The following is a 222,063-nucleotide window of genomic DNA, read 5'->3' as shown; positions in this document are numbered from 1 at the left end:
AAGTTGCCGTCGGAGAGCGAGATGATGCGGTGGGCATCGAGCTCTTCCAGCGTGCGGGGCGTGCCGAAGCGCTTGATGTATTCCGGCGAGCAATAGGCGTGGAAGCCCATCGCGAAGAGCTTGCGCTGGATGAGATCCGGTTGCGTCGGCTTGCGGGTGCGGATCGCAACGTCGGCCTCGCGCATCGAGAGGTCCAACTCCTCGTCGGTGACGATCAGCGAGATCCGGATCTCGGGATAGAGCGCAGTGAACTCGCCGAGCCGCGGGATCAGCCAGTTGATGCCGACGCCGGGCGTGGTGGTGATCTTGAGATCGCCGCTCGGCCGCTCGCGGCTGTCGGTCAGTTTCGCGCGCGCCGCCTGCAGCTGCATGAACACGTCATGCGCGGTGCGGAACAAGAGGTCGCCCTGCTCGGTGAGGATCAGGCCGCGGGCATGGCGGTGGAACAGTGAGACCGAAAGCTCCTGCTCCAGTGCCGAGACTTGGCGCGACACCGCCGATTGCGACAGGCCGAGCTGCTCGCCCGCATGCGTGAAGCTGCCCGCTTCCGCCGCCGCGTGAAACACCTTCAGCTTGTCCCAGTCCATATCCGTAAATCCGTCGCGTGTTCGGGGCATGATCGTTATTCCGCTGCTGCGCGCTCGCTGGCGCGCAGGGCCAAGAATCGTTCGGCTTCGAGCGCTGCCATGCAGCCGAGGCCTGCGGCCGTCACGGCCTGGCGGTAGGTTTCGTCAGCGACGTCACCGGCGGCGAACAGGCCGGGGACGGAGGTCGCGGTCGAGTTCGGGGCGACCTCGACATAGCCCGACGGTTTCAGCTTGATCTGGTCCTTCACGAGCTCCGTCGCCGGCGCGTGGCCGATGGCGATGAAGACGCCATCGGTCTTCAGGTCCGTCAGCGCGCCAGTCTTGACGTTCTTCAGGCGCAGATGGGTGACCTTGCTCGGGTTCTCGGTGCCGCAGATCTCGTCGACGGCCGAGTCCCAGACCACCTTGATCTTCGGGTGATTGAACAGACGTTCCTGCAGGATGCGCTCGGCGCGGAAGTGATCGCGACGATGCACGATGGTGACCTGCGAGGCGTGGTTGGTAAGGTACAGGGCTTCCTCGACCGCGGTATTGCCGCCCCCGACCACCACGACGTCCTTGTTGCGGTAGAAGAAGCCGTCGCAGGTGGCGCAGGCCGATACGCCGCCGCCCTGGAATTTCGCCTCTGAGGGCAGCCCGAGCCAGCGCGCCTGCGCGCCGGTGGCGAGGATCACGGTATCGGCGAAATAGACGTTGCCGGAGTCGCAGGTGAGGCGGAACGGGCGCTGCGCGGTCTCGAGCTTGGTCACGAGATCGGTGACGATCCTGGTGCCGACATGGACCGCCTGCTTCTCCATCTGTTCCATCAGCCAGGGACCCTGGATCACGTCGGCGAAGCCCGGATAGTTCTCGACGTCGGTGGTGATGGTGAGCTGGCCGCCCGCCTGCATGCCCTGGATCAGAATTGGCTCAAGCATCGCGCGCGCGGCGTAGATCGCCGCGGTGTAACCGGCGGGGCCGGAGCCAATGATGACGACTTTTGCATGAACAGGAGCGGACATTTCGATGGACGCCTTTCACGGGGGATTTGCAGCGCGGGCGCGGAACGTGCCGGGAGGCCTCGCGGAGGCGCTGAAATATCAGAGCTAATCTAAGCCTTCTGGTGAGCTATGCAAGAATTGCATTCCCTGTCGGCGGATTTTTCCAACAAGGAACAAAAGTCGATTGCGCTGCACGCGCAATAAAATTGCTGATTTGGCACAGACTGGGCTATGAGGATTGCGACAGACCCACCCAATACCGCCATTAAGGCCAGGAGTTCCAATCACGTGTCGCGGAACCTAGACGAGATCGACCTGAAAATTCTCGCTGAGATCCAGGCGGACGGTCGAATCACCAATGTCGAACTCGCCAAGAGGGTCGGTATTTCGCCGCCGCCATGCCTGCGTCGGGTCCGCGCGCTCGAGGAGGAGGGCTACATTCACGGCTATCGCGGGCTGCTGGATGCGCGAAAGCTCGGCTTCGATGTCACGGTGTTCGCGGCGGTGCACCTTTCCAGTCAGGCGGAGGCCGATTTGCGCGCCTTCGAAGAATTCGTCCGCGCCGAGCCGCTGGTGCGGGAATGCTGGATGCTGTCGGGCGAGGTCGATTTCATCCTGAAATGCGTCGCTCCTGACATGGCGACCTTCCAGGATTTCGTCACCCACCTGACTGCCGCGCCGCACGTGCGCAACGTCCGGACGTCGCTGGTGCTGCACAATTCGAAGTATGAGGCGGCGGTGCCGCTCGACGTGAAAGGACGGCGGTAGAAGCGAAGGGTCACCGCCGCATCGCGTCCACACTGATCGGACCGCTGCCCGCCGCGGCGAGGAAGAGACAGGCGAAGCACAGGACGATCGCCAGCGCGCCGTCGTTGACGACGGGAAAGAAGCTGTGCGGCAGGTGCTCGATGAAATAGGCGAAGGCCATCTCACCGGAAAGGATGAAAGCCGCCAATCGGGTGAAGAGGCCGATCATCAAGAGACCGCCGAGCACGAACTCGAACATGCCGGCAACGCCCCAGAGCGACAACGGCGTGACCTCGGAAAACATCTCCACCGGCGGAAACTTGAACAGCTTGGCGACGCCATAGTGAAAGAACATTAGCCCGGTGATGAAGCGGAAGAGGCTGAGCAGATAAGGCTGGCTTTGCGCGGCGATGCGATCGATGTCCATCGTGTCCTCCCTCGCTCTGACGGCGGCGCCGAGCATGACGGAGGACGCTGCAGTTCACAATCGCGCGCTGGAGACATCGCGAAACAAAAAAGCCGCGCAAGCTGCGCGGCTTTTCAGGGCAGCTCTTGCGGGGTGGATTACCGCCACTCCACCTTGGTGATCTCGTACGCCTTGGCGCCGCCGGGAGCGTTGACCTCGACGGTCGAGCCTTTCTTCTTGCCGATCAGCGCACGCGCCAGCGGCGAGGTGATGGAGATACGGCCCTTCTTGGCGTCGGCCTCGACCTCGCCGACGATCTGCCACACCGCCTTCTTCTCGGTGTCCTCGTCGACCAGCGTCACGGTGGCGCCGAACTTGATGGTGTCGCCGGAGAGCTTGGAAATGTCGATGATATCGGCGCGCGCGAGCTTGTCCTCGAGCTCGGCGATACGGCCCTCATTGTGGGACTGCTCTTCCTTCGCGGCGTGGTATTCCGCGTTCTCGGACAGGTCGCCGTGCGAGCGCGCCTCCGCGATATGCTCGATGATGCGCGGACGGTCCTCGGACTGGCGCTTCTTCAATTCTTCCCCGAGTGCGGCAAAGCCGCTCGCAGTCATCGGAACCTTTTCCATCTCTTCTCTCGTCCTTCGGCCGCGCGCCCGCCAAAAACAGAGGGCGCGGCAACCTTGATTCGTCAGTATGTCCGGGGCTGAAAACGCCGCCCCGGAGCGTTATGTGGGTCTGGCGCCGGAACAGAACAACCGCATGGCCGGACAGTTCCTCCGGCCATTGTGGCTTCATTGCCAATCACTTAGCGGCAGCGGAGCCGCCGCTCGTGATCAGGTTTCCGAAAAGTAGCTCTGCAGGGTCCGAACCTCAAGGTCCCCGCCCAGATAGGCGCGGATGCCCTGCGCGGCCGCCACGGCCCCGGAAAGAGTGGTGTAATACGGCACTTTATGCAAGAGGGCCGCGCGCCGCAGCGATCGGCTGTCGGCCAGCGCCTGCGGGCCTTCGGTCGTGTTGAGAACGAGCTGGACGTCGCCATTGGTGATGGCGTCGACGATATGCGGCCGTCCTTCCAGCACCTTGTTTACCTTCTCCGCCGGGATGCCCTGATCGGTCAGGAAGCGCGCCGTACCCGAGGTCGCCAGCACCTTGAAGCCAAGCGAATGCAGCTGGCGCACGGCCTCGGCAATACGAACCTTGTCGCTCTCACGGACCGAGACGAACACCGTGCCCTTGCGCGGTACCCGCGTGCCGCCGCCGAGCTGGCTCTTGGCGAATGCCACCGCGAAGGAGCGATCGATGCCCATGACCTCGCCGGTCGAGCGCATCTCCGGACCCAGCACGGTGTCGACGCCTGGGAAGCGGGCGAACGGAAAGACCGATTCCTTCACGCCGACATGCTTGAGGTCCGCCTTCTTCAGCTTGAAGTCGGCGAGCTTCTCGCCGGCCATGACGCGCGCGGCGATCTTGGCGACCGGCGTGCCGATCACCTTGGCGACGAACGGCACCGTGCGTGATGCGCGCGGATTGACCTCGAGCACGTAGATATCGCCGTCCTTGATGGCGTATTGCACGTTCATCAGGCCGACCACGTCGAGGCCGAGCGCGAGTTCGCGCGTCTGCCGCTCCAGCTCCTCGATCATCTTGGCGTCGAGCGAGTGCGGCGGCAGCGAGCAGGCGGAGTCGCCGGAATGGATGCCCGCTTCCTCGATGTGCTCCATGATGCCCACGATGAAGGTGTCCTTGCCGTCGCAGAGGCAGTCGACGTCGATCTCAGTGGCGTCGGACAGATAGCGGTCGAACAGCAGCGGGTTCTTGCCGAGCACAGTATTGATCTGGCCGGTCTTGTCGTTCGGGTAGCGCGCCTTGACGTCGGCCGGCACCAGTTCCGGCAGCGTGCCGAGCAGATAGTCGTTGAGCTGGTTCTCCTCGCGGATGATCTGCATCGCGCGGCCACCGAGCACGTAGGACGGGCGCACCACCAGCGGCAGGCCGAGATCGGCAGAGACCAGGCGGGCCTGCTCGACCGAATAGGCGATGCCGTTCTTCGGCTGCTTCAGCCGCAGCTTGTCGAGCACGCGCTTGAAGCGATCGCGGTCTTCCGCAAGGTCGATTGCGTCGGGCGAGGTACCGAGGATCGGAACTTCGGCGGCTTCGAGCGCGCGCGCGAGTTTCAGCGGAGTCTGGCCGCCGAATTGCACGATCACGCCATGCAGCGTGCCGTTGCTGCGCTCCTTGGCAATGATCTCCAGCACGTCCTCGGCGGTGAGCGGCTCGAAATAGAGCCGATCGGCGGTGTCGTAGTCGGTCGACACCGTCTCCGGGTTGCAGTTGACCATGATGGATTCATAGCCGGCATCATGCAGCGCGAAGCAGGCATGGCAGCAACAATAGTCGAACTCGATACCCTGGCCGATGCGGTTCGGGCCGCCGCCGAGGATGATGACCTTCTTCTTGTCCGACGGTGTGCTCTCGTCGGCCGTGCTGCCTGCAAACGGCGACTCATAGGTCGAGTACATGTAGGCGGTGGGCGAGGCGAATTCGGCCGCACACGTATCGATGCGCTTGTAGACCGGACGGACGCCGAGTGCGTGACGCTTCGCGGTGACCTCCGCCTCCGTCGTCTCGGCAAGCACCGCCAGGCGCGCGTCGGAGAAACCCATGGTCTTGAGCGTGCGCATGCCGAAGGCATTGCTGGGCAGGCCGTGTTTTCTGACCTTCTCTTCCATGTCGACGATGCCGCGCATCTCGCCGAGGAACCACGGATCGATCTTGCAGGAGTTGAAGATGTCCACGTTCGACCAGCCGAGCCGCATCGCCTGCGCGACCTGGAGAATGCGGTTCGGCGTCGGCGTGCCGAGCGCGGCGCGGATCGCGTTCTTGTCGTCGTCTCGACCCAGGCCCTCGATCTCGATCTCGTCGAGGCCGGTCAGCCCGGTCTCGAGCCCGCGCAGCGCCTTCTGCAGGCTCTCCTGGAAGGTGCGGCCGATCGCCATGACCTCGCCGACCGACTTCATCGACGTCGTCAGCGTGGAGGATGCGCCGGGGAATTTCTCGAAGGCGAAACGCGGGATCTTGGTCACCACGTAGTCGATCGTCGGCTCGAACGAGGCCGGCGTCGCACCGCCGGTGATGTCGTTGGCGATTTCATCGAGCGTGTAGCCGATCGCGAGCTTTGCCGCGACCTTGGCGATCGGGAAGCCCGTGGCCTTCGAGGCCAGCGCTGACGAACGCGACACGCGCGGATTCATCTCGATGACGACCATGCGGCCGTCTTCCGGATTGACGCCGAACTGCACGTTGGAGCCGCCGGTCTCGACACCGATCTCGCGCAGCACCGCCAGCGAGGCGTCGCGCATGATCTGGTATTCCTTGTCCGTCAGGGTCAGTGCCGGAGCGACGGTGATGGAGTCGCCGGTGTGCACGCCCATCGGATCGAAGTTCTCGATCGAGCAGACGATGATGCAATTGTCCTTCTTGTCGCGCACCACCTCCATCTCGAACTCTTTCCAGCCGAGGACGGATTCCTCGATCAGGACTTCATTGGTGGGCGAGGCGTCAAGGCCGCGCTCGATGATGTCGAGGAACTCTTCCTTGTTGTAGGCGATGCCGCCGCCGGTGCCGCCCATGGTGAAGGACGGGCGGATGATCGCGGGCAGGCCGATCTCGGACAGCGCCATCATGGCCTGGCCGAAGGCGTATTCCTGGTAGCGCTTGCGGCGGTCGCTCTCGCCGAGGGTCCATTGCCGGTCGAGCTCTTCGAGCGCTGCACCCGACAGCTTTTCGCGCTCGGCGTGGTATTTGTCGCGGAAGGACTTCTTCAGCTCGGAGGCGTTGGCGAGACGCGACTTCGGCGTCTCGAGCCCGATCTTGGTCATGGCCTCGCGGAACAGCTGCCGATCCTCGGCCTTGTCGATCGCATCAGCGGTCGCGCCGATCATCTCGACGTCGAACTTCTCCAGCGTGCCCTGCCGGCGCAGCGATAGCGCGCAGTTCAGCGCGGTCTGTCCGCCCATGGTCGGCAGCAGCGCGAAGCCGCCGGGAATGACGTGACGTTCCTTCTCGATGATCTTTGCGACGATCTCGGGCGTGATCGGCTCGATATAGGTCGCATCGGCCAATTCCGGATCGGTCATAATCGTGGCCGGATTGGAATTGACGAGGACGATGCGGTAGCCCTCTTCCTTCAGCGTCTTCACCGCCTGCGTGCCCGAATAGTCGAACTCGCAGGCCTGGCCGATCACGATGGGACCGGCGCCGATGATGAGGATGGTGGTGATGTCTGTACGTTTGGGCATCAACTCTCGCCGAAGTCGGATTTGGGCACAAAAAAAGGGCGCGCTGCTGCGCGTCCCTTTGGCCGAGAGCGCGGTGGTCTCCCTCGCGCGCGGGTGGGTCTTAGACCAGTTTTCGGGGCGGCGAAACCCCGAAAAATGCCCATCAACCGGCAATTTTGACGGGTTTTGGCCGCGCCTGCCAGCCCCGGGCGAGATGCACCAGAAGCGAGGCCGCAACGCTCGATCCGCCGATCCAGCCGAGGTCGTTCGGCGAGAGGGTGGCCAGCACGGCTCCGCCTAAGGCACCGCCAATGGCGAAGCCGAGATACATGGCGGAGGCGTTGAGCGAGAGCGCGATCATGGAGGCCTGAGGCTCGATCCGGATGATGCTGGCGATCTGGGCCGGATAGAACGCCCAGCCCGAGAGGCCCCAGAGGAAGATCGCGCCCAGCACCGCATAATGGGCCTCTCCGGGCATCAGTTTCAGGACCAGCGAATGCAGGATGAGGGCGCTCGCCATGCCGGCAAGCCCGAGAGTCGCGGTCGTGAGTGTTCCAAGCCGGTCCGCCAGAATGCCGCCCAGCATGTTCCCGATCGCGGCCGCGCCGCCAAACACCAGCAGTGCCAGGCTGATCTGAGAGGCATCGAAGCCCAGGCCGCGCAGCGGGACCGCGAAATAGGTGAACACGGTGAAGCCGCCGAGCGCCCATAGAATTGTGATGACAAGCGCGATCACGACATTGCCGTGGCGCGCCACTGCCAGCCGATCGCCGAGCGAGGCTGTGTTGCGCGGCAGGCCGCGGGGCAGGCCGAGCAGGAGGCCGGCGAGTGCAACGGTGCCGATCATGGCCACCATGGCGAAGGTCGCACGCCAGCCCAGCCAACTACCGACGAGGTTGCCGAGGGGGACGCCGATGACGGTGGCGACCGTGAGGCCTGAGGTCACGAGTGCCACGGCACGGCCGCGCCGTTCCGGCGAGGCGACCGCCACGGATACGGCGAGCGCTGTCGGCATGCACAGGCCGGAGCCCAGCGCCATCAACATGCGCGAGGCGAGCAGCAGGGCGTAGTTCGATGCCACCATCGCCGCGAGATTCCCGGTGATGAACGTCACCAGGGCGAGCGCGAGCACGGTGCGGCGGTCGATATTGTTCAGCGCCACCGCCAGGATCGGCGAGCCAACGGCATAGGTGAGGGCGTAGGCGGTGACCAACTGGCCAGCGGCAGAGACTGAAATCGAGAGGTCGTTGGCGATCGAGGGCAAAAGCCCAGCAATGACAAAGCCTTCGGTACCGATCGCGAAGGCCCCCAGGGCCAACCAGAATACGCTCATGCGACGAGGATCCTTATGTTCAATGTTTATTGAACTATCGAACGCGGTGATTTGGGAGTCAATTGGTTCAAGAACTATTGAACATTTCCACTGCGCCGTTATGATTCCCGCATCATGAGCCGCACGCCTCCCCACCCCACGCGAGAGCAGATCGAGCTGCCGCTGGTCCTGGATTGTCTGAGCGATCCGATCCGGTTGGCGATCGTGTATCAGCTCGCGCAGCAGGAACGTGTCAGCAACGAGCTTTGCTGCGGCGACTTCAGCGGCCTCGCCGGCAAGTCGAACCTCGCCTATCACTTCGCCAAGCTGCGCGAATGCGGCCTGATGCTGACGCGCGTCGCGGGCACCAACCGCTTCATGCGGCTCCGCCGCGAGGATCTCGAGGCGCGCTTTCCCGGCCTGCTTGATGCTGTGATCGGCTCTGCGGCGAAGGATGCCAGCCGGCTTCAGCTTATCGCGGAGTGTGATGTGGTGGAGGCGGGGTGAGCAGCGGATACAATCCGTCTTCGCTTGCGCGGCGCTTCGGCTACGCCGGGCACGCTGCGCCCCTGCGGGTCCTCGCGTGGCTGCGCCACGCGTAGCCCCGAAGGGGCGAAGCGTGGAGACCCGGCCTGGATTTGAACCAGGATGAAGAGCAATGCACTGCTCTCGCGTAGACGCTTCCGCCACCGGGCCACAGCGATCATGTCCGATCGCGCTGCGACAAGCCACCTCAGGTAGTCGTTATGCTTAACGCACCAGAGGCGGCCGCGCGATCAAAGTCATGCGCCAGCGGTTGTGGCCGATATTGGTGTTGGCACGCTGGGCCGCGAACCCTGCTGTCTTCAGCTTGGTTGTGATCTCGTCCTCGCTGTAGCGTTGAAGGCCGACGCGCGTGCGCAGATGACGGTAGTCTGACAGTGCGGTGCTGACGAGCCCAATCAGCGCGTCCTTCAGGAAGCCGTGACGCAGGCCGAATGCCAGCAGCGCCGCCACGTCGCGCCCCATGCCGACGTGAGGCTGAAGGATATCGCCGAGCACCAGCTTGCCGGACGGCTTCAGGATGCGCCTGACATTGATGAGCGCGGCATCGAGCTCCTCGGATGTCATGTACTGCGCGACCGAGTTCATCACGACCAGGTCGATGGACTGATCCTGCATCTTGCGGACGTCGTCGAGCGAGCGGACGCGGATCTTGGTGTTGGGTGCAAAGCGCGCGATCAGCCGGCCGCGCACGCCGGGCGCGGGCTCGGCCAGGATCAGCTGGCCGCAGGCAGCTGCCACCTGGCTCGCCGACAGCGCCTCGCCGCAGGCATAGTCGAGCACCGTCGCCTCGGGCGAGGCGATGTAGCCGATGATGTCCCGCGCAATGATCTGGAAGTGCAAATCGCGATGCAGCTTGCTGACATAGATCGTATGCGTCGAGTCGTAATAATCGATCCAATCGTCCATGATATTCCCGCCCGGCGGTTCCTCTCTAGGAACCGCACTGCCCGCCTTGCGTTAGGGGTGCGACGGCGCGCCGTCAATGTCCGCGTCCTAACAGGAAGGTTTCCCGTGAGCAAAGCCCCCAGCAAGGTCTCGCCCGATCTCGACACCCCCACCGATCTGCAGCCCCAGGCGGTCAACAAGGTTTCCGAGGCGCTCAACGTGCTTCTGGCCGACGCGTTCGCGCTGTACCTCAAGACCAAGAATTTCCACTGGCATATCAGCGGACGCCATTTCCGGGACTATCATCTCCTGCTCGACGAGCAGTCTGATCAGATCTTTGCCACGACCGATCAGCTCGCCGAGCGCGTCCGCAAGATCGGCGGCACCACGCTGAAGTCGATCGGGCAGGTCGCCAAGCTCCAGACCATCAAGGACAACAACGAGGATTACGTTCCGCCGCGCGAGATGCTCCGCGAGCTCATGCAGGACAACAAGCATGTCGCCGGCGCGATGCGCAAGGCGCACGAAGTCTGCGACGATGCCGGCGACGTCGCCAGCGCGAGCGTCCTCGAGGTCTTCATCGACGAGACCGAGCGCCGCACCTGGTTCCTGTTCGAAGCCACCCGCCAGGAAGGCGGCAACGAGGCGTAGGCACACTGTCGCAGGTGCGCAGAGCGAAGCGTGCCCACCAAGAGTATCGTGCCGATAGATTTGGTGGGCACGGCGCAAGCGCGCCTTTGCTTACCCTACCGCACCGGCGTTGTTGCTACCGCCACAGCCGCATCAACGCGCCGTGCTTACCCGTCACCGGATCGGCCGGCGGCAGTGCAACTTTCGGAATCGTCTTCAGCGCCTTGGCATGGTTCTCCGCCGTCGCGCGCGTGATCTCCATCTTCGCGCCCGGCGGATAAGCGCCGATCACGCAGAAATCATCGCTTGCCTCCAAGCACTGATGCCCGGTGCCGGCCGGCAGGATCGCGACATCACCGGCCTTGATCTCCAGCTCCTGACCGTGATTGCCGCCGAAGCGAACGCGGGCATGGCCGCGCGCGACGCCGAGCACTTCATGGACGGTCGCGTGGTAGTGCAGGTAGTCGTAGACGCCGTTGCGCCACGTGCCGCCCCAATTGTTGGTTTCGAACAGGTTTTCGATCGTCTCCTCCGGCTGCTTCGGATCGAGCGTCAACGCACCCTGGTAGATCAGGAAGGGCAGAATGTTGTTCGGCACGAGCCCGTCATCCTCGAAGGCGATGGCGAGCGGTTCGGCATAGTCGCGGACGACGGACATGGCAGGGCTCCAGCAGCAATCCAGGAAATCAAGATGGTGCGAGCGCCGTTGTTCCTGAGCTCACATGCCGGCTTGACGAAGATCAAGGCACAGGCGGCGATCCGAGGGCACGGATCTCAAAGGAAAGAGGGATGGAACGCCATGTACGCTTCGGATGTTGCGCAGCGCCATTTTTCAGCGGCCATCGACGAGGCCGAGGCGACCGGCCTTGGGCACGAAGCCGTCTGCCGCGCCTTGCTCAGCCTCGTGATCTCGAAATATCTGGAAACGAGGTCCGTCGCCGACATTCAGGCGGAGCTGCGCTTCATCGCCGAGAACTGCGATCCCGATACGGACTTCATGTTCATGCGTCCGTGACGGTGCATGGCCGGCGGGGTCGTCCGCCGGCGTCTTGAGCTTACGCGCTCTTCTTCTGCCGCATCAGATCGGCGAAACGCTGGAACAGATAGTGCGAGTCGCGCGGTCCCGGCGAAGCCTCGGGATGGTATTGCACCGAGAACACCGGCTTGCCGTCGAGCTGGATGCCGCAATTGGATCCGTCGAACAGCGAGATATGGGTCTGCGTTGCGCCCTTCGGCAACGTCGTCTCGTCCACGGCAAAGCCATGGTTCATCGAGGTGATCTCGACCTTGCCGGTGGTCTCGTCCTTCACGGGATGATTGGCGCCGTGATGGCCCTGGTGCATCTTCTTCGTCTTCGCGCCGACAGCGAGGCCGAGCATCTGGTGGCCGAGGCAAATTCCAAACGTCGGCGTGCCCGACTTGATGACGTCCTGGATCACAGGCACCGCGTATTTGCCGGTCGCGGCCGGATCTCCCGGGCCGTTCGACAGGAACACGCCGTCCGGCTTCATCGCCAGGATGTCTTCGGATGAGGTCGTCGCGGGCACCACCGTCACCTTGCAGCCGACGCCGGCGAGCAGGCGCAAGATGTTGCGCTTGATACCGTAGTCGATCGCGACGACGTTGAACTCCGGCTTCTCCTGCCGGCCAAATCCCTTGTCCCACAGCCAGGGCGTCTCGTCCCAGGCGAAGCGCTGGCCGGAGGTGACCATCGGCACGAGGTCCATGCCTTCGAGGCCCGGCCATTCGCGGGCCTCTTCCTTCAGGCCATGCAGGTCGAACTCGCCGTCCTTGGCGTGCGCGATCACTGCGTTGGGCATGCCCTTGGAGCGGATCAGCGCAGTCAGCGCGCGGGTGTCGATGCCGGAGAGGCCGATGATGCCGCGGGCTTTGAGCCAGGCGTCGAGGTGCTTGGTGGCGCGGTAGTTCGAGGGACTGGTGATCGCGGTGCGCAGGATCACGCCGCGCGCGCCGGGCGTCGCGGCCATGTTCACCGTCTCGATGTCTTCCTCGTTGGTACCGACGTTGCCGATATGCGGGAAGGTGAAGGTGATGAGCTGGCCGGCATAGGAGGGATCGGTGAGGATCTCTTCATAGCCGGTCATCGCGGTGTTGAAGCAGACTTCACCGACGGCTTGGCCTTCGGCGCCAAGACCAAAGCCTTCGAGCACCGTGCCATCGGCAAGCACGAGGAGCGCGGTCGGTTTATGGTCCGGCCAGGCGATATCGTTTTCATGTTGTGTCATGAGCCCGCTTCATAAGGCCCCCACGTGCGCCCGTCAAAGCAGGAAACGGCGGATTCACATGCGTTTTTGCATATTTGACAGGCCCCCTCAGGCACTTAAGCTTGGCTGAATAATTTCCGCCAATTCCAGGGGCTTGCGAGGCAATAATGGACCAGACGACCCCGATCGTGCTGGTTCCGGGGCTCGCCTCCTCGGCCCGGATCTATGCCCCGGTGATCCCGGCGCTCTGGCGCTTCGGCCCGGTGATGGTTGCCAACCATATTCGCGACGACAGCATGGCGGCGATCGCCGCTCGCGTGCTGAGCGAGGCGCCGCCGCGCTTCGCGCTCGCTGGCCATTCCATGGGCGGCTATATCGCGCTCGAGATCATGCGCCAGGCTCCCGAGCGGGTGGCGAAGCTTGCCTTGATCAACACCCAGGCGAGGCCCGACAGCCCTGAAGCGACCGCGCGGCGCCTGGGCCTGATGGAGCGGGCGAAGCGGGGCGAACTTCGCGCCGTTCGCGAGGAGAGCTTTCCGGAGCTCGTGCATCCGTCGCGGCGCGATGACGCCGACCTTCTGAAGCTCGTGCACGCGCAGGACGAGGATGTCGGCGTCGAAGGCTATCTGCGCCAGCAGACCGCGATCATCGCGCGGGTTGATTCACGGCCAACGCTGGCGACCATCAGATGCCCGACACTGGTGCTGACGGGCGATCAGGACAACACAATTCCCAACGCCTTCTCGAAGGAGATGGCGGAAGGTATCACCGGTGCGAAGCTGGTCGTGCTGTCCAATTGCGGGCACCTGCCGCAGCCGGAGCAGCCCGAGGCGACGACACGGGCGCTGGTCGAATGGCTGGGAACCAAGGTTGTCTCCGGGCCGCGAACGGCCTAGATCAGGCGTCGGATATTCGAAGGGATCACCATCATGCTGCGCGACGACATCAATAATGCGGTCAAGGAGGCCATGAAGGCCAAGGACGAGCGCAAGCTCTCCACGCTGCGCATGGTCAACTCGACGATCAAGAACGCCGACATCGAGGCGCGCGGCCAGGGCAAGCCGCCGCTTTCGGATGCCGACCTGCTCGGCGTCTTTCAGAAGATGATCAAGCAGCGCCAGGAATCGGTCGAGCTCTACGACAAGGGCGGCCGCGCCGAGCTTGCCGCGCAGGAGCGTGAGGAGATCGCGGTGATCTCGGCGTACCTGCCGAAGCAGATGTCGGACGACGAGGTCAAGAAGGCGATCGCGGACGCCATCACCGAGACCGGCGCCGGCGGCATGAAAGACATGGGCAAGGTGATTGCGGTGCTGCGCGCGAAGTACGCGGGACAGATGGACTTTGGTAAGGCCAGCGGGTTGGTGAAGGCGGCGTTGTCGGGCTAGCTGCCGAAGGTGCGCCTTTGTCACGGCTGCGATCCGGTCTACTCTCTTCGGCAAGAAGAAACTCGGGAGGCCGCCAATGACAGCCATCAAATCGTTCCGCATCGCTATCAGCGACGACATTCTCGCCGACCTCAAGTCCCGCCTCGCCCGCACGCGCTGGCCGGAGGCGGAGCTGGTCGATGACTGGAGCCAGGGCGCACCGCTGAAATGGATCAAGGAGATCTGCGCCTATTGGGCTGATGGCTACGACTGGCGCGCGCGTGAAGCAAGGCTCAACCGCTTCGCCCAGTTCATCACCGAGATCGATGGGCTCGATATCCACTTTCTGCATGCGCGTTCGAAAGAACCGTCAGCGCTGCCGCTCATCATCACCCATGGCTGGCCCGGCTCGATCGTCGAATTCCAGAAGGTGATCGCACCGCTAACCGATCCCGCTGCGCATGGTGGCAATCCCGCGGACGCGTTTCATGTGATCTGCCCCTCGCTGCCGGGCTTTGGCTTCTCGGCCAAGCCGACAAGCACCGGCTGGGGCGTCGACCGCATCGCGGCGACCTGGGCGAAGCTGATGGACCGGCTTGGCTACGTGCGTTATGGCGCGCAAGGCGGCGACTGGGGCTCGGCGGTAACGACCTCGCTCGGCGCGCAGGATGCCGAACACTGCGCCGGCATCCACATCACGCTCGCCTTCAATACGGCGCCGAAGGTGGAGGGTGAGCCGACCGCGGAAGAGCAGCGTGCGCTCGCCGGCCTCAAGCATTATGTCGATCTCGACTCCGGTTACTCAAAACAGCAATCGACCCGGCCGCAGACGCTCGGCTATGGGCTAACGGATTCCCCGAGCGGGCAGGCCGCATGGATCCTGGAAAAATTCTGGGCCTGGACCGATTGCAACGGCCACCCCGAAAACATTTTTGACAAGGACGAGCTGCTCGACAACGTCATGCTCTACTGGACCACGGCGACGGCGGCCTCGTCCGCACGGCTCTACTGGGAGAGCTTTGGCAAGCGCCGGACGACGCCGGCCGTGAAGGTGCCAACGGGTGTAGCGGTGTTTCCCAAGGAGATCATCGCGCCGGTGCGGCGCTGGATGGAGCCGAACTTTCCAGACATCACCCATTGGAGCGAGATGGAGAAGGGCGGCCATTTCGCCGCATTCGAGCAGCCGGAGCTGTTCGTCCGCGATGTCAGGACGTTCTTCGCGACGGTGCGTTGAGCCATGCTGACCGAAGCCAAGACCTACGACGAACTCACTCGCAACTTCCGCTGGGACATCCCGGCGCGCTTCAACATGGCGGAGGCGTGCTGTGATCGCCATGCCGACGGCACCGGCCGGCTCGCGCTGATCTATGTCGACGAGAACGGCGCCACCACGCGCACCGTTTTCGACGAGATCGCCGAAGCGTCGCGCCGTTTCGCCAATGTGCTGAAGGCGGACGGGCTCGTACGCGGCGACCGCATTGCGGTGTTCCTGTCGCAGTCGCTGGAGTTGCCGATCGCGCATATGGCGGCGTTTCGTTCTGGCATGATCTCGATCCCGCTGTTTGCGCTGTTCGGCGAGGATGCGCTGGAATTCCGCCTGTCGAATTCGCAGGCCAAGACTGTCGTCACCGACGAGGGCGGCTGGGAGAAGCTCGCGAAGATCCGCGATCGTTTGCCGAATTTGGAGAGCGTTTACGTCGTCGGCGAGCGTGCGCACGCTGGCACGACATCTTTCTGGGACGCGGTGAAGTCCGCTTCGCCCGATTTCATCCGCGTCGACACCTCCGCCGACGATCCCGCGCTGATCATCTACACCTCGGGCACCACGGGCAATCCGAAGGGCGCGCTGCATGCGCATCGTGTCGTGCTCGGGCATATGCCGAATGTCGAGATGTGCCACAACTTCTTACCCAAGCCCGGCGATCTCATGTGGACGCCGGCGGACTGGGCCTGGATCGGCGGCCTCGTCAACGGCCTGCTTGCGTTCTGGTATCACGGCATTCCGCTGGTCGGTCATCGCGCCCGAAAGTTCGAGCCGCAGGCGGCGATGCGGATGATGGCCGACCTCGGTGTCCGCAACGTCTTTCTGCCGCCGACGGCGCTGAAGTTGATGCGGCAGGCGGGGGTGCAGCATCCGGGCGTGAAGTTGCGCAGCATTTTTACCGGCGGTGAATCGCTCGGTGGCGAACTGCTCGGCTGGGTGCGCGAGACCTTTGGCATCGACGCCCATGAAGTGTTCGGCCAGACCGAGTGCAATCTCGTGATCGGCAGCAACTCCAATCTGTTTCCGATTCGGCCGGGTTCGATGGGCAAGGCGACGCCCGGCTTCGATGTCCGCATCGTCAACGACGAAGGCGAGGAACTGCCACGCGGCCAGCGCGGCATCATCGGCGTGCGGCAGCCGTGCCCCGTCACCATGATCGAATATTGGCGCAATCCCGAGGCGACGGCGAAGAAATATGCCGGTGAGTTCCTGCTGACCGGCGATCTCGGCGTACAGGATGAGGATGGCTATTTCTGGTATGTCAGCCGCGAGGACGACGTCATCACCACCGCCGGTTATCGCGTCGGCCCGTCCGAGATCGAGCACACGCTGATGAAGCATCCCTCGGTGGCGATGGCGGCCGTGGTTGGCATCCCCGACCCGATCCGCACGGAATCGATCAAGGCCTGGATCGTGCTACGTCCGGGTTTCGTCGCGGGCGATGCGCTCGCGCGCGAGATCCAGGAGTTCGTGAAGATACAACTCGCCGCGCACGAATATCCGCGCTTTGTGGAGTTCGCGGAGACTTTGCCGATGACGGCAACGGGAAAAGTGCTGCGGCGCGAACTGCGGGCGCGGGGGTAGCTTCTGACAATGTCAAAGACGTCTCAAGCGGCAGGACTCCACCGCGCCTCACTTGCGAAGCTGCATGATCTCGATGCAGCACTGGAGCTCATGTACTACGGCTGGCGGGGCATGACGCTGGAGGCCGACGAATATCTCGCCAAGCAGGGTCTTTCGCGCTCGCACCATCGCATCCTCTACGTGGTGGCGCGCCAGCCCGATATCGCGATCGGGTCGCTGATCGAGATCCTCGGCATTTCCAAGCAGGCCCTCAACCGCCCGCTCAATCTGTTGCTGGGGCGAAAGCTGCTGACGTCGCAGCGATCGCCGGAGCAACATCGCTCCAAGCTCCTGCGCCTGACCGAGGCAGGGAAGCGCATCGAGCAAAGGGCATCGGACCAGGAGCGTAAAGTCATGCGCGAGGCGTTCGATCGCGTCGGAGCGCGCGGTGCGGCGGCATGGATGGCCGTGATGGAGACGATCGCGGACAATAACTGACCAGCCCTCAAGTCAATATAGTTGACATGAGGCGCAGGCTTTGCCACTTTCCCGGCAACGAGCCGGGGAGAGCCGCGTCATGGGCGTGCAGACAATGGATCGCGTGGCCGCCGGGCGCTTTGTTGCGGCGTGGTGCGCGAGCTGGTGCAAGGTCGACATCGACGCGGTCGTCGCGCATTTTGCCGAGGATGCGCAGATGCGTAGTCCTCTGGCGCTGTCGCTGACGGGGTCTCCGATCGTGACCGGCGCGGAAAACATCCGCGCCTATTGGCGCGAGGCCTATGGTCACATCGAAAGCGCCGACCTGAAGATCGTGGGCTGGAGCTGGGACGAGGCAATCGCGCGCCTGACCGTGTGGTGGCAACTCGGCGACGTCAGGGCCAGCGAGTTCATGGATTTTGACGATGCGGGCCGTGTGGTGCGCAGCGAAGCCTTCTACGGAAAATGATCATGCACCTTTCGGATTTCGTCCTGCTCCTCAACGCGCTCTGGTTCGGCGGCGCTTTCATCCAGTTCAGCCTCGCGCAAGCCAACACGCTGAAGATCTTGCTGCCGCGGGAAGAGCGCAGCAATCCGATCGCGCCGACGCTCGCAGCCAGCGTAGCGTTCCTGGGCGGGATGAATCTGCCGATCGGGCTGTTGTCATTCTATCTCTTGGTCGCGCGTCCGTCGTTCTTCGCGCCGGTCGAGGCGCAGCTTGCACTGTTCCTGTTCTTCTCCGCCTGCCACTTCAGCCAATTCGCCTATAATCTTCCCGTGCTGATGCGCGGCGGACGTGTCGGCGTGGCGTACTGGCCGGTGCTGAAAGGCCCGATGCTCAGGATCTTCGTCATCGATGCAGTGCTGTTCGCGGCCAATCTCGGTGTGGCGCTTCTCCTGGTGTCTCGTTAGCGCGGCGGCGCCGACAGCGCGGACCGCAGCATCGCGGCGAGATCCTGTCGCTTGAACGGTTTTGTCAGAATGCGGGCGTCGACCCCGTCAGGCGTCTTGACGGGATTTTGGCTGTAACCGGAGGTGAAGAGCACCTTGAGACCGGGCCGTAAGGCAGTTGCTTGCCGCGCGAGCTCCGGCCCGAACATGCCGCCGGGCATGACGACGTCGGTGAACAGCAAATGGATGTCCCCGGGCTTGCGCAAGACTTCCAGCGCGGCAGGGCCGTTCGACGTCGCGACGACGCGGTAGCCGAGAGTCCTGAGCTCGCTCTCGACATAGGCTCGCACCATGTCGTCATCCTCGACGACGAGAATGGTCTCGCTTCCATCGGGAGCGACGATCTGTTCCGCGGCAGCAGGCTCCTCGTTCAGCGTCGCTGCAATACGGGGGAAGAACAGCCTGACGACGCTGCCTTGGCCCGGTTCGGACTGCAGCTGCACGAGTCCGCCGGACTGTTGCGCGAACCCATAGACCATGCTCAGGCCGAGTCCAGTCCCCTTGCCGACTTCCTTGGTGGTGAAGAATGGTTCGAACGCACGGCTTGCGACGTCCGTCGCCATGCCGCAGCCCGTATCCGTGACCGCCACCATGACGTAGTCGCCGGGCCGCGGCTCGCCGTTGACGTCGAGATCGGAGTCGCCAAGCGAGTTGTTGCGCACCTCGACCGTCAGTCGGCCGCCGTCCGGCATCGCGTCGCGCGCGTTGAGGACCAGGTTGAGCAGCGCGGTTGCGAGCTGGCCGGGATCGACGCTGGCGAGCCACAGATCCGGGCCGAACGCGAAGCTGCACTCGACGTGCTCGCCGAGCGACCGGCGCAATAGCTGCTCCATGCCGACGACCTTCTCGGCGATGTCGATCTCTCTTGGACGAAGCGGCTGCTTGCGTGCGAAGGCAAGCAGGCTCCGCGTCAGGTCGGAGCCGCGCTCGGCCGCGGTCGCAATGTCGCCGGCGATCCGGTGCAATTCCTTGTTGCCCGCCAGCCGGTCGGCAAGATGTTCGGAGTTGCCGAGAATGACGGTCAAGAGATTATTGAAATCGTGTGCCACGCCGCCGGTGAGCTGGCCCATGGCTTCCATCTTCTGGGACTGGCTGAGCTTGTGGCTGAGGTCCGCGATCGCGGCGCGCTGCTGCTCGAGCGACTCCGCGGTACCGTTGAGCAGGGCCATCAGCCCGCCCAGCTCGCCGCTCGGATGCGGCGGAGGAATGCGTGCGCTGAGATCGCCGAGCCCCAGACGCTTTGCCATTGCGGCGAGCCGTCCGACCTGGCGCCCGACGCTGACGGTTGCAAGGATCCAGATGCCGGCAAGCAGCAGCAGCGAAGCCACCGCGAGGATGGCCATGTCCTCGTAGAGCCGGCGGTTCGCCGCCGCGACCAGTCCGTCCTTGGATCGTCCGACCAGGATATAGAGGCCGGCCTTGCGGATCGAGGGAGAGCGGGCGACGGCCCAGACCTGCTTGCGGCCATCGTGATCGGCCACTTCGCGAGATGCCTCACCATCGGGCGCGACAGCGAAGCGGAACAGGTCGGAGCCCGCGATCGATGCGCCAACGGGGTCGCTCCAGCTTCCAGTCTTGGGGGCGACCAGCACCGTGCCCTTGCTGTCGACGAGCAGGATCTCCTTCTCGGCGAGCAGGCGCTTGTCGTGAAATTCCGCGAATTTGTTCAGGTTGAACGAGGCGAGCAGCACGAATTTCAGCGCGCCGGCATCCGACCGCACGGGATAGGCGATCTGCAGCACCGACATTCCGGTCAGGCGGCCGAACACCGGCTCGACGGCGACGATGCCCTGCGAGACTTTTGCCTGCTTGAAATAGGCGCGATCATTCAGGTCAAGCGCGCGATTGGTTCGAAGCGAGTCGCAGAACAGGCTGCCATCGGGATTGATGGTCAGGATTCCCGTGAATTGCGGGTATTCCTCGCGCACGTCGGACAGAAACGCCGAGCATGCCGCCTTGTCGCGCGTGTCGAGGTCGCGGGCACGGGCCAAGCCGTAGTGAAGCTGCGCGGTGCCCTGAATCTTCTCGTCGAGATCGCTCGCGATGTCGTCTGCCGATGCGGCCAGATTGGCCAGGGCGGCGTTGATCTCGCTGGTGCGGTTCTGCACGAAACGCAAGCCGACGAGGCTCGCCGGCACCAGCATGGCGGCGATGACGAGAATCAGTAACCGGGTACGCAGGCTCATCGGGAGGGTGGGTCCGCTCTTCGCACGAGTTTGTTCGGAGGTACTATTTGCCGCACGATCGTCCACTCAGTCCATAGCTATAGGCCGGAAAGCCGCAGCGAAAGCGCAAGATTTGCGACGCGTGCATTGCGGAGGCGTTACAATCTGCGCCGTCTTCCCTGTGAAGTTGCGCGTGCGCGCAGCGGCGCTAATATTGACCTGTGCGCGACGAAAGATCGCGCCGATGGGTGGAGGAAAGCGATGTCCATTTCGGGCAAGGTCGATCCTGTGGTGCGTCCCGTTGCGGCGACAGACATCGCCGAGGCGGTGGTCGAGGGCCTGCGCGATTTCCAGGCACTGCCGCTCTATGGCGTCGCCTTCGGTGGGCTCTATGCCGCTGGCGGTATCACCATCATGCTTTGTCTCACCGCTTTTGGCATGGTCTATCTCGTCTATCCGTTGGCCGCGGGCTTCGCGCTGATCGGGCCATTCGTTGCCATCGGCCTTTATGAGGTGAGCCGCCGCCGCGAGCGCGGCGAGCCGGTGTCCTTTGGCGCGATTTGGTCGGCGATACGTTCACGCGGCGAGATCGGCTGGATGGCCTTCGTCACGCTGTTCGTGTTCGTGATCTGGATGTACCAGGTGCGGCTTCTGATCGCGCTGCTGCTCGGCCTGCACGCCTCGTTCTCGAGCCTGCAGGAATTCATGACGGTGGTGCTGACGACCAATGAGGGCCTGATGTTCCTCGCCATCGGCAACGCGGTTGGCGCCGTGTTGTCGCTGATCCTGTTCTCGCTGACCGTGGTGTCGTTTCCGCTGCTGCTCGACCGCGAGGTCGATTTCGTCACCGCCATGGTGACGAGCGTGCGCGCGGTGGTGACGAGTCCGCTGCCGATGATCTGCTGGGCAGCGGTGATCGTGATGCTGTTGGTCGTGTCAGCGCTGCCGTACTTCCTCGGACTGGTGGTGACACTGCCGGTGCTGGGGCATGCAACGTGGCACCTTTATCGGCGGCTGGTGGTGCCGCTTCCGTAGTCGTCCTGGCGAAAGCCAGGACCCATTGCCCCAGGGAGGAGTTTGGGGCAGGTCGGTCATGACCAGCCTTCGCCAAGCCGGGTTCGGTGGTCATGGGTCCTGGATCAGCGCTCCGCTTCGCCACGCTTGTCCAGGACGACGGCGGAAGCCTACGGCGTCTCGATTCCCATCGCCTTCAGTGCATCCAGCATCCGCTGGGGCGGACCCATCTTGACCACCAGTGGCTTGCCGGTTTCGAGCAAGCTCTTGAGGCTCGACAGGATCGCAGGCCAGCCCGAGCGGCCGCCGGCCAGGATATCGTCGCTGAGCGCGCGGTCGTGGCCTTCGCTCATGGTGAGCCGGACCGCGTCACCGATCTGCTCGATGTCGTAGGTGACGAGGGTCGGCCCAAGTTTCTCGATCAGCTCGGGCCAGTTGACGTTGAACGTCACCGCGAGCTTGCGCGGCGGATCGTAGGCGAGCACCTCGCCGCTGATATGCACGGCGCCATCAGGCGTGCGCACGATGAAGGCGCCACCCAGTCGCGGCTCGACCTCGACGGCATTGCCGAAGAAATATTGCTTGCTGAACTCCGCCGAGGTCAGCGCCTCCCACACCTTCTCCGGCGTCGAGGCTATGTAGATGGTGTAGACGGTCAGCGGTTTGAACTGATCGAGCTTCATTTCGCGTCGAACCCCTTGTTGAGCGCCGTGCGCGGGATGGCGAGCACCTGACCTCGTTCCAAGAGGCTCTTCAGCCCGGACAGGATCGCCGGCCAGCCATTGGAGACGGCGCCGAGATACTTGCCGCCCTCGACGAAGCCGTCATGCAGCACTGTCAAACGCACGAGGGAGCCGAAGGGTTCGATGGTGAAGACCACGCGCGAGATCGGTTCGCCGCGCAGTTCCTCGTATTTCAGGTGCTTGAAACTGTAGGACAGGCGCCGCGGCGGATCAGCCTCCAGGATTTCGCCGGAATCGGTGACCTCGCCGTCGAGCGTGAGCGCAAAGGGCGAGCCGACCTTCCAGTCGGAGCGGACCTCGGCGCCGAACCAATATTGCCTGGTGAACGCGCTCGACGTCAGCGCTTCCCACAGCTTTTCCGGCGTGGTCTCGATATAGGTGACATAGACGAATTGCGGCTTACTCATCACGCTTCTCCAGCTGGCGTTTCAACTCGCTGAGCGCGGCGAGCTTGCCGCGCTCGAATTTCCTGATCCAGCGTTCGCCGATCTGATGGATCGGCACCGGGTTGAGATAGTGCAGCTTCTCGCGGCCATGCCTGATGGTCGTGACCAGATTGGCCTCTTCGAGAATGACAAGGTGCTTGGTGACCGCCTGGCGCGTCATCTCCAGGCCTTCGCAGAGCTCGTTCAGCGACTGGCCGTTCTTGGCGTGAAGCCTGTCCAGCAGCGACCGTCGTGACGCATCGGCGAGCGCTTTGAAGACCTCATCCATGGCGATGATAATAGGCAACCAAATGGTTGCATGTCAAGCAGCCGGGACGACGCATTTGCGTCGACCCGGAATCTCGAGATTCCGGACAACCGCTGCGCGGCTTCCGGAATGACGCGCAAGCGATCGTGTCTTTGGCCCGTGCGAGGGGCTGTGCTAGCGTTGAAGCTCAGCCAACGCAGATTGGTTCCGGGAGGACTTTGATGTTCCGTTGCGTCTTGACTGCTGCCGCCCTCGTCCTTTTCGCCGGCAGCACCTTCGTTCATGCCCAGAAGCAGACCATCGGTGCGCCGCCCGAGGCGTCCAACATGAAGCTGGTCGGCAGCAACGATCTCCAGGCGCGCAGCGCTTATCAGCCCACCATTCATCATCAGGGCGACCGCTGGATCGCCTATATCGGCCATCACGGCGGTACCGACGACGTGCCGGCGCCTGTCAATCCGATGACGGGCAACGCGGAGGCGAACGGGACCTCGATCGTCGACGTCACCGATCCCGCGCATCCCAAATATCTCAGGCATCTGCCCGGGCAGGAGGGCAAATATGAATCGGGCGGCGCGCAGATGGTGCGGGTCTGCGACGGCAAGTCCCTGCCCAAGGGCGATCCCAATGCGGTCTACATGCTGCGCACCTTCGGCAGCGAGGCGCATGAGATCTGGAACGTGGCTGATCCTGCCAATCCCGCGCTGATCACGCGCATCGGCGGGTTGAAGGACACGCACAAGAGCTGGTGGGAATGCGACACCGGTATCGCCTATCTCGTCTCGGGCGCGCCGGACTGGCGCACGCGGCGCATGACGCAAATCTATGATCTCTCCGATCCCGCGCATCCGCAAAAAATCCGCGACTTCGGCCTTCCCGGCCAGGAGCCGGGCTCGACCGGCGCGGTGCCGACCGAGCTTCATGGCCCGATCTCGACCGGGCCTAATGGCAACCGCGTCTATTTCGGCTACGGCACCAACAAGGGCGGCATTTTGCAGATCGTCGATCGCGAGAAGCTGCTGAATGGTCCGAAGGAGCCGACGCCGGACAATCTGCGCTTTCCCGAGATCTCGCGGATGCCGATGTCCGCGTTCAACGGCGCGCACACCACCTTCCCGATGCTCGACATGCCTGTCGCCGAATTCGCCGAGGACAAGGACGGCAAGACGCGCGACATCGTCATGATCGTCGACGAGGCGATCCTGAACGAATGCGGCGAGGCGCGGCAAATGGTCTGGTTCGCCGACGTCACCACCGAGACACGGCCGATGATGATATCGAGCTACACCGTGCCGGAGGCGAGCGGGCAGTTCTGCCAGCGCGGCGGCCGGTTCGGCTCGCATTCCTCGAACGAGAGCATGGCGCCGGTCTATTACAAGAAGATGGCCTTCATCGCCTTCTTCAATGCCGGCGTGCGCGCGCTCGATATCCGCGATCCCTATCATCCCAAGGAGGTCGGCTATTTCATTCCGGCGATCACGCAGGCGACTGACAAGCGCTGCATTCCGGTCGAGGGCGGCGAGCGCTGCAAGGTCGCGATCCAGACCAACAACGTCGAGACCGACGACCGCGGCTACATCTACATCGTCGATCGTGCCAACACCGGCCTGCACATTCTCGAACTGACCGGGCCCGCACGCGCCGTCGCCGGCCTGCCGAAGAACTGACGATGCGGCGCGCGGTGACGATAGCGGTGGCGGTGATCGCGCTCGGCGCGTCCGGCGTCGGGGCCTATCAGCTCGCGCCGCAGTCTGCGCCAACGTCAGCGCATTGGCGCGAGATCGCGTGGCCGTTCCCGCGTGACGGCTGGCCGGCGGGCCGTGCGTTTCGCTGCGAGGGCGATGCCTGTGATGGTGCCGAACTCTACGTCCGCGCCAAGCGCGGTTTTTGCAATTGCGACAGCGGCGTCGCCGATGACGACGAGGTCGATCGCGTCGCCGATCTCGATCTGATCACGCCGCGCTTTGTGGCGGCTGCGCCGGGTGAGGTGGTGCAAGTGGGCGAGCTGCAGGGGCGGGCGCGGCGCTACGATCTCGCGTTATATGACGGTGCGCGCCACGCCGCGGTCGGCGTTGCGCTCTCACGGCGCTGCGACCTCTTCGTTGCGGCGGCGCACGGACAGGGCGACCCCAACGCAATGCAGCGTGCGGCGCTTGTGTTCCTGGAGACGCGGGAGATGAAGACGTGGGTGATGGCGGCGCTGGACGGGACGTAAGTGCCATGCATTAATACCCGCAGACGCCCCGAGCCTGAGTCCTCATCATGATGTCCATGCAAGCTTACCTCGCCTTCGTCGCCGCCTGCATTGCGCTCGCGCTGCTGCCGGGGCCGATCGTCACGCTCGTGATCGCCAACGGCCTGCGCCACGGCACGCGCGCGGCGCTGACCAACATTCTCGGCGTGCAGATGGGGCTGTTGATCGTGATCGGCATCCTTGCGGTCGGCCTCACCACGCTGATGGCGACGATGGGCTATTGGTTCAACTGGGTGCGCTTTGCGGGCGCGGCCTATCTGGTCTGGCTCGGCATCAAACTGATCCGCTCTCCGGTTGAGGGCGTAGACGCGGACGCGCCACCGCCTCCCCCTCGTGGTGGCTTCCTTCTACAGGGCTTTGTCGTCGCGTTGTCGAACCCGAAGCTATTGGTGTTCTTCGGCGCGTTCATTCCCCAATTCATGGACATGAGCAAGGATCACCTGTCGCAGGTCCTGGTGCTCGGAATCACCTTCATGGTGCTCGCCGGCCTGACGGACGGAATCTACGCACTGCTCGCCGGTCAGGTCCGCGGCTTTTTCTCGGCGCGCCGCACGCGCATGGTGTCGCGCGTATCAGGCGGCTTCATGATCGGTGGCGGCATCTGGCTCGCGTTGATCCGGGCCAAATGAGCTGACAATCCAGTTGAACCTTCGTCACGGGCGGTGCGTCCAAGGAAGCATTGCCGCTGACGAAGGATTTTGCTGTGCCCCATTTGCCCCCGCTGGTTTATGCGATGCTGCTTGCGCCGCTCGCGCTGATCCTGATTGCCGCCATCGTGAAGACCTGGCAGGCGCGCGAGGCACGGAGCTGGCCGCAGGCGCCGGGCAAGGTCGTGGCATCCGTTGCGGAGCTGCGCGAGGTCAGGGTGTCCGACGACGAGCGCGAGGACGGCTATCGCATGGAGAGCCGCAACTTCGCCAACGTCACTTACGAATATTCCGTCGGCGGCAGGAAACTGAGCTGCAACCGCATTTCGATCGGCGAGGACCTCGGCAATTTCCAGGTCGCCGAGAAGCTGGCGAAATACCCTGCCGGCAGCATCGTCACGGTCTACTACAATCCGCGCCATCCTGATCAGGCGGTGCTGGAGCGTGAGCTGCCGAAGGGCCTGTGGGGCTGTCTCGGCATCGGCTCGGCCATTGTGGTCGCCATCATCTTCGGTTCGGCGTTCGGCCTCAACCAGAGCTATGCCTGGCTCGCGCACCACATCAGCCGGCCCGATCTCGCAGGTCTGGTCGTCGCCTTCGGCGCGTTCGGTCTCGTCATCGGACTGATGGGAGGGGCGGTGCGGCGGCAGGCTTCGATGGCGACGCGCTGGCCGGTCGTGCCGGGCACGATCAAGCTGTCGGAGATGGAGGAATATCATCAGGCGAGCGAGCCAGGCGAGGCACGCGGCGCCGAGATGTTCGGCAAGCGCGTGACCTATACCTATAGCTACCAGAATGTCCGCTACACCAATGAATGCGCGCGGGTTGCGGCCAACACACCGTCGGCCTCCAACAAGATGCTCGAGAAGCTGATGTCGCGCTATCAGGATGGCGCGGCCGTCGATGTCCGCGTCAATCCCGATAACCCCGCCGAGGCCACGCTCGATGCCCGCGGTGACGGCCGCATCGCCTATGTGCTGTGGGGTATCGCTGCGATCTTTGCCGCGCTCGCGCTGTTTGTGGCAACACGTGGCGGCTAGTCGACCACTCGCTCCGCGCTCAACTCGACCTCGATCTCCGCAAAGATCCGCGCCAGCCGCTCCGCCCATTGCTGCTGGCCGGATTGATCCGCAATCAGGTCCTGACGAATTTCGATGCCGGTGTTGACGAGTCCACGGGCCTCGCCGTGGACGGGGATGGTGTAGTCGCTGAGATCGCTCACGGCATAGGGCTCGTTGTCGCCGACGACGAGGTCGCCCTGGCTGCGCAGATGCTTCAGCAGCAGCTTCGGCAGCACGGTGTCGCGGTTGTAGAGCGCGCCGATGTGCCATGGCCGCGCGACGCCGGCATACACGGGCGTGAAGCTGTGCAGCGATACCAGCACCGTCGGCCGCTTGTCGTGCAGGCGGCGATCGATCACGGCGTCGATGCGATGATGATAGGGCTCGAAGATTTCGCGCCGTCTTGCCGCGCGCTCGCCTTCCGAGATGCCCTCGTTGCGCGGAACGGCGGTCGCCTCTGATATGACCGGGATCGAGCTCGCGACGCCCGGCGAGCGGTTGCAATCGATCACGAGGCGCGAATAACGTTGCGCAATCAGATGCGCATCCAGCATCTGCGCCAGCCGGTCGGCGACGCCGGCGATGCCGATGTCCCAGGCGATGTGCCGCGTCAGCTCGCCCTCGGCAACGCCGAGATCGCCGAGCGCACGCGGCAGGATGCGGCCGTAATGGTCCGATGTGAGTAGGAAGGGCGATGCCCCCTCTGCATTCACCTCATGCACTGGCGGAATATCGCCTTCGCCAAGGAGTTGATCCGTGGCCTCCGCTGTGTCTAAAGCCATGCTGATTGCCTATGGAAAAAGCAGTCGCCCCGGAAATTGGGCAAACAATCGTAAATAATGGGTCTGCCCAAAATCACCATGATCTCCTGACGATGCCGCTGCTGACGATTCATCACAAGACCGAATATCGCTACAATCGTCCTGTGGCCTTCGGTGAGCACAGATTCATGCTGCGTCCAAGCGACGGCCATGATCTGCGCGTGCTCGATTCCAGGCTCAAGATCTCACCCGAGCCGATGTCGCTGCGCTGGATTCACGACGTGTTCGGCAACTCGGTCGCGATCGTTGATTTCGACGCGCGCGCGGACCGCCTGACCTTCGACTGGCACGTCACCGTCGAGCACAATCCGGTCGAGGAGTTCGCGCTCACGCCGGATGATCCCGCCTATTTCTATCCCTTCGTCCATGATGACGAAGAGCTGCCCGATCTCGTCCAGTACATCACGCCGCAATACCCCGATCCCGAGGGCAAGATCGCGGAATGGGCGCGTGGCTTCCTCGATGGTGATGCGCCGTCGCGGACCTTTGAGATCTTGAGCCGGATCACGCACGCGATCCGTAAGCAGTTCAAGTACCGCAGGCGATACGAGCCCGGCACGCAAGCCCCGTGCGATACCCTGCGATGGGGCACCGGCACCTGCCGTGATTATGCGCTGTTCATGATCGAGGCGTTGCGTCGTCTCGGCATCGCCGCGCGCTTCGTCTCCGGCTACGTCTTCGTGCCCGAGGACATCGCGCGGCACCACGTCGGCGGCGGCTCGACCCATGCCTGGGTGCAGGTGTACCTGCCGAGCGCGGGCTGGATCGAGTTCGACCCGACCAATGGCATCGTCGGCACCCGCGATCTGATCCGCGTCGCGGTCGCGCGCGATCCGCGCCAAGCCATCCCGCTGCACGGGATCTATATCGGCACCCAGGATGCTTTCGAGGTCATGGACGTGAGCATCAAGGTGGTTTCGGACGAGGAGCGCCGCGGCGAGGAGCTGGAAGCGGAGGTTTTGTAGACAGCCACCGTCGTCCTGGCTTTCGCCAGGACGACACGAGAGTATGTGGCACTGTCGCTCCGCATCATTGCCAGCTATAGAGCCCCCATGACCTCCGATCGTCTCTTCGTCTACGGCACCCTGATGCGCGGCTTCGACCATCCGATGGCGCGGCTATTGGCGCAGCATGCGGATTTTCTGGGCGAAGCGAGCTGTCGTGGCCGGCTTGTCCTGGTGAAGCATTATCCGGGATTGCTGCTGTCGGACGCTGTGTCCGATCTTGTGCACGGCGAGCTCTTCCATCTGCGCGCAGGCGAGGAGCTGCTGCGCGAGCTCGACATGTATGAGGCCTGCGGCGAGGGCTTTCCGGAGCCGACCGAATATCTGCGTCGGCTGATCGACGTGACCGGCGGGGATGGCGCGCCCGTGCCGGCGTGGACTTATGTCTACAACTGGCCGGTGGCGGGTCTGCCGCACATCGAGTCCGGCCGCTTCCTCGAGCACTAAGCCGACAGCACTTCCTTCACCACGCGCACGTCGACCTCGCGCTCGACATAGGTCCATTCCTCGGTCTGCCTGAGCATACCGACCAGCTCCTCGAACAGCGCGGCGTGGGCCGGGGCAAACTCGAACCAGGTCAGGAAATCGAAGGGCTCGCCGAGGTCGCGGCAGTGATAGAGCTGACGCGCGATGGCGGGCAGGAAACGAAGACTGCTGGCGATGTGGTGCGATCTGTCTTCGAAAATCTTGCGCCGCTCTTCCTGCGTCAGCTCCCACCAGGCCTGCGATTTGCGGATCGGGATCAGCGCCGCGCTGGTTGCCTCTATCCGGCCGAGACCGGCCTGCACGCTCACCAGCTGCTGCTTCTCGGCCCGCTCGGTGTAGCGCAAGCTGCTCGGCACGCCGACCAGGCGCCAGGCATTGCGCGAGGGCACCAGCGGCAACGAGACGGCGTCGCCGTCGGTCACCGACAGCGCCGGCATGAAGGGCAGGGGCTCGCCCGTCACAGGCGATATCGAGGTCACGCGCCAGCCCCCGCTGTGGCCACCTCGAAAGGTCCTGAACATGGCCTATGGAAGCGTGGAACCGGGCGGGGTTCAAGTGGGCTTGTCATTCCGGGTTCGCGCTCCGCGGGCCCCGGAATGACGCAAGGGCTGTGAACAGCGCGCATAATCCTGACAAACCTGACTTTTTGGCCTGCCGCACCTATATGCCTGATCCCTTCGCCCGACTCAGACGGTTTCGCGCTACACACACGCCATGGCCATGCGCTTCACGCCCCAATTCCTCGACGAGCTGCGTGCCCGGCTTTCGGTTTCCGAAGTCGTGGGCAAGCGCGTCAAGCTGAAGAAGGCGGGGCGGGAGTGGAAGGGGCTGTCGCCGTTCCAGCAGGAGAAGACGCCGTCCTTCTACGTCAACGACCAGAAGGGTTTTTACCACGACTTTTCCTCCGGCAAGCACGGCGACATCATCAATTTCGTGATGGAGACCGACGGCGTGCCGTTTGGCGAGGCGGTGGAGCGGCTCGCCGGCATGGCCGGCCTGCCGCTGCCGGCGGTGACGCCGGATGCGGCGCGGCACGAGCAGCGCCGCCGCACGCTGCATGACGTCATGGAGCTTGCGGCGAAGTACTTCTCGGAAACGCTGGCCTCGCGCGTCGGCGCGAAAGCGCGCGGCTATCTCGCCGATCGCGCCATCTCGCCGGCGACGCAATTGCAGTTCCGCCTCGGCTATGCGCCGCCGCCGCCCGAGCGTTTCGCGCTGAAGGAGCATCTCGGCAAGCTCGGCGTCTCCGTCGAGGACATGATCGAGACAGGCCTGCTCGTTGCCGGCAACGACATCCCCGTGCCCTACGATCGCTTCCGCGATCGCGTGATGTTTCCGATCACCGATTTGCGCGGCCGCGTCATCGCCTTCGGTGGGCGCGCGCTGGAGAAGGACGTTCCGGCAAAATACCTGAACTCGCCGGAGACGCCGCTCTTCCACAAGGGCGACAATCTCTACAATCACCAGACGGCGCGCAAAGCCACCCATGACGGCAGCGCGCTGATCGTGGTCGAGGGCTATGTCGACGTCATCGCGATGGTCACGGCCGGTTTTCCCGGTGCCGTCGCGCCGCTCGGAACTGCCTTGACCGAAAACCAGCTCGCACTGCTCTGGAAGATGGCGGACGAGCCGATTCTCTGCTTCGACGGCGATCGCGCCGGACAGAAGGCGGCTTATCGTGCTGCGGACCTTGCTTTGCCATTTCTCGCGCCCGGCAAGAGCCTGCGCTTTGCGCTGCTGCCGGAAGGGCAGGACCCCGACGATCTCGCGCGCTCCGGCGGCCGCGGCGCGATCGAGGAGGTGATTGCAGCGGCGCGCCCGCTCGCCGACATGATCTGGTCGCGCGAGCTCGAAGGCGGCAATTTTGCCACGCCCGAACGACGCGCCGCGCTGGAAGCGCGCATCAAGGAATTGTCCAACGGTATCCGCGACGAGGTGGTGCGACGTTACTACCGCGATGATTTCGTCGAGCGGCTGCAGCGCACCTTTGCGCCCGACGGCGGCCGCGGCGGCTTTGCCGGCCGGGGCAATTTCCGGCAGGGCGGTGGCCGCCCATTTCAGCCCCGCGGCGGGCAGGCGAATCGATTCGGTGGCCAGGGATTTGGAGGAGGCCGTCGCGGCCCGCCCGGTCCGACCCCGCTACCGTCCGGTCCCTACCAGGCGGCGAGCCCCCAGCTCGCGACGAGCCCGATCATGCGTGGCCAGAGGAGCGCCATTTCCCGCCGCGAGGCCCTGATCCTGCAATGCCTGATCAATCACCCCTGGCTGCTGCACGATCACCTCGAGGAGGTGGCCGCCCTGGAGCTCGCTCATCCCGAGGCCCATAAGCTGCGGGCAGGCATCATTGCCGCCTTCGCCAACGATCATCACCATTCGCCGGACCCTGGCGAGCAGGCCGAGAAGATGCGCGGCGATATCGAGAAGGGTGGATTTTCTCAGATTCTTCAAAGAGTTGAAGGCGGTATCACCACCGCGGCGGTATGGGGCGCCCGCGAGGGCGCGGCGCGGGATGACGTTCTCTCGACCTGGCACCAGCTCGTCGCCTTGCATCGGCAGTACCATTCACTACTTAGAGAGCTGAAGGACGCCGAGCTGGCCTTGGGGGAGGACCCCAGCGAGGCCAATTTGGCGTGGCTGTGTGACGTCAAGGCCCGACTGGCCGAGGTCGACGGCACCGAGGCCCTGATCGAGGGTTTTGGCGAGCTGTCGGGCCGGTTCCAGAAGAGCGTGTGATGAAAGAATCATGCGGACGGCCGCGCTAGGTACCGCTAAAAGACTCGCCAAATCCATGGTTTGGCGGCAAAAACAGGGTTAATCGAGGCTTAACGGTCTTGTAGCACTTTGGCCCCCAGGCGGCCGCAGGCAGAACAGACGCGTCAGGAATAAATCCGCGCAATCGCTGTTGGCACTTCACCTGCATCCGCTGCGACAAAGAGGCTCACGAAGCGTTAGGCAAATCCGGCGAGAGAAAGGTCGGGGTGGCGAGAGATGTGCGCGCCGCCCTTTCCGTGTCGAGATCTGGCGAAGCGAGAGCGTCGAGCAACAGGTTCAAGTGATTTCACGCGGGCGCGCGCACGTCTGCATGAAACGCGTTTAGGAGCAATGGATGGCCACCAAGGCAAAGACGCTGCAGGCGAAGGACAAGGAAAAAGACGACAAGGCAGCGGACGCGCCGGAGAAGGACTCCCAGGACGCGCCGTCTCCCTTGCTCGATCTGTCCGATGCGGCAGTGAAGAAGATGATCAAGCAGGCCAAGAAGCGCGGCTTCGTGACCTTCGATCAGCTCAACGAAGTGTTGCCGTCCGATCAGACCTCTCCGGAGCAGATCGAGGACATCATGTCCATGCTCTCCGACATGGGCATCAACGTCACCGAAGCCGACGATAGCGAAGGCGAGGAGGACAAGGACGAGGGCGAGGACGAGACCGACAACGAGCTCGTCGAGGTCACCCAGAAGGCCGTCACCGAGGTTAAGAAGAGCGAGCCGGGCGAGCGCACCGATGACCCCGTGCGCATGTATCTGCGCGAAATGGGCACGGTCGAGCTGCTCTCCCGCGAAGGCGAAATCGCCATCGCCAAGCGCATCGAGGCCGGCCGCGAGGCGATGATCGCGGGCCTCTGCGAAAGCCCGCTGACCTTCCAGGCCATCATCATCTGGCGCGACGAGCTCAACGAAGGAAAGATCTTCCTTCGCGACATCATCGATCTCGAAGCGACCTATGCCGGACCGGACGCCAAGGGCGGCATGAACACCGCGATGATTGCGGGCCCGAATGGCGAGAACGGCGAAGCGCCCGCCGAAGGCGGCCAGGCCGCAGCTGTTGGTGCGCCCGCGCATGTCGCTCCGCCCGCAGCGCCGCCGTCGCCGACCCCGTTCCGCGCCGCGCAGCCCGCCCCCGGCGGCAGCCAGAGTGGCGAGGTCAAGGATCCGGGCGAGGCCGCCGCCGAAGCCGACATGGACGAGGACGACGAGTTCGAGAACCAGATGTCGCTCGCGGCCATCGAGGCCGAGCTCAAGCCCAAGGTCGTCGAGATCTTCGACAAGATCGCCGAGAGCTACAAGAAGCTGCGCAAGCTTCAGGAGCAGGACATCCAGAACCAGCTCGAGAGCACCTCGCACGGTCCCTCGCTCTCGCCGCACCAGGAGCGCAAGTACCGCAAGCTCAAGGACGAGATCATCGTCGAGGTGAAGTCGCTGCGCCTCAACCAGGCCCGTATCGATTCACTCGTCGAGCAGCTCTACGACATCAACAAGCGCCTCGTCTCGCATGAGGGCCGCCTGATGCGCCTCGCCGACAGCCACGGCGTCGCCCGCGAGGACTTTCTGCGCAACTACACCGGCTCGGAGCTCGATCCGCGCTGGCTCAACCGTGTCTCGAAGCTCTCGGCCAAGGGCTGGAAGAACTTCGTTCATCACGAGAAGGACCGCATCAAGGACCTCCGTCACGAGGTGCATCAGCTTGCTGCGCTGACCGGGCTCGAGATCGTCGAGTTCCGCAAGATCGTGCACTCCGTGCAGAAGGGCGAGCGCGAAGCCCGTCAGGCCAAGAAGGAGATGGTGGAAGCCAACCTCCGTCTCGTGATCTCGATCGCCAAGAAGTACACCAACCGCGGCCTGCAATTCCTCGACCTGATCCAGGAAGGCAATATCGGCTTGATGAAGGCGGTCGATAAGTTCGAGTATCGCCGCGGCTACAAGTTCTCGACCTATGCGACATGGTGGATCCGGCAGGCGATCACCCGCAGCATTGCGGACCAGGCCCGCACCATCCGCATCCCCGTGCACATGATCGAGACGATCAACAAGATCGTGCGCACCAGCCGCCAGATGCTGAACGAGATCGGCCGCGAGCCCACGCCTGAAGAGCTCGCCGAGAAGCTCGGCATGCCCCTGGAGAAAGTGCGAAAAGTCCTCAAGATCGCCAAGGAGCCGCTGTCGCTCGAAACGCCCGTCGGTGACGAAGAGGATTCACACCTCGGCGATTTCATCGAGGACAAGAACGCGATCCTCCCGATCGACGCCGCGATCCAGTCGAACCTGCGCGAGACCACCACGCGCGTGCTCGCCTCGCTCACCCCGCGCGAAGAGCGCGTCCTGCGCATGCGCTTCGGCATCGGCATGAACACCGACCACACGCTGGAAGAAGTGGGGCAGCAGTTCTCGGTGACCCGCGAACGTATCCGTCAGATCGAGGCGAAGGCGCTGCGGAAGCTGAAGCATCCGTCAAGGAGCCGGAAGCTGCGGAGCTTCTTGGATAACTAATTTCGGATCGTCATGCCCGGGCTCGACCCGGGCATCCATCCAAACGAAAACGGCGGGCTGAAAAGCCCGCCGTTTTTGTTTCCTACTTGTCGATTCGATCGGCATTGCGGACTTCACACACCATGGATTGCTTAAAGCCCACAAATCAGTCTGACTAGCTGATGCCGTCATCGGCACCTTTCTGTGATTCGGCCAGAGCGGCCGAAGGTCCAGTTGAGCGCGCCCCGTCTGGAGGGGCGGACCTGCAGGCAGATTGCCTGCGCAACAGAAAGGAAAAGGCCGTGAGACACCATGGCAGCAAATCGAAGTCAGTTTTTGTGAATGCGTATGATCGGTTTCGTTTCGGCCGGTGGGAGCACGTCCGCTCTCACTACCGTTCGCATCCGGATCAACTGTCCTTCGATTTTTGATGAGGGAAGCACCGGTTTCCCTAGCATCCGCCGATGACGGCAACTCTTTCTGGCCTGACCCTTTGGAGGGTTTAGCCAAGTTTTCAGCGTTGCGTCAAAGCGTTCCTCAGAATCGTTCGTCTCGGCCTCTTTGGCCGCTTAGCGAAACTTCTCAACTTGGGAGTTCTTACGAGTCATGGACCACGCCGAAGCAAATATTAGAGTTGGTAAGCTTGATGCAGCAGTCAAGCAACTAAGGACAGCAATAAGGCTGTGGTTCTCCGAGGAAGAGCCCGTTTCAGCCCATACGCTTGCCTACGCGGCATACACAGTCATTGACGACGTTACCAAGGCCACAATCCCTGACCGGGAGGGCCTATTGTTCGATTCAAAGCATTTCACGCAAGAAGACCGAAAGCTATTCATTAAGGTCTACCGGTACTCAGGCAACTTCTTGAAGCACGGCGACCGCGATCCTCACGCCATGCTTGACTTCTCTCCAAGCTTAACCCGGATATTTTTCGATTTTGCGCTTTGCGGTCTTCAACAGACAAAAGAAGATTTTGTTTGCGATGAAGTGCTAGTCCTCCAAGCGTGGGAGTTTTTCAATTATCCTCACCTTGTTCCGAAAGACGATCCCGGCGTCTTCACTGAGGCCGTTCTCGCAAAATACAGCGCCTATGTTTGTTCGCTGACGAAGCGCGAATTCTACGAGTTTTTTACGCAGGTCCTCAACACCGTTAGGGCCAAGAGCCCTCAATCGTTTTCCTTCGATAAAGCTTAGCTCCGAGGTCTCGACCTCGCCCTTGAACCGTGGATACCGGCAGGGTTCAGCTCATCATCTGTGTTTCCGTCGGGTTGTACTTTCGACGCGAAAGGCGCTTTGACAATGTCGGCTAATCTCACCGTCTACTACAACACCCGCTGCCCCGTCTGCGACGCCGGCATCGACTGGCAGCGCAACAAGCTGTTGGCGCTGGTGCGCAGCGGTGCCGTCGAATTCAAAGACATCAACGAGCAGCCCGACGCGCTGGCGCAGTTTGGCGCCTCGCTCGACGACATCAGGCGCCGCCTGCATGCCACTGACGAGGCCGGCCGGCTCATCGTCGGTGCGGATGTCGCGATTGCGCTGTGGAGGCTGACGCCGGGCGAGGAGTGGCTTGCAGCGGTGTTCGGCAATCGGGTGGCGCTGCCGTTCACGCGATTTGTCTACGACCGTTTTGCCGATCTGCTGTTTGCCTGGAACAAATGGTGCGGGCGCTGGTGAGCGCGTGCCTCGGGCTCGATGAGATCAAGTTCAGTGCGAGCGCCAAAGGAAGTACGCTCCCTCTCCCGCTTGCGGGGGAGGGCTGGGGAGGGGGTGTCTCCGCGGGCGAGATTCCCGATGTGGAGAGAGCCCCCACCCGCGCCTTCGGCGCGACCTCCCCCGCAAGCGGGAGAGGTTGAACCGAGCTCGCGGCCCAATCGATTCAACCTAACTAACGCCGTCCTGCTTTAGGCCGGCCTACTTCTTCTTCGCCCCCACCCGCTCGATCCGCTTGATCTCCAGCGCCGGGCGGCCGCTCTTCTCCGCGATCTCGCGGTCCTGCTCCATGATGAAGTTGCGCGCGGGCTCGTCGCCGTCGAGGCCTCCGAGCAATTCCGAGGGCACGCGGCGGTTGGAGCGTTGGGAATCGTCTTCATAGACGACGTTGAAAAAGGCGAATTCGCCTTTCGGATTGGTTCCGGGTTTTTTGGCCATGGCGGCTTGTCGTCGATCAGGGCGCCGCAGTCAAATGACTTCGCGGATGTCGACTTCCTTCGCGACCGGAATACCGGCGGAGCTGTCGGATTGTGCCTGCTTTCAGGACGCAACGGCCTGGTGCCTGCGGGCGGCCTCTCATCTCTGAGCGGCCCTGCACCTCAATGAAACGGCGGGCCGATAAGCCCGCCGTCTATTTTGGTCTTCAGCGCCACCCGGGGCTGGCGGGGTGACAACCTGAGATAGAAGGCTATCGCTTGCGCTCCGCGATGGCAAGGTGAATCGTGGTGTCGTTGATGTCGCAGCAAGCGCATCAGATATGCAGAGAGCGTAACTGCGGGTTCCCGCTTTTCCGCGAAGCAGATGCTTGGATAGCCGAAATACATTGTTCATCTTGCATGCTCTCGCAACGCAACGCGTGCGCTCATGCGTTGCAATGCTGCTTGCGCCTGCGTCTCTTCCCGCTGTGTGCACAGATCTCATCCAACGCGCGGTCTCACCCGTGCGTTGCACACATCACATAGGCCGTGCGCGTCGCGGGAGTTTTTGCGCAGCCAATCGCGACGGGCTGCCGCCATCGCCTCGGCCATCTTCTTGCTTGCGTCCCTGCGCCATGATCGCGCTGCCCATCGCGGCCGAGCCAAAGGTGATGACGAACGAAGCCAGCAGCAACGCGAGCCCGATGCCCGGCGCGCGATCGGCCAAGATCAGTTCACGCAGATGTCCGGGATTGAGCCAGAGCAATCCGCCGACGAGCAGCGCCGCGGCGCAGGCGCCGATCGCAAGATTGATGGCGAGCAAGCGGAGAAGCGGGATGCGCAGCAGGCGGAAGGAGCGCCGCCTGGCTCGTCTTGTGGTGTTCGGCACGAAGATCCTCGCAAGCCTTTCGTCCGCTTCTTGCCGGGTTGTGTGACCCAGCCTCGCTCGGCTCACGCCGCCGGCGCGATCCGATCATCCGCTTTGGTCTGCTGTGCCTGCTGACGCTCCGTCATGTCCTGCCAGAGCGCTGCGATGCTGGCCTGGGTCTGGGGCGCGATCAGGCAGTGGCCTTCGTTGTCGAAGCTGCAGAACCGCGCCGACGGATCTTTCCTGACCACGGTCAGGGCCTGATTGATCATCTCCAGGCAGGTCATGACCTGTCCGATCTCCTGCAGCCGCGTGTGATGCAGGATATCCATGAGGCGAAACGTCATCACCGCGGGCTGACCGTAGTTAATGCCGGGCCGACCGAATTCGAACAGGACGTTGACCGCCGGGAACGTGCCGCGGATGTGCTCGAGCACGCCGGCCATGTCGTCCTCGCTGCAGGCCACGAGATGGGCGGTTTGAGCCGGCGCGACCGCGGGTGCTCGCGGCGCAAGGCCGAGCGAATTGATCACCTCCTGCTCGATCCATTGCCGTACTGGGGCGGGTGCATTGCGAATCTGATCGGCGGTCAGGGTGATTCCGGTCATGGCTGGTCTCCTGGGCGGGCGCTCCTGTTGATCCCAGTCTATGAACGAGGCCGTCAGGCACGTTGATGCGGATCAAGCCTGCTGCTTTGACGCTGTTCCCTTTCAACAGACGCTTCGCGGGCAGGTGCGCACGTCCAGAGTTTGCGATGTTGGCACTATACCCCTGTTTTGCCCGACGGGTCAACCGATATTCGGAAAAATAGCAATTGCCGTCGCTGAGCTGCTACTGTGCATGGGGTTGTTTTGCGGTTTTTGTTTCGGCACGGTTGGCCGCTGGCGCCGATGTGATCGGTTCTGTGTCGCTTTGACGCGAATCCCGTTCCCGGGCATGATCGCGTGCTGCTTTCCACGCATGGCTCCTAAGGATTTTTTCGCATGCTGAGATACGTTCTCGCCGTCGCTTCCATCGTTTCCCTGGCCGGCGGGTCGGCTGAGGCCGCGCGTTGCGGCGGCGACTTCAACAGCTTCGTCGCCAGCATGACGGCGGAAGCGCAGGCAGCCGGCGTCTCTGCGGGCGTGACCAGTGCGGCGTTCGGCGGCATCACCCAGGACGGCGCCGTGCTCGCCTTCGACCGGCGCCAGCGCTACACCTTCAACAAGAGTTTTGAGCAGTACGTCTCGACCCGTGTCGGCGCCGGCCGCATCAATGGCGGCCGCGCGCTGCTGCAGCGTCATGCCGCGCTGCTCTCGCGCATCGAGCAGCAGTTCGGCGTGCCCCGCCAGATCCTGGTCGCGATCTGGGGCCTGGAGAGCGATTTCGGCAAGGGCGACATGGGCAAGCTGCCGGTGATCCGCACGCTGGCCACGCTTGCGCATGATTGCCGCCGCACCGAGCTGTTCCAGGGCGAGCTGCTCGCCGCGCTCAAGATCGTGCAGCGCGGCGACCTGCCGCTGCGCGACCTCATCGGCGCCTATGCCGGCGAGATCGGCCAGACCCAGTTCCTGCCGTCGTCCTACATCAAATACGGCGTCGATTTCGACGGCGATGGCCACGTCGACCTCCGCCACAGCGTCGCCGACGTGCTCGCCTCGACCGCGAACCTCTTGCACAGCAACGGCTTCAAGATGGGCCAGCCCTATGACGAAGGCTCGGCCAATTTCGAGGCGATGCGCGAGTGGAACAGGGCGGTGATCTACCGCAAGACGATCGGGTATTTTGCGGACCGGCTGGTGGGGCAGTGAGCGCATTCTCGGTGTCATCGCCCGCGAAAGCGGGTGATCCAGTATTCCAGAAGCGGCGTGACTAGACCCGAGGAGCCGCGGCCTACTGGATTTCCCGCTTTCGCGGCGAATGACAGCGGAGTTTGAGGCGCCGCCATTGCGCCCCATCTACTTCGCCTTCGCCATCCTCTCCAGTCGCTTTTGCAACGGCGCCCAATACGTCCCCGGGCGGAGGCGCTGCAGGATGTCCATGAAGCGGGCGTCGTTGCCGATCAGGATGCGCGGCTCGTTTCTCTCGATGCCCCTGATGATGCGGAGCGCGGCCTCCTTCGGTGTCGTCCGCGCTGCGGTCTCGAACCGGTCGATCATTTGCGCGCGGCGCGCGTTGTCGGTGACGCCGACCCCGGTGCGCGAGGAGCGCGCGATGCTGGTGGCGACGCCGCCGGGATGCACCACCGACAGTCTGACCGGGCTGCCCGCGACCGCAAGCTCGTGCCGCACGCTCTCGGAAAACCCGCGCACCGCGAACTTCGCCGCCGCATAGGCCGACTGTCCGGGCGGGGCGATGATGCCGAAGATCGAGGAGACGTTGACGATATGCGCCTCGGCCTGCGTTTTCAGATGCGGCAGGAAAGCGCGGGTGCCGTGCACCACGCCCCAGAAATTGATGTCGAACAGCCAGTCCATCTGCGCCTGGTCGATCTCCTCGAACTGCCCGAGCAGCGCCACGCCCGCATTGTTGACGAGGATGTTGAGCGCGGGATGCGCTACGATCGCCTCGCGCGCGAATTCCGCGATGTCGTGGGCCTCGCCGACGTCGACGCGATGCACGCTGATCTTGCGCGCTCTGTCGTTTGCTTGGTCGTGTCCTTGGCCGATCTCGGCGGCGAGGCTCTTCAGCCCGGCCTCGTCGCGATCGGCGAGGGCGAGATCACAGCCCCGTTGCGCGAGCTCGAGTGCCAGCGCGCGGCCGATGCCACTCGCCGCGCCCGTGATGGCGGCAGCGCCTCGAATCATCGTCATGATGCCTCCCGTCAAGCCCCGACAAGGGAACAATGATTTACATTTTTTCAGAATGGAACAGAACCGTCGTGCGGTTCCGGTTTTAACATGGGCTACTTGGGCAAAGCCAAGCATTGGGAGCCACCAATGGGACAATCAAAGCCATTTGCAGCGACGGCGCTCATCGTCGAAGACGACATCATGCAGCGGGAGATGCTGTGTCTCCTCCTGGAAGAAAGTGGCTATGAGGTCATCCAGTGCGAAAGTGCCGAGGCGGCCGAGCGTGTGCTGGAGAAGAATGCCGGTGCGCTCTGCCTGATGCTGACCGACGTGCAACTCGCCGGGCGCATGAACGGCGTTGAGCTCGCGCACGTCGCCAAGGACCGCAATCCGAAGCTCGACGTCGTCGTGACGTCGGGGCGCCCCTTGATGCAACCTTTGCCCGACGGCGCAAAATTCTGGGCCAAGCCGTGGGCGCCGCTCGACGTGCTGCGCGAGGCCGAGATCGCCCAGCTGAACTGAGGCGCGTTCGCAGCTTCGCTGACCGTGTCGTGACTTCTCCCGCGGCGCTGGGGATGGTAGGGACGAGGCATGTCCTGGTCCTTCCTGCTCACCTCGCTGATCGTCGTGGCCTCACCGGGTACCGGCGTTCTCTACACCCTGGCTGCCGCGCTGACGCGCGGCTCGCGGGCCAGCGTGGCGGCGGCGTTCGGCTGCACGCTCGGGATCGTGCCGCATATGATCGCGGCGATGCTCGGGCTTGCCGCCGTGCTCCACACCAGCGCACTCGCCTTCGCCGCGCTGAAATGGTGCGGCGTGGCCTATCTGCTCTACATGTCCTGGCAGGCGCTGCGCGAGAGCGGGGTGCTTGCGGTCGACGGCGAGATCAAGGAGCGCTCGAGCGGCCGGGTCATCGTCACCGGCTTCCTGATCAATATCCTCAACCCGAAGCTCTCGATCTTCTTCCTCGCCTTCCTGCCGCAGTTCATCGCGGTGGATGAGGCGCATGTGCTGGCGCGGATGCTGGAATTGAGCGGCGCCTTCATGGCGATGACCTTCGCGGTGTTCGTCGTCTACGGGCTCTGCGCGGCCTCCGTGCGCGAGCGCGTCATCTCACGCCCGGGCGTGATGGCGTGGCTGCGCCGCTCGTTTGCGGCAGGCTTTGCCGTGCTAGGGGCCAAGCTCGCGTTCGCCGAGCGGTAGCCTCTCTTCTTTACCTCGCCCCGCCTGCGGCGGAGCCAGCCAATAAAAAAGCGGGCCTCGCGCCCGCCGCCTTCAATCTCTCGACCTGATCCGAGGCCCGGGCGGAGCGTGCTCCACCCGGGCAAAGAACATGCGCGCTACTTCTTCTTCGCGGCCTTCTTGGCCTTTTTCTTCGTCGCCTTCTTCGCCTTCTTCGCTTTCTTAGCCATAGGATCCTCTTAAGGGTTAATGGTGAAACGCGACACGAGGAACGCTCGGCGGAGGGCCAGCCTCGCAAAATCCTCGATGACAAACTCAGCAGATTCGCGCGTCTCTGCCCCGCACTGTCACATCGATGTCATCCCGTTATCCACAGCTCAGATGCATTTTCAGGTGATTTCGGTCCGCGAATCCGCATCGCGGAGCGTCTCGGCGCGATCGTGATGCACGCCGGCGACGTGCCTAACGATCTGATAATCGAGACTTGGCGTTCACGAATCCAAAACCAAGGGCGCGCTTTCTACGATCGCAGTGAGGTTCCGTTAAGCGCGATCCGCGCATGATCCACCGCAAGAACACGGGGACGGGTCATGGTCGAACGGCTGCCAGAGACAGGGGGCGGGACGCTGCGCGTGCTGCGGGCGCCATGCTGAACGTACCAACGCTTTGGATGGTCTTCGTCGTCAACTTCTCGGCGCTCGGCCTGATCTGGGCCTATGTGACGCGTTCCTATCCGAAATTCGAGGCGGCGCGGTACTGGATGGCTTCGTCCTTCGTCGGTGCCGCTGGCGCGATGGCGGCGCTGGTCCGCCTGTTCGTCGATTCCTCCATGCCGCTTATCTTCGGGGCCGTCGGGGTCATCGCAGCGAGTTGCCTCGCCGCGGCGGGCATTCACCGCTTCTATGATCGGCCGGTGTCCTGGCGCGCGATGACGGCTGCGGCGATCGTGAGCCTCGCCGGCGTCGTCTTTTTCAAGGTCGTCTACGACCAGATGCAGCTGCGCATGATGAGCTACTCGCTGGGGCAGGCTGTTCCGCTGCTGCTGGCCTTGCGCCTCCTGCTGTCGCCGCAGGATGGGCGCGTCAGCCCCGGGGCCTGGCTGTCCAGCATCGTCATCATCACCATCATCGCCATCTTCATCGCCCGCACGGTGGGCAATCTGCTCGGCGGTGATTTTTCATCGGTCGCAGGTGGTCAGGCCCATGCCGTCATGGTGCTCGGGCTGCTCTTCCTCTCGATGACGCTCAATTTCGGCTTCCTGCTGATGGCGATGGACCGCCTGCGCAACGAGGTCGCCCACCTCGCGCTGCTCGACGATCTCACCGGCGTCGCCAATCGGCGCCATCTGTTGCAGCGTCTCGTCGAGGAATGCGCCCGTTCGGAGCGCAGTGGCGAGTCGTTCTCGCTGCTGGTGATCGATCTCGATGGCTTCAAGACCATCAACGATACCCATGGCCATGCCGCGGGCGATGCCTGTCTCCAGCACTTCACCTTGATGGCGCAGACACGCTTGCGGCCGGGCGACATGCTCGCGCGCACCGGCGGCGACGAGTTCTGCGTCGTGCTGCCGTCCTCCTCCTTGCGTGAGGGCGCGCTGATCGCCCGCCGCATACTCGAGGTCTGCCGACAGGATGCTGCCGGCTGCTCCGGCAATGACATTCCGATTGCGATCTCGATCGGTGTTGCGGAATGGGATCGCGGCGTCGGTCAATTCCCTGACAGGCTGATCGCCCACGCCGACCATGCCCTCTATGCCGCCAAGAAGAACGGCAAGAACGATTTTGCGGTCTATGATCCGGCCCCGCCGCTCTCGCCCGAGCTGGTCGAAGCCGCGCGCAAATTCGCCTGAACCCTGCTACGCTGGGTCCGTCGTTGGATCCCCGTGATGCTGTCCCGCCTTGTCGCGGCTGTTCTCGCCGCTGTGCTGATCGCTCCCGCCGCTGCCATGGACGCCGAGTTCGCAAAGCTCGCGCGCCGCACCGGCACGCCTGAGATTCCAGGGCTGAAGATCGTCTGGCTCGCGCCATGGGGCGATGTCGCCAACGCCCACCCCTGGCGCAACATCATCGTGCATCAGACCGAGGGGCCGACGGGCTCGGCGCGCGGCGGCGCGCAAGAGCAGTCGAAGAATCCGACGCGACGCGGCGTGATGGTCTGGGTCGAGACCGACGGCACGGTGTACTGGTCGGTCGCGGACAATCTGGTGCCGACCCATACCGACGGCGCCAACCGCAACGACAACAAATACGTCGACAACCGCGCAACCTATCATCAGGTCGTGCGCGACAATTCGATCGGCGTCGAGTTCGCCGGCAACTATCCCGATGTCACGATCGGCCCGACCGCGGCGCAGGTCGCGGCCTGGAAGGTCCTGGTCCAGGTCTTGCGGGCGCGCTACGGCATTCCGCTCGACCACGTCTATGCCCACAATTGGATCGACTTCAAGGACGCCCGCTATTGCGAAGGCTGCTGGCTCGCGACGCTGGCGCGGACGTGGGGCGAGTGACGGCAGAGCCTACACCGGCTGCGCCATCCAGCCGAACAAGCGCCGGATCAATCCCGGCTGCTCCGGTAATTCCGGCGGCCCGTCAGCGGCCAGCACGCGTTTGAGGAAGAAATCCAGAAACACCATGTCGTTCGGCTCGGTGACGGTGAATTCCTCCTCGCCGAAATACACGCTGTAATTAAAGAAGAACGGACCCATGATCGGGATCGTCGCGGTCGAGGCATAGTCCTTGGAGATCACGAACTCGGATGGATCGAGGCCGTGGTCCCGCATGGCCTGCTCGACCAGCGGCAGCTTGCGCATGAACTGGGCGGAGAAGCCGCCGACGGTGGATTGCAGGATGATCGACACGGCGTGTGTCCGTTCTCTGAATATGGCCCAATAGGATTGGGTCGGCTGACCCATCGCATGCGTTCAAGATGCGCCGCCGGCGCGCCCCTCGACCATGCTGCAGCTCACACAACAAAAAAGCCGGCGTTGCCGCCGGCTTTTCGTCGCTTGTCGATCCGCCAATTCGTGGGCGCGAGAGCCTTGCGCTTAGTGCGCGGCTTCCAGCGCGGCCTGTTCGGCCCTTGCAATCGTGCCCTTGACCGCGGACTGCACCTTCTCGAAGGCGCGGACCTCGATCTGGCGGACGCGCTCGCGCGACACGCCGAACTCGGCGGCAAGGTCTTCCAGCGTCATCGGCTCATCGGCGAGGCGGCGGGCCTCGAAGATGCGGCGTTCGCGCGGGTTGAGCACGCCCATGGCGCCGTTCAGCGCGTCACGGCGTTCGTCATATTCCTCGTGCTCGGCCAGCATGGCTTCCTGGTTGGGCGTATTGTCGACCAGCCAGTCCTGCCATTCGCCGGCTTCGCCGTCGTCGCGGATCGGCGCGTTGAGCGACGCGTCGCCACCGAGGCGGCGGTTCATGTCGATCACGTCCTGATCGGTGACGCCGAGGCGCTTGGCAATGATCTTCACCTGGTCGGGACGGAGATCGCCCTCGTCCAGCGCGTTGATCTTGCTCTTCGCCTTGCGCAGGTTGAAGAACAGCTTCTTCTGGTTCGCGGTGGTGCCCATCTTCACGAGCGACCAGGAACGCAGGATGTACTCTTGAATCGACGCCTTGATCCACCACATCGCATAGGTGGCGAGACGAAAGCCCTTCTCGGGCTCAAAACGCTTCACCGCCTGCATCAGGCCGACATTGCCTTCCGACACGACCTCGGAGATCGGCAAGCCGTAGCCGCGATAGCCCATGGCGATCTTGGCGACGAGCCGGAGATGGCTGGTGACGAGTTGATGTGCCGCGTCGCGATCGTCATGCTCGCGCCAACGCTTGGCGAGCATGTATTCCTGCTGGGGTTCCAGCATCGGGAACTTGCGGATCTCGGCGAGGTAGCGAGAAAGGCCGGATTCTCCGTTGAGGACCGGCAAAGCAGCGGTACGGGCCATATTGAAGCCCTCCAAGGTTCAGGCCCCCGATAGCGGCGGGCCAGGCAGACGACCGCTTGGTTAAAGCCGGCCGTAGCTGCGATGTTCCACGCTGGTCATTTCCAACGCAGGCGCAATATACCCCATGGGGACGCAAAAAGGGAAGGATTGCTGACGTCACGTCCCCGTGTGGCAGCTATAACTTTTTGTAAGGTAACGGTTTTCTCAAAGACCCTGCGTCATAGCGCCGCTTTCAGGGCGCCTTCCAGGAGAAGCAAATCCTCCGGCAGGCCGGCCTCCCAGTGAAGAAGTTCTCCGGTTCTGGGGTGCTCCAGTACCAGCAAATAAGCGTGCAGGGCCTGCCGCCCAAGCGCCGTTAAAGCGGCCTGCGATTCTGGCCCGAGCTGGTTCGCCTTGGTCTTGAAATGGGGGCCATAGACCGCGTCGCCCATCAGAGGGTGGCCAATATGGGCGAGGTGGACACGGATCTGGTGGGTGCGGCCGGTCTCGAGCTCGCAGGCGAGCAGCGCTGCGACCGGCTTGCCGTCGCGGCCGGTAAAACTCTCCAGCAGCTCCCAATGCGTCACCGCCTCGCGGCCGCCCTGGCGCACCGCCATCTTCTCCCGCGCATGCGGGTGGCGGTCGATCGGCGCATCGACGGTGCCGCGATGCCGGCCCGGCAGTCCCCAGGAGAATGCCATGTAGCCGCGCCGCATCGGCCCGGTGCGGCCGTGGTCGGCGAATTGGGCGGTGAGCGAGGCGTGCGCCAGGTCGTTCTTGGCAACCACCATCAGCCCGGTCGTGTCCTTGTCCAGCCGGTGCACGATGCCGGGTCGGCGCACCCCGCCGATGCCCGACAGCGAGGTGCCGCAATGGGCGATCAGGGCGTTCACCAGCGTGCCGGTCTCGTGCCCGGCCGCGGGGTGCACCACCAACCCCCTGGGCTTGTTGATGACGATGATGTCGTCGTCCTCGAACACGATATCGAGGGCGATATCCTCGCCCTTAGGCTCCGGCGGCGCAGCCTCCGGCACGTCGATTATGATCGTATCGCCGGATGCGACGTGATAAGCGGGGTCGCGGACCGGGGCTGCCTTGAGGCTGACCGCGCCCGCCAGAATCAGGGCTTTGAGCCTTGATCGCGACAGCTCGGGAAGGCGCGCCGCCAGCACGCGGTCGAGCCGGGCCGAGCCCTCGTCGCCTTCGACCACGACTTCCAATCTTTGCGCTGAACCTGAGCTTTCCATGACGACGTCTGATACCGCTGTTCCCGAACCGACCCCCGAGCAGGCCGCGCTGTTCGCGCGGGTGCGGCGGATGATGCTGATCGCGGGGTTGACCTCGGCGCTGGCCATCTGCGCCGTCCTGATCGCGGTGGGCTACCGCCTTTTCAAGTCGGAGGGAAGGGCGGCCGAGCCCGTGAGCGACGTCACCGCCACCCTGCCGAAGGGCGCCAGAATCGTCTCCACCGGCGCGGCCGGGGACCGTCTCGTGGTCACGCTCGATATCGGCGGGGTCATCGAGATCCGCACCTTCGATGCCCACACGCTCAAGCCAGCCGGAAAGCTGAAATTTGCCAATGAGCCGTAGGACGCAGGAGCACTGCACCGGCTGATTGTTGATCGCATCCCGGTCCGAGTTGTCGCGCCGCGCAACTTCTGATTTAGATTCCGGCTTGGGGAAGTTGGGCTGGGACTTGGAATGGGACGTATCATTTCGCGCGTCGTCGCAATCGTAATCGTCGTCGGATCAATCGGAGGTGCCGGGCCTGCGGCGTTTGCAGAAACGGCCAAGCAGCCCGCCGCTGCACCGGCCAAACAAGCCGGACCTTCAGCTCAGCCCAAACAACCGGCAGGGCAGGCCAGGCCAACCAGCTCGCGTCTCGCGCGGCTCTATTTCCTGCGCGAAAAGGGCATTTTCGGTGCGATGGGCGGAATGGCTGCCGCAACGGAGATCTTGATCGACGGCAAGTCCGTCGGAAAGGTCGACATGGGGACGTTCTTCTTCGTCGATCAACCGCCGGGCGTCCGCAAGATCGCCTCTCACATGAAGATGTCGATGACGGACTATGACGTCGAAGTCCCCGTCGAAGCCGGCAAGACCTATTATTTCGGCGTCGGCACCCAGCGGACCGGTCCCCCCGTCCAGGACCTGCTCAACCAGGCCATCGCAGGCAGCAGTGGCCAGCAGATCCGCTCGTCATCGCCCTTCAAGTCAGCCTTTGCGGGCGCGGGCCTGTTCCGCCTCGAGCCCGCCGCCGGCGCCGCCGCAATCGAAAAATTGAAGCATCCGTGACTGTTCCCCGCGGTTTCGCTGGGAGACGCGAAGCGCTTCGCGGAAGCCATCGCGCGGTTAAGCTTGAGCAGGCTTACCGTGCATATCCGGGAATTTCGTGCCCCATCGAGGCTTGCCGTCGGCGAAATTCGCGGCTATGTCCTGTCCCTCACGCTCCCTTCGTCTAGCGGTTAGGACGCGGCCCTCTCAAGGCTGAAACAGGGGTTCGATTCCCCTAGGGAGCGCCATTTCTCGAATCACCATCCCTCTTGATTTGATTGTTCCACCCGCGGGGTGAGCCTGTGGCATTGGCAATCAATATCCGCGCCGACAACGGTTCTGCAGACGAGATCGAGCGGCTGTGGGATCAGGTCGGTGCGTTCGAGGCCAAGCCATCGATGCGTGCGCTTGGCTACCGTCCCCATTTTACATTTGCGATCTACGACGGGCCTGCGATCGACGAAGAAACGGCGTGGGACGCCATGCTGGCCGCCGCAGCCGGCGAAACGCAGCTGCGCATCGAATTCACGCGAATTTGCTGGTTCGAAGGTTCTCCGCTCGTCCTCTGGGCTGAGCCGGCGGTCGACGAGGTCCTGGCACGCATCCATCGCGCCGTCAGTGCCGCAATCGATCCAGCGCATTGTCGTCCGCATTACCGGCCCGGCGCGTGGACGCCGCATTGCACGCTTGGCACGGCCATCGTCGACGAACGGCGCAATGATGCCATTGCGTTTGCACTGGCGTTCGATCGCAGCATCGAAGTGATGTTCGACGTGGTGGATTGCGTTGCTTTTCCGCCTGTGCGGATTATCGCCGAGCGGAGATTGTCATCGTAGTTAGTTGTCGCCTCACGACTGGAACGCCATTTCATCACCCGTCGTGACGGAGGTGATCGTCGTCACAGCCATCTTCGGAGCGTGCATGCATCCTGCCTGTGCTTGCGGGATGGCCCGCATCACCAACTGGAGATGAACATGAAACGTGCCAACGACAAAGGCTTTGAGAACCGTGAGCTGACCATCGACGAACTCGACGGCGTTGTCGCAGCCGGCGTCTGGGGCTGGATCAAGCACGAAGCGTCTGCGGCTGTGAAATGGATCGGCTCGGAATTCGCCAAGGCCGAGAACGCGGTGGCCTCGGTTTTCGGCACCAGCCACGTCAACATCACCATTCACAGGCAGAACTGAGCGAACTGTTTGTTCAACGTGCAACCTCCGGGCCTTCGGGTCCGGAGGTTTTGCGTGACGATCTGCGCACAATCGAGCGCTCCTCCCCTCGATCGCGTGGCAACCGCCGGGCGCATCCTGTAGTTTAGGACGGCTCCACGGGAATCAGAGGTGCCATGACGCCGATTGCGTTCAGCTTGCGCGGAACAGGGACGAGCCTGCCAGGGAAGAAAGTCAGCTCGGCCGCCCTCGACCGCGAGCTGGGAAAGCCGGATGGATGGCTCGAGGCGAATTGCGGCGTGAGGGAACGGTTCGTTTGCGAGGCCGAGACGCAGGACGAGCTTGCGGCCAGTGCTGCGCGGGACGCGCTGGCCGAGGCCGGCATCGCACCATCAGCGATCGACCTCCTGATCTTCGCGAGCGCCGTTCCCAAATATTCGATTCCGATTACGGCGCCGCTGATCGCGCGGCATCTCGGCATTCCCGCTGGGCACTGCTCGACGCTCGACGTGAACTCGACCTGCCTCAGCTTCCTGTCGGGCTTCGACATGGCGACATTGATGATCGCCGCCGGGCGCCATCGCTGTGCCCTGGTCGTCTCGTCCGAGATGGCCTCGCGAGCCCTGCCGTGGCAGACCGATCCGGCCACGGCCGGATTGTTCGGGGATGGCGCCGCGGCGGCGGTGCTGGTCCGGCCCGAACCTGATAGCGCGAGCCATGTCAGGGCTGTTCGTTTCGAGGTCCACCATGAGGGCTATGAGGCCTGCTCGCTGGCGTCAGGCGGGACGGGGATCGACTTCGCGCGCGAGCCCGAGCGCTTCGCGGCGGGCCGCTTCTTCCAGATGAATGGCCGCGACCTGTTCAAGCTGACCGCGAGCAAGTTTCCCGGCTTTGTCGATGAGTTGCTCAAAGGCGCAGGCTGGACGCGCGAGAGCGTCGATCTCGTCGTTCCGCACCAGGCCAGTCCCTTTGCGCTGACACACCTCGTCAAGCGCTGCGGTTTCCCGCGTGACAAGGTCATCGATATCGTTGCCACCCATGGCAACCAGGTCGCAGCGTCGATCCCGACCGCGCTGCACCTTGCGCGACGCCAGCAACGCATTAGCCGGGGATCGCGGGTCATCCTGCTCGGCACCTCTGCGGGCGTGTCGTTCGGCGGCATGGCGATCGAGATCTAGATGCCGCGGATATTGGTGACGGGAGCGGGTGGTTTCCTGGGGCGTCGCTTGGCGCGCCATCTGGCGGCGTGCGACCACGAGGTCGTGGCGCTCGGTCGGTCCGCTTTGCTCCGCGACGCCCTTCGCGACGGACGCATTACGGTAAAGACTTGCGATCTCGCCGATGCCGCTTCATTGTCCGCGCTCGAGATCGAAGGAGTCGATGCCATCGTCCATTGCGCCGGCCTGTCGTCGAATTGGGGGCCGCGACGCGATTTCGAACGCAACAACGTCACCGCAACGGCCAGTCTGCTGGCACAGGCACGACGTTGGGGGCGTCCGCATTTTATCTATGTGTCGTCGTCCAGTGTCTATTTCAGTTTCCGTGACAGGCTGAATGTCGGCGAGACCTCGGCGCTGCCCGCGCCGGTCAATCATTATGCCTGGAGCAAGGTCGCGGCCGAACAATTCGTCGGTTCTGCGGCTGATCTTCCCTGGACCATCGTGCGGCCGCGCGGCATCTACGGGGCGGGCGACAGGGCCCTGCTGCCGCGGTTGCTGCGGGCAGCCAGGCGAGGGCCGCTGCCCTCGTTCAACGGCGGGCGGGCGGTGATCGATCTCACCCATGTCGACGACGTCGTGGCCGCGATCGCGCGCGTACTGGACCATCGGGACCGGGCGACCGGTGCCGTCTACAACGTCTCGGGCGGAGAGGCGGTGTCGATCCGCGACATCATCACCCGCAGCGCCGCGCTCTCGGGCCTTGATGTGCGCTGGCGCGAGCTGCCCTGGCCGGTCGCGCTCACCGCCATCCGTGCCATCGAGGGATTTCACACACTGTTCCGGCCGCAGGTCGAGCCAGTGGTGACGGCCTATACTGCGGGCCTGCTTGCGTTCAGCCAGACGCTCGATCTCTCGGCCATCCGCAACGACATCGGCTGGACACCGGGGATCACCTTCGCCGAAGGTTTGCAGCGGACGTTCGCGGGAGATCAGGCGGCATGAAGCTGTTCAACAGCGCGCATATCGATGTCTTCGCCGGCCTCATCAAGCGCGGTGCCGGGCTGAAACGTGCGCGGCTCACGGTGCGCTACGGCCTGATCGACCTCGGCGCGCGCGGGCTCTGCCTTGTCGATACCGGCGTCGGACCGGAGGTGACGCAGGGGCAGCGCAGCGCGGCATTGCGTCTCTACAGCGCGGTGCTTCGCCCGCAACTGAACGCCGGCGAGGCCGTAGAGACGACGTTGCGCAATCTCGGCGTCGCTCCGGCCGATATCCGCCATGTCGTCGTCACCCATTTTCACGCCGATCACGTGTCGAGTCTTCGGTTGTTCGTGAACGCCGAGGTCATCGCCTGGGCAGCCGCGGCGCACGCGGTCATGGCGATGAGCCCGGCCGCGGCCCTGCACCAAGGGATTTTCAAGGAGCTGATCCCGCCGGATATCACCGAGCGGCTGCGGCCGGTCGAAGGGCTGACGCGACGGTCGACCGGCACCCTGCTCGGCGACGGCCATGATCTTTTCGGCGATGGCTCCTATCTCGCGGTGCCGCTGCCGGGACATGCGTTCGGCCATTTCGGCATCTTCTGGCGCGAGCCGGCAGGTCCGGTCATCTATGCTACTGATGTGGCATGGACGCGCGAGGCGCTGATGCAGGACAAGACGCCGTGGATCTCCAGAGCCGTCGTGTTCGACGATATCAGCGCCGGACGCGACAGTCAGCGCCTGCTCAGGGCGTTCGCCGAGCAGGGCGGCCGAATTCATCTCTGCCATGATGTTGAAGAGCCGATGTCGTGACGCCGCAATTGGCATTGGCATCGGCCTATCTGCGCACGCGCCTGCTGCGGCGCTGGCTGACCAGCCGCGCCCGGATCGCGCGATGGCAGCAGCCGCGTCTCGCGCGGCTGATGCGCGATGCGACACGGCAGGCTGCCTTCTATCGCACCTTTCGCGACGGGGTGTTGTCCGAGCTTCCCATCGTCGGTAAGCGCGAGGTCATGGCGCGCTTCGAGGATTTCAACCGGCTCGGTCTGACCGCCGCGCAGATCTGGACCATGATCGACCGGGGGGAGGCGCCCAGAGGTTATGATGTCGGCTGCAGCACCGGCACCAGCGGTAATCAGGGACTCTATCTCGTTTCGGACGAAGAGCGCTTCGTCTGGCTCGGCACCATCGTTGCAAAGGCGATTCCGCCGTCCTTGTGGCGACAGCATCGGGTCGCCATCGTGCTGCCGCGCTCGTCGCGGCTCTACGATTCCGCGAACGAAGCGAAGCTGCTGAAACTTTGCTTCGTCGATCTCAGGCTCGGCCTGCCTTCGGCTGCCGAAACGCTCGCCGCTTTCCAGCCGACCGTGGTCGTCGGTCCGCCAAAGGCGCTGCGCTGGTTCGCAGAGAACGGCGTCGCGATCGCCCCGCGAGCGATGTTCTCGACTGCGGAGGTGCTCGATCCGCCGGACCGGGAGGTGATCGAGCGTCGCTTCGGCCTGGGCTTGCGGCAAATCTACATGGCGACGGAGGGCCTGTTCGGCGTGTCCTGCGAGCACGGTACGCTGCATCTCGCAGAAGACGTCGTCCATTTCGAATTCGAGCCCGTCGCCGGCAGCTCCGATCTCGTGGCGCCGATCGTGACCGATTTCACGCGACGCACCCAGGTCATGGCGCGCTACCGCATGAACGATATCCTTCGTCTCGACCCGATGCGCTGTCCCTGCGGGTCGGCCATGCAAGCCGTCGCGGAGGTGATCGGTCGTCGCGACGATGTCTTTCTGCTGCCGAACCGCGATTCGGCGCGGTCCGATGTGCTGGTGACTCCCGACGTGCTCCGCAATGCCGTGCTGGCGGCCGACCGAAGCATCGATGATTTTCGCATCCGGCAGACCGGCGAGAATCGCATCGACATCGTCCTGCCGGCCCACGTCAGTATCTCCGCTGGTGAGGCCGTACGTGACGCGGTGCTGCGCGTGTGCGAGGGGCTTGGAGCGCGCCCCGGCGTTGACGTGCAGCACGAGACCCTGCAGCCGCGCAACGACGCAAAACTTCGGCGCGTCGAAAATTGCTGGAAGCCGGGCGTCCCATGAGGAGGATCGTTCTCGTCACCGGAGCCCGAGCGCCTGCGGCGCTGCATCTGGCGCGCATTTTTCACAGCGCCGGCCATCGCGTCATTCTGGCCGATACCTTCCGCTATCCGATGTCGCGGGCGACGCGGATGAAGCATGGCTATGCGCAATTGCCGTCGCCGCGGGCGAGTTTTTCCGACTACTGCGCGGCAGTGGCGGCGCTGGTTGCGCGCGAAGCGCCGGATCTCATCGTGCCGACCTGCGAGGAGGTGTTCTTCCTGGCCGCGGTCCGCGACATCAACCGCATCGACGTTCCCCTGTTTGCGCCGCGTTTCGATCTGCTCGCAAGAGTCCACAACAAGGCCGACTTCGCGGAGCTCGCCACCGGGCTCGGCGCCGATCCGCCGCCGACCACGCGGCTGCTCTCGCGGGAAGACCTTCCAAGGCTGTCGCAGCCGAGCGAAGCGCTGGTCCTGAAGCCCGCATGGTCGCGGTTCGGATCGCGCGTGCTGATCCGGCCATCGCGCGCCGTTGTCGACGCGCTTTTTCCGACTGCGGCGGATCCCTGGGTTGCACAGACCTACCTGCCGGGCGAAGAGATCAGCGCCTATGCGGTCGCCGTCGATGGTTGCCTCGCGGCATTTCAAAGTTACAGGCCGACCTATCGGGTCGGCCAGGGTGCCGGCGTCGCCTTCGCGCCGGCCGATGAACCGGTCGCGCGGCAGTTTGTGGAAGGGTTGGTCGGGCGATTGAACTGGACCGGACAGATTTCGTTCGATTTCCGCCGTGACGCACACGACGCGCTGCATGTCATCGAATGCAATCCGCGCACGACGAGCGGTGTGCATTATTTTGGACCCGCGGACGGTCTTGAGAAATCAATTCTCGAAGGACGCGCCGCGCGGGCATCATCCACAGCGCCGATGACGCTGCCATTGGCCATGCTGGCCTATGGCTTGCCTGACGCCATACGCCATCGCGGGCTTGCGCAATGGCGGCGCGACTTTGCCGGCATGCAGGACATCTCCGCCTGGCCCGGGGATCGCGGACTGTTGTTGGCGCAGTTGCGGGCGCTCGGAGAGATCGCCGTTCGCGCGCTGCGGAACGGTACCGGGCTGGTTGAAGCCTCAGTGCGCGATATCGAATGGGACGGCGAGCCGCTGTCGTGAGGATCACAATTCCATGGTGATCTCGAACGGCGCGTCAGCAACCGCCGGACGTTCGCCGCGCAGAATCGCGTCGATGCTGGGCCTGAGCACGTCGAGGCGGCTGACCACAGGCAGCGCGTCCGGTGGCTTGTTGTCCCGCGCGGCCGTGAGAATGCGCTGATCTTGGCGCAGCGCGATCATGAACAGCGGCTTGAACAGAAGGGCTTTGAGATATCCGAGGCCACCTTGACGTGGCCCCGCCAGCACGCCGAAGCCGCGCACGTGGTCATCGTCCTCCTGGCGCAGATGAAATGTCGTCGACAAGTTGATTTGGTCGCGTCCCCAGAATTCGAGCTCGGCGATGCCCGGCGCGATGAAGCGGCCGACGCTGATTGAACGCTCGCCTTCCAGCAACCGGCTGATCAAACCTTCCTGCCGTGGCTCGCCTTCGTACCGGGCCTCGACCCAGCCATTGCCGCCTGTCACGGATACCCTGACCTTCCAGCGCCGGCTGCTCAGCCCGCGCAGCAGGCCGCTATGGGTGAAGTGGGTGTGGGTGGCGTCCAAAATGTTTTCGGCGACGTCGAGCAAGGTCGAGCGAACGCGATTCTCGACAACGCTGCTCACGGTGCCCGGTCCCGACAGCACACCGGGATAAGGTTTGCCGCGTTGGCTGCCCGGCGAAATGTAGATCAGGCCGTTCTGTTCGCGCACCGCATGTGCCGGCACTGCGATGTTCGGCGGCTGCTCCAGCAGGCCCGGCATGCTGCGGCAGCGGCCGTCGCCGCCGAACTGCCAGCCGTGATAGGGGCATTCGATGGTGCCGTCGATCACCCGGCCCAGCGACAACGGCGCGAAGCGGTGCGGGCAGCGGTCGGTTAGGCATTTCAGGGTCTCGCCGGATCGGAACAAGACGAAAGGCTGGCCGCCGAGCAGTACGCGATGCGGCTTCGCGCCGATCTTGCGGCTCAGCGCAACCGCGTACCAGGTCGATGCTCGACCCGTCATAGCTCAAAGCTCCGCAGCATGGGGATGCCGACCCGTTCCAGAATTGCCCGAACCAGACATGCGGCCAGCCGGGTCGTCGGCGCAAGATGGGCGTTGTAGACGGCGGAATATTCCAGCGCGGCGATGCCGCCCCTGTTGCGCTTAAATGATGCGGCGCCGGCGCTCATGTTGTAGAGCATTTTCCGCTCCCGCGCGCGCTTCGCCGCCAGCGCCATCAGCATGCGATAGAGACCTATCGCCTGCGGCACGGTGCTGTCATAGCCGACGATCGGCGCCGTCATGGTGCGGCCGCGGTCGAAGAACGCGATCACGCCGGCGAGCTGTCCATTTGCGGCGCGTGTCCCCCAGAATTCGAGGATGCCGCCGGCATGTGCCGTTCTCATGAACGCAGCGGTGTATTGCGGGTTCAGCCAGGTGTACTTCTCGAGATAGAGATGCCGGCAGAGCAGCTGCGCGCGAACGAAATCGTCGTCGCGAAATTCCTCCGGCGTGACGAGAGTGAAGCCCGCCTCGTCCAGCAGCGTGCGGTCGCGTCTTTCGTCGCGACCAATCTTCGGCTCAGCGTCCCTGCAATCGAACATGTAGATCTGCCGCGCCGGATACATCTGGTAGCCGGCCTGGCAAAAAGTCCGCATCGTCTCGCGGTCGCTGAAATCGTTCAGAGAGCGCCAGACCACCACGTGTCCGGGATGCTCTTGCGTGATCGCCTGCGTCACCGCCTGAATCGCATCAAGCGTGACATCGGGAACAGGATTTGTTGCGATCAGCCAGTTGTTCACCTGCACCTGTCGGTCGAGCCCGGCTGCCCGGATCAGCGGATAACCCAGCTTGAGCAGGCCATCCAGCATGGCCGATAACAGCCGATGCTCCGAGAAGTGACGCAGCTCGTCGCGCGCATAATCAATATACGCGACGGAGGGGCAGCACAGATAGCAGGTCGGCCGGGTGCCGCTGTTGATCGTGACGGGAAGCACATGGCGATCGATCTGGCGAAAGCCGACATGGGTGCTGAGATTGCCGATCGCGTTTTCGCTCGGTGCCGACCCGAACAGCTCGCACAATGAATTTGCCTTCGCGGTGTTGTCGATCTCTGTCACCGAGAAGCGTGCCCCTGTCCCGTCTCGCCGGAGAATCCGGCGCGCCCAATCGTTTCAGTTGTTCCGATGGTGGTCAACGCTTTGCCAACGGCTTTGGTAGGTTCACAGCGCCTCCAGCGCTGCGCGCGACGGGGCCAACGGCAGCCAGTCGGGGATACGACGTTTGGCCAGCCAGTAGGGCCGCCATAGCGACACCCAGCTTTCGCGATTGAGCGGCGCAGTACCCCAGCTCCGCGGCTTGATCACGACCTGCGACAGATCGTGCCTGTGCAGCCATTGACGCGCTGCCCACCACAGCTCGCGCGAGACCTCGATATTGCCGGGCCCCTTGAGCTGAACGATGTTTGGCAGCGGGTCGCGATAACGGCGGGAGATCTGCAACGTCGCGACGCGTTCGCCGTCCTTCCGCACACTCCAAACTCGCGTTTGATTATGCGCGAGGTTGGTGCCGTAGGTTCGGAGGCAATTCCGCATAGCCCTTGCCTCTTCGGTGATCGCGGTCAACGAATCCAGCGGCAGGAACTCGTAACCTGCCATCCGGCCCGCCCGCAGCCACATATCAGGGATCGGCTGTCGACCGAGATTTGCATGCAGGGTTACTGCGGCTTGCCAATCATGCGCGGCGGAACGTGCGGCATCGATCCGCATGTCCGGTGTCCATGGCCGTTCGATCAGGTCGTGCCCTGCTGTAGCGGGCTCGGCGGAGAACCAGGCCCAAAGAGCGATGCGCCGCAACCGTGCGGGGGGCACCTGCCGCGGATCGCGGACGTATTCGCGCGCGATCCACGCCGCCAACGGCTCATGCGCGATCTCGGCAGCATCGGCCACGAGCTGAAGCCAGGTCGGCGCGAGCTTGGGAGAGCGCGGAAGGTGGTTCGCGATCTGCCGGCGAAGAAGTTCGCCATCGGGCAATCGCGGGATCGGACGCACGAACACTTCCGGGGGAAGCTTGCGCAGCCACAAGGGCAAGTCGGCAAGTGCGGCGATTTGCGCGAGGGCGGCGCCGTCGATCACGGATGCAATGGCGCGCGCGGGATCGCACCGTGGCCGCGGTACAGCCAGTGCGAAGAGAAGCGCAGGAAAGCTCGCGGCGAGGTCGGCCAAACGTGCGTGCCGAGCGCTCAACGCGCGCACCGCGTCCTGGACGCTCGGGTGATATCGCCGAAGCCGGCGTTCAAGCAGGTCGGAACGCCCGGCCGCCTGACAAGGAGCCGGTAAAACATGGGATGTCATGACACAGGATCGAGATCGCGGCGCCGATGGGCCGCGGCAGATGAGAGTTGATATGGGGCTTTATCGTTCACCCGGGCCTTTGGTCCCGGGGGAGCGCGTCAAATATCGCGCGGCGAACCCGGGAAGCGTGCTGTCGTCGACATGATCGCCTCCAAAATGAAATTGCGCGCACCCAATAGCTTGGTATTGGCCGGGATGCAACCCGGGACTGCATCCCATTCGCGCGACCGCGGCGATCGAAGTGGTGCAATCTGCATACTGTGTCGGCTCCGGTGGCGGTGGTGGTTCATCAAAAAATCTGCCTTCATGCGCGCCGGGACGGTGCGCTGATGCGGCCGGTCTGCGCCTCCGAAGCTGCTGCCGGGCCTTTGGAGGTTTGGGAAATAGCTTGGCGGAGTGATGATATGAGCGGTTTGGTGATCTCTGGCGGCCGGGTCGTGGATCCCGCGAGCGGAATGGACGCCGTCGGCGACGTGGCGGTGATGGACGGCAAGATTGCCGCCGTCGGCTCCTCGCTCGGCAGCGCCGAGCGGGTGATCGATGCGACCGGGCTCGTGGTCGCGCCCGGCTTCATCGACCTGCACGCCCACGGCCAGTCGGTCCCCGCCGACCGCATGCAGGCCTTCGACGGCGTGACGACGACGCTCGATCTCGAGGCCGGCGTGCTGCCTGTCGCCCCCTGGTACGAGCGCCAGGCGAGGCGAGGCCGCGTGCTGAACTACGGCGCCGCCACCAACTGGGCCTTTGCGCGCATCGGCGCGATGACGGGCTCGAACGCGGAGAGCTCGCTGGAAGCGTTCGGCAACGCCATGCGCGATCGCCGCTGGATGGATAATGTGGCGAGCGATGCGGAGGTGGTGGGAATCCTCGAGCGTCTCACGCGCGGTTTGAACGAGGGCGGCATCGGCATCGGCATCTTGAACGCCTATGCGCCGGGTGCCGGCGTGCAGGAGCTGACCGCGGTGTGCCAGCTCGCGGCCAAGCAAAATGTCCCGACCTTCACCCACGTCGCCTACATGTCGCGCATCGATCCCGAGAGCGCGGCGGAAGCCTATATCCGCCTGATCGGCTATGCCGGCGCGACAGGCGCGCATATGCACATCTGTCATTTCAATTCGTCGAGCAAGACCGATATCGAACGCTGCCGCGTGCTGATCGAGAAGGCGCAGGCACAGGGCCTGCCGATCACGGTCGAAGCCTATCCGTACGGCACCGGCTCGACCGTGCTGGCCGCGGCCTTCTTCAGCGATCCCGAATTCGTCGAGCGCAACGGCACCGGTTACGATTCCGTGCAGCGCGTGACCGACGGCTATCGCTTCCATGACCGCGAGGAACTGCTGAAAGCTCAAGCCGACGAGCCGTCCTCGCTGGTGCTCTGGCACATCCTCGACACCGAGAACAATGCGCATCACCGCGATCTGCTCGATATGTCGGTGCTCTATCCCGGCGGCGCGATCGCCTCCGACGCGATGCCGTGGACGCTGTCGGACGGCAGCACCTACAAGGGCGATGCCTGGCCGCTGCCGGATGACGCCACCTCGCATCCGCGCTCGGCCGGCTGCTTCACGAAGTTCATCCGCGAATGGGTGCGCGAACGCAAGACCGTGTCGCTGCTCGAAGGTGTGCGCAAATGCGCGCTGATCCCCGCACAGATCCTGTCGCAGAGCACGCCGGCGATGCGCGCCAAGGGACGGCTGGCAAAGGACGCCGATGCCGACATCGTGGTGTTCGACTACGAGAAGCTGTCGGACCGCGCGACGTTCACGGCGATGAACCGTGCGTCGGAAGGCGTGCGACATCTCGTGGTCAGCGGCCAGGTGCTGATCAGCGACGGCGTGCTCGACGTCGCCGCGCGGCCCGGAAAGCCCGTGCGCCGTCCCGTCGTCGGGAGCTGATCCATGCCGGTTCCCGTTCTCCTGGTCACGGGTTTTTTGGGGGCGGGCAAGACCACGGTCGTCAACCATCTGCTGGCGAACGCGGAAGGACGGCGCATTGCCGCCATCGTCAACGATTTCGGCGCGATCAATATCGATGCGGAATTGATCGCCGGCGCGAGCGACGGCGTGGTCAGTCTCGCCAATGGCTGCATCTGCTGCTCGCTCGAAGGCGATTTGTTGCGGACACTCTCGGTCTTGCTGCGGCGCGATCCGAAGCCGGACTACATCGTCATCGAGACCAGCGGCGTCGCCGATCCCGGCGACATCGTCCGCAATTTGATGGATCCGGTGATCCTGCGCGAGGCGCCGCTGGAAACGGTGCTCTGCGTCATGGACGCGGCAACGCCGCGGGCCGCTCTGGATGATGCGCTGATGCGGTCGCAGCTGCGCGTCGCCGACATCGTGGCGCTGAGCAAGCTGGATCTGGCTGACGAAGGCGCAAGCGTGCGGATGCGCGAGGCCATCCGCGCGCAACGCGTGCCCGCCGTGGTGGTCGACGCGAAGCACGGCGAGCTTCCAGCCGCGCTGCTGTTTCCCGCGACCACCGACCGCGCGCCCGCGCTGCGCGAGCCGGGACCGAAACGTCCGGCAGAAGAGCGCTTCGAGACGCTGAGCTGGGCCTCGGACCGGCCGCTCTCGCTGCCGCGATTGCAGCAAGCAATCGGCCGGCTGGCGCCGAAGCTGGCACGTGCAAAAGGCCTGTTCGAAACGGTCGAGCAGCCCGGACGTCTGATGGTGTTTCAGTTCGCCGGCGGCCGCGCGACACTGGCGCCGGGCGAGCCGCCGAGTGAAGGCGTGCCGCGGGCGCGGATGGTCTTCATCGCCGAGCTCGGGGTGCTGTCGAAAGCGGAGCTCGACGCGCTTATGGACGGGTGTGTTGCTTCAGGTTGAATTGAGGCGATAGGAGCCATTCGCTCCCGTCGACGCAGCCTTACGCCACAGCGTGCATGCTGCACGCTCAGCTTCAATCCTCCACCGTCAATCCATCCCCGTGCACATACCATTCTGCGCGTGACGCCCACTGGACATGCCAGTCGGGTGTCGCGCCGAGCGGCTCGTCGAACGCGCCGGCATGGATGATCGCCTCGCGCCCGCTGCGTGTGAGGTGTGGCATCGGGCTGCCGCAGGCTTTGCAGAATGCGGTGGCAAAGCTGCGTGCATTGGGCAGATCGAAGCGAGCGACAGATGCTTCGCCGCGCAGCCAGCGCAGTGCGCCGGCCTTGACGACCACCTCGCAGGAATGCGCGGTCCCGGTCGCCTTGCGGCAACGCGAGCAATGGCAGTTGAGAAAACGATCGAACGGACCTTCGACCTCGAAAGCGACCTTGCCGCACAGGCAGCTTCCCCGGAACGTAGTCATGTCACTCCCCGTCCGGCTCGGCCGGCTGCTCGGCTGTCTCCTCCGCATGAACCGGAGAGGCGCCGCGCGCGCTGCGCAACCGGATCATCGTGTCGATCACGTCGACGTCGACTTTCAATATGTCGAGATCGCGTCATCTCCCGTACTTCCTGGCCCTTCCGCGCCAGTTCTTCGGAAACGTCGACCGCCATCTTGCGCTCGGTCACATTGCCTTGCGTGTTGACGAACAGCTTGGCGCGCATCCATTCGAGCCGCGCCCGCTGAGTGTCGCGCTCGAACTTCTTCTCCGCATAGCGACGGCGCGCCTCAGCATAAGCGCCGACCAGCGCGGTCTCCGGCAGGCTCCACAATTGCTCGACCGGCATGGTCATGTGGTTCAGGTCCTGAGTTCGGCTCGGCGGAGGCTCGCTCCGCGGCCCATCAGACCCTTCCGGCCGGTAATTCTCAAGAGGGTCTTGGCAGGCCCTTCGAACTCACGCGAATTGCGCGATGCCGTGGCTGACGGACCAGTTCTCCGCGGGGGCATCGAGCACGTTGACGAATACGTCCTCGGGGCGGATGCCGGGATTGTCGCCGAGCAGGTCGGCGATCCGGCGATAGAGCGCCTTCTTCTGCTCCGGGGTGCGCGAGGCGAACACGGTGATCTGGATCAGCACGGCATCCTCGCTGCGCTTGACGCCATAGGCGTTGCCACAGCGGAAGTTCGCGGGCGACAGCTCGCTGATGGTCATGAACTCGTCGCCTTCAGGTACGTTCAGCGCCTCGCGCATGGCGCGATAGAGACCGTCGAGGATGGCCTGCCGATAGGAATCCGGCTTTCCGGCGCGCATGGAAATGTGAAGGAGAGGCATGAGCTGGTCCCTTTGCATGCGGCCCCGACCGGCCGCGGCGCATGCAAGCGCCGGCCGCTCGGCCTATTGACGAAATGGGCTATCAATCCCGGCTAGTATTTGACACGATGTCCAGAACCATATTCTTGACACCGTGTCAAATAATACCTGCGAGGCAGAGGAGCATGATTTGAGGCCCCGCGAGTTCGATCACGACGACGTCCTGCGCATCGCGTTCGACCAGTTCTGGCGCAAGGGCGTGCGCGGTACCTCGCTGTCCGACATTGCGCGCGATGCCGGGGTGCAGCGCGGCAGCCTCTACAATGCGTTCGGCAGCAAGGAGGCTCTGTTCCTCCAGGCCTATGAGCGCTATGCCGGCGACTATCTCGTTGCTCTGCAAAAAGCACTCGGCGCAGGTTCGTTGCGCAAGCGCCTCACCGCGTTCTTCGATCTGACCATCACCAATTTCCGTTCCGGCTCGCCGCCGCGCGGATGTCCGACGACGCGGGGGCTGATGGAGCTCGGCGCGGCTGAAGGCGAGGGGCTCGATGAAGACGCGCGGAAGGCCTTTGCGAACCTGGTGTCGCGCATCACGGCCCTGGTTCAGGACGCATTGTCCGCGGGGACCGAGCGCGGCGAATTCAGCGGCAACCCGGCGGTCGCGGCCCTGCACATCGTCACGGTCACGCGCGGCCTCGCCGTGCTCGAACGGGCTTTCGACGACGAGCCGCAACTGCGCAGGATCGCGGCCCACACCATTGACCTCGTGCTCGGCAAGGGCACTCGCTAGGGCGTTTTCGAGCGTGGATACCCGGTTCGCGTCAAAACAAGAATCTAGAGCGCCTGTTCCGATTCCTTGGGAACGGGAAGGCTCTAGGCCTCAGCAGAACGCGAGTGCGTTGACGGCCTGCGTGGCCGCACGCTCCTGCTCGATCCCGACGAACTGGCCGACGACGGTCTTGAGCTCTGCGGCCTCCCTGCGGCGAGCAACGGCCAGGACGCGCATCAATTCCGCCTCGTCCTTTGACAGCCGCCGGCACGATGGTGGCATGAAGCAGAGATCACAGGGGCGTCCGCTGCGCAGGATTCTGACCAGCGCGGCAACGCGGGCGACCAGCAGCGGGCTGTCGGTAATGCCGGGCGCCTCGTCGGCAAAGCGATAGGCCGCCTCCCAGCAATCGGAGGCGCCGGTCGCATAGGCAGCCCCAACGAAGCGGAAAAGCGAGAGCGCCGTTCGGCAAAACTCGTCGCAGCCTTCGATGCTTCGCTGCTCGTCCTGCTTCATGAACGATCTCGTCAGTGCAAGGTGGGGCTTCCGACGAGCCAGCTCTTCATCGCCATCGTCTGCCCAACATTGAGAGTCCTGACGTGCCGATCCGGCAGGATGAGGCCGGCCATGCGGAAGATCGTAGCAAGTCCTTTGACGGGCGCGAGCGCCCAATCGGCGCCAACCGGCGGCAGCCAGCTTTTGAACTGTTCGCGCGAGATATCGATGCGCTGCTCTTGCGCCGCCACGATCGCGCGCAAGATTCCTTGCTCGCTCTCCGACATCTTCGGGCAGGTGGGGCAATGAACCTGGATGGCCGTATGCGCCGTGCACGCAAAGATCTCGATGATGGTCTCCAGCGAGGGCACGGCATCGCCGACGCGAAAATGGTCGTAGACCTCCTGGATATCCGCTGCGGTCGGAACGGCAGTCCCGCTTCGAGCCTTCGCTCGAAATCCCCAGATGAAGAGCCGCTCGGCTGCGCACAACGCAGGAAGGTCGAGCGGTCTGGTGTCTGTCGATTGATGCATGAAGTCTCTGGCTGTTCGTTACGCTGGCTATTGGCGCCGCTCACGCCCGGTTGGCGCAAGAGATCTGTCGCGATCGTTCTGCCAGCGGCACGCGCAAGTCAACGCCGTGAAGGCCGATATCGAGGTCTTCTAGAAACGCGCCAGCATTGAAGGCTCCTTGTTTGGAGCCATTCCAATGCAGCCGCAAATCGTCGACGAATTTCAAAGTGCGCTCGCACCGAGGGCCAGGTCGATCCTGTTGTGCGACTCGGGCGCGATCGCGCAGACGCGAAGGTCCACGTCGGGAACCTGATTGCTTAAAGCTTTGCTAAGACCATCGGGTTAAAATGGCATATCAGCCCCGCCAAATCTTGCGAGCACCGATGATTTTCTCCCGCATCAGTTTCAAGCTGGTTCTCATTGTCGGCATCAGCCTTCTCGGCATGATCGCGCTGGCGCCGATCGCGCTGTCGACCCTGCGCAGCCAGATGATCGCCGACCGCCAGGCCAAGACGCAGCACATGGTCGATGTCGGTTACGGCATCCTGGCGCACTACCAGAAGCTCGAGAGCGAGGGAAAGCTTCCGCGCGAACAGGCGCAGGCCGCTGCGATGGCCGAGATCAAGAGCCTGCGCTACGACAAGGTCGAGTATTTCTGGATCAACGACATGACTCCCAAGATGATCATGCACCCGATCAAGCCCGAGCTTGACGGCAAGGATCTCGCCGGGATGAAGGATCCCTCCGGCAACGCGCTGTTCGTCGGCTTCGTTGACGTTGTCAAGAAACAGGGCGCGGGCTTCTACAGCTACCTCTGGCCGAAGCCCGGCTTCGAGCAGCCGGTCGGGAAAATCTCCTATGTGAAGGGCTTTGCACCCTGGGGCTGGATCATCGGCACCGGCATCTATCTCGACGATGTCGACGCCGTCTTCCGCCAGGATGCGATGACGTTCGGCCTGGTGTGCCTCGTCGTGTTCGTGCTGGTGCTCGGCGCATCCTTCGTGATCGGCCGCAGCGTGACCCGGCCGCTGGCGAAAATCACCGGATTGACCGAGCGTCTCGCCGCCGGCGACAGCGCGTTCGAGGTGCCCTACACCAACCGAGCCGACGAGGTCGGCGGGCTCGCCAAGGCGCTGGCCGTGTTCAAGGACAATGCGTCGGCCGTGGGTCGGATGCATGCCGAGCAGCAGGAGACCAAGCAGCGGGCCGACGACGAGAAGCGCAAGACGATGGCCGATCTCGCCGGCAGGTTCGAGGCGAGCGTCCAGGCCGTCGTTCGCGACGTCTTCAACGAGGCGCGCGCGATGCAGCAGGCCGCGCAAGGCATGTCCGAGACGGCGAACAAGGCGACCGACCGCGCGAGCTTTGTCGCCACTGCCTGCCAGCAGGCATCGAACAACGTGCAGACGGTGGCTTCCGCTGCCGGGCAATTGTCGGCCTCGATCACCGAGATCAGCCAGCGCGTCGCGCAGGCTGCTTCCGTGGCGGACAAGGCGGCCGCCGATGGTCAGCGCACCAATGATACCGTGCAGGGGCTGGCCGCGGCTGCCCACAAGATCGGCGAGGTCATCGACCTCATCAACCAGATCGCCTCGCAGACCAATCTGCTCGCGCTCAACGCCACCATCGAAGCCGCGCGTGCCGGTGAGGCCGGCAAGGGCTTTGCCGTCGTTGCGAGCGAGGTGAAGTCGCTGGCGAGCCAGACCGCGAAAGCGACCGACGAGATCGGCGCCCAGATCACCGCGATCCAGGCCGAGACCAACCAGGTCGTTGGCAACATCGAGAGCATCCGGGCCACCATCATGGAGGTCAACGAGATCTCCTCGTCGATCGCAGCCGCGGTCGAAGAACAGGGCGCTGCGACGCAGGCCATTGCGCACAGCGTGCAGGAGGCAGCCTCCGGCACCGATCAGGTCTCGCAAAACATCTCCGGCGTCACCGACGCGACGGCGGAGACCGGCCAGGCCGCGGGTCTCGTGCTGCAGTCGAGCGGACGCCTGACTGAGAAGCTGCAATCGCTGGAGAACGAGGTCAGCGCCTTCGTTGCGGGCGTGCGAGCGGCCTGACGCGCAACCTTTCTCCGCGTATTTCCGCGTCACGGTATCGCCCGTGATGCCGACGAACTGTTTGTCTTGACATGACGTTCGCCGTGCTCGACGTGTAATGACGTCGGACGAAGGCACATCTGTGCCCGAAAAGAAAAAGCGCGCGGGAAGACGTCATGAGTGCAGGCCTCAACGAGAAGGACTACCTCGCCACCTTGCACGGCCTTTGGGACAAGGCTTGGCCCAAGGACATGCCGCGCTCGCCGAACTACCTGCATGGCGAAGTTCCCTTGACGGAATATCTGCGCGCCTGGGCCAAGAAGAGCCCCGCACGTCCCGCGGTGATCTTCTACGGGCACGTCACGACCTATGCCGAGCTCGACCAGCAGAGCGACCGCTTTGCCGCGCTGTTGCAGGCCAAGGGCGTGCGCAAGGGCGATCGCGTCGCGGTCTTCCTGCCGAACTGTCCGCAATTCCACATCGTGTTCTTCGGCATCCTGAAGCTCGGCGCCGTCCATGTGCCCGTGAGCCCGCTGTCGCGTGCGTTCGAGCTGTCCTACGAGCTCAACGACACCAAGGCCGAAGTGATCGTGGCACTCGATCAGCTCATTCCCGTCGTCGAGCAGGCGAGGGGCGAGGTAAGCCTGCGCGAGATCATCGTCACCAGCTTTGCCGATGTCGTGCCGGCGACGCCCGCATTTCCGACGCCGGACTCGATCCGCGCGCCGAGCATCGCGGTTTCAGGCGCGACCGATCTGTTGCCCGCGCTCGCAGCACAGTCCGCACCCACCGCGCTTCCGCCGCCCGGCCTCGATGAGGTCGCTGCGCTCAACTACACCGGCGGCACCACCGGCATGCCCAAGGGCTGCGTCCATACCCATCGCGACATGGTCTATACGGCCGCCGCCAATTACGGCATCTCGGTGCTGTCGGACGAGAGCAGCGTGTTCCTGTCGTTCTTTCCGGAGTTCTGGATCGCGGGCGAGAATTTCGGCCTGATCTTCCCACTGTTCTCCGGCGGAACGCTGATCCTGCTGGCGCGCTGGGATGCCGTCGGCGCGATGGCCGCGATCGACAAGTACAAGGTCACGATCATCGCGATGCCGGTTGATGGCGCGGTCGAGCTGATGGACCTTCCGCGCTGGAACGAGTTCGACCTGTCGTCGCTGAAGCAGGTCCGCGTCGTGTCTTTCGTGAAGAAGCTCAACGCCGACTATCGCAAGCGCTGGAAGGATCTCACCGGCACGATCCTGATGGAGGCGGCCTGGGGCATGACGGAGACCCACACCTCCAACACCTTCACGGCCGGCTTCCAGGACGACGATTTCGATCTCAACAACCAGCCGATCTTCGTCGGCCTGCCGGTCCCCGGCGCCGAGTTCAAGATCACCGATTTCGAGACCGGCGCATTGCTGCCGCTCGGCGCGGAGGGCGAGATCCGCGTGCGGACGCCGTCGCTGCTTAAGAGCTACTGGAACAAGCCGGAGGCGACCGCGGAGGCGCTGATCGACGGCTGGCTGCGCACCGGCGACATCGGCACCATCGACAAGGACGGCTTCCTCCACTTCCTCGGCCGCCGCAAGGAGATGTTGAAGGTCAAGGGCATGAGCGTGTTTCCGCCGGAGATCGAGGCGCTGCTCGGCCAGCATCCGAAGGTGCTGGGCTCAGGCGTGATCGGGCGCGACGACCCCGACAAGGGGCAGGTGCCGGTAGCCTATATCCAGCTCAAGCCTGAGGCCGTCGGCACCATCTCCGCCGAGGATCTGCGAGCCTGGTGTGCCGAGCGCATGGCCGTCTACAAGGTCCCGGAGATACGCATCATTGACGCGCTGCCTCTGACGGCGACCGGCAAGGTGAAGAAGCAGGACCTCAATCCAGACCTTCCTGCTGCCGTTTAGTTGAGAGATACGATGTCGTTCAAAAAGCTCCTGATCGCCAAACGCGGCGAGATCGCCATCCGCATCGCGCGCGCCGCCGCCGACGCCGGCATCGCCACGGTGGCGATCCATCCCGCCGACGACGCAATGTCGCTGCATGTGCGTGTCGCCGACGAGGCCGTCGAAATCCCCGGCCGCGGCGCGCGGGCCTATCTCGACATCGAAGCGGTCGTGAAGGCGGCGAAGAGCGCCGGCTGCGATGCCGTGCATCCCGGCTACGGCTTCCTCAGCGAGAACGCGGCGTTCGCGAAAGCCTGCGCCGATGTGGGCATCACCTTCGTCGGGCCGAAGCCGGCGGCACTCGAGCTGTTCGGCGACAAGGTCGCGGCGCGGCAATTGGCAAAGCGCTGCGGCGTGCCGATCATTGCCGGCACCGGCGGGCCGTCGAGCCTGGAGGAGATTACGGCGTTCTTCACCTCGCTCGGCAGTACTGCGGCGATCGTGATCAAGGCGATGGCCGGCGGCGGTGGCCGCGGCATGCGTGTCGTTGAGAAGGCTAACGATCTCGCGGAAACCTATGCGCGCTGCCAGTCCGAAGCCAAGGCGGCGTTCGGCTATGACGGCGTCTATGCCGAGCGGCTGATCCGGCAGGCCCGTCATATCGAGGTGCAGATCATCGGCGACCATCACGGCGCAATCTCCCATCTCTGGGAGCGCGAATGCACCATCCAACGCCGGCACCAGAAGCTGATCGAAGTGGCGCCGAGCCCCTCGCTCAGCGATGGCTTGCGTGGCCGCATCATCGAGGCGGCCAAGCAGCTTGCGGCGGCCGCGTCGTATGACAATCTCGGCACGTTCGAGTTTCTGGTCGATGGCATGGCTGAAGACAGCTTTGCCTTCATCGAGGCCAATCCGCGGCTCCAGGTCGAGCACACCGTGACGGAAGAGGTGCTCGGCCTCGATCTCGTCCGCGCCCAGCTCGCGGTTGCCGCCGGAACTTCGCTGGCCTCGCTTGGGCTGGCGCAAGGATCGATCCCGAAGCCGCGCGGCTATGCCATGCAGCTCCGCGTCAACATGGAGACGCTGGACGAGACCGGCGCGACACATCCGACCGGCGGCGTGCTCGCCGTGTTCGAACCGCCGTCAGGTCCCGGCGTCCGCGTCGATAGCTTTGGCTATGCCGGTTACAAGACCAGCGCGGCCTTCGACTCGCTGCTGGCCAAGGTGATCGTGCATACGCCCGGTGAAGCCTGGCACGATGTCGTGGCAAAAGCCTCGCGCGTCTTGCGCGAGTTCCGGATCGATGGCGTCGTCACCAACATCGCCTTCCTCCAGGCGGTGCTGGCGCATCCCGATTTCAGAACCAATCGCATTGCGACTGACTTCATCGATCGCAACATCGCGAAGCTGGTCGAGGCGGCGGATGGCGCGGCCAAGCCGCTCTACTTTGCCGCCGCCGAGCGAAGCGGTGCGCACGGTGCCGAGGCCCAGGTCGCGCCAGTCGTGCCGGAAGGCGCGGTCATGGTCGCAGCGCCCTTGCAAGGGACCATCGTCACCATCCAGGTGAAGGAGGGCGAGGTCGTCCGCCCGGGCCAGCAGCTTGCCGTGATCGAGTCCATGAAGATGGAGCATCTGGTCATGGCCGAGCAGGGCGGGCGTGTGACCAAACTCGTCGCCGGCGACGGCGTCACGCTACTGCATGGCGAACCGATTCTCTATCTCGAACCGCTCGACGTCGCGGCCGATAGTACGGCCGCGGAAGCGGAGATCGATCTGGATCACATCCGTCCCGATCTTGCCGAGCTGATCGCGCGCCAGGCCAACACGCTCGATGCGAACCGTCCAGCCTCGGTCGAGCGCCGCCGCAACACCGACCAGCGCACCGCGCGCGAGAACGTCGCCCAGCTCGTCGACGAAGGCTCCTTCATGGAGTACGGCAGCCTCGCAATTGCGGCGCAGCGCCGGCGGCGCAAGCTCGACGACCTCATCAAGAACACGCCGGCCGACGGCCTCGTGATGGGGGTCGCCACCGTCAATGCCGAAAAATTCGGTGGCGATGCCGCGCGCTGCATCGTCGTGGCCTATGACTACACCGTGCTTGCGGGCACGCAGGGCCACATGAACCACAAGAAGATCGACCGCATGCTCACGCTTGCGGAAGACTGGCGCGTGCCGCTGGTGTTTTACGCCGAAGGCGGCGGCGGCCGGCCCGGCGATACCGACCGGCTCGGCATGACCGGTCTCGATGGGCCGTCGTTCGTGCAGTTCGCAAGGCTCTCCGGCCTCGTGCCTGTCATTGGCGTTGTCTCCGGCTATTGCTTTGCGGGCAACGCCGCGATGCTCGGCTGCTGCGATGTCATCATCGCCACCAAGAACGCCTCGATCGGCATGGGCGGCCCCGCGATGATCGAGGGCGGCGGGCTCGGCGTCTATCATCCGGCCGAGGTCGGCCCGGTTTCGTTCCAGTCGCCGAACGGCGTCATCGACATCCTCGCCGAGGACGAGGAGGAGGCGACCTCCGTCGCGCAAAAATACCTGTCCTATTTCCAGGGCGCGGTGACGGACTGGGAGGCTGCGGACCAGCGCCTGCTCCGTCGCGCGATCCCTGAAAACCGCCTGCGCGTCTACGACATCCGCAGCGTGATCGACCTCGTCGCCGACAAGGATGCCGTGCTGGAGTTGCGCCGCGACTACGGCGTCGGCATGATCACCGCGCTGATCCGCATCGAGGGCAAGCCGTTCGGTCTGATCGCCAACAATCCGCGCCATCTCGGCGGGGCCATCGATGCCGATGCCGGCGACAAGGCCGCGCGCTTTCTCCAGCTCTGCGACGCCTTCGATCTGCCGATCGTCTCGCTCTGCGACACGCCCGGCTTCATGGTCGGCCCGGAGGCCGAGAAGACCGCGATCGTGCGCCACGTTTCGCGCATGTTCGTCACGGGGGCGAGCCTTACCGTGCCGTTGTTCGGCATCGTGCTGCGCAAGGGCTATGGCCTTGGCGCGCAGTCGATGATCGGCGGGGGCTTCCATGCCTCGTTCTTCACGGCGGCCTGGCCGACCGGCGAATTCGGCGGCATGGGTCTGGAAGGCTACGTCCGCCTTGGCTTCCGCAAGGAGATGGAGGCGATCGCCGATCCCGAGGAGCGCGAGACCTATTACCGCAACAAGGTCGCCGAGCTCTACGCCAACGGCAAGGCCGTATCGATCGCTTCCGTGTTCGAGATCGACAACGTCATCGATCCCGCCGAAACGCGGCGCTGGATCATGGCGGGTCTGCGGTCAGTCCCGAAGCCGCCGGCGCGAACAGAGAAGAAGCGGCCGTGTATTGATACGTGGTGAGGGCAGTGCAGCAAATGCAATGCGGCGTCATTCCGGGGCGCGCGTCAGCGCGAACCCGGAATCCCGAGATTCTCAGGTGCGCAATTGCGCACCATAGCTCGGCTCTTCGAGCCGCCCCGGAATGACAGCGAAAACCGGTTCCCGATTGACATCCCCGCCCGTGCTGCCAGACTTTGCACAATAATACAGGGTGGAGACGTCCGCGATGGCCAGCCTTTCGGCCTCGAACCATGTCGCCCGTGTCTTGTCCGTGGCCAATCACGTGGCCGACGTCGACGCATCGTCGCGCATCGAAAACTCCTGGCGGCGCTGCCTGATCAGCCACAAGCTCGATCCTGCCCGTCAAGGCCCGCCGCAGACCCTCACCGAGGCCGAGGTCCGTCACGTCGCCGAGCCCATGGAAGAGACCATCCGGCTGCTCACGCCCGAACTCGACGATCTTGCCCGCGTGCTGCGGGACGCCGGCTATTGCGTCAATCTGGCTGACGTGAACGCGACCATGCTGTTCAGTCGCCTGCCGGGCGAATCCGATGCGCGAATGTTCATGGACTGGAAGATCTATACCGGTTCGAACTTTGCCGAGACCTTTGAGGGCACCAACGGGCTCGGGACAGCGCTTGCCGAGCAGAAGCCGATCCTGGTGCACCGCGACGAGCATTTTCGTGCGCAATGGCACATGTTCTCCTGCGCGGTGGCGCCGTTATTCGATCAGGCCGGGCGGCTTGCCGGCGCGGTCAACATCACCTCCTGCCGCGAGGATCTCGAACGCACTGCGCATCAGCTCGCGCTCGCGGTGACCATGGAGGCGACGCGGCGGATGGAGGGCGCGATCTTCCGCGATCATTTCCGCAACGCCTGGATCGCGACCGTGCCGGGCGACGGCGGTAGTGGTCTGCTCGCTTATGACGACGACCGCCGCATCGTTGGCGCCTGCCGGCAGGCGCGCGCATTGCTCGGCCTCACCGATGGCCTGATTGCATCGGGTATCGATCTGTCGCGCTACATCAAGCTCGATCCCTCGCGCCATGCGGACGAGCTCGTCGAGTTGCGCCGCGCCGACGGCCGTCCGCTGGGACGGAGCCATGTTACCCCGCCGCTGCGCGCAAAATCCTCCGCGCTGCGCCGTGATGCACCCGCCGATCGCTTCGACGCGCTCCACCGGCTCGCCGGACGCGATCCCGGCCTGGTCAAGAGCGTGAAGCGGCTCCGGAGCATCGGCGATCACAACCTGCCGGTGCTGCTGCACGGCGAGACCGGCGTCGGCAAGGATGTGTTCGCGCGTGCCATTCACGCCGCGAGCAATCGCGCCCGCAACAACTACGTCGCGCTGAATTGCGCGGCGATGCCGGAGAGCCTGATCGATGCCGAGCTGTTCGGCTACGAGGCCGGCGCCTTCACAGGCGCGCGCCGCGACGGCTCGAAGGGTCTGATCGTGCAGGCCGACGGCGGCACGCTATTTCTGGACGAGATCGGCGACATGCCGATCGCGTTGCAGACACGCCTGCTGCGCGTGCTGGAGAATCGCGAGGTCTGGCCGCTCGGCGCGCTCAAGCCGGTGCCGGTGGACATCCGCCTGATCAGCGCCACCCATCGCGATCTCGGCCGCATGGCGGAGGAGGGGGCCTTCCGCGCCGACCTCTATTTTCGCCTGCGCGGCATGGAGGTGCGGCTGCCGGCCCTGCGCGAGCGCGCGGATCGCGATGACATCATCCGCCAAATCGCATGCGAGGAGGCGCCGACCTGCCGCCTCTCGGGCGAAGCATGGGCGCTGCTGTCGACCTACTCCTATCCCGGCAACATGCGCCAGCTCCGTCACGTGCTGCGACTTGCCGGCTGTACGGCGGAGGGGGGCGTCATCGTGGATGCCGATCTCGATCTCCCGCCATTCGGAGGGAGGATAGCGGCGACCGATCTCGGAGCCGCCGAACGCGCGACGATCGTCGAGGCGCTTCGCAAGCACGGCGGCCGCGTCACCGAGGCGGCGCGAACGCTGAAGCTCAGCCGCGCGACACTGTATCGGAAGATCAAAGCGATGAAGATCGAGACCGCACAGTAGCGCACCCTTACGAAAAATCCGTCCAGCTCAAATGCCGCGAATCGAGATCGCCCACGGAAACTGTCTCGCGGATTTCCTGCGGCGTGTGGAAGCTGCTGCGCAGATACACCAGCGGTGCGGCCGCGGCCGAATGGGTCGCTCCGCGGACCTCGCCGACGAAGATCGAATGCGTCCTGGTCTCGAACTCCTGCGCCAGCGCGCAGTCGAACGCGGCGACCGCATCCGTCAGCACCGGCGCGCCGGTCACCTCGCGCGTCCATTGGCCGAACGCAAACCGCTCGTCGCCGTTGACGCCCTTCTGGCCGCTGAAGGTCAGCGCCAGCAGGGCGTGATCCTCGTGCAGAAAGTTGATCGCGAACGCGCCTTCCTCGCGGATGCGCGCGTGTGCGCTGGCGTTGCGGTTGACGCAGACGATCAGCGACGGCGGGTTGTCGGACAGCGAGGTGGCCGAGGTCACCGTCAGCCCGGTGCGCTTGCCGTGCTCGGCGCCGACCGTGACCAGTGCGACCGCGCCGGCGCATTGGCGCATCGCCTGCTTGAAATCCTTGGCGTCCACCGTCACGTCGACATCTCCCAAGAGAAATGGCGGGTGCGGCACGTTCGCGCCGCACCCGTATCCGGTCAAGCTGCCTTCTTCGCGGAGCCGAGATGCGTCAGGCGCGGCATCACTTCGTTCTTGAGCAGAGAGAGCGAGTGGTGCCAGGCTTCCGGCTTGTGCTTGTAGTCGAAGCCGAACACGCAGAGCACGCCGAAGCCGCCGACCTCGTCATAGATCGTCTCGATCTTTTCGGCGATGGTCGCAGGCGAGCCGACGATCCAGTTCCGCTTGGCGCAATATTCGACGGTGACGTCGCTGTCGGGCACGTCGGGCGCGTGCTTGAGATAGTCCTTGAAGCCGAAATGACCGAGCAGGGGCAGGAAGTACTCGCTCATCATCCGGCCCATCATGTCCCCGGTCGAAAGCTTCCAGGCCTCCTCATCGGTGTCGGCGACGAACACCTCGCGCACCAGACGCCAGTCCTGCCGGTTCGGCTTGCGGCCGGTCTTGGCGGCGCCGATCTCGACCGAGTCCCAATGGCTGGAGACATAGGCCGGGTTGAGGTTGAGGCTCATCGGAATGAAGCCGCGCTCGCCGGCGAGCTTCAGCGTGTCCGAATTCTTCGAGAGCCCGGCGACGCCGATCGGCGGATGTGGCGCTTGCAACGGCTTGATGTGCGGCTTGAGGAAGTCGAACATCGTGTCGGGCTTGGTCACCGTCCAGAACTTGCCCTTGTGCGTGAACGGCGCCGGCTCGGTCCACAGCTTCAGGATGATCTCGAGCGCCTCGCGGGTCATGTCGCGGTTCTGGCCGCTCATGCCGTCGACGTTGAACATCGCCCAGTCGCTCGGCAGGCCGGACGCAGCGACGCCGAAATTCAGACGGCCCTCGGAGAGATGGTCCAGCATCGCGACGCGGTTGGCGAGCTCTGCCGGGTGATGATAGGGCAGCAGGAAGCCGCCGGGGCCGATGCGCAGGCGCTTGGTCTGCATCAGGGCCTGCGCGATCAAGAGGTCCGGCGTGGGATTGGGTTCCCAGGGCGCGGTGTGGTGCTCGCCGATCCAGGCTTCCTGATAGCCGAGCTCGTCGAGCCAGCGCAGGACCTGCAGGTCCCAGTCATGTCCTTCCTTCAGGCCGCACTCCGGCGGATGCGAAGGCATCGTGAAATAGCCGATCTCCATGGGTTTCCTCATCTGATGTTGACGCGTCTTGCTGCGCGTTCGCTGACGTGAACGGGAATGGCTTCAGCAAGCGGTGTGCCAGCGCCGGGAGCGCCTCAAGCTTGCGAGAAAACGCTGGTTTAAGGCCGCAATAGCCGATATCCCGGGGCGGATTTGCAACGCGCCGTCTCATTGTCGCGAGACGGCGTCTCGGCCGTGAGACCTGAGGATACGATTCAAAATGACCGAACCTGCTTATGTCGCGGTGGACTGGGGCACGAGCAGCTTTCGGCTCTGGCTGGTCGATCGCACTGGCCATGTGCTGGCCGAGCGCCGCAGCGATGAGGGCATGATGGCCGCGGCCAAGGCCGGCTTCCCCGGCGTGCTGCAAGCGCACCTGGCCGCGGTTCAAGCGCCGGCTCATCTGCCAGTGCTGATCTGCGGCATGGCTGGGGCCAAGACCGGATGGGTCGAGGCCGGTTATGTCGATACGCCGGCGCCGCTGTCGGCGGTCCTCAAGCAAGCCGCCCGCGTACCGGGCGAGGGGCGCGACATCCGCATCCTGCCGGGCATCGCGCAGCGCGACACAAAAGCACCGGACGTGATGCGCGGCGAGGAGACGCAATTGCTCGGTGCGCTCGGCTTGGGAGCCGCAGGCGAGGCGCTGGTGTGCATGCCCGGCACGCATTCAAAATGGGTGCGCGTGAAAGATGGCACGGTCGAACATTTCGCGACGTTCATGACCGGCGAGCTCTTCAGCGTCGTGTCGCGCGAGACGATTCTCGCGCTCGCGGTGGCCGGCGCGGATGAGGCCGAGGATGTCGCGAGCTTCAAGGCGGCGGTGAATGCCGCGTACGAAGCGCCAGCCTTTGCAGCCAATCTTCTGTTCACCGCGCGGTCGCGTCAGCTGTTGTTCGGCGGCACGCCGGCCGCTGCGCGCGAGACGCTATCGGGCACGTTGATCGGCGCCGAACTGGCGGCAGGGCTTTCCGGCAGCGTGCCGAAGGCCGGCGTCACGCTGATTGCATCGGGCCGGCTGGCGGCACTGTACCGGCTTGCCTTCGGCGCGCTGAATGTCGAGGTGAACCCGATCGACGCTGATGAAGCGGTGCGCCGCGGCCTGTCGATGGCGGCTGCGGCGATCTGGACGAAGTGAGAGGATTTTTGAGATGAGCGTTCCCTTTCCGTCGATGAAGCGGCCCCTGGTCGCGATCCTCCGAGGCGTGAAACCGGAGGAGACCGAGGCCATCGTCGGCGTGCTGATCGAGGCCGGCATGACCGCGATCGAGATCCCGCTGAACTCGCCGGATCCGTTCCGCTCCATCGGCCTTGCGGCGAAGCTCGCGCCTTCAGGCGTGCTGATTGGTGCCGGCACGGTGCTGACTGCGGCCGATGTCGATCGTCTCAACGATGTCGGCGGCAAGCTCATGGTCTCGCCGAATGTCGACACCAAGGTGCTGGCGCGTGCACATCAGCACGGCATGGTGACGCTGCCCGGCGTGTTCTCGCCGACGGAAGCGCTGCTCGCCGCGCGCTCCGGCGCATCAGGCCTGAAATTCTTTCCGGCGAGCGTGCTCGGCGCGTCCGGCATCGCCGCGATCCGCGCCGTGCTGCCCGCAGGTGTGATGATCGCCGCCGTCGGCGGCGTCTCCGATCAGAATTTTGCCGAATACATCAAAGGCGGCGTCACGGCGTTCGGACTGGGGTCCAGCCTCTACAAGCCCGGGATGTCAGCCGCCGATATCGCCGCACGCGCGAAGGCGACGATCGACGCCTACGATCGAGCGATTGCGAAAGACTGAAGCCGCAATAACAAGCCGTGATGGTGCTGCGCGCGGTGATGAGTGGCCGTGGCGACGAGGTGATCGACCTCGCCAAAAGCAATCTGCTATGGCGTTAACCGCGCTTCGCCGACGGCACCGGCAACCGCTCATGGCGGCGCTGGAAGCGCTGCCAGTGCAGCACGATGCCGATCAGCGCGGCCGGCACGAAGCCGAGCACGATCAGGAAATGCGGCAGTTCCTTCGGCGAGATGAAGGCGATCGCGATGTCGGAGATCAGCCAGAGCGCTGCGAACAACACCGCGAAATCGGTGCGCGGGCAGCGCAGATAGTAGAACACGGCGGTGATGATCACGGCGGGCCCGATCGCGATCGCGATCATGACCGCGGTCAGCTCCTTCGGCGTCAGCGCGTCGAGCACCATCGACGCCAATAGCCAGATGGCGGCAAACATGGCGACGATGTCGATCGGATGCCGCAACCCACTACCTCTTGCTGGCTTGTGCCATCGTTGGGTTCCAAGCCCCGGCAGTCAAGCAGAATACGCCTATTCCTCGTCGTTTCCGGGTGTCGGGCGCAGCATGAAATGACCGAAGGCGGAGGCGATCGGCCTGTCGGGATCGTCTTGCCAGGCCCGCGCTTCGAAGGCGACGATACGCCGGCCCTGTTTCACGATCGAGACATTGGCGATGGTGTCGAGCGCCCGTCCGGAGCGCAAATAGTTGACGGTGAGCCCAATGGGCTTTGGCAGCGCCGCGATCCCGAGCTCACGCCGCACGCCGAGGATCGCGGTGGTCTCGAGGAAGGCGCCCGTCATGCCGCCATGGATGGCGGGGAGGATCGGGTTGCCGATGATCTTTGGCGAAAACGGCATGGTCAGCGTGCCGTCGTCGTTGACGCGAATGCCGAGGGCGCGCGCAAACGGGCTGTTGGCGAACGGACCGTCCGGATCCTCCGGCGCCTCCAGCGTCGGGATGTTGCGCGTATCCATCCGGCGGTCCGCAAGCATGTTGGTGCGGTTGGCGCCGATCATGAAGCAGGCGGTGGCGGTCGCCACCGGATCGTCCTCGGACTCCTGATACGCGGTGGAGCGCACGAAAGCGATCGAGCGCGTGGTGCGGTAGCACACCGAATGCGCCTTGATGTCGAGGCCTGGCGTGGCTGGCTTCTGGTAGTCGATGCGCAGGTCGAGCGTCGCGATGGCGCGGGTGCCATCGAGCGCGAGCTGCACCGCCATGCCGCAGCTTTCGTCCAGCATCGCGGTGACGACGCCGCCGTGAAGAACACCAGTCTCGGCGTCGCCGACGAAGACGGGCCGGTAGGGTAGGCTCGACCAGGCTTCGCCCGGCGCGAAGCGGTCGAGCTGGAGCCCGCTGATATGGCCGTAATCGGAGCGGCGGCCCTTGATGGCCTCGGCGAGTTCCTCGAACGGAAGCGTGGTCGGTGAGCTAGGCATGGCGATGTTCTAGACCAGTGTCGCGCACCGCGCAAAACCCCGTACGGCGGCGCCGCAGGGCCGGTTTGGCCTCGACAGAGCCGGCCGAAGCAACGATGGTGGGCGTTCGTTCCCTGCCCGCGAGGAGTATCCCATGACCGATCCCGAAACGCCCGCCACCAGTCAGGGGCCGGTCACCATTTCCAGCTCGAGCTCCGAGCGGGCCCCGATCATCTATTTTGACGGCGCGTCCTGCTTCGGCCATCACAACGGCGCGATCCAGATCGAGCTCGCCGCGAACCTGCTGATGCCGGTCGGTGCGGCGGTCAGGGTCGACGTGGTCCAGACGGCGCATCTGCGCTGCAGCGTGGCCGCGGCGCTGGCGCTGCGCGAAGCGCTCGACAAGGCGCTGGCGATGTACAAGCAGGGCCAGCAGCAACAGCAGCCAGAGGACATCCCGGCGGTGAAGAACTGAGATCGTGACAGGCGATCGCATCTTAGCGCGCTCGCCGCTCACCTAGCCGACATGCACCTTCGGTTTCTTGCCGCCGTTCCACTTGCCGTCGAGCGCGCGCTCGATCTGGGCTGCGAGTTGCAGCAGCAGGCCGTCATTGGCCTGTTTGGCGATCGCCTGGATGCCGAGCGGCAGGCCGTGGTCCTGGGCCGCCATCGGCATCGAGATCGCCGGCATGCCGCAGAGATTGGCGAGTGGCGTGAAGGCGAAGAAGCGCCAGAGATGACCGAACCAGTCGAGCACATCGGGGTTGTCGGAGATGGTGAGATATTCCTTCGTGCCGACCTTCGGCGTCGGCAGCGCGGTGATCGGCGTCAGGATCACGTCCCACTGCTCGAAGAAGCTGCCGAAGCCGCGTGAGGTCGTGTTGAACACGGCCTGCATCCTGGCCCGGTCGGCGAAGCTGGTGTGCAGTCCGGCTTCCCAGATCCGGATGTTCATCGGCTCGATCAGATCCTCCGGCGGGCGCTCCAGCCCGTGCGCGGCCAGCATGTTGGAGATCACGACCGAAAAGTTCGAGATGTAGCAAGTGGTCTGCGCTGCGAAGGCAGCGCGGAAGTCGAGCTCGGGTAGCGCGTAGTCGACGTGATGGCCGAGGCCTTCGAGGAAACGGCCGGTCTTCTCCAGCTCGGCCGCGATCTCCGGCGTCGCGGTGTAGTCGCCCCAGGTGTGGGACAGCGCGATGCGGAGTTTCGACGGATCGCGCTTGATCATCTCGGAATAGGGCTGCGCCGTGGTCCAGAACGGCATGAACTCGCCGGGCGCGGGCCCACGGGCATGGTCGACGAACGCGGCGGTGTCGCGCACCGTGCGCGACTGGCAGCCCTGGATCGAGACGAGGCCGGTGAGATCGGACATGTGCGGCGCGAGCGAGAACACGCCACGCGAGACCTTCAACCCGATATTGCCGTTGACGCCGGCGGGAATGCGGATCGAGCCGCCGCCGTCGGTCGCGTGCGCGATCGGCACCACGCCGGCCGCAACCATCGCGGCGCTGCCCGCCGACGAGCCGCAGGTGGTGTAGTCGGTATTCCAGGGATTGCGGGTGACATACACGGCCGGATTGTCGGCCGAGCTGCACACGCCGAATTCCGGCGTCGTCGTGCGTCCGATCAGGTTGAGGCCTGCCTGGCGGAATTTGCCGGTCAGGAACGTGTCGGCAGCGGCGCGGTTGCCCCGCATCAGCAGCGAGCCCATTTCCTGCAGCCGGCCTTTCATCGTCGGTCCCAGATCCTTCATCAGGATGGGCAGGCCGGCGAAGGGACCCGCGAGATTGGCGCCGTCCTTGGCGGGATCGGCGATCACGTCATCGAACAGCTCGACCACGCCGGACAGTGTCGGATTGACCTTTGCAACGGCGGCTGCAGCCTGATGTGCCAATTCCTTCGCCGTCAGCTCGCCCTTGCGGACGCGCGCCGCAAGTCCGACGCCATCATGCTGCGTCCATTCGTTCCAGCTCATCGGCAAAGTCATGAAGTCAAAATCCCCTCGAGGTGCGGCGCCAGCTTTTTCGCATGGGCCCGTATGAATCAACTGAGCCGGCGCGAGGGGCAGGGTTGCGTGGGGCGCGGAGAGGTCGCGGTTGCTAGGGCTTTAGCCGTGCGATCGCCGCAACCGGGCCGCCGCCGGCGGGGCCCTGATGCTCGGCGCCACCGGAGACGTAGACCGCGCTGGTGCCGGCAAGGCCGGCGATCAGGCCGCCGACCGCGGCACGGGCGTGGCGTGTCGAGCTGATGTCGGTGTCCTCAAGCATGGTGTGGCGGCAGCCGCGTACGGTGCCATCAGGCGAGGCCTCGGCCTTGGCGAAGATGTTGACGAGCTCGCGGTTCGCGACAACTTGTGGTGCGACCCCAAGACCAACACTCGTCAGCGCCGACACCACCGCCGGCGCATCGATCGCGTCGCTCATCACGGCATGCCCGATCTCGAACTCGCTCAGCGACCCTTCCGAATTGCCGAGCACGATGACGACATTGTGCATCAGCTCGATTCCGGACGAGGTCGAGGCGACCTTCGAGAACAGATCGTAGCGCCGCAGCACGTCGTCGTCGTGGATGTTGGCGGGGATCTCGCCGAGCGCGACCGCAACGCCGAGCGCTGAGGCACCACGCGAATAGGCCATCGAGCTATAGGCGCTGATCGTCGCCGTCTTGTTGCCGCGCGCGCTTGCCGCTTCGACACGCTCGCTGGTCAGCAGCGGGCACTTGATCTGCACGAAATGGACGTCAGTGGCATCAGTGATGCCCGCGTCCGCCATCGCCGCCTTCACCGCCTTGGCCGTCTCGGTGATCTGCGCGGAGCGGCCGAGCTCCTCGGGGAGGAAATCGCGGGTCTGCGCCATGCCGATGCTTAGGCGCTTGCCGGAGACGCCGGCCGGCGGTGTCGCAACCTGCTGGCGAGTGAACACCGTGATGTGCGGGCTGAGCACGCCTTCGGTGCCGCCTGACATCACGAAAGCGATGCGCTGCTCCACCTCGTGCGGCGTCAGGCCGAGTTTCGGCGCCAGCGCCGTGCACAGCGCGGCGACGGCATACTCCCGCGTAAAATCATTGACGCCGCCATTGCCCTCGGTCTTGCCGAGGATCGCCAGGATCGAGGCCGGATCGATCGCGCCTGTAACGATCAGGCTCATGAGGCCGGAGACGTCGCCAGGCCCCTTGGTGGCGATCTTGAAGACGCCGGCCGATGTTGTCCGCATGGATGGTCCTCGTGGGAAGTTCGGTGGTCCGGCGCGCCCAACAGCCGTGGAAGCGCGGTGGATGTCAAGCGGCGCGCCAATCTCCATTGTCGTCCTGGCGAAAGCCAGGACCCATATCGCGTGATTTATCGGTTGTGGCCGGCATCAGTACCGAACGACGAGTCTTCGCCAAACTCCTCCCTGGGGTAATGGGTCCTGGCTTTCGCCAGGACGACACCGGAGTTGTGTGACGAGCACTGGCGACGGCGATCACCCGCGCCCCTGTGTCCCGTGCGTGTCAATGCCATGGCTCAAAAATATTTCGCTTTACCGAAATTCGGATTTGTCGTACACGACACCCATCCTGATCCGGCGAAAAGGGGCGGTCGTACGTCGTCGCGAACCGCGGATCGGGCTGCGGTGGACGCTGGGCAGCGCCGTCGCGGATGCGAGTGGCAGGGCGGGGCAGTGGATTGAGCCGAGCCCCGTGAGCTGCTTGCAAGCCGCGTTGTACGAACGGCGCCTTGTGCTGCGAAGCCCCTTGGGGCGAAGCAGGATTTGCCTGCGTACGGCAAAACCGTGTGGTCCCGGCCGTCGTTGCTACGGTCAAGCGCTTTGCGAATGCGGCATTGGCGTCAACCGGCGCAATGTCGGTGACTTTCGCAGGCGCGAGGGAGGCCAGAAGGAATTCGGCTCCCGGGAGAGCACGGCATAAGCCGTCCGACCACTGCGCAGGGAAGGCCGTGTGTTCGGCTTCACCTGTATGCCGCTGTGCAGGTCTTTTTGCGCTACACGCGCACGGCGGACCGTGGGTGCCAGCCGGCACCCGGCCTTCCCTGCGCCCTTTGTTTGCAGAGGGCGTGAAGCGAACAGCAAAACTCGGGCGAAACGCGCCGCGAGAGCGAGAAGGCGTGTCTGCGAATCGAAATGTTCATTGGAGGAGCCGGTTGCCGCCCCTTGCTCCGTCATTGCGAGCGCCTTGTCCGCCGAAGCTCGAAGAGCGAAGGTGGAAGCAAAGCAATCCAGAGTCTTTCCGGGGAGGGATTCTGGATTGCTTCGTCGCAAAGGCTCCTCGCAACGACGATGGAGGGAGCGTGTGCCTCAACTTCCGCTATCTGCCCCCCGCGACATCCCCACGATTGTGGCGAGATCGCATCGGTTCAACAAAAAATCCTCTGTCGACGGTTGCGCGCCGCACCTTGATGAATCAACCTTGGTTGGTCCATAAGCGGCCTCCCGCGGCCGGATTTCGGTTTGCGTCGCGTGCTTGGATATAGAGGAAATCTCGCGTGGCAAATATCAACCAGAAAATTGCGCAGGAGCTTGGGGTACGGGCGGAGCAGGTCGAGGCGGCGGTGACGCTGCTCGACGGCGGCGCCACGGTTCCCTTCATCGCCCGCTACCGCAAGGAAGCGACCGGTGCGCTCGACGACGCGCAATTGCGGACCCTGGAGGAACGCCTGGTTTACCTGCGCGAGCTGGAAGACCGCCGCAAGGCGATCCTCGAATCGGTCCGCGAGCAGGGCAAGCTCGACGCAACGCTGGAAGCCTCGATCATGGCCGCGGACAGCAAAGCGCGCCTCGAAGACATCTACCTGCCGTTCAAGCCGAAGCGCCGCACCAAGGCCGAGATCGCCAAGGAGGCCGGCCTCGAGCCGCTCGCCAATCAGCTCATCGCCGAGCCCGGCAACGATCCGAAGGTCGTGGCCGAAGGCTTCATCAACGCAGAGAAGGGCGTTGCGGATGCCGTGGCCGCGCTCGACGGTGCCCGCGCCATCCTGGTCGAGCGCTTCGACGAGGACGCCGATTTGATCGGTGTGCTCCGTGAGGAGATGTGGACCAATGCGCGGATGGCCTCCAAGGTGCGCGAGGGCAAGAAGACCGAGGGCGAGAAATTCGCCGACTATTTTGATTTCTCCGAGCCGCTGACCAAGCTGCCCTCGCACCGCATCCTCGCGATGTTTCGCGGCGAGAAGGAAGAGATTCTCGATCTCCAGATCCAGGCCGAAGCCGAGGCGCCGCCCGCCGGCGTGCCCGGCGCCTATGAACTGAAGATCATGAAGCGCTTCGGCATCACCGACCTCAAGCGCGCCGGCGACCGCTGGCTGATCGACACCGTGCGCTGGGCTTGGCGCACCAAGATCCAGGTGCATCTCAACATCGACTTGCGCATGCGGCTGTGGAACGCAGCCGAGACCGAGGCCGTGCGCGTGTTCGCCTCGAACCTGCGCGACCTCCTGCTGGCCGCGCCCGCCGGCACCCGCGCCACCATGGGCCTTGATCCAGGCTATCGCACCGGCGTCAAGGTCGCCGTCACCGACGCGACCGGCAAGGTGGTCGATACCGCCGTGATCTATCCGCACGAGCCGCAGCGGCAGTGGAACGAGGCGCTCGCGATCCTCGGCAAGCTCGCGATCAAGCATCGCGTCGAGCTGATCGCGATCGGCAACGGCACTGCCTCGCGCGAGACCGACAAGCTCGCCGGCGATCTGGTCAAGGGTCTGGCCGAGCTGAAAATGAGCAAGATCGTGGTGTCGGAAGCGGGTGCGTCGGTCTATTCGGCCTCGGCTTTCGCCTCGGAGGAACTGCCCGGCCTCGACGTCACCCTGCGCGGCGCGGTCTCGATCGCCCGCCGGCTTCAGGATCCGCTCGCCGAGCTCGTCAAGATCGAGCCCAAGGCGATCGGCGTCGGCCAGTATCAGCACGATCTCGGCCAGGCCAAGCTCGCCAAGTCGCTCGATGCCGTGGTCGAAGACTGCGTGAACGCGGTCGGTGTCGACGTCAACACGGCCTCCGCGCCGCTGCTCGCCCGCGTGTCGGGCGTCGGCTCGGGCCTCGCGCAGAGCATCGTGGCGCATCGTGATGCCAACGGCCCGTTCAAGTCACGCAAGGCGCTCAAGGAGGTGCCGCGGCTCGGCCCGAAGGCGTTTGAGCAGTGCGCTGGCTTCCTGCGCATCCTCGGCGGCGAAGATCCGCTGGATGCCTCCGGCGTGCATCCGGAAGCCTATCCGGTGGTGCGACGGATTCTTGAGGCCACCAAGAGCGACATCAAGGCGCTGATCGGCAGCAGCGAGATCGTGCGCACCTTGAAGCCGAAGGATTTCGTCGACGAGACCTTTGGTCTGCCGACCGTCACCGACATTCTGCGCGAACTGGAAAAGCCCGGCCGTGACCCGCGTCCGGCGTTCAAGGCCGCAGTGTTCAAGGAGGGCGTCGAGGAGATCAAGCATCTCCAGAAAGGCATGATCCTCGAGGGCACCGTCACCAACGTCGCCGCCTTCGGCGCCTTCGTCGATATCGGCGTGCACCAGGACGGTCTCGTGCACATTTCGGCGATGTCCAAGAACTTCATCAAGGATCCGCGCGAGGTGGTGAAGCCCGGCGACATCGTCAAGGTAAAGGTGCTGGACTTCGAGGTCGCCCGCAAACGCATCTCACTGACGCTGCGCCTCGACGACGAGGTCGGTGCCAAGAAGGATGCGCCCGGCATGCAGCGCGACAACAACACACGCAACCCCGCCCGCATGACCTCGTCGGCCCCGCGCAAGCAGGAATCCTCCGGTGGCGGCGGTGCACTCGCCGAGGCGATGCGCAGGGCGGCGGAGAAGAACAACGGCAAGCGGGCGTAATCTCTGAACCTCTCCCCGCTCTTTGCGGGGAGAGGTCGGAATTCGCGCTGAAAGCGCGGATCCTGGGGTGAGGGGCAGGGTAACCTGCGAGCCGGACGAATTGTCCATCGGGCTCCGGCCTGCTGTCCCCTCAAGCTCAAATCGTATTCGTGGAAGCAGCCCCTCACCCCACCCTCTCCCCGTAAGAACGGCGCGAGGGAGCGATAGAGCCCAGCCTCCCTAACTTCCGCGTCAGAATCTGGCGCGCTTGTAAGTTGAACGTGCCTGTCCCTTCCTCTCTGATCCCCTTGGTGCGGCAGCAATATCGCCGCGCAGCACGGAGGATGCTTCGATGGACAACAGGCTTCTCAAAGGCCTCACTGCGGTAGCGATTGTTGCGGCACTGGCACTCGCATCGCCCGTTCTCGCCCGAGGGGGCGGCGGCGGTGGCGGTCACGGCGGTGGATTTGGTGGCGGCGGCCATTTCGGCGGCGGTGGCATGCGCGCCGGCGGCTTCGGTGGCGGCATACATGTCGGCGGCATGGGCGGCGCGCATTTCGCCCATGTGGGTGGACCAGGCCTTGGCGGGCCCTCCTTCGCCGGCGCACGCTTCGCGCATGCGGCGATCGGGCCGCATTTCGTCGGTGCGGGTCGGCCCTTCATCGGCCGGCATGCCTTCTTCCACCACCACCATTTCCGCCGTTTCGCCGTCTTCGGCGCGCCCTACTATTATGACAACTATTACGATGGCTGCTGGCGCAGGAGCTTGACGCCCTATGGGTGGCAATGGGTCAATGTGTGCGGGGATACCTGGTATTAGCATCGCGGGCCCGCACCATTGTCGCGATCGCCGCCGGGTGGTTCCGCTCAGCCCCGGAACGGGATAATCTGGTGGCGATCGTCGCGCGGAGTTTGTCATGACCGGAGGCCATCGCCGCATCCTCGTCGTCGAGGACGATCCGGAGACCGCAGGCCAGCTCGTCGAGGAGTTGACGACGTCAGGCTACGACGTCGATCTCGCCGCCACCGGCCGAGAAGCGCTCAGCCAGGGCGTTGCGCGCGACTATGCCGTGATCACCATTGACCGCATGCTGCCCGATCTCGACGGCATTACCGTGATGCGCCAGTTGCGCGACGACGGCATCGCCGCGCCCTTCCTCATCATCTCCGCGCTCGGCGAGGTCGACGACCGCGTGCGCGGCTTGCGCGCCGGCGGCGACGACTATCTCGTCAAGCCGTTCTCCTTCGTCGAATTGCTCGCGCGCCTCGAGGCGCTCGGGCGCCGCAGCGAGACCATCGCCAAGGAAACCATTTTGCGCGTCGGCGATCTCGCCGTCGACCTGATCGCGCGCAATGCCAGCCGCCGCGGCCGCAAGATTCCACTGCTGCCGCGCGAATTCCAACTGCTCGAATATCTCGTCCGCAACGAGGGCCGTGTCGTGTCCCGCGCAATGCTGCTCCAGCACGTCTGGGACCTGCATTTCGATCCCTCCACCAACATCATCGACGTCTATGTCGGTCGCGTCCGGCGCAAGGTCGACGATGCCCAGGCCTATCCACTGATCCACACCATCCGCGGCATTGGATATTGCCTCCGTGCTCCTGGCTGACACGCTTCGCTCCTCGACCTTCCGCCTGGCGCTGATCGCGATTGCGATCTTCGGCCTGATCGTCGCGGCGATCATGGGTTACGTCTATTTCGGCACGCTCGCTTATGTCAGGAGCCGCGTCGGCGATGCCGGCGACCACAGCGGCTTCGTTGCCATGCTCGAGCTCGCGATGATCGCCGTCGCCCTGCTGCTGGTCGTGCTGGCCGGTCTTGCCGCCGTGCTGGTGACGCGGCGCACGGTCGGGCGGATCGAGGAGATCAACGCCACCAGCCGCGCCATCATGCTGTCCGGACTTGACCGGCGCATTCCGCTGCGCGGCAGCCACGACGAATGGGACCGTGTCGCCGAGAACCTCAACCAGATGCTCGATCGGATCGAGACGCTGATGGGCGAGGTCAAGCAGGTCAGCGACAATGTCGCCCACGATCTGCGCACACCGCTGACGCGCATGCGCGGCCGGCTGGAAAAGGCCTATCATCACGAGCGCAACAGTGAGGCCGATGCAGCCCTGATCGGCGATACTATCGCCGATCTCGATGCGGTGCTCGGCATGTTCGCCTCGATCACGCGGATCTCGGAGATCGAGACCCGCGCCCGGCGCAGCGCGTTTCGTGGGCTCAACCTCGCCGAGATCGCCGGCGAGGTCGTCGAGCTCTACGACGCCGCCGCCGAGCAGGTTGCGACGCGCCTGAGCCTTGGCGGCGACCGCGACGTCGCAGTAACGGGCGATCGCGATCTGCTGTTCGATGCCATCGCCAATCTCGTCGACAACGCGATCAAGCACGGCCGCCCGGGCGGAAAGGTGATCGTAACCTGCCGCAACACCGGTAATGGCGCGATGATCGCCATCGCCGATGATGGTCCGGGCATTGCCGCCGATCAGCATGATCACGTGTTCAAGCGCTTCTACCGGCTCGAGCAGAGCCGCTATACGCCGGGCAACGGCCTGGGCTTGAGTCTTGTCGCGGCGGTGTCGCGCCTGCATGGCGCCGAGATCGCGCTGCACGACAACGCGCCGGGCCTGACGGTCGAGCTCAGCTTTCCGTCCGCGCTATAGCTCGATCACGCCGCGGCGCGCCGCGTGCGCGACCGCGTCGGTGCGGCCGGTGGCATCCAGCTTGTCGAGCAAGGAGCCGACGTGGAATTTCACGGTGTGCACTGAGATATTGAGCTGTCGCGCGATCATCTTGTTGGAGGCGCCTTCCGCCATCAATGCCAGCACATCGAGCTCGCGCTGCGTCAGCGCAATGTCCTCCGGCATGACGCGCGGATCGCGTGCGACAACGCTCGCCATGGCGGTCTCACCGGGCGCGGCGAGGCGAAGCCCCGCGACATTGCCGAGCAACGTCGCGAGGCGGTCGGCGAGGGCGGGATCGTCGATCTCGAGGGCGAGCACGATCTCCGGCGTGGTGTCCTCGCTCACGCCTCCGGCCTCTCGCCAATCGTGACCTTGAAGCTCGCCGGTTCGCCGCCGCGGCGGACCGCAACGTCGATGATCTGGCCGACGCTCGCAGGTCCCAACGTCCGCAACAGCGCACGCACGCCGGAAAGCTTCTGGTCATTGACTGCCACGATCACGTCGCCCTGGCAGATGCCCGCCGTGGCCGCCGGACCTGCTTTGTCGACATTCATCACCATCGCGCCGATGCCGTCATCGAGCCGCAGCGGCTGCAGCCCGAGCCCGAGATAGCCGCGGGCAATGCGGCCGCGGGTCTCGAGTTGGGCTGCGACGCGCTCGATTGTCGCCGTCGGGATCACCAGCACGCGCCGCGGTCCGAGCACGGCCATGCCGAAGGCCTCGCCCGAGGCATTGAGGGCGAGGCCGCCCTCCTGGCTCGGACGCAGGCGAACATCGAGCTCGATCCGCGCATCGATCTCGCCGCCGCGCAGGGAGCGCCAACTCTTGCCTGAAACCGATACCATCCCGAGCGCCGCACTTGGCGCATCGCGATTGGTGGCGACGACGACCGACAACGCGCCGAGGGCAGGGGCCGTGCTAGCGAGCTTGACCGGGGCGATGGCGGTATCGGCGCGCAGCAATGCGACGTCAGTGGTGTGGTCGCGGCCGACGATCGTGGCGGCAGCCGTGGTGCCGTCAGCAAGGACGATCTGGATGTCGCCCTCATCGGCCAGCGCCTCATCGGCGGTGACGATCAGGCCTCCCTTCCAGACGAAGCCGGTCGAGCGGGAGCGATGCGAATGCACGGAGACCACGGACGGCACGATGCGCGCCACGACGTCCGCGAGCGCGGACGACAGCGAGGTGAGAGGGGTGAGGTCGGTCATGGAAGGCTCCTGTAAGCTGCCTCCAATCTGGGATGTCGCGGCCAATTGCGAAACTGGCCGGGTGGCCAGTCCTCCCCTCAGCCACGGCCGACGAACATGTGATTGGGAGCCGCTCACGGGAACGTGTAGCAATCCCCAAATTGCACCGTACGGCCCTAAAATTTGCCAGCGAGCCCTGACCAATGACCATCGACCTCACCCGCCGTACCCTGCTTCAACTTGCCGGCGCGACCTCACTCGCAATGGCCGCGGCCGGCGCTGCACGCGCCGAGGGCAATCCGCAAGGCGGCGGGCCGACCTATGCCAGCCGCACGCCGATGCGGGTCGGCATGGTGACGTTGCGGGTGAAGAATCTCGACAAGCTCGCCGATTACTACCGCGACGTGATCGGGCTCACCGTGATGGAGCGCTCCAGCGCCGCCGCAAGGCTCGGCACGGCCGGTATCACGCTGCTGGTGCTGGAAGCCCGTCCCGATGCCGCGATCGAGCCACGCAACGCCGCCGGCCTCTACCACACCGCCTTCCTGATGCCGACGCGCAAGGATCTCGCACGCTGGCTGGTCCATGCCGCCTCGCACCGCGTGCCGCTGTCGGGCTTTGCCGATCATCTCGTCAGCGAGTCCGTCTATCTCGACGATCCCGAAGGCAACGGCATCGAGGTCTATGCCGACCGCGATCCCTCGCAATGGCAGTGGAGCGAGGGCAGCGTGAAGATGGCGACCGATGAGCTCAATATTCCCGACCTGCTGTCGCTGACCAACACGCGCGTCAGCGACTATGCCAAGGCGCCGGACGGGATGCGTGTCGGCCACATGCATTTGCGCGTCGGCGACCTCGCGCAGGCGGCGAGCTTTTACCACGGCGCGATCGGCCTCGACCCAACCCGCAGCCGCAACGGCGCCGCGTTCCTGTCGTCGGGCCGCTATCACCACCACCTCGGCATGAATGTCTGGCAGAGCCAGGGCGCCGGCCAGCGCGACGATTCCACGACGGGGCTCGCCTGGTTCTCGCTGGTGATGGCAAAGCCGGATCTGCTCGCCGCGCAAGAGGAGCGCCTGCGCAAGGGCGGGGCGCGGATCGTGCAGCTACCGGACGGCGTCGAGGCGGTCGATCCCTGGGGCACGCGCGTGCGGCTGCTCAAGGTGTGAGCCGGCGGCTCACATCTCGCGATAGGCCCGTTCGCCGGTTTCGGGCCGCATGAACACCGCGACGCGCTTGTTGGTTTCGGGATCGATGAAGCGCTCGCCGGTATCGACCCAGCCGGGCCCGATGGGCTGCTTCGAGGCCGGCTTGTAGCGTGTGTCGTAGATCAGGCTTGCGATCAGGCCGATGCCGACAAATGTCAGCGGCACGCCGAACGGAAAGAAGTGGCCGACGACCAGCAGCAGGATTGCGATCAGGAGCGCGGCGATACCGATCGGCAGCGACATGGTCCGATCCTAGCGCGCGGCCGGCTCGATGACGACGGCCGTTCCGTAGGCGACGATCTCGCTCATGGTCTGGCCGATCTCGGCGGAGTCGAACCGCATCATCACGATTGCATTGGCGCCCATCGCGGTGGCGTTCTCGACCAGGCGATCAACGGCGTGACGGCGTGCGTCCTCCAGCAGCCTCGTATATTCCGGAATCTCGCCGCCGACGATCGAGCGCAGGCCGGCGACGATATTGCCGCCAAGTCCGCGACTGCGGACGACGATGCCGAAACATTGGCCCAGCGTCCGGACCACGCGATGGTTCGCGACGTTCTCGGTGGTGACGATCAACATGTGGCTCCCCTGCCTGGTTGCACGCCATCATTAGTCCGAGCCGAGATGGAACGGTTCATTTGCCGTTTCGAAAGGGAGAGGCGGCGCGAGGGGACGAATGGCCCTCCGCGCCGTCATCAGCGCGCGATCAGCCGCGTGCGACGGGGTTGATCGAGACGTCGGGTCCCGCGTGCTTCTGCGCAGCCTGGAAGCCCGCCGTGATGCCTTGTTCGACCGATTTCCGCACGTGCTCGTCGGTGATCTGCTTTGCCACATCGGCCACGGCAGCCAGGATCATCGAATCCTGGAACAAGGCTGGGTAGTTGACCGGTCCGGGGCCGGGCTTGCCCCAGTGGATCGGGATCTGAAAGATCGGCAGGAAGAAGCAATGCCGTTTGCCACCGAAGTTGATGCAAATTTCCATGGCCTGACTCCTCGCTAAGGGATCGCTGCGCTCGCTGTCCGCAGCGCCTGCGACGCTAGACCCGTGTGGCCAGGTCCGGTGTGAAGCCGTTCACACCGGAAGGATGCATAAAATCGCGTAAACTATTATCGATTGTGAGTGCGAAGATGTCAGCTCGCTGATATCCGCGACTGTTTCCCATCAATGCCAAAGACGCGGTCTCGTCGCCGTACCGAGGACGTTGTCCCAGCGGTAGGAATAGCCGACGCCGATGATGTAATCCGGCGAGTTTCGGTTGAGACCGAAGGCAAGGTGGAAATCGATCTGCTCGGTCCGGTTCAAGAGATAGCCGCCGCCGACATTGAGCAGCGCGGTGCTTGCGCCGCGCGACGGAGTGTCGCTGACATATTCGGCGAACAGCGCCAGCTTCTCGCTGACCTTTCGCTCGATCACGAAGGTGGCCTCGCTGGTCTGGTGGCTGGTCGGATCTGACGGCCGGAAGAAGCTCGTGAACATGCCGCTGATGCCCCAGCCGCCGCCGAGCTCGTAGGACCAGGGGAGTTGCAGATAGGGCTGAAAACCTGGACCGGTGATCGCGGGCGTGCCAGTCGGCAGGCTTGCGCCGAACACCACGGAGAGGTTGGCGGGCTCAGGCAGTCCGCTGACCTGCCATTTCACGCCGGGGGAGACGTTGGTGAATCCGGTGTCGATCGCGCCCGTCAGCCGCCCGACATAGCTCGGCACGTCGACCAGCACCTCGAGGCAGGGTGCGACACCGAAGCGGAGCCGGCTGTTGCTGCTGTCAAAGCCCTTAGCCCTGCTCTGGCCGGAGGTGTGGACGCCGTTCTCGATCTGGATGCTGCCATCGGGCACGACCAGGCTCGAATTGGTCACATCGGGACGATCGGTCGCGATCTCCGATTGCGGCGAGGGGCATTCACCGGCCTGAACCATGCCGGAGCACAGCGCGACGGTGAGGAGGCTGACGCAACGCAACGAAACCTGCCAACGCGGCAGGATAATCCCTAGGACACCAAATGCGCTCTTCGAAGGCCGATCGCTTGCTGGCAATAGTACCTCATGGTAGCACGCGATGGATCGCGCACCTGCCAGACAAGACTGGCTTCCTCCGGATTTTATTCCCGCCATGACTGATTTTCGCGGCGTCTTCCCCTACCTCGTCTCGCCCGTCGATGCCGACGGCGCGGTGCGGACGAACGTGCTCGCAAAGCTCTGCGACGATTTGATCGGCGCCGGCGTGCACGGGCTGACGCCGCTAGGCTCGACCGGCGAGTTCGCCTATCTCAATGCCGCGCAGCGTACGGCGATTGTGCAGACGACCATCGAGGCTGCGAAGGGCCGCGTGCCTGTTGTGGCGGGCGTTGCGTCGACGTCGACGGCGGACGCCGTGGCGCAAGCGCAGGCCTGTCAGAAGCTGGGCGCCAACGGCATTCTGGCGATCCTCGAGGCCTATTTCCCGCTCGCCGATGCCCAGATCGAATCCTATTTCCGCAGCATCGCCGATGCCGTCGACATTCCTGTCGTGATCTACACCAATCCGCAATTCCAGCGCTCTGACCTCACCCTCGATGTCATCGCGCGCCTCGCCGAGCATCCGCGCATCGGCTATATCAAGGATGCCTCGACCAACACCGGCCGGCTGCTGTCGATCATGAACCGCTGCGGCGATTCCTTGCGCGTGTTCTCGGCCTCCGCCCATATCCCGGCCGCGGTGATGCTGATTGGTGGTCTCGGCTGGATGGCGGGACCGGCCTGCATCATCCCGCGTCAGAGCGTGGCGCTCTACGACCTCTGCCGGGCCGGCCGCTGGGATGAGGCCATGGCGCTCCAGCGCAAGCTGTGGCGCATCAACGAGGCCTTCGCCCGCTTCAACCTCGCCGCCTGCATCAAGGCCGGCCTTGCGATCCAGGGCTACAACGTCGGCGACCCCGTCCCGCCGCAGGCAGCGCTCAACGCCGATGCGCGCAAGGCGGTGGAAGCGGCGCTCAAGGAGCTGGCGTAGCTGTCATTCCGGGGCGAACCCGGAATCTCGAGATTCTCAGTTGCTCAATTGCGCACCGTAATTCGATGCTGTGCATCGACCCGGAATGACGATCTCCAAGACAAGCCTGGGCATGACGAATCCGTGGATATCTGGCCCAAAAGCGCGGCTGGTCTCCTCTACCTCGATCCGCTAAAAGGCGGCCGCACTTTGAGGCTTAGAGGACCAGCGGAATGAACATTCTTCCCGGCAATTTGCGTTTCGGAGCGGGCCAGCCCGTCAAGCGTTTGGAAGACCAGCGGCTGCTCACTGGGAAGGGGCAATTCATCGACGACAAGCCGGACGACGGTGCGCTGTGGTTGCACGTGCTGCGCTCGCCGCATGCGCACGCGAAGATCGTCTCGGTCGACACCGGCGCAGCCGCATCGATGCCCGGCATCACCGCAATCTACACCGGCGCGGACCTGATCAAGGACGACGTCGGTGCTATCCCGACGCTGAGCATCTTCAAACGCCCCGACGGCAAGCCGATGACTGTGCCGCCGCGGCGGCTGCTCGCCCATGAGGTGGTGCGTTACGCCGGCGAGGCGGTGGCGGCCGTGGTGGCTTCATCGCGTGCAGAGGCCCAGAGCGCGGCTGAGGCGATCGTGGTCGAGTATGATGTGCAGCCGGCGGTGGTCGATCCCGTCGAGGCCGTGAAACCCGGCGCGCCCGTGGTCTGGCCGGAGGCGCCCGACAACATCGTCGGCGCGATGGCCTACGGCGATGCCGCCAAGGTGGACGAGGCCTTCGCCAAGGCCGCGCACACGGTCGAGCTCGATCTCGTCAGTCAGCGCCTGGTGCCCTCGGCCATGGAGCCGCGCTCGACCATTGCCGAGATTGACAAGAAGACCGGCCGTCTCCTCCTGCATGTGCAGTCCCAGACGCCAGCCTCGACCCGCGACGTGCTGGCGGAAGCAGTGCTCAAGCGTCCCAAGGACAGCGTGCGCGTGCTGGTCGGCGACATCGGCGGCGGCTTTGGCCAGAAGACCAACCTCTATCCGGAAGACGGCATCGTCGCCTATGTCGCGACCAAGCTGAACAAGAAGATCCGCTGGCGTGGCGATCGCACCGACGAATTCGTCGGCGGCACCCATGGCCGCGATCTCACCTCGACCGCGTCTTTCGCGCTGGACGAGAAGGGCAAGGTGCTCGCCTATCGCGTCACCTCGATCGGCTGCACCGGCGCCTATTCCTCGGGTGCTGCCAACATCATCCCGCTGGTGCTTGGGCCGTTCGTGCAGACAGGCGTCTACGACCTGCCGCTGGTGCATTTCGAGATCAAGTCGGTGATGACGCACACCGCGCCGGTTGGTGCCTATCGTGGCGCCGGCCGGCCCGAAGCGGTGTTCATCGTCGAGCGCCTGTTCGACGCAGCTGCGCGAAAAATCGGCATGGATCCGCGCGCGATCCGGAAAGCGAACTACATCAAGCCGGCGCAGCTCCCTTACACCAACGCCGCCGGCCAGGTTTATGACTCCGGCGCCTTCGCGCACATGCTCGACCGCGCCGTGAAGCTTGCGGACTGGGACGGCTTTGCCGCGCGCAAGAAGGCCGCGAAAGAGAAGGGCCTGCTCTATGGCCGCGGGCTCACCTCCTACATCGAATGGACCGGTGGCCGCGCCCATACTGAAAAGGTCAGCCTGCATGCGACCTCGCAAGGCCGCGTCGTGCTGCATTCCGGCACCATGGCGATGGGGCAGGGCTTGCAGACGACCTACACCCAGATGATTTCCGATACGCTCGGCATCGCCATGGACAAGATCGACGTCGTGCAAGGCGACACCGATCTCGCCATGGGTTTTGGCAGCGTCGGCTCGCGCTCGCTGTTTGTCGGCGGCACCGCGGTCGCGGTTTCCTCCAACGATCTGATCCAGAAGGCGCGCGAGAAGGCGGCGAACGTGCTGGAGACCTCGGTCGAGGACATCGAGTACCAGGGTGGCATGCTCACCGTGGTCGGCACCGACCGCCGCATCAGCCTGTTCGACATCGCCGAGAAGGAGGATGGCGCCAAGCTCAGCGTCGATTCCGAAGGCGAGGTTGACGGGCCGAGCTGGCCCAACGGCACGCATATCTGCGAGGTCGAGATTGATCCCGATACCGGCGTCTCCAAGGTCGTGCGCTACACCACCGTCGATGATGTCGGTGTCGCCGTGAACCCGATGCTGGTCACCGGCCAGATCCATGGCGGCGTCGCGCAGGGCATCGGGCAGGCGCTGTATGAGGGCGTCTCGTACGATGCCGATGGTCAGCTTCTGACCGCGAGCTACCAGGACTACTGCATCCCGCGTGCCGATGACGTGCCGCCGATCGTGGTCACGCTGGACGATTCCGCGCCCTGCCGCACCAATCCGCTCGGCGCCAAGGGCTGCGGCGAATCCGGCGCCATCGGCGGCCCGCCCTGCGTCACCAACGGGGTCATGGACGCGCTCGGCGAGCTCGGCATCACCCAGCTCAACACGCCGCTGACGCCACAGAAGATCTGGAAGGCGATCAGGGACGCGAAGGCGGCGGGTTAAGCGCAACGCGTTGTTGCGCTGGCTGTCGCTACAAACTGATCTGTCGTCCCGGATCTGCGCTTCGCGTGTCCGGGACGACACCGAGTGTATGGCGCGCGCGTTCCCTCAAATCCCCAGCATCATCTTCGCAATGATGTCGCGCTGGATCTCCGAGGTGCCGCCGAAGATCGTGTAGGCTCGCCCGTTGAGATATTCCGGCACAACCGTCAGCATGTCCTCAGGCAGTGCCGGCTCGCGGTTGAGCTTGTAGAGCGGGCGCGTCGGCTCGACCGCGAGCGCGTCGTGGCCGATCACGTCGACCCCTAACCGCGTTACGGCCTGCCGGATCTCGCTGTTGCGCAGTTTCAGGATGGACGAGACCGCGCCGGGATTTTGTCCGGTCTGCAGCGCCGAGAGCACGCGCAGCTCGGTCATCTCCAGTGCATCGATATCGACCTCGACCTCTGAGATGCGGGATGCGATGTCAGGGCTGTCGATCGCTCGTCCCGTGAGGTCGGATTCGGCAAGCTCGGTGATGGCGCGCAGCCCCTCGCGTAGCTTGGCCGAGGCAATGCCGGAGCCTCGTTCGAACTCGAGCAGATATTTGCCGTAAGTCCAGCCCTTGCCTTCCTCGCCGACGCGGTTGGCGACGGGCACGCGCACGTCGTCGAAGAACACCTGGTTGACCTCGTGGTCGCCGCCGATGGTCAGAATGGGGCGCGTGGTGATGCCCGGCGTCTTCATGTCGATCAGGATGAAGCTGATGCCGTCCTGCTGCCGCGGGCCGTCGCTGGTGCGCACCAGTGCGAACATGCGATTGGCGTGATGGGCATGCGTGGTCCAGATCTTCGTGCCGTTGATGATGTAGTCGTCGCCGTCGCGCACCGCGCGGGTCTTCAGTGACGAGAGATCGGAGCCGGAGCCCGGCTCGGAATAACCCTGGCACCAATAATCCTCGCCGGACAGAATGCGCGGCAAGTAAAAGTTCTTCTGCTCCGGCGAGCCGAAGCCGATGATGACGGGCCCGACCATCTTCACGCCCATCACGTTGACATTCGGCACGCCGGCCCGTGCGCATTCGCTCTCGAAGATCCAGCGCTGCGCCGGCGTCCAGTCCGGGCCGCCATGGTCGACCGGCCAGCCCGGCGCACCCCAACCCCGTCTATGCAGCGCGCGCTGCCAGGCCATGCCGATATCGGGATCGGAGAACACCGATGGCGTCAGCGCCGTCGCGCGCTTCATCTCTTCGGTGAGATTCTTCGCGATGAAGCCGCGCACCTCGTTTTGGAAGGCGCGCTCCTCGGCATTGAACGACAGGTCCATGATGCGCTCCTTGTGTCAGGCGGACTGAGTGATGCGGCCAAGCTGGGCGTGGCGGGCATAGTGATGCGCGCTGCCGCCGAATAGCGTGTCGAAGGCGACCAAGCGCTTGAAATAGGCGCCGACCTCGAGCTCCTCGGTGACGCCCATGCCGCCGTGGAGCTGGATCGATTGCTCGCCGACGAAGCGGGCGCATTTGCCGATCTTCGCCTTTGCAGCCGATGCGGCGCGGGCACGCTCGACCGGCGGGCTGTCTGCCTTCAGCGCGGCACGCAGCGCCATCGAGCGGGCCTCGTCGACCTGGATGGCCATATCGGCGAGGCGATGGCGGATCACCTGGTTGGCGGACAGCGGCCGGCCGAACTGTTTTCTGATCTTGGTGTACTCCAGCGTGGTGTCGAGCAGCGTCTGCATGATGCCGACGGCTTCCGCGCCTAACGCGGCCATGGCGCGATCGACGGCCCATTCGATCGCCGGCAGCGCGTCCCTGCCGTCGCCGAGCAGGGCGTCCTCCGGCAGTTGCACGCCGGAGAGTTCGATGTTGCAGGCCCGCCCGCCGCCGAGGCGCGGATAGTCGGAAATCGCAAGGTCAGACGCGGTTGCCGGCACCAGAAACAGGCCGATCCGTCCCGACGGTCCCCGATGATCATGCAGATGCGCGGAGACGATGAGGTCGTCGGCGGCATGGCCGTCGAGCACGGCAATCTTGCTGCCGGAGAGATGCCAACCGTGCGCCGACTTGGTGGCTGAGGTCGCGACCTTGGCGAGATCGAACCGCGCAGCCCGCTCGGAATGGGCAAACGCAAGCTTCAACGATCCGTCCGCGATCTTGGGCAGGCTCGCCTGCTTCTGCGCCGTGCTGGCGCACTTGTCGATCAGTGCAGCGCCAAGCACGACGGTCGCAATATACGGCTCCGACACCAGTCCGCGGCCAAAGGCTTCCATCAGGATGCCGATTTCGACCGGCCCGCCACCAAGACCGTCGAGCTCTTCCGGGATCGGCAGTGCCAGCCAGCCGAGCTCGGCAAACTGCTTCCACACCGCCGGGCTGAAGCCGAGCGGATCGTTCGCCATCTTGCGGCGGTGATCGGCATCGTAGCTCTCGGCCACGAAGCGCTCCGCGCTCTCGCGCAGCAGCCGTTGTTCGTCACTGAGATTGAGATCCATTGCGTCTACTCCGGGGCCGCCGGCTTGCGCACGGAGGGATGTAGTCCGGATGGATCGACCACCATGCCGAACTCCTGAAGGTTGTGGGCGTGACAAAGCTGATGCAGCGCAAAGGCCTGGTCGATCGCGGCGGGTTGCCCCATGATATCGACGGAGCGGTTCACGGCCTCCTTGGTCAGCTTCAGCGCAAAGGACGGCTTTGCTGCGATCCGGCGCGCCAGCTCCAGCACGCGCGATGACAGTTCGGCGCGCGGCACGACCTGGTTGACCATGCCGAGCTGATGCGCCTCCTGCGCACTCCAGCTATCGGCGGTGAACAAAAACTCCTTGGCTTTGCGTGGGCCGAGCTCCCAGGGATGCACGAACCATTCGACGCCGCAGACGCCCATGGTCACGACGGGATCACAGAACTGCGCATCGTCGCTGGCAACGATGAGGTCGCAGGCCCAGGCCAGCATCAAGCCACCGGCGATGCACTTGCCGTGCACTTCTGCAATCATAGGCTTGGCGAGATTGCGCCAGCGCCGCGTGATCTGGAGATATATTTCCTGCTCGCGCGCAAAGCGGCCGTGCGCGTTCGCTTCCGCAAAGCCGCCCCAATTTCCTATCGGCGGAAAATCGATGCCGGCGGCATTCTTAGCCCCGGGGCGCAGATCGTGGCCGGAGGAGAAGTGCGGCCCGGTGCCGGCGAGGATGATCACCTTGACCGCATCGTCCTGCACCGCCGCGTCGAAGGCCGCGTTGAGGTCGTAGGTCATTTGCAGGTTTTGCGCGTTGCGCGCGTCGGGACGGTTCATCACGACCCTGGCGACCGCCGGCTCCGGCCGCTCCACGAGGATGGTCTCGAACGAGGACATGGCGCGCTCCCCTGCATTTTTCGTCTTGTTTGCTTTGAGTTGACTATGCCGTGTGGCGATAGGCAAGAGGCTTGCGTCAGCCGGCTGGCGGTTGGGCGCGCGCGTGATTGTTGCAGTCATTCCGGAGCGCGAAGCGAGCCCGGAATGTCGAGATTCTCAGGTGCGCAATTGCGCACCGTAGCTCGATGCTTTGCATCGTTCCCGGAATGACATCGGGAAGCTGGCGTCTTGCGCGCGCAATCTGGTAGTTTGCCCCCGATTCCACCGGGAGAAATTTGATGCGCAAGATCCTGACCGTGCTGGCGGCGCTGGCCTCGCTCAGCCTCACCAATTGCGGCTACAACGCGATCCAGAGCGAGGACGAGCAGATCAAGGCCAACTGGTCCGAGGTGGTGAACCAGTATCAGCGCCGCGCCGATCTCGTGCCCAATCTCGTCAACTCGGTGAAGGGGTTTGCGCAGCAGGAGAAGGACGTGCTGCTCGGCGTCACCAATGCCCGTGCCAAGGTCGGCAGCATCCAGGCGACGCCCGAGGTGCTGAACGATCCCGCCGTGTTCCAGAAGTTTCAGGCCGCGCAGGGCGAGCTGTCCAGTGCGCTGTCGCGGCTCCTCGTGGTCACCGAAAACTATCCGCAGCTGAAGTCGGATGCCCTGTTCAAGGATTTGATGTCGCAGCTCGAGGGTACCGAGAACCGTATCACGGTCGCGCGCAACCGCTACATCAAGGCGGTGCAGGAGTATAACGTCACCATCCGCTCGTTCCCGAGCAATCTCACGGCGATGATGTTCGGCTACAAGGAGAAGCCGAACTTCTCGGTCGAGAACGAGAAGGAAATCTCGACCGCGCCGAAGGTCGACTTCAACGCGCCCGCGCCGTCGAAGTAAGCGCGAGCCATTTTGCGAATGGGCATCACCCCACCCACCGCTGTCATTCCCCGCGAAAGCGGGGAATCCAGTACGCCGCGGCTTTTCCGCATCTCGCTGGCGTCTATGGAATACTGGATCGCCCAGTCGGGCCGGGCGATGACAGCGAATTTGTGGTGGCATGCTGCTCTCATTGTCGCGCTTGTGTTCGCCATCGCGTTCCCCGCCGCTGCGGACGTTGCCGTGCCGCAGCTCACCGGGCGCGTGGTCGACCGGACCGGCACGCTGTCGAGCAGCGATATCGCTGCGCTGTCGCAGAAGCTCAGCGATTTCGAGACGCGCAAGGGCAGCCAGATCGCGGTGCTGATCGTGCCGACGACGGATCCGGAGACGATCGAGCAATTCTCGATCCGCGTTGCAGAAGCCTGGAAGATCGGTCGCAAGAAGATCGACGATGGCGCGATCCTGGTGGTCGCCAAGAACGACCGGCATCTGCGCATCGAGGTCGGCTATGGCCTCGAAGGCGCACTGACCGACGTCACCTCGCGGCGGATCATCGACGAGGTCATCACGCCAAAATTCAGGGAGGGCGATTTCGCCGGTGGCATCTCGGCCGGCGCGGAGCGGATGATGCGCGTCATTGACGGCGAGCCGCTGCCGGTTCCCTCGCGCAGCGTGAATTTTGCCAATCTCGACGACATCGGGCCGGCCGTCCCGGTCGTCCTGTTTGCCTCGCTCGTCGTCGGCGGCTTCCTGCGCGCGCTGCTGGGGCGACTGCTGGGGTCGGTCGCGACCGGCAGCGTGATTGGTCTCCTGGCCTTGCTCATCCTCGGATCCGGCGCCTTAGCCTTGCTCGCCGGCATCATCGGCTTCGTGCTGTCCTTCATCGCCGACCTATTTCCGACGTCAACGGGGACGTCGCGCGGCGGATCGTGGTCGGGCGGCTCCTCGTCTGGCGGCTGGAGCAGTGGATCGTCGTCCAGTGACAGCGGCAGCTTCAGCGGAGGCGGCGGCAGCTTTGGTGGCGGCGGCGCCTCGGGGAGCTGGTAGTCATGGGCATTGGGCGTATCACCCGGCATCTCCTCCAGCACCATTGGCGCGCCAGGCAGGTGTTTCCGCAAAGCGTGCTCGACCGCATCGAGCAGGCAATCAAGAGAAGCGAGACGACGCATTCCGGCCAGGTCCGCTTCGTCGTCGAAGGCGCGCTCGACGGCCGTCCGCTATTTCGCAACCAGCACGCGCGCGCGCGAGCGCTCGACGTGTTCTCGCATTTGCGCATCTGGGACACAGCGCACAACAATGGCGTGCTGATCTATCTGCTGCTCGCGGATCGCGACGTCGAGATCATCGCCGATCGCGGCATCGATGCGAAGGTGGGCGCGGCCGGCTGGGAGACGATCTGCCGCGCGATGGAGGTCGCGTTCAGCGCAGGCCAGTTCGAGCGCGGCGTGATCGACGGCATCGCCGCGGTGTCGCGTGAGCTGGCAAAGCACTTCCCGCCGAGCGGAGCGCATCCGAATGAGCTGCCGGATAAACCGGTGGTGCTGTAGGCCCTATGTCGTCCCGGCCCCCCGTGCGCAATTGCGCACTAGGCCGGGACGACACTGTGCTCAATCATCCAGCTTGTTCAGATCCCGCACCGACTGCATGATCGGCTCGAAATTCGAGCGTGCATCAAGTGCGTCGAACAATTGCGCGGTATCTTCCAGCAATCCGTGCGATCTCGCGATCGCGATGCGCACGTCCTCCTGCGGCGTGTCCGACAGCCGTCCGTGCCCTGACAGCAGGATCTTCGCGTTCAATCCTTTCAGCCGCTCCAGCGACTGGATGTAGTCAGAAATGCTCCCCGAACCGAACACGCCGCCCATCACGCCTCCGGGCATCAACGTGTCGGCGGCGAACAGCAGGCCCTTGTCCTGCTCGAACAGCGTGATGCAGGCCGAGGTATGGCCCGGTGTGTACATCACGTTGAGGCGGAAATTGCCGAGGTCGATCAGATTGCCTTCCTCTAGCCAGATGTCGATGTTGATCGGCACATTCGGCTCGTTGAACATCTTGCGCAACATCGAGAAGTCGTCGCGCAGCATGATCTTGTTGGCGGCAAGCCGATGGGCGGCGACGTAGGTTCGGAGCTCGTTGAAGTGCCAGGCCGCGCCGATATGGTCGAGATGTTCGTGGCTCAGTACCACCATGTCGATCTTCTCGGGCGGACATCCGGCGAAGTTCAGGCATTCCACCATCGCCGGATAGTTCGAGGACAGGCCGACATCGATCAGGATGGTGCGGGCCGAGCCGCGCACCAGATAGGCGTTGGCGGCGCGATTGGAGAAGCGGATCTGAAAGACGTCATCCGCGGCCTGGATCAGCGAGCAGATGTCGTTCTTCATCAGGATCGGGAAGGCCGTCGGCTTTCGCTCGCTCATGATTGCGCTGCCCGGTAGGTGACGGCGTTGGAGGCGCGCAGGCGTTTCGAAAGTGCGTCCATCACCATCAGCGCGAATGCCGGCTGTTGGCTGACGAGATAGACGAAGCGCGCGTGGTTGATCCGCATTACCCTTGTGTTCGGCGCCGAGGCGATCGCGGTGGCCGAGCGGGCCGAGCCGTCGATCACGGCCATCTCGCCGAAGAACTCGCCCTTGCCGAGCTTGATGATGCTGGTCTTGCGCGCGCCGTCGAGTTTGGCGATCTCGACCTCGCCGTCGAGCACGACGAACAGCTCGCGGCCGGTCGAGCCCTCCTCGAAGATGACGTCATCGACAGCAAACGCGTTGATGCATTTCTCGATCGTCATGATACCCCCAAGCGCCTTCTGGCTGACGGGACGGGCCATGTTAGCCGCGGAACAGTGACGGGCAAACAACCCCTTCGGCTAAGGCGTGCGGCCTACCGCAGAGCAGCATCGGTTGACGATTTGTTGCACGCGGCCACGCCGGTTCCACTTTCCCGACCCAATTCGGCCTCGGACGAGTTCCTAAAATTTCGGTAAGCGGGTCCCGAGGTAAGGAATTCGCAAGCAATGAAAGTTACCAAAAAGTCAACCTAGACTGGAGTATTTGAGCCGTGAGCGAATCCCTGCCCGAACTGGCTGGCCAACAGACTGGTGACCAGGCTGATGCCGTCGACACCGCCGCAACTGCGCCGCAGGTCGTCGAGGCTGCCGCCGGCATCGAGGCCCCCTCGATCGCCCCCGACCATGAGGCGCCGCCCAAGGCGGACGCGCCGCAGGCCGAGCCGCCCCGGATCGTAGTGCCGAAGTTCGAGACCAAGGCGGAAACCAAAGCCGAGCTCAAACCGGAGCCGAAGCCCGGCAAGCTCATCGTCATGGCGCCCGCGGAGCGGTCCTGGGAGCGCGAAGAGTTCGCCCCGCATGTGAAGGCCGATGAGGTGCGTGACACCGGGGGCAAGCGCCGCCTGTCGGCGATGGCCGCGGTGGTGGCGATCGCGGTCTGCGTCGGTGCCATCAGCGGCGCACTTGCGACCGTCGGCATGATGCATTTCGCTGGCCCTGCGCCGGCGCAAGTCGCCGATACCAGCGCACTGGACGCCTCGGTCGCGCGGATCGATGCCGACATCGTCGCGCTCAAGGCCAATGTCGAGCACACCTCGAAGACCGGCCTCAGCCAGTTCAACCGGGCCAACGACCGCCTCGACAAGCTCGAGAAGGCGCAGGCCGAGCCGATGGCCAAGCTCGCCAAGCTGTCCGAGACCGTCGACAAGCTCCGCGCCACGCCGCCGGCAACTCCCGCGCAGGCCGCTGCCGCGGCGCCCGCGGCTGCCAAGGAAACAACCGGAACGATCGCGCCGGCCCCGACCCAGGTCGCCACCGCCGCTGCCGCGCCGGCTCCCGTGCCCGCTGCCCCGAAGACCGAGGTCGGGCGTCTGCCGACGATCGAAGGCTGGAGGCTCCGAGATGTCGCCAATGGTGGCGCGCTGATTGAGGGCCGGGGCGGGCTGTACGAGGTCTATGCCGGCGATCCCATCCCCGGCATCGGCCGTGTCGACGCGATCCGCCGCCAGGACGGCCGCTGGGTGGTCGTGACCGCAAAGGGCCTGATCGTGGCGCGCTAGGCGCCCGATATCCGACTTGTCACGAAAGGCGCTTCACCTCCGCGTGAAGCGCCTTTTTACTTGAATAGGCTGTCGGCCGCGGTGTTAGTGGAGGCATGAGCCGCCCGCTGCGAATTCTCCTGGCCGCCCAAATCTTTCTGGCTGCCGTTCTGCTGTTCGGCGGCGTCACGTCGCTCTCGGCAGCAGAGAACGCGCCGCTCGCGCGCGGCACCGCGATCACCGATCCCGATCTCCTGCGCAAGCTCGACCAGAGCGATGCTCTGTCGATTTCCCGCCTGTTGCAGCCCGAGCGCAACGGGAATGTTCCGCTGACGAGCGATCAGCTGTTCGCATCACTGCCGCAGCTCAAGGACATTCCGCCGGCGATCGATGCGGAGTTCGATCGCTACATCGCGCAGCACAAGCAGGCTTCGCCAAGCGAGACCATCGGCGTTGGCGACGGTTTCGACGTGCAGCTGTTCGATCGGGCCAATCTGAAAGCCGCCAACACGCGCTTCGTGCTGGCCGGTATCGTCAACCGCATGGACCGCGCCTATGTGTCGGAAGAGTCCTGCGGCGAGATCCGGTTGATCTATCGTCTGGCGCGGTTCGAAACCAGACCGGATGGCGGCAGCAGCGCGACGCGTCTGCCGATGACGTTCAACCTCGTGATGAAGGCGCGCGATGCGCGCCAGGTCGATGCGAACGGCAAGCCCATCACCTGCGCCGAGGTCGCGAGGCGCTGGCTCGACAATGGCGACTGGCAAGGGCTGATCGGCAGTCGCACTGCGCCTTACGATGCGATGATCGACCGTATCGAAACCAACATCCAGATCTCGATCTCGCCGAAGTCGGCCTTGCACGATTTTCGCTCCGACTACCTGCTCAAGGTGTTCAAATACGACCCCGGCTCGAAGATTTTCGTGGATTCGACGCTGGAGAACCAGATCGACCGCGATCGCATCCTGGCCGATGACGCACTCCGGCGCGACTTCAAGGACTGGCTGCTCACGCCTGCGAATCTTCGCGAGTTCGATCGCGGCACCGTGCTGATCCCGGAGAAATATCTCGCCAAGGCTGCGGTGGCGCCGACCCCTGCGGGCTTCGACGCCTCGGCGCTGCAGCCGGAATTCGGGATGATGCAGGGGGAGGCAAAAGGCGAGGGCAAGGGGGAGGACAAGAACGATCCCATCTTCACCGATGACGACGTCGTCGGTGCGCTGAAGCAGGCGGCCGCGCACGGCATCAGCATGGAGAACATCCGCTCGGTCGCGGGCTTCCAGCGCCGCCTCAATGATGTCACCTGCTCGGGCTGCCATCAGACGCGCGGCATCGGCGGCTTCCATTTTCCGGGCGTCGACTGGCTCGCGGAGAATGCGTCGAATTCTACCATCGTGCCGGCCTCGCCGCATTTCTTCGGCGACCAGCTTCGACGCCGTGACATCCTGACCGCCTTTGCCGCCGGCAAGCGCCCTGATTTCTCACGCGGATTTGCCAGCCGGCCGCAGACCCGCGGCAGCCTCGAGCTCGCCGGCACCGAATATCAGGACGGCTGGGGCGCGCATTGTTCCCTGCAAAATGCGGGATCTGGAGCGACCGACAAGAGTTTTACGTCATGGACCTGTGCTAAGGGTCTCACCTGTCAGGCTGCGGCGGCCTCGAGCCGCATTGGCATGTGCTTCATCAAGACGCGTTAGGTCGACCCCAACCGGTTCGGATGGCCCATGACGGATACCAGCGACGCCGACAAGGAGCGCAATCGCGAGATCGCGCGCAATGAGGAAGTCAAACAGGTCACCGGCAGCGTCCGCGTCAGCACCTGGGCGGTCGCGGTTGCCGTCATCATCTGCGGCATCCTGTTCACGCTCGGCTGGCTGGCGCTGAAGTAGTCCTGTTCTTTCGTTCCCGGGCATCCATGTCCTCGTATCCGCGCTCAAATCGTGGATGGCCGGGACAAGCCCGGCCATGACGCGGAGGGTTTAGCGCCTCGCACACTCACTTCGCGTAATTCGTCATCCGTTTTCCTGGAAGCAACTCGTACGCCGGCTTCCAGCCGGGCAGCGCCGCCATGCGGCCGAGCCAGGCGTGGATGGCGGAATGGCTTTCCCTAAAATCAAAGCCGTGCTCGTCGCTCGGATAGTGCAGATACGCCATCATCGAGATGTCGGCGACGGTCGGCTTGCTGCCGATCGCGAAGGCATTGTGCTGGAGATGTCCGTCGAGAATGCCGAGGAAGTCGTCGAGCCGACGGCGAAAGTGCTTTAGCACCTGCGGATCGTTCTTCTGGGTGAAGGCCCGCATGAAGCGATAGGTCGCCATGTAGCCGGTGAGCTTGTGATTGTCCCAGAATAGCCAGCGCAGCAGCTCGAACTTTTCGTTCTCCGTCGCGGCGCCGAAACGGCCATATTGCTCGGCGAGCTTGAGCAGGAGAGGCGCGGTCTGCGTCATCTTCACGCCGTCGACCTCGAGCACGGGAATCTCGCCCATCTCGTTCACGCTCCGGCGCCATTCCGCCGTGCGCGTGACGCCGCCGCCGAAATCGGTCCAGACCGGCTCGAACCTCTCGCCGCAAAGCGTCAGCATCAGCGCCAGCTTGTAGCTGTTGCCGGATTCGGGGAAGTAGTGCAGGCGATAACTGGGCATGAGACCTCGCGGCATCGGTGTTCTGCCGCTCTTTATATCGTGCTAGTGCCACGCCGTCCTTGCGAGCGCGGCGAGGCAATCCAGCAATGCATCCACGGTGGGTTTCTGGATTGCTTCGCTGCACTCGCAATGACGGGAGTTTGAGGCACGCGATCTCCCCATCGCCGTCCCGGCGAAGGGCGGGACCTACAACCACAAATCTTGGTTTGACGAGGATTGTAACGACCGTTTTGCGCAACAACTACTGCTGCGGCGTATGGGTCCCGGCCTTCGCCGGGACGACACGGCAGCGCCCGACCTTAACCGACCGCTCCCGTCGCCCGCAGTTGCTTGATCGCGGCCTCGTCGTATCCCGCGCCACGCAATATCTCGTCACTGTGCTCGCCGACGCCGGGCGGCTTGCGCGGTTGCACCTTCTTGGTGCCGTCGATCCAGATCGGTGAGTTGATGGTGAGCATGGTATCGTTCTCGAACGGGACCAGCACCTCGTTGTCGAGCATCTGCTTGTCGTTCGGAATGTCGTCCAAGATGCCGACGATGCCGAACACCAGCCCGCTGCCGTCGAGGATCCTGCGCCATTCGGCGAGGTCCCTGGTGGCAAAGGTCTCGTCAAAGATCTTGATCAGCTCGATCGAGCGGGCGTGACGGTCGGGCTTGGTGGCGAAGCGCGGATCGGCGATGAGGTCTTCACGGCCGAGGCATTTGGTGAGCGTCGGCCATTGCCGCTCCTCGTTGAGCAGCGACAGGATCAGCCAGCGGCCGTCCCTGCACTGATAGTGATTGGCCACTGCGTTGAGCGCGCGCTCACGCGGCCGCCGCTCGCTGAATTTGGCGCCGCAGAGCTTTGCCTGCGCCAGCACGCTCGCCGCCCACACCCCGTTCGCCATCAAATTGGAGGCGACATGCGAGCCCTTGCCGGTCTTCTCGCGCTGATACAGCGCAGTGACGATCGCGCTGTACAGCGCCATCGCGCAGGGATGGTCGCCCATGCCGGCGACCGAGCGGGCCGGCGTGGTGTCGATGTCGGCGCGGACGAGGTCCATCAGGCCGGACCGCGCCCAATAGGCGTTGCTGTCGAAGCCGGGCTTGTTGGCTTCCTCGCCCTTTTCGCCATAGCCGGTGAAGGAGGCGTAGATCAGCCGGTCGTTGAGATGGGCGAGATGGTCATAGCTGATGCCGAGCCTGCCGCGCACCGGCGGCGGCATGTTGGTGATGAAGACGTCGGCCTCTTCGACCAGCTTGTAGAGCACGGCCTGCGCCTCGGGCTTGGACAGGTCGAGCGCGAGGCTCTTCTTGTTGCGGGCCTCGAGCAGCCAGGCGAAATTGTGTTCGCCGGTGGGATAGCCGGGCAGGTTCGGCAGATTGCGGTACGGGTCGCCGGCGCCGGGCGGCTCGATCTTGATGACGTCGGCGCCGAAATCGGACAGCACGGTCGCAGCCGCTGGCGCCGCGATGAAGCTCGCGCAGTCCAGTACCTTGAGGCCTGCAAATATGCCTTTTTCCATCGCGGCGTTGCTCCCTCGCTCTTGTTGTTTCCCGCGCGCTGGAATTGGCGCGGGCAGGTCTGGGAGCCATTAGACCGATGTCTTGCCCGGATGCAACGGCGCCCAGCGCAAGGCCTTACTCCTCTCCCGCAAGCAACGCGGCGTTGCCGCCGGCTGCCGCGGTGTTGATGGTCACGGTCTGCTCGGTGGCGAAGCGCGCGAGGTAGTGCGGGCCGCCGGCCTTGGGACCGGTTCCGGACAGGCCGTTGCCGCCGAACGGCTGCACCCCGACCACGGCGCCGATCATATTGCGGTTGACGTAGATGTTGCCGACCTGGACCCGGTCGATGATCGCCTCGACCGTGTCGTCGATGCGGGAGTGGATTCCGAGCGTGAGGCCATAGCCGGTCCGCTCGATGGCTTGCAGCACGCGCTCGAGCGTCTCGGCCCGGTAGCGCACCACATGCAGGATCGGCCCAAATACCTCCTCGGTGAGCAGGCCGGCATCCCTGAGCTCGAAGATGTGGGGCGCGACGAAGCAGCCCTCTGGAGCTGTGCCTGCGAAGTGCAGTCGCGCCTCGCTCTTCATCCGCGCGATGTGGGCGTCGAGCCGCTGCTTGGCCTCGACGTCGATCACGGGGCCGACATGCGTCGCGACATCAGCGGGATCGCCGATCTTCAGTTCGCGCGCCGCGCCCGCGATCATCTCGATCATGCGGTCGGCAACGTCTTCCTGCACGAACAACAGCCGCAGTGCCGAGCAGCGCTGGCCCGCGGAACGGAACGCTGAGGTGACGACGTCGTCGGCGACCTGTTCGGGGAGCGCGGTCGCATCCGCGATCATAGCGTTGATGCCGCCGGTCTCGGCGATCAGCGGCACGATCGCTCCGTCCTTGGCGGCAAGCGTCCGGTTGATGTGACGCGCGACCTCGGTCGAGCCGGTGAAGACGACACCCGCGATGTCAGGGTGCGCGGTCAGCGCCGCGCCGATGAGGCCGTCGCCGGTGACGAGATGCAGCGCGCTTGTAGGGATGCCGGCCTCGTGCAGCAGGGCGACAGCGTCGCGCGCGATGCGCGGCGTCTGCTCGGCTGGCTTGGCAACGACGCTGTTGCCGGCCATCAGCGCCGCGGTGACCTGGCCGAGGAAAATCGCCAGCGGAAAATTCCATGGCGAGATCGCGACAAAGGCGCCGCGGCCGCGCATGGCGAGCGCGTTGCTTTCGCCGGTCGGGCCCGGCATGGCGGTCTCGTGGACAAACAGCCTTCGGCCCTGCGCCGCATAATAGCGGCAGAAATCGACGGCTTCGCGCAGTTCGGAGAGCGCGTCGTCGAGCGTCTTGCCGCCTTCGCGCTGAAGGGCCGCGATGAAATGCGCGCTGCGGCTCTCCAGGAGATGTGCCGCCTGCTCCAGTGCGGCCGCGCGAGACGCTGCCGGCGTCCGGCTCCAGGCCGCAAAGCCGGCGCGGGCTGCAATGATCGCCGCACCGGCCTGCTCGAGCGTCGCGTCCGTGATCGGCTGGAGGTTGGGCGTCGCGGACTTGACGTCGGCCAGCAGCCGGTCGAGCGCGGCACGCTCGCCGAACTCGATGCCGCCTGAATTGTGCCGCTCCGGCGCAAAGAGATCACCCGGCAGCGGGATCTTGGCGTGATGGGCGTGATCGGGACGGACGACGAGATCGACGGGACGCCTCAACAGCGCCGGGACGGGGACGCGATAATCGGCCGCCTGCGCCACGAAGGACGAGTTGGCGCCGTTCTCGAGCAGCCGCCGCACCAGATAGGCGAGCAGGTCGCGATGGCTGCCAACCGGCGCGTAGGTGCGGTAGGCAATATCGGGGTGATCCTTGGCGAGCTGCTCGTAGAGCGCTTCGCCCATGCCGTGCAGGCGCTGGAATTCGAATCCGCCGCTGTCGCCCGCGAGCTCCAGCACGGTCGCGACGGTGAGGGCATTGTGGGTCGCAAATTGCGGGAAGATGCGCGGCCGCAATGCGAGCAGCTTCGAGGCGCAGGCGACGTAGTTCAGATCCGTCATCGCCTTGCGAGAAAACACCGGATAGCCGTCGAGCCCGCGCTCCTGCGCACGCTTGATCTCGGTGTCCCAATAGGCACCCTTGACCAAGCGTACCATCAGCTTGCGGTCATGTGCGCGCGCCAGCTCGTGAATGTAGTCGATTACCGCGCTCGCGCGCTTCTGATAGGCCTGAATGGCCAAACCAAAGCCGTCCCAGCCCGCAAGCGAAGGATCGGCGAGCGTTGCCGCGATCACGTCGAGCGACAGCTCCAGCCGGTCGGCTTCCTCGGCATCGACGGTGAAGTTGAGATCGTGGGCCTTGGCGCGCTGCGCCAGATTCAGCAGTTGCGGCACCAGTTCGTGCATCACGCGCGCGCGGCTGATCGCCTCGAAGCGCGGGTGCAACGCCGAGAGCTTGACGGAGATGCCGGGACGGCCGGGCAGGGGATGGTTGCCCGCCGCCTTGCCGATCGTCTCAATCGCGCTGGCATAGGCGTCGAAATAGCGCTTGGCGTCGGCCGCCGTGCGTGCGCCCTCGCCGAGCATGTCAAAGGAGTAGCGCGGTGTCTCACCCGAGCGCGGCCTGCCGCGCTCCAGCGCCTGCTCGATGGTCTCGCCCAGCACGAAATGATTGCCCATCAGCCGCATCGCCTGGCGCGTGGCGGTGCGGACCGCAGGCGCGCCCAGCCGCTTCACGAGCCGGCCGATGGTGCCGTCGGGTGTCTCGCCGGGCTGGATCACCCGCGCCGACAGGCCGAGCGCCCAGGCCGAGGCGTTGACCAGGAACGCGGTGGATTTGGTCTCGTGATGGATGAAATCGCCCTCGCCGAGCTTGTCCTCGATGAACTGGTCGGCGGTGCGCGCGTCCGGCACGCGCAGCAGCGCCTCCGCCAGCACCATCAGCGCCAGCCCTTCCTTGGTCGAGAGCGCGAATTCTCGCAGCATGTCCTCCACGCCGCCGAGCCGGTCGTCGCGCTTGCGGATCGCCTCGATCAGCCGGGTTGCAGTGCGGTCGATCCGTGCTTCCTGCGGCGGAGTTAGGTGTGCCGATGGAAAGAGGCGCGCAGCGATGTCGGCATCGTCGGGCGCGTAGGGGGCTGAGAAGGGCGGTGGGATGTTCGGCATGGCATGTCCTGTGGCTGAAAATCAGGATAAAGCCCGCATGACCGTAGTTCGATAGACAAGATAGCCATTTTGCCTTAGAAAATGAAGATCATAACCATTATAGCCGCATGAAATATGGAACTCGACCGAACTGACCGGAAAATCCTCTCGATCCTCCAGGAGGATGGACGAATCGCCAATGTCGAGCTCGCAGAGCGCATCGGCCTGTCGCCGACCTCGATCGGCGAGCGGCTGAAGCGGCTGCAACGCGAAGGGTTTGTCGAGGGCTATGGCGCGCGGCTCAATCCGCACCGGCTTGGCCTCGGTCTGCTGGTGTTCGTCGAGGTTCTGCTCGACAAGACCACGCCGGATAATTTCGAGCGCTTTGCGCGCGCAGTGAAGCTCGCGCCCGAAGTGCTCGAGTGTCACATGGTTGCAGGAGGCTTCGACTATCTGGTGAAGGCGCGGCTGGCGGACATGACCGCCTATCGGCGCTTCCTCGGCGAGACCTTGCTGTCGATGCCGGGTGTGCGCGAGACGCGCACCTATGCGGTGATGGAGGAGATCAAGCGCGACGCACCGTTGCCGGTGGGCTGACCAAATGCGGTCGCGATTGTCATTGCTGCGGCGTTGATTGACGATCTTTTCAGGCAAATAGCCTTCCATGCGCAATCGCAACGCCTGTCGTCGAATGCACTGATCGTCTTCTAAATTTTTTTGGCCTCACTCCCGGAGCAAGTCCGGGAGGCAGCAAAGGCTGACGGGCTTATACTTTGAGGTTCTCTGCGGACGTCTTGCCCCGGTTTGCGATCTCTTCATATTCAACCGTCTGTCCCTCGTTGAGCGAGGACAGGCCGGCTTTCTGCACCGCCGAGATATGCACGAACACATCCTTGCCGCCCGACGCAGGCTGGATAAATCCATAACCCTTGGTCGGGTTGAACCACTTGACCGTACCTTTAGCCATCACGACTTCTCCGCGGGTCTTCCTCCGAGATCTCGAACCGCCAGTCCCCGCCAACCGGCCGGTTCGGTCCTAACAGGATACGCGGAATGTGGCGGGCTTGGTAGATCAAACCACATCCGCATTTTACCGAAATTCGCTCAACTTCGCGGCGTTTTTGCCGGTTTTGCCCGTTTCGCGGTCAATTGGCCGGCGCGCCGTCAATAAGTCGCGGCCAGGTAGTCGACGATCTTGCCGACGTCGGCGTCGTTGATCGGCGCGCCATAGACCTTGATCATCTTGGTCACCTCGGCCTGCCAGAACCCCTTCTTGTCCTTCATTGGCGGCTGCGTGGCGATATAATCGGACGAGTGGCAGGCGGTGCAATTGCCCTGGACCGCCTCGAAATTGGGCCCAGGCTTGAAGGCTGCGACCTCATCCGGCGTCTTGTAATCGACCGGCGCGGCAAGGGCCGACCCCACCATTGCGGCGACAGCAAGCGTGGTGGCAAGGAGAACGGTGCGCTGCATGATCATTCTCCCTCAGGCCACGCTGACGCGGACGGTTTCGACGACGTTGCGCAAATAACCCGCCGGGTTCCAGCGCGGCGTCTCCGGCTGCGTCTCGCCGGAATTGCTGGTGGCACGCACCTTGAGCTCGAGCTGACCTGCCGCAAGCTTCACCGGCAGCTTCCATTCGCGGAACGAGTAGTTGCCGAGATCCTTGCCGAGCTTGGCGGAGGCCCAGGTCTTGCCGCCATCGGTGGAAACCGACACGTCCTTGATGCCCTTGCCGCCGTCGAAGGCGATGCCGCGCAGCGTCGTGCGGCCGGCCTTCAGTTTTGCACCATCATTCACGCTGGTGATGAAGGAGCGGATGGTGAAGCGGTTGATCGGGATCGTCGCCTTCGGCGCTGTGCCGGGCTCGACCGAATTGTCCGGCGTATCCGGAATGCGATAGGCCGACTTCATCCAGAAGCCGTCATAGACGCTGTCGACGACGGTGATCTCGTTGAGGTGCTTCACCCAGTAGGTGCCGTAATAGCCGGGCACGACCAGGCGCAGCGGGAAGCCGTTGAGGAACGGCAAATCCTCACCGTTCATGCCATAGGCCAGCATTACTTCGCCGTCGGTGGCGTGAGCGAGGTCGAGCGCCTTGGCGAAGTCGGGCGTCTTGTCGCTCACCGGCCCATCCATGCCGCCGAATACGACCTGCTTGGCACCGGCCTGTACGCCCGCCATGTCGAGCACGGTTTTCAGCGGCACGCCGCGCCAGCGCGCATTCCCCATCGCGCCATTGGCGAGCTGACCGCCGGCGACGCGCGGCTCGAAGAAGCCACGGCTGTTGCCGGAACACTGCGTGACGGCGACGATCTCGGTCGCCTTCATCTTCCTGATGTCCTTCAGGGACAGCTTCAGCTGCTTGTCGACCTTGCCCTTGACCTCGAGCGTGAACTTGTCGGGATCGAGGTTGTAGGGGAGATCGGCGAGGTGATAGCGCACGAAGAAGGCGTTGTTCGGCGTGATCGGACCGTCGTTGAAGATTGCAAACGGCGTCTCCAGCTGCGGCGGCCGGCTGGTGAGCCCGATCATCGGCCGCTTCTGCGGATATTTCACCAGCGGCCGTTCGCCGTTGCCGAAGGGCAGCGTAACGGTGTCGAGTGCTAGCGCCTTGGTGGAATTCAGTGTGGCCGCAAGCGCGGCAAAGCCCGCTCCTTTGAGCAGGTCGCGTCGATCGAACATGTGGTCTCCTCCCGGAGCTTTTCGTTGGCGCGCGGCCATCACCGCGACACCTGCGCCATCTGTCTCAACCATTTGGATGAAGTCAATTCGTGCTTTCGCAGCAACCCCATGCCGTTGCGCTGCAACAGGCCGGTGTTGCGTGAGATGATTCTTTCTTCACCTCTCCCGCTTGCGGGAGAGGCCGGGAGGGGGCTTTCACCTCTGGGGGATTGTCCCATCGAGGAGACACCCTCTCCCGCAAGCGGGAGAGGGAGCGCACCTTGCGCGTGGCTGCTGCTTACGCCGCGACGCGCTCGCCGCCGGCGATGAGAGCAGACAATGTCCTCGTGTCGGTCACGACGCGCACCACCATCGGCTCGTCGCGGCCGCGGATCGCGACCTCCTGCTTCGGCAGGGCATCCTCATGAAGGCCGGCGGTGCGGCGGACCTCCTCGGAAACGATGGCCTCGCAGGCCAGCGTCTTGGTCATGTCCTGGAGGCGGGCTGCGACATTCACGGCATCGCCGAGCGCGGTGAAGACGATGTGATCGCGATAGCCGATGTCGCCGATGATGACCTCGCCGCCATGGACGCCGATGCCGAAGCGAATCGGCTGGCGCAGGTCGTGGCTCAGGAGCTCGTTGAGCTCGTCCACATGGGTCGCAATGCCGGCCACTGCCTTCAGCGCCTGCCGGCAGGCGGTTTGCGGATCGGTGGTGAGGCCAAACAGTGCCAGCATGCCGTCGCCGACGAACTGGTTCGGCTGGCCGCCATTCTCGATCACGGCCTGCGACACCGCGCCAAGGAATCGATTGACGATGAAGACGGTGTCGAACGGCAGCCGCTTCTCGGCGAGTTGTGTCGAGCCGCGCATGTCCACGAACAGGCTGACGAGATAGCGCTCCTGGCCGATTCTGGCCGGCGAGGACCCTTGTGCATTTGCCGACAGCATTTGCGGCATGAACAGCTGGAAGAAGGAGAGGTCGCAGTCCGGCCGCAGCTGGCAGGCGAGGCGGATCGAGGGATCTGCGGTGCCGACGCGGGCCAGCACGAAGGCCTCGCGCTGCGACGGCTCGGGCAAGGTGCCGTGGTCCCCGATGATGCGGATGCGGCAGGTCGAGCAGCGGGCGCGGCCGCCACAGACGCTGGCATGCGGCACGTTGTGGCGCAGGCTCGCTTCCAGCACGGAGAGGCCCTTGGGCACGCGCACCGTCTTGCCGTTGCCATAGGACAGCGCGATCATGCCGCCGCGCCGCTCGCGCCAGCCGCGCACGCCGCGCGCGAACAGCGCCAGCCCTAGCAGTCCGATATAGCTGATGGTCAAACCGCCCGTGATGCGGTCAAGCGTATTGGCCTGTGCGAACGTGCCGACCTCGCGCTGCGTGTAATTGTGCGGTCGCCACTCGCCGTCCTCGCTATCGGCGGCGACACTGCGGCCACCCTGGTAGATGCCGAGCAGCGCCAGCGTCGGGATCAGGACCGCGGCGGCCAGCAGGTACGGCGCCGCGCGGACGAAGAACGGTTTCAGCCGGAGCCAGAAATAGATGCCGATGCAGCCATGCACCCAGGCGACGATCAGCAGGATCGTCATGGTCCAGAGCCGGCCCGGCGCCACGACGAAGAACAGATAGAGCTCCTGCGGATAGAGTTTTTCGTGCCCGTAAAGCACCTGCCCTAGCCGAATGCCGATCACATGCGCCATCACCAGCGCCGGGATGCTCAGTCCCAGCACCAGCTGAAGCGGCTCGATCGTGCGCCAGCGGAACTGGCGCCGCTGGTACAGCGCATACACACCGAGCCCCATATGGGTGAGGGCGGCGGTGTAGAACACGATCGCCACCGGGAGGAACTGCCAGAACGAGGTGTGGTAGTAGACCCCGATCTGCATCGCATCGACCGAGATATTGCCGAGCGCGTGATTGAGGAAATGGCTGACCACGTAAGAGAACATGATGACGCCGCAGACCAGCCGCACCTGCCGCGCGCTGGTCGAGCGGATGAGTTCGGGCAATCGTGAAAGAGCGGTCGTGGCCATGATTCGGTTGTATCAGTTCACTGAGGAGAACAGCCAGCGGAGAGTTAAATTCCGCGGGCGAGAGGCCAGATGGATCACATAACCGACAAGGTTACGTAACGGTAAGTATCGTAGGACGGGCAAAGCGACGCGTGCCCACCATAGCGTCCAGCCCTCCGCTGTCATTCCGGACAAGCGCGCCTTAGCGCGCGCAGATCCGGGATCCATAACCATAGGGAGCGGTTTGGCGAAGACTCGGAGTGACCGGTTCGTGTCCACACGCCTGCCTGTGCTGGGTCCCGGGTCGCGCTTCGCTTGCCCGGGACGACGGTGCCGACATTGACTCCCCCTCCCAAGTCGGGGAAAAGCGCGGCCGTGACGATCGCTCCCGACATCACCGTGAAGCCCAACAGTGCCTCGCGCCGGCCGCTTGTCGTGGCCGGGCTGGTGATCGCCGCAATGACGGGGCTGCGCATCGTCTATGCCTGTGCGATCGAGCTGCGCACCGACGAGGCCTATTACTGGACCTGGTCGAAGGAGGGAGCATTGAGCTTCCTCGATCATCCGCCGGGCATCGCCTGGCTCATCCGTTTCGGCACCGCGATTTTCGGCGACACCGTGCTCGGCGTCCGTTTCGGCGGCATCGTCGCGATGCTGGTGACGCAGCTTCTGCTCGCCGACATTGTTCGCCGCCTCACGCATGATGTGCGCGCGATGGTGGTGGCGGTGCTGATGCCGGAGGCCGCGCTCTATTACGGCCTGTTGATGGCCAAGGTCGCGCCCGACGTCGCCATGATCCCGTTTGCAATGGCGATGATGTGGTCGCTGGTGCGGCTTGCACAGAGCGGCGATGGCCGCTGGTGGCTCGCGGCCGGCCTGTTCGCGGGCCTGTCGCTGCTGTCGAAATTCACCGCGATCATGTTCGCGCCTGCGGTTGCCGCCTTTTTGCTGGTGCCGGATTGGCGTTGGCGCTGGCTGCGCAGTCCTTATCCTTATGTCGCTGTGCTGATCGCGATCGCCGTGTTCTCGCCGGTGCTGATCTGGAACGCGCAGCACGATTGGGCCTCCTTCCGTTTCCAGGGCGTGCGCGCCACCGCCAATTACGGCATCTCACTGCGGACCGTCGGCGACTTCATCGGTCTGCAATTCGGCCTCGTCGGTTTCGTCCTGCTGCCGGTGGTGCTGCTGGGGCTGGTCGTGACGGCGTGGCGCGGCTACCGCAGGCGCGAACCGGTGGCGATCCTGCTGTCGACGGCGGTGCTGGTGCCGTTCTTCTATTTCTTCTTCAAATCATTGGCGCTCCGGGTCGGCGACACTTGGCCGATGTTCATGTGGCCGGTCGGCTTTGCTGCCGCCGCAGTGAACCTCGTGATGATATCTCGGGACGGCTGGTCGGCGCGGATGATCCGCTCGAGCACCTTCTGGGTGAACACGGCGCTGATCTCCGGCATCGCCTTCGTCGTGATCGTCTTCCTCTACTACGTCGCTGCGCCCTGGAATTTCCTCGGTAAGATGGATCCGATCGGCGCCGAGGCTGGCTACGAGCAGGTCGTCGCGCGCACACAGGCTGCGCTGGATGAGACCGGCGCGACCTGGATCGCGACCACGGATTACCGCACCTACGCCATGATGCGCTGGCTGTTCCGCGGCCGCGTCCCCGTGGTCGAGATCAATGAGCGCGGCCGCTTCCAGGATTTCCGCGATCCCGGCATGGACCGGATCAAGGGGCAGGCGGGAATCTATGTCGGCCGTCAGCCCGACGATCGCTCGTCTCTGTGGGATTCGATCCCTGCGACGCGCGCGCCATTGGGACAAGTCGGACGCCGCTGGCGCGGCGTCCTGATCGATACCTACACGATCGACAAACTCACCGGATGGACCCCGGAGCTTTCGCCGCAAAAGGACTCGCCGCTGTTCCAGTGGCGGGTGCTGGCCCTCTTCTCCATCTCCCCGCAAGCGGGGAGAGGCGAAGGGAACCCTACTCCTCGTCCTCTTTCCTCCGCAGCAGATCAGTCGCGAGATCCGACAGCTTCGGCGGCGGCAGGGCGGCGAACGGCAGTGGCCGCGTGACGTCGATCGCCGCTAAGCCAAGCCGCGCCGTCAACAGCCCGTTGAGCATGCCTTCGCCCAACCGCTGCGACAGCTTTGCCGCAATCCCGTGCCCGAGCATCTGTTGCACCAGACTGTCGCTCGCGGCGAGGCCACCGGTGATGGCAAGATGGGCGATGACGTGGCGGAGCAGGCGGATCATGCCGAGGGCGCCGGGCCGGCCACCATAGAGCCGGGCGAGCTGGCGGATCAGGCGCAGCGAGGCCACGAACACGAACAGCACGTCGAACAGCGCGCGGGGCGACACCGCCGTGACGATCGAGACCCGCTGCGCGGCCGACGACACCAGCCGCCGCGCTTCCGCATCCAGCGGTGACATCAATTCGCGCTCGGCAAGGCGGATCATGTCGGCGCCGTCGATGATCTCGCCGGCGTGGCTTTCCAGCGCGGCGCGGGCGCGCGCGAGCTGCGGGTTCTGGTGCGCGATGGCGACCAGATCCTGCACGATGGCGCGGCTCTCCTTGCGATCGTCGCTGGCCAGCACCTCGGCGGCACGCCGATGCAGCTTCTCGATCGTGGCAAGGCGTGCGAGGCCGAACGCCTCGCGCCCGATCACCACCGCGAGCGCAAGCGTGGTGACGAGGGCAAGCGCAAGCCCGACGAAGCCGAGGCTCTCGCTGCGCGCGAACAGGTCTTCGATCAGGCGGACCACGCCGAGCCCGGTGCCGAGCAGCGTCAGGCCGGCGACGCCGGACCAGAACAGTGCGCCCCACGGAAACCCTCGCCGTGCCGGAAGCGCGGCTTCAATCGGTACCGGCAACGTCGCCGGATCTGGCTCCGGCGTGATCTGAATGGTGGTGCGGCCGAGCCGGCTGGTCTCGTCGGCGTCGCTGACGACGACACCGGGATCGTCGAGCCGGAATGTCGCCGGCCGCCGTGGCTTCGATCGGTCGTTCATGCGAGCTTGTCTCCGATCAGGAACTGCAAGGCGCGGTCGAGGCGGATGTGAGGCAGCGCCGGCTCGTTCGTCCCTTCGCGTTCGAGCTTGGGCGGACGGAAACGCAGGAAGCGGAAGTCGCTCTTCTCTGCGGCTTGTGTCGACAATCCGCGGAACGCATCCCTGCCGTTGAACAGCGGTTCGGGATCGAGCGGCAGGTCGCCGGGAAACGTCGCGACCTCCGTATTGCCGTCAAAGAACTCGCCGTTGGCGCTTTCGCCCGCGGCCGGCGTGCCCAGGATCGATGGCAATTTGTCGCGGCCATGCGCGACCTGTGCCTCGCGCGTGGCGCGGACGGCGGCGAGCGCGACGACGTCGATCTCCGCACCGGTATCTTCCGCGCGCGTCATGGCACGGGTGACCGCGCGGCGCAGCACGGCCTCGAGCCGGTCGTGGCTGGAATGATGCAGATGGTCGGCTTTCGTCGCCGCGAACAGAATGCGATCGATACGCGGCCTGAACAGGCTAGAAAGGAGTGTGCTGCGGCCGATGCGGAAGCAATCGAGAATGCCGGCGAGCGCGGCTTCGAGATCGTGCAGCGCTTCGGGGCCCGAATTGAACGCGGAGAGCGCATCGGCCAGCACGATCTGGCGATCGAGCCGGGCAAAATGATCCCGAAAGAACGGCCGCACCACGACGTCCTTGTAGGCCTCAAAGCGGCGCACCATCATCGCCCACAGCGATCCTTCGGGTGCCTGCGCGCCTATGGGCGCGTCGAGCGGGGCGAAGGTCAGTGCCGGTGTGTCGGCGAGACTGCCGGGCATCAGGAAGCGGCCGGGCGGCAGGAGGCTCATGGCAAACCGTTCGTCACGGCAGGCGCGCAAATAGCTGGTGAACAGCCTTGCGGCTGTCAGCGTTGCTTGCTCGTCCTCGCGTGCCTCGGGCTTGAGCGTGGCGAGATGCGCGTGCCAGTCCGCGGCCAGATGCGCGCGCGGCGTTTCGCGCGATAGCGCCAGGCTCTCGGCCGACCATTGCTCAAAACTCTTCTGGAGCAGCGGCAGGTCGAGCAGCCATTCACCGGGATAGTCGACGATGTCGAGCGTGAGGGTGCGGTCGGCACCGTTCGGGCGCTGATAGTCGATGACGAGGCGCAGCTCGCTGATGTCGACCGTCGAGCTCGGCCAGTGCCGCTCCTCGATCAGCGCGCGCAGATGGCTTTCATAGGAGAAGCGCGGCACGGCATCGTCCGGCTGCGGCGCCAGATGCGCTCGCGCGATCCGGCCGGAGGCATAGGCCTCGAACACCGGAAACCGGCCGCCGCGTGTCAGACCGTGGATCAGCGCGGTGATGAATACGGTCTTACCGGCCCGCGACAGGCCGGTGACGCCAAGCCGCACGGTCGGATTGAAGAAGTGCTCGCCATAGTCGATCAGCGCCCGTGCCGAAAGCCGCGCCTCCTCGACGATATCCTGAAAGCTGAATGCCATATGAACGTGATTGATCTCGGGGCGGGCGGAACGGTGAAGCCGTTCACAAAAGTGGCAATTGCGTGAGGAAAATCAAGCTTCATACTTCCACCGCCTTTTCCGGCAAATCAGCCGATTGAACGACGCGCCGGTCCCGAAAGACCCATACAAGAGGGCATTGCCTCAGCCTTTGCGGATTGCCATGACCGTCTTCCAACTGAAACAGCTCGCCTCCAATTCCGTTCATGCCGCGGCCGATGTGGTCGGCTGGCACTATGATCGCGCCGAGCTGATCGCCGATGGGATCATCCATGCGGTCGGCGTGCTCGCCGGCATCGTCGCCGCGACCGTGCTGGTGGTGCTGACGGCGATCTATGCTGATACGACCAATGTCGTCGGCGTCTCGATCTACGTCGCCGGGCTGCTGTCGATGCTGGTGCTGTCGGCGACCTACAATCTCTGGCCGGTCTCGCCCGCCAAATGGCTGTTGCGCCGCTTCGACCATTCCGCGATCTACCTGCTGATCGCCGCGACCTACACGCCGTTCATCCTGGAGGTGAGGGACAGCGTGTTCGCGATGGTGCTCCTCGCCGGCGTCTGGTGCGTGGCGATCCTCGGCATCGTGTTGAAACTTTGCTGCCCCGGCCGGTTTGATCGCGTCTCGGTCGGCATCTACCTCGCGATGGGCTGGAGCGGCGTGATGCTCTACGATGCCGTGGTCAGGGCGCTGCCGGCGCTGGTGCTAGGCTTCATCCTTGCGGGCGGCTTGCTCTACAGCTTTGGCGTGATCTTTCACGCCTGGCGGCGGCTGCGCTTCCAGAATGCGATCTGGCACGGCTTTGTCTTGGCCGGCGCGGCATGCCATTATACCGCGGTGCTCGACCTCGTGTTGAGCTGAGCGGGTTCCGCGCAGCGGCATAAGCTGCGCGCGGCATAAGACAAGAGGAGACGTCGCATGCAGGTGACCGGCAAGGTCGTGGTCGTCACGGGCGGCGCAAACGGCATCGGCAAGGCGCTGTGCGAGGCCTTTCACAAGGCGGGAGCCGCCAAGGTCGTGGTCGCGGACATGGACGCCGCCAACGCAAGGGCGGTCGCGGCGACGGTGGACGGCGCGGCCTTCAAATGCGACGTCGCGCAGGAAAAAGAAATTTCGCACGTTGTCGAGGAGACCGAGCGGCAGTTTGGGCCGATCGGTCTGTTCTGCTCCAATGCCGGCATCGGTGGCGGCTTCGACCCGATGTCGGTGAATGCCGGCGGCGCCTCCGACGAGCCCTGGCAGCGCAGCTGGGCGATCCACGTCATGGCGCATGTCTACGCGGCGCGGCATCTCGTTCCCCGCATGAAGGCGCGCGGCGGCGGCTATTTCCTCAACACCATCTCGGCCGCAGGCCTGCTGTCGCAGGTCGGCAGCCCCGCTTATTCCACCACCAAGCATGCGGCGGTGGGCTTTGCCGAAAATCTCGCGATCTCGCACAAGGTTGACAACATCAAGGTCTCGATCCTCTGCCCGCAGGGCGTCGACACCAATATGCTGCGCTCGATCCCCAAGGGTCCGCAATCGGGCGATGGTGATCTCACGCCCGAGCAGGTCGCGAAGGACGTGCTCGCCGGCCTCGAGCAGGAGAGCTTCCTGATCCTGCCGCACCCCCAGGTGCTCGGCTATATGCGCAAGAAGACCGAGAATTACGACCGCTGGATTGGCGGCATGGCCAAGATCCAGGCCAAGATGCGGGAGGAGTTCGGGAAGTAGGGGAGGGTGTCTTTGACGCACCGCTTGCGCCAAACGCTTGCCGTCGCCTCGGCCTTCGCCGGGACGACGCTGGTGGCTACGCGGTCTCCACCCCATCCTCCACCCGGCTCTGCCTGAGCGCCCGCGCATAAAGCATCATCCCCTCGCGCACCGTCTGCTGCTCTGCCTCGGTCAGCGTCGCAAGCGCGCCGCGCACCTGCTGCCGGCCGAATGCGTGCAGCGCTTCCAGCGTGCGCCGGCCCTTCGCCGTCAGCGACAGCAGCTTGCTGCGGGCATCAAGCTCATCCGGCGTTTCCCTGAGCTCGCCGCAATCGATCAGCTTGCGCACCAGGCGGCTGACGCTGGATTTCTCCAGCCGCAAGAAATTGCCGAGCTCGCCTGACGTCAGCGGGCCGCGGATGCCGATCTCCAGAATCGTATGCACGGCCGACGGCGGATAGTCCGATGCAGCCACCGTCGAATCCATGAAGCCAAGCTCGCGAACCATCAGCCGCGAGGCGGCGCGGATGTCGTCGACCAGCGCACGTTCGGTCACATCTTGACTCCCGGCATATAGTTGTATCATACAACTATATGCGCGCAACGGCGCACGCAAGCGTTTTGGAGTCGGCCATGAGCGGAGCTTTGCCAACCGGGATGCGGATGAGAGGCAAGGTCTGCCTCGTCACGGGCGGCGGCAGCGGTATCGGCCGCGCGACTGCGCTGCGGATGGCGGCCGAGGGCGCCGAGGCGGTGATTGTTGCGGGCCGCCGCGAGGCCGAGATCGAAACCGCCGCGGCTGCCTGCCGCGAGATCGGTGCGACCGCGATCGCGGTCAAGACCGACATTACGCACGAGGACGACGTCGAACGTCTGGTGCGCGCCGCCGTCGAGCGTTGCGGCCGGCTCGACGTCGCCTTCAACAACGCCGGCTTCCAGGAGCGCCGCGCACCGCTGGAACAGCAGGGCACCGACATCTACGACAGCGTGTTCGACACCAATGTCCGTGCGCTGTTTTTGTGCCTCCGCCATCAATTGCCGGCAATGCTGGCGCAGGGACGCGGCAGCATCGTGGTCAACGCCTCCGTCAGCGGCGTGCGCAATCCCAATCCCGGTTTCTCGCTGTATTCGGCTTCGAAGGCCGCCGCGATCTCGCTGACGCGCTCGGTGGCGATGGAGAATGCTCCGCGCGGTATCCGCATCAACGCCATCGCGCCGGGCCGCGTCGTCACCGATATGATGCTGAGCGCCGGCGTCGGCGATGTCGCAACCGTGGGCGCCGGCCTGCCGCTGCGGCGCATGGGCACGCCGGAGGAGGTGGCGGAAGCCGTCGTTTGGCTATCGTCGGATGCGTCGTCGTATGTGGTTGGCCACGTGCTGGCGGCGGACGGGGGATTTCTGGCGGCGTGATTTGGCGCCGCTCATGTCAAGCACTCGCTGTCGTCCCGGCCTTCGCCAGGACGACGATGTGGATTGGCGTAGCGCCGCTAATGCTTCTGCCCGTACAGCACCGGCACCGCCGAATCCACGACGACCTCCACCAGGCTCGTCCCCTTGAACGTCATCCCGCGCTTCAGCGCCTCGCCCAGGTCCGCCGCCTTGCTCACCCGCACCGCATGACATCCCATGCCTTCGGCCAGCCGCACGAAATCGATCCCCGGAAGCTCCAGCCCCGGCACGTTGCGCACCTGCATCACCTGGCTGAACGAGCGCATCGCGCCGTAGCCGGAATTGTTGATGACGACGATGGTCAGCGGCAGCTTGCGCTGTGCGGCGGTCCATAGTGCCTGGATCGAATACATCGCCGAGCCGTCGCCGATCAGGCAAACGGTGCGGCTGTTCGGCTTGCCGAGCGCCATGCCGACGGCAGCCGGTAGCGAGTAGCCGAGGCCGCCGCTCGCCATGGTGTAGAAACTGTCTTGGCCGCGCATCGGCAGGAATTTTTGCATCGCCGGCCGGTGCGAGGGCACTTCCTCGACCAGCGAGGAGCCATCCGGCATCGCCTGCGACAGCGAATGCAGCAGGAATTCGACCGGCAGTGGATCGGCCGCTTGCGGTGCGGGGGGCAGCGTGCGGCCCTTTGGCGCGGCGCGCCTGCTCTCCGGGAGCATGTCGAGCAGCAGGCTCAACGCGGGCTTCATGGTCGCGATGATGCTGGTGCCGACCGGCGTCACCGCGGCGGCATCCGCATCGTCGGTGATCTGGAAGATCGTCGCGCCGCCGTCAAAGATCGCGGCATGGCCTTCGACATGGAAAGTGAACACGGGTGCGCCGATGACGACGATGAGGTCGTGCTCACGCAGCGCGTCGGAGAGCTGTGCCGGCGAGGCATGCAGGAACCCTGCGAATTGCGGATGCCGCTCGGGGAACGAGCAGCGCGCCGAGAACGGGCTGACCCAGACACTCGCCTTGGCCTTTTCGGCCACGCGCACCATCAGGTCCACAGCGCCGGCGCGATCAATTCCGGGGCCGACGACGAGGGCAGGGTGCTTTGCCGAGCCGAGGGCGGCAACCAGCGCCTTCATCGCGTCAGGCTCGGGGCCGATCTCGCGGCTGACCTTGCGCGCCTCGACCGGCGCGCAGGCATGAGCCCAGTCGTCGATCGGAATCGACACGAAGGTCGGCCCGCACGGCGGCTGCATCGCGGTGTAATAGGCCCGCGCGATTGCCGCCGGCACATCCTCAGGGCGGGCCGGCTCGACGCTGTACTTCACGTAGGGCCGCGGAAACTCCGACGCGCGCTCGGCATAAAGGAATGCCTGCAGCGGCAGGATCGAGCGCGCCTGCTGGCCCGCGGTGATCACCAGCGGGGTCTGGTTGCGATGTGCGGTGTAGATGTTGCCGAGCGCGTTGCCGACGCCGGCCGCCGAATGCAGATTGACGAAGCCGGCATTGCGCGTCGCCTGCGCATAACCGTCGGCCATGCCGACGGCGGAGGCTTCCTGCAGCGCCAGCACGTAGTCGATGTCGCCGGGCCAGTCGCTCAGGAACGGAAGCTCGGTCGAGCCGGGATTGCCGAATACCCTGTCGATGCCGAAGGCGCGCAGCAGGTCGAGCGTCGCCTGCTTGACGGTGACGGACTTGCTGCCGGTCTTGCCGTTCTTGGCCATTGGTTTCCGTCCCCTGGGTGCTTGTTATTGGGTCGTCATTCCGGGGCGCGAAGCGAACCCGGAATCTCGAGATTCTCTGGTGCGCAATTGCGCACCAGAGTTCGGTCCTGCGGACCGCGCCGGAATGACGAGATTACCACACCGCCGTCCCCTTCATCGTCGGCTGTCCTTCCGCATTCGCGGTCCACAGCTCTATGCCATCAGCGGTCTCATTGGCGTTGATGGAAAACTCGCTGCCCTCGAACAGCGGCTGCACGCCGCGATAGATGAACTTCTTCGGCGCCTTGCCGTCGCGCAGTTTGGCCGCCATCTCGATGATGAGCGCCGCCTGCAGCGGGCCGTGGAAGATCAGGCCCGGATAACCCTCGACCTTGGTGACGTAATCGCGGTCGTAATGGATGCGGTGGCCGTTGAAGGTCAGCGCGGAGTAGCGAAACAGCAGCACGGAATCTGAGACATGGGTTTCGCGGTGCTGGGCCTTCGGCGGCGGAGGCGGGGCCTTGCCGCCAGCCGGCGCGCTGCTCGTCATCTCGCGGTAGACGATGTCCTGCCGCTCGCGGACGGCAACACCGCGCGGCGAGGAGATGCTGTGCTCGACCGAGACGAAGCACAGCGGGCCGGTCGAGCCCGTCTTCACCTGTACATCGGCAATGCGCGACGTCCGCGTCGATTCATCACCGACGCGCAAAGGCTGCAAAAACTCGATCTCGCCGCCGGCCCACATCCGGCGCGGCAGCGGCACCGGCGGCAGAAAGCCGCCGCGGGTGGGGTGGCCGTCGGGCCCAAGCATCGACATCGAAAACACCGGCTGCGCCAGGCACCAATGCACCGTGAACGGCGCAGCGTCCCCCGCCCGGGGCGTGCCGACCTCCTGGAACAGCGTCGCGCGCAGGCCCTTGACGAGCTGTGCGGTGACGATGTCGGTCGCCTCTTCGCTGCGGCCGATCCATTGCCGCAGATGATCGATGTCGAGCTTTCCGGTCATGGCGCCTCGCTCTTCTTACTTCTTCGGATTTTGGCCGATGGCCGGGACGGCCCCATAGCTGCGGGTCTCGCCGACAATGATCGGCGCCGGCGCCGGATAGCTGACGCGGCCGTTCGGCGTATCCACCTCGATGCGGCGCAGGTGCGGATGGTTGGTGAGGTCGCTCATGGTGTTGACCTCGGCGAAGGCGATATCGGCATCCGACAGCCGCTTCAGCAGCTCGTCGCGCGTCATCCTGCCGAAAATATCCGCCACCGTCTTGTCGGTGAAATCGCGATTGCGCACGCGCTCCACCATGTTGGCAACGCGGGGATCGGCCGGTAGATCGGGCCGGTCCAGCACCTCGGCGCAGAGCGTCTTCCACTCGCGCTCACTCTGGATCGAGATCAGGATGTCCTTGCCGTCCTTCGAGCTGAATACGCCATAGGGCGCGATCGAGGGATGACGCAGCCCCATCCGCTTCGGCGGATTGCCGGCCTCGGCGTTGAGCAGCGGCACGGTGCACCAGTCCGCCATCACGTCGAACATGGAGATGCGGATGTCGGCGCCCTTGCCGGTGCGCCCGCGCGCGATCAGCGCCTCCAGGATCGCCGCATGCGCGGTGGCGCCGGTCGCCACATCGACGATCGACATGCCGACGCGCGAGGCGCCGTCGGGATTGCCGGTAATCGAGGCGAGGCCGCTCTCGGCCTGGATCAGCAGATCATAGGCCTTGCGATGCGCGTAGGGGCCTTCGTCGCCATAGCCGGTGATCGTGCACGAGATCAGCTTTGGGTAATCCTTCAGCAGCCGCTCGCGCGAAAAACCGAGCTTGTCCATCGAGCCCGGCTTGAGGTTCTGCACCAGCACGTCGGCGCTCGCGATCAGTCTTTCCAGCTCCGCGCGCCCCTCCTTGGTGGCGAGGTCGACGACGGCGGATTGCTTGCCGCGGTTGAGCCAGACAAAGTAGCTGCTCTGACCCTTGGCCGCCGCGTCATAGCCACGCGCGAAATCGCCCTCGGGCCGCTCGATCTTGATGACTTCCGCGCCGGCGTCCGCCAGCCGCGACGAGCAGAACGGCGCCGCCACCGCCTGCTCGACCGCTATCACCCTGATCCCGTCAAGTGCTCCCATGATATCTGCCTCAGTATGAGCGGGGCATGCCGAGCACATGCTCGGCGACGAAGGAGAGCACGAGGTTGGTCGAGATCGGCGCGACTTGATACAGCCGCGTCTCGCGGAACTTGCGCTCGACGTCGTACTCCTCGGCGAAGCCGAAGCCGCCGTGGGTCTGGATGCAGGCGTTCGCCGCTTCCCAGGACGCATCGGCCGCCAGCATCTTGGCCATGTTGGCCTCGGCGCCGCAGTCGAGCCCGGCCTCGTATTTGCGCGTCGCTTCCTTCACCATCAGCTCGGCGGCGCGCATCGAGGCGTAGGCCTTGGCGATCGGGAACTGAATGCCTTGATTTTGGCCGATCGGCCGGCCGAAAACGCTGCGCTCCTTGGCGTAGTTGGTCGCCTTGGCGATGAACCATTTGGCGTCGCCGATGCATTCGGCGGCGATCAGGATGCGCTCGGCGTTCATGCCGGAGAGGATGTAGCGAAAACCCTTGCCTTCCTCGCCGATCAGATTCTCCGCCGGCACCTTCATGTCGGTAAAGAACACTTCGGTGGTGGCATGGTTCATCATGGTGCGGATCGGGCGGATCTCGAGGCCGTTGTTCTTGGCCTCGCGCATGTCGACGATGAACACGGAGAGACCATCGGTGCGCTTCTTGGCCTGCTCCTTCGGCGTGGTGCGCGCCAGAAGCACCATCAAATCGGAATGTTCGGCGCGGCTGGTCCAGATCTTCTGGCCGTTGACGATGTAGCCGTCGTTGCCTTCCTTGCGCGCAAAGGTCTTCAGCGAGGAGGTATCGGTGCCGCTGGTCGGCTCGGTGACGCCGAACGCCTGCAGCCGCAATTCGCCGCTCGCGATCTTCGGCAGGTATTTTGCCTTCTGCTCGGCACTGCCGTGTCGCAGCACGGTGCCCATCGTGTACATCTGGGCATGGCAGCCGCCGCCGTTGCAGCCCGCGCGCTGGATCTCCTCCAAGATCGCGGCTGCGGCCGAGAGCTTCAGGCCCGCTCCGCCATATTCCTCGGGGATCAGCACCGAGAGATAGCCCGCCTGCGTCAGCGCGTCGACGAAGGCCTTCGGGTAGGCCATCTCGCGATCGAGCTTGCGCCAATATTCGCCGGGGAACTGCGCGCAGAGTTTTGCGACGGCTTCGCGGATGTCGGCGTGATCGTCGCTGTGGTGGTCTTCACTCATGGCGTTTCTCGTGTCTAGCGGCAGTTAAGATAACGCCGGCCGATCCTCTGGCGTTGTGAAAACATCGCCAGCCCCCTATGCTCATTTGCTATAGCGTATGGAGTAGCCTTCCAGGATTGGCAAGCATGGATTTCCGGCAGCTCAGGACCTTCAGTTGCGTGGCGGAGCTCGGCAGCCTGAGCAAGGCGTCCGACACCTTGCGCGTAGCGCAGCCGGCACTGTCCCGGCAGATCAAGCTGCTGGAGCACGAGCTGCGCACGGAACTGTTCACGCGCAACGGCCGCGGCATGGTGCTGACCGAAGCGGGCCGGCTTCTGCTGGCGCGCACCTCCGGCATCGTGCGGCAGATCGACCAGATCCGCGACGACATCCAGTCGGCCAAGGGACCGCCGTCCGGCCAGGTCGTGCTCGGCCTGGTTCCGACCGTGAGCTGCGTGTTGTCGGCGCGCTTTGCGCGGCGCTGCGTCGAAAAGTTTCCCGGCATCTCGCTGCGCATTGTCGAAAGCTACAGCGGCCATCTCGTCGAATGGCTGCATCGCGGCGAGATGGACCTTGCTATCCTCTACGGCCGCTCGGCCGATCTGCATCTCAACGTCGAGAGCCTCGGTCGCGACAACATCGTCGCGGTCGGCCCGCGCGGCTGCGGGCTCGCGCGCAAGAGGAGCATCGATGTCGGCTGGCTGCTGCGGCAGCGGCTGGTGCTGCCCAGTCATTCGCACGGTCTCCGTGCGCTGATCGAGCACGCCGCCGCCCAGCGCAAGATCAAGCTCAACGTCCAGCTGGAGGCGGATTCGTTTCGCGTGTTGACGAGCCTGGTCGAGGAAGGGCTCGGCTTCGCGTTGTTGCCGCCGTCATCGGTGCACGGCGAGGTCGCGGACGGGCGGCTGGAAACCGCTGCCGTCTCCAAGCCTATGACGCGCGAGCTCATTTTCGCCTCTCCGATCGACCGCCCGGCCTCGACGGCCTCGCTGGCCGTCACCGCGCTGTTGCGCGAGGAGGTCGCCGCCTGCCGCAAGGAAGGCGTGTGGGACATCAAATTGAGTTAGATGCGCTGCTGTCGTAGAACAGTCAGGCGCCGCGTTGTCTTCGCATCTGGCGCGAGCTGTCATGCCGAAATTCTATAGCTGGCTGCCCCATACGCCGCTGTCATCGCCCGCCTTATGCGGGCGATCCAGTATTCCAGAGGCGGCGCGGCTGGAACCGAGAGACTGCGGCGTACTGGATGCCCGCCCCAGTGCGCAATTGCGCACAAGGCGGGGCATGACAGCGGAGATTGACGAGGCGGCTTGCCACGAGGCAGTTGCCTAGGAGCTATCCCAGAAGTGGACCTCGCCTGAAATGGGCTACCCCGGTATCCGCACCGGCAGCGACTCATATCCCTTGATGAAGCTCGAATAGATCCGCTTCGGTTCGCCGACGACCTCGATCCGGTCGAAGCGCTTCAGCATCTCCTCCCAGACGATCCGGAGCTGCAATTCGGCAAGCCGCATGCCGACGCAGCGGTGGATGCCGAAGCCGAACGAGAGATGGGTGCGCGGCCGGGTGCGGTCGATGATGAACTCGTTCGGCTTCTCGATCATCTCCTCGTCGCGGTTGCCGGAGACGTACCACATCACGACGCGATCGCCCTTCCTGATGTGCTTGCCGCCGATCTCGGTATCCTGGAGCGCCGTGCGCCGCATATGCGCGAGCGGCGTCTGCCAGCGGATCACCTCCGGCACCATGGTGTCGATCAGTCCTGGGTTGGCGCGGAGCTTGTCGTACTGCTCGGGGTTCTCGTTCAGCGCCAGCACCGAGCCGGTCATGGTGTTGCGCGTGGTGTCGTTGCCGCCGACGATGAGCAGGATGATGTTGCCCATCAGGTTGTCGGGATCCATGAAGCGCGTCGCGGCATTGTGGGCCATCAGCGACAGCAAATCGTTGCGCGGCGCCGAGTTGACGCGCTCGTTCCACAGCTTCGACATGTAGGCGTAGCACTCGTCCATCTCGCGGCGGCGCTGCTCGGCGGATTCGACGATGCCGCTCTTCGGCAGCGCGGTGGAGACGTCGGACCAGCGCGTCAGCTTGCGCCGCTCTTCCCAGGGGAAGTCGAACAGGGTCGCCAGCATCTGCGTCGTCAACTCGATCGAGACGCGTTCGACGAAGTTGAAGGTCTCGTTGCGCGGCAGATTGTCGAGCACGGTCTGCGAGCGCTGGCGGATCAGCTTTGCGAGCTCGTCCAGATGTGTCGGCGTGAACATCGGCGACACGGTCTTACGCTGCGACGAATGCTTGGGCTGGTCCATCGCGATGAAGCTTGGCCAGTCGTAGCCCTCCGGCACGTCGCGGATCGAGATGCCGCCGAGCGTCGAGTCCGAGGAGAACAGGCCGTGATTGGTGTCGACATGCATGATGTCGTTGTATTTCACCACCGACCAGTACGGCTCGATCGGCGCATTGGTGCAGTAATGCACCGGCTCTTCCTTGCGCAGCCGCTCGAACCACGGCCACAAGGTGTCGTCCTGGAACAGCCTCGGAGCGCCCGGGTGGAATTGCGCCAGCGGCGTCGCATAAGCCTCCTCGCGGGCGCGGCGCATGCGTTCGGCCTTGTCCACTCTGACCGGCGTTTGAATGTTCATGGTGGTGGCTCCCGTGGGGCGTTGCTTTACGCCGCAATCTTGACCGGTAAGGTTTCAAGACCCTTTACGAAACTCGAATACACCCGCTTCGGCTCGCCGACCACGTCGATATGGTCGAACCGCTTCAGGATCTCCTCCCAGATAATCTTGAGCTGGAGTTCGGCAAGCCGCAATCCGACGCAGCGGTGAATGCCGAAGCCGAACGACAGATGCGTGCGTGGGCGGGCGCGGTCGATAACGAAATCGTAGGGCTTCTCGATCGCCTCCTCGTCGCGGTTGCCCGAGACGTACCACATCACGACCTTGTCACCTTTCTTGATGTGCTTGCCGCGGAACTCGAAATCGGCAAGCGCGGTGCGGCGCATATGCGCCAGCGGCGTCTGCCAGCGGATCACCTCCGGCACGAAGCTGTCGAGCAGCGCGGGGTTTTCGCGCAGCTTGCGGTACTGATCCGGATACTGGCTCAGCGCGAGAAGCGAGCCCGACATGGTGTTGCGGGTGGTGTCGTTGCCGCCGACGATCAAAAGGACGAGATTGCCCAGGAAGTTCTTGGCATCCATGTCGCGGGTTGCGGCCCCATGGGCCATCATCGAAAGCAGGTCGCTCTTCGGCGGCTGCGCGATGCGCTCCTTCCACAGCCGCGCGAAATAGCCTGCGCATTCCGCAAGCTCGGCCTGACGCTCGTCTTCGGTCGCGACGAGGCCGTCGGGACCCGGGATGGTGGTCGCGATGTCCGACCAGCGCGTCAGCTTGCGGCGGTCCTCCCAGGGGAAGTCGAACAGCACCGCGAGCATCTGTGTGGTTAGCTCGATCGAAACCTGGTCGACCCAGTCGAACACTTCGCCGCGCGGCAGATTGTCCAGGCACTCGGCCGAGCGCTTGCGGATGTTGAGCGCGAGATTGTCCAGATGCGTCGGCGTGAACATCGGGGCCACGGTCTTGCGCTGCGCGGCATGCCGCGGCGGGTCCATCGCGATGAAGCTCTCGCGGCGCAAATCGGGATCGATGTCGCGGATGGTGATGCCGCCGAGCGAGGAGGCCGAGGAGAACACCGAATGATTGGTCTCGATCTCCATGATGTCGTTGTAGCGCGTTACCGACCAGTACGGCCCGAACATCGAATCCTTGCAATAGTGCACGGGATCTTCGCGACGCAGGCGATCGAAATAGGGCCAGAACGTATCGGTCCTGAACAATTCGGGATCGCCGGGATCATATTGTGCCAGCGGCAGTGACGCAGCGCGCTCGCGCAGTGCGTCGATGTTTGCGGCGCTCTCGATGGTCCCGTGCATGACCGCTCTCCCTGGCATGAACCGCGCGTTCTCATTGAATTCTGCGCTGCGGTATTTGAAGCGCAATTACAACGCGTTACGCGCTTCGGAGCAAGCGGCAGTTTTGCCGCAAGCGAGGTGCGCAGCCCGGATGGAGCAAAGCGAAATCCGGGCTGCGGGACTTCACCAACGTGATCTCAAGCACGCCTCAGCCGATGAAATCACGCGATAATTCGCTCGAAACCGAGGTAAATCGAACCCGCCCATCTTGGGGATCGACTAATCTCTGATCTATAGTTTGAGCGGATCTTATCCGCATCCCGAGGTTGCCGCCGTGAACGACATGCAATGGGCCCCCGCGGGCTCCGAACCGGTCCCGCCGCCGCTGCCGCCGATGCGGGTCGACTTCACCGGCAACCGCACCGAGTTCCGCAAAATGGTCACCAAGGGGGCCATGCTGGAGCTTGTCACTTTCGGCTTCTACCGCTTCTGGCTCGTTACCGACATTCGTCGCCATTTGTGGTCGAACACCGCGGTCGACGGCGATGCCGCTGAATATACCGGCCGGGCCAAGGAGCTGTTGGTCGGCTTCCTGTTCGCGCTCGCGATCCTGGTGCCGATCTATCTCGCCTATTTCCTCGTCGGCATCGAGTTCGAGCGCTGGCAAGGCTTTGCCTCGATGCCGCTGTTCATCTCCTTCTATGCCTTCGGCCAGTTCGCGATCTTTCGCGCACGGCGTTACCGGCTGACGCGCACGGTCTGGCGCGGCGTCAGGTTCTGGATGGACGGCTCGGGCTGGGCCTATTCGTTCCGCGCGATGCTGTGGGGCCTCCTGGTGTTCCTGACGCTCGGCCTGGCGCTGCCATGGCGCGAGGCGTCGCTGGAGCGCTACAAGATGCAGCATACGCATTTCGGCGATCTGCAAGGCGACTTCGAAGGCAACGGCTGGGAGTTCTTCAAGCGTGGCTGGTGGCTGTGGCTGCTGAGCCCGATCGCGATGATCATCATCCCGCTTGCGCCGTTCTTCTATGCCGAGTTCAAGGCGCGCGAATGGCGCTGGTGGTTGAACGGCATCCGCATCGGCGACGTCAGCCTGTCCTCGGACCTGCCGCACAATGCCTTCTACGGCCTTTACTGGAAGATGGTCGGCTGGTGGGTGCTGCTCACGACCCTGTTCGGCCTCTATATCGGCGGCGCCACCTTGCTCGTCGTCAAGGTGAGTGGCGTGCCGGCCGAGCAAGTATTCGGGCCAGGCCACGCAGCCAAGAGCATCCCGATGCTGGTGATGATGGTGATCGGTTATTTCGCGCTGGCGCTCGCCATGAACATCATCATGCGGGTCTATCTCCAGCGCGATCTCTGGGCCAAGGTGCTGGAAACCGTCGAAGTGCATAATATTGGCGCAGCGTCCGACGTCCGCGCCAGTGGCGAGCTTGCCAGCGCGCTCGGCGAAGGCTTTGCCGATGGACTCGATGTCGCGGGATTCTAGATGTGAGTGATGTGACGGCCGAGCCCGACCTCGGGACGAAACCCGGACAGCCGGCGATCTTCTTCGATGGCCTGTCGAGCCGCCGGCGGCAGGTCGTGCTGACGCTCGGCGACGCACTCGAGATCGCCGAGCTGAGCGATGGGCAGGCTGGCCCCACCGTCACGCGCTGGGCCTATGATGAAATTCGGCGGGCCGACAGTCCTGCCGGCATTCTGCGCCTCACCGCGAGGTCCGCGCCGCCACTGGCGCGGCTCGAGATCCGCGATGCGGCTTTCTCGGTCGATCTCGTCGCAAGATGTCTTCGTCTCGACGAGCATCAGACCACCCGCCGCGGCATTGCGAAGATTGTCGGCTGGTCGGTTGCGGCGGCCGTCTCCATCGTCTGCGTCGTGCTGTTCGGCGTGCCGTTGGCCGCCGATCGCCTCGCGCCGCTGGTGCCGAAGCCGATCGAGCGGCGCATTGGCGATGCGTCCGAGGTGCAGGTGAAAACGATCTTCCGCGGTGGCTCCTGCAACGACCCGGCCGGTCAGGCGGCGTTCGGCAAGCTCGTCAACCGCCTGCGCGACGCCGCCGGCCTCGATGACGATGCCATGACCGCCGGCGTGCTCCGAACCTCGGTGCCGAATGCGTTCGCGCTGCCGGGCGGCAAGGTCTTCGTGCTGAGTGGCCTGCTCGACAAGGCAGAAAGTCCGGACGAACTCGCCGGCATTCTCGCTCACGAGCTCGGCCACCTCAGGCATCACGACAACATGCGCGGCCTGATCTACAACGGCGGCACCTCGTTCCTGATCGGCCTGTTGTTCGGCGACGTCACCGGCTCGTCCGCGGTGATCTTCGCTTCGCGCAGCGTGGTCGAAGCCTCCTATTCGCGCGAGGCTGAAACCGCCGCCGATACCTTTGCGATCGAGACCATGCATGCGCTCGGCCGCTCGCCGAAGCCTGCGGCTGAGTTGATGTTCCGCATCACCGGCAAGGAGGGTGGCTCGAGCTTCGCGACGATCCTGGCAAGCCATCCGCTCACCGAGGACCGGCTCGCCCGTATGACGAAGGAAGACCGTCCCGCCTCCGGCCCGCCGCTGTTGACGAACACCGAATGGCAGGCGCTGAAGGGTGTCTGCGGCAGCGGGAAGATTTGAAGGCTGCAGCTGTAAGTCGAATCTATTGGCCGCGGGTTCGGTTCAGCCTCTCCCGCTTGCGGGAGAGGCCGACACGCCCCGGGCGATGCGAAGCATCGTCCCGCGCGTGGCGGGTGAGGGTTCTTTCCTCTTGGGGTTTGTCCCGTTGCGGAGACACCCTCTCCCCAACCCTCTCCCGCAAGCGGGAGAGGGAGCGCACCTTCTTCGCGGCTATCGCGTTCCGTAGGCGCGGTCGCCGGCATCGCCGAGGCCCGGCAGGATGAAGCCGTTGTCGTCGAGGCCTTCGTCCACCGCCGCGGTCCAGATCGGCACGTCCGGATGCAAGCCGCGCAGGCGCTCGAGCCCTTCCGGCGCGGCGATCAGGCAGGCGAGGCGAATGTCCTTGGCGCCGCGCTCCTTCAGCCGGTCGATTGCAGCCACCGCCGTATTGGCGGTTGCGACGACGGGCGTCACCACGATCGCGAGGCGCTCGCCGAGATCGGACGGCGACTTGAAGAAGTACTCGACCGCGGCAAAACTTTCGGGCTCGCGATAGAGGCCGATATGGGCGACGCGCGCGGTCGGCACCAGATCCATCATGCCGTCGACGAAGGTAGTGCCCGCGCGCAGCATCGGCACGAACACCAGCTTCTTGCCCGCGATCTTGGCCGAGTGCATCGTCGCCAGCGGTGTTTCGATCACGGTGTCAGTGAGCGGCAGGTCACGCGTCACCTCGTAGCACAAGAGCATGCCGATCTCCTTGATCAGCTCGCGGAACGACTTTGTCGAGATGGACTTGTCGCGCACCAGTGTCAGCTTGTGCTGCACCAGCGGGTGATCGACGATCGTGACGCCTTCCATGATCGGATGCTCTCGCTTCTTCCCTTCTCCCCTTGTGGGAGAAGGTGGCGCGCTTTGGAGTGCAATTGCACTCCAAAGCGCGCCGGATGAGGGGTTCTCTCCGCGAATTTCACCGAGAGATGGGTCCGCGGAGAGAACCCCTCACCCGCCTCGCTTTCGCGAGGCACCCTCTCCCACAAGGGGAGAGGGTTTAGAAAACAGTGCCGTCGCTGATCACCTTGAGCGGCGGCGAGCCATCGGTACGACGCGAAAACGCGATGGCGCGGCCCGCTGCCCAGGTGCCGCCTTCCAGGATGCTGGCGAGCGGCAGCGACTCTGGCGTGCGGCCGAGCTTGGCGCGAACCAGTTCGGCAACACGATCCAGCAGCGCGACGGTCAGCGCGCGCCATTCGACGACGAGCAGCGAATCCACCGCATGCGCACGCTCGGCGTCCGCGGCGTCGCGCAGGCGCAGCACCTCGTGATCGACGAACAGGCCGCCATTGCGGTATTCCGCAAGCCCGGTGAGGCCGTCGATATCGGTGACGTCGAAGCCTGCGCGCTGGAGCGGCTCGATCAGGGAATAGCTCAGCCATTGTGACAGCTTGTGCAGCGGCACGAGGCCGACGGTCGCATCATCAGCCTTGATCGCTGGATGACGCCAGCAATCGCCGAGCGGGACGCCGGCGAGTTCGAGCCGCGACGGCCAGATCGGGCCGAGCTGGTTCAGCACCGCCGACAGGATCGCGGGGGCCGGGATGGCGCCGCCTACGGCGTGCGCCGCGATATGATCGAACAGGCCGCCCGGCCGTGGCGTGTCGTGCAGGCCGAAAATGTCGGCGCGCGACGCGACCTGCTTGCCAAGGCGATGAAGCAGATCGGTGCGTCCCTCCAGGCCGAGCAGCGGATTGGCGTCGCTCGCCTGAAAGGCTGAAGTCAATGCCGAGAGCGGCAGCTTGGTAAGTACATCCGCATCGACCCTGAACAGTGCGCGCGTGTCCCGCGAAAAGAGTCCGCCGGTAAACATATCGAGGCTTGCGATCGCAAGCCCCTCGGAGCGGCCGATCGCTTGTCCCGTCGCGGCGTCGCGATAGCGCCACGTGGCACCTGCGCCGGCATCGAGCAGCACGCTGACGATGGCAAGGTCGAATTCCGCACGCGCCCGTGCCGCACGATCAGGCCATGACGCCGCGTCGGCCAGCTGTGCCCAACGGTCGACGCCGCCGAACACGAAGTGTCGCCACCGCGCGTGGAAGGGAATATCGAGCGTCGGATAGGCTTTTCGCGTGACAGCCAGCACGGCCTCCGCGACGCCGTCCATCCGATCGAGATCGATGGTGAAATGCGTGAGCCCGTTGTGCAGGCCGATGTCGAGCATTTGCCCGGCGCGCGCGCGAACCGCCTTTGCGGTGAGCAGCGCGCGTGCCTCGTGTTCCAAAGCGTGCGCCATCAATCGATCAGTATTTTTCCAGCGAACGCCCGACCACGCCGTCGACGTCCTTCTCGGGCGCGATGTCCGTCGAGTAATAGCCGGCCGCCTTCTTCGCGGCGATCTCGACATAGGCGTCGGCCGGGATCAGCTCGGGCGGGATCGGCACGCGTTCGACGATGTCGATGCCCTGTGAGGTCAGCGCGTCGTACTTCATGTCGCTCATCGACAGGAAGCGGTCGATGCGCTTCAGGCCCAGCCAGTGGATGGTGTCGGGCATCAATTGCTGAAAGCGCGCGTCCTGGACACCCGCGACGCATTCGGTACGCTCGAAATAGGCGGCGGCGGCATCGCCGTCCTCCTGGCGCTTGCGCGCATTGTAGACCAGGAATTTGGTGACCTCGCCGAGCGCGCGGCCTTCCTTGCGGTTGTAGACGACGAGCCCGAGCCCGCCTTCCTGCGCGCCGCGCGCGGATTCCTCGATGCCGTGAATGAGATAGGGCCGGCAGGTGCAGATGTCGGAGCCGAACACGTCCGAGCCGTTGCACTCGTCATGCACGCGGCAGGTGATCTTGGTGCGATGGTCCGGCAGCTTTGTCACATCGCCGAACATATAGACGGTGGTGCCGCCGATCGGTGGCAAAAACACTTTCAGGTCCGGCCGGGTCACGAGCTCGGGGAACATGCCGGCGGTCTGCTCGAACAGCGTGCGGCGCAGCTCGGTCTCGTTGGTCTTGAAGCGCTCGGCAAGGCCCGGCAGGTACCAGACCGGATCGATCGCGATCTTCACCACGGAAACACTGCCATTGGCGTGGACGACCTCGCCGTCGGCGCGCAGGCGCTTGGCGGCCAGTGCCTCGCGAATTTCGGGCAGGTCGAGCCGTGCGCGCGTGATCGCGATGCTCGGACGGATATCGACGCCCTCGGCGATGTCCTTGCCGAAATTCTCGGCGACCAGATGGCCCCAGGGATCGAGCGCGACGATCTTTGCGGGATCGCGCCACTGCTCGAACGGTCCGATGGTCGCGGCCGGGAAGGTGTTGGTGAGATCTGGCCTGCGAATCGGATCGAGCGCGCCGGCGGAGACGGCGAGTGCGCGGTACATCGCGTAGGAGCCGCCGTGGCTGCCGATCACGTTGCGATCCCCGGCGCGCGACACCGTGCCGATGATTGGACCGCGGGCGCGCGCGTCAGTGGCGCCCCAGTGAATCGGGTAGGCGGCTTTCTTGCCCGGCTCCGGATGAGAGGTGAGGCGGATATGCTCAGTGCGGTTCGCGCGGCTCATGGCCAAACTCCTAAAAAGCCAACGGCCCGCCGCTCGGACGGGCCTGGCTCAACCGCGTTGCCGGACCAGAGCCCGGCGACGCAATCCACCATATTGTAGCGGCTAGCTGCGACAGACAAGTTAATCGTGCGATGCGGGCAGGGCCGTTTGTCTGCCCCTCATATGGGCATCGGGAGGGCTGGCTGGAATGGCAGGCGCCATACCGGCCGGCCGGTCTGCTTGCGACGAACTTCGTTTAAGATATTGATATAATTGTATTATTTATCGTTGCTTGACCCGGTTGGCAAGCCTGCGTCGCGCGCAGGCGAGGCGCGACATGACCTCGCCCATCGGCAGCGACGTCACCTCTGAGATCTCCCGGTAGGACAGCTTGTCGATCTCGCGCAGCACCAGGATCTCGCGCAGGCGACGCGGCAGGGTCTCGATGGCGCAACGCAGCGCGCTCGCATCGACGTCAGTGCGGGCCGAAATTTTGTCGGCGCGGTCGTCCGTTCGGAGGACGGAAGGGGGACGCGCATCAGGTAACCGCTTGTGTGCGAATACATCACTTTGCCGATCGCGTCGTCGCCGGGTGGTCAGCCATGTCCGATAGCAATTCCGCACGCCCCTCAACATCGACGTCCGGCTTCGTCGCCCCGAGTCGCCATCGCCGCGCAGGAAAGCCGCCTGCACGATGTGCTCGGCGGCATCAGCGTCGCCGCTTAAGAACCGCGCAAAATTATAAGCCGAGTCGAGCGTCAGCATGCCGTCTCGATTTGCAATGACGCCGTCCTGCATCGTCAGCCTCGCGCGATCCCGTGTTGATGTGCGCGTCTCTCTTCGCTCCGACTACGGCCGCTCTCAATGGACCGCGGGTGATCTTTCTCTGGAATCGCAATCCCCCGGGAAGATGAGTGAAATCATCGACTTCCGGCCGCACCTCCCCAACGCTTCGACGAGTCGTCCATGCTGCACGAACCGGAATTGATCGACCGACCCGCCGCGACGCAGCCTGTAAGACGCACCAGGTTCGGTGTGTTCGAGGTCGATCCGCGCAGTGGCGAGCTGGTCAAGAACGGCCGGCGGGTGCGTTTGCAGGAGCAGCCGTTTCAATTGCTCGCGGCGCTCCTGGAGCGGCCGGGCGAGGTGGTGACGCGCGAGGAGCTGCGCACGTTGCTCTGGCCGCAGACAGTGGTCGACTACGATCACGGGCTCAACAAGGCCGTGAGCAAGATCAGGGAGGCGCTCGGCGATTCCGCGGAAAGCCCTCGCTTCGTCGAAACGGTGGCGCGCCGGGGCTATCGCTTTCTCGCCGACGTAACGGTCGCCGTCGATGGAAGCACGCCGCGTGAACCCGATTCGCCGGCTCCGGCTCCGGCGTCAGAGGCCGCGCTGCCGGCACGTCCCGTCGTCGGTCACTGGCAGGGTCTGGCCGCCTCGATCGGTCTGATCCTGCTTCTCGCCGTGGCGCTGTCGGCCTGGCTCTATCCATGGCGTCAGGAGGCGCGAACGATCCATTCGCTCGCGGTGCTGCCGCTCGTCGACACCTCGGAAGATCCCTCGCAGGACTTTTTTGCCGACGGCATGACCGGCGAGCTGATCACGGAGCTTGGCAAGGTTGATACGCTCAGGGTGATCTCCCGGACCTCGACGATGACATATAAAGGCGTGCACAAATCGCTCGCGGCCATCGCCCGCGAGCTCAACGTCGACGGTGTGATTGAGGGCAGCGTGATGCGCGCGAACGGACGCGTCCGGATCACGGCGCAGCTGATTCACGTCGTCGATGACAGCCGCGTCTGGGCCGACTCCTACGAAGGTGACGTGCGCGACGCGCTGACGCTCCAGGTCCGCGTCGCCCGCGCCGTGGCCGGGCAGGTACGCGCCACGCTGAACCATGGCGAGCGCGCCGCCTTCGACAAGCCGCGCAGCATCGATCCTCTGGCTTACGAAGATTATTTGAAGGGGCGTTACTTCCTGAACAAGCGCACCGGCGACGGACTCAGGGCGGCAATCAAATATTTCCGCCAGGCCATCGAGATCGACCGCAACTCCGCCGAGGCCCATTCCGGCCTTGCAGATGCCTATGCGCTGGCCGGTGATTGGGAATACGGCGTGCTCTCGACCACGGAGGCGTTCTCCAAGGCGACGGCGGCGGCGAGCAGGGCGCTCGAGCTCGACGGTACGCTCGGCGAAGCCCACACCTCGCTCGCCTTCGCGCTCGATCTCTACGGCTGGGACTGGGACGTCGCTGCCTCCGAATACGAGGCCGCGATCCGCCTCAACCCCAGCTACGCCACCGCGCATCATTGGTACGCCTGGCATCTGATGCTGGCGGGTAAGACGACCGAGGCGCTGCAGCAGTTCAGCCAGGCGCAAAGCCTCGATCCGCTCTCCCTCATCATCGGCGCCGACATCGCCGATGCGCTCTGCATCGTCCACGATTTCGGCGCGGCGGTTGCGCAGAGCCGCAAGACGCTCGAGCTCGATCCCCGATTCTCCGTGGGCCATTACGAGCTCGGTCAGGCCCTGGTGCAGCTCGGCCGCTTCGATGACGCCATCGCCGAATTCCGCGACGCGATCGAGATCTCCGGCCACAGCAGCGTATTCGATTCCAACCTCGCTTATGCCTATGCCCTCTCAGGACGCAAGGACGACGCCACGAGGATCGCCGCCGACATGGCCGCACACGGCGACCTCTATCCGTCGGCGCAGGCCAATATCGCCCTGATCTATGTCGGTCTCGGCGATCGCGACGCCGCGCTCTACTGGCTCGACAAGGCCTACGACGCCCGCTTCAATCCCTCGATCCTGCTCCGCCCCGCCTTCGATCCCCTTCGCGGCGATGCGCGGTTCAAGGGTCTCATGCAGCGCATCGGACTAGGCAAGGCCTAGACAATCAGACATACCCTGCAGCCTCCGGCCTCGTTTTCGGAGTGCGCCATGCCTGCCGCCAGCTACATCGATCCCCGCAATGGAAAGCTCTATCCGCTTCACGAGCCGCGCTGGTGCTCGGACGAGCGCACGCCGCTGCTGGTGACGCCGGGCGCGGGGATCTCGCGCGCGGATATCGACAGCGGCACGCGGTCGCTGTGGCGCTACCGCGCGTCGCTGCCGGTGGAGATCAAGGACCCGATTTCGCTCGGCGTTGGCTGCACGCCGCTGGTGCAGCAGTCTTGGGACGATCTGCGTCCGTTCTTCAAGCTCGAATGGTTCAATCCGACCGGCAGCTTCAAGGACCGCGGCTCCGCGGTCATGCTGTCCTTCCTCCGCCAGATCGGCGTCGACGCCATTCTCGAGGACTCCTCCGGCAATGGCGGCTCGTCCATGGCCGGGCTTGGCGCTGCCGGAGGCATGCGCGTGAAGATCTTGGCGCCGGCCTCGACGTCGCCAGCCAAGATTGCACAAGTGCGTGCTTATGGCGCCGAGGTGCAGCTCGTCGAGGGCCCGCGCGAGGAGTCGGAGGCCGAGGCCATCAGGCAGTCGAGCCAGACTTTCTATGCCAGCCACAACTGGCAGCCGTTCTTCCTCGAGGGCACCAAATCGTTCGCCTATGAAATCTGGGAAGACCTCGGTTTTCGCGCGCCGGACAACGTCATCGTTCCCGTCGGCGCCGGCAGCAGCCTGCTCGGCTGCGCCTTCGGCTTCCGCGAGCTGTTGAAGGCGGGGCAGATCGCAAAGCTGCCGCGGCTGTTTGCGGCGCAGCCGCTCAACTGCTCGCCGATCGACGCCAGCTTCAAGGCCGGCGCCGACACGCCCGTCGCGCGCGAGGTCAACAAGACCATCGCCGAGGGCACCGCGATCAAGCACCCGCTGCGGCTGCGCGAGATCATCGCTGCGCTGCGTGAAAGCGGCGGCGGCACCGTTGCGCTCACCGAGGTCGAGATCGTGGCCGCCCTGCGGCGTCTGGCGCGGCAGGGCCTGTTCACCGAGCCCACCAGCGCCAGCGCAGCTGCGGCGCTCGACAAACTCTCCGCCAGCGGCGCCATCAAGGCGAACGAGACCACGGTTGCGGTTCTCACCGGCACCGGCCTGAAGGCCGCGACCACCGTCGCCGATCTGGTGCAATAGGACGTCGCCACGACGACCGGGATTACTGCTCTTTCAGATCGTTCACCCGCTTCACCCAGGCGCGCACGTCGGTGAGCACTTCGGGCAGCACCGATCGCACCTCCAGCACGGTCATGCCGGCCTTGATGCGGGGATCGTAGAGCAGGTTGAGGATGTACTGGTCGTAGACGTCGAAATAGCCCATCGACACATTGTCGTTGAACATCGTCCACGGCACGCTCGCGGTGTCGTTGATCGGCCCGAGCGATTGCAGCACCTCCTCATAGGCGCAGTCGAGGAAAGTGAAATCGCTGATGTCGACGGTGAGGATGACGTCGGAATGCTCGATCTCGAATTGATCGTTCTTGCGGAAGCCGGACAGGCATTGCGGATCGAGCGAGGTGCGGATATCGCGCGCCTTCTCCGCGCCGTAGAAGCTCGCAATGGTGCGGTAGAGGTCGCGGTCGCGCACGAGCTTCACCCGCAGATTCGCCGCCTCGCTGGTGTCGGTCATGGCGATGTCGAGATGCTGCACGCGCGCGGCGATGTCGGCCACGACCTTCGCGAGCTGCGCCTTGCGGTCGGCCCGGTCGGTCTCGGCGAACACGCGCACCGGCCCGTCGAACTTGCGGATGCGATCGACGCGGCCGGCGAGGTGGTATTCGGCGCCGAACGCGGTCTTGAAGAAACCGTCGACGATCTCGGCGTCGGTAAAGCTCTTCTTCTCGGTGCGCTGGCGTGAGGCGATCGCGGGCAGCTCGCCGGCGATCGCTTTGGTAGCGGTGTCAGGCACACAGATGAGCGTTGCGAGCGCCACCAGGGCGATGCGGAGGGGAACCGAGAGCGGGTTGAAGGCGCGCATCGTTGCGCAACGCTGCCGTATTCGGTGCCTCCGCACAAGTCCGCAAATTCCCGCGCCGAGCAGGTTCCGCTCGCGGCCGGCCGGTCAGTTGTTCAGCACGACCACGGTGGTGCCGACGCCGACGCGGCCGTAGAGGTCGGTGACGTCGTCATTGGTCATGCGGAAGCAGCCCGAGGACACCGCCTGGCCGATCGTCTCCGGCTCGTTGGAGCCGTGGATGCGGTAGAGCGTCGAGCCCAGGTACATTGCGCGCGCGCCGAGCGGATTCTCGATGCCGCCCTTCATGTGGCGCGGCAGGTCCGGCCGGCGGGCGATCATCTGCGACGGCGGCGTCCACTCCGGCCATTCTTTCTTGGCGGTGATCTTGTGCACCCCGCCCCAGCGGAAGCCGTCACGGCCGACGCCGATGCCGTAGCGCAGCGCCTGGCCGTCCTGGAGCACCAGGTAGAGCCGGCGCTCGGCCGTGTTCACCACGATCGTGCCGGGGGCATAGTTGCCGTTGTACATGACGGTGGTGCGGGGGATCGGGCTCGCGCCGCCGCCGAGAAAGCCGGTGGAGCTGGTGCCCGTGAAGTCCACCATCCCCGCTGCGGATGCGTCGGCCACGCCAGTGAGCAAGAGTGCCATTGCGGCAAGCGGCGCGGCAAAAAAGCGGATCATTGTTTCCCCCAGAAAAAAATCGATTCAACGACAGCCAGAGGCCATATTTGCCGGCATTTCGCAAGCCACGGCCCCGTGAGGCAGGGCATCGTTAACGGATGGCGTTACCAAATCGGCAACGGCGTCCATTTGGCGGAAAAAATTATCCAAGCCGGCGCATCGTCATGCGGGGCAGGGCCGCGATGCCGGCTATTGCTTTGACCGGGCCTGCGAACAATGATTGGTCGGACGGATCACTGGAAATCGCCGGTTGCGGGAGCAGACAGAATGAACGGTGCGGAAAGCCTGGTGCGGACGATGGTCAAGGGCGGGGTGGACGTCTGCTTCACCAACCCCGGCACCTCCGAGATGCATTTTGTCGCAGCGCTCGACCGCGTGCCGGGCATGCGCTGTGTGCTCGGCCTGTTCGAGGGCGTGGTGACGGGTGCGGCCGACGGCTATTTCCGCATGAAGGGCCAGCCTGCCTCGACCCTGCTGCATCTCGGCCCCGGCCTCGCCAATGGCCTTGCCAATCTGCACAATGCCAAGAAGGCCAATTCCGGCATCGTCAACATCGTCGGCCAGCACGCCGTCTACCACATCGACTACAACGCGCCGCTGACCTCCGACATCGAGGGCCTGGCCCGGCCGATGTCGTCCTGGGTCCGCACCTCGCCGAATGCCAAATCGGTCGCCGCTGATGGCGCCGCCGCGATCGCCGCCGCCAAGAGCGCTCCGCCGCAGATCGCGACCCTGATCCTGCCCGCCGACACCGCCTGGAACGAGGCCGACGGCATCGCCGAGGTCCCGGCCGAGCAGCAGCGCGCCAGCTACTCGCCGCAGGCGGTCGAGCAGGCCGCCAGGATCCTGCACGGTGACGGCGAGGGCACGCTGCTCCTGATGACCGGCAGCGCGCTGAGCGAGCACGGCCTGGCGCTGGCCGAGCGCATCGCCGGCAAGACCGGCTGCACCGTGATGGGCCCGACCTTCCGCCCGAAGATGGCACGTGGCCGCGGCCGCTTCTCGATCGACCGCATCCATTACGTCATCGAGAACGCGCTGCCGATGCTGGCAAAGTTCCGTCACATCGTGCTTGTCGAGTCCGACGATCCCGTGGCGTTCTTCGCCTACCCGAACAAGCCGAGCATGCTCAAGCCCGATGGCTGCGAGGTCCATCGCATGACCTCCTGGGGCGAGAATTCGGTCGCGGCTCTGGAAGCGCTCGCCGGCGCGGTGAAGGCGAGCGCCAGGGACGTCAAGCCGCAGGCGTTACAGGAACTGGTCAAGCCGACCGGCGCGCTCACCTTCGCCTCGATCGCGCAGGCGATCGCATGTGCGATCCCCGAGAACGCGATCATGGTCGACGAATCCCTCACCACCGGCCGCGGCTTCTTTCCGCCGACGGCCGCAGCCGCGCCGCACGACTGGCTGCAGAACATGGGCGGCTCGATCGGCTTCTCGACGCCGCTGTCGATCGGCGCGGCGATCGCCTGCCCCGACCGCAAGGTCATCACCATGGTCGGCGACGGCAGCGCGATGTACACGATCCAGTCGCTGTGGACCCAGGCGCGCGAGAATCTCAACATCGTCACCATCGTGTTCGCCAACCGCATCTACCAGATCCTGCGCGGCGAGTTCGACAATGTCGGTGCCGGCGAGCCCGGCCAGCGCGCCAACGACATGCTGCGGCTTGATCGTCCGACGCTCGATTTCGTGGCGCTGGCCAAGGGCATGGGCGTGCCCGGCCGCGCCGTCGCCAATGCCGACGAGTTCAACAAGGCGCTGGCCGAAGCCGTCGCCGAGCCGGGACCGCGGCTGATCGAAGTCGTGATGTAGGCCAAGTTCTCTCCCCACGTCGTCCCGGCGAAAGCCGGGACCCATCACCCCAGGGAGAGGTTTGGCGAAGACTAGGCGTTCGGTACGTGCACTGTGCGTACACGATAAATGTCGCGGTGGGGCCCGGCCTACGCCGGGACGACACTGAACTAAGAGCGTGATGAGCCCGGAGGCACGATGCAGACCGAGCTGAACAAGGTGATCGCGGCGCTCCGGGAGTTTTACGCCCACGAAGATTTCCTGTTCGAGAAGGATATCGGCGAGCGCGCCGTCACGCACCGCTTCGCCGTCTATCTCGAGCGGCAGTTTTCGGGCTGGGCGGTCGATTGCAATTATGACCGGCTCGGCGAGCGCACGCTGCACCTGCCGCATGGCACCATCATCTCGACCGACGATCATCTCGGCAAGTCGATCTACCCCGATGTCGTCGTGCATCAGCGCGAGATCCCGAACAATCTGCTCACTGTCGAGATCCGCAAGGCGAGCAATCACACGCCGCTGGAGCACGACCAGCACAAGCTGAAAGCGATGACCGACCCGCATGTCTGGTTCGCCTACTGGATCGGCGTGCTGCTGGTGCTCGACAGGCACGGCGTGACGATGTCGGAGGTCTATGTCAGCGGCGTCGTCGACCAGGAACTCTCGCGCTGGTTCGCGACGCGGCTCGAGGAAAGCGGCCTTGGGGCCGCGCATTAGAACGAGAGTTCGTACGCACTGCTTCAATCGCGTTTGACTGCACGATGTTGCGGCGTCGACAATGGGCTCCCTCTCTTGCTTGCGGGGGAGGGCTGGGGTGGGGGTCTCTCCACGTCGGGATTGCTGGCTAGGGATTGCCCCTGCGTGGTGAGAACCCTCACCCGCTGCGCTCTGCGAGCGCGTCCGCCTCTCCCGCAAGCGGGAGAGGCGGAGCAAGCCCCACGGATAATCGTCTCTTCAGAACATCAATGCAGCGGGGCGCCGTTGCCCAGCGCGTAGGTCACGAGATCCTTCAGCTTGAAATCGGGACCGGTCACCGGCGCCCAGTTCGGGTCGAGCGACAGCACCGAGGAAGCGTCGCCGAACATCATGCCGAGGAAGACTTCGGCGACGATGCGGCCGCCGACGGGCCCGAGCTGTGGCGTGTTGATGCCGCCCGCCGGTGCACCGGTGGCGGGGACCGTGACCTTGGTCGCGAACTGGCGCGCTTCGGCGAGGATGTAGGTCCACAGCGGGCAGTTGCCTTTGAACACGCCGTTCGCGATCGACGCGATCGGCACCTGCGGATCGCCGGCTGGATCGGGATTGTCGACGGCGCGGCCGATGATGATCTGCTCGTCGGTCAGGGGCGTCACGTGCATCGCCTTGGCGACGGCCTGGCCCGAGGGCAGGCCAAGCCGCCAGCCGCGCTCGAGATTGCGCAGCGCCAGCGAGGACGGATTGGAGGCGACCTCCGGCGGCAGCTTGCGTAGCGGATCGACCAGCGAGGTGTCGATGCGATAGGCGAACTGTAGCCGCCGCTTGTTGTCGGGATTGGTGTCGTCGCCCTCGTCGCCGAAGGCGCGCGTGTCGATGTCGATGAACCGGCCCCAGTCCATGGCGCGTCCCGGACCCATCGCGCGGAAGCCGGTCAGCGCATTGTTGTCGGGATTGTTGGGATCGGGGAAGATCTGCAGCAGCATGTTGTCGGCGTCGTTCAGCCGATAGCCGGGCCGGATCATGGAATGCCCGAGCCGGTAGGCCGCGACCGAGAACTCGACCGGCATGTAGGGATAATTCTTCCAATGATAATAGGCGAGCTTGCTGCGATCGTAATGGCCGCCGCTCTTGAGATCGTTCAGCACGGTGGCATTGACGATGCGCGGCAGGAAGTCGTTCAGCACGACATATTGGTAGTGGAAGCGGACGCGCTGTTGCACGTCCTGGAACGAGAGGCTGTCATTGTCGTCGACCATGCGGTTGTGGAAACGCAGCATCAGCCCCTGGAACTGCGAGACGATGCTGTTCTCGTCGTTGCGGGGATCGCCGATCAGTGCGCGGCCTTTGAAGCGCGGCAGGTCGAAGGCGTTGGAGACGCCGGTGCCGGTCAAGGTCTCGCCGAGCAGGAATTTGCCGGCGCCGTCGTACATGTAGGGCTGGTCGTTCGGACCGCGCCCGTAGAGATTATCGAGATCAAACGAGGGCGTGCGGAAATCGACGAGCCCGTCCGGGTCCTGCTGCTTGGTCAGCGAGCTCACCGGATCGAAGGTGATGTCGTGATCGACAAACTGGCCGAAATAAGTGTAGAGCGCGGGAATTCCGCTCTCCTCGCCATCGGGGCTGTCTTTGGGGGCGTCGAAATCGCCGATCATGTTGTCGGCGAGCGCAGAGAGGTTGGCGATGTTATCGGCCTCGTTCGGGCCGAATTTCGCCGGCGTCAGATTGCGGAACATGCGGCCGAAGCGGCCTTGTGACAGCGGCGAGCGGGTGGCGTTGAGACCGCGGGGCGTAATGGCGTGACGACTGCTCATAAAGAACCTCCATGAAAAGTTACGACGGCAAGCAACTAAAGTTAAAGTTGTTCGTAATAGGATATGCATGCGAGGCTAGATCGCGGAATTTGGCGTCGCAATGCACTGCTTCACACATCGCGCGACGTCGATGCGGTTCCGTGAGCAAACGTTGCGATCAAGCTACGGATGTATCTTGCAAATTCTTCCCGCACCGATGGCGAATAACATTCTCGTCATCGAAAATGTCGGCGCAAAGCAATGTCAGCTTCGCCGACCTAATCGGCGAGACGATGTGGCGTGGAGAACGCCGTGCTCGCGCAAAAATTGTGGCGCGTGCGTCGCCTCGTCAATCGTCGCGGGGGCGCGAAAGGGCGTGGCGCCGGATGCCTCGTGCGTTCCGGGACTCACCCGACACATTGTCGCGCGCGTCTAGGTCTCGGCGCGTGCGCCGCGTTCGGCATGCGCCTATGATGCCGCACGCCGCCGTGGACAATGTGATCTCGGCCACAGTTTGCAGCCGGGCTCACGCCTATCTTCGGCGGACTTGCACGCGTCGATCCCGCGGGACCATCCGTCATTGGGGATCAGGCATTTTGGAGGTTCTGATGCAAAAATCATATTTGCTGGCTGCGACTGCGGCACTGGCGCTCATCATGCAGACGCCGCTCGCGCTGGCGCAAACCGCGCCGGCCGCGGGCGGCACGCCGCCGGCCGCCGCGGCCACCACGACGGCGCCTGCTGCGACCACTGCACCGGCCGCGACCACGGACACTTCGACCCCGCCGGCCGGTGCGAAGAAGAGCGCCGAGAAGAAGCCGGCCAAGAAGAAGATGACGCGGCAGCAGGAGATCGATCATTCGGTCGACACCGGCACCGTCCCCGCGCGCTATCGCAACTCCGTGCCGAAGCAGTACCAGCAATATATTCCGTTCGAGAAGCAGTGACCGATCGCACCGCGGCGCGAGGTGCTCCCCGTCTTGCGCCGCGGTGAACTGGCTGGGAGCCATGCAGCAGCAAGGGCTCGATCTGATCAGCTGACCCCTGTGGCAGGGTACACTGCCGATGCTAGAGTAGCCCTAGCCGGGGGGAATCGTGATGAGTGACGACGCGAGGGATGCTGGCCTTGTGGCCATGATCAGCAGCATCCTGGGAGGTGGCAAGCGCACAGAGGCCGCCAGCCCGCCGCCGCTTGCTGACTTCATGCCGGCCGCGCCGGCAGCCGCACCGGCCGCGGACGTGGCGCAAGTCCCGGAGGCGGAGTCTCCGAAGCTCCAGGATGCTGCCGATCAAGCCGTCGCGGCGCCGACGCCGGTTGGGCCTGCCGCTCCATCCCTGACGGCGGACGGCAAGCGCCTTCTGCCGGCGGACGCGATTGCCGAGCTCGTGCTCGGCGAGTTGCGCAAGATCGAGGATTTTCCCCCGTCCGGCGTCTCGGTCACGGTCTATGGCTATCGGAATTGGAACGCGATGATCACCTTCGCGCCGTTTTCGACGACGTTCCAGAACGCGACCCGGTTCCGCCAGGCTCTGCCCGACCTCGTCTTCAAGCTACGCCGTTTCGTCGAACTTGAGATATAGTCGAGGATGATCGCCCGGCGCCCCCCCGCGCGGTTCACTCCGGTGGATCGCGGTGCGAGTGCGCGGCGATCATTTCCACAACTGTTCGACAGGATATTCGAATTGAGCGTCGCCTTTACCAAAGAAGAGAGCGCCGAGACCGCCTCCGAAACGCTGTTGCCGGATCGCCCGATCTCGTCGCATCCAAACCTCGTGACGGAGACGGGCTTGCAGGCGCTGCAGAGGCAGCTCCAGGACGCGCGCGAGGCCTATGAAGCCGCGCAAGCCATCGACGACGTCAACGAAAAGCGAAGGCAGTCGGCGGCTCCCTTGCGCGACGTCCGCTACTTCGCCGAAAGGCTGCGCACCGCGCAACTCGTCGCCAATCCGGCGTCGCATGAGACGGTCGCCTTTGGCAGCACCGTGACGTTCAGCCGGGCCGACGGCCGCGTGCAGACCTACCGTATCGTCGGCGAGGACGAAGCCGATCCGAAGGCCGGGTCGATCTCGTTCGTATCACCGGTCGCGAAGTCGCTGATGGGAAAAGCCGTGGGCGAAGTCGTAGGGGCGGGCGCGCAGGAGATTGAGCTCGTCGAGATCGCTTAGGAACGCAGTCAGGAACTTGAAGGGTGGGTGTCCGGCTGCGCGCGCGCTTCCAGGAGACGCCGCCAATGGGTGGGGGGAACGCCGCTCCAGCGTTCGAAGGCCCGGCTGAAATGAGAGGGGTCGTCATAGCCGAGCATGGCTGCGATTTCGCTGATCGAGCGCTCGGTCTGAGATAGCAGTCTCACCGCCCGTCGCTGCAGCGCGTTTCGCAGCAGGTCGCTGTAGCTCAGGCCGGCTTCGCTGAGCCGGCGCTGCAGCGTTCGTCTCGCGAGTCCCGATCGGGCTGCCATGTGCGCGAGAGACGGACGACGATCGAGCAGCTCCAGTTCGATCAGCACGGAGAGACGACCCGGCAGGTCGTCCGGATCCGGCAGGTCAAAAATGCGTCCAAGTTCGCTCGCGGCCAGCCCATCGTCTTGCCCGAGATTTGGATTGACTGACCTCAGCAACCGTCGATCGAACACGATCGCGCTGGCGGCGTTGCCGATGGCCGTGTCGGTGCCCATCAACTCGCCGGCCTGACATCGCAGCCGGCTTGGAAGGCCGCCCAGGATGATTCTGTCAGGCAGACACCACGCGCCGGTAAAATGCCTGACGACGGCGATCATGTACCAGATCGCGAGCATCTCGTTCTGCAGGCGCCCGTCGCGCGCCGGGTCGGATACTTCGTACGACCAGTGAATTTCGTTGCCGTAGCGGCGGACCACCAGCTGCGTGGCATTCTGCAGCATGTGCGGCAGGCTGGTTCCAGCGCGTTGGATCGCCTCGAGTAGGGTTGGCGCCTGCGCGACCCATCGGCCGAAAACGCCGAGGCCGGCCATCGACGCCTGGCGACCGAGGCGCGCTGCAAACACCTCGTCGTGCAATTCCCGCGAGGTCATCATCAACAGCCGGAAATGATCACGGAGTGGCAACAGCGTGTCCGGCGAGTCCAGCAAGGCGAGGGGAAGATCGGCGCGGCGAAACACCCGCTCGATCGATCCTCCGGCCGCCGCTACGACCTCTGCGATCGGGCCGAGCGTGCTCGCGCGCGTGTAACCGGTCTGGTGCATCTGCCCTCATGCGCCAAATTGGCGGCGAGATCGGCGCATCCTGGCGGGCCGAACTCGGCACGGAAACATAGCATGCGAGTCCAGATGGACTACGGCCATACGCCCGCATCGCGGTGGGGCAGGGAGGATTGTATGTGCTTTGCTTGTCTTGGCTTCTCGTCTCCTGCCGGGAAGATTTCCCGGCGTGATGTCATGTTGCGTGCCTCCGCGCTCGGCCTGGCGCTGCCCTTTGCCGGCCCGGCGCTGCGGACAGCGCAAGCGGCGGAGCAGAGCGTTCAGGTCGACATCGTCAGCGGCATCAAGGATCTCATCGCGAAGGCGAGTTCAGCGGAGCTGCTCGCAACCAGGGCTTTCGAGCTCAAGGGCGCCGATCTGCCGTGGACCGATCTCGGGCTCGACGCGGCGCGTGGCCAGCAAGTGACGTTCCTGCTGGGCGGTCGCATGTGGCTGTCGCGCGAGCATGATCTCTGGTTCGGTCCGGGTCTGGTCTTCCACGCACGCACGCGCGGGCTGCGGCCGATGTACAATCCGATGCTGGATACGGGAACCATGCCGGTCTCCCATGACGGACCAATCGAGGTTGCGCGTTCGGCCGCGGAATGGACCAGTGAGGACGGAGTGCTGGGGACGCCGGAAGACATTTACAAGAAGGCGGATGTCGAAATCGCCGGCGTTGCCCTGCTGTGGCGCGGAGATGCGGCCGTCGGCATCAAGAGCCTGCTGGCGCATGGCGATGTCGGCGGTCTGCTCAAGTCCGAGCTCGCGCGTCTTGAGCGTGGAGCTAAGCTGCCGGCGGGGTGGTCGAACCTGCTCGGTTTCGGTGGTGGGCAGGAAGTCTTCAATCAGGCCGCCGACGGCGAGATCGTCTGCGATACCACGGGCCATGTCAGTATCATCGAGCGGCCACTGCCGGTTCCGTTGACCTCTCGTCCGCGTCTCGCATGGCGCTGGAAGATCGATCAACTGCCATCGGTCGTCGCGGAAGACCAGGCTGCGACGCATGACTATCTTTCGATCGGCGTGAAGTTCGAAGATGGGCAGGATCTGACCTATATCTGGAGCGAGCACTTGCCCGAGGGCAAGGTCTTCCGATGTCCGCTGCCCGCCTGGACAGCGATCGAGACGCATATGATCGTTCGTTCCGGCAAGGCGGGTCTCGGAACCTGGCAAGCGCATGAACGCGACATCGCGGCAGACTACGCCGCCCATATCGGCGGACCGGCGAAGGCGATCTCGAAAATCTGGCTGCTGGCGGTCGCACCGTTCCAGCGCCGCCACGGCGCGTGTCGCTACGCCGATATCACGGTCACCACCAGTGACAACGCAGTGCATAGAGTTTGAGCAAGACGCACTCACGGGTGCGTGCCGATCTGTCGCGTCTGTGGGCGGTTTCGCCGGCGAGGGCCTTCGGGAACTCGAGACTCTTGCAATCGCCCGGCGAGGTCAGCTCGTCGGGTCATTTTGCCGTCAAGCAAACACCTTAAGTTGTCCCAAATTCGCAACGATCCTAGCACTCGGTTGTGCGGGGCTCTCAGTGAATTGAGGTTCGATAATGTCGTTAAGCAAAGCCTTGAATGAGCGACTCACGGAACTGAAATTTCATCCGACCGTCCTCGCGGTCCGACAGGTCAAGAAGCGTCTGGCCGACAGCGGACCTGCACTGCGCCTCAAATTCAATACGCAAAGGCGCGACGAGATCATCGGCGAGTACAAGCGCGCATCGAGCGTGCAGGACGTGATCGATTTCACCAAGCACCACATGGGCACAGGCTCCTGTCAGATCGAGACGGAGATTTCATCGGCGCTCGATTACATCGCCGCCTCCGCTCCGAAGCTCGTGGTTGAAATCGGAACGCTGAACGGCGGCACCTCGCTCCTGTTCGGGCGATTTCTGCCGACGATGGAGACGATGATCTGCATCGATCTGCACGTGAAGAACAAGGAAATGCTGAAGCTGCTCGCCACGCCGAAGCAGCAATGGACCTTCTTCGACATGCCGTCCTACGCGGATGATACCGTCAAGCGGGTCGAGAAGTTTCTGAACGGCAGGTTGATCGACACCTTGTTCATCGACGGCGATCATCGCTACGAAGGCGTCAAGCAGGATTTTCTCTGCTACCGGCACTTCGTTCGCGAGGGCGGGATCATCCTGTTCCACGACATCTGCGAGTCCAGCGGCAACACCAGCGCCTGGGCCGGCGGCGTTCCGCAGCTATGGCGCGAATTGTCGCCGCACTACGAGCACAAGGAATTCATCCAGAACCGCAGCCAGGAAGGCTTTGGCATCGGCGCGCTGAAATACACCAAGGCGGCAAACCCGTTTCCATCGGCGTGAGTTCAGCCCGGCGCGAAGCCGTGAGGGCGCGCAGCAGACCGACGGCGCCTGCCACAGGCGCCGTTGGTCAGAGAGGGCAGTCCGTGGCAGCTGGTCCCTGATCGTCTCGCTGATGCGCTTCCAGTCACAATCAGCGCGGACCTTGCATTCGCGCGCCATTTTCTTGAGCTCGTGTTGCGCGGTATCGATTTCAGGCCGTAGGGACCCGGGCCTTGACCTCGGGCAAAGGCGGTTTGCGCTCGAAGGGCTTCTTTTTCGGCGGTGCGGGCAGCAATCCTTCCCGGATCGCCTGCTTTCGAGCGAGCTTACGGGCTCGGCGAATGGCTTCGGATTTCTCGCGAGTCTTCCTTTCGGAGGGCTTTTCGTAGGAGCGTCGCTGCTTCATCTCCCGGAAGACGCCTTCACGCTGCATCTTCTTCTTGAGAACACGAAGCGCCTGCTCGACATTGTTGTCTCTGACGACGACCTGCATTGATCCTCCTCGCTTGGGGCTGCAAATGCGACACGTCCTGCAGGCAGCCAATTGCGCAGGAGCTTGATTGCGAGTTTTCAGGATAGTAGCAGCGACATTCGTCGCCAGCGCCGGACCAGCCTATCCGCTTGTCACATGCGATGCGGTCTGGTGCGGTCACGTGACCACTCTCGTGCGGACAAGTCAATTGATAAAGACCTTGCCTGCATCTCGACGGATCCCGCAGGAACACTCGATCCCAGCACCGGAGTCGACCGGTTGGAGCAAATCGGCGCCCATCCTTGCAGAATGACGAACGGCCGCTTGGCCCGCTCGATCCCAGGATTGAGCGGGTTCTGCCGTCTGCACAAGGGAGTGAAGCATGAGTGCCAAGACACCGGCACACCGCAGTCAAGAAGCGTTCGAGAAAAGCGGCGCGATAGCCGTCTTCAGCGTCGCGATCTCCCAATGCGCTCCTCAAAATTGCCTGATGGCATACGGGTGGCTCGGGGAGGAGCGCAAACTGTGCGAACGGGATCGAGCCGTGCCGCTCCTCGCGAATGGCCGGAAGGTCACGCTCACCAGTGAGGATACGGTTTCAATCGCCCGGTGCGAGTCGTCGGCAGCGCGGTCCTCTTCCGGGATGCTGCCATTCTGCCGGTGTTTTGCCCGACGCGTCAACTGAAATTCGGAAAATTCGCAATCCCTTGATCCGGCTGGCGTCGGCTACTGTGCATGGGGTTGTTTCGACACTTCTGACGGAGACGCCCCAGTCCGTCTGCGCTCTTCGAGCTACGCCGGACACGCTTCGTCATTATCGGGCGTGGCTGCGCCACGCGAAGCCTTTTGGCGAAGCGTGGTGGGCGCACAAGGGATCGAACCTTGGACCTCTCCCGTGTGAAGGGAACGCTCTCCCGCTGAGCTATGCGCCCGGGACCATCACGCAGACGGCCGGACTTTTCGGCCGGCCGGCGCATCGGAGCCCGCGATTTAGAAGTGCGGGCTAGACGTGTCAAGTTTTCAGGCGGCTTCCGGCCGGAAAACCTTGCGTCAGTCACTCAAATTGGCGGCGAGGTCGGATTTTGGACGATTTACGCGCCCTGTTGGCGGGCGCGGGAGGCGTGGGCCTGCAGCGCGCGGATGCGCTCGGCGAGCGTTCCGCCACCCTCGGGCAGGGCGGCTGCGGCGCCATTGGTTGCGACGCCATTGGCCGGGCGCGCGGCCTGCTTCGGCGGCTGGCCGGCCTCGGCCGCCAGCAGCGCCTCGATCGGCGAGTTCGGGCCCTCGAGCTGCATCGCGAGCTTTGCCACCTCGGCGGCGATGTCGTTGATGCGCTCGCGCAACAGCGCGTTCTCCATGCGCTCGGTCGCCCAGGAGCTCTCCGCCTGCTGCTGGATCGCATTGATGTCGCGCTGGAGCTTTGCGCGCTCGTCGCGGGCGGTGCGCAGCTGCTCTTCCAGCGCGGCCTTTTCCGCGCGCATCGTCTCCAGCGCCGCCGACGATTTGCCGCCGCTCAAGGCCGCGATCTCGACGCGCAGCTCCTTGATGGTGCGCTCGGAGCCTTCATTGGTCTGGCGGAGCTGGTTGTTCTCGTAGTCGCGCTCGGCCAGCAGCTTGCCTTGCGTGGCGAGGCGGCCTTCGAGGTCGGCGACGCGGCCGGACAGCATCTCGGCTTCCTTCACCTGCACGATCAGCTGGCGGTCGAGCTCGGTGACGCGCTGGCTGAGATTCTCGACGCGGCCGCGTGCATCGCCGAGCTCGCGCGAGGCGACTTCCGAGTCCGAACGCTCCTGCGCCAGGCGGGCCTGCGTGGCAGTGAATTCTTTCTCGGCATCGCCGACGCGGTTCTTCAATTCCTCGATCTGCGCGCGCACCGCGACCAGCTCGACCTGGCGGGTCTCCGCCATCATCGAACGGTCGGACAGTTCCGAATTGATCTTGGCGAGTTCGCCCTGCTTGTTGCTCAGCGCGATCTCGGCCTCGCGTAAGGCTTCGGTCTTGGCGTTGAATTCCTCTTCGGTGGCGCGGAGCTGCTCCTTCACCGCCTTCTCGCGCGCCTCCAGCGCGAAGATCGTGGCGTTCTTCTCGCCGAGCTCGATCTTCATCCGGTTGATGGCGTCGCTCTTCTTGCCGAGTTCGGCGAGCTGGCTCGTGGTCTTGTTCTTGAGTTGGTCGACGCTCATCTCCAGCCGGCGCGCCGACATGGCGAATTCGGCACGGAGCTGGTCCTTGTCGGCCTGGATCTCCGCCATCGACAGCGGGGTCGCCGCCTCGAGCCGGCGCGTGGTCAAGCGGACCGCGCGGTTGTGCACCAGCGGCACGATCGCAAGCCCGCACAGCATCGACAGCAGGAAACCGATCGCAAGGTACATGATCGGTTCGACCATGGGCGAGAACTCCGGGAGCTAAGGAAAAATTTACCAACGACAATGCATGCGGGGCCGGCAAAAAGCCAGCCCCCGCTTGTCGTTAACGTTGATCCGTAGTGGACCGGAAGAGACTGCCTAGAATGGGTTCCAGGTCGCCCGCGGCGTGAACTTGAGGTAGCCGATATTGGCGCCCAGCCGCAGCCCGAGGCCGGAGCGGATCGGCACCAGCACGATGTTGTTGGCGGTGAGCGCGGTCATGCCGAAGCCGCCAATGATGTAGGCCGAACCGTCGAGGCCGGCGAAGCGCTGATAGATCGCGTTGGTGGCGGGCAGGTTATAGACCAGCGTCATGGTGCGCGCGCCGTCGCCGCCCCAGTCGAAGCCGAGCGACGGGCCCTGCCAATAGACGCGCAGGTCGCCGGCGTTCTTGGTGTAGAGCGTGCCTTCGCCGTAGCGCAGGCCGGCGACGAAGGCGCCCGAGCCTTCCTCGCCCAGGATGTAGCCGTTCGGCAGACCCCATTGGCTGACCGCCTTCTCGATGATCGAGGCGAGCCCGCGCGAGACGTTGCCGAAGAAGCGGTGGCCGGCGTTGACGAGCTCGTCCGGTCCGTAGGTGTTGGGGGTCGGGGTCCGCTGCGGCGGCGGCAGGTCCGGCGGCGGCGCGGCCGTCTGGGCCGAGACCGGCATGATCCAGCCGGCCAGCGCTACGAGCGCCACAGCGGCAAGGCGTGATGCGAAAGTCATAAAAGAAACCCCTGGTATCGATTCCGGTCCGCTTCCCTTAACCTGACGCCAACAGGCACGGTCCTAGGTTGCACCGGATGTCCCCTCGACTCGGATGTTATCCGCAGCAACTATGACGGCACAACGGCAGGAAGATAGCCCTTTGCGCCCCGGAATTGCCTTGATCGGCCGTCTGGTCTGCCTGTTGGCAGGCATTTGGCTCGGCTGCTCGGGGTTGCCGGCAGACGCGGTGACCACCGAGCGGGTCGTCGTCAATCGCTTCTCGGGCGTCGCCATCGAGGGCTTCGACCCCGTGGCCTATTTCGTCGATGGCGGGGCCGAGCAGGGGACGGCGGAGTTCGAGGCCAACCTCTGGGGCGCGGTCTGGCGCTTCCGGAACGAGGGCAACCGTGCCTCCTTCCTGGCCCATCCCGAGATCTACGGGCCGCAGTTCGGCGGTTATGACCCCGCCGACATTGCGCGCGGCGTGATCATTGCCGGCAATCCCCGCTTCTTCGTGATCTCCGCGCAGCGGCTCTATCTGTTCAGCCGGGAAGCCAACCGCGACGCCTTCGCCGCCGATCCCGAACGCTTCCTGTATGAAGTCGGCAAGCGCTGGCCGGCGCTCCAGGGCAAGCTCAGTCAGTAGGGCGTTACCGCCTCCGGGTCGCCCCAGGCGATGAACGCTGGAATGATGAAGCGGGTGTCGCCGCGCTCGCCGAACCGGATCTCGCCGCCCTTGCCGTCGGTCACCTTGCCGCCGGCGGCCGTCACCACGGCGCAGCCCGCCCCGACATCCCATTCCGAGGTGGGCCCGAAGCGCGGATAGATGTCGGCACTGCCCTCTGCGATCCGGCCGAATTTCACCGCCGAGCCGCAGGTCTTTCGGACCGCGTTGGGCCGGCCGTCGATGAACGCCTCGCTTGTCGGGTCGCCATGCGAGCGGCTCACCGCCGCAACCCAGGGCTCGCCGTGTCCGGGCAGCTTGCGGGTCCGGATCGGCGCGGCAGCGCCGATGGTCGTGCCGTCAAACGTCACGCGCTCGGCGCCGCGGCCGACGATACCGCGCCAGAGCAGCCCGAGCGCGGGTGCGCTGACGATGCCGAGCAGCGGCACGCCCTCGGTCACGAGCGCGAGGTTGACGGTGAACTCGTCGCGGCCGGCGACGAACTCCTTGGTTCCGTCGAGCGGATCGATCAGGAAGAAGCTGCCGCGAAACGGCGGCGCGGCGAGATGGGTCCGCTCTTCCGAGAGTGTCGGCACATCGTTCGCAAGCTTGGCCAGCCCCTCCGCAATGATCCGGTCGGCCGCGAGGTCGGCCTCGGTCACCGGCGAGCCGTCCTGCTTGCCGTCGACCCGCATCGCGCCACGATTGACGCCAAGGATTGCCTCGCCCGCCTGCACCACCAGTGCGGTCAGGGGCTCCATCAGCCGGGATGCGGCCTCGCCATCGATGATCCTCACCTGCATGCCTCATTCATTGGCAAGTCTGGCCTCTCTTCGCTTGATTCGCCTGCGCCCTTTATGGCCGGTTCGAACCTATGGCAAGCTAGCTGCCATAGGCTGGCGAATGTTAGAACCCGCAGCATCCGTCAAGCATGCGTGATTCGCCGCGTCCGCGCCGTGCAATTCCAGGAACCCTTTATGTCTGACGCTCCGTCACCCGGTACCGCTTCCGCTCCCGATATGCTCGAACTCGCGGCACTGCTGTGCTCGCGGGTCTGTCATGATCTCATCAGCCCGGTCGGCGCTATCGTCAATGGGCTCGAAGTGCTCGATGACGACCCCAAGCCCGAGGATCGCGAATTCGCGCTCGACCTGATCCGCAAGAGCGCGAAGACGGCCTCCGCCCGCCTACAGTTCTGCCGCCTCGCCTTCGGCGCGGCCGGCTCCTCCGGCGCACAGATCGATCTCGGCGATGCCCAGACCATGGCGCGCGGCCACATCGAGGACGGCAAGTGCTCGATCACGTGGAATCTGCCGCGGCTGCTGCTGCCGAAGAATCGCGTCAAGCTGCTGCTCAATATGCTGGTGGTGTCCCAGCACACCATCCCGCGCGGCGGCATGCTCACGATCGATCCGATCGGCGAGGGCGAGACGATGAGCTTCCGCATCACCGCGACCGGACATAATGCACGCCTGCCGCAGAACATCTCCGAGCTTCTGAGCGGCGAACGCGGACCGGCCGCGGATGCGCACGCGATCCAGCCTTATTATACACGGCTGTTGGCGCAGGCCTGCGGTCTGACCGTGACGCTCAAGCCGGAAGGCGAAGCCATCATCATTACCGCTTCGTAAACGCGCCCATCGCTCTTGGACGTTAATCGAATCTTTATAAGGCGCTTCGGTTTGTCCGGAGCGCCTTATCTCTTTGTTGGTTCCGTTCTTTTGCACATACTCAACCAATATTAAACGCTTTGCGGTGAAGCTGGCCCCATTCTGAATAGGCGCATCACAAGTCGTGCGCGCCCTCCCTGTATGAAGGCCTGTTTTCATGGATGATCTGTTGCGGGAGTTTCTGACGGAGACCAGCGAGAGCCTGGACACCGTGGACAATCAGCTGGTGAAGTTCGAGCAGGAGCCGAACAACGCCAAGATCCTGGATAACATCTTCCGCCTGGTCCACACCATCAAGGGTACGTGCGGCTTCCTCGGCCTGCCGCGGCTTGAAGCGCTGGCACATGCCGGCGAGACGCTGATGGGCAAATTCCGCGACGGCATGCCGGTGACCGGCCAGGCCGTGACGGTGATCCTGTCCTCGATCGACCGCATCAAGGAGATCCTCGCAGGACTGGAGGCGACCGAAGCCGAGCCCGAGGGCAACGACCGCGATCTCATCGACAAGCTGGAAGCGATGGTCGAGCAGGGCATGGCGGCTATGTCCGGCTCGGCGGAGCCGATGCCGGCCGCAGGCGCTGCTGCTCCCGTTGCCGACGCGCCGCCGCTGGTGCCGGAAGCCCCGGCTGCGGCTCCTGCCAAAGAGATGACCACGGGCACGCTGATCGACCAGACCCTGGAGCGCCCGTTGCGTCCGGGCGAAGTCTCGCTCGACGAGCTCGAGCGCGCCTTCCGAGAGACCGCGATCGAGGCGCCGGCCCCCGCGCCGGTAGCCAAGGCCGAAGTGAAGGCCGACGTGAAGGCCGAGCCCGCGCCGGCTGCTGAAGCGCCGAAGGACACCAAGGCGCCCAAGGCCGCGCCGAAGAAGTCGATGGCCGACGAGGGCGCCTCCGAGGGCGACCGCATCGCCAACCAGTCGATCCGCGTCAACGTGGATACGCTGGAGCATTTGATGACCATGGTCTCCGAGCTGGTGCTGACCCGCAACCAGCTCTTGGAGATCTCCCGCCGCAACGAGGACACCGAGTTCAAGGTGCCGTTGCAGCGCCTCTCCAACGTCACCGCCGAGCTGCAGGAAGGCGTCATGAAGACGCGCATGCAGCCGATCGGCAATGCCTGGCAGAAGCTGCCCCGCATCGTCCGCGACCTCTCGAGCGAACTCGGCAAGCAGATCGAGCTGGAGATGCACGGCGCCGACACCGAGCTCGACCGCCAGGTGCTCGATCTGATCAAGGACCCGCTCACCCACATGGTGCGCAACTCCGCCGATCATGGCCTGGAGACCCCGGCCGAGCGGCTTGCGTCCGGCAAGGGCGAGCAGGGCACCATTCGTCTGTCCGCCTATCACGAGGGCGGCCACATCATCATCTGCATCGCCGACAACGGCCGCGGCCTCAACACCGAGAAGATCAAGGCCAAGGCGCTCTCCTCCGGTCTCGTCACCGAGGCCGAGCTGGAGAAGATGTCGGAAGCCCAGATCCACAAGTTCATCTTCGCGCCCGGCTTCTCGACCGCGGCCGCCATCACCTCGGTGTCGGGGCGCGGCGTCGGCATGGACGTGGTGCGCACCAATATCGACCAGATCGGCGGCACCATCGATATCAAGTCGGTGGCCGGTGAAGGCTCTTCCGTCACCATCAAGATCCCGCTGACGCTCGCGATCGTCTCGGCGCTGATCGTCGAAGCCGCCGGCGACCGCTTTGCGATCCCGCAGCTCTCGGTGGTCGAGCTGGTGCGGGCCCGCGCCAACTCGGAGCACCGCATCGAGCGGATCAAGGACACCGCGGTGCTGCGGCTGCGCAACAAGCTGCTGCCGCTGATCCATCTGAAGAAGCTGCTCAAGATCGACGACGGCGCGGCCTCCGATCCCGAGAACGGCTTCATCGTGGTGACGCAGGTCGGCAGCCAGACCTTTGGTATCGTGGTCGACGGCGTCTTCCATACGGAAGAGATCGTCGTGAAGCCGATGTCGACCAAGCTGCGTCACATCGACATGTTCTCCGGCAACACCATTCTGGGCGATGGCGCGGTGATCATGATCATCGACCCCAACGGCATTGCCAAGGCGCTCGGCGCCGCCGGCTCCTCGGCCCATGACATGGCCGATGACAATGGCGCGCACCACATCGGAAGCGGCGAGCAGACCACCTCGCTCTTGGTGTTCCGCGCCGGCTCGTCCCAGCCGAAGGCGGTCCCGCTCGGGCTCGTCACCCGCCTGGAAGAGCTCCCCGCCGACAAGATCGAGTTCTCGAACGGCCGCTACATGGTGCAGTACCGCGAGCAGCTGATGCCGCTGGTCTCCATGGACGGCGTCACCATCGCCTCGCAAGGCGCCCAGCCGATCCTGGTGTTTGCCGATGACGGCCGCTCCATGGGCCTCGTCGTCGACGAGATCATCGACATCGTCGAGGAACGGCTCAACATCGAGGTCGGCGGCTCGGCTAGCGGCATTCTGGGCTCGGCCGTGATCAAGGGCCAGGCCACCGAGGTGATCGACGTCGGCCACTTCCTGCCGATGGCGTTCTCCGACTGGTTCACCCGCAAGGAGATGAAGCCGTCGATGCACTCGCAGTCGGTGCTGCTGGTCGACGACTCGGCGTTCTTCCGCAACATGCTGGCGCCGGTGCTGAAGGCGGCCGGCTATCGCGTCCGTACCGCGCCGACTGCGCAGGAGGGCCTGGCGGCGCTCCGCGCGCAGAGCTTCGACGTGGTCCTGACCGACATCGAGATGCCCGACATGAACGGGTTCGAGTTCGCGGAAGTGATCCGCTCCGACAGCAATCTGGGCGCGATGCCGATCATCGGCCTCTCGGCGCTGGTGTCGCCGGCGGCGATCGAGCGCGGCCGCCAGGCCGGCTTCCATGACTATGTCGCCAAGTTCGACCGTCCCGGTCTGATCGCGGCGCTGAAGGAGCAGACCGCAGGTGCGGCCGGCGCCTCCGAGCTGAGCCGCGCGGCAGCCTGAGCGGGACCTGAGGAGACACGAGATGAGCAAGAAGACGCAGTCCACCGAAGGCGCCATGGTCGAATACGTCACCGCGATGATCGGCGGCCAGCTGTTCGGCCTGCCGATCTCCCGCGTCCAGGACGTGTTCATGCCCGAGCGCGTCACCCGCGTGCCGCTGGCCTCGCGCGAGATCGCAGGCGTCTTGAACCTGCGCGGCCGCATCGTCACCGTGGTCGACATGCGCGCCCGGCTCGGCCTGCCCAAGCCTGAGGACGGCAAGACGGCGATGGCGGTCGGCGTCGATTTGCGCGGTGAATCCTATGGCCTGCTGATCGACCAGATCGGCGAGGTGCTGCGCCTGGCCGAGGACAGCAAGGAAGAGAACCCCGTCAACCTCGACCCCCGCATGGCCAAGCTCGCCGGCGGCGTCCACCGCCTCGACGGCCAGCTCATGGTCGTCCTCGACGTCGATCGCGTCCTCGAGCTCGCGCCCGAGATGATGGCGGCTTGATACGGCGGCATTGCCGCCGGATTCGCAATTGGAAGTGCCCCGTACAGGGGATAGGAAGCAGAGGTTCACATGCGGACTTGTCTCGTCGTTGATGATTCCAGCGTCATCCGAAAGGTTGCGCGCCGGATCCTGGAAGGCCTCGACTTCCAGATTCTCGAAGCCGAGGACGGTGAGAAGGCGCTGGAGGCCTGCAAGCGCGGACTGCCCGACGCCGTGCTGCTCGACTGGAACATGCCGGTCATGGATGGCTACGAGTTCCTGGGCCATCTGCGTCGCATGCCCGGCGGCGATCAGCCCAAGGTGGTGTTCTGCACCACCGAGAACGACGTCGCGCATATCGCGCGGGCGCTGCACGCCGGCGCCAACGAGTACATCATGAAGCCGTTCGACAAGGACATCGTGACGGCGAAATTCCAGGAAGTCGGCCTTATCTGAGCGAACGCCCGGAGGCTGAACGGATCCTTCGGCGATTGGTGTCAACTGAACCGTTTCAGTCTGAGTTGGTGAGTAATGAGTGTTGCGTTCGCAGGTAAGTCGACCACGAGCTCGTCGCGCGAAGCAGGGCCGCTGCGGGTGATGGTCGTCGACGACTCCGTCGTCATTCGTGGCCTCATCTCGCGCTGGATCGGCGCCGAGCACGACATGGAGGTCGCAGCCTCGCTACGCACCGGGCTCGAAGCGGTCAACCAGATCGAACGCATCAATCCCGATGTTGCCGTGCTCGACATCGAAATGCCCGAGCTCGACGGCATCTCGGCGCTGCCGCAACTCCTGGCGAAGAAGCGCGATCTCGTCATCATCATGGCCTCGACGCTGACCCGCCGCAATGCGGAGATCAGCTTCAAGGCGCTGTCGCTCGGCGCAGCCGACTACATTCCGAAACCGGAATCGACGCGCGAGACATCCGCCGCGGATGTCTTCCATCACGATCTGATCCAGAAGATCCGCCACCTCGGAGCACGGCTGCGCCGGAAGACGGCTGTGGCGAGCCCGCCGCTGGCACCCGCGAGCCCTGCTGCACCGGCTGCGCGTGCGCCGGCCGTGACACGCCCCGCCGCGCCCGCACCGGCTCCGGCCGTGTCCGCCTTGTCGTCAGGCTCGCTCACCACGCGTCCGTTCTCGACCCAGGCGCCGAAGGTGCTGCTGATCGGCTCGTCGACCGGTGGGCCGCAGGCGCTGATGGCGCTCGTCACCGAGCTCGGCCCGGTGATCGACCGCTTCCCGGTGCTGATCACCCAGCATATGCCGCCGACCTTCACCACCATTCTCGCCGAGCATCTGGCGCGTTCGAGCCGCCGGCCGGCAGCCGAGGCGGTCGACGGCGAGCCGGTGAAGCCGGGTCGGATCTACCTTGCGCCGGGCGGCAAGCACATGCGCGTCGTGCGCAGCGGTGCTGAAGCCGCGATCGCGCTCGATGACGGCCCCGCAGTCAATTTCTGCAAGCCCGCGGTCGACCCGCTTTTCACCTCCGCGATCGACATCTGGCACGGCAACATCCTCTCCGTGATCCTGACGGGCATGGGCTCGGACGGCATGCGCGGGGGCAAGGACATCGTCGCCGCCGGCGGCAGCGTGATTGCGCAGGATGAAGCGTCCAGCGTGGTGTGGGGCATGCCGGGTGCGGCCGCCAATGCCGGCATCTGCGCGGCCATCCTGCCGCTCAATCAGATCGGCGCCAAGGTCAACCGCCTGTTCACGGGAGACCGCTCGTGACGCCCGCGGACTATGATTACCTCCGCAAGTTCCTGAAGGAGCGCTCCGGCCTCGATCTTTCGGCTGACAAGCAATATCTGGTCGAGAGTCGGCTGCTGCCGCTGGCGCGCAAGGCGAGCCTGCCTGGCATCCCCGACCTCGTTCTCAAGATCAGGAACGGCGACGGCCGGCTTGCGACCGACGTGGTCGAGGCCATGACCACCAACGAGACGTTCTTCTTCCGCGACAAGATTCCATTCGATCATCTGCGCGACAGCATCGTGCCTGGCCTGATCCGGGCGCGCGCCGCGCGCAAGTCGCTGCGCATCTGGTCGGCGGCCTCATCGACGGGGCAGGAGCCCTATTCGATCGCGATGTGCCTGAAGGAAATGGGCGCGACACTCGCGGGCTGGCGCATCGAGATCGTCGCCACCGACCTCTCGCAGGAGGTGCTGGAGAAGTGCAAGGCCGGCGTCTACAGCCAGTTCGAGGTGCAGCGCGGCCTGCCGATCCAGCTCCTGATGAAGTATTTCACCCAGTCGAGCGATGTCTGGCAGCTCAAGGCCGATGTCCGCGCGATGGTGCAGTTCCGCCAGCTCAATCTGTTGCAGGACTTCTCCCATCTCGGCACGTTCGACGTGATCTTCTGCCGCAACGTGCTGATCTATTTCGATCAGGACACCAAGGCGCTGATCTTCGAGCGGATGTCGAAGGGCCTGGAAGCCGACGGCACGCTGTTGTTGGGCGCCGCCGAATCCGTCGTCGGCATCACCGACGCGTTCCGCCCCATTTCCGACCGGCGCGGCCTCTACCAGCTCAATCCCGCGCGTTCCGGCCGTCCGATGGGTGGCTTGATGCCGCAGCCGCTGAAGGTCGCCGCGGCGAGGTGATTGTCTTCCCGTCATTCCGGGCTCGATCGCTTCTCGATCGCCCCCGGAATGACAAGGTCACAAGATTGCATGCGGCAGAAACCGCGAGCCATTGCCCGTGATCGGGCTCTCGTCCTCGCGGATCGAAAGTCCGCATGGTTCGTGGTTCACCAGCCAGCTTCCGACCACCGGATAGACGCCGGAAAAATTCGGTAGCGGCGACAGTGCCTGGCGCACGAAGCCTTCGGCCCCGTAGGGCCCCGCGTGCTCGTCGAGTGACATTCCGCCCGACACCAGCGTGACATTGGCGCCTTCGCGCGACAGCAGCGGCTTGCGGACATAGGACGTCCCGAGCTCCGCCGCCCGCGCGTCGTCCTCGAAGAAGGCCGGCAGCAGATTGGGATGGTTTGGAAACATCTCCCACAGCAGCGGCAGGATGCCCTTGTTGGAGAGCACCGCCTTCCACGGCGGCTCGATCCAGCGCGTCGGTGCCTCCTTGAGCTTTGTGCCGAAGGCGTCGCGGAACATCCATTCCCAGGGGTAGAGCTTGAAGACCAGCTCCATGTCGTTGTTACCGAGGTCGACGAAACCGCCGGCCTCGTCGCGCCAGCCGATTTGCTCGATGTCGAGCAGCGTCGTCGACAGGCCGGCCTGGCGCGCGGTGTCTTCGAGATAAGCGAGCGTACCGGCGTCCTCTTCATTGCCAGTGGTGCCGGTGAGGTGCAGATGATGGTCCGCACCGATCGTCTTCCACGCTTCGATCAGCCGTTCGTGGATGGAGTTGAACTGGTCGGCGCGCGCGGGGATGATGCGCCGCTCGATCGCCTGCTCGAGCCAGGTCCATTGAAATACTGCAGCCTCGAAGATCGAGGTTGGCGTGTCCGCATTGTATTCGAGCAGTTTTGCGGGAGCCGCGCCGTCGAACTTCAGATCGAGCCGGCCGTAGAGGCTGCGGTCATCGCGCTTCCAGCTCTCGGAGATCAGATTCCAGAATGCTTCCGGAATCTTCAGTCGCCGCAGATGGCGCTCGTCGCCGATCACGCGGCCCGCAAGCTCCAAGCACATCGCATCGATCTCGCCGGTCGGTGTCTCGATGGAGCGCTCGATCTCGTCGAGCGTGAAGGCGTAATAGGCGCGCTCGTCCCAATAGCGCTCGCCGTCGATGGTGTGGAAGGCGAAGCCGCATTGCTCGGCGGTCTGTTGCCAGTCGTCGCGCTCGGGGCAAATGATGCGTTGCATATGTCAGCCGCCGCCGTGACCACCATGACCATGACCGCCATGGCCATGACCACCATGCATGCGATGCAGCGTGCCGCCGAAGCCGCCATAGCTTGGGCGGCAGTACGGCTTGCCGTCGATGCCGGGCACGGCTTCAAGCCCGGAGCCGCAGGGACGCTCGCGCGTGGTAAATCCCATCGAGACGGCGCTGACCGCGGCGCTTCCCATCAGCGTGAGCATGACCCTTCGCGAACGTTTCATGGTATGTCCTCCCGCGCGACTTAAAGCAGACCGGCGCGCGGCGTTGAATTCAAAACACTCGCGCGTCAGCTCCCTCCCGAGAAGGCGTGTGCAAACGAGCCGAAGCCGCCGCGCGTGACGCCGCCAGAGCCTCCGTCGGACGAGCCACCGGACGAGGAATGACTCGAGGAGTCGCTGCTGTAGAAGCTCGACCGCGACGACCAGTGCGAGCCGCTGCCGCTGGAGGAGCTGCTGCTACAGTTGGTGTTCGTCTGCGCAGGCGCCGTCGCCCCGGGGACTGTCGCCCCGGGAGGCGCGGGATCGCAGCTTCGGTGCGGCATCAGCGTGTAGGCGCTGGCGCCGACCGCGATCGTGCCCATCACCAGCAGCGCGACATGGCCCGAGCGCTTCACCGGCTCCCGTGGCGGTAGCGGCAGGTCCGCCGGCTGGCGAGGCCGGCGCTTGCCGAACTCCTTGCTGGTAGGATTGTTGGCCATGTCACTTCGCTACCATGTCAGTAGATCATGCAGGCGGCGTTGAGGAGGCCTGCGGCAAGTGAGGACAGGCCGAGCCAGATTGCGGGCGCGAGCTCGCCGGCGGCGATCCGCCCCGACAGGTTCGGCACCGGGATTTTGACGATGTAGAACGCGGCGACCTGGACGATCAGGGCGATGACGGCCCAGATCAGGCAGTCCAGCACATTGGCCGAGTGCGCAATGGCGCTGAACAGCGGCGCCACGAAGCCGAGCAGGCTGAGGCCGAGCGCAATCGCAGCCGCTGGATCATTGTCCCGGATGAGCTGGAATTCGTTGTGCGGCGTAATCCGCGTGTAGACGAATAGATATGCCACTATTGCGATCAGCCCGGTGCAGAAATAGACCAGGAAGGCGGGCAGGCCGGCGAGCGATTGCAGGATCATGGGGAGGTCCGACGTTGACGCCGCGAATTCTGGCACGATCGCTTAGTCGCCGCACCGGTCGGACAGGTTCGATCCCCAGAAACGAGTCCGTTGGCGCATGCCCGGGCACTGCACAAATTTTCGGGCCGTATGAGACATGCTTCACAAATGCGTCTCGAGGTTGTGTGTGATAGTCTGGCGCATTGAGATTGCCGTTATCCGGGAGGAGCAGATGAATTGCGTCCTCGCTGAGATCAGTTCTCCGGGCATGATCAGACCAGCATGATCTGACCGGCGATTGTCCGTCGGCCAAGCGCGCAGTGCCTTGGCGACGCGCGTTGTTCAGAGTCGAGAGATTTTTCAGTGGCTGAAGAGATCTTGTTTGAGTGAGGCTCAAATGCCTGATTACGAAGATTTCGAGCTCGAGATCGGCTCCTATTTGCCGGGGGGCGTCGGCCCTCAGCAGTATTACGGACGCGTCGTCAAGTCGCCGGGAGGCGAAGCGCCGAGGAGCCAGGTGAAGTTCTGGTTCTCTGCGCCGGGCGAATTGGCCAAGCTGCGGGGAGAATTGGAAAGCGCAGTGCTGGAGATCGACGACCGGAGCCGTTCAGGCCCGGTGACGCGCGGCGAACAGGTATTGCGAGATTTCGGGCGGGGTGTCTTCCGAAGCCTCTTCACCGAGGTGCCGTTGATCCGGCAGGTCTACGACCGCAGCAAGGGCGCGACGCAGGATTTGCGGATTAAGCTGCGGATCGAGGCGGACGAGCTCGCCGGGCTGCCGTGGGAATATCTCTACGACGAGAGCGAGATTCCCTACTATGTCAGCCTCACCCGGCCGATCGTGCGCCATCTGGAGACCGCGGGCAGCGTGACGCGAATGGGCGTCAGGGGACCCTTGCGCATTCTCGGCATGATTTCCGATCCCTCGACCAGCGAATGGCCGAAGCTCGACGTGGTCAAGGAACGGGACCGCATCAACAAGGGCATCGATGCGCTCCAGCACGAAGGCAAGGTCGACTTCCAGTGGGTCCCGGGCGGGACCGGAAAAGACCTAATGAAGAAGCTGCTGGAGGGAGATTGGCACATCTTCCACTTCATCGGGCATGGCGGCGTGGACGATTTGCGGCCGGGGACTGACGCCGACAGCTTCGACGAGCGTGGCTTCGTCGTCATGGTCGACGAGGATGGCAAGCCGGTGAAGAAGTTCGCCTCCGACCTTGCGATGATGCTGTCGGGCGCCAAGCGGAGCCTGCGCCTGATCATGCTCAATTGCTGCGAGAGCGCCAAGGTCAATGTCGGCGATCGCTTCGGAAATCCGGCAATCGGATTGATGAAGACCGGCTGGTTGCCTGCGGTGGTGGCGATGCAGTTCCCTATCACCGACAATGCAGCGATCTCGATGTCGGAAGGATTCTATTCAGCGCTCGCCGGCAACAGGTCGATCGACGATGCCGTGACCTACGCGCGCCAGTTCATCCAGCAGAAGTCCCGGGTCGAATGGGGCATACCGGTGCTCTACATGCGCTCCTCCGACGGCAGGATCTTCAACGTCGAAAGTCCGCAACCGGCTGCGGGTCCGCCCGAGGCGGCGCGCCTGTCGAAGGACGACCTGCAGCAGCGTCGCGACGCGCTTCTGCGCGAGCTAGACGCGACGCCAGCCACGATCGAGGCGCTGGAGGAGCTGACGCGGCGCGGTCGGGAGCTGCACGGCCTGCTCGCGAACGACGATGAGCTTTCGGTCCGGCTTGCCAAGGTCTATTTCGATCTCGGCGCGCTTCAGCACAAGCAGAAGCAGATCCCGAAGGCGGCGGCCAGCTTCGCCTACATGATCGAGCTGGATCCGAACAAGGCGGAATACCGGGTGCGCAGGGCCAATTTCAACGTGACGGTCGGGCTCTACGAGAACGCGTTGAAGGACATCAACGAGGCCATCAGGCTGAAGCCGGACAGCCCTGAATTCTTCTGGATCAAGGGCATCATCAGCATGACGGCCTCCGGGGTCGACGACAAGCGGGGCTACCTGGAAGAAGCGATCAAGGCTTTCAGCGCGGCGGTCTCCATGAAGCCGACCGAGCCGAAATATCTGGTGTCGCGCGCCAACGCCTACGCACAGATCAAGGACCTGACGAGCGCCCAGAACGATATGGACAGCGCCATCGCACTTGCGCCCGACAACATCGATCTCGCGCTTCAGAAGGCGAAGATGGTCGCACAGGCTGCATGACTTTTACGAGGCCGCCGGACGCCGCGGCGTCCGGCATGTCCTCCACCCGTGAACCCCGGCGATAGGAGTTCATCGTGTCGCTCAATTACGTCATCGACTTGTTGAACAAGTTCTTCGATACCGGCGGCGCTCCGCTCATCGTCGCGCTGTTCTTCTGGTTCCGCTTTCATACGCTCAAGGGCACGCGTTCGTTTACCACTTGGCCCTTGTTCGCGTTCGGCGTCGCCGTCTTCATCACGCCGTTCATGCTGCTCTATTGGCTGCTGGTGCACAAGCTGTGGCCGCTCGCTGCGATCTGGCTCACCATCCTGACCTGGCTCATTCCGGTCGTTCCGGCGCTGTGGCGTGGCTTTTGCCACCAACTCGCCGGCATTCCCGCCAGCGCCCACGGATTGCGCGACGCCTTGGCCAAGTCGCCCTTCGACGTTCGTCCGGACGACATGCCGAGCCTTCAACGCAAGCTTGCCCGGGTCGGGTACCAGATCGACGATTTCCGCGCTGTGCAATCGACCGCGATCCAGTCGCGCCTGCTGAAGATCTCGGCGCTCATGCTGCATCTCGATCGCTGGGCCGGCGAAAGATTCATGAAGCGCAATTCCGAGATCTATGCGGAACTGCTGGCGGCCTACGATGCCTTGTGCTTCCGGACCGTTCGCGTGCTCAGGAGCAGCGCCGAAATCTACGGCGCGATTATGGAGGACAACGAGATCGAGCCGGATAATTGGGAGGCACTCGATTCTCTCTCGACCCGGCACAGTACGGTGAGCCAGCTGCAGCTGGCGGCCCAGACAGCGGCGGGGTGCATGCTGGAGGACTTGCGCAAGGACATGGATTCCCTGCTCAGCAATCTCCTGCTGTTCGTCGTGCGCGCGGCGCTGGCCGGCGAGTGGACCCTGGCGCGCAGCAAGCGACGGCTTGGCGCGATTGGATTCACGCTGGCATCCTCGTCGCCGGGGTTCCTGAAGTTCGTCGCGGGTGTTGCCGCTTTCGCGTTTTGCTGGGCTCTGTTGTGGCTGGTGTTTTCGGGGCGGTTCATCCACCAGCCGGGAGACCAATCCGTCGCTTCGCTACGCGCGCTCGTTGTCACGACGCTGTACCCGGTCGTGAACTTCCCGCTGATCTATCACTTCAAGCAGCGTTACGCGTTCGCGAACGAGAACATCTTCGGCCGGCTTCCGATGGGATTCATTCTGTCGATCGGCCTCGCGGGTGTGATCTTCATATTCCTGCCGGTTCAGGTGCTTTTTGACCTCTACCAGTTTCCCAAGGAGCCATCGTCGGAGGTCGTGTTGTACGATTTGCCGCTGCTGATCTTCCCCTGGGGCTTTGCCGCGATGACGGCACTCCTCGTGCAGGATTCGACTTGGGGTCGGCGCTCGAGGCAGACCAGACAAGTGCGCGACGGTCTGGTTTTTGGCGGCGGCATGGTGGTCATGCTGGTGTTGTTGATGGTCACCTACCAGGTCGTCCCGATGCCGGTCATGAAGCTCGTCGACGGCATGTCGGCATTGATGTTTTTCAGCTCTATGGTGGTTCCAACCTTCCTGTTCGGATTCATCATCGGTTATCTGATGATCGGCCGGCTGCGCGAGGCGGCCGCGCGCAGCCCGGTCTGGAAGCCGGACCTCGTGACCCCGTCTCTTGCCGGCGCCTGACCTAGCCCCAAAAAACAAAACCCCGCCATTTGCGGCGGGGTCCAGGCTGGGAGGAGCGAGCCCGACCAGGGCTCGCGACGTAAACGGATCAGGCGGGGATGCGCTCGTCGGCCTCGTGCGGCTCGCGCAGCACATAGCCGCGGCCCCACACGGTCTCGATGAAGTTGCGTCCCTCGGAGGCGTTGGCGAGCTTCTTGCGGAGCTTGCAGATGAAGACGTCGATGATCTTCAGCTCGGGCTCGTCCATGCCGCCATAGAGGTGGTTGAGGAACATTTCCTTGGTGAGGGTCGTGCCCTTGCGGAGCGAGAGCAGCTCCAGCATCTGGTATTCCTTGCCGGTCAGATGCACGCGCTGGCCACCGACTTCGACCGTCTTGGTGTCGAGGTTGACGACGAGGTCGCCGGTCTGGATGACCGACTGGGCGTGACCCTTGGAGCGGCGCACGATCGCGTGGATGCGGGCAACCAGCTCGTCTTTATGGAAAGGCTTGGTCATGTAGTCGTCGGCGCCGACGCCGAGACCCTTGACCTTGTCCTCGATACCGGCGAGGCCGGAGAGGATCAGGATCGGTGTCTTGATCTTGGAGACCCGAAGCTGCTTGAGCACGTCGTAACCGGACATGTCGGGCAGGTTAAGGTCGAGAAGGATAATGTCGTAATCGTATAATTTACCGAGATCGACGCCTTCTTCCCCCAAATCGGTCGTGTAGACGTTGAAGCTCTCAGACTTCAGCATCAGCTCGATCGACTGCGCGACGGCGCTGTCATCTTCAATCAGCAAAACGCGCATGCCAGTTCCCCATAGTCGCCGCTCCTGGGCGTCAGGTCGGCCGCATTCGCGGCACTCAACAAAACGCCTTTGAACAACTGATTCGGATCCTGACAACAGATGGTTAACAAATCCTGATTCTGGAACGCAAGTCCCCCCGGTGCAATTTTTGTCGAATCGCCCTAAGGTCTTGCGCGCGAAGCAGCTTTCGTTATCCGGCTCCGTTCAAGTTCCACTTTAAGAGACGGGCCTAACCGACTCCCGCGACTCAGCCTTCTTCTGAAGGGGAGCCACGCTCAGTCACAAAGACAGTGACGCAATGATTAACGATGCGGGTAAACACGAAGTTAAACGCCGTTCAGAAATATGGCGAAATTTAAGGGTTTCGCCATGAAGGCCCAAATCAGGAAGCGCACGGCCCCTATGAAGGCCCTCTTATGAAGGCTCTGGCGGAACAGATCGGCGATATCGACGGCGTCAATATCTATGGCCGTGTGGTCGGCGTGCGCGGCCTGATGGTTGAGGTCGCGGGGCCGATTCATGCGATGTCGGTCGGCGCGCGGCTCGTGATCGAGACCGGCGCCAACCGTTCGATCCCCTGCGAGGTGATCGGCTTCTCCGGCAACAATGCTGTCGTGATGCCGTTCGCCGGCCTGGATGGCGTGCGCCGCGGCTGCAAGGCCGTGATCGCCAATGCCGCCAATCAAGTGCGTCCGTCGGCAGCCTGGCTCGGCCGCGTCGTCAACGCGCTCGGCGAGCCGATCGACGGCAAGGGGCCGTTGCCGCAGGGCGCCTCGCCGATGCCGTATCGCAATTCGCCGCCGCCGGCGCATTCGCGCAGGCGCGTAGGCGCACCGCTCGATCTCGGCGTGCGCGCGATGAACACCTTTCTCACCTGCTGCCGCGGCCAGCGCATGGGAATCTTCGCAGGGTCCGGCGTCGGCAAATCGGTGCTGCTGTCGATGCTCGCGCGCAACGTTGATGCCGCGGTCAGTGTCATCGGGCTGATCGGCGAACGCGGCCGCGAGGTGCAGGAATTCTTGCAGGACGATCTCGGTGAGGAGGGTCTGGCGCGCTCCGTCGTGGTGGTCGCGACCTCGGACGAGCCGGCCCTGATGCGGCGGCAGGCGGCTTATCTGACGCTCGCGGTCGCCGAATATTTTCGCGACGAGGGCCAGGACGTCCTCTGCCTGATGGACTCGGTGACGCGTTTCGCCATGGCCCAGCGCGAGATCGGACTGTCCGCCGGCGAGCCGCCCACCGCCAAGGGCTACACGCCGACCGTTTTCACCGAGCTGCCGAAGCTGTTGGAGCGCGCCGGTCCGGGCTTGGGGGAGGGCGCCATCACCGCGATCTTCACGGTGCTGGTCGACGGCGACGATCACAACGAGCCGATCGCGGATGCCGTCCGCGGCATCCTCGACGGTCACATCGTGATGCAGCGCTCGATTGCCGAGCGCGGCCGCTACCCCGCCATCAACATTCTCAAATCGGTGTCCCGCACCATGCCGAAATCGGCCGATCCGCAGTTCTGGCCAACGATCCAGAAGGCGCGGGCGGTGATGGCGACGTACGCGGACATGGAGGAGCTGATCCGGCTGGGCGCCTACCGGGCCGGCTCCAGCCCCGAGGTCGACGAGGCGATCCGTCTGCACGAGCCGCTGGAGGCCTTCCTGCGCCAGCGCAAGGACGAAAATGCTTCGCTGGCCGACGGCTACCGCCAATTGGCGCAAATCCTCGGTAATTTGGAAACGGAACGCTAACTTTGTCCCGTCATCATCCGATCCCACAGAGTAGCAGAGCCGGTCTTGGCCCCAATCGGGCCTGTGGGGAGACTGGTGTCGTCCCACGTGCAGCCAAGGGACTTCTGGGGAGTACGAGTCGATGAAGTCACGTGATACCCTCATCCGCCTGAAGAAATTTCAGGTCGACGAGAAGCGCCGCCGGGTCGCCCAGATCGAGTCCATGATCGCCGACTTTCAGCGGATGTCGGTCGATCTCGAGCGGGAGATCCAGACCGAGCAGGACCGCGCCGGGATCAACGATCCCTCGCATTTTGCCTATCCGACCTATGCCAAGGCCGCCATCCAGCGCCGCGAGAACCTGACCCGCTCGGCCGACGAGCTGAAGGGCCAGCTCGAGGAAGCCAAGGCCGCGCTCGGCGAGGCTTTCGAGGAGCTGAAGAAGGTCGAGCTCCTGGACGAGCGCGACCAGGCCCGCGAGCGCGCCGAGGAAAATGCCCGCGAGCAGGCCGATCTCGACAGCATCGGCCTGATGCGCTCCCGCATCGGCGCCGTCGCGTAGACGGCAGCCGGCACCAAAATCGCCTGAGAATTTGCGAGCTCGGACCCGCAAGGTCCGGGTTTTTGCATGTGCTGTCCACAGCGTGACCCTTCGCCCCTTGGTGACGGGCTTTGCCGCGCGCTATGGTGGCGGAGATGAAAGCGGTGCCGGTGGTGGAGTGTCCACCTCTCCCTTCGGGAGAGGTCGGCGCGGGAGGCGCTGGGGTGAGGGGTTACGATTTCCCGCGAGCCCCGAGCCCCTCACCCGATTTGCGCGGGACGATGCTTCGCATCGCCCGGGGGCAAATCGACCTCTCCCCGTCGGGGAGAGGTAAGGTACGACGGGGCCGCGCGTTGGGGGGCTGAATGCTGACGCCAGCAGAGCTGGTCGGGCTGATTGAGGCGGTGGCGAAGCGCGATCAGGCCGCGTTCGAGCGCCTCTACGCCGCCACGCGCGCGAAACTCTATGGCGTCGTCCTCCGTATCTTGCGCCGACAGGATCTCGCAGAGGAAGTCATTCAGGAGACCTACGTCAAGATCTGGAATAGCGCCGGCCAGTTCAATCCGGCGCTGTCGTCGCCGATCACGTGGATGGCGTCGATCGCGCGCAACCGCGCCATCGATATCGTGCGCAAGAAGACCGAAGCCTCGCTCGAGGAGGAGCCGCAGGCGATGGAAGTCGCCGCCGACAGTCCCGATCCCCTGGCGCGCCGGGAGATGACCGAGGAGTTGAAGCGGCTCCTGGAATGTATCGGCCGGCTCGAGCCGGACCGCCAGCGGCTCGTGCTGCTCGCCTATTACAACGGCTGGAGCCGCGAACAATTGGCGGAGAAATTCGCTGCGCCCGTCAACACGGTGAAGACGTGGCTCCGGCGCAGTATGTTGGATATCCGTGAGTGCCTCGGATTATGAAGGCCTGGACGATGAGGGTGAGTTTGGACTGCAATTGATGGCCTACAGCGAGGACCATATCGCGCTCGCCGCGGAATATGCGCTCGGCACACTCGATGCCGACGAGCGCGCGCAGGTCGCGGCCATGATGGCGGTAGACCAGGAGTTCGCTGCCGTCGTGCAGGCCTGGGAGTTCCGGCTCGGCGTCCTCAATCAGATGGTCGGCACGATCGAGCCGCGGTCGATCGTGTGGGAGAACATCAGGGCGGAGATCGCGCGGACGGAATCCTCGCACGATGCGCCTAAGGTGCCGCCGGTGCTGTCGGACGCGCCGTTGCCGGAATCCTATTCACCGGAGCCTCCATCATCCGAGCCTTCAGCGCCGGAGTCTCCGGCGCCAGACTCGCCATCACCGGAATCTCCGGCGCACGAGCCTCCGATGCTGGATATGCAGCAGCCGGCGCCGCTCGAATCCGGCTCCGATGCCATTCCGATTTTCCCGCCGCAGTTCGTGCCGCAGACCCATGCGCCCGACCGGAGCATTGTGCCTCCGACGCCGGCGCCAGTCGTCGACGACACCAACGTGATCCGTCTCGAGAGCCGCGTGAAGCGCTGGCGCTCGATCGCTTCCGCCGTGGGTGCGCTCGCGGCGGCGCTGCTGGTGACGCTGTCGCTTCAGATCTTCCTGCCCGATGCGCTGCCGGGCGCGTTGCGGCCAGCGCCGCGCATCCAGACGGTCGAGGTCAAGACGCCTGCCGCGCCGCTGTCCTCGCCCGCGCAATATGTTGCGCTGTTGCAGGGCCAGAGCGGCGGTCCCGCCTTCATTCTCACCATCGATGGCGCGACCAAGAACTTCACGGTGCGCAAGGTCGGCGCGACGCCGGAGCCGGGCAAGAGCTTTGAGCTATGGCTGATCTCCGACCGGCTGCCGCGCCCGCGCTCGCTCGGCGTGATCGGCAGCGGTGACTTCACGGCCCGTCCGGTGCTCGCCGGCTACGATGCCGATGTCGTCAACGGCGCGACCTATGCCGTCACTGTCGAGCAGTCGGGCGGCTCACCCAATGGCCAGCCGACCTCGGCGCCGGTATTTTCCGGCAAGTTGATCGAGACCGTGCCGCCGTCCCAGCCGCAGGCGCCTGCGAAGAAGTAGTTGCGACAAGCGCGCGTTCCTGTCGCCACGGTCCATTCGATCGTCGCAATGCGACAAGTTCCGCCAAATCCGCCCCTGATTTGAACCTCCATGCATTTCGCGGCGTCAAATGCCCGGAATTTGCAGTCGGCACGGCCGATCATGGTGCCGAAAGAGGGGCTAGAAATCAGATGGATGCAGCCAAGCCGCCGGGCATCTTTATTCACCAATATGCAGGCCTGCCGCAGGGGCCGGCGTTCGAGCATTGGCGCGACAGGGCGCTCGGGCCCTGCGGCCTCGAGATCGGACCGAGCCAGGGCGACAGCATCGATTGCCGGCTGCAGGTCAGCGTGGTCGACAATATCACGCTGGCCATTCCTGAAGGTGCCTCCGCGCAATATTCCCGCACACAGAGCGGCCTCGCCGACGGCAGCGACGATCTCGTGCTGATCGCCGCGCATGCCGGCCTCGTCAGCGTCCGGCAGAATGGCCACACGGTCGAGCTTGCGCCGGAGCAGATGGTGCTTGCCGATATGAGCATCACCGGCAGCGTCGGCCACACCGACGAGAACCGCTTCACCACCATTCGCATGCCGCGCCGCGCACTGCTCGACATCAATCCGCGCGCCGAGGAGAAGCTGTCGCAGGTGCTCTCGGACGGCGCGGTCGCCGAGACCATCTTCCGCTATCACGCGCTTGCCGCTCATCACGCGCCCCATCTCGACGCCGTCGGCCAGCGCCTGACCGCGCAGCACATGGTCGATCTCGTCGGCCTGCTGCTCGGTACCGACGCCGAGCACGCCGCGCTCGCGCGCGGTCGGGGCCATGCGGCGGCCCGTCTCGATCTGATGCGCGCCGACGTGATGGCCGCACTTGGTCGCAACGATCTCTGCCTGTCCGAGGTCGCAACGCGCTCGGGGTTGAGCCCGCGTCAGGCCCAGCGGCTGTTCGAGCAGGCCGGCACCACCTTCACCGAATTCGTGCTGGAGCAGCGTCTGCTGCTGGCGCGAAAACTGCTCGGCGATCCCCGCGCGCGCGCGCGCAAGATCAGCGACATCGCGCATTCCTCGGGCTTTTCGGATCTGTCCTATTTCAACCGTGCTTTCCGCAGGCGTTTTCACGCCACGCCGTCGGAGCTGCGCGAGGCCTGAGCCGCGATTTTGTACAGTCGGACGCGGCGTCAGCATTTGGTTGTTCCGGACCAATGAGCTATATCTGCCTGCGCGGGGCGGATCACCGGATCCCCGGGAATAGCAAAGTCAACGGACATGGCGCGTATCGTCGTGCTCGGCGCAGGGTTTGCAGGCCTGTGGGCGGCCATCGGTGCCGCGCGCATGCGCGATGAGATCGGTGATGCCGGCCGCGACATCGAGATCCATCTCATCGACCGCAATCCTTACCACAACATCCGCGTGCGCAATTACGAGGTCGACCTCAGCGAGGTCGCGCTGCCGCTGCCGCAATTGCTCGACCCGATCGGCGTCACGCACGGGATCGGTGAGGTCGAAGCCATCGATCCGGCGCGGCACGAAATCTCGCTGGTCACGAGCGATGGCAAGGAGAGTCTGAGTTACGATCGCCTCGTGCTTGCGCTTGGCAGCGAAGTGATGCGTCCCGATGTTCCGGGCCTGGCCGAGCACGCGTTCGATGTCGACACCTATGCTGCGGCGCGTTGCCTTGAGGATCATCTCGCCTCGCTCGGGCGAAGCGCGCCGTCGCCCGCGCGATCGACGGTGGTGGTGGTCGGCGCCGGCTTTACCGGCATCGAGGTTGCTGCCGAAATGCCTGCGCGGCTGGCGCGCGCCGGCATCACCGGCAGCCGCCGCATTGTCCTGCTCGATCCCAATCCAGTGGTCGGCGCCACCATTGGCGAACAAGCACGCCCCGTCATCGAGACGGCGCTGGCCTCGCTCGACGTCGAAACCCGACTCGGCGTGCGCGTCGCATCGGTAGAGGCCGCAGGAGCCCGCTTGAATTCAGGTGAATTCATCCTGACGCAGACGGTGATCTGGTGCGCCGGCATGCGCGCGAGCCGGCTGGCCGGAAACTTTGCCGGGGCGCGCGATCGTCTCGGGCGCCTGCTGGTCGATCCCTTCATGCGGATTGCGGATGTGCCCGGTGTATTCGCGGCAGGCGACGTCGCATCCAGCGTGATCGACGGTCTGCATCCAACCGTGATGTCCTGCCAGTTTGCCCGGCCCATGGGCCGCTTCGCTGGTCACAATGTGGTGGCCGATCTCGCCGGCCGGCCGATGCTGCCGCTGCGCATCGACTGGTACGTGACCGTGCTCGATCTCGGCGGCTGGGGCGCGCTCTACACGGAAGGCTGGGATCGCGAGGTGCGGACGACCGGCGAGGCAGCCAAGGCGACCAAGCAGGCCATCAACCGCAAGCGCATCTATCCGCCGCTCTCGGGGCGCAAGGACGAGCTGTTTGCTGCCGCTGCGCCGACGGTGCAGGCGCCGCCGCCGACCTATGGAGCGCGGCGGAATTGAGCGTGGCCGTGGTCGGCAGCGAATGATGGTTAACGGTTCCAGCCTGAGCGGAAATTGCTTCGAAGTTTGTTAAAACTTGCTGGGTACGTCTCTTGGGCATAGTGACCTGGGGAAAGCGTATGGGTAGGCGGGCCAAACGTGGAAAGGCGGAGACGCTCGCAATACCCATGGCCGCGAGAGTTGCAATTGGCGCCGTGGCCGTCGCCGCATTGGGGTACGGTTTGCTGTCTCGCCCGGCGAGCGTGCAACCAACACGGAAGCCGTCCGCGCCTCAGGCCCAGGCGTCGTCAACTCCGGTTTACGTGGCACCTCCGGTTCATGCATTGGCGTCAGCGCCAACTCCGGCTCCAATCCCGGCCCCTGCGCCACTGGTCGAACCGCCAAAGGCTGCTGAAGGTCCCGGAGCGCTTGTCCGGCAGGTGGTCGACTACGCCAGCCGCCAGGCGCCAGGCACGGTGATCATCGATACCAAGAATACGTTCCTCTATTTCGTTCTGAACGACGCGCAAGCGATGCGCTACGGCATCGGTGTCGGCCGCGAGGGTTTCACCTGGTCGGGCGAACAGACCGTGGCCCGCAAGACGGAATGGCCGGATTGGCGTCCGCCGGCCGAGATGGTCGTGCGCCAGCCTTATCTGCCGCGGTTCATGGCAGGCGGTCCCGGCAACCCGCTCGGCGCCCGGGCGATGTATCTGGGCGAGACCGAGTATAGAATTCACGGCACCAACAAGCCCGATACGATCGGGAAGCGTGTTTCGTCCGGCTGTATCCGGCTGACCAATGAGGACGTCGTCGATCTCTATGAGCGGGTTAAAGTCGGAGCGAAAGTGATCGTGCTTCCGGCAACCGCAGCCCATCGACCATCCCAGGAAGCGACGCCCGACACCACCTTCCGATCACCGGACCCGTCATCGCCGTCGAAGCGGCCCCCGGCAACGAATGCGCAGTTGCGGTCATCTGAACCGAAGGTCGCCGAGGTCCAGTAACGCGTTCGTCCTTGGTCATCAGGACAAGCAAACGTTCAAGCCCTCGATTTATGTCAGTTCCGGGAAGCGCATTCCTGAATCATTGCGACGACTTCGAGCCGATCGGATCGAGCGAGACCTTGTCGAATCGCAGCCGCTTGACGCGGCCGTCATCGATCGACATTGCATTGCACTTGCCATCGTCTACGCACGCGAACTTCAGATTTCCGATCGGAAAGCCCGTCGTGAACGCGTCAGTTCCGACAGGTTGCAGATCGAGTTCTCCCCGCGGGTAGTGCACCATCAGCACATTCTCGCGAACGAACACGTCATAGATGACGCCGAGTTCAGCGCTGTAATAGTGACCCTCGTATGCTTTGAGCCGGTCTCCTGCAGGCTTGCTGATGGTGATCCGCTTCAGAGGAAGAATGGCGCCGTTCTGGTGCAGGACCGCGTTTTGGGCCGCTCCGCCTTGCGCGACGTCGTCGAAGACGATTTCGGCGGGAACCACCCTCAGGCGGAAAGCGGTGTTGGAGACCGCGTACATTGGAAACGATGGCTGGCCGGTCGCGCGCGTGACGAGATGATCATTGTCCTTGCTGACGGAAATGATGAACCCCGGTCTGAGTTCATAGTCGCCAACATAGGCATCGAGGATCTTGGGGTCGACGGCAACTTCCGGCTTGTCGTCAAGGGTCGGCTTGTCACGCGCAGGCTTGAGCAATTCCTTGAGATAGATGTCGGCGATCCTGAATGAGAGCGCTGCCGGGGTCAGATCTCCCGCGTTTGCCAGTATCACTACCGAAAAGTGCTGGTCTGGAAATCTGAGAATATTGGTCCGGTATGCGGCATCGCCGCCAGAATGCTCAACCGTCCTGAGCCCGCGATACTTTCCGATGGATAGGCCCGATGCGTAGTTGATATCTTTGCCGTTGTTGAGCTTGCCCTTCTGCTGCATCTCGGCGAGCAGCGTCAGGCCGCCGACTTGTCCGGTGTAGAAATTCTCATCCCAGCGCGCCAGGTCGCCGACCGTTGAAAACAGGCTTGAAGGTCCGACCGTCGAATAGGTCAGCGCAATGTATTGGTACTTGCCATCCGGCTGCCGCCCGTAGGAATAGGCCCGGTCCTTGACGGGCATGCCGTATTTGTCCTGGAAGTGCGTATGAGACATACCGAGTGGGTCGAAGATGCGCTCCTTCGTGAACTCGGGCAGCGTTTTGCCGGACACTTGCCTCACGACCATTGCGAGCAGCGTGTAGCCGCTGTTGCTGTAGAGGAACTGGTCGCCGGGCTCGAAGTTCAACTCGGTTTGTTGAAACAGCAGATGTGCCACATCATCGTCCGTGATCTCGTCGTCGAGCCGCCACCCCGCGAGCGCCAGAAGATTCCACTGGTCTCGAACTCCGCTGGTGTGATGAAGCAGTTGACGGATCGTGATCGGCTTGCCGAAGTCGTGCAACTTCGGAACATATTTGCGAACGTCGTCATCCAGAGACAATTTTCCTTCGTGAGCAAGTTGATAGATCGCGAAGGCGGTGAACTGCTTGGAGACCGATGCCAGGTGGAATACGGTCGCCGGCGTGTTTGGCACACCATACTCCAGATTGGCTGCGCCATAACCCTGGCTGTAGATGATCTGGCCGTCCCGAAGGACGGCGATGACAGCGCCGGGCGAGTTTGGTTCAGCCCATCGCGCGAAGAGCTGATCGACGGCGCGCTCCATGGTTGCATTGTCGGATGTTGCGGAGGATGAGGGCTCCGATTGAGCGCCGGCGACGGTAGGTGTCGAAAGACACATTGCCGCAAAAGCGGCCGTCACAATCCTAAAGAGCATAACGGTTTCCCCAATTGACGCTCAGCATCGTCGCGCCATGAACGTACCGCGTAGAATGGGGAGAGCGAAGCAAAACTCATCGAACCTCGTTCTCCTGATCAGACCGGAACGACGATTGCTTGGTCCGGCATGGCCCTACGGGCTGACGTCGCACCGGGCGCGGCAAGTTCGCCCATGGACGATCGGCCCGAGATTGTGCCATATTTGCCGTGCAACCGCGAAATGGAGCCGCTCGGTGGATCGCTTGCCGTTCATTCTGACGGTCGTCCTTGAGATGGGCACGCCATCAGCCAAAGCGACGCCCGACGGCAATCGGCTAGATGTCAGTTCTCATAGCGTGTGTTGAACTCTTGCGAAGCCCGTCGCCCGACGGGCGGGGCCAGCGCCAAGCGACTGTTGGTGCCGATCTGATAAAGAGAACGAAGTCTGATGGATCTCGCTTCGCTCTATCCATCCTACGCGCTGTAACGGGACAGCAGAATGGCAACCGCACACTTGATTCATGGATATCTCGGTGCAGGAAAGACGACGTTCGCGCGGCACTTGGAGCACGAACTGCCGGCCATTCGCTTCAGTCACGACGAATGGATGACGATTTTGTACGGCAATGATCCGCCTATGGATCAGTTTCCCGAATTTCATCAACGCGTATCGAGGCTGATCGACGCGCACTGGACACGATGTGTGAAACTCGGCCTAGATGTCGTACTTGATCTTGGTTTTTGGTCGCGACGCCAGCGCGATGAGACAAGGACGACCGCTGCAGCGCTGGGGGCTAGCGCGCGGCTCTATCTTCTCGAGTGCCCGGAACACGAAGCATGGCGTCGGGTCGACAAACGAAATGCGCATCTCGACGGAAGCTTGCTCATCGTCCGACATACGTTCGAGATGCTTAAGAGCCGCTTTCAGCCGCTGGGAGACGATGAGGACCGAATTGAAGTTAGGCAATGCTGAGAGATGTCAGCTCGTTGGACGTGAGCTCTCGCGAATCCCATCGCTTGACGGGCGGAGCCAGCATCAAGCAATCGTTGGTGCGATCTGATCAAGAGAACGAAGTTTGATGGGGTTTCGCTTCGCTCCCCCCATCCGAGGCGCTGAAAAGCCATTCTGTGCAATCCTATCGTCGATCAAGCGAGGGAGACATGTGGCGACGGAAGTTCATTGCCGGGCTGGCTGGTATGGTGGCACTGCCGCTGACCGCTCGCGCTCAGAGGCCAAACCGAATCTACCGCCTCGGGCATCTTGCGACCACATCGGAAACCGAAGCTCTTACCCGCCAGATAACTTTGCCAGAACTTGAAAGGCTTGGCTTTGTTGAAGGCCGCAATCTCATCTTCGACGCACGTGTCGGCGATTCGGATTCGCTGCCGGCTCTCATGCGCGAATTGCTCGCCGCTCAGCCAGACGCAGTCGTCGCCATTGGCACCGCACTAAAGCCTGCCGCCGCGGCCACACGCACCGTGCCGGTCGTCGCTTTTGGCAACGATCCGATTGTGCTTGGCCTCGCCGCGAGTTACGCGCGGCCGGGAGGGAATATTACTGGCGTCGTGATTGCGGCGGACGAGCTTGAAGCGAAGCGGCTTTCCATTCTGCTCGAAGCGGTACCTGACCGTCGGCGTGTGGCCGCGCTGGTCCCGGCCTTGAGTGGAGCGAGCGAGGCCGTGAGGAAGGCGGCGGCGGGGCTCGGCATTGAAGTACTTGTATTTCCAGTCGCCGCACCGAGCGAATACCCGGCTGCCTTTGCGGCGATGCGGGCTCAAGGTGCACAGGCATTGATCATCAGCGCGCTTCCGCAGTTTCTGCGGGATGGCAGGCAGTTGGCAGCTCTTGCTCTCGAAGGTCGGCTCCCAACAGTGTGCGAATGGGCGGAAATGGCGCACACGGGGTGTCTGATCGGATATGGGCCCAATCGCATAGAACTGCGCAAGCGCATGGCCGACCAGATTGCTCAGATATTTCGCGGCGTCGCGCCTCGCGACATTCCGATCGAGCGGCCGACGTCATTTGAGTTCGCATTGAACCTGAAAACTGCCAAGTCGCTCGACCTCATCGTTCCTGCCTCAGTGCTGACACGCGCTGACGAGGTGATTGAATAGCCGGGTGACGTCGGCTTTTGGCCCGCAACTCTTCACCTGTATGCCGCTGTGCAGCCTCTTGTAGCGCAACCGTCGCACAGTGCTTCGTCGCTATGCTCCCCGCAATGACGAGGCTGAGGCGCTAGTCCCGCAAGCAACGACGTACCCCCCAGACATGAGAAAGCGCCCGTGGGGGGCGGGCGCTTTCTGTAGTCGACTTGGGGTTGGGGTCGTCTACATATCCACGTGGCGACTTTGGGGGGCTGGTAAAGAGCCGCGTGAATTCCTGAAACTCAAAAAATCTCCTTAGCGAACGAGCGATACGTTCGAACTGGTGATCACAACCGGCTTGCCGGCCTTGATGACGCGGGCGGTCTGGGCCAGGCCGTCGTCCGAACCTGTGCGTGCCGTGATGCCGAAGCCAGCAACCGCGATCCCGGCGACGAGGGCAACGACCACAATCTTCAAATGGGTCGAGCGATCTGCGCTGTAGATCGAGTGGTTCATGGAAGCCTCCTGCCGCCACCTACCCGAAGTAGTCGCTAGCCCGTTCAGGCTGGTTCATGCTTCCGGTGCCCAACAACCTAGTATTGGGCGGATTCGTTCCCAAGGGGACATCACAAGAGCGTGATATGACGTGAGAAATCGCGATCAGCGGTGAGGCCTGATCGTACAAATTTGTAATTATTTCAATGCTATAATGTACCCGTAGGACGCCTTGTCAACATCCGGTCCACAAGGCGCCAGGAACTCAAAAACCATTTGCCTGTGGCCGAAAAACACACGGCTTCTTAAGGCAAATCAGACGCTTCCGACGGTCTTCAGCCTTGCCCTCGGGTGGATTTCGGCCTGCGACAGCACGGTCGTCTGGGCGCGGAACCGTTCGACCAGGGAACGGACGAAGGGACGAATTGCCGCAGAGGTGACCAGTACGGGGGCCTCGCCTTCGCGGGCGGCGCGCTCGAAGGCCTCGCGCACGGCGGTCATGAACTCCGACAGTTTCGACGGCTGCATCGCCAGGCTGCGCTCCTCGCCCTGGCCGATGATGGATTCGGCAAAGGCCTGCTCCCATTTCGCCGACAGCGCGATTAGCGGCAGGTAGCCGGCGTAGGAGGTGTTCTGGGCACAGATCTGCCGTGCGAGGCGGGCGCGGACATGCTCGACCATGGTCGCGGGGTTGCGCGAGAAGGCGAGCGAGTCGGCGATGCCTTCGAGGATGGTCGAGAGGTCGCGGATCGAGATGCGCTCGGCGAGCAGCAGCTGCAGCACGCGCTGGATGCCGGAAACCGTGACCTGGCCGGGCACGATGTCCTTGACCAGCTCGCTCTGCTCCTTCGGCAGCTCCTTGAGCAGCTTCTGCACCTCGCCGTAGGAAAGCAGGTCCGACATGTTGGCCTTGAGCAACTCGGTGAGGTGGGTCGAGAGCACGGTGGCGGCGTCGACGACGGTGTAGCCCTTGAGCGAAGCCTCCTCCTTGAGGCTGGCATCGACCCAGGTCGCGGGCAGGCCGAAGGTCGGCTCGGTGGTGTGGATGCCGGGCACCTGCACCTGGCTGCCGCCGGGGTCCATGACCATGAACTGGTTCGGCCAGATCTTGCCGGTGCCGGCGTCGACCTCCTTGATCTTGATGATGTAGGTGTTGGCTTCGAGCTGGACGTTGTCGAGGATGCGCACCGCCGGCATCACGAAACCCATCTCGATCGCGAGCGAGCGGCGCAGGGCCTTGATCTGCTCGGTGAGGCGGTCGGTGCCGTCGGGGCCGTTGACCAGCGGCAGCAGCGCATAGCCGAGCTCGATCTTGAGGTCGTCGATCTTCAGCGCCGCCGAGATCGGTTCGTCCGCTGCCGCCGCGCCAGGCGCGCCGGGCGTTCCCGGAACGGGCGCGGCCTTGGCCGCTTCCTCGGCCTTGGCGGTGGTGCGCTTGTGGTTGCGCGCGCTCCAGGCCAGTGCGCCGGCGCCGGCGCCGAGCGCGAGGAACGGGATGGTTGGGATGCCCGGCAGCGCCGCCAGCACCAGCATGACGGCCGAGGACATCGCCAGCGCCTGCGGATAGCCGGAGAATTGCTTCATCAGCGCCTTGTCGGCGGCGCCGGAGACGCCGGCCTTGGAAACGAGCAGGCCCGCCGCGGTCGAGACGATCAGCGCCGGCACCTGGGTGACGAGGCCGTCACCGACCGTCAGCAGCGTGTAGCTGCGTCCGGCATCGGCAAAGGACAGGCCCTGCTGCGCGACGCCGATGATCATGCCGCCGACGACGTTGATGAAGACGATCAGGAGGCCGGCGATGGCGTCGCCGCGGACGAACTTCGAGGCACCGTCCATGGCGCCGAAGAAACCGCTTTCGTCCTCCAGCGCCTTGCGGCGCTCCTTGGCGACCTTCTCGTCGATCAGGCCGGCGGAAAGGTCGGCGTCGATCGCCATCTGCTTGCCGGGCATGGCGTCCAAGTGGAAGCGGGCGGCGACTTCGGCGATACGGCCCGAACCCTTGGTGATGACGACGAAGTTGACGATGATCAGGATGGCGAAGACGATGATGCCGATGACGAAATTGCCGCCCATGACGAAGCTGCCGAAGGCTTCGATGACGTGACCGGCGGCATCCGTGCCCTCGTGCCCGTGCGACAGAATCAGGCGGGTCGAGGCCATGTTCAGCGACAGCCGCAACATGGTCGAGATCAAGAGGATGGTCGGGAAGGCGGAGAATTCCAGCGGCGCCTGGATGAACAGCGACGTCATCAGGATCAGGATCGAGAGCGTGATCGAGATCGCCAGGAACAGGTCCAGGACGATCGCGGGCAGCGGCAGGATCAACACCACCAGGATGGTGAGGATGCCGAGCGCCAGCGCGATGTCGCCGCGCTTGAGGATGTTGACGATCTCGGTGACGGAGGGGAGGCCCGGCTTCGCGCTGCCTACGCCCTGTCCCGCGGTGACGTCGACCATGGTAGCTGCCTCCCCGCGCGACTGCCGTCCGCGCGCCCCAAACGTCTGCGCGGCGGCCGATGGGCCGCCGTTCCGAAAGTGAGGCACCGCACTGGCGTCCACGGGATCCCCCGTTCTACGCGGCTGACGACACTCGACTTCACCCGGCAATTCTTGCCGGGTGTATGGTTAGCAAAGGGTTAACGGAGGGGGCTGGGAGGGGCGGACCGGGGTGTTTCGGGGGGCTCCTGGTCATGCCGGGGCGATGCGCAGCATCGAACCCGGAATCTCGAGATCCCCCGGTGCGCAATTGCGCGCCTGAGGTCTGGTCCTTCGGACCATCCCGGAATGACGGCGTGGCTGGCAATCCGCCTACTTCGCCTTCTCCAGCTTCGTCACTGTGTAGCCCGAAGCCGCCTCTTCGGCCTCGAAGCTCACCTTGTCGCCGACCTTGACCTGCTTGAGGAGAGCAGGGTCCTTGACACGGTAGACCATGGTCATGGGCTCATCCATGCCGAGGCTCTTGGCGGGGCCGTGCTTGAGCGTGATCTTGCCGGCGCCCTCGTCGATCTTCTTGACCTCGCCACTGATCGAGGCGCCCCCGGCTGCCAGCGCATTAGTGGCAACGCCGACGGTCAGCACCAGCGCGGTCGTGATGCGGATGATGTGGTTCATGAGAGTCTCCATTGCTATTTCACGGTGACGTGGCCGACCATGCCGTAGTCGCGATGGTCCGGGATCAGGCAGGAAAATTCGAAGGTGCCGGCCTTGGTGAACTTCCAGACGATCTCGGCCGTCTTGTTCGGCGCCAGCCGCACCCCGTTCGGATCGTCGTGCTCCATATGCGGGTGCTTCTTCATCACCTCGGCATGCGCGAGATTCTCCTTTGTGGTGGCGAGCAGGAATTCGTGATCCTCCCTGCCGACATTGCGCAGCACGAAGCGGATCTGCTCGCCGCGCTTGACCGTGACGGCCGACGGCTCATAGGCCATCTCGCTCAACGCGATCTCGATGGTGCGAGCGGGCTTGTTGGGATCGCCGGGTTCGCCGGCCGAGAAGCCGTGATGGTCGTGTCCCTCGTGCGCGAGCGCAGGCGCGATCGAAAGCGCAGCCAGCGCGAAGGCAAGTTTGATCGTCGTTTTCATCTTATTCTCCAGTTGGTGGTTCATCGAAACGCTCACATCTTCATTTTGTGCGCCGGTGCGGCCGGCTGCCGCGCAGGCTCCGTCGCGGGCGAGGCGACCTCGTAGGCGACGGTACCTTTCGGGAATTGATAGGGGCCGGGATCGCGGTAATCGCCGCGCGCGAGGTCCTCGCGGATCTTCATCACCGTGAACATGCCACCCATCTCGATCGGACCGAACTGGCCGGCGCCGCTCATCATCGGCAGCGTGTTGTCGGGCGCGGGCATCTCCATGTTGCCCATCGCCATGCCTGATTGCCCCATCACCATGGCGTCGGGCGCGAGCTTGCCGACGGCCTTGGCGAGATCCTTGCGCGACACGCCGATCATGTTGCGCATGTCGTGGCCCATCGCATTCATGGTGTGGTGCGATTTGTGGCAGTGGAATGCCCAGTCGCCGGGATTGTCGGCGAGGACGTCGAACACACGGACCGCGCCGACAGGAACGTCGGTCGTCGTCTCCGGATATTGGGCGCTCTCCGGAATCCAGCCACCGTCGGTGCAGGTCACGGCGAAGCTGTGGCCATGCAGATGGATCGGATGGTTGGTCATGCTGAGATTGCCGATGCGCACGCGCACCTTGTCGCCGAGCCGCACTGGCAGCGGATCGATGCCGGGGAACACCCGTGCATTCCAGGTCCACATGTTGAAATCGGTCATCTCGTTGACCCGGGGCAGATACGTGCCGGGATCGATGCGGTAGGTGCTCATCACGAAGACGAAGTCGCGGTCGACGGGCCTGAAGTTCGGATCGCGCGGGTGCACGATAACCATGCCCATCATCCCCATCGCCATCTGCACCATTTCGTCGGAATGGGGGTGGTACATGAAGGTCCCGCTCTTCTTCATCTCGAACTCGTAGACGAAGGTCTTGCCGGGCTGGATGTGCGGCTGGGTCAACCCGCCGACACCGTCCATGCCGCTCGGAATGATCATGCCGTGCCAATGCACGGTGGTGTATTCGGGCAGGCGGTTGGTGACGAAGATGCGGACCTTGTCGCCCTCGACGGCCTCGATGGTCGGGCCCGGCGACTGGCCGTTGTAGCCCCATAGATTCACCTTCATGCCTTCGGCGAATTCGCGCACCACGGGCTCGGCGACGAGATGGAATTCCTTCCAGTCGCCGTTCATGCGGAACGGCAGCGTCCAGCCATTCAGGGTGACGACGGGGCGGTAGTCTGGACCGCTTGCCGGGTGCAGCGGCGGCTGCATCACGGCCTTGTCCATATGCGGCGCCTCCGGAATCGATGCTGCCTGCACGCGACCGCTGACGGCTGAGGCGCTGACGAGCGCGGCGGTCCCCAAAAATCCTCGACGGGAAAACATGCTTATCTCCATGTCAGTGACCGCCATCGGCAGGTGCTGCCGCGGCGATGTTGGTCGGATTGTCGCCGCCGGAAACAGGCGCGCCGCCGCCATTGACGGCAGTCTGCAGCTCGGATTGGGCGAGGAAGAAGTTTTGCCGGGCGTCGATCGCACCGCGCAGCGAGGCGAGGCGCTGCCGTGCCTCGGTCAGGAGCGCGAAGATGTCGACCTGCATGCTGGAGAAGCGCAACTGCATCTCCTCGGTGATGATCTTTCGCAACGGGATGATCTCGCGCTGGTAGTGGCTCGCGATGTCGTAGGTGGAGCGATAGACACGGTAGGCATCGCGAGCCTCCGAACGGACGTTCACGGCACGCTCGGTCAGGCGGTTGAAGGCGAGGTTGTAGGTCTCCGCTGTCTGCCGGGCCCGCACCTCGCCGCCGTCGAAGATCGGGATCTGGAACTGCACGTCGAAACCGCGCTCGCGGAACGGGGTGCCTTCAGGATCCTGGGTCCGGCGAGAGATGCCGGCGAGGTCGAGCAGCGTCACGAAGCGCGTCGCCTCGGTGAGGTTCAGCGACTTTGCCAGGGCGGTCAGCTCCAGCCGCGCGATCTGCAGGTCGATGCGGTGCGCGACGGCATCGGCCTCGATCGAGGGCAGGGCCTGCGGCCGGCGTGGCAGCGGCGGCAATGCGTTGGGCAGGCGGAAGTCGAGACCGTCGTCCCAAAGACCCATCAGTCGCGCCAGCTTTTCGCGCGCACTGGTCGCCGCTTGGCGCGCGGCGGCGAGATCGGCAGTGGTCTCGGCGTAAAACACCTGCTCGCGGGCCTGATCGAGCTTGTTCACCGAGCCGGTCTCGCCGAGCTTGACCGCGAGTTGCGCCGTCGATTCCGCCGTCGCCTTTGCATCCGTCAGCAGGGCCACCATTTCGTTTCCGGCGACCGCGCGGACGAAAGTGCGCCGCACATCGGCGGCGAGCCGCAGCGTCGCTAGCGCCGCGCGCAATTGCGCCTGGCGGAAGCGATCGCGCGCGATCTCGGATCGGAACGGCAGCGTGGCCAGCGCCAGGATATCGCCGACCACCTGCCGTTCGATTTCGCTGGCGCCATTGCCCGAGATGCGCGAGATCGAGAACACCGGATTGGGCGGCAGGCTCTGCTCGACCAGATCGGTCTCGGCCAGCGCCAGCTCGTTATAGGCCGCTTGCAGCCCCTTGTTGTTGAGCAGCGCGACCTGCACGGCGCTCTCTGCGGTCAGCGTCCGTGACAGCAACTGGCGAACGCGCGCATCGATCACGCCGGCTCCGTCGGCCGTTCGCACGAAGGCGACGTCCTTGTTGATGGTCTGGCTCGTCAAATCTGAGACCACCGTCATGCCGGTGTCGGGCGAGAACCCGGCGCAACCGGACAGGCCGAGCGCCACGAGAACGAACAGGCCCCGCGCAAAATGCTTTGCCATGGCGCGCTCCTATCGATCTTGCTTCGGCTGCGGCACAACGGCGTCGTTGCGCTCGCGCCATGGCGCCGGCGCCGCGGGCCGCAGGCTCGTATAAGGCGTGACGGTCGAGCGATAGCCGACAGGCGCGACCTTCGCCGCCGGATCGGCAGGATCGGCGGTGGTCACTTGAGGGGTTGCCGGCATGCAGCCGGACAACGCCAGCGCAATCGTGGCCAGCAGTGGCCGACAAAATCGAAAGTGTCGTCCACGCGCCGCAGATGCGACGGCAGACTTCGCCCTGGAAAGGGTCCGCATGAGTCATCCTTGATCTGTCTTGAGACCACAGGCTTGCGCGCGCAGATGCGCGCAAGTCCTGGCGTCGTTGCGTCAGATCAGGCGATGGGAGGGCGGTAGTGCTGGGGCGGCGCCGCGCTGTGCAGGCTGATCACGATCTCGGGCGCACAGGCGGAGATGGGCTGCAGCGGCTTTGCAACGCTCGGCAGATCAGCCGGCAGCGCGCTGACACACATCATTGCGCAGCATGGGCCAACGTGCCCCTTGCCGTCGTGATGCTGCGGACTGGGGGTGTCCTGCGCGGCCGCTTGGTGATGCGTATGATGCATCCCGGCGTGGTCATGCGGCATGTTCGCGTGCATGTGATTCGCCGGCACGACATCGTCGCCAAGGCACGGTGCGGGGCCGCTGCCCCAGGCGAGTGCTGCTGCCGGCGCGAGCACGCAGAACAGATAGGCCAGCGCAACGAAGCGCCCCACCCTGATCCGCATCGATCGCGTCAATTGCAGCAACATTCCGACAGCAAGCTCTCCGCGCGGCATTGTTGCACACGCAGATTGCAAACTAATGGCAAAGCAGCGTTTCGCCAAGCTCCTTCTTACCGCAGTGCACCGCGCATGCCCATTATCGCAGCAGGGTGCTTGACCGCGAGGCGATCCGCGAACATGTTCCGCGCCGTGCACGCACCAAATCATCCAGGACAGAGACCGGCCTCCTTCTCCCCAGACTCCCGTCAGGCCTGGGTGCGACTCCTGCTCGCGCTGGTGATCGGCTCGATCGGCGCCGTCGGCATGTGGGCGGTTGTCGTCGTGATCCCCGTCGTACAGGCCGAATTTGCCGCCACGCGCGGCGCGGTGTCGTTGGCCTTCACGCTGATGATGTTCGGCTTCGGGCTCGGCGGCGTCATTGCCGGCAAGATCACCGACAAATTTGGCATTGTGCCGGCCATGGCGATCAGCATCGCCTTTCTCGGCGTCGCCAATACGCTGGCAGGACTATCGACCCAGCTCTGGCAGTTCGTGGCGGCCTACTTCCTGATCGGGCTCGGCACGTCGGCGACCTTTGCGCCATTGATGGCCGAGGCCTCGCACTGGTTCGAGCGCTATCGCGGGCTCGCCGTGACCATCGTCGCGAGCGGCAATTACGTCGCCGGCACGATGTGGCCGCCGATCGTCAGCGCGGGCATGGACAAGATCGGCTGGCGCTACACCCATATCGGCATCGCCTTCGTCTGCGTGGTCCTGATGTCGATCCTGGTACTGGTCCTGCGTGTGCAGATGGGCGACGACAAGGTTCGCAATCACGCCAATGCGCCGCCGCCACGGGTCGATCTCAAACTATCGACCAACACGCTGACGGTGCTGCTCTCGATCGCCAGCATCTCCTGCTGTGTCGCCATGGCGATGCCGCAGGTGCATATCGTCGCCTATTGCGGCGACCTCGGCTACGGCGTGGCGCGCGGCGCCGAGATGCTGTCGCTTATGATGGCCTGCGGCATCGTCAGCCGCATTGGCTCAGGCTACCTGGCCGACAAGATCGGCGGCATCCCGACATTGCTGATCGGGGCCGTGGCGCAGGGTTTCGCACTGGTTTTCTATCTTTTCTTCGACAGCCTCACGTCGCTGTATCTCATCTCCGCGATGTTCGGCCTGTTCCAGGGCGGCATCGTGCCGAGCTATGCCATCATCGTGCGCGAGGCGATGCCGGCCAGCGAAGCCGCAACCCGCGTCGGCGTCGTGATCTTCGCCTCCGTGTTCGGTATGTCCTTCGGTGGCTGGGTCTCCGGCGTCATCTTCGATGCCTCCGGCTCCTATGCAGCGGCCTTCGCAAACGGCGTGGCCTGGAACGCGCTCAATATCGGCATCGTCTTGACGTTGCTGATCCGCTCGCGCATGAACGCGACCAGGGCAGGGGCTGGCTTCGCGACCTGAAGTGCGCCTCCCGTCGGTGCGAGTCCGTATCGATGCAACCCGGAACATCTTGACCATGCCGCGGACGCCGTCACACCGCCGGATTTGGCTGATCGTTGCTGTTGCGCTGCTGGACCAGAGCACCAAGCAGTTCGTCGTCGGCTGGCTGGAGCCGGATCGCCCAGTGCTCGTGTTGTCGTCCACCGCACTGCCATCCATCGACTTCCTGCTGTCCTACAACAAGGGCGTCTCGTTCAGCTTCCTGCGGTTCGCCGGCGATGCCCAGCGCTGGCCCTTGGTTGGTCTGTCGCTTCTTGCGTGCGGACTGCTAGGCTGGTGGCTCCGCCGTGTACCGCCGCGCCAGCCGATCCTGGCAACGGGGCTGGCCCTGATCATTGGCGGCGCACTTGGCAACATGCTGGACCGCGCCCGCATCGGCTCGGTGATCGACTTCGTCCACCTCTCCTACCAGGCCTGGTCGTTCGCCATTTTCAACGTCGCCGACACGGCCATCACGTTGGGCGCCATCGCGACCGTGGTCTCCCTATGCTTTGAGGCAACCTAAACCGCCTGTCCTGCCTTCAGCAGCGAGCAGCCTGTGATCTTGTAGCTGCCATCTGCCTGCTGCTCGAGCGTGTAGAGCGCTTCCCAGGCTTCGCCATTGGCATCGACGATGTGAACGCGCTGGGCAACCGAGCTGCCTTCAGTCTTGCTGTCGCCGAACTCAAAACTCCTGTGGCGATAGACGGGTGCGTAGCCGTTTTGCACCATCGACATGAAGATGTCGGGCGCCGGGAAGATCTGCTTGATCGCCGGAGCGGCATAGGAATAGGCGGCTGTGGCATCGTCACGGACGAAGGCTTGCTCCTGGGCGCGGATCACGCCTTGCGCCGACGTGACATCGTCAGCGCGTGCGGCGAGGGAGCTGAAGCCAACAGTGAGAGCGACGACCAAAACTGCGATGCGCATGACAGGCTCCGCGTTGATGTGCCGGCGATACTGATCCTAGCATGACCATGAGTAAATACGGGCGTGCTATCGCTTCCGTTTCACGGCCGGTTTTGCAGGCTTGGCCGCGCGTGCCTTGGTCTTGCCGGCCGGCTGTACGCGCAATCCGTCTACGAACACGTCGAGCATCCGCAGCACCGAGGACTGCCAGCCGGGCTGATCGTGCATGTAGCACATGCCGAAGAACGCGCGCAGCAAGTCCTCGGGACTGATGTCGGCGCGCATCGCGCCGGCCGCGGCTGCGCGATCAAGCAGCGAGCCAATCGCCTTGGTCAGGCGCTCAAATGAGAAGGCATACAGCTCGGATCCGCTCTGCACTGCGAGTGCCAGGGCTGCCACCATGCCCTTCTTGGTGGCGACAAATTCGACACCTGACCGCAGCCAGCGCCTGAGCGCATCGACCGGGTCCTTGGCGTTCTTCAGCTGCTCGGCAAGCTCGCTGAGCTGTTCGACCTCGCGCCGGTAGACCGCTTCGAACAGATCCTCGCGCGTCGGAAAATGCCGATAGAGCGTGCCGATGCCGACGCCGGCGCGTTTGGCCACGGCCTCCAGGCTTGCCTCCGGGCCGCCCGCGTTGAATACGGCCTTGGCCGCCTCGAGCACGCGCTCGCGGTTACGCACGGCATCGGCGCGGGGCTTTCGGGTCTGGTCGGTGTGGTCGTCCATGCCGGCAATGTAGATCACGAATTGGTTAGATTGAACCCTTGGACGGCCGCATCGCGTTGTCTGCACACGGGCTTTTGACGAATTCCAAATATTTTTCGGCAGCCCTTGTTAAGCGGAGGGAGCCTCCGTATCTTCGCCCATGTGCCGACCCGGACCCCGTTCGGCGGCGCGATATCGACGGCGGCCACGGCGGTGGCGCGCCGGGCGATGAGCCATGTCCATATCTGATCGGAGCCTTGTATGAACCACTCCATCAGCCTCACCGTGAACGGTGCACGGCGCGACTTCGTCCTCGACGATCCCCGCGTCACGCTGCTCGATCTCTTGCGTGAGCGCCTTCATCTCACCGGAACCAAGAAGGGCTGCGACCGCGGTCAGTGCGGCGCCTGCACCATTCTCGTTGACGGCAAGCGCATCAATTCCTGCCTCGCGCTCGCCATCAGCCATGACGGAGCCGACATCCTCACCATCGAAGGCGTTGCGCGCGGCGACCAGCTTCATCCCGTGCAGGCCGCCTTCATCGCCCATGACGGCTTCCAGTGTGGCTTCTGCACGCCAGGCCAGATCATGAGCGCGATCGGCATGATGAACGAAGCCCAGGCCGGCAACGATCCCGAGCGTATCCGCGAATGCATGAGCGGCAATCTCTGCCGTTGCGGCGCCTATGCCGGCATCGTCGATGCCGTGCTCGAGGCGCAGGCCGGTGCCGACGAATCCAACCAGAGGCGCTCCGCATGAAACAGTTCGATTACGTCAGGCCCGCCACGGTCGCTGAAGCCGTTGCTGCCGCCGCCCAGCCGGGCACTATGTATCTTGCCGCCGGCACCAATCTGCTCGATCTCATGAAAGGCAACGTCAGCCGGCCGGATCGGCTGGTCGATGTCACCCATCTCGATGGGCTCGACCGGATCGAGCGCCTCGCCGATGGGTCGTTGCGCATCGGCGCGCTCGTCAGCAATGCCGACCTTGCGCATGACGTGGAGTTCGCGAAGGCCTATCCGGTCGTTGCCGAAGCGCTGCTCTCCGGCGCGTCGGCGCAGTTGCGCAATGCCGCGACCGTTGGCGGCAACCTCCTGCAGCGAACGCGTTGCGCGTACTTCTACGACACCGCCAGCCGCTGCAACAAGCGCGAGGCCGGGAGCGGCTGCGACGCCCGCGAAGGTGAGAACCGGGCGCATGCCGTACTCGGTTGGAGCGAGAGCTGCATTGCCACGCATCCGTCCGACTTCTGCGTACCATTGGTGGCGCTCGACGCCGTCGTCGAGATCGAAGGTAGAGGCGGTCGTCGTGAAATCGCGCTCGACGACCTGCATCGCCTGCCCGCCAATACGCCCGAGCGTGAATCCGCGCTGGAGCCCGGCGATCTGATCGTCGCGGTGCGTCTGCCGGCTGCCGCACCCGGCTTTGCCGCGCATGCACGCTATCTCAAGGTCCGCGAGCGGACGTCCTACGCCTTCGCCATCGTCTCCGCCGCGGCTGCGTTGCGGATCGAGAACGGTAAGGTCGCGGAAGCGCGGCTTGCGCTTGGCGGCGTTGCCGCAAAGCCGTGGCGCGCCCGGGCTGCGGAAGATGTTCTCAGAGGCGTCGCGCCAACGGTTGATGCTTTCCAGGAAGCCGCCTGGCGCGCGCTCGCTGATGCCAAGCCGTCCGGTGACAACGCTTACAAGATCGAGCTGGCACGTCGCATCGTCGTGCGGGCGCTGACACTTGCCGCAGCCGGTACCCCCGCGCGCATCCCCGCGCTGCCGGCCTCTCCCTTCGCGCCGTCTGGAGCTATCCATGCCTGAGCTCAATCTTACCAGCGCTCCTGCCCATCTCCGTCACGGCTCAAGCATCGGCCAGCCGCTGACCCGCCGCGACGGCGTGCTCAAAGTCAAAGGGCAGGCGACCTATGCCGCCGACAATCATCCGCCCGGCATGCTGTTCGCGGTCATTGCTGTATCCAGCATCGCGCGTGGCCGAGTGACCTCGCTCGATATCGCCGCCGCCAAGCGTCATCCCGGCGTCGTCGATGTCATGACGCCGGACCACAAGCCGCAGCTTGCGGTAGATCCGGAGATCAAGACCAATCCTTTCGTGTTCCGGATGGAGGTCTTGCAGAGCAGCGAGGTCCGTTACGCCAACCAGCCGATCGCCGTCGTGATCGCGGAAACGCTGGAGGCCGCGACGGAAGGCGCGGTGCTGCTGGCACCGCGCTATGAGACGTTGCCTGCGCTCGTTGGCCTCGATGCCGGCGAAAGTTTTGTGCCTCCGGTCGTCGGCGTCGGCAATCCCGCGGAAAATCACCGCGGCGATGTCGAGGCGGGTCTTGCCAGGGCCGACAAGCAGATTGATGCGATCTACGAGACCCCGCCGCAATATCACAATGCTATGGAGCCGCATGCGATCGTCGCCCACTGGGACGGTGACCATTTGTCGGTCGACATGCCGACCCAGGGCTTGATGCTGTCGCTCGGGCGCATCGCCGAACTGTTCGGCATCGCGCCCGACAAGATCCACATCCGCAGTCCGTTCCTCGGCGGCGGCTTCGGCTCCAAGGGACTGATGTCCGGTCCGCCGACCCTCGGCATCATGGCTGCCAAGCTGGTCGGCAAGCCCGTGAAGCTCGTGCTGCGGCGGGAGCAGATGTATGGCCCGGTCGGCCATCGGGCGCCGACGCGTCAGCGCTTGCGCATCGGCGCCGACGCCGAGGGGCGTCTGACCGCGCTCGATCATCACGCGCGGACCGTGTCGAGCATGTTCGACGACTTCTACGAGCCCGCTGCCGATGCGTCGCACACGCTCTACGCGGCGCGCGCGATCCGCACGTCGCACGATGCCGTGCGCGTCAACACCGGCACGCCGCTGTTCATGCGTGCGCCCGGCGAGGCGACAGGATCGATTGCACTGGAAAGTGCGATAGACGAGATGGCGTGGGCCTGCGGCATGGATCCGGTCGCCTTCCGTTTGCAAAACTATGCTGAAGTCGAGCCGATCACCGGAAAGCCGTTCTCCTCGAAAGCGCTGCGCGCCTGCTACGATCAAGGCGCGGAGCGTTTCGGCTGGGCGAAGCGCTCGCTCGAGCCGCGGCAGATGCGCGACGATTCCGGCCATCTGGTCGGCTGGGGCATGGGCACGGCGACCTTTCCGGCGCTGATGTTCCAGGCCGAAGCACGCGCCGCGATCCGACGTGACGGCACCGGCAGCATGGAGATCGGCGCGCACGACATGGGGCAGGGCGCATGGACCGCGCTCGCCCAGATCGCAGCCGATGCCGTCGGTCTCGACATCGATCGGGTCACGTTCAAGGCGGGCACGTCCGACCTTCCGGATGCAGGCATCGCCGGCGGCTCCGCGCACACGGCGACCGCGGGTGCTGCGATCCACAGCGCCGGCGCCGCCGTGATCGCGAAGCTTGCCGATCTCGCTACCAATGACGAGCGCTCGCCGCTGTTCGGCGCCGGCAATGCCGGGGTGATCGCGCGCGACGGCCGGTTGATCCGGCGCGATGATGGCAGCCGCAGCGAGACCTACACCGAGATCCTCGCCCGTGCGGGCGTGGCCGAGGTTGAGGCACGCGGCACCGGCGCGCCGAACCCTGCGGCGATGGACGAGTATGCCATGCACGCCCACGGCGCAGTGTTCGCGGAGGTCAAGGTCGATCCCGAACTCGGGCAAGTCCGGGTCATCCGCATGGTCGGAGCCTTCGCCGCCGGGCGCATCGTCAATCCGCACCTGGTTAAGAGCCAGCTGTTTGGCGGCATGATCTGGGGAATGTCCTTTGCGCTGCACGAGGAGGCGATTACGGACCGTCGCAGCGGCCGGATCATGAATGCCAATCTCGGCGAGTACCACATCCCCGTGAATGCCGACGTGCCGCCGCTCGACGTGATCACGGTCGAGGAGCATGATCCTCACGTGAATGCGCTGGGTATCAAGGGCGTCGGCGAGATCGGCATCACCGGCAGTGCCGGCGCGGTTGCGAACGCGGTCTGGCATGCGACCGGCGTGCGGGTGCGCCGTTTCCCGATCAGGATCGAGGAGCTGCTGACAGGGGTTTGAGCCGCTTGCTACTCAGCGTATCGAACCGCGCGGATTATCGATATCTTCCGACGGCTTGGCCGGAAACAGCCGTGCCGTCGAGGAAATCGTGATGTTGCGCTTGCATTTCGCCTCGTCGTCATTTTCGGTCTTGCCTTCACGCTTCCCGGCAAAGGCGTCGTCGAGCCGGTTGACGATGAGCGTGGCGTGGTCGCGTTCGAGCGTATCGGGGTTCTTGCCCTGGTCGCTCGCGCGGAACGCGCCGGCCTGGACCTTGCCGCTCATCTCGTAGTCGCAGCCGCCTTTCCAATCGGCCTGCGACCATTTCCAGCCCTGGGCATCGAGTGAGCCGTCCTTGTCGACGGTAATCTTGAGGATGGCATTGTAGGCCAGCCAGGTTCCGGCGAGACCGACGCGCTTGTCGTCAAAACCTTCAAGCAGCGCGATGCGTTCACGTTGCAGGCCGTTGAGGCGATCGCGTCCGAACACCGTGTAGTGCATCGCCGAGGTCTGCTTCTCCCACGCCGGATGCAGGAATTCAGGATATTGCAGGGCCTGGCTGCTCACCCAGTGGCGCTGGTCGTCTGTCAGCGCGCGCCGTGTTGCGTCGTCCAGGCGCGGCAGCAGCGCTTTCCATGCGCGGTTCAGCCGCTGGTCATTCGTCGCCAGATCCGGGTCGGCGCAGATTTCCTCGTCGGTGGCCGTCTCCGGTCGTGCGCAGTCGAAGGTCGGCGTCACGAAGCCGGTGTCGGTCTTGTCGGTCCCATCGCGGCTGGCGCGCGCGAAATAGGTGCCGGTCACCTGGCCGAGGCGATCGCAGTCCGGATCATTGAACGAAGACCATTTTTCTTCGGTTGCAAGGAGCACGACGCGCAAGGTGTCGCCCTGGCGTCGCAACTTGATCGAGACGGGATCGGCAGGTTTCGCGGCGCCATCGGATGGTTGCGCTGGTGTCGTGATGCCGCTGAGCCAGCCGTCCGGACGCGGCTTCACTGTCGTCTTGAGCTTGCAGCGCCAATGCTTGTCGTTGCCGTAGTCGGAGTTCAACTCCGCATCGAGGCGATAGGCGCCTGCCTCGACCGCAGTGACGTTAACTTCGCCGAGCGCGTTGGCCCAGGCGCCGGTCAGGCCACCGCGCCCGAAACCGCGCGCGAAGTCGTCGAGCACGGCGGCGCGCTTGCGGAGCGTGTCGGCCAGGTTCTCGCGCAGCTCGGCCTCGTCGGCCTCCTCCACGGTATAGGCGGCCTCCTGGACCATCTCGTTGAACCAGGCCTGATCGCGCTTGAGCAGGGGCCGGATGTTGGCCGGGGCCTTTGCCACCGTAGCCGCAAAGGTTCCATCGATCGCGGCGACCAGCTTGTCGTAGCCGGCTCCCTTGCAAAATTTGCTTGTGCCTTCGATCTTGCTGCCGTCAGAGTTCCGCGCGCAGAGCGCCATTGCCATCGGCCCATCGCTGCTGGCGCGCAGGAAATCATCCATCGCGTTGGCGGTGGCGGGACTCAGCAGCGCGGCTGCAAGCAGCGCGAGGCGCACTAGTGCGGACATGGGCAGCTCTTGGTCGAAGCAAACTCGGATCTGTTCCTTGGTCGCCTGCCGCGTCGCTCCGGTTCAGGAGGTCGCGGGGCGTCGCGCCCGCGCTGGTGACAAGGTCAGTTCATCATCCGGCGGAGAGCCTTGATCTGCGCTCTCTGCTTTTCGATGTATGCTTCGATAGCCTTGCGCAACTCGCGCGAGTGCAGCTTGTCGGCATCGCGCCGAACTTCGTCGAGCGCGGCTTCGGCATTGGCGAGCGTAATCTTCATCTGCGAGCTCTATGACGGAGCGGCCCCGGAGTGCCTAGGAGCCCGGGGCCATAACCTCAACACCTCTAAGGCAGGCTGCTCGGCTACGATTCGTAATATATTAGCGGTCTGGCCCGCAGAAATTGAGCTGGCTCAAGCACAGTAGGACGCCGGTGCTCCGTATGATTGCGGATGTCGCAGCCGCGCTTCAGAATGTCGGCGGGGTGCAGGCCGAGATCACTTCGCACGGCTTGCCGCCGACGCAGCGGAAGCGATGTGGTCGGCGGCTTTCGAAGTAATAGGCATCGCCGGGATTGAGAATGCGCCGCTCATCCTCGACGGTGACCTCGAGCTTGCCCGAGATGACGATACCGCCTTCCTCGCCGTCATGGACGAGATGCACGCGCCCGGTGTCGCTGCCGGGCTCGTAACGCTCCTTCAAGATCTGCAGGCTGCGGCCGAACAGATTGTCACCGACCTGCCGATAGGAGATCGGCTTCTTGCCGACCTCGGTCAGTTCTTCCGCGCGGTAGAAGATCTTGCGCCTCGACTCGGGCTCCAGCGCGAAGAACTCGGCGAGCCCCATCGGGATGCCATCGAGGATGCGCTTGAGCGCGCCGACCGACGGGTTCATCTGGTTGGATTCGATCAGCGAGATCGTCGAATTGGTGACCCCGGCGCGCTTGGCGAGCTCGCGTTGCGACAGCTTGTGGCGCGCCCGGATGAATCGCAGCCGTCCACCGATGTCGACGCTCATGCCTCTGGCCCCTGTTTCAGGTGTTGCGGATCGCGCAAATATGGACCGTCTGCCCTAGTAAAATCAATGGCTTGCAGGTCATCAGAAAAGGACTTGTTGCGCGATCGAGGCCGTGGCTCTGCTAGGCGGTCAGCAAAGGAGCGCGGCCCGTGACCCTTCATCAGATTCCGAACACTATCAAGACCGACTCGTTCTGGATGCCGTTCACGGCCAACCGGCAGTTCAAGAAGGCGCCGCGCCTGTTCTCCTCGGCCGAGGGCATGCACTATACCACTGTCGACGGACGCAAGGTGATCGATGGCTCTGCTGGCCTATGGTGCGTCAATGCCGGCCACGGCCGCAAGCAGATCGCCGCGGCAGTCGAGCGGCAGCTGATGACGCTGGATTTCGCGCCGACCTTCCAGATGGGGCACCCGCTGGCGTTCGATTTCGCCGAGCGTCTCGCAGAGATCGCGCCGAAGGGCCTCGACCGCATCTTCTTCACCAACTCCGGCTCTGAATCGGTCGACACTGCCCTGAAGATCGCGCTCGCCTATCATCGCGCCACCGGCCAGTCGAGCCGCACCCGCCTGATCGGCCGCGAGCGCGGCTATCACGGCGTCGGCTTCGGCGGTACTTCGGTCGGCGGCATGGTCGCCAACCGTCGCGCCTTTGCGACGTTGCTTCCTGGCGTCGATCACATCCGCCACACCCATGATCTCTCCCGTAACGCCTTCGCCAAGGATCAGCCGGAGCACGGCGCCGAGCTTGCTGACGATCTCGAGCGTCTGGTTGGTCTACATGGCGCCGAGACGATTGCCGCCGTCATCGTCGAGCCGGTGCCGGGCTCGACCGCAGTGCTGCCGCCGCCGAAGGGCTATCTGCAGCGGCTGCGCCAGATCTGCGACAAGCACGGCATCTTGCTGATCTTCGACGAGGTCATCACCGGCTTCGGTCGTCTCGGCACGCCGTTCGCCGCCAATTTCTTCGGCGTCACGCCGGACCTGATGACGACGGCCAAGGGCATCACCAACGGCACCATTCCCTGCGGTGCGGTGTTCGCCAGCCGCAAGGTGCATGACGGCATGATGGTCGGCCCGGAAAACCAGATGGAGCTGTTCCACGGCTACACCTATTCGGCGCATCCGACCGCCTGCGCCGCCGGTATCGCCACGCTCGACATCTATAAGGACGAAGGACTGCTCACGCGCGGCGCTTCGATCGCCGAATACTGGCGCGATGCGCTGCATTCGCTCAAGGGCCTGCCGAACGTCGTCGACATCCGCAATTGCGGCCTGATGGGCGCGGTCGAGCTGGCACCGCGTGACGGCGCCGTCGGCGCCCGCGGCTATGACGTCATGGTCGATTGCTTCAACACGGGCCTTTACCTGCGCATGAGTGGAGACAGCTTCGCGATGTCGCCTCCGCTCATCGTCGAGAAGAGCCATATCGACCAGATGGTCTCGATCCTCGGCGACGCCATCAAGAAGGTGGCTTGATAATTGCTCTCGCCGCTGCAGGGCCCTATCTTGCAGCGGCGTGATGCCGCGGGAGTTTGACGAAGCGTGAAAGTCTTGATCCTCGGCAGCGGTGTCATTGGTGTCACCTCTGCCTACTACCTCGCCCGTGCCGGCCATGAGGTGACGGTCGTCGACCGTCAGCCCGAACCGGCACTGGAGACCTCTTTTGCCAATGCCGGCGAAGTGTCGCCCGGCTACTCTTCGCCATGGGCCGGCCCTGGCGTGCCGGTGAAAGCGGTCAAGTGGCTCTTGATGAAGCACGGCCCGCTGGTGATCCGGCCGAACATCGATCCGGTGATGTGGGTCTGGCTGCTCAAGATGCTGCGCAACTGCACCAGCGCGCGCTACGCGGTCAACAAGAGCCGGATGATTCCGATTGCGGAATACAGCCGCGATTGCCTGCGTGCTCTGCGCCGCGACATCGGCATTCAATATGACGAACGCGCGCAGGGCACGCTGCAACTGTTTCGCTACCAGGCGCAGCTCGACGGCACCGGCGAGGACATCGCCGTGCTCAAGCAATATGGCGTGCCATTCGAGGTGCTGAGCCGGGAAGGCTGCATCGCGGTCGAGCCGGCGCTCGGCGGCGTGAAGGAAAAGTTCGCCGGCGGACTTCGCCTGCCGCAGGACGAGACCGGCGACTGCCACATGTTCACGCAGGCACTGGCCAAGCATGCCCAGGCGCTCGGCGTGCGCTTCATGTTCAACACCGGCATCGATCGCATCGTTACCGACGGCACGCGCGTCAGCGGCGTCGCGACGAGTGCCGGGCTGTTGCAGGCCGACAGCTATGTTCTCGCACTCGGCAGCTATTCGTCGCGAATGGCCGCGCCGCTCGGCATCTCGCTGCCGGTCTATCCGGTGAAGGGCTATTCGATCACGGTGCCGATCAAGGACGCCTCCGGCGCCCCGGAATCGACCGTGATGGACGAGAGCTACAAGGTCGCGATCACCCGCCTCGGCAATCGCATCCGCGTCGGCGGCACCGCGGAAATCTCGGGTTTCTCGACCAAGCTTTACAATGCACGCCGCGCCACGCTCGATCACTCCCTGACCGATCTGTTCCCGCGCGGAGGCGATCTCTCCAGGGCGACGTTCTGGAGCGGCCTGCGTCCGATGACGCCGGACGGCCCGCCCGTGATCGGCCCGACGCGCTACGCCAACCTCCACCTCAACACCGGCCACGGCACGCTCGGCTGGACCATGTCCTGCGGATCGGGGCGCGTGCTCGCGGACATGCTGTCGGGCAAGAAGCCGGATGTGGACGTGAGTGCGCTGTCGGTGGACCGGTATCAGCACCGATTTGGGTAAGCGTCTTTCCACGCATCTAAATCCTTCACCGTTACCTTGAGGTGGCCGCTTCTTCAGCGGCCCTCGAAGGGCGATGGCCCGGCTCTATCGGGGCCGTGCATCCTTCGAGGCTCCCCGTGGAACGCGTTGCGTCCCACGCCTCACACATCAGGATGACGGGGGGGAGTGTGCGTGGAAGCAGAGAGGCTTACGCCCCCGTCATGCAATTCACCCACAGCACCACGGCCTTCGCATCCTGCGCCGGATTGGAAAACCGGTGCGGCCGCCGGCTTGCAAAGCGAAAGCTGTCGCCGGTCTTCAGCGACCAGGTCTCGCTGTCCACGGTCAGCATCATCTCGCCTTCGAGTACGAGGCCGGCCTCTTCGCCATCGTGAGTGTAGAGTTCGTCGCCAGTTGAGCCGCCGGGCTCCAGATGCACAAGGAACAGGTTCAGCTTGCTGTCGGCACTCGCAGGGCTCAACAATTGTTTTGAGACGCCGGTCCGCCAAAGTTTCAGTTCCGGCCGCTGCAGCCCGCGCGTCACCACCCGGTCGGTGGCTCCGTCGGCGCTTGGGCTCGCGCCGAACAGGGCGGCGATGCCGACGCCAAGCACGTCGGCGAGCGTAGCCAGCACGCGCAGCGATGGCGACGACAGGCCGCGCTCGATCTGGCTGAGGAACCCGATCGAAAGCTCCGTGCGTGCTGCGACCGATTCGAGCGAGAACTGCCTGACACGCCTGAGATCCCTGATACGGCGGCCGACCGCGACGTCCATCGCGGGCTCGGCGGCTTTGGCCCTCTCGTTCTTCGCTGCTTTCCTGGCCGGCTTTGCCGCGGCCGGTTTGCGCATTCTTTTGCCACCGCTCACGTCAAACCGCTTCCTTCATGTGCATGAAAACCACTTGCATCGGCTGCGAAAGTGTGACCAAATTTTCATATTAGTGAAAATAGGCCGAAACGGCTTGGCGCGCAACGTTTGATCACGACACGCACGAGCGCCGCCATCGGCCCGGCCCGAAGGGGGATGCGATGAAGCGTTTTGGTCTGGCCGCAGTCGCGGCACTCGCAATTGCCGCGGTGACGCCGGCATCCGCGCAGCAGGTGCTGAAGGTCGGCTCGACGCCGACCGGCATTCCCTTCACCTTCCTCGACACCAAGACCAACTCCATTCAGGGCATCATGGTCGATCTCATCACCGAAATCGGCAAGGACGCCGGCTTCAACGTGCAGATCGAGCCGATGCAGTTCTCGGCGCTGATCCCGTCGCTGACGTCGAGCAAGATCGACATCATTGCGGCCGCGATGTTCATCACGGCACCGCGCAAAGAGGTCGTCGATTTCTCCGATCCGATCTACACTTATGGCGAAGGCCTGGTGGTGCCGAAGAGCGACTCGAAAGCCTATGCCACGCAGGATGATCTGAAGGGCGACACGGTCGGGGCCCAGGTCGGTACCGCCTTCGTCGACGCGCTGAAGAAGTCCGGCCTGTTCGCCGACGTGAAGGCCTACGACACCATTCCCGACATCCTGCGCGACGTGAACACCGGCCGCCTCAAGGCCGGCTACGCCGACTATCCGATCCTTGCCTACAATCTGAAGCAGGGCGGCTTTCCCGAGGTGCGCCTCGTCGACGGCTACAAGCCCGTCACCGTCGGCTCGGTCGGCATCGGCGTGCGCAAGGGCGAGGCCGCGCTGCTCGGCAAGATCAACGCTTCGCTCGCAAAGCTCAAGGCCAACGGCACCATCGACAAGATCCTCGACAAATGGGGCCTGAAGGCTCAGGGCTGATAGAGGCTGACTACAGGCTCTCCGATGAAAGGCTTCTGGCACGACGCTGCCGAGTTCTTCCCGATCCTGATGAACGGCGTCGCGCTGACGATCATCGTCACCATCGGCTCGCTGTTGCTCTCGACAGTGCTTGGCTTGATCTGGGCGATGATGCGGGTGTCCGGCATCAAGGCGCTGTCGATGCTCAGTGCCAGCCTGATCAACGTGATCCGCGGCATCCCGATCATCGTGCTGCTGTTCTATCTCTACTTCGTGATGCCCGATCTGGGCGTTACGCTGAGCGCGTTACAAGCCGCGATCCTCGGGCTCGGCATTGCCTACTCGGCCTATCAGGCCGAGAATTTCCGCGCCGGCATCGAGGCGATCGACAAGGGCCAGATCGAGGCGGCGCAGTCGATCGGCATGGGTTGGTGGCTCACCATGCGCCGCGTGGTGCTGCCGCAGGCGGTGCGCATCGTGCTGCCGCCCTACGGTAACGTCATGATCATGATGCTGAAGGACTCGTCGCAGGCCTCGACCATCACGGTCGCCGAGCTGGCGCTGCAAGGCAAGTTGATCGCGTCCTCGACCTTCAAGAACACCAACGTGTTCACGCTGGTGGCGCTGATGTATCTCACCATGAGCATCCCGCTGATCCTGCTGGTCCGTCACTTCGAGAAGCGGGCCGGCAAGCGATGATCGAGCTGAACGACGTCCACAAGAGCTTTGGCAAGGTCGAGGTGCTCAAGGGCATCACGGCTTCCGTGCAGAAAGGCGAAGTGGTCTGCATCATCGGGCCATCCGGTTCCGGCAAGTCCACCATCCTGCGCTGTATCAACGGTCTCGAAAGCTATGATCGTGGCGAGATCAGCGTCGAGGGCCTGAAGGTCGACCGTGATGCGCCGTCGATCGTATCGATCCGAACTCAGGTCTCGATGGTGTTCCAGCGCTTCAACCTGTTTCCGCATCGAACAGTGCTCGAGAACGTCATCGAGGGGCCGCTGTTCGTGAAGAAGGAGCCGCGCGCGCAGGCGCTCGATCGCGGCCGTACGTTGCTGGCCCGGGTCGGGCTCGCGGAGAAGGCCGACGTGCATCCGCCGCAGCTCTCCGGCGGCCAGCAGCAGCGCGTTGCGATCGCGCGGGCGTTGGCGATGCAGCCCAAAGCCATCCTGTTCGACGAGCCAACCTCGGCGCTCGATCCCGAGCTCGTCGGCGACGTCCTCGGCGTCATGCGCAAGCTCGCCGACGAGGGCATGACCATGATCGTCGTGACCCACGAAATGGGTTTTGCCCGCGACGTCGCCGATCGTGTGCTGTTCATCGATGGCGGGGTCATCGTCGAGCAGGGAGCGGCGAAAACGCTGCTCAACCAACCTCAGCATCCGCGCACGCAGGACTTTTTGCGCCGCGTGCTGCATCCGCTTTGATCGGTCTTCCATCATGACGCGCCTGCCTCTGCCGCCCTCGCTCTATGCCGACACCGCCGTCGCGCCGGTGGCCACGCCGCCGCTCGATACGGACAAGACGGTCTCCGTCGCGATCGTCGGCGGCGGCTACACCGGTCTGTCCACGGCGTTGCATCTGGCCGAGCAGGGCGTCGAGACGCTGGTGCTGGAGGCGCAGGAGCCCGGTTGGGGCGCGTCCGGCAACAACGGCGGCCATACCAATCCCGGCCTGAAGCACGATCCGGATCAGATCGAGGCCGACTTCGGCGCCGAGTTCGGCCGCCGCATGATCGACTTCTCTTACGGCACCGCGAATTTCACGCATGATCTGATCCGCCGCTATCAGATTCCTTGTGAGGCGCGGCAGAACGGCACGCTGCGCGCGGCCTATAATGAAGCGAGCGCTGCCGCGATTGAAGAGACCGCCCAGCAATGCATTCGCCGCGGCATGCCGGTGACGTATCTCAACCGCGAGCAGCTTCGCGAGATGACGGGCACCGATCGCTACATCGGCGCCATGCTCGACACCCGCGGCGGTGACTTGCATCCTCTCAGCTACGCCCGTGGCCTCGCGCGCGCCGCGATCTCGGCAGGTGCGAAGGTGCATGGCGGAACGCCGGCGCTGTCGCTGCGCCGCGACGGCTTGCGTTGGTGCATCGAGACGCCGCGCGCAATCGTGCATGCGGACAAGGTGTTGCTCGCCACCAATGGCTTTACCGACGATCTCTGGCCCGCGCTCCGGCGCACCATCGTGCCGGTATTCTCCTCGATCGCGGCGACCGCGCCGCTTTCCGACGACGTCGCCCGCTCGATCATGCCGACGCGACCCGTTCTTTACGAAAGCGGCCATATCACTGTCTATTACCGCATCGACCAGCACAACCGCCTCCTGATGGGCGGCCGCGGCCCGATGCGCTGGATCAACTCACCGAACGACGTTGCCTATCTGATTCGCTACGCCGAACGGCTTTGGCCGCAGCTCAAGGGCGTCGCCTGGACCCATGGCTGGAACAGCCGGCTCGCGATCACCAAGGACCACTATCCGCATGTGCACGAGCCTGCGGAGACCATCCTGATCTCGCTCGGCTGCAACGGCCGCGGCGTCGCGCTCTCGACCGCAATGGGCGCGCAGCTCGCGCGTCGGCTGATCGGTGGCGTCAAGGCCGAGATCGACATGCCCATCACCGGCATCAAGCCGATCCCGATGCACGCGTTCTGGCCGGTGGGCGTGACCACCGCCGTGATTGCGGGGCGCGTGCGCGACCGGCTCGGCATTTGAAGAAGCGCCGCTCCATAAGGGAGCGACGCCTTGCATGATTGAAAGATTGGATATCAGCAGCGGCCCTGCTTCCACAGGCCTGGCGGGCATCCGCGACCGCGCCAGCCGACCTTGCGTCCATGCGACCATCCGGGGGGCGTGCCGTGGTGGTGATGGCCCATCGCGTGGCCATGACCGTGGCCACCCCCGTGACCACCCCTGGCGAATGCCGCGCCGGGCATCGTGAAGCCGGCCGCGATGGTCAATGTTGCGGCGAGCACAAGCGTCTTCATCCTAATTATCTCCTTTAAGGCACGCATCTGTCCGTTCGATGGACATCGATCGTGGTGTCGCGCGCAAATATGGAGGAGTAGTGGCGTTCAGGCCTCCGCCACCGCGTCGGCCCAGGGCTGGAAGATCTCGACCGCGCCGGAGTTGACGTCGCCATCGCGCATCACCACGCTCGGGCAAGCGAACTTTTGCGGCAAGGCCTGCACCCGGCTCTCCTGATAGTCGAAGCGCGCGGCCAGGACTTCGCGGACTTCGGCAGGCAGGCGGGCATCGCCGAGCACGATTGCGCCTTCGCTGCAATCGATGCGGGGCTGATGAACGGCGGCATCGAGGTCCATGCCGAAATCCATCGCAAAGGACACCAGCTGCATCACCGAAGGCAGGATGCGCCGGCCGCCGGACGCGCCGACCGCGAGGCGCTTGCCGTCCCGGGTCTCGGCGATGACGGGCGTGTAGTTGCAGAGGCAGCGCTTGCCAGGTGCGAGCGAGTTGGTGGTGCCGGGCGTCGGATCGAACCACATGATGCCGTTGTTCATGGCGATGCCGCTGTGCGGCGTCACATATTTCGAGCCGAACGACGAGAGCAGCGTCTGTGTCACCGCCGCGATGTTGCCGTGGCGGTCGACTACGGAAAAGTGCGTGGTGCAGGCGGGCGCGAGATATTCGGCGCCGAGCGAGCGCTTGCCGTCGGCATCGCCCATGTCCTTGAGCCGCTCGCGGAAGGCCGCCTGCAAGGTGAGCGCGTATTCGACATAGGCGGCCGCATCCGGCGTGCCGGCCGGCTTCAAACTCTGCTGCAACAGGCGCAGCGCATGCGCCATGGTCGGGCCGGCCGTCAGCTCCGGGGTCGCATACACCTTGCCGTCGCGATAGGGGATTGTCAGCGGCTCGCGCAGATGCGCGCGGAATACGGCGAGGTCCTCGACCGACAGCGAGCCGCCATCGGCCTTGACGTCGGACGCGATGCTCTTGGCGAGATCGCCCTGATAGAAATCACGCGGTCCGGCCTCGGCGAGGTGCAACAGCGTCGCCTTCAAATTGTCCTGTGGCAATCGCGTCTCGGCCTCGATGCTCCAGGGCGCGCTTGGCGGCAGGCCGTCCTTCAAAAAGGCTGCCGCGCTTGCCGGATAACGCCGAAGATCCGTCGCCGCACCCGCGATCGTCAGTGTGGTCCACCAGTCGACGAGCAGGCCTTCGCCCGCGAGCGCTGCGGCTGGAGCAACCAGGTCTTTCCACGGCATAGTGGCGTAGCGGCGGTGCGCCTCCTCCATGCCGGCGACGACTCCGGGCACCGCAATCGAGCCGGGACCGTGAACGTTGCGATCGTCCTTCACTCGCGGCCAGGGAAACAGGTCGGAAGCGACACGGTCTCCGGTGATGGGATAATCGGCCGCGCGCAGGCTCTGTGGTGCGCACATGCCGTAGTCGATCACCTCCGTGCGATTGTCCTTGGCGCGGTAGAGCACCATCGCGCCGCCGCCGCCGATGCCGCTGTTCCAGGGCTCGAGCACGTTCAGCGCAAAGGTGGTCGCCACGATTGCGTCGACGCAGTCTCCGCCCGCCGCCAGCACCTGCGCGCCCACCTCGGCCGCCCGCCGCGATTGTGAAGCAACGATGCCGCCCTTGGATGTGACGGCGGGCTTGCGGACGGTTTGGTTGAGGCTGAATTGATGAGGCATGATGTCGCTTGTGCTTGTCTTCTGCTTGGCTTCGTTGCGTTGACCTTGAAGCTCTGCAATTGGCGGAGCATGCGAAGAATGGCACATTGACGCGAACGAGACCAAAGGGAGACGCGACATGGCAGGTGTGAAACAGGCGCGGGATGGCGCCGTCGGGATCTTGACGCTCGACGAGCCGGCAAGCCTGAATGCGATGACGCCGAACCTGCTCGGTGCGCTCGCCGCCGCTGTCGCCGAAATGACTGGAGATGAGGAGGTCCGAGCGCTGGTCCTCACCGGCGCCGGGCGCGGTTTTTGCTCAGGACAGAATTTGAAGGCAGCGGGAGCGCTGGGCGAGGACCTCGCGGCCGGCGTGATGCGGTTCTACTGGCCGGCTTTCAAAGCGCTGCGCGAATGCCGCGTGCCTGTCGTGGTTGCCGTCAATGGCGTCGCGGCCGGCGGTGGCTTCAGCCTCGCGATGGCCGGTGACATGATTGTTGCGGCGCGGTCGGCCAGTTTCATTCAGGTGTTCAGCCGCATCGCGCTGGTGCCCGATCTCGGCTCGACCTGGCTGCTGCCGCGGCTGATCGGCCGGCAACGCGCGCTCGAGCTCATGCTGTTGAACGAGCCGCTGACGGCGGAGCGCGCCCAGGAGATCGGCTTGGTGCGCCAGGTCGTCGACGACGCAAAGCTGATGGAGGAAGCGCTGACGCTGGCCCGCCGTCTGGCCGATGGCCCGACCCGGGCCCTGGTCGCCACCCGTGGCCTCGTCGAGGAGAGCGAGCATACCAGCTACGAAGCGCAGTTCCGCCGCGAAATCGAGCTTCAGGCCACCATCCGCACCAGCGCCGACGCCATCGAAGGCCGCAATGCCTTCGTCGAGAAGCGCAAGGCGAAGTTTACCGGTAGGTGAGGTAGGGCACGCTTGTTCGTCGTCATGGCCGGGCTTGTCCCGGCCATCGACGTTCTTTCATGCAGAGGCCAAAAACGTGGATGCCCGGGACAAGCCAGGACAAGCCCGGGCATGACGAATGGAGAGGCTAATTTTCAGGAAAGGGTGGCGAAGGCCGCAGAAACTCAGAGCCCGCGGTTCAGTCGGCTGGCCTGATATTTGGCGTGCCATTTCGGGCCAGGGCCACGCATGTAGTGCAGTTCGGGACGATAAGGGTTGCCCGCGATCTGTACCAATTTCTGCCATTTGCTGGCGACGAAGGTGAAGGGCTGGCGGAGCAGGGTCAATGAAGCGAACATGGCATCACCTCAATGGGGTTTGCCGAGCATGGCGGTGAAGGGGAGATCGAATATTTCCTCGCCGTCGTCGTCGCTGATATGGATCACCCAATCGCGCCAGTCTTCTGCGCCGGGCGTCTCGATCATCGAGCGCATGATCTGGGCGGCGCGGTCGCGCGCCTCGGTCAGATTGGCGACTGCGGTGCCGTAGCGATCGATCAGCGTGCCTTCGGCATTCGAGCAGTGGAAATACATCTGAACCATAGACGCCTCCTCTGGAAAGCGGTTTGGACGGCATATCGGTACCACCCGAAACGATCGAAAAATATTCGGGCCAAGCCCGGTAAGGGAATCTACGGAGGTTGGTCGGCATCACGCGTCCTTCGGGTTTGATCACAGGCCGGTGATGTCCAACTGGACGGGGCCTGCACGGCATGGAACAACCTTCGACCGAAAGTCGGGGGAGCCGCTGTGAATCAGCTCACATTCCAGGATGGACGGCGAAGCTTGCGTGCAGGTATCGCCACCTTGGCCGCAATCATTCTCGGTCTTGCCTCGCCCGCCGTGTCCGAACCGGTGAGGAAAAGCGGCTACGCGGTGGGAGCGGAAACCTGCGGCAGCGGCGATCTCGCCTTTCCCAAGCTCCGGATCGACATGAAGGCGGGCTTTTGCGCCGGCCTCGTTGCCAGCGAGGAGGACCATCTCAAATTTCCGCGGTCGATCATCCAGGTGCCCGGCCGTGACCTGTTCGTTGTCGCCGACATGGGCGGTTGGGGCCACGCCGATGGCCGGCTGCTTCTGCTGGATCCACGCGCGGCCGGCGGCCAGCGGTTCAAGGAGCTCCTGACCGGGATCGAATATCCGTTCGGCCTCGTGATCGGTCCGGACAAGAAACTCTACGCCTCGACCGCCGAGACCATCTTCCGGTTTGATCCGCTCGCGGACAATCCGCGCGGCACGGTCGAGACCATCATCCGTCACATGCCGGGCCGCCGCATCACTCTGCCGGATGGGACCAAGCTCGACGAGGCCGCACATCCGCTCAAGCAGTTCGTGTTCGATCGCAACGGGCGGCTGTTCGTCAATGTCGGCGCCCATAGCGACGATTGCATCACGCCGGCGCCGATCACGAGGCCATGCGCCGCGGCCGAAGGCGCCTCCGCGATGGCTGCAATCTGGCTGTTCACACCGCCATCACGCGGCGTCTTCCCGGCATTGAGGCCGAACGATCCCGATCCACCCCATACGATTTACGCGCGGGGCCTGCGCAATTCGATGGCGCTGGCGCTGCATCCGAATTTCCCGGACGCGGGCTACGCCTTCCTGCAAGGAGAGAACGGCCGCGACCTGCCCGATATCTTCAAGCCGAACGAGGAGATCAACGCGATCGAGCAGGGCAGGCATTACGGCTGGCCCTATTGTTACGACCTGTCGACGCCGAGCCCCGAGTTCAGGCTCGTGCTGCAATCCGGCGTGTACAAATCGCTGTGCTCGGCCAATGCGCTCTATAAGCCGCCGTTCTCGCTGTTGCCGCCGCACGGTGCACCGCTCGCGATGCTGTATTATCACGGGGCGAAATTTCCGGAGCTGGAAGGCAAGCTGCTGGTCGGCCTGCATGGCTATCGCCCGACTGGCAGTCGCATCCTCGTCTACGATGTCGACGACCACGGTTTTCCAAAGTCCGCTCCGGCCCCGGTGCGCTACCATGTCAGTTGTGCGGCCGATCCGACCCACAATTTTCAGACCGACGCCGGCGATGTCGCCGCCGCACCGTTCGAGGAGTTGATCGCAGGCTGGCACCGCGTCAATGGCGCGCGGCCGCAAGGCGCCCCCGTCGGCATGACTGTCGCGGAGGACGGTGCGATCTGGCTGGTCGAGGACAAGAACCAGACCGTCATCCGCATCGATCGCGCCGAGGGCGATCCGTCGCCGCCGCTGCCCTGCGATACGCGCAGCCAGGCGCTGATCGACCAGCTTGCCTCCTTCGTCGCCAAGGACGCACAGAACAAGATCCGGCTCACCAGCTTGCGCAAAAACCTCGTCGAAAAGCATTGCGTCGGCTGCCATTCCGATTTCGGCCTGAAGGCCGGTCAGTCCGATGCAGAAAAGGACGCGACCATGCTCCGTTTCATGCTGTCGCAGGACGGCTGGATTTATCCGGGCGATCCGGCGTCCGGCAAGCTGCGCACGCGGCTGCGCGGTATCGGCGCGGAGAAGCTGATGCCGCCCGGCGGCGAGAGCCTGCCGAAGACCGAGCCCGGTTACGCAGCTCTGCTCAATACCGCTGACCTGTTCGTCGCGAAGATGGTTCCGGGAACGCCGATGCGTATCAAGCCCGGTCTGCCGCAGCGCAAGTTTTTCAGCAAGACGAACAAGGAATGCGGCGAAATACCGGCCGCCAAGGTCGTCGTCGTGACACAAAGGAACGCTGTAGACAAACCGGGTTTCAGCCGGTTTTTCCGGCCGGCCGATCCTTACCTGAATGGCGAGTGCAGCGACGACGATGGCTATTACATCCGGCAGGAATTTCTGGTGCCTGTGCAGTAGCCTTCTGCTCGCCGTTGCCGCGCCGCTGGCGGCAGCCGAAACGAAACTGTTCGAAAGTGTGCAGGTCACGCCTGCGAGCGAATACACCTTCGGTATTGAAGGGCCTGCCGCCGATCTCGATGGCAACCTCTTTGTCGTCAATTTCGGCAAACCCGGCACGATCGGTAGATTGCCCGCGGGTGGTGCGGCCTCGGAAGCCTTCACGCAGCTGCCCGAGGGCAGCGTCGGCAACGCCATTCGCTTCGATCGCAACGGCACGATGTTGATCGCCGACTACAAGAAGCACAACATCTTTGCGATCCCGAAAGGCGGCACCGAACCCGGCGTCTGGTTTCACTCCGACGAGATGAGCCAGCCCAACGACATCACGGTCGCCCGCGATGGCACGATCTATGCGAGCGATCCGAATTGGAAGGGCCGCGAAGGCCACATCTGGCGCATTGCGAAAGCCGCCGACGGCTCGGTGCAAGGGCAGATCATGCCAGCGCCGCGCGCGATGGGTACCACCAACGGCATCGATCTCAGCCCCGACGGCAAGACGCTCTATGTCGGCGAATCCAGCAATGGCCAGGTCTGGTCCTACAGCATCCGTGGCAACGAGCTGATCGACGCGAAACTGGTCAAGGCGTTCCAGCCCGACACCATCGACGGCCTGCGCACCGACGTCGCCGGCCGCCTCTACATCGCGCGCATTCTCAAGGGCACGATCGCGCTGATGAAGCCCAATGGTGCAGTCGAGCGCGAGATTGCGCTCAAGGCCAAGGAGCCGACCAATCTCGCCTTCGGCGGCAGCGACGGCAAGACCGTCTTCGTCACCCAGCGCCAGGGCGGCTTCATCGAATCCTTCCGTACCGACCAGCAGGGCCGCGAGCACTGTCTCCAGCGTGGCCGCTGCTGAGCAATTCAGAGGCGACCTGCTTTTCGCGCAGGGCGGTGCCACGAGGGCGGCATTCTTCTTGCTTGCTTCCGGCGGCTGCAGGGATCAAGACAATCTGTGGCATCGTCAAAAGCGACCACGGAGTGTTTGAGTGAAAGCCGTCCATACCGAACTGCATCGCAGCCACGATCCGCAATTCTTCCTGGTTCGCGGCGTCGTCAAGCGCACCACCGAGCAGCCTGAGCGCGCCGATCGTCTGCTCAAGGGATTGAAGGACGGCAAGCATCAACTGGTCGAGCCGGCCACATTCGGGCAGGGCCCGCGCGCCCGTATTCACAGCCCGGAATATCTGTCGTTCCTGAGCGAAGCCTGGGACGCCTGGACCGCGCTCGGCGATTCCGGCCCGGAGATGATCGGTAACATCCATCCAGTGCGTCATGCCGCGACCTATCCCACCCACATTGTCGGCAAGCTCGGCTGGCACACCGCCGATACCGCAGCGCCGATCGGCCCGGGCACCTGGGCCGCGGCCTGCGCGGCGACGGATGTCGCGGTCACGGCGGCGCAGATGGTGATGGACGGTGAAGATGCGACTTACGCGCTCTGCCGTCCGCCCGGTCATCATGCTTATCGCGACATGGCCGGCGGCTTCTGCTTCCTCAACAACAGCGCGATTGCCGCGGCACATCTGCGGCTGAAGCACGAGCGCGTTGCGATCCTCGATGTCGACGTCCACCACGGCAACGGCACGCAAGGAATCTTCTACGCGCGGCCGGATGTCTACACGATCTCGATCCACGCCGATCCGACCGCCTATTATCCCTTCGTGTGGGGCTATGCGCATGAGCGCGGCGAGGGGGCCGGCCTCGGCGCCAATCTCAACATTCCGCTGGCGATCGGCACCGGCGACGATGGCTATAACCAGGCGATGGACGTCGCGCGCAAGGCGATCGAGGCTTTTACCCCCGGCGCCCTCGTGATCGCGCTCGGTCTCGATGCCTCCGAGCACGATCCGTTGAAGGGCCTCGCCGTCACCACGCCCGGCTTCCGCCGCATCGGGCAGGCCATCGCGAAGATGGGCCTGCCGACCGTGTTCGTGCAGGAAGGTGGCTATCTCTCGGATATACTGGGCGCCAATCTGACCTCGGTGCTGGCGGGGTTTGAAGAAGCAAGGTGAGGTCTCTTTTGCCTCTCCCCGCAAGCGGCAGGGGAATCGCATATGGATTTGCGACCCCTATTGCGTTGTTTTGTAAGATGGATTCTGAGAACGACTCCCACAAGGCGGAGGGAGTCGGATGGGAAAGTTCAAGAAGGCATTTCGGCGATTGTCGGACCCGCGTGCAGCGAACGCACGACACGATCTGCTGGAGGTATTGGTCATCGCCTTGGCTGCGGTGCTTTGCGGAGCAGAGACCTGTTCGGACATGGCGGAGTTTGGGCAGGCCAAGGAAGAGCTGCTGCGGCTGTTTCTGCGCCTGGAGCACGGGATTCCCAGTCACGATACGTTCAGCCGCGTGTTCCGTTTGCTCGACCCGGAGGCCTTCGAGGCGGCATTCCGCCGCTTCATGGCGGCGTTTGCCAAGACCAACCGGCTCGATCTCACCGGGGTGGTTGCGGTCGACGGCAAGGCGCTGCGTGGCGCCTTCGAGCGTGGTTCGCGCTACGAGCCTTTGCATCTGGTCAACGTCTGGGCGGTGGAAGCGCGCATGTCCCTTGCCCAGCAGAAGGCTCCTGGCCGCAACGAGACCAAGGGAGCATTGGAGGTCTTGGCACTGCTGTCGCTCAAAGGCAGCATCGTCACGGCCGATGCGCTGCATTGCCATCGTGCGATGGCCAAGACGGTGCTCGAGCGCGGTGGCGACTACGTGTTGGCGATCAAGGCCAACCGTGGACCTCTGTACAAGACCGTGGTCGCGCAGTTTGCCCGCTCCGGCGAGCGCAGCACAACCAAGAAGGTCGAGCCGTCCACCCACGATCGGCGCGAAGCACGCCGGGCAACCATCATGCGCAACACCAGCTTGGCTGCCGTCCACGACTTCCCGGGCGTCGTCGCGATCGGCCGCGTCACCTCGCGCAGGCAATTGCAGGGCAATCGTGCCGATCCGCCGGTCGTGCGCTATTATCTGCTCTCCAAGTTCATGTCCGCCAAGCGGCTGCTGCAGGTCACGCGCAGTCATTGGACCATCGAGAACCAATTGCACTGGGTGCTCGACGTCCACTTCGACGAGGATGGCAACCGGGCGAGATTGGACCATGCTCCGGAGAATCTCGCCCGCCTGCGCAGGCTCGCACTCAACATCCTTCAATCTTGCCCCGGCCCCACCTCCATACGTCGCAAAATCAAGCGCGCGGGGTGGGACAACAGCTTCCTCCTCGCCCTGTTCGGTCATATGCGATAGCCCTGCCGCAAGCGGGGCGAGGGACAAAAACTAGAACATCCCGCTCGCGGCCAGCGCCTTGCAGACGTGCTGCATTTCGGTCTCGTCCGCGACCATGTCGAGCATGACCGTGGTCAGGCCCTTCGCTGCAAACTGCTCCAGCTTCGCGCCGATCTCGGCATGGCTGCCAACGAGATAGGGGCAGTCGGCCTGGAAGGTGAGGTACGGCAGCAGCCAATAGCCATTGTCGGCGAGCTCGCCGCTCTGGCCCTCATATAGCTGCCGCTTCCAGACGGAATCCGAATTCTCTACGGTGAGCGCGAGCAGCTCGCGATCGTCAGGATTGTCGCGGAAGCGGGCTTTCGCCGCCTGCCGTGCCTCCTCGCTGCTCTCGCGTGCGAAGATTCCAAAATTCATTCCTGATGCGATGAGGCCACGATCGAGGTCGGGCGGCAGCATCTGCATCTTGATGCAGCCGGTCTCCTCGGCGACGCGCTGCGCCGCCTCCGATTGCCCCGCGATCAGAAATTCCGGCATCAGCTCGGCCGGCAGGCGCGGCCGCAGCTGCAGATTATTGGCGCGGTAGAACCGGCCGTTGACATTCACCGGGCGCGGACTCGCGAGCAGCTCACGCATCAATGCGACGAACTCGCCGAGCCGGACGTAGCGGTCGGCATGCGACTGCTCGTCGCCGAGCCCCTGCAAGTCACTGATCGCGGTGCCCGTGATCATGTTGAGATAGATCTTGCGGCCGTAGAGCTGCGCAAAGGACGACACGAACTTCGCCACCGTGAACGGGTGCATGTAGACCGGATTGACGGCGATCAGCGGCGAAGATCGCGTCGTCGCTGCCATGATGTGCTGGGCCATCGCCCAAGGCTCGACAAACACGTCGTTGCCTTCGAAAAGCAAAATGCCTTCGAACCCATTGCGGTCGGCAAACTCGGCCACCCGCATCAGCTCGCCGACATATTTCTGGGGATCGCGGTTGCGCGAGATTGCGGGAAAGACGCGCAGCCGCGCCACCATCACTCCGCCGCTTCCTGGAGCGGCCAAGCGTTGCGGGTGATGCGAAGGCCGCCGGCCGCGCGGGAGCCGTCGGCGATCGCCAGGCGGTGCGAGGGTGAGGGCGAGCACAGCGAGAAGCGCCAGCCGGCGGGATCGTCGGCGATATCCGGCTTGAAGCTGATCTCGATCGTCTCCCGCGACACCTGCATCGCAAATGCATCGAGCGGCAGATTGAGCCCAAACCCTCTGGCCTTCAGATAGGCTTCCTTCAACGTCCAATAGTCGAAGAAGCGCTCGATCGCAGCGCGTTCCGGCAGGCAGCGCAGCGTTTCGACCTCTTCCGGCGCAAAGAATCGGAGCGCGGTCGACAGCGGCGCGACGCGCCGCGATACGGTCTCAACGTCGACACCGACCGCCTCATGCTTCGATACGACGCAAGCAACGCAGCCGTCGGCGTGGGACAGGCTGAAATGCAGCGGCGCCGAACTCTTGGGCGCCGCGACAAAGGGCCGCCCGTAGCGGCCCGTCGAAAACGACCAATCGGTCGGCGCGACATCGGGAGCCGCGTACGAGAGCGCCATGCGCAACATCGCATGCGCGAAGATATATTGCCGCTGATGCCGCTCCAACATGAAGCGGTCAGCGCGGATTCGTTCGTCGACCGAGAGCAGCCGCCGGCACGCATCAACCGCGCCCGGCGAGTCAATGCTCTCGATCAGTCCGACAAACAATTCAATTCCGTCGTCTGCCATCAAATGGGCCCATAGCGTCAGGTGGAGGCCAAATCCGGCCCTGACCGAAGAATCAAGCGACCAGAGAGCAACTGAGCGAACCGCTTCTAGCGGCCCACTCCGGCAAATTCTTGTCGATTGCTGGCCGGTTTACAGGCGCAAGCTTATGCGAGACCCCAACTCGACAGGCGAGCGGCCAACTTGAAAATGAAATCTGAAGATTCGTGCAGCGTCCCGGCCGACGAATCTTACTTCTTCTTCTTGGCCTTTTTCTTCCCGCCCAGCATCGAAAGGCTGGCGTCGACGTCCTTCAGTGCGGACTGGAGCTTCTTCTTCTCGTCGGTGAGCAGCTTCTGCAGGGCCTTGCGGTCCTTGTCACTCAACGAGGTGCCCTTGGTAAATTTGATGAAACCCATAACACTCCCCCGGTTGAAAATAATCGTCCAAATCAAAACGCGAGAATCATCTTGCGCGCTGGCGCCAAATAATCAAGATGCAACTTGGTCATTCACAGCTCTGGCGCGTGAACCCTTATTCGCCTGTCCTGCACAACCGGTCATGCCGCTCGGCGATCGAGCAGCCGGTGGAGCGGCGCATTGGGTTGGGTGAGGGCGTCCTCCAGCAGCGTGACGAGATCCTCCATCCAGGCGCCGACCACGCCGCCGTCGAGCAGCTCGCGCTTGTAATTGCATGAACCCGTAATTCCGTTCGGGCGCTCCTTCAGCATCAGCGACAGCCAGGTTTGGTCGACCGGCAGCACCGGCTGGCCTTCGCGCGCGACGTTTCCGGTTGATCGCACCGTCACATTGGGCAGGTCGAGCGGCTGACGCAGCGGATTTTGCAGCGTGAAATAGACCTGGAGCAGCGAGGCCGGATCGATGCCTTCCTGCTCCAGATGATCGGCGAGGATGTTGAACGGCAGCTCCTGCCGCGTATGCGCATCGAGCACGCTTTGGCGCACCCGGCCCAAGGCCTGCGTGAACGACAGATCCGGCGTGATTTGGCTGCGGACGATCACGGTGTTCTCGAACGGGCCCACGATCCGCTCGGTGTCCGGCTGGGCGCGGTTGGCCATGGCGGTGGCGACCGCGATGTCGGTGCGTCCGGTCTGCGCCAGCAGCAGCGCCTTCAGGCCGGCGAGCAGACACATGAACAGCGTGGCGTTGTGCTGGCGCGCATAGGCCGTGAGGCGGGCGACCAGGTCGTGCTTCAGGCTGAGCGGATGATGGCCGCTCGATGCGCCCGGGCGGGCCTCGCCGTCAAACAGAGGAGCAGCATCGCGCAAATTCTCGGTCCAGTCGGCAGCCTGCCGGCGGGCCGCCTCGGTACCGCACCACCAGCGTTGCCAGCGTGCGACGTCGGAGAATGCGAGCGGCATCTTCGGCAAAGGCGCCGACGGATGGCCCATCAGCGCGGCGTAGCGGCTCGACAATTCCTCGAACAGCACGCCGATCGACCAGCCATCGGCGATGGCGTGATGCAGCGTCAGCAGCAAAATATGATCCTCGGCGTGAAGGCGCAGCAACCGTGCCCGCAGCTGCGGCGTCCGGGCGGCGTCGACCGGGGTAAAAGTTTCCTGCGCAATCAGGAGCTCGATCTTCCTGCGCTCGAGCGCCCTGCGTCGCTTGTTGTTGTGGGGCAGCCCGTCACCGATGGTCTCGACGGTCAGGACCGGGCCTAACATGGCTGGCGCATCGATGCGGCTAACCGGTTCCTCGCCGTTCCAGCCGAACGCTGTCCGCAATGATTCATGGCGGCGCACGATGTCGTCGATCGCCTGCGCCAGCAGGCGTGGATCGATCGGACCCTCAAGGTGGAAGGCGAAGGGCAGGTTGAACAGCGGCAGGTCGGGCAGGTTCTGCTCGATCCGCATCATCTGCTCCTGCGCGATCGACAGCCTTGGAGCTCCAGTTTCGGACAGGCGCGGAACGCCGGTCGCAGGCTCTTGTAGTTTCGTGGCCACGGCCTCGTCGACCCGCCGGGCGAGCTCCTCGATCGTCGGTGCCTCGAAAATCGTCTTGATCGGCAGCGAGACCCCGAGCGCACGGGCAACGCGCGCCATCGCCTGGCCAGCCAGCAGCGAATGGCCGCCAAGGTCGAAGAAATTGTCGGTGGCACCGAGGTTCTCGACCTTCAGCAGATCAATCCAGATGTCGGACAGCACCCTTTCGGTGAAGCGTCGCGCCGGCACCGCCGCCTCGGTCCCTGCGGCCTCGTGTTGCGCGGGTGCGAGCAGGGCGGAGCGATCGAGCTTGCCATGGGCATTCAGCGGCACCTGATCCAGGAACAGGAACGCCGACGGGATCGCGTGGCCCGGCAGCCGGCTCTTGAGGAAGTCGCGCAGCGCGTTGGCGCTGGTCTGGCTGTCGGATTTGGCGACAATATGGGCGATCAGCCTGACATCGCCATTGGCGTCGCGCCGCGGCTCGACGATGCCGGCGCGCACGCTTTCGTGGTCGGCAAGCGCAGCCTCGATCTCCTTGAGCTCGACGCGGTAGCCGCGGACCTTGACCTGAAGGTCGGCGCGACCGAGGCATTCGATCGTCCCATCGGCGCGGCGCCGGGCGAGGTCACCGGTACGGTACAGCCGGTTGCCCTCTGCGCGCGCGAACGGATCGGGGATGAAGCGTTGCCGGCTCTGGGTGGGATCGTTGATATAGCCGCGCCCGACGCCGGCGCCCCCGATGCAGAGCTCGCCAACCACGCCGATCGGCTGCGGCTCAAGATGAGGACCGAGCACGTAGAGCTGGGTATTGGGCAGTGGCGCACCGACGGGAACGTTGATCGATGTTGCGGCGGGCGCCTTGGTCAACCGATGCAGGGAGACGTCGTCGGAACATTCAGAAGCGCCATAGGCGTTGATCAGCGGCACCTTCGGGCAGCGGGCGAACCACGCGCGGCAAAGGTCGACCGGCAGCGGCTCGCCGGTCGAGATCAGAAGCCGTAGCTTGACAAAGGCGCGCTGCATGGGCGCCTCGTCGAGGCGTTCGAGGATCACGCGGAGCAACGAGGGCACGATCTCGAGGACCGTGATTCCCTCGCGTTCGATCTCCCGCGCCAGCAGCATCGGGTCCTGCACGACCGAATTGCCGCAGACATGGACGCGTGCGCCGGCCATGGGACCGGCAAGGAACTGCCAGACCGAGATGACAAAGCTCTGCGGCGCGGTCTGCGCG

The 222,063-nt window shown here is 64.3% G+C and carries 215 protein-coding genes and 3 tRNA genes (2 of these 218 cut by a window edge); 112 read left to right on the top strand and 106 right to left on the bottom strand.

The features are described from left to right. Positions 1–617, bottom strand: the 5' portion of a protein-coding gene (locus ACWAT4_RS34490) for a LysR family transcriptional regulator (protein ID WP_164938875.1). 307 nt of this gene lie to the left of the window's left edge; the window shows 617 of its 924 coding nt (coding positions 1–617); it begins with the start codon at positions 615–617; its stop codon lies off the left edge, out of view. Positions 618–622: 5 nt separating this feature from the next. Then, a complete protein-coding gene (trxB, locus tag ACWAT4_RS34485; RefSeq protein WP_449729192.1) occupies positions 623–1,588 on the bottom strand; it encodes a thioredoxin-disulfide reductase in 966 nt (321 codons plus the stop codon). Positions 1,589–1,855: 267 nt separating this feature from the next. Between trxB and ACWAT4_RS34480 the strand changes: the two genes are divergently transcribed. Beyond that, positions 1,856–2,335: an Lrp/AsnC family transcriptional regulator gene (locus tag ACWAT4_RS34480; protein WP_027534298.1), complete on the top strand. Its 480-nt coding sequence runs from the start codon at positions 1,856–1,858 to the stop codon at positions 2,333–2,335. A 10-nt stretch (positions 2,336–2,345) separates the two neighbouring features. On the opposite strand, the gene ACWAT4_RS34475 is transcribed toward ACWAT4_RS34480, so the two are convergent. The 4 genes from ACWAT4_RS34475 to ACWAT4_RS34460 all read right to left on the bottom strand — a co-directional run bounded on the left by ACWAT4_RS34475 (position 2,346) and on the right by ACWAT4_RS34460 (position 8,336). Further along, positions 2,346–2,741, bottom strand: coding sequence for a DoxX family protein (locus tag ACWAT4_RS34475; protein ID WP_249149310.1), 396 nt, complete (start codon positions 2,739–2,741; stop codon positions 2,346–2,348). Positions 2,742–2,878: 137 nt separating this feature from the next. Continuing rightward, on the bottom strand, positions 2,879–3,352 hold the full coding sequence (greA, locus tag ACWAT4_RS34470; protein WP_212236205.1) for a transcription elongation factor GreA: 474 nt from the start codon (positions 3,350–3,352) through the stop codon (positions 2,879–2,881). Between the two features lie 207 nt (positions 3,353–3,559). After that, on the bottom strand, positions 3,560–7,024 hold the full coding sequence (carB, locus tag ACWAT4_RS34465) for a carbamoyl-phosphate synthase large subunit (protein ID WP_212427346.1): 3,465 nt from the start codon (positions 7,022–7,024) through the stop codon (positions 3,560–3,562). 142 nt (positions 7,025–7,166) lie between these two features. Continuing rightward, entirely contained in the window at positions 7,167–8,336 is a 1,170-nt protein-coding gene (locus ACWAT4_RS34460; protein WP_212296979.1) for an MFS transporter, read from the bottom strand. Between the two features lie 114 nt (positions 8,337–8,450). On the opposite strand from ACWAT4_RS34460, the gene ACWAT4_RS34455 reads away from it, so the two are divergent. After that, positions 8,451–8,822, top strand: coding sequence for an ArsR/SmtB family transcription factor (locus ACWAT4_RS34455; RefSeq protein ID WP_212296978.1), 372 nt, complete (start codon positions 8,451–8,453; stop codon positions 8,820–8,822). 113 nt (positions 8,823–8,935) lie between these two features. Here the strand turns inward: ACWAT4_RS34455 and ACWAT4_RS34450 are convergent. Together ACWAT4_RS34450 and ACWAT4_RS34445 are read right to left on the bottom strand one after the other, a co-directional pair. Further along, positions 8,936–9,011: transfer RNA gene (locus tag ACWAT4_RS34450), tRNA-Ala, on the bottom strand. A 54-nt stretch (positions 9,012–9,065) separates the two neighbouring features. Further along, on the bottom strand, positions 9,066–9,767 hold the full coding sequence (locus tag ACWAT4_RS34445; protein WP_449729191.1) for a class I SAM-dependent methyltransferase: 702 nt from the start codon (positions 9,765–9,767) through the stop codon (positions 9,066–9,068). A 105-nt stretch (positions 9,768–9,872) separates the two neighbouring features. On the opposite strand from ACWAT4_RS34445, the gene ACWAT4_RS34440 reads away from it, so the two are divergent. Next, the gene (locus ACWAT4_RS34440) at positions 9,873–10,397 is read left to right on the top strand and encodes a Dps family protein (protein ID WP_212296976.1); all 525 of its coding nucleotides are present in this window, start codon (positions 9,873–9,875) and stop codon (positions 10,395–10,397) included. Positions 10,398–10,512: 115 nt separating this feature from the next. Here ACWAT4_RS34440 and ACWAT4_RS34435 read toward each other — a convergent pair whose 3' ends face one another. Then, entirely contained in the window at positions 10,513–11,034 is a 522-nt protein-coding gene (locus ACWAT4_RS34435) for a hypothetical protein (protein ID WP_449729190.1), read from the bottom strand. A gap of 141 nt (positions 11,035–11,175) precedes the next feature. Between ACWAT4_RS34435 and ACWAT4_RS34430 the strand changes: the two genes are divergently transcribed. Beyond that, a complete protein-coding gene (locus tag ACWAT4_RS34430) occupies positions 11,176–11,391 on the top strand; it encodes a hypothetical protein (protein ID WP_212296974.1) in 216 nt (71 codons plus the stop codon). 40 nt (positions 11,392–11,431) lie between these two features. Here ACWAT4_RS34430 and carA read toward each other — a convergent pair whose 3' ends face one another. Then, positions 11,432–12,622, bottom strand: a complete 1,191-nt coding sequence (carA, locus tag ACWAT4_RS34425; RefSeq protein WP_449729189.1) for a glutamine-hydrolyzing carbamoyl-phosphate synthase small subunit — start codon at positions 12,620–12,622, stop codon at positions 11,432–11,434. Between the two features lie 146 nt (positions 12,623–12,768). On the opposite strand from carA, the gene ACWAT4_RS34420 reads away from it, so the two are divergent. The 7 genes from ACWAT4_RS34420 to ACWAT4_RS34390 all read left to right on the top strand — a co-directional run bounded on the left by ACWAT4_RS34420 (position 12,769) and on the right by ACWAT4_RS34390 (position 18,181). Continuing rightward, positions 12,769–13,497 carry an alpha/beta fold hydrolase gene (locus tag ACWAT4_RS34420; protein ID WP_449729188.1) on the top strand — a complete coding sequence of 243 codons (729 nt, stop codon included), beginning with the start codon at positions 12,769–12,771 and terminating at the stop codon, positions 13,495–13,497. Positions 13,498–13,530: 33 nt separating this feature from the next. Further along, positions 13,531–13,986 carry a GatB/YqeY domain-containing protein gene (locus tag ACWAT4_RS34415; protein ID WP_449729187.1) on the top strand — a complete coding sequence of 152 codons (456 nt, stop codon included), beginning with the start codon at positions 13,531–13,533 and terminating at the stop codon, positions 13,984–13,986. A 76-nt stretch (positions 13,987–14,062) separates the two neighbouring features. Next, entirely contained in the window at positions 14,063–15,199 is a 1,137-nt protein-coding gene (locus ACWAT4_RS34410; RefSeq protein ID WP_449729186.1) for an epoxide hydrolase family protein, read from the top strand. Between the two features lie 3 nt (positions 15,200–15,202). Further along, the gene (locus ACWAT4_RS34405; RefSeq protein WP_449729185.1) at positions 15,203–16,813 is read left to right on the top strand and encodes an acyl-CoA synthetase; all 1,611 of its coding nucleotides are present in this window, start codon (positions 15,203–15,205) and stop codon (positions 16,811–16,813) included. Between the two features lie 9 nt (positions 16,814–16,822). Beyond that, entirely contained in the window at positions 16,823–17,290 is a 468-nt protein-coding gene (locus tag ACWAT4_RS34400) for a MarR family transcriptional regulator (protein ID WP_449729184.1), read from the top strand. 79 nt (positions 17,291–17,369) lie between these two features. After that, positions 17,370–17,738, top strand: a complete 369-nt coding sequence (locus tag ACWAT4_RS34395) for a nuclear transport factor 2 family protein (RefSeq protein ID WP_212427354.1) — start codon at positions 17,370–17,372, stop codon at positions 17,736–17,738. A 2-nt stretch (positions 17,739–17,740) separates the two neighbouring features. Further along, positions 17,741–18,181: a hypothetical protein gene (locus tag ACWAT4_RS34390; protein WP_212427355.1), complete on the top strand. Its 441-nt coding sequence runs from the start codon at positions 17,741–17,743 to the stop codon at positions 18,179–18,181. Here the strand turns inward: ACWAT4_RS34390 and ACWAT4_RS34385 are convergent. Then, a complete protein-coding gene (locus ACWAT4_RS34385; protein WP_449729183.1) occupies positions 18,178–20,406 on the bottom strand; it encodes an ATP-binding protein in 2,229 nt (742 codons plus the stop codon). The genes ACWAT4_RS34390 and ACWAT4_RS34385 overlap by 4 nt on opposite strands. 240 nt (positions 20,407–20,646) lie before the next feature. On the opposite strand from ACWAT4_RS34385, the gene ACWAT4_RS34380 reads away from it, so the two are divergent. After that, positions 20,647–21,420, top strand: a complete 774-nt coding sequence (locus tag ACWAT4_RS34380) for a DUF2189 domain-containing protein (RefSeq protein WP_212446488.1) — start codon at positions 20,647–20,649, stop codon at positions 21,418–21,420. Between the two features lie 149 nt (positions 21,421–21,569). On the opposite strand, the gene ACWAT4_RS34375 is transcribed toward ACWAT4_RS34380, so the two are convergent. Genes ACWAT4_RS34375 through ACWAT4_RS34365 form a run of 3 tightly spaced genes read right to left on the bottom strand, consistent with a single transcriptional unit; the run spans position 21,570 to position 22,856 of the window. Next, entirely contained in the window at positions 21,570–22,082 is a 513-nt protein-coding gene (locus tag ACWAT4_RS34375; RefSeq protein ID WP_212296963.1) for an SRPBCC family protein, read from the bottom strand. Next, the gene (locus ACWAT4_RS34370; protein WP_212296962.1) at positions 22,079–22,549 is read right to left on the bottom strand and encodes an SRPBCC family protein; all 471 of its coding nucleotides are present in this window, start codon (positions 22,547–22,549) and stop codon (positions 22,079–22,081) included. Before ACWAT4_RS34370 ends, ACWAT4_RS34375 begins: the two co-directional genes overlap by 4 nt. Then, on the bottom strand, positions 22,542–22,856 hold the full coding sequence (locus tag ACWAT4_RS34365; protein ID WP_449731303.1) for an ArsR/SmtB family transcription factor: 315 nt from the start codon (positions 22,854–22,856) through the stop codon (positions 22,542–22,544). Before ACWAT4_RS34365 ends, ACWAT4_RS34370 begins: the two co-directional genes overlap by 8 nt. 200 nt (positions 22,857–23,056) lie before the next feature. Here ACWAT4_RS34365 and ACWAT4_RS34360 point away from each other — a divergent pair, with 200 nt between their 5' ends. From ACWAT4_RS34360 to ACWAT4_RS34345, 4 genes are all read left to right on the top strand, one after another. Next, positions 23,057–24,502, top strand: coding sequence for an LVIVD repeat-containing protein (locus ACWAT4_RS34360; RefSeq protein WP_212296960.1), 1,446 nt, complete (start codon positions 23,057–23,059; stop codon positions 24,500–24,502). A gap of 2 nt (positions 24,503–24,504) precedes the next feature. Continuing rightward, on the top strand, positions 24,505–25,050 hold the full coding sequence (locus ACWAT4_RS34355) for a hypothetical protein (RefSeq protein WP_212446485.1): 546 nt from the start codon (positions 24,505–24,507) through the stop codon (positions 25,048–25,050). A gap of 50 nt (positions 25,051–25,100) precedes the next feature. Beyond that, positions 25,101–25,718 carry a LysE family translocator gene (locus ACWAT4_RS34350; RefSeq protein ID WP_212427374.1) on the top strand — a complete coding sequence of 206 codons (618 nt, stop codon included), beginning with the start codon at positions 25,101–25,103 and terminating at the stop codon, positions 25,716–25,718. A 74-nt stretch (positions 25,719–25,792) separates the two neighbouring features. Further along, a complete protein-coding gene (locus ACWAT4_RS34345; protein ID WP_449729182.1) occupies positions 25,793–26,776 on the top strand; it encodes a DUF3592 domain-containing protein in 984 nt (327 codons plus the stop codon). Here the strand turns inward: ACWAT4_RS34345 and ACWAT4_RS34340 are convergent. Then, on the bottom strand, positions 26,773–27,579 hold the full coding sequence (locus tag ACWAT4_RS34340) for an N-formylglutamate amidohydrolase (RefSeq protein ID WP_449729181.1): 807 nt from the start codon (positions 27,577–27,579) through the stop codon (positions 26,773–26,775). The two genes, ACWAT4_RS34345 and ACWAT4_RS34340, sit on opposite strands and share 4 nt — an antisense overlap. A gap of 92 nt (positions 27,580–27,671) precedes the next feature. On the opposite strand from ACWAT4_RS34340, the gene ACWAT4_RS34335 reads away from it, so the two are divergent. Then, positions 27,672–28,583 (top strand): transglutaminase family protein, encoded by a 912-nt coding sequence (locus tag ACWAT4_RS34335; RefSeq protein WP_449729180.1) that lies wholly within the window; start codon positions 27,672–27,674, stop codon positions 28,581–28,583. Positions 28,584–28,670: 87 nt separating this feature from the next. Then, the gene (locus ACWAT4_RS34330) at positions 28,671–29,069 is read left to right on the top strand and encodes a gamma-glutamylcyclotransferase family protein (protein WP_449729179.1); all 399 of its coding nucleotides are present in this window, start codon (positions 28,671–28,673) and stop codon (positions 29,067–29,069) included. On the opposite strand, the gene ACWAT4_RS34325 is transcribed toward ACWAT4_RS34330, so the two are convergent. After that, entirely contained in the window at positions 29,066–29,629 is a 564-nt protein-coding gene (locus ACWAT4_RS34325; RefSeq protein ID WP_212296954.1) for a chlorite dismutase family protein, read from the bottom strand. The genes ACWAT4_RS34330 and ACWAT4_RS34325 overlap by 4 nt on opposite strands. Positions 29,630–29,828: 199 nt before the next feature. Between ACWAT4_RS34325 and dnaG the strand changes: the two genes are divergently transcribed. From dnaG to ACWAT4_RS34305, 4 genes are all read left to right on the top strand, one after another. Then, a complete protein-coding gene (dnaG, locus tag ACWAT4_RS34320) occupies positions 29,829–31,841 on the top strand; it encodes a DNA primase (RefSeq protein ID WP_449729178.1) in 2,013 nt (670 codons plus the stop codon). 373 nt (positions 31,842–32,214) lie between these two features. Next, a complete protein-coding gene (gene rpoD / locus ACWAT4_RS34315; RefSeq protein WP_212446480.1) occupies positions 32,215–34,371 on the top strand; it encodes an RNA polymerase sigma factor RpoD in 2,157 nt (718 codons plus the stop codon). 585 nt (positions 34,372–34,956) lie between these two features. Then, a complete protein-coding gene (locus ACWAT4_RS34310; RefSeq protein WP_449729177.1) occupies positions 34,957–35,544 on the top strand; it encodes a hypothetical protein in 588 nt (195 codons plus the stop codon). Positions 35,545–35,649: 105 nt separating this feature from the next. Then, positions 35,650–36,027 (top strand): thiol-disulfide oxidoreductase DCC family protein, encoded by a 378-nt coding sequence (locus tag ACWAT4_RS34305; protein WP_449729176.1) that lies wholly within the window; start codon positions 35,650–35,652, stop codon positions 36,025–36,027. A gap of 237 nt (positions 36,028–36,264) precedes the next feature. On the opposite strand, the gene ACWAT4_RS34300 is transcribed toward ACWAT4_RS34305, so the two are convergent. From ACWAT4_RS34300 to ACWAT4_RS34290, 3 genes are all read right to left on the bottom strand, one after another. Beyond that, a complete protein-coding gene (locus tag ACWAT4_RS34300; RefSeq protein WP_036009587.1) occupies positions 36,265–36,501 on the bottom strand; it encodes a hypothetical protein in 237 nt (78 codons plus the stop codon). A 516-nt stretch (positions 36,502–37,017) separates the two neighbouring features. After that, positions 37,018–37,368, bottom strand: a complete 351-nt coding sequence (locus ACWAT4_RS34295) for a hypothetical protein (protein ID WP_449729175.1) — start codon at positions 37,366–37,368, stop codon at positions 37,018–37,020. Between the two features lie 62 nt (positions 37,369–37,430). After that, positions 37,431–37,955, bottom strand: a complete 525-nt coding sequence (locus tag ACWAT4_RS34290; protein ID WP_449729174.1) for a hypothetical protein — start codon at positions 37,953–37,955, stop codon at positions 37,431–37,433. Between the two features lie 375 nt (positions 37,956–38,330). On the opposite strand from ACWAT4_RS34290, the gene ACWAT4_RS34285 reads away from it, so the two are divergent. Then, positions 38,331–39,137: a lytic murein transglycosylase gene (locus ACWAT4_RS34285; RefSeq protein WP_449729173.1), complete on the top strand. Its 807-nt coding sequence runs from the start codon at positions 38,331–38,333 to the stop codon at positions 39,135–39,137. Between the two features lie 147 nt (positions 39,138–39,284). On the opposite strand, the gene ACWAT4_RS34280 is transcribed toward ACWAT4_RS34285, so the two are convergent. Next, complete coding sequence (locus tag ACWAT4_RS34280) at positions 39,285–40,139, bottom strand: SDR family NAD(P)-dependent oxidoreductase (RefSeq protein WP_212428522.1); 855 nt, start codon at positions 40,137–40,139, stop codon at positions 39,285–39,287. Between the two features lie 126 nt (positions 40,140–40,265). On the opposite strand from ACWAT4_RS34280, the gene ACWAT4_RS34275 reads away from it, so the two are divergent. From ACWAT4_RS34275 to ACWAT4_RS34260, 4 genes are all read left to right on the top strand, one after another. Then, the gene (locus tag ACWAT4_RS34275; RefSeq protein ID WP_212296945.1) at positions 40,266–40,640 is read left to right on the top strand and encodes a response regulator; all 375 of its coding nucleotides are present in this window, start codon (positions 40,266–40,268) and stop codon (positions 40,638–40,640) included. Positions 40,641–40,709: 69 nt separating this feature from the next. Next, the gene (locus ACWAT4_RS34270; RefSeq protein WP_449729172.1) at positions 40,710–41,321 is read left to right on the top strand and encodes a LysE family translocator; all 612 of its coding nucleotides are present in this window, start codon (positions 40,710–40,712) and stop codon (positions 41,319–41,321) included. Positions 41,322–41,946: 625 nt separating this feature from the next. Further along, a complete protein-coding gene (locus tag ACWAT4_RS34265) occupies positions 41,947–43,149 on the top strand; it encodes a GGDEF domain-containing protein (RefSeq protein WP_449729171.1) in 1,203 nt (400 codons plus the stop codon). A 36-nt stretch (positions 43,150–43,185) separates the two neighbouring features. Then, on the top strand, positions 43,186–43,806 hold the full coding sequence (locus ACWAT4_RS34260) for a peptidoglycan recognition protein family protein (RefSeq protein ID WP_449729170.1): 621 nt from the start codon (positions 43,186–43,188) through the stop codon (positions 43,804–43,806). A gap of 9 nt (positions 43,807–43,815) precedes the next feature. Here the strand turns inward: ACWAT4_RS34260 and ACWAT4_RS34255 are convergent, their stop codons facing one another. From ACWAT4_RS34255 to ACWAT4_RS34245, 3 genes are all read right to left on the bottom strand, one after another. After that, positions 43,816–44,157, bottom strand: a complete 342-nt coding sequence (locus tag ACWAT4_RS34255) for a hypothetical protein (protein ID WP_212446471.1) — start codon at positions 44,155–44,157, stop codon at positions 43,816–43,818. A 186-nt stretch (positions 44,158–44,343) separates the two neighbouring features. Then, entirely contained in the window at positions 44,344–45,243 is a 900-nt protein-coding gene (rpoH, locus tag ACWAT4_RS34250) for an RNA polymerase sigma factor RpoH (protein ID WP_018318222.1), read from the bottom strand. Positions 45,244–45,461: 218 nt separating this feature from the next. Next, on the bottom strand, positions 45,462–46,469 hold the full coding sequence (locus ACWAT4_RS34245) for an RluA family pseudouridine synthase (protein WP_212428527.1): 1,008 nt from the start codon (positions 46,467–46,469) through the stop codon (positions 45,462–45,464). On the opposite strand from ACWAT4_RS34245, the gene ACWAT4_RS34240 reads away from it, so the two are divergent. The 10 genes from ACWAT4_RS34240 (at position 46,468) to ACWAT4_RS34195 (ending at position 54,043) form a co-directional block, all read left to right on the top strand. Continuing rightward, entirely contained in the window at positions 46,468–46,812 is a 345-nt protein-coding gene (locus tag ACWAT4_RS34240) for a hypothetical protein (RefSeq protein ID WP_212296939.1), read from the top strand. The two genes, ACWAT4_RS34245 and ACWAT4_RS34240, sit on opposite strands and share 2 nt — an antisense overlap. 111 nt (positions 46,813–46,923) lie before the next feature. Beyond that, the gene (locus ACWAT4_RS34235) at positions 46,924–47,517 is read left to right on the top strand and encodes a DUF2846 domain-containing protein (RefSeq protein WP_449729169.1); all 594 of its coding nucleotides are present in this window, start codon (positions 46,924–46,926) and stop codon (positions 47,515–47,517) included. Between the two features lie 152 nt (positions 47,518–47,669). Continuing rightward, a tRNA-Glu gene (locus tag ACWAT4_RS34230) sits at positions 47,670–47,744 on the top strand. Positions 47,745–47,798: 54 nt separating this feature from the next. Continuing rightward, on the top strand, positions 47,799–48,332 hold the full coding sequence (locus ACWAT4_RS34225; protein WP_212300124.1) for a 2'-5' RNA ligase family protein: 534 nt from the start codon (positions 47,799–47,801) through the stop codon (positions 48,330–48,332). A 138-nt stretch (positions 48,333–48,470) separates the two neighbouring features. Then, entirely contained in the window at positions 48,471–48,683 is a 213-nt protein-coding gene (locus ACWAT4_RS34220; protein WP_212300123.1) for a hypothetical protein, read from the top strand. A gap of 155 nt (positions 48,684–48,838) precedes the next feature. Continuing rightward, the gene (locus ACWAT4_RS34215) at positions 48,839–49,840 is read left to right on the top strand and encodes a 3-oxoacyl-ACP synthase III family protein (protein WP_449729168.1); all 1,002 of its coding nucleotides are present in this window, start codon (positions 48,839–48,841) and stop codon (positions 49,838–49,840) included. Further along, a complete protein-coding gene (locus ACWAT4_RS34210) occupies positions 49,841–50,824 on the top strand; it encodes an NAD-dependent epimerase/dehydratase family protein (protein WP_212426542.1) in 984 nt (327 codons plus the stop codon). It abuts the gene before it with no gap. Next, complete coding sequence (locus ACWAT4_RS34205) at positions 50,821–51,615, top strand: MBL fold metallo-hydrolase (protein ID WP_212300120.1); 795 nt, start codon at positions 50,821–50,823, stop codon at positions 51,613–51,615. Before ACWAT4_RS34210 ends, ACWAT4_RS34205 begins: the two co-directional genes overlap by 4 nt. After that, positions 51,612–52,895 carry a F390 synthetase-related protein gene (locus ACWAT4_RS34200; protein WP_212300119.1) on the top strand — a complete coding sequence of 428 codons (1,284 nt, stop codon included), beginning with the start codon at positions 51,612–51,614 and terminating at the stop codon, positions 52,893–52,895. Before ACWAT4_RS34205 ends, ACWAT4_RS34200 begins: the two co-directional genes overlap by 4 nt. Then, positions 52,892–54,043 carry an ATP-grasp domain-containing protein gene (locus tag ACWAT4_RS34195; protein ID WP_449729167.1) on the top strand — a complete coding sequence of 384 codons (1,152 nt, stop codon included), beginning with the start codon at positions 52,892–52,894 and terminating at the stop codon, positions 54,041–54,043. Before ACWAT4_RS34200 ends, ACWAT4_RS34195 begins: the two co-directional genes overlap by 4 nt. Positions 54,044–54,046: 3 nt before the next feature. Here the strand turns inward: ACWAT4_RS34195 and ACWAT4_RS34190 are convergent, their stop codons facing one another. The 3 genes from ACWAT4_RS34190 to ACWAT4_RS34180 form a co-directional block, all read right to left on the bottom strand. Next, positions 54,047–55,030: a Rieske 2Fe-2S domain-containing protein gene (locus ACWAT4_RS34190; RefSeq protein ID WP_212300117.1), complete on the bottom strand. Its 984-nt coding sequence runs from the start codon at positions 55,028–55,030 to the stop codon at positions 54,047–54,049. Continuing rightward, positions 55,027–56,127, bottom strand: coding sequence for a GNAT family N-acetyltransferase (locus ACWAT4_RS34185; protein ID WP_449729166.1), 1,101 nt, complete (start codon positions 56,125–56,127; stop codon positions 55,027–55,029). Before ACWAT4_RS34185 ends, ACWAT4_RS34190 begins: the two co-directional genes overlap by 4 nt. A 102-nt stretch (positions 56,128–56,229) precedes the next feature. Next, complete coding sequence (locus tag ACWAT4_RS34180; protein ID WP_449729165.1) at positions 56,230–57,141, bottom strand: hypothetical protein; 912 nt, start codon at positions 57,139–57,141, stop codon at positions 56,230–56,232. Between the two features lie 623 nt (positions 57,142–57,764). Here ACWAT4_RS34180 and ACWAT4_RS34175 point away from each other — a divergent pair. Further along, positions 57,765–59,255 (top strand): amidohydrolase family protein, encoded by a 1,491-nt coding sequence (locus ACWAT4_RS34175; RefSeq protein ID WP_212426536.1) that lies wholly within the window; start codon positions 57,765–57,767, stop codon positions 59,253–59,255. Positions 59,256–59,258: 3 nt separating this feature from the next. Further along, positions 59,259–60,188 (top strand): CobW family GTP-binding protein, encoded by a 930-nt coding sequence (locus ACWAT4_RS34170; RefSeq protein WP_449729164.1) that lies wholly within the window; start codon positions 59,259–59,261, stop codon positions 60,186–60,188. A 73-nt stretch (positions 60,189–60,261) separates the two neighbouring features. Here ACWAT4_RS34170 and ACWAT4_RS34165 read toward each other — a convergent pair whose 3' ends face one another. From ACWAT4_RS34165 to ACWAT4_RS34155, 3 genes are all read right to left on the bottom strand, one after another. Beyond that, complete coding sequence (locus ACWAT4_RS34165) at positions 60,262–60,657, bottom strand: GFA family protein (protein ID WP_449729163.1); 396 nt, start codon at positions 60,655–60,657, stop codon at positions 60,262–60,264. Then, entirely contained in the window at positions 60,654–61,028 is a 375-nt protein-coding gene (locus tag ACWAT4_RS34160; RefSeq protein WP_449729162.1) for a hypothetical protein, read from the bottom strand. The genes ACWAT4_RS34165 and ACWAT4_RS34160 overlap by 4 nt, the downstream gene beginning before the upstream one ends. A 102-nt stretch (positions 61,029–61,130) precedes the next feature. After that, positions 61,131–61,508: a tautomerase family protein gene (locus tag ACWAT4_RS34155; protein WP_449729161.1), complete on the bottom strand. Its 378-nt coding sequence runs from the start codon at positions 61,506–61,508 to the stop codon at positions 61,131–61,133. A gap of 169 nt (positions 61,509–61,677) precedes the next feature. On the opposite strand from ACWAT4_RS34155, the gene ACWAT4_RS34150 reads away from it, so the two are divergent. Then, positions 61,678–62,277: a TetR/AcrR family transcriptional regulator gene (locus ACWAT4_RS34150; protein WP_449729160.1), complete on the top strand. Its 600-nt coding sequence runs from the start codon at positions 61,678–61,680 to the stop codon at positions 62,275–62,277. 90 nt (positions 62,278–62,367) lie between these two features. Here the strand turns inward: ACWAT4_RS34150 and ACWAT4_RS34145 are convergent, their stop codons facing one another. Genes ACWAT4_RS34145 through ACWAT4_RS34135 form a run of 3 tightly spaced genes read right to left on the bottom strand, consistent with a single transcriptional unit; the run spans position 62,368 to position 63,489 of the window. Next, entirely contained in the window at positions 62,368–62,772 is a 405-nt protein-coding gene (locus tag ACWAT4_RS34145; protein WP_449729159.1) for a hypothetical protein, read from the bottom strand. Positions 62,773–62,783: 11 nt separating this feature from the next. Further along, positions 62,784–63,284 carry a hypothetical protein gene (locus ACWAT4_RS34140; RefSeq protein ID WP_449729158.1) on the bottom strand — a complete coding sequence of 167 codons (501 nt, stop codon included), beginning with the start codon at positions 63,282–63,284 and terminating at the stop codon, positions 62,784–62,786. Positions 63,285–63,324: 40 nt separating this feature from the next. After that, on the bottom strand, positions 63,325–63,489 hold the full coding sequence (locus tag ACWAT4_RS34135) for a hypothetical protein (RefSeq protein ID WP_212300107.1): 165 nt from the start codon (positions 63,487–63,489) through the stop codon (positions 63,325–63,327). 157 nt (positions 63,490–63,646) lie between these two features. Between ACWAT4_RS34135 and ACWAT4_RS34130 the strand changes: the two genes are divergently transcribed. From ACWAT4_RS34130 to ACWAT4_RS34115, 4 genes are all read left to right on the top strand, one after another. Next, a complete protein-coding gene (locus ACWAT4_RS34130) occupies positions 63,647–65,329 on the top strand; it encodes a methyl-accepting chemotaxis protein (RefSeq protein ID WP_212300106.1) in 1,683 nt (560 codons plus the stop codon). Between the two features lie 155 nt (positions 65,330–65,484). Further along, entirely contained in the window at positions 65,485–67,206 is a 1,722-nt protein-coding gene (locus ACWAT4_RS34125; RefSeq protein ID WP_449729157.1) for an AMP-binding protein, read from the top strand. A 12-nt stretch (positions 67,207–67,218) separates the two neighbouring features. Beyond that, complete coding sequence (locus ACWAT4_RS34120) at positions 67,219–70,524, top strand: acetyl-CoA carboxylase family protein (RefSeq protein WP_449729156.1); 3,306 nt, start codon at positions 67,219–67,221, stop codon at positions 70,522–70,524. 205 nt (positions 70,525–70,729) lie between these two features. Then, positions 70,730–72,580, top strand: a complete 1,851-nt coding sequence (locus ACWAT4_RS34115) for a sigma-54-dependent Fis family transcriptional regulator (RefSeq protein WP_212300103.1) — start codon at positions 70,730–70,732, stop codon at positions 72,578–72,580. 7 nt (positions 72,581–72,587) lie between these two features. Here ACWAT4_RS34115 and ACWAT4_RS34110 read toward each other — a convergent pair whose 3' ends face one another. Both ACWAT4_RS34110 and ACWAT4_RS34105 read right to left on the bottom strand, forming a co-directional pair. Next, positions 72,588–73,142 (bottom strand): flavin reductase family protein, encoded by a 555-nt coding sequence (locus ACWAT4_RS34110; protein WP_212426527.1) that lies wholly within the window; start codon positions 73,140–73,142, stop codon positions 72,588–72,590. A gap of 59 nt (positions 73,143–73,201) precedes the next feature. Beyond that, positions 73,202–74,299: an LLM class flavin-dependent oxidoreductase gene (locus ACWAT4_RS34105; protein WP_212426526.1), complete on the bottom strand. Its 1,098-nt coding sequence runs from the start codon at positions 74,297–74,299 to the stop codon at positions 73,202–73,204. Between the two features lie 220 nt (positions 74,300–74,519). Here ACWAT4_RS34105 and ACWAT4_RS34100 point away from each other — a divergent pair, with 220 nt between their 5' ends. Then, on the top strand, positions 74,520–75,434 hold the full coding sequence (locus ACWAT4_RS34100; RefSeq protein WP_212426525.1) for a 2-dehydro-3-deoxygalactonokinase: 915 nt from the start codon (positions 74,520–74,522) through the stop codon (positions 75,432–75,434). A gap of 13 nt (positions 75,435–75,447) precedes the next feature. Beyond that, entirely contained in the window at positions 75,448–76,080 is a 633-nt protein-coding gene (locus tag ACWAT4_RS34095) for a 2-dehydro-3-deoxy-6-phosphogalactonate aldolase (protein ID WP_449729155.1), read from the top strand. 94 nt (positions 76,081–76,174) lie between these two features. On the opposite strand, the gene ACWAT4_RS34090 is transcribed toward ACWAT4_RS34095, so the two are convergent. Both ACWAT4_RS34090 and ACWAT4_RS34085 read right to left on the bottom strand, forming a co-directional pair. Then, a complete protein-coding gene (locus ACWAT4_RS34090) occupies positions 76,175–76,540 on the bottom strand; it encodes a hypothetical protein (protein WP_449729154.1) in 366 nt (121 codons plus the stop codon). A gap of 66 nt (positions 76,541–76,606) precedes the next feature. Next, the gene (locus ACWAT4_RS34085; protein ID WP_212446445.1) at positions 76,607–77,515 is read right to left on the bottom strand and encodes a PaaI family thioesterase; all 909 of its coding nucleotides are present in this window, start codon (positions 77,513–77,515) and stop codon (positions 76,607–76,609) included. Between the two features lie 133 nt (positions 77,516–77,648). Here ACWAT4_RS34085 and ACWAT4_RS34080 point away from each other — a divergent pair, with 133 nt between their 5' ends. Beyond that, the gene (locus tag ACWAT4_RS34080) at positions 77,649–77,969 is read left to right on the top strand and encodes a hypothetical protein (RefSeq protein ID WP_212300097.1); all 321 of its coding nucleotides are present in this window, start codon (positions 77,649–77,651) and stop codon (positions 77,967–77,969) included. A 42-nt stretch (positions 77,970–78,011) separates the two neighbouring features. Here the strand turns inward: ACWAT4_RS34080 and ACWAT4_RS34075 are convergent, their stop codons facing one another. Both ACWAT4_RS34075 and atzD read right to left on the bottom strand, forming a co-directional pair. Continuing rightward, complete coding sequence (locus ACWAT4_RS34075) at positions 78,012–79,481, bottom strand: amidase (protein ID WP_449729153.1); 1,470 nt, start codon at positions 79,479–79,481, stop codon at positions 78,012–78,014. Positions 79,482–79,593: 112 nt separating this feature from the next. Further along, positions 79,594–80,706: a cyanuric acid amidohydrolase gene (gene atzD, locus ACWAT4_RS34070; RefSeq protein WP_212426521.1), complete on the bottom strand. Its 1,113-nt coding sequence runs from the start codon at positions 80,704–80,706 to the stop codon at positions 79,594–79,596. Between the two features lie 1,268 nt (positions 80,707–81,974). On the opposite strand from atzD, the gene ACWAT4_RS34065 reads away from it, so the two are divergent. The 4 genes from ACWAT4_RS34065 to ACWAT4_RS34050 all read left to right on the top strand — a co-directional run bounded on the left by ACWAT4_RS34065 (position 81,975) and on the right by ACWAT4_RS34050 (position 86,960). Continuing rightward, the gene (locus ACWAT4_RS34065) at positions 81,975–84,314 is read left to right on the top strand and encodes a Tex family protein (protein ID WP_449729152.1); all 2,340 of its coding nucleotides are present in this window, start codon (positions 81,975–81,977) and stop codon (positions 84,312–84,314) included. A gap of 331 nt (positions 84,315–84,645) precedes the next feature. Continuing rightward, complete coding sequence (locus ACWAT4_RS34060) at positions 84,646–85,113, top strand: hypothetical protein (protein WP_449729151.1); 468 nt, start codon at positions 84,646–84,648, stop codon at positions 85,111–85,113. 97 nt (positions 85,114–85,210) lie between these two features. Next, complete coding sequence (locus ACWAT4_RS34055; RefSeq protein ID WP_212426518.1) at positions 85,211–85,903, top strand: response regulator transcription factor; 693 nt, start codon at positions 85,211–85,213, stop codon at positions 85,901–85,903. Beyond that, entirely contained in the window at positions 85,890–86,960 is a 1,071-nt protein-coding gene (locus tag ACWAT4_RS34050) for a sensor histidine kinase (protein WP_212426517.1), read from the top strand. The genes ACWAT4_RS34055 and ACWAT4_RS34050 overlap by 14 nt, the downstream gene beginning before the upstream one ends. Here the strand turns inward: ACWAT4_RS34050 and ACWAT4_RS34045 are convergent. Further along, positions 86,955–87,326, bottom strand: a complete 372-nt coding sequence (locus tag ACWAT4_RS34045; protein ID WP_212300090.1) for a response regulator transcription factor — start codon at positions 87,324–87,326, stop codon at positions 86,955–86,957. The two genes, ACWAT4_RS34050 and ACWAT4_RS34045, sit on opposite strands and share 6 nt — an antisense overlap. Further along, positions 87,323–88,189, bottom strand: coding sequence for a S1C family serine protease (locus ACWAT4_RS34040; protein ID WP_212426516.1), 867 nt, complete (start codon positions 88,187–88,189; stop codon positions 87,323–87,325). Before ACWAT4_RS34040 ends, ACWAT4_RS34045 begins: the two co-directional genes overlap by 4 nt. A 182-nt stretch (positions 88,190–88,371) precedes the next feature. On the opposite strand from ACWAT4_RS34040, the gene ACWAT4_RS34035 reads away from it, so the two are divergent. Then, the gene (locus ACWAT4_RS34035; RefSeq protein ID WP_449729150.1) at positions 88,372–89,337 is read left to right on the top strand and encodes a VOC family protein; all 966 of its coding nucleotides are present in this window, start codon (positions 88,372–88,374) and stop codon (positions 89,335–89,337) included. A gap of 9 nt (positions 89,338–89,346) precedes the next feature. On the opposite strand, the gene ACWAT4_RS34030 is transcribed toward ACWAT4_RS34035, so the two are convergent. The 4 genes from ACWAT4_RS34030 to ACWAT4_RS34015 form a co-directional block, all read right to left on the bottom strand. Continuing rightward, positions 89,347–89,619 carry a hypothetical protein gene (locus ACWAT4_RS34030; protein ID WP_212300087.1) on the bottom strand — a complete coding sequence of 91 codons (273 nt, stop codon included), beginning with the start codon at positions 89,617–89,619 and terminating at the stop codon, positions 89,347–89,349. Positions 89,620–89,628: 9 nt separating this feature from the next. Then, positions 89,629–89,955 carry a YbjQ family protein gene (locus ACWAT4_RS34025; RefSeq protein ID WP_212426514.1) on the bottom strand — a complete coding sequence of 109 codons (327 nt, stop codon included), beginning with the start codon at positions 89,953–89,955 and terminating at the stop codon, positions 89,629–89,631. A 127-nt stretch (positions 89,956–90,082) separates the two neighbouring features. Then, complete coding sequence (locus ACWAT4_RS34020) at positions 90,083–90,358, bottom strand: hypothetical protein (protein ID WP_212426513.1); 276 nt, start codon at positions 90,356–90,358, stop codon at positions 90,083–90,085. Positions 90,359–90,538: 180 nt separating this feature from the next. After that, on the bottom strand, positions 90,539–91,333 hold the full coding sequence (locus ACWAT4_RS34015) for a transporter (RefSeq protein WP_249154425.1): 795 nt from the start codon (positions 91,331–91,333) through the stop codon (positions 90,539–90,541). A 151-nt stretch (positions 91,334–91,484) separates the two neighbouring features. Here ACWAT4_RS34015 and ACWAT4_RS34010 point away from each other — a divergent pair, with 151 nt between their 5' ends. After that, on the top strand, positions 91,485–92,360 hold the full coding sequence (locus ACWAT4_RS34010; protein WP_449729149.1) for a dihydrodipicolinate synthase family protein: 876 nt from the start codon (positions 91,485–91,487) through the stop codon (positions 92,358–92,360). Positions 92,361–92,572: 212 nt separating this feature from the next. Continuing rightward, on the top strand, positions 92,573–94,897 hold the full coding sequence (locus tag ACWAT4_RS34005; RefSeq protein ID WP_449729148.1) for a xanthine dehydrogenase family protein molybdopterin-binding subunit: 2,325 nt from the start codon (positions 92,573–92,575) through the stop codon (positions 94,895–94,897). A 105-nt stretch (positions 94,898–95,002) separates the two neighbouring features. On the opposite strand, the gene ACWAT4_RS34000 is transcribed toward ACWAT4_RS34005, so the two are convergent. The 3 genes from ACWAT4_RS34000 to ACWAT4_RS33990 are packed head-to-tail and all read right to left on the bottom strand — an operon-like array spanning position 95,003 to position 98,220. Next, positions 95,003–96,199 (bottom strand): acyl-CoA dehydrogenase family protein, encoded by a 1,197-nt coding sequence (locus tag ACWAT4_RS34000; RefSeq protein ID WP_212426510.1) that lies wholly within the window; start codon positions 96,197–96,199, stop codon positions 95,003–95,005. A 15-nt stretch (positions 96,200–96,214) separates the two neighbouring features. Continuing rightward, positions 96,215–97,363 carry an acyl-CoA dehydrogenase family protein gene (locus tag ACWAT4_RS33995; protein ID WP_449729147.1) on the bottom strand — a complete coding sequence of 383 codons (1,149 nt, stop codon included), beginning with the start codon at positions 97,361–97,363 and terminating at the stop codon, positions 96,215–96,217. Between the two features lie 5 nt (positions 97,364–97,368). Then, on the bottom strand, positions 97,369–98,220 hold the full coding sequence (locus ACWAT4_RS33990) for an enoyl-CoA hydratase (RefSeq protein WP_449729146.1): 852 nt from the start codon (positions 98,218–98,220) through the stop codon (positions 97,369–97,371). A 278-nt stretch (positions 98,221–98,498) separates the two neighbouring features. Here ACWAT4_RS33990 and ACWAT4_RS33985 point away from each other — a divergent pair, with 278 nt between their 5' ends. The 3 genes from ACWAT4_RS33985 (at position 98,499) to ACWAT4_RS33975 (ending at position 100,633) form a co-directional block, all read left to right on the top strand. Further along, positions 98,499–99,104, top strand: a complete 606-nt coding sequence (locus ACWAT4_RS33985) for a LemA family protein (protein ID WP_449729145.1) — start codon at positions 98,499–98,501, stop codon at positions 99,102–99,104. 138 nt (positions 99,105–99,242) lie between these two features. After that, complete coding sequence (locus ACWAT4_RS33980; protein ID WP_449731302.1) at positions 99,243–100,133, top strand: TPM domain-containing protein; 891 nt, start codon at positions 99,243–99,245, stop codon at positions 100,131–100,133. Positions 100,134–100,135: 2 nt separating this feature from the next. After that, positions 100,136–100,633: a TPM domain-containing protein gene (locus ACWAT4_RS33975; protein ID WP_212446431.1), complete on the top strand. Its 498-nt coding sequence runs from the start codon at positions 100,136–100,138 to the stop codon at positions 100,631–100,633. Between the two features lie 60 nt (positions 100,634–100,693). Here ACWAT4_RS33975 and ACWAT4_RS33970 read toward each other — a convergent pair whose 3' ends face one another. Together ACWAT4_RS33970 and ACWAT4_RS33965 are read right to left on the bottom strand one after the other, a co-directional pair. Then, a complete protein-coding gene (locus ACWAT4_RS33970) occupies positions 100,694–101,506 on the bottom strand; it encodes an MBL fold metallo-hydrolase (RefSeq protein WP_449729144.1) in 813 nt (270 codons plus the stop codon). Continuing rightward, a complete protein-coding gene (locus ACWAT4_RS33965) occupies positions 101,503–101,913 on the bottom strand; it encodes a Crp/Fnr family transcriptional regulator (RefSeq protein WP_449729143.1) in 411 nt (136 codons plus the stop codon). Before ACWAT4_RS33965 ends, ACWAT4_RS33970 begins: the two co-directional genes overlap by 4 nt. A gap of 242 nt (positions 101,914–102,155) precedes the next feature. On the opposite strand from ACWAT4_RS33965, the gene ACWAT4_RS33960 reads away from it, so the two are divergent. The 3 genes from ACWAT4_RS33960 to ACWAT4_RS33950 all read left to right on the top strand — a co-directional run bounded on the left by ACWAT4_RS33960 (position 102,156) and on the right by ACWAT4_RS33950 (position 105,019). Continuing rightward, a complete protein-coding gene (locus tag ACWAT4_RS33960; protein ID WP_212300300.1) occupies positions 102,156–103,151 on the top strand; it encodes a hypothetical protein in 996 nt (331 codons plus the stop codon). 95 nt (positions 103,152–103,246) lie between these two features. Then, positions 103,247–104,827 (top strand): hypothetical protein, encoded by a 1,581-nt coding sequence (locus tag ACWAT4_RS33955; RefSeq protein WP_449729142.1) that lies wholly within the window; start codon positions 103,247–103,249, stop codon positions 104,825–104,827. 27 nt (positions 104,828–104,854) lie between these two features. Beyond that, the gene (locus ACWAT4_RS33950; RefSeq protein ID WP_449729141.1) at positions 104,855–105,019 is read left to right on the top strand and encodes a hypothetical protein; all 165 of its coding nucleotides are present in this window, start codon (positions 104,855–104,857) and stop codon (positions 105,017–105,019) included. 106 nt (positions 105,020–105,125) lie between these two features. On the opposite strand, the gene ACWAT4_RS33945 is transcribed toward ACWAT4_RS33950, so the two are convergent. The 3 genes from ACWAT4_RS33945 to putA form a co-directional block, all read right to left on the bottom strand. After that, complete coding sequence (locus ACWAT4_RS33945) at positions 105,126–105,773, bottom strand: glutathione S-transferase family protein (RefSeq protein ID WP_449729140.1); 648 nt, start codon at positions 105,771–105,773, stop codon at positions 105,126–105,128. Between the two features lie 299 nt (positions 105,774–106,072). Next, a complete protein-coding gene (locus tag ACWAT4_RS33940; protein ID WP_449729139.1) occupies positions 106,073–107,278 on the bottom strand; it encodes a CaiB/BaiF CoA transferase family protein in 1,206 nt (401 codons plus the stop codon). A 115-nt stretch (positions 107,279–107,393) separates the two neighbouring features. After that, a complete protein-coding gene (gene putA, locus ACWAT4_RS33935; RefSeq protein WP_449729138.1) occupies positions 107,394–110,393 on the bottom strand; it encodes a bifunctional proline dehydrogenase/L-glutamate gamma-semialdehyde dehydrogenase PutA in 3,000 nt (999 codons plus the stop codon). A gap of 114 nt (positions 110,394–110,507) precedes the next feature. Here putA and ACWAT4_RS33930 point away from each other — a divergent pair, with 114 nt between their 5' ends. Continuing rightward, positions 110,508–110,969, top strand: a complete 462-nt coding sequence (locus tag ACWAT4_RS33930; protein ID WP_025032087.1) for an Lrp/AsnC ligand binding domain-containing protein — start codon at positions 110,508–110,510, stop codon at positions 110,967–110,969. 169 nt (positions 110,970–111,138) lie between these two features. Here the strand turns inward: ACWAT4_RS33930 and ACWAT4_RS33925 are convergent, their stop codons facing one another. The 4 genes from ACWAT4_RS33925 to ACWAT4_RS33910 form a co-directional block, all read right to left on the bottom strand. Next, a complete protein-coding gene (locus tag ACWAT4_RS33925) occupies positions 111,139–111,339 on the bottom strand; it encodes a cold-shock protein (RefSeq protein WP_008134691.1) in 201 nt (66 codons plus the stop codon). A gap of 197 nt (positions 111,340–111,536) precedes the next feature. After that, positions 111,537–111,845: a SorB family sulfite dehydrogenase c-type cytochrome subunit gene (gene sorB / locus ACWAT4_RS33920; protein WP_212300069.1), complete on the bottom strand. Its 309-nt coding sequence runs from the start codon at positions 111,843–111,845 to the stop codon at positions 111,537–111,539. 12 nt (positions 111,846–111,857) lie between these two features. Continuing rightward, complete coding sequence (sorA, locus tag ACWAT4_RS33915; RefSeq protein ID WP_449729137.1) at positions 111,858–113,057, bottom strand: SorA family sulfite dehydrogenase catalytic subunit; 1,200 nt, start codon at positions 113,055–113,057, stop codon at positions 111,858–111,860. Between the two features lie 277 nt (positions 113,058–113,334). Next, positions 113,335–115,071, bottom strand: a complete 1,737-nt coding sequence (locus ACWAT4_RS33910; RefSeq protein ID WP_212300067.1) for an adenylate/guanylate cyclase domain-containing protein — start codon at positions 115,069–115,071, stop codon at positions 113,335–113,337. Positions 115,072–115,509: 438 nt separating this feature from the next. Here ACWAT4_RS33910 and ACWAT4_RS33905 point away from each other — a divergent pair, with 438 nt between their 5' ends. After that, complete coding sequence (locus ACWAT4_RS33905) at positions 115,510–117,120, top strand: glycosyltransferase family 39 protein (protein WP_449731301.1); 1,611 nt, start codon at positions 115,510–115,512, stop codon at positions 117,118–117,120. On the opposite strand, the gene ACWAT4_RS33900 is transcribed toward ACWAT4_RS33905, so the two are convergent. Further along, positions 117,029–118,057 carry a YcjF family protein gene (locus tag ACWAT4_RS33900; RefSeq protein ID WP_212428411.1) on the bottom strand — a complete coding sequence of 343 codons (1,029 nt, stop codon included), beginning with the start codon at positions 118,055–118,057 and terminating at the stop codon, positions 117,029–117,031. The two genes, ACWAT4_RS33905 and ACWAT4_RS33900, sit on opposite strands and share 92 nt — an antisense overlap. Further along, on the bottom strand, positions 118,054–119,523 hold the full coding sequence (locus ACWAT4_RS33895; protein ID WP_449729136.1) for a YcjX family GTP-binding protein: 1,470 nt from the start codon (positions 119,521–119,523) through the stop codon (positions 118,054–118,056). Before ACWAT4_RS33895 ends, ACWAT4_RS33900 begins: the two co-directional genes overlap by 4 nt. Before the next feature lie 181 nt (positions 119,524–119,704). Here ACWAT4_RS33895 and trhA point away from each other — a divergent pair, with 181 nt between their 5' ends. Both trhA and ACWAT4_RS33885 read left to right on the top strand, forming a co-directional pair. Further along, positions 119,705–120,400, top strand: a complete 696-nt coding sequence (trhA, locus tag ACWAT4_RS33890) for a PAQR family membrane homeostasis protein TrhA (RefSeq protein ID WP_212300064.1) — start codon at positions 119,705–119,707, stop codon at positions 120,398–120,400. 57 nt (positions 120,401–120,457) lie between these two features. Beyond that, positions 120,458–121,252 carry an SDR family oxidoreductase gene (locus tag ACWAT4_RS33885; protein WP_212300063.1) on the top strand — a complete coding sequence of 265 codons (795 nt, stop codon included), beginning with the start codon at positions 120,458–120,460 and terminating at the stop codon, positions 121,250–121,252. Between the two features lie 76 nt (positions 121,253–121,328). Here ACWAT4_RS33885 and ACWAT4_RS33880 read toward each other — a convergent pair whose 3' ends face one another. Beyond that, positions 121,329–121,787 carry a MarR family winged helix-turn-helix transcriptional regulator gene (locus ACWAT4_RS33880; RefSeq protein WP_449729135.1) on the bottom strand — a complete coding sequence of 153 codons (459 nt, stop codon included), beginning with the start codon at positions 121,785–121,787 and terminating at the stop codon, positions 121,329–121,331. A gap of 77 nt (positions 121,788–121,864) precedes the next feature. Between ACWAT4_RS33880 and ACWAT4_RS33875 the strand changes: the two genes are divergently transcribed. Next, positions 121,865–122,641 (top strand): SDR family NAD(P)-dependent oxidoreductase, encoded by a 777-nt coding sequence (locus ACWAT4_RS33875; RefSeq protein WP_212300061.1) that lies wholly within the window; start codon positions 121,865–121,867, stop codon positions 122,639–122,641. Between the two features lie 77 nt (positions 122,642–122,718). Here the strand turns inward: ACWAT4_RS33875 and mdlC are convergent, their stop codons facing one another. The 4 genes from mdlC to ACWAT4_RS33855 all read right to left on the bottom strand — a co-directional run bounded on the left by mdlC (position 122,719) and on the right by ACWAT4_RS33855 (position 127,619). Then, positions 122,719–124,341 (bottom strand): benzoylformate decarboxylase, encoded by a 1,623-nt coding sequence (mdlC, locus tag ACWAT4_RS33870; protein ID WP_449729134.1) that lies wholly within the window; start codon positions 124,339–124,341, stop codon positions 122,719–122,721. A gap of 133 nt (positions 124,342–124,474) precedes the next feature. Further along, positions 124,475–125,326 carry an HTD2 family dehydratase gene (locus tag ACWAT4_RS33865; protein WP_449729133.1) on the bottom strand — a complete coding sequence of 284 codons (852 nt, stop codon included), beginning with the start codon at positions 125,324–125,326 and terminating at the stop codon, positions 124,475–124,477. Between the two features lie 15 nt (positions 125,327–125,341). Next, entirely contained in the window at positions 125,342–126,439 is a 1,098-nt protein-coding gene (locus tag ACWAT4_RS33860; RefSeq protein WP_212300058.1) for a CaiB/BaiF CoA transferase family protein, read from the bottom strand. Positions 126,440–126,449: 10 nt separating this feature from the next. Next, positions 126,450–127,619, bottom strand: coding sequence for an acyl-CoA dehydrogenase family protein (locus tag ACWAT4_RS33855; RefSeq protein WP_449729132.1), 1,170 nt, complete (start codon positions 127,617–127,619; stop codon positions 126,450–126,452). A gap of 125 nt (positions 127,620–127,744) precedes the next feature. Between ACWAT4_RS33855 and ACWAT4_RS33850 the strand changes: the two genes are divergently transcribed. After that, positions 127,745–128,665, top strand: coding sequence for a LysR family transcriptional regulator (locus ACWAT4_RS33850; protein WP_212300056.1), 921 nt, complete (start codon positions 127,745–127,747; stop codon positions 128,663–128,665). Between the two features lie 297 nt (positions 128,666–128,962). Here ACWAT4_RS33850 and ACWAT4_RS33845 read toward each other — a convergent pair whose 3' ends face one another. Together ACWAT4_RS33845 and ACWAT4_RS33840 are read right to left on the bottom strand one after the other, a co-directional pair. Then, positions 128,963–130,237: a cytochrome P450 gene (locus tag ACWAT4_RS33845; protein ID WP_449729131.1), complete on the bottom strand. Its 1,275-nt coding sequence runs from the start codon at positions 130,235–130,237 to the stop codon at positions 128,963–128,965. Between the two features lie 26 nt (positions 130,238–130,263). Further along, positions 130,264–131,529, bottom strand: coding sequence for a cytochrome P450 (locus ACWAT4_RS33840; RefSeq protein ID WP_212428404.1), 1,266 nt, complete (start codon positions 131,527–131,529; stop codon positions 130,264–130,266). Between the two features lie 322 nt (positions 131,530–131,851). Here ACWAT4_RS33840 and ACWAT4_RS33835 point away from each other — a divergent pair, with 322 nt between their 5' ends. Next, positions 131,852–132,997: a YjgN family protein gene (locus tag ACWAT4_RS33835; protein WP_212300298.1), complete on the top strand. Its 1,146-nt coding sequence runs from the start codon at positions 131,852–131,854 to the stop codon at positions 132,995–132,997. A gap of 2 nt (positions 132,998–132,999) precedes the next feature. Next, positions 133,000–134,133 (top strand): M48 family metallopeptidase, encoded by a 1,134-nt coding sequence (locus ACWAT4_RS33830; protein WP_449729130.1) that lies wholly within the window; start codon positions 133,000–133,002, stop codon positions 134,131–134,133. Positions 134,134–134,343: 210 nt separating this feature from the next. Here ACWAT4_RS33830 and upp read toward each other — a convergent pair whose 3' ends face one another. The 4 genes from upp to ACWAT4_RS33810 form a co-directional block, all read right to left on the bottom strand. Continuing rightward, positions 134,344–134,973, bottom strand: a complete 630-nt coding sequence (gene upp / locus ACWAT4_RS33825; protein ID WP_212300052.1) for a uracil phosphoribosyltransferase — start codon at positions 134,971–134,973, stop codon at positions 134,344–134,346. Between the two features lie 190 nt (positions 134,974–135,163). After that, the gene (locus ACWAT4_RS33820; protein WP_449729129.1) at positions 135,164–136,402 is read right to left on the bottom strand and encodes a URC4/urg3 family protein; all 1,239 of its coding nucleotides are present in this window, start codon (positions 136,400–136,402) and stop codon (positions 135,164–135,166) included. 7 nt (positions 136,403–136,409) lie between these two features. Then, positions 136,410–137,666, bottom strand: a complete 1,257-nt coding sequence (locus ACWAT4_RS33815) for a GTP cyclohydrolase II (protein WP_212300050.1) — start codon at positions 137,664–137,666, stop codon at positions 136,410–136,412. Between the two features lie 261 nt (positions 137,667–137,927). Further along, the gene (locus ACWAT4_RS33810; protein WP_449729128.1) at positions 137,928–138,410 is read right to left on the bottom strand and encodes a sigma-70 family RNA polymerase sigma factor; all 483 of its coding nucleotides are present in this window, start codon (positions 138,408–138,410) and stop codon (positions 137,928–137,930) included. A gap of 201 nt (positions 138,411–138,611) precedes the next feature. Between ACWAT4_RS33810 and ACWAT4_RS33805 the strand changes: the two genes are divergently transcribed. Continuing rightward, on the top strand, positions 138,612–140,540 hold the full coding sequence (locus ACWAT4_RS33805; RefSeq protein WP_449729127.1) for a winged helix-turn-helix domain-containing tetratricopeptide repeat protein: 1,929 nt from the start codon (positions 138,612–138,614) through the stop codon (positions 140,538–140,540). Between the two features lie 48 nt (positions 140,541–140,588). After that, complete coding sequence (locus ACWAT4_RS33800) at positions 140,589–141,716, top strand: threonine synthase (RefSeq protein ID WP_449729126.1); 1,128 nt, start codon at positions 140,589–140,591, stop codon at positions 141,714–141,716. Positions 141,717–141,738: 22 nt separating this feature from the next. Here the strand turns inward: ACWAT4_RS33800 and ACWAT4_RS33795 are convergent, their stop codons facing one another. After that, positions 141,739–142,557, bottom strand: a complete 819-nt coding sequence (locus ACWAT4_RS33795; RefSeq protein ID WP_212428399.1) for a DUF2927 domain-containing protein — start codon at positions 142,555–142,557, stop codon at positions 141,739–141,741. An 84-nt stretch (positions 142,558–142,641) separates the two neighbouring features. Beyond that, on the bottom strand, positions 142,642–143,139 hold the full coding sequence (locus ACWAT4_RS33790; protein ID WP_433995255.1) for a L,D-transpeptidase: 498 nt from the start codon (positions 143,137–143,139) through the stop codon (positions 142,642–142,644). A gap of 345 nt (positions 143,140–143,484) precedes the next feature. Between ACWAT4_RS33790 and ACWAT4_RS33785 the strand changes: the two genes are divergently transcribed. Both ACWAT4_RS33785 and ACWAT4_RS33780 read left to right on the top strand, forming a co-directional pair. Beyond that, complete coding sequence (locus ACWAT4_RS33785; RefSeq protein ID WP_449729125.1) at positions 143,485–145,032, top strand: acetolactate synthase large subunit; 1,548 nt, start codon at positions 143,485–143,487, stop codon at positions 145,030–145,032. Between the two features lie 177 nt (positions 145,033–145,209). Beyond that, a complete protein-coding gene (locus ACWAT4_RS33780; protein WP_212300043.1) occupies positions 145,210–145,728 on the top strand; it encodes a hypothetical protein in 519 nt (172 codons plus the stop codon). Between the two features lie 245 nt (positions 145,729–145,973). Here the strand turns inward: ACWAT4_RS33780 and ACWAT4_RS33775 are convergent, their stop codons facing one another. Continuing rightward, positions 145,974–147,518, bottom strand: coding sequence for a peroxidase family protein (locus ACWAT4_RS33775; RefSeq protein WP_212300042.1), 1,545 nt, complete (start codon positions 147,516–147,518; stop codon positions 145,974–145,976). A 587-nt stretch (positions 147,519–148,105) separates the two neighbouring features. On the opposite strand from ACWAT4_RS33775, the gene ACWAT4_RS33770 reads away from it, so the two are divergent. The 3 genes from ACWAT4_RS33770 (at position 148,106) to greA (ACWAT4_RS33760) (ending at position 149,663) form a co-directional block, all read left to right on the top strand. Continuing rightward, complete coding sequence (locus ACWAT4_RS33770) at positions 148,106–148,444, top strand: hypothetical protein (RefSeq protein ID WP_212300041.1); 339 nt, start codon at positions 148,106–148,108, stop codon at positions 148,442–148,444. A 151-nt stretch (positions 148,445–148,595) separates the two neighbouring features. Beyond that, entirely contained in the window at positions 148,596–149,078 is a 483-nt protein-coding gene (locus ACWAT4_RS33765; RefSeq protein ID WP_212300040.1) for a hypothetical protein, read from the top strand. 102 nt (positions 149,079–149,180) lie between these two features. Continuing rightward, positions 149,181–149,663: a transcription elongation factor GreA gene (gene greA, locus ACWAT4_RS33760; protein WP_449729124.1), complete on the top strand. Its 483-nt coding sequence runs from the start codon at positions 149,181–149,183 to the stop codon at positions 149,661–149,663. Positions 149,664–149,671: 8 nt separating this feature from the next. Here greA (ACWAT4_RS33760) and ACWAT4_RS33755 read toward each other — a convergent pair whose 3' ends face one another. Continuing rightward, positions 149,672–150,715 (bottom strand): AraC family transcriptional regulator, encoded by a 1,044-nt coding sequence (locus ACWAT4_RS33755; protein ID WP_449729123.1) that lies wholly within the window; start codon positions 150,713–150,715, stop codon positions 149,672–149,674. A 192-nt stretch (positions 150,716–150,907) separates the two neighbouring features. On the opposite strand from ACWAT4_RS33755, the gene ACWAT4_RS33750 reads away from it, so the two are divergent. Further along, positions 150,908–152,056, top strand: a complete 1,149-nt coding sequence (locus tag ACWAT4_RS33750; protein ID WP_449729122.1) for a DUF3047 domain-containing protein — start codon at positions 150,908–150,910, stop codon at positions 152,054–152,056. 211 nt (positions 152,057–152,267) lie between these two features. Next, a complete protein-coding gene (locus ACWAT4_RS33745) occupies positions 152,268–153,050 on the top strand; it encodes a class I SAM-dependent methyltransferase (protein ID WP_449729121.1) in 783 nt (260 codons plus the stop codon). Between the two features lie 190 nt (positions 153,051–153,240). Here the strand turns inward: ACWAT4_RS33745 and rpsU are convergent, their stop codons facing one another. Then, positions 153,241–153,522: a 30S ribosomal protein S21 gene (rpsU, locus tag ACWAT4_RS33740; RefSeq protein ID WP_212428392.1), complete on the bottom strand. Its 282-nt coding sequence runs from the start codon at positions 153,520–153,522 to the stop codon at positions 153,241–153,243. A 361-nt stretch (positions 153,523–153,883) separates the two neighbouring features. On the opposite strand from rpsU, the gene ACWAT4_RS33735 reads away from it, so the two are divergent. Further along, a complete protein-coding gene (locus ACWAT4_RS33735; protein WP_212300035.1) occupies positions 153,884–154,186 on the top strand; it encodes a hypothetical protein in 303 nt (100 codons plus the stop codon). 172 nt (positions 154,187–154,358) lie between these two features. Here ACWAT4_RS33735 and ACWAT4_RS33730 read toward each other — a convergent pair. From ACWAT4_RS33730 to ACWAT4_RS33720, 3 genes are all read right to left on the bottom strand, one after another. Beyond that, positions 154,359–154,433 (bottom strand) — tRNA-Val (locus ACWAT4_RS33730). A gap of 159 nt (positions 154,434–154,592) precedes the next feature. Next, positions 154,593–155,888, bottom strand: coding sequence for a coiled-coil domain-containing protein (locus ACWAT4_RS33725; RefSeq protein WP_212300034.1), 1,296 nt, complete (start codon positions 155,886–155,888; stop codon positions 154,593–154,595). 117 nt (positions 155,889–156,005) lie between these two features. Beyond that, positions 156,006–156,614, bottom strand: coding sequence for a DUF1134 domain-containing protein (locus ACWAT4_RS33720; RefSeq protein ID WP_212427605.1), 609 nt, complete (start codon positions 156,612–156,614; stop codon positions 156,006–156,008). A gap of 142 nt (positions 156,615–156,756) precedes the next feature. On the opposite strand from ACWAT4_RS33720, the gene ACWAT4_RS33715 reads away from it, so the two are divergent. Next, positions 156,757–157,242 carry a YHS domain-containing (seleno)protein gene (locus tag ACWAT4_RS33715; RefSeq protein ID WP_449729120.1) on the top strand — a complete coding sequence of 162 codons (486 nt, stop codon included), beginning with the start codon at positions 156,757–156,759 and terminating at the stop codon, positions 157,240–157,242. Here ACWAT4_RS33715 and ACWAT4_RS33710 read toward each other — a convergent pair. Further along, positions 157,236–158,063, bottom strand: coding sequence for a 3'(2'),5'-bisphosphate nucleotidase CysQ family protein (locus tag ACWAT4_RS33710; RefSeq protein WP_449729119.1), 828 nt, complete (start codon positions 158,061–158,063; stop codon positions 157,236–157,238). The two genes, ACWAT4_RS33715 and ACWAT4_RS33710, sit on opposite strands and share 7 nt — an antisense overlap. A 174-nt stretch (positions 158,064–158,237) precedes the next feature. Between ACWAT4_RS33710 and chpT the strand changes: the two genes are divergently transcribed. The 6 genes from chpT (at position 158,238) to ACWAT4_RS33680 (ending at position 164,970) form a co-directional block, all read left to right on the top strand. Beyond that, positions 158,238–158,891: a histidine phosphotransferase ChpT gene (chpT, locus tag ACWAT4_RS33705; protein ID WP_212300030.1), complete on the top strand. Its 654-nt coding sequence runs from the start codon at positions 158,238–158,240 to the stop codon at positions 158,889–158,891. A 196-nt stretch (positions 158,892–159,087) separates the two neighbouring features. Beyond that, positions 159,088–161,895: a hybrid sensor histidine kinase/response regulator gene (locus tag ACWAT4_RS33700; protein WP_212300029.1), complete on the top strand. Its 2,808-nt coding sequence runs from the start codon at positions 159,088–159,090 to the stop codon at positions 161,893–161,895. A 22-nt stretch (positions 161,896–161,917) separates the two neighbouring features. Next, on the top strand, positions 161,918–162,388 hold the full coding sequence (locus ACWAT4_RS33695) for a chemotaxis protein CheW (protein WP_449729118.1): 471 nt from the start codon (positions 161,918–161,920) through the stop codon (positions 162,386–162,388). Positions 162,389–162,457: 69 nt separating this feature from the next. Then, positions 162,458–162,823 (top strand): response regulator, encoded by a 366-nt coding sequence (locus ACWAT4_RS33690; RefSeq protein ID WP_007600538.1) that lies wholly within the window; start codon positions 162,458–162,460, stop codon positions 162,821–162,823. Positions 162,824–162,898: 75 nt separating this feature from the next. Further along, positions 162,899–164,101, top strand: a complete 1,203-nt coding sequence (locus ACWAT4_RS33685; protein WP_212428495.1) for a protein-glutamate methylesterase/protein-glutamine glutaminase — start codon at positions 162,899–162,901, stop codon at positions 164,099–164,101. After that, complete coding sequence (locus ACWAT4_RS33680) at positions 164,098–164,970, top strand: CheR family methyltransferase (RefSeq protein ID WP_212428496.1); 873 nt, start codon at positions 164,098–164,100, stop codon at positions 164,968–164,970. Before ACWAT4_RS33685 ends, ACWAT4_RS33680 begins: the two co-directional genes overlap by 4 nt. A 57-nt stretch (positions 164,971–165,027) precedes the next feature. Here ACWAT4_RS33680 and ACWAT4_RS33675 read toward each other — a convergent pair whose 3' ends face one another. From ACWAT4_RS33675 to ACWAT4_RS33660, 4 genes are all read right to left on the bottom strand, one after another. Then, the gene (locus ACWAT4_RS33675) at positions 165,028–166,188 is read right to left on the bottom strand and encodes a glutathionylspermidine synthase family protein (RefSeq protein ID WP_212428497.1); all 1,161 of its coding nucleotides are present in this window, start codon (positions 166,186–166,188) and stop codon (positions 165,028–165,030) included. 3 nt (positions 166,189–166,191) lie between these two features. Next, positions 166,192–166,428 carry a hypothetical protein gene (locus ACWAT4_RS33670; RefSeq protein WP_212300024.1) on the bottom strand — a complete coding sequence of 79 codons (237 nt, stop codon included), beginning with the start codon at positions 166,426–166,428 and terminating at the stop codon, positions 166,192–166,194. Between the two features lie 65 nt (positions 166,429–166,493). Beyond that, positions 166,494–166,904: a hypothetical protein gene (locus tag ACWAT4_RS33665; RefSeq protein WP_212428498.1), complete on the bottom strand. Its 411-nt coding sequence runs from the start codon at positions 166,902–166,904 to the stop codon at positions 166,494–166,496. Positions 166,905–166,921: 17 nt separating this feature from the next. Next, positions 166,922–167,326 (bottom strand): DUF350 domain-containing protein, encoded by a 405-nt coding sequence (locus ACWAT4_RS33660; protein WP_212428499.1) that lies wholly within the window; start codon positions 167,324–167,326, stop codon positions 166,922–166,924. Positions 167,327–167,702: 376 nt separating this feature from the next. On the opposite strand from ACWAT4_RS33660, the gene ACWAT4_RS33655 reads away from it, so the two are divergent. Both ACWAT4_RS33655 and ACWAT4_RS33650 read left to right on the top strand, forming a co-directional pair. Next, positions 167,703–169,529 carry a CHAT domain-containing tetratricopeptide repeat protein gene (locus ACWAT4_RS33655; protein ID WP_212300021.1) on the top strand — a complete coding sequence of 609 codons (1,827 nt, stop codon included), beginning with the start codon at positions 167,703–167,705 and terminating at the stop codon, positions 169,527–169,529. A gap of 74 nt (positions 169,530–169,603) precedes the next feature. Then, entirely contained in the window at positions 169,604–171,184 is a 1,581-nt protein-coding gene (locus ACWAT4_RS33650) for a hypothetical protein (RefSeq protein WP_449729117.1), read from the top strand. Positions 171,185–171,272: 88 nt separating this feature from the next. Here the strand turns inward: ACWAT4_RS33650 and ctrA are convergent, their stop codons facing one another. Beyond that, positions 171,273–171,974: a response regulator transcription factor CtrA gene (gene ctrA / locus ACWAT4_RS33645; RefSeq protein ID WP_016848562.1), complete on the bottom strand. Its 702-nt coding sequence runs from the start codon at positions 171,972–171,974 to the stop codon at positions 171,273–171,275. Between the two features lie 416 nt (positions 171,975–172,390). Here ctrA and fliI point away from each other — a divergent pair, with 416 nt between their 5' ends. The 7 genes from fliI (at position 172,391) to ACWAT4_RS33610 (ending at position 179,736) form a co-directional block, all read left to right on the top strand. Next, a complete protein-coding gene (gene fliI, locus ACWAT4_RS33640) occupies positions 172,391–173,716 on the top strand; it encodes a flagellar protein export ATPase FliI (RefSeq protein ID WP_212300019.1) in 1,326 nt (441 codons plus the stop codon). A 121-nt stretch (positions 173,717–173,837) separates the two neighbouring features. Beyond that, positions 173,838–174,257 carry a flagellar export protein FliJ gene (gene fliJ / locus ACWAT4_RS33635; protein WP_092302166.1) on the top strand — a complete coding sequence of 140 codons (420 nt, stop codon included), beginning with the start codon at positions 173,838–173,840 and terminating at the stop codon, positions 174,255–174,257. A 344-nt stretch (positions 174,258–174,601) separates the two neighbouring features. Further along, positions 174,602–175,147 (top strand): sigma-70 family RNA polymerase sigma factor, encoded by a 546-nt coding sequence (locus ACWAT4_RS33630; RefSeq protein WP_212300018.1) that lies wholly within the window; start codon positions 174,602–174,604, stop codon positions 175,145–175,147. Between the two features lie 37 nt (positions 175,148–175,184). Further along, entirely contained in the window at positions 175,185–176,276 is a 1,092-nt protein-coding gene (locus ACWAT4_RS33625; protein ID WP_449731300.1) for an anti-sigma factor, read from the top strand. Positions 176,277–176,446: 170 nt separating this feature from the next. Further along, positions 176,447–177,406, top strand: a complete 960-nt coding sequence (locus ACWAT4_RS33620; RefSeq protein WP_212300017.1) for a helix-turn-helix transcriptional regulator — start codon at positions 176,447–176,449, stop codon at positions 177,404–177,406. Between the two features lie 117 nt (positions 177,407–177,523). Then, a complete protein-coding gene (locus tag ACWAT4_RS33615) occupies positions 177,524–178,750 on the top strand; it encodes an NAD(P)/FAD-dependent oxidoreductase (protein WP_449729116.1) in 1,227 nt (408 codons plus the stop codon). Between the two features lie 119 nt (positions 178,751–178,869). After that, entirely contained in the window at positions 178,870–179,736 is an 867-nt protein-coding gene (locus ACWAT4_RS33610) for a L,D-transpeptidase (protein ID WP_449729115.1), read from the top strand. A gap of 79 nt (positions 179,737–179,815) precedes the next feature. On the opposite strand, the gene ACWAT4_RS33605 is transcribed toward ACWAT4_RS33610, so the two are convergent. After that, complete coding sequence (locus ACWAT4_RS33605; protein ID WP_212428503.1) at positions 179,816–181,438, bottom strand: serine hydrolase; 1,623 nt, start codon at positions 181,436–181,438, stop codon at positions 179,816–179,818. A 591-nt stretch (positions 181,439–182,029) separates the two neighbouring features. Between ACWAT4_RS33605 and ACWAT4_RS33600 the strand changes: the two genes are divergently transcribed. Next, positions 182,030–182,503 carry a P-loop nucleotide/nucleoside kinase family protein gene (locus ACWAT4_RS33600; protein WP_212428504.1) on the top strand — a complete coding sequence of 158 codons (474 nt, stop codon included), beginning with the start codon at positions 182,030–182,032 and terminating at the stop codon, positions 182,501–182,503. A 188-nt stretch (positions 182,504–182,691) separates the two neighbouring features. Further along, the gene (locus ACWAT4_RS33595) at positions 182,692–183,645 is read left to right on the top strand and encodes an ABC transporter substrate-binding protein (protein WP_212300013.1); all 954 of its coding nucleotides are present in this window, start codon (positions 182,692–182,694) and stop codon (positions 183,643–183,645) included. A gap of 285 nt (positions 183,646–183,930) precedes the next feature. On the opposite strand, the gene ACWAT4_RS33590 is transcribed toward ACWAT4_RS33595, so the two are convergent. The 8 genes from ACWAT4_RS33590 to ACWAT4_RS33555 all read right to left on the bottom strand — a co-directional run bounded on the left by ACWAT4_RS33590 (position 183,931) and on the right by ACWAT4_RS33555 (position 191,281). Beyond that, positions 183,931–184,131, bottom strand: a complete 201-nt coding sequence (locus ACWAT4_RS33590; protein ID WP_449729114.1) for a hypothetical protein — start codon at positions 184,129–184,131, stop codon at positions 183,931–183,933. Positions 184,132–184,425: 294 nt separating this feature from the next. After that, complete coding sequence (flhA, locus tag ACWAT4_RS33585; protein ID WP_212300012.1) at positions 184,426–186,567, bottom strand: flagellar biosynthesis protein FlhA; 2,142 nt, start codon at positions 186,565–186,567, stop codon at positions 184,426–184,428. Between the two features lie 351 nt (positions 186,568–186,918). Then, complete coding sequence (locus ACWAT4_RS33580) at positions 186,919–187,221, bottom strand: copper-binding protein (protein ID WP_212300011.1); 303 nt, start codon at positions 187,219–187,221, stop codon at positions 186,919–186,921. A 14-nt stretch (positions 187,222–187,235) separates the two neighbouring features. Further along, a complete protein-coding gene (locus ACWAT4_RS33575) occupies positions 187,236–187,691 on the bottom strand; it encodes a cupredoxin domain-containing protein (RefSeq protein WP_449729113.1) in 456 nt (151 codons plus the stop codon). Between the two features lie 32 nt (positions 187,692–187,723). Next, on the bottom strand, positions 187,724–189,055 hold the full coding sequence (locus ACWAT4_RS33570) for a multicopper oxidase family protein (protein WP_212300009.1): 1,332 nt from the start codon (positions 189,053–189,055) through the stop codon (positions 187,724–187,726). Positions 189,056–189,068: 13 nt separating this feature from the next. Further along, positions 189,069–190,493: a TolC family protein gene (locus tag ACWAT4_RS33565; protein WP_449729112.1), complete on the bottom strand. Its 1,425-nt coding sequence runs from the start codon at positions 190,491–190,493 to the stop codon at positions 189,069–189,071. A 9-nt stretch (positions 190,494–190,502) separates the two neighbouring features. Beyond that, positions 190,503–190,787, bottom strand: coding sequence for a hypothetical protein (locus ACWAT4_RS33560; RefSeq protein ID WP_449729111.1), 285 nt, complete (start codon positions 190,785–190,787; stop codon positions 190,503–190,505). A gap of 77 nt (positions 190,788–190,864) precedes the next feature. After that, positions 190,865–191,281, bottom strand: a complete 417-nt coding sequence (locus tag ACWAT4_RS33555) for a hypothetical protein (RefSeq protein ID WP_212300006.1) — start codon at positions 191,279–191,281, stop codon at positions 190,865–190,867. A gap of 150 nt (positions 191,282–191,431) precedes the next feature. Here ACWAT4_RS33555 and ACWAT4_RS33550 point away from each other — a divergent pair, with 150 nt between their 5' ends. Together ACWAT4_RS33550 and lspA are read left to right on the top strand one after the other, a co-directional pair. Then, complete coding sequence (locus tag ACWAT4_RS33550; RefSeq protein ID WP_449729110.1) at positions 191,432–192,697, top strand: MFS transporter; 1,266 nt, start codon at positions 191,432–191,434, stop codon at positions 192,695–192,697. 55 nt (positions 192,698–192,752) lie between these two features. Next, positions 192,753–193,241 carry a signal peptidase II gene (lspA, locus tag ACWAT4_RS33545; protein WP_449729109.1) on the top strand — a complete coding sequence of 163 codons (489 nt, stop codon included), beginning with the start codon at positions 192,753–192,755 and terminating at the stop codon, positions 193,239–193,241. Here lspA and ACWAT4_RS33540 read toward each other — a convergent pair. Together ACWAT4_RS33540 and ACWAT4_RS33535 are read right to left on the bottom strand one after the other, a co-directional pair. Continuing rightward, the gene (locus ACWAT4_RS33540; RefSeq protein ID WP_212300003.1) at positions 193,238–193,645 is read right to left on the bottom strand and encodes a DUF4864 domain-containing protein; all 408 of its coding nucleotides are present in this window, start codon (positions 193,643–193,645) and stop codon (positions 193,238–193,240) included. The two genes, lspA and ACWAT4_RS33540, sit on opposite strands and share 4 nt — an antisense overlap. A gap of 66 nt (positions 193,646–193,711) precedes the next feature. Further along, the gene (locus ACWAT4_RS33535; RefSeq protein WP_212300294.1) at positions 193,712–194,350 is read right to left on the bottom strand and encodes a TetR/AcrR family transcriptional regulator; all 639 of its coding nucleotides are present in this window, start codon (positions 194,348–194,350) and stop codon (positions 193,712–193,714) included. Positions 194,351–194,590: 240 nt separating this feature from the next. Here ACWAT4_RS33535 and ACWAT4_RS33530 point away from each other — a divergent pair, with 240 nt between their 5' ends. The 3 genes from ACWAT4_RS33530 to ACWAT4_RS33520 are packed head-to-tail and all read left to right on the top strand — an operon-like array spanning position 194,591 to position 198,391. Continuing rightward, positions 194,591–195,088 carry a (2Fe-2S)-binding protein gene (locus ACWAT4_RS33530; protein ID WP_212300002.1) on the top strand — a complete coding sequence of 166 codons (498 nt, stop codon included), beginning with the start codon at positions 194,591–194,593 and terminating at the stop codon, positions 195,086–195,088. Next, entirely contained in the window at positions 195,085–196,137 is a 1,053-nt protein-coding gene (locus ACWAT4_RS33525; protein WP_212446042.1) for an FAD binding domain-containing protein, read from the top strand. Before ACWAT4_RS33530 ends, ACWAT4_RS33525 begins: the two co-directional genes overlap by 4 nt. After that, a complete protein-coding gene (locus ACWAT4_RS33520; protein ID WP_449729108.1) occupies positions 196,130–198,391 on the top strand; it encodes a xanthine dehydrogenase family protein molybdopterin-binding subunit in 2,262 nt (753 codons plus the stop codon). Before ACWAT4_RS33525 ends, ACWAT4_RS33520 begins: the two co-directional genes overlap by 8 nt. A gap of 12 nt (positions 198,392–198,403) precedes the next feature. Here the strand turns inward: ACWAT4_RS33520 and ACWAT4_RS33515 are convergent, their stop codons facing one another. The 3 genes from ACWAT4_RS33515 to ACWAT4_RS33505 all read right to left on the bottom strand — a co-directional run bounded on the left by ACWAT4_RS33515 (position 198,404) and on the right by ACWAT4_RS33505 (position 200,908). Continuing rightward, positions 198,404–199,915 (bottom strand): lysozyme inhibitor LprI family protein, encoded by a 1,512-nt coding sequence (locus ACWAT4_RS33515; RefSeq protein WP_449729107.1) that lies wholly within the window; start codon positions 199,913–199,915, stop codon positions 198,404–198,406. Between the two features lie 104 nt (positions 199,916–200,019). Continuing rightward, positions 200,020–200,172 (bottom strand): hypothetical protein, encoded by a 153-nt coding sequence (locus ACWAT4_RS33510; RefSeq protein ID WP_212299997.1) that lies wholly within the window; start codon positions 200,170–200,172, stop codon positions 200,020–200,022. Between the two features lie 187 nt (positions 200,173–200,359). After that, positions 200,360–200,908, bottom strand: a complete 549-nt coding sequence (locus ACWAT4_RS33505; RefSeq protein ID WP_018646206.1) for a cupin domain-containing protein — start codon at positions 200,906–200,908, stop codon at positions 200,360–200,362. Between the two features lie 149 nt (positions 200,909–201,057). Between ACWAT4_RS33505 and aptA the strand changes: the two genes are divergently transcribed. Next, the gene (aptA, locus tag ACWAT4_RS33500; RefSeq protein WP_212299996.1) at positions 201,058–202,386 is read left to right on the top strand and encodes an omega-aminotransferase AptA; all 1,329 of its coding nucleotides are present in this window, start codon (positions 201,058–201,060) and stop codon (positions 202,384–202,386) included. 66 nt (positions 202,387–202,452) lie between these two features. Then, the gene (locus tag ACWAT4_RS33495) at positions 202,453–203,718 is read left to right on the top strand and encodes a D-amino acid dehydrogenase (RefSeq protein WP_449729106.1); all 1,266 of its coding nucleotides are present in this window, start codon (positions 202,453–202,455) and stop codon (positions 203,716–203,718) included. Positions 203,719–203,905: 187 nt separating this feature from the next. Here the strand turns inward: ACWAT4_RS33495 and ACWAT4_RS33490 are convergent, their stop codons facing one another. After that, positions 203,906–204,547 carry a helix-turn-helix domain-containing protein gene (locus ACWAT4_RS33490; protein ID WP_212299994.1) on the bottom strand — a complete coding sequence of 214 codons (642 nt, stop codon included), beginning with the start codon at positions 204,545–204,547 and terminating at the stop codon, positions 203,906–203,908. Positions 204,548–204,726: 179 nt separating this feature from the next. Between ACWAT4_RS33490 and ACWAT4_RS33485 the strand changes: the two genes are divergently transcribed. From ACWAT4_RS33485 to ACWAT4_RS33470, 4 genes are read left to right on the top strand one after another with little or no spacing between them, the layout of a single operon-like run. Further along, positions 204,727–205,485 carry an ABC transporter substrate-binding protein gene (locus ACWAT4_RS33485; protein WP_212446036.1) on the top strand — a complete coding sequence of 253 codons (759 nt, stop codon included), beginning with the start codon at positions 204,727–204,729 and terminating at the stop codon, positions 205,483–205,485. Between the two features lie 24 nt (positions 205,486–205,509). Continuing rightward, positions 205,510–206,163 carry an amino acid ABC transporter permease gene (locus tag ACWAT4_RS33480; protein ID WP_194406317.1) on the top strand — a complete coding sequence of 218 codons (654 nt, stop codon included), beginning with the start codon at positions 205,510–205,512 and terminating at the stop codon, positions 206,161–206,163. Next, the gene (locus tag ACWAT4_RS33475; protein ID WP_449729105.1) at positions 206,160–206,891 is read left to right on the top strand and encodes an amino acid ABC transporter ATP-binding protein; all 732 of its coding nucleotides are present in this window, start codon (positions 206,160–206,162) and stop codon (positions 206,889–206,891) included. The genes ACWAT4_RS33480 and ACWAT4_RS33475 overlap by 4 nt, the downstream gene beginning before the upstream one ends. Positions 206,892–206,904: 13 nt before the next feature. Beyond that, positions 206,905–208,188, top strand: coding sequence for an NAD(P)/FAD-dependent oxidoreductase (locus ACWAT4_RS33470; protein WP_249154692.1), 1,284 nt, complete (start codon positions 206,905–206,907; stop codon positions 208,186–208,188). 53 nt (positions 208,189–208,241) lie between these two features. Here ACWAT4_RS33470 and ACWAT4_RS33465 read toward each other — a convergent pair whose 3' ends face one another. Beyond that, the gene (locus ACWAT4_RS33465; RefSeq protein WP_449729104.1) at positions 208,242–208,460 is read right to left on the bottom strand and encodes a hypothetical protein; all 219 of its coding nucleotides are present in this window, start codon (positions 208,458–208,460) and stop codon (positions 208,242–208,244) included. An 87-nt stretch (positions 208,461–208,547) separates the two neighbouring features. Beyond that, positions 208,548–210,137, bottom strand: a complete 1,590-nt coding sequence (locus ACWAT4_RS33460) for a gamma-glutamyltransferase family protein (RefSeq protein WP_212299990.1) — start codon at positions 210,135–210,137, stop codon at positions 208,548–208,550. A gap of 118 nt (positions 210,138–210,255) precedes the next feature. Between ACWAT4_RS33460 and ACWAT4_RS33455 the strand changes: the two genes are divergently transcribed. Further along, complete coding sequence (locus ACWAT4_RS33455) at positions 210,256–211,029, top strand: enoyl-CoA hydratase-related protein (protein ID WP_449729103.1); 774 nt, start codon at positions 210,256–210,258, stop codon at positions 211,027–211,029. 164 nt (positions 211,030–211,193) lie between these two features. Here ACWAT4_RS33455 and ACWAT4_RS33450 read toward each other — a convergent pair whose 3' ends face one another. Continuing rightward, on the bottom strand, positions 211,194–211,367 hold the full coding sequence (locus ACWAT4_RS33450; protein WP_212299988.1) for a hypothetical protein: 174 nt from the start codon (positions 211,365–211,367) through the stop codon (positions 211,194–211,196). A 9-nt stretch (positions 211,368–211,376) separates the two neighbouring features. After that, positions 211,377–211,610: a DUF6894 family protein gene (locus ACWAT4_RS33445; protein WP_187437037.1), complete on the bottom strand. Its 234-nt coding sequence runs from the start codon at positions 211,608–211,610 to the stop codon at positions 211,377–211,379. A 207-nt stretch (positions 211,611–211,817) separates the two neighbouring features. Between ACWAT4_RS33445 and ACWAT4_RS33440 the strand changes: the two genes are divergently transcribed. The 4 genes from ACWAT4_RS33440 (at position 211,818) to ACWAT4_RS33425 (ending at position 217,169) form a co-directional block, all read left to right on the top strand. Continuing rightward, positions 211,818–213,893 (top strand): PQQ-dependent sugar dehydrogenase, encoded by a 2,076-nt coding sequence (locus tag ACWAT4_RS33440; protein WP_449729102.1) that lies wholly within the window; start codon positions 211,818–211,820, stop codon positions 213,891–213,893. Next, positions 213,850–214,791 carry an SMP-30/gluconolactonase/LRE family protein gene (locus ACWAT4_RS33435; RefSeq protein WP_212299986.1) on the top strand — a complete coding sequence of 314 codons (942 nt, stop codon included), beginning with the start codon at positions 213,850–213,852 and terminating at the stop codon, positions 214,789–214,791. The genes ACWAT4_RS33440 and ACWAT4_RS33435 overlap by 44 nt, the downstream gene beginning before the upstream one ends. A gap of 130 nt (positions 214,792–214,921) precedes the next feature. Further along, complete coding sequence (locus ACWAT4_RS33430; RefSeq protein ID WP_449729101.1) at positions 214,922–215,947, top strand: histone deacetylase family protein; 1,026 nt, start codon at positions 214,922–214,924, stop codon at positions 215,945–215,947. Between the two features lie 118 nt (positions 215,948–216,065). Next, positions 216,066–217,169, top strand: a complete 1,104-nt coding sequence (locus ACWAT4_RS33425; protein ID WP_212428606.1) for an ISAs1 family transposase — start codon at positions 216,066–216,068, stop codon at positions 217,167–217,169. 30 nt (positions 217,170–217,199) lie between these two features. Here the strand turns inward: ACWAT4_RS33425 and ACWAT4_RS33420 are convergent, their stop codons facing one another. The 4 genes from ACWAT4_RS33420 to ACWAT4_RS33405 all read right to left on the bottom strand — a co-directional run. Further along, positions 217,200–218,180, bottom strand: a complete 981-nt coding sequence (locus ACWAT4_RS33420; protein ID WP_212426901.1) for an LLM class flavin-dependent oxidoreductase — start codon at positions 218,178–218,180, stop codon at positions 217,200–217,202. After that, complete coding sequence (locus ACWAT4_RS33415; RefSeq protein ID WP_212426902.1) at positions 218,177–218,908, bottom strand: 4'-phosphopantetheinyl transferase family protein; 732 nt, start codon at positions 218,906–218,908, stop codon at positions 218,177–218,179. Before ACWAT4_RS33415 ends, ACWAT4_RS33420 begins: the two co-directional genes overlap by 4 nt. 227 nt (positions 218,909–219,135) lie before the next feature. After that, entirely contained in the window at positions 219,136–219,303 is a 168-nt protein-coding gene (locus ACWAT4_RS33410) for a hypothetical protein (protein WP_212426903.1), read from the bottom strand. Between the two features lie 140 nt (positions 219,304–219,443). Next, positions 219,444–222,063, bottom strand: partial view of an amino acid adenylation domain-containing protein gene (locus tag ACWAT4_RS33405; RefSeq protein WP_449729100.1) — the 3' end only. The gene runs 3,809 nt beyond the window's last position; only the last 2,620 of its 6,429 coding nucleotides appear in the window; the start codon falls outside the window, past its right edge; the stop codon is at positions 219,444–219,446.

Source organism: Bradyrhizobium sp. T-1 (assembly GCF_053592855.1).
The sequence above is the reverse complement of the archived record's forward strand: the minus strand, read 5'-3'. Positions and strand labels throughout refer to the sequence as shown.

Excerpts from the sequence above, each read along its gene's own strand:
- trxB (WP_449729192.1), bottom strand. The coding sequence starts at position 1,588 with ATGTCCGCTCCTGTTCATGCAAAAGTCGTCATCATTGGCTCCGGCCCC.
- ACWAT4_RS34475 (WP_249149310.1), bottom strand. The coding sequence starts at position 2,741 with ATGGACATCGATCGCATCGCCGCGCAAAGCCAGCCTTATCTGCTCAGC.
- greA (WP_212236205.1), bottom strand. The coding sequence starts at position 3,352 with ATGGAAAAGGTTCCGATGACTGCGAGCGGCTTTGCCGCACTCGGGGAA.
- carB (WP_212427346.1), bottom strand. The coding sequence starts at position 7,024 with ATGCCCAAACGTACAGACATCACCACCATCCTCATCATCGGCGCCGGT.
- ACWAT4_RS34460 (WP_212296979.1), bottom strand. The coding sequence starts at position 8,336 with ATGAGCGTATTCTGGTTGGCCCTGGGGGCCTTCGCGATCGGTACCGAA.
- ACWAT4_RS34455 (WP_212296978.1), top strand. The coding sequence starts at position 8,451 with ATGAGCCGCACGCCTCCCCACCCCACGCGAGAGCAGATCGAGCTGCCG.
- ACWAT4_RS34445 (WP_449729191.1), bottom strand. The coding sequence starts at position 9,767 with ATGGACGATTGGATCGATTATTACGACTCGACGCATACGATCTATGTC.
- ACWAT4_RS34435 (WP_449729190.1), bottom strand. The coding sequence starts at position 11,034 with ATGTCCGTCGTCCGCGACTATGCCGAACCGCTCGCCATCGCCTTCGAG.
- ACWAT4_RS34430 (WP_212296974.1), top strand. The coding sequence starts at position 11,176 with ATGTACGCTTCGGATGTTGCGCAGCGCCATTTTTCAGCGGCCATCGAC.
- carA (WP_449729189.1), bottom strand. The coding sequence starts at position 12,622 with ATGACACAACATGAAAACGATATCGCCTGGCCGGACCATAAACCGACC.
- ACWAT4_RS34420 (WP_449729188.1), top strand. The coding sequence starts at position 12,769 with ATGGACCAGACGACCCCGATCGTGCTGGTTCCGGGGCTCGCCTCCTCG.
- ACWAT4_RS34415 (WP_449729187.1), top strand. The coding sequence starts at position 13,531 with ATGCTGCGCGACGACATCAATAATGCGGTCAAGGAGGCCATGAAGGCC.
- ACWAT4_RS34410 (WP_449729186.1), top strand. The coding sequence starts at position 14,063 with ATGACAGCCATCAAATCGTTCCGCATCGCTATCAGCGACGACATTCTC.
- ACWAT4_RS34405 (WP_449729185.1), top strand. The coding sequence starts at position 15,203 with ATGCTGACCGAAGCCAAGACCTACGACGAACTCACTCGCAACTTCCGC.
- ACWAT4_RS34400 (WP_449729184.1), top strand. The coding sequence starts at position 16,823 with ATGTCAAAGACGTCTCAAGCGGCAGGACTCCACCGCGCCTCACTTGCG.
- ACWAT4_RS34395 (WP_212427354.1), top strand. The coding sequence starts at position 17,370 with ATGGGCGTGCAGACAATGGATCGCGTGGCCGCCGGGCGCTTTGTTGCG.
- ACWAT4_RS34390 (WP_212427355.1), top strand. The coding sequence starts at position 17,741 with ATGCACCTTTCGGATTTCGTCCTGCTCCTCAACGCGCTCTGGTTCGGC.
- ACWAT4_RS34385 (WP_449729183.1), bottom strand. The coding sequence starts at position 20,406 with ATGAGCCTGCGTACCCGGTTACTGATTCTCGTCATCGCCGCCATGCTG.
- ACWAT4_RS34380 (WP_212446488.1), top strand. The coding sequence starts at position 20,647 with ATGTCCATTTCGGGCAAGGTCGATCCTGTGGTGCGTCCCGTTGCGGCG.
- ACWAT4_RS34375 (WP_212296963.1), bottom strand. The coding sequence starts at position 22,082 with ATGAAGCTCGATCAGTTCAAACCGCTGACCGTCTACACCATCTACATA.
- ACWAT4_RS34370 (WP_212296962.1), bottom strand. The coding sequence starts at position 22,549 with ATGAGTAAGCCGCAATTCGTCTATGTCACCTATATCGAGACCACGCCG.
- ACWAT4_RS34365 (WP_449731303.1), bottom strand. The coding sequence starts at position 22,856 with ATGGATGAGGTCTTCAAAGCGCTCGCCGATGCGTCACGACGGTCGCTG.
- ACWAT4_RS34360 (WP_212296960.1), top strand. The coding sequence starts at position 23,057 with ATGTTCCGTTGCGTCTTGACTGCTGCCGCCCTCGTCCTTTTCGCCGGC.
- ACWAT4_RS34355 (WP_212446485.1), top strand. The coding sequence starts at position 24,505 with ATGCGGCGCGCGGTGACGATAGCGGTGGCGGTGATCGCGCTCGGCGCG.
- ACWAT4_RS34350 (WP_212427374.1), top strand. The coding sequence starts at position 25,101 with ATGTCCATGCAAGCTTACCTCGCCTTCGTCGCCGCCTGCATTGCGCTC.
- ACWAT4_RS34340 (WP_449729181.1), bottom strand. The coding sequence starts at position 27,579 with ATGGCTTTAGACACAGCGGAGGCCACGGATCAACTCCTTGGCGAAGGC.
- ACWAT4_RS34335 (WP_449729180.1), top strand. The coding sequence starts at position 27,672 with ATGCCGCTGCTGACGATTCATCACAAGACCGAATATCGCTACAATCGT.
- ACWAT4_RS34330 (WP_449729179.1), top strand. The coding sequence starts at position 28,671 with ATGACCTCCGATCGTCTCTTCGTCTACGGCACCCTGATGCGCGGCTTC.
- ACWAT4_RS34325 (WP_212296954.1), bottom strand. The coding sequence starts at position 29,629 with ATGTTCAGGACCTTTCGAGGTGGCCACAGCGGGGGCTGGCGCGTGACC.
- dnaG (WP_449729178.1), top strand. The coding sequence starts at position 29,829 with ATGCGCTTCACGCCCCAATTCCTCGACGAGCTGCGTGCCCGGCTTTCG.
- rpoD (WP_212446480.1), top strand. The coding sequence starts at position 32,215 with ATGGCCACCAAGGCAAAGACGCTGCAGGCGAAGGACAAGGAAAAAGAC.
- ACWAT4_RS34310 (WP_449729177.1), top strand. The coding sequence starts at position 34,957 with ATGGACCACGCCGAAGCAAATATTAGAGTTGGTAAGCTTGATGCAGCA.
- ACWAT4_RS34305 (WP_449729176.1), top strand. The coding sequence starts at position 35,650 with ATGTCGGCTAATCTCACCGTCTACTACAACACCCGCTGCCCCGTCTGC.
- ACWAT4_RS34300 (WP_036009587.1), bottom strand. The coding sequence starts at position 36,501 with ATGGCCAAAAAACCCGGAACCAATCCGAAAGGCGAATTCGCCTTTTTC.
- ACWAT4_RS34290 (WP_449729174.1), bottom strand. The coding sequence starts at position 37,955 with ATGACCGGAATCACCCTGACCGCCGATCAGATTCGCAATGCACCCGCC.
- ACWAT4_RS34285 (WP_449729173.1), top strand. The coding sequence starts at position 38,331 with ATGCTGAGATACGTTCTCGCCGTCGCTTCCATCGTTTCCCTGGCCGGC.
- ACWAT4_RS34280 (WP_212428522.1), bottom strand. The coding sequence starts at position 40,139 with ATGACGATGATTCGAGGCGCTGCCGCCATCACGGGCGCGGCGAGTGGC.
- ACWAT4_RS34275 (WP_212296945.1), top strand. The coding sequence starts at position 40,266 with ATGGGACAATCAAAGCCATTTGCAGCGACGGCGCTCATCGTCGAAGAC.
- ACWAT4_RS34270 (WP_449729172.1), top strand. The coding sequence starts at position 40,710 with ATGTCCTGGTCCTTCCTGCTCACCTCGCTGATCGTCGTGGCCTCACCG.
- ACWAT4_RS34265 (WP_449729171.1), top strand. The coding sequence starts at position 41,947 with ATGCTGAACGTACCAACGCTTTGGATGGTCTTCGTCGTCAACTTCTCG.
- ACWAT4_RS34260 (WP_449729170.1), top strand. The coding sequence starts at position 43,186 with ATGCTGTCCCGCCTTGTCGCGGCTGTTCTCGCCGCTGTGCTGATCGCT.
- rpoH (WP_018318222.1), bottom strand. The coding sequence starts at position 45,243 with ATGGCCCGTACCGCTGCTTTGCCGGTCCTCAACGGAGAATCCGGCCTT.
- ACWAT4_RS34240 (WP_212296939.1), top strand. The coding sequence starts at position 46,468 with ATGACGACGTCTGATACCGCTGTTCCCGAACCGACCCCCGAGCAGGCC.
- ACWAT4_RS34245 (WP_212428527.1), bottom strand. The coding sequence starts at position 46,469 with ATGGAAAGCTCAGGTTCAGCGCAAAGATTGGAAGTCGTGGTCGAAGGC.
- ACWAT4_RS34235 (WP_449729169.1), top strand. The coding sequence starts at position 46,924 with ATGGGACGTATCATTTCGCGCGTCGTCGCAATCGTAATCGTCGTCGGA.
- ACWAT4_RS34220 (WP_212300123.1), top strand. The coding sequence starts at position 48,471 with ATGAAACGTGCCAACGACAAAGGCTTTGAGAACCGTGAGCTGACCATC.
- ACWAT4_RS34215 (WP_449729168.1), top strand. The coding sequence starts at position 48,839 with ATGACGCCGATTGCGTTCAGCTTGCGCGGAACAGGGACGAGCCTGCCA.
- ACWAT4_RS34210 (WP_212426542.1), top strand. The coding sequence starts at position 49,841 with ATGCCGCGGATATTGGTGACGGGAGCGGGTGGTTTCCTGGGGCGTCGC.
- ACWAT4_RS34205 (WP_212300120.1), top strand. The coding sequence starts at position 50,821 with ATGAAGCTGTTCAACAGCGCGCATATCGATGTCTTCGCCGGCCTCATC.
- ACWAT4_RS34195 (WP_449729167.1), top strand. The coding sequence starts at position 52,892 with ATGAGGAGGATCGTTCTCGTCACCGGAGCCCGAGCGCCTGCGGCGCTG.
- ACWAT4_RS34190 (WP_212300117.1), bottom strand. The coding sequence starts at position 55,030 with ATGACGGGTCGAGCATCGACCTGGTACGCGGTTGCGCTGAGCCGCAAG.
- ACWAT4_RS34175 (WP_212426536.1), top strand. The coding sequence starts at position 57,765 with ATGAGCGGTTTGGTGATCTCTGGCGGCCGGGTCGTGGATCCCGCGAGC.
- ACWAT4_RS34170 (WP_449729164.1), top strand. The coding sequence starts at position 59,259 with ATGCCGGTTCCCGTTCTCCTGGTCACGGGTTTTTTGGGGGCGGGCAAG.
- ACWAT4_RS34165 (WP_449729163.1), bottom strand. The coding sequence starts at position 60,657 with ATGACTACGTTCCGGGGAAGCTGCCTGTGCGGCAAGGTCGCTTTCGAG.
- ACWAT4_RS34160 (WP_449729162.1), bottom strand. The coding sequence starts at position 61,028 with ATGACCATGCCGGTCGAGCAATTGTGGAGCCTGCCGGAGACCGCGCTG.
- ACWAT4_RS34155 (WP_449729161.1), bottom strand. The coding sequence starts at position 61,508 with ATGCCTCTCCTTCACATTTCCATGCGCGCCGGAAAGCCGGATTCCTAT.
- ACWAT4_RS34145 (WP_449729159.1), bottom strand. The coding sequence starts at position 62,772 with ATGAAGCAGGACGAGCAGCGAAGCATCGAAGGCTGCGACGAGTTTTGC.
- ACWAT4_RS34140 (WP_449729158.1), bottom strand. The coding sequence starts at position 63,284 with ATGCATCAATCGACAGACACCAGACCGCTCGACCTTCCTGCGTTGTGC.
- ACWAT4_RS34130 (WP_212300106.1), top strand. The coding sequence starts at position 63,647 with ATGATTTTCTCCCGCATCAGTTTCAAGCTGGTTCTCATTGTCGGCATC.
- ACWAT4_RS34125 (WP_449729157.1), top strand. The coding sequence starts at position 65,485 with ATGAGTGCAGGCCTCAACGAGAAGGACTACCTCGCCACCTTGCACGGC.
- ACWAT4_RS34120 (WP_449729156.1), top strand. The coding sequence starts at position 67,219 with ATGTCGTTCAAAAAGCTCCTGATCGCCAAACGCGGCGAGATCGCCATC.
- ACWAT4_RS34115 (WP_212300103.1), top strand. The coding sequence starts at position 70,730 with ATGGCCAGCCTTTCGGCCTCGAACCATGTCGCCCGTGTCTTGTCCGTG.
- ACWAT4_RS34105 (WP_212426526.1), bottom strand. The coding sequence starts at position 74,299 with ATGGAGATCGGCTATTTCACGATGCCTTCGCATCCGCCGGAGTGCGGC.
- ACWAT4_RS34100 (WP_212426525.1), top strand. The coding sequence starts at position 74,520 with ATGACCGAACCTGCTTATGTCGCGGTGGACTGGGGCACGAGCAGCTTT.
- ACWAT4_RS34095 (WP_449729155.1), top strand. The coding sequence starts at position 75,448 with ATGAGCGTTCCCTTTCCGTCGATGAAGCGGCCCCTGGTCGCGATCCTC.
- ACWAT4_RS34085 (WP_212446445.1), bottom strand. The coding sequence starts at position 77,515 with ATGCCTAGCTCACCGACCACGCTTCCGTTCGAGGAACTCGCCGAGGCC.
- ACWAT4_RS34080 (WP_212300097.1), top strand. The coding sequence starts at position 77,649 with ATGACCGATCCCGAAACGCCCGCCACCAGTCAGGGGCCGGTCACCATT.
- ACWAT4_RS34075 (WP_449729153.1), bottom strand. The coding sequence starts at position 79,481 with ATGACTTTGCCGATGAGCTGGAACGAATGGACGCAGCATGATGGCGTC.
- atzD (WP_212426521.1), bottom strand. The coding sequence starts at position 80,706 with ATGCGGACAACATCGGCCGGCGTCTTCAAGATCGCCACCAAGGGGCCT.
- ACWAT4_RS34060 (WP_449729151.1), top strand. The coding sequence starts at position 84,646 with ATGGACAACAGGCTTCTCAAAGGCCTCACTGCGGTAGCGATTGTTGCG.
- ACWAT4_RS34055 (WP_212426518.1), top strand. The coding sequence starts at position 85,211 with ATGACCGGAGGCCATCGCCGCATCCTCGTCGTCGAGGACGATCCGGAG.
- ACWAT4_RS34040 (WP_212426516.1), bottom strand. The coding sequence starts at position 88,189 with ATGACCGACCTCACCCCTCTCACCTCGCTGTCGTCCGCGCTCGCGGAC.
- ACWAT4_RS34035 (WP_449729150.1), top strand. The coding sequence starts at position 88,372 with ATGACCATCGACCTCACCCGCCGTACCCTGCTTCAACTTGCCGGCGCG.
- ACWAT4_RS34030 (WP_212300087.1), bottom strand. The coding sequence starts at position 89,619 with ATGTCGCTGCCGATCGGTATCGCCGCGCTCCTGATCGCAATCCTGCTG.
- ACWAT4_RS34025 (WP_212426514.1), bottom strand. The coding sequence starts at position 89,955 with ATGTTGATCGTCACCACCGAGAACGTCGCGAACCATCGCGTGGTCCGG.
- ACWAT4_RS34020 (WP_212426513.1), bottom strand. The coding sequence starts at position 90,358 with ATGGAAATTTGCATCAACTTCGGTGGCAAACGGCATTGCTTCTTCCTG.
- ACWAT4_RS34010 (WP_449729149.1), top strand. The coding sequence starts at position 91,485 with ATGACTGATTTTCGCGGCGTCTTCCCCTACCTCGTCTCGCCCGTCGAT.
- ACWAT4_RS34005 (WP_449729148.1), top strand. The coding sequence starts at position 92,573 with ATGAACATTCTTCCCGGCAATTTGCGTTTCGGAGCGGGCCAGCCCGTC.
- ACWAT4_RS34000 (WP_212426510.1), bottom strand. The coding sequence starts at position 96,199 with ATGGACCTGTCGTTCAATGCCGAGGAGCGCGCCTTCCAAAACGAGGTG.
- ACWAT4_RS33995 (WP_449729147.1), bottom strand. The coding sequence starts at position 97,363 with ATGGATCTCAATCTCAGTGACGAACAACGGCTGCTGCGCGAGAGCGCG.
- ACWAT4_RS33990 (WP_449729146.1), bottom strand. The coding sequence starts at position 98,220 with ATGTCCTCGTTCGAGACCATCCTCGTGGAGCGGCCGGAGCCGGCGGTC.
- ACWAT4_RS33985 (WP_449729145.1), top strand. The coding sequence starts at position 98,499 with ATGCGCAAGATCCTGACCGTGCTGGCGGCGCTGGCCTCGCTCAGCCTC.
- ACWAT4_RS33980 (WP_449731302.1), top strand. The coding sequence starts at position 99,243 with ATGACAGCGAATTTGTGGTGGCATGCTGCTCTCATTGTCGCGCTTGTG.
- ACWAT4_RS33975 (WP_212446431.1), top strand. The coding sequence starts at position 100,136 with ATGGGCATTGGGCGTATCACCCGGCATCTCCTCCAGCACCATTGGCGC.
- ACWAT4_RS33970 (WP_449729144.1), bottom strand. The coding sequence starts at position 101,506 with ATGAGCGAGCGAAAGCCGACGGCCTTCCCGATCCTGATGAAGAACGAC.
- ACWAT4_RS33965 (WP_449729143.1), bottom strand. The coding sequence starts at position 101,913 with ATGGCCCGTCCCGTCAGCCAGAAGGCGCTTGGGGGTATCATGACGATC.
- ACWAT4_RS33955 (WP_449729142.1), top strand. The coding sequence starts at position 103,247 with ATGAGCCGCCCGCTGCGAATTCTCCTGGCCGCCCAAATCTTTCTGGCT.
- ACWAT4_RS33950 (WP_449729141.1), top strand. The coding sequence starts at position 104,855 with ATGACGGATACCAGCGACGCCGACAAGGAGCGCAATCGCGAGATCGCG.
- ACWAT4_RS33945 (WP_449729140.1), bottom strand. The coding sequence starts at position 105,773 with ATGCCCAGTTATCGCCTGCACTACTTCCCCGAATCCGGCAACAGCTAC.
- ACWAT4_RS33940 (WP_449729139.1), bottom strand. The coding sequence starts at position 107,278 with ATGGAAAAAGGCATATTTGCAGGCCTCAAGGTACTGGACTGCGCGAGC.
- putA (WP_449729138.1), bottom strand. The coding sequence starts at position 110,393 with ATGCCGAACATCCCACCGCCCTTCTCAGCCCCCTACGCGCCCGACGAT.
- ACWAT4_RS33930 (WP_025032087.1), top strand. The coding sequence starts at position 110,508 with ATGGAACTCGACCGAACTGACCGGAAAATCCTCTCGATCCTCCAGGAG.
- ACWAT4_RS33925 (WP_008134691.1), bottom strand. The coding sequence starts at position 111,339 with ATGGCTAAAGGTACGGTCAAGTGGTTCAACCCGACCAAGGGTTATGGA.
- sorB (WP_212300069.1), bottom strand. The coding sequence starts at position 111,845 with ATGCAGCGCACCGTTCTCCTTGCCACCACGCTTGCTGTCGCCGCAATG.
- sorA (WP_449729137.1), bottom strand. The coding sequence starts at position 113,057 with ATGTTCGATCGACGCGACCTGCTCAAAGGAGCGGGCTTTGCCGCGCTT.
- ACWAT4_RS33910 (WP_212300067.1), bottom strand. The coding sequence starts at position 115,071 with ATGGCCACGACCGCTCTTTCACGATTGCCCGAACTCATCCGCTCGACC.
- ACWAT4_RS33905 (WP_449731301.1), top strand. The coding sequence starts at position 115,510 with ATGACGGGGCTGCGCATCGTCTATGCCTGTGCGATCGAGCTGCGCACC.
- ACWAT4_RS33900 (WP_212428411.1), bottom strand. The coding sequence starts at position 118,057 with ATGAACGACCGATCGAAGCCACGGCGGCCGGCGACATTCCGGCTCGAC.
- ACWAT4_RS33895 (WP_449729136.1), bottom strand. The coding sequence starts at position 119,523 with ATGGCATTCAGCTTTCAGGATATCGTCGAGGAGGCGCGGCTTTCGGCA.
- trhA (WP_212300064.1), top strand. The coding sequence starts at position 119,705 with ATGACCGTCTTCCAACTGAAACAGCTCGCCTCCAATTCCGTTCATGCC.
- ACWAT4_RS33885 (WP_212300063.1), top strand. The coding sequence starts at position 120,458 with ATGCAGGTGACCGGCAAGGTCGTGGTCGTCACGGGCGGCGCAAACGGC.
- ACWAT4_RS33875 (WP_212300061.1), top strand. The coding sequence starts at position 121,865 with ATGAGCGGAGCTTTGCCAACCGGGATGCGGATGAGAGGCAAGGTCTGC.
- mdlC (WP_449729134.1), bottom strand. The coding sequence starts at position 124,341 with ATGGCCAAGAACGGCAAGACCGGCAGCAAGTCCGTCACCGTCAAGCAG.
- ACWAT4_RS33865 (WP_449729133.1), bottom strand. The coding sequence starts at position 125,326 with ATGACCGGAAAGCTCGACATCGATCATCTGCGGCAATGGATCGGCCGC.
- ACWAT4_RS33860 (WP_212300058.1), bottom strand. The coding sequence starts at position 126,439 with ATGGGAGCACTTGACGGGATCAGGGTGATAGCGGTCGAGCAGGCGGTG.
- ACWAT4_RS33855 (WP_449729132.1), bottom strand. The coding sequence starts at position 127,619 with ATGAGTGAAGACCACCACAGCGACGATCACGCCGACATCCGCGAAGCC.
- ACWAT4_RS33850 (WP_212300056.1), top strand. The coding sequence starts at position 127,745 with ATGGATTTCCGGCAGCTCAGGACCTTCAGTTGCGTGGCGGAGCTCGGC.
- ACWAT4_RS33845 (WP_449729131.1), bottom strand. The coding sequence starts at position 130,237 with ATGAACATTCAAACGCCGGTCAGAGTGGACAAGGCCGAACGCATGCGC.
- ACWAT4_RS33840 (WP_212428404.1), bottom strand. The coding sequence starts at position 131,529 with ATGCACGGGACCATCGAGAGCGCCGCAAACATCGACGCACTGCGCGAG.
- ACWAT4_RS33835 (WP_212300298.1), top strand. The coding sequence starts at position 131,852 with ATGCAATGGGCCCCCGCGGGCTCCGAACCGGTCCCGCCGCCGCTGCCG.
- upp (WP_212300052.1), bottom strand. The coding sequence starts at position 134,973 with ATGGAAGGCGTCACGATCGTCGATCACCCGCTGGTGCAGCACAAGCTG.
- ACWAT4_RS33820 (WP_449729129.1), bottom strand. The coding sequence starts at position 136,402 with ATGGCGCACGCTTTGGAACACGAGGCACGCGCGCTGCTCACCGCAAAG.
- ACWAT4_RS33815 (WP_212300050.1), bottom strand. The coding sequence starts at position 137,666 with ATGAGCCGCGCGAACCGCACTGAGCATATCCGCCTCACCTCTCATCCG.
- ACWAT4_RS33810 (WP_449729128.1), bottom strand. The coding sequence starts at position 138,410 with ATGCTGACGCTCGACTCGGCTTATAATTTTGCGCGGTTCTTAAGCGGC.
- ACWAT4_RS33805 (WP_449729127.1), top strand. The coding sequence starts at position 138,612 with ATGCTGCACGAACCGGAATTGATCGACCGACCCGCCGCGACGCAGCCT.
- ACWAT4_RS33800 (WP_449729126.1), top strand. The coding sequence starts at position 140,589 with ATGCCTGCCGCCAGCTACATCGATCCCCGCAATGGAAAGCTCTATCCG.
- ACWAT4_RS33795 (WP_212428399.1), bottom strand. The coding sequence starts at position 142,557 with ATGCGCGCCTTCAACCCGCTCTCGGTTCCCCTCCGCATCGCCCTGGTG.
- ACWAT4_RS33790 (WP_433995255.1), bottom strand. The coding sequence starts at position 143,139 with ATGGTGGACTTCACGGGCACCAGCTCCACCGGCTTTCTCGGCGGCGGC.
- ACWAT4_RS33785 (WP_449729125.1), top strand. The coding sequence starts at position 143,485 with ATGAACGGTGCGGAAAGCCTGGTGCGGACGATGGTCAAGGGCGGGGTG.
- ACWAT4_RS33780 (WP_212300043.1), top strand. The coding sequence starts at position 145,210 with ATGCAGACCGAGCTGAACAAGGTGATCGCGGCGCTCCGGGAGTTTTAC.
- ACWAT4_RS33775 (WP_212300042.1), bottom strand. The coding sequence starts at position 147,518 with ATGAGCAGTCGTCACGCCATTACGCCCCGCGGTCTCAACGCCACCCGC.
- ACWAT4_RS33770 (WP_212300041.1), top strand. The coding sequence starts at position 148,106 with ATGCAAAAATCATATTTGCTGGCTGCGACTGCGGCACTGGCGCTCATC.
- ACWAT4_RS33765 (WP_212300040.1), top strand. The coding sequence starts at position 148,596 with ATGAGTGACGACGCGAGGGATGCTGGCCTTGTGGCCATGATCAGCAGC.
- ACWAT4_RS33755 (WP_449729123.1), bottom strand. The coding sequence starts at position 150,715 with ATGCACCAGACCGGTTACACGCGCGCGAGCACGCTCGGCCCGATCGCA.
- ACWAT4_RS33750 (WP_449729122.1), top strand. The coding sequence starts at position 150,908 with ATGTTGCGTGCCTCCGCGCTCGGCCTGGCGCTGCCCTTTGCCGGCCCG.
- ACWAT4_RS33745 (WP_449729121.1), top strand. The coding sequence starts at position 152,268 with ATGTCGTTAAGCAAAGCCTTGAATGAGCGACTCACGGAACTGAAATTT.
- rpsU (WP_212428392.1), bottom strand. The coding sequence starts at position 153,522 with ATGCAGGTCGTCGTCAGAGACAACAATGTCGAGCAGGCGCTTCGTGTT.
- ACWAT4_RS33735 (WP_212300035.1), top strand. The coding sequence starts at position 153,884 with ATGAGTGCCAAGACACCGGCACACCGCAGTCAAGAAGCGTTCGAGAAA.
- ACWAT4_RS33725 (WP_212300034.1), bottom strand. The coding sequence starts at position 155,888 with ATGGTCGAACCGATCATGTACCTTGCGATCGGTTTCCTGCTGTCGATG.
- ACWAT4_RS33720 (WP_212427605.1), bottom strand. The coding sequence starts at position 156,614 with ATGACTTTCGCATCACGCCTTGCCGCTGTGGCGCTCGTAGCGCTGGCC.
- ACWAT4_RS33710 (WP_449729119.1), bottom strand. The coding sequence starts at position 158,063 with ATGCAGGTGAGGATCATCGATGGCGAGGCCGCATCCCGGCTGATGGAG.
- chpT (WP_212300030.1), top strand. The coding sequence starts at position 158,238 with ATGTCTGACGCTCCGTCACCCGGTACCGCTTCCGCTCCCGATATGCTC.
- ACWAT4_RS33700 (WP_212300029.1), top strand. The coding sequence starts at position 159,088 with ATGGATGATCTGTTGCGGGAGTTTCTGACGGAGACCAGCGAGAGCCTG.
- ACWAT4_RS33695 (WP_449729118.1), top strand. The coding sequence starts at position 161,918 with ATGAGCAAGAAGACGCAGTCCACCGAAGGCGCCATGGTCGAATACGTC.
- ACWAT4_RS33690 (WP_007600538.1), top strand. The coding sequence starts at position 162,458 with ATGCGGACTTGTCTCGTCGTTGATGATTCCAGCGTCATCCGAAAGGTT.
- ACWAT4_RS33685 (WP_212428495.1), top strand. The coding sequence starts at position 162,899 with ATGAGTGTTGCGTTCGCAGGTAAGTCGACCACGAGCTCGTCGCGCGAA.
- ACWAT4_RS33675 (WP_212428497.1), bottom strand. The coding sequence starts at position 166,188 with ATGCAACGCATCATTTGCCCCGAGCGCGACGACTGGCAACAGACCGCC.
- ACWAT4_RS33670 (WP_212300024.1), bottom strand. The coding sequence starts at position 166,428 with ATGAAACGTTCGCGAAGGGTCATGCTCACGCTGATGGGAAGCGCCGCG.
- ACWAT4_RS33665 (WP_212428498.1), bottom strand. The coding sequence starts at position 166,904 with ATGGCCAACAATCCTACCAGCAAGGAGTTCGGCAAGCGCCGGCCTCGC.
- ACWAT4_RS33660 (WP_212428499.1), bottom strand. The coding sequence starts at position 167,326 with ATGATCCTGCAATCGCTCGCCGGCCTGCCCGCCTTCCTGGTCTATTTC.
- ACWAT4_RS33655 (WP_212300021.1), top strand. The coding sequence starts at position 167,703 with ATGCCTGATTACGAAGATTTCGAGCTCGAGATCGGCTCCTATTTGCCG.
- ctrA (WP_016848562.1), bottom strand. The coding sequence starts at position 171,974 with ATGCGCGTTTTGCTGATTGAAGATGACAGCGCCGTCGCGCAGTCGATC.
- fliI (WP_212300019.1), top strand. The coding sequence starts at position 172,391 with ATGAAGGCTCTGGCGGAACAGATCGGCGATATCGACGGCGTCAATATC.
- fliJ (WP_092302166.1), top strand. The coding sequence starts at position 173,838 with ATGAAGTCACGTGATACCCTCATCCGCCTGAAGAAATTTCAGGTCGAC.
- ACWAT4_RS33630 (WP_212300018.1), top strand. The coding sequence starts at position 174,602 with ATGCTGACGCCAGCAGAGCTGGTCGGGCTGATTGAGGCGGTGGCGAAG.
- ACWAT4_RS33625 (WP_449731300.1), top strand. The coding sequence starts at position 175,185 with ATGGCCTACAGCGAGGACCATATCGCGCTCGCCGCGGAATATGCGCTC.
- ACWAT4_RS33620 (WP_212300017.1), top strand. The coding sequence starts at position 176,447 with ATGGATGCAGCCAAGCCGCCGGGCATCTTTATTCACCAATATGCAGGC.
- ACWAT4_RS33615 (WP_449729116.1), top strand. The coding sequence starts at position 177,524 with ATGGCGCGTATCGTCGTGCTCGGCGCAGGGTTTGCAGGCCTGTGGGCG.
- ACWAT4_RS33610 (WP_449729115.1), top strand. The coding sequence starts at position 178,870 with ATGGGTAGGCGGGCCAAACGTGGAAAGGCGGAGACGCTCGCAATACCC.
- ACWAT4_RS33605 (WP_212428503.1), bottom strand. The coding sequence starts at position 181,438 with ATGGAGCGCGCCGTCGATCAGCTCTTCGCGCGATGGGCTGAACCAAAC.
- ACWAT4_RS33600 (WP_212428504.1), top strand. The coding sequence starts at position 182,030 with ATGGCAACCGCACACTTGATTCATGGATATCTCGGTGCAGGAAAGACG.
- ACWAT4_RS33595 (WP_212300013.1), top strand. The coding sequence starts at position 182,692 with ATGTGGCGACGGAAGTTCATTGCCGGGCTGGCTGGTATGGTGGCACTG.
- ACWAT4_RS33590 (WP_449729114.1), bottom strand. The coding sequence starts at position 184,131 with ATGAACCACTCGATCTACAGCGCAGATCGCTCGACCCATTTGAAGATT.
- flhA (WP_212300012.1), bottom strand. The coding sequence starts at position 186,567 with ATGGTCGACGTCACCGCGGGACAGGGCGTAGGCAGCGCGAAGCCGGGC.
- ACWAT4_RS33580 (WP_212300011.1), bottom strand. The coding sequence starts at position 187,221 with ATGAACCACATCATCCGCATCACGACCGCGCTGGTGCTGACCGTCGGC.
- ACWAT4_RS33575 (WP_449729113.1), bottom strand. The coding sequence starts at position 187,691 with ATGAAAACGACGATCAAACTTGCCTTCGCGCTGGCTGCGCTTTCGATC.
- ACWAT4_RS33570 (WP_212300009.1), bottom strand. The coding sequence starts at position 189,055 with ATGTTTTCCCGTCGAGGATTTTTGGGGACCGCCGCGCTCGTCAGCGCC.
- ACWAT4_RS33565 (WP_449729112.1), bottom strand. The coding sequence starts at position 190,493 with ATGGCAAAGCATTTTGCGCGGGGCCTGTTCGTTCTCGTGGCGCTCGGC.
- ACWAT4_RS33560 (WP_449729111.1), bottom strand. The coding sequence starts at position 190,787 with ATGCGGACCCTTTCCAGGGCGAAGTCTGCCGTCGCATCTGCGGCGCGT.
- ACWAT4_RS33555 (WP_212300006.1), bottom strand. The coding sequence starts at position 191,281 with ATGTTGCTGCAATTGACGCGATCGATGCGGATCAGGGTGGGGCGCTTC.
- ACWAT4_RS33550 (WP_449729110.1), top strand. The coding sequence starts at position 191,432 with ATGTTCCGCGCCGTGCACGCACCAAATCATCCAGGACAGAGACCGGCC.
- lspA (WP_449729109.1), top strand. The coding sequence starts at position 192,753 with ATGCCGCGGACGCCGTCACACCGCCGGATTTGGCTGATCGTTGCTGTT.
- ACWAT4_RS33540 (WP_212300003.1), bottom strand. The coding sequence starts at position 193,645 with ATGCGCATCGCAGTTTTGGTCGTCGCTCTCACTGTTGGCTTCAGCTCC.
- ACWAT4_RS33535 (WP_212300294.1), bottom strand. The coding sequence starts at position 194,350 with ATGGACGACCACACCGACCAGACCCGAAAGCCCCGCGCCGATGCCGTG.
- ACWAT4_RS33530 (WP_212300002.1), top strand. The coding sequence starts at position 194,591 with ATGAACCACTCCATCAGCCTCACCGTGAACGGTGCACGGCGCGACTTC.
- ACWAT4_RS33525 (WP_212446042.1), top strand. The coding sequence starts at position 195,085 with ATGAAACAGTTCGATTACGTCAGGCCCGCCACGGTCGCTGAAGCCGTT.
- ACWAT4_RS33520 (WP_449729108.1), top strand. The coding sequence starts at position 196,130 with ATGCCTGAGCTCAATCTTACCAGCGCTCCTGCCCATCTCCGTCACGGC.
- ACWAT4_RS33515 (WP_449729107.1), bottom strand. The coding sequence starts at position 199,915 with ATGTCCGCACTAGTGCGCCTCGCGCTGCTTGCAGCCGCGCTGCTGAGT.
- ACWAT4_RS33510 (WP_212299997.1), bottom strand. The coding sequence starts at position 200,172 with ATGAAGATTACGCTCGCCAATGCCGAAGCCGCGCTCGACGAAGTTCGG.
- ACWAT4_RS33505 (WP_018646206.1), bottom strand. The coding sequence starts at position 200,908 with ATGAGCGTCGACATCGGTGGACGGCTGCGATTCATCCGGGCGCGCCAC.
- ACWAT4_RS33490 (WP_212299994.1), bottom strand. The coding sequence starts at position 204,547 with ATGCGCAAACCGGCCGCGGCAAAGCCGGCCAGGAAAGCAGCGAAGAAC.
- ACWAT4_RS33485 (WP_212446036.1), top strand. The coding sequence starts at position 204,727 with ATGAAGCGTTTTGGTCTGGCCGCAGTCGCGGCACTCGCAATTGCCGCG.
- ACWAT4_RS33480 (WP_194406317.1), top strand. The coding sequence starts at position 205,510 with ATGAAAGGCTTCTGGCACGACGCTGCCGAGTTCTTCCCGATCCTGATG.
- ACWAT4_RS33475 (WP_449729105.1), top strand. The coding sequence starts at position 206,160 with ATGATCGAGCTGAACGACGTCCACAAGAGCTTTGGCAAGGTCGAGGTG.
- ACWAT4_RS33470 (WP_249154692.1), top strand. The coding sequence starts at position 206,905 with ATGACGCGCCTGCCTCTGCCGCCCTCGCTCTATGCCGACACCGCCGTC.
- ACWAT4_RS33465 (WP_449729104.1), bottom strand. The coding sequence starts at position 208,460 with ATGAAGACGCTTGTGCTCGCCGCAACATTGACCATCGCGGCCGGCTTC.
- ACWAT4_RS33460 (WP_212299990.1), bottom strand. The coding sequence starts at position 210,137 with ATGCCTCATCAATTCAGCCTCAACCAAACCGTCCGCAAGCCCGCCGTC.
- ACWAT4_RS33455 (WP_449729103.1), top strand. The coding sequence starts at position 210,256 with ATGGCAGGTGTGAAACAGGCGCGGGATGGCGCCGTCGGGATCTTGACG.
- ACWAT4_RS33450 (WP_212299988.1), bottom strand. The coding sequence starts at position 211,367 with ATGTTCGCTTCATTGACCCTGCTCCGCCAGCCCTTCACCTTCGTCGCC.
- ACWAT4_RS33445 (WP_187437037.1), bottom strand. The coding sequence starts at position 211,610 with ATGGTTCAGATGTATTTCCACTGCTCGAATGCCGAAGGCACGCTGATC.
- ACWAT4_RS33435 (WP_212299986.1), top strand. The coding sequence starts at position 213,850 with ATGGCTATTACATCCGGCAGGAATTTCTGGTGCCTGTGCAGTAGCCTT.
- ACWAT4_RS33425 (WP_212428606.1), top strand. The coding sequence starts at position 216,066 with ATGGGAAAGTTCAAGAAGGCATTTCGGCGATTGTCGGACCCGCGTGCA.
- ACWAT4_RS33415 (WP_212426902.1), bottom strand. The coding sequence starts at position 218,908 with ATGGCAGACGACGGAATTGAATTGTTTGTCGGACTGATCGAGAGCATT.
- ACWAT4_RS33410 (WP_212426903.1), bottom strand. The coding sequence starts at position 219,303 with ATGGGTTTCATCAAATTTACCAAGGGCACCTCGTTGAGTGACAAGGAC.